A 230,686-nucleotide genomic window follows, 5' to 3' on the forward strand; every position below is an offset into this window, starting at 1 on the left:
AGTTGGTATAATCTTGCCACGAAGACTCGTCTCCTTTCGAGAGTACATGTGTTTTGTGGTGAAACCATTGTACCAGAAGGGCTGACGGGTCTTCAACTTTCATTTAACTTTACAGTCCGAAAATCAACTGAAGGAGGAATGGCATATGCTGCTGGTCGGCAACGGCAGACTTATCACCCGGAGCGAGGCGCTCCCCTATCTGGAGGACGGCGCGGTCGTCCTGGACGGCGGGATGGTCGTGGAGGCGGGTCCTCTGGCCCAGATGCGCGCCAAATACCCCCAGGCAGAGTTCGTGGACGCCAGGGGCGGCGTCATCATGCCCGGGCTGATCAACGTACATACCCACATCTACAGCGGCCTGGCCCGGGGGCTGGCCATCGACGGGTTCCGCCCCACCAACTTCTTTGAGGTGCTGGACGGCCAGTGGTGGAACATCGACCGCCACCTGACGCTGGACGGCACCCGCGCCTGCGCCTACGCCACGGTGCTGGACTGCATCCGGGACGGCGTGACCACCATTTTTGACCATCACGCCTCCTTCGGCGAGATCCCCGGCTCTCTCTTCGCCATCAAGGACGTGTGCCATGAGGTGGGCATCCGGGCCAATCTGTGCTATGAGGTATCCGAGCGGGACGGCGCGGAGAAGTGCGCTCAGGCCATCCGGGAAAACGCAGAGTTTGCCCGGTGGGCCCGGGACGAGGACGACGACATGATCCGGGCCATGTTCGGCGGCCACGCCCTGTTTACCATCTCGGACAAGACCTTCGAGGAAATGGTCCGGGCCAACGACGGTATGACCGGCTTCCACATCCACGTGGCCGAGGGTATGAACGACGTGTACGACTCCCTGCGCAATTACGGCTGCCGGCCCGTCAACCGTCTACTCTACAACGGCATTCTGGGGGAGAAGACCATGCTGGGCCACTGCATCCACATCTCTCCCGCCGAGATGGACATTCTCAGGGAGACGGGCACCATGGTCTGCCACAATCCGGAGTCCAATATGGGCAACGCGGTCGGCTGCTCTCCGGTGCTCCAGCTCTATGCCCGCGGCATTCTCCTGGGCCTGGGGACGGACGCTTACACCCACGACATGCTGGAGAGCCTGAAGGTGCTGCTGCCCATGCAGCGCCATAACGCCTGCGACCCCAACGTGGGCTGGTGCGAGGCCATGGGCATGCTCTTCCGCAACAACCCCGCCATCTGCGCGCGTTACTTCCAAAAGCCGCTGGGCGTGCTGGAGCCCGGCGCGGCGGCTGACGTGATCGTCATGGATTACAAGCCCTTTACCCCCTTCTCCGCGGAAAACATCGACGGGCACATGCTGTTCGGCATGATGGGAAAGAACTGCCGTACCACCATTATCAACGGTAAGCTTGTCTACCGGGACCGGGAGTTCGTGGGGATCGACGAGGACAGGATCAATGCCTGGTGTCTGGAGCAGTCCAAAAAACTATGGGGCCGGCTCAATCACCGCGCCTATTGAACCGCAGGTTGATCCTGTCCTCATACAAGCGGTTTGCCGCAGGCAAACCCTTGATGCCGGGGCAATTCACTTGCCCCGCGCAGATTTGAAACCGCCGGGGCCCCCGCCCGGCGCAGCCGGACGGGGCGCAGGATCAATGCCTGGTGTCTGGAGCAGTCCAAAAAACTATGGGGCCGGCTCAATCACCGCGCCTATTGACGCACAGAGCAGCCCGGATCGCCGCGTCCATCCGGGGACCGGCGGCCGGTATTCCTTGCAGAAGGTATCTATTGTATGTAGGAGGTCTCCGTCATGAGCGATATCATGCGTCCCATTCCCTTTTCCCAGCTGATGGACTGGGCCTTATCCGAATATCATACCTATGGCAGTATTTTCGGGGTGGCCAAGCTGCCCCGCCACGAAGACGGCGGCGCTCTGCCGATCTTCGACGAAAAAATCGAAGCCCCCTTCGGCCCCGCCGCCGGCCCCAACACCCAGCTGGCCCAGAACATCATCGCCGCTTACGCGGCGGGCTGCCGGTTCTTTGAGCTGAAGACCGTCCAGGTCATGGACGGCGAGGAGCTGGCCAGGTGCGTCAGCAAGCCCTGCATCACCGCCGCCGACGAGTGCTACAACTGCGAGTGGTCCACCGAGCTCTATGTGCCCCAGGCCTACGAAGAATATGTAAAGGCCTGGTTTGCCTGCAAGCTGCTGGCAAAGGAGCTGGGCCTGGGCGATCCGGACGCCTTTGTATTCAATATGAGCGTGGGCTATGACCTGGCGGGCATTCGGAGCGAGAAGATCGACCGGTACATCGAAGGCATGAAGGACGCCTCCGCCTCTCCCATCTGGCAGGAGTGCGTGACCTGGACCCTGGCGCATCTGGAGCGGTTCCAAACCGTGGACGCGGAGTATGTAAGGGCCATTTCCCCGCAGGTCAGCCGCTCCATTACCGAGTCCACCCTCCACGGCTGCCCTCCCGACGAGATCGAGCGCATCGCCACCTATCTCATCACGGAAAAGCACCTGAACACCTACGTCAAGTGCAACCCCACCCTGCTGGGCTATGACTTTGCCCGCAGGACTCTGGACCGCCTTGGCTACGATTACATCCAGTTCGACGATCATCACTTTAAGGAGGACCTCCAAATGGAGGACGCCGTCCCGATGTTCCACCGGCTGATGAAGCTCACCGGCGAGCGGGATCTGGAATTCGGCGTGAAGCTGACCAACACCTTCCCGGTAGACGTAGCCGCCGGGGAGCTGCCCAGCGCGGAGATGTACATGTCGGGACGCCCCCTGTTCCCCTTGACGCTCTCCCTGGCCAGCCAGCTCACCCACGCATTCAAAGGCCGGCTGCGCATCTCCTACTCCGGCGGCGCGGACATCTTCTCCGCAGAGGGCCTGTTCGGCGCGGGGATCTGGCCCATCACCATGGCCACCACCGTCCTCAAGCCCGGCGGCTATGAGCGTTTTGCCCAGATCGGCCAGGCGCTGATGGGCAAGGGCGCCCCCTGGAGCGGAGTCGACGCGGCCGCGGTGGACGCCCTGCTGGACGCCGCCCTGGCGGGGGAGCGCTACCGCAAGCCCATGAAGCCCATCCCATCCAAAAAGCTGGAGCAAAAGGTCCCTCTGCTGGACTGCTTCACCGCCCCCTGCCGCTCTGGCTGCCCCATTGAGCAGGACATCCCCGCCTATCTGCGTCTGGTGGGCGAGGGCCGGTACGAGGAGGCCCTGCGGGTCATTACCCAGCGCAACCCGCTGCCCTTTATTACCGGCACCATCTGCTCCCACCGCTGCCAGGACAAATGCATGCGGGGCAGCTACGAGGAATCGGTCTACATCCGCGCCAAGAAGCTGGAGGCCGCCCAGGGCGGATTTGCCGCCCTGCTGTCCGACCGGAAGCCCGCCGCGCCTGTGCCCGGCAAGAAGGTGGCCGTGGTGGGCGGCGGCCCGGCCGGCCTGTCCGCGGCCTACTTCCTGGCCCGCTCCGGGGTGGACGTGACCGTCTTTGAGCGCCGGGACGCCCTGGGCGGCATCGTTCGTCATGTGATTCCGGAATTCCGCATCGGCCACGACGCCATCGACAACGACGTTGCCCTCTGCAAAGCCATGGGCGTCCAGTTCCGGCTGGGCACGACTGTCACGGACGTGGGCGCTCTGCTGGCATCGGGCTATACCGACGTGATCCTGGCCACCGGCGCCTGGCAGAAGGGCAGCGCCGGGCTGGAGTACGGCCAGGCGCTCAATGTCATCGACTTTCTGGAGCAGGCCAAATCCGCGCCCGCCGGTCTGACTCTGGGCGAAAACGTGGCGGTCATCGGCGGCGGGAACACCGCCATGGACGCCGCCCGCGCCGCCAGGCGCATCCCCGGGGTGAAGAACGTGCGTCTGGTGTACCGCCGTACCCGCCGCTATATGCCCGCCGATCAGGAGGAGCTGGAACTGGCCCTGGCCGACGGCGTGGAGTTCCGGGAACTGCTCGCTCCCGTGGGCGTAAAGGACGGCCTGCTTCGGTGCAGGGTCATGCGGCTGGGCGATCCAGACGCCTCCGGCCGCCGCAGCCCGGCGGACACCGGGGAGACGGTGGACCTGCCCGCCGATACCGTCATCACCGCGGTGGGCGAGAAGGTAGACACCGCCTTCTACCGCTCCAACGCTCTGGCCGTAGACGAACGGGGCCGGGCCGTGGTAGACCCGCAGACGCTGGAGAGCAGCGTGAAACACGTCTACGTAGCAGGCGACGGACAGAACGGGCCGGGCACTGTGGTGGAGGCCATCGCGGACGCCGCGCGCGCTGCAGGGGCCATTGCCGCAGTGGAGACCGAGACCTATGCCTCCGAAAACCGGAAAGCGGAGCGCTATCAGGCCCTGCTGGAAAAACACGGCAGCCTCTGCACCGACTGCGAACGCTGCGCCGACAGCCGCTGCCTGGGCTGCGCCACCGTGTGCGAGACCTGCGCCAGCGTCTGCCCCAACCGTGCCAACGTGGCGGTCTGGGTGCCCGGCATGACCATGCGCCAGATCCTCCACGTGGACGGCATGTGCAACGAGTGCGGCAACTGCGCCACCTTCTGCCCCTACGACAGCCGTCCTTACCGGGAGAAGCTCACCCTGTTCTGGAGCGAGGAGGACTTTGACCACAGCGAAAACGACGGGTTCCTCCGCCTGGCGGATGGAACGACCCGGGTCCGGCTGGCCGGCCAGGTGGGCGCGTATGAGGTATCCGACCCCGGCTGCGGCCTGTATGAGGACCTGCGCCGCACCATCTGCGCCGTATACGACCAGTATGCCTATCTGCTCAGGGAATAACCGCCGCCTGAAACAGGGGCCCGGAGCATATGCTCCGGGCCCCTTAACGTACACATGAATTTCTTGCCGTCGTCTGTTTCCGTTTGGGCCAAAGGCCCGTCCCAGGGCCCTTTCGACCCAAACGGGCGTACCAAGCCAGGGGAACCCCCGCTGAAAACATTGTACCCATGGGAACGCTTCTGCTCCGCCATGCTCGAAGTGGCGCGAAAAATTCGGTGAAAGTTGACCTTGAGGCAAAATATGGTGCAATAAAATAAAAATTTTTGGGGGGCACATGGTATGAGCAACGACGCGGTTCAACACTTTGAGGATCAGCCGATACGTTCCGCATGTAACCCGGAAAAGGAGGAGTGGTGCCGACATACAGCCGCTAAGATAAAAGCCGAAGAATATAGCAAGGCCCGGCGTTTTGCAAACGCCGGGCCTTTTATCAGTTAGAGCCGAGCCGCTCAGAAAGGCATCTCTTCTATTCCGTGGCTGAAGGCATTCAACCATGTACATTTCTCCATAGTATATTAAGTTCGCAGATAGACCACCAGTTGTCGATAGGATTTGGGCCTGTTAAACTGATCTTTACATATCTCGATGTTTGCGGCGTGCTTGGCAGCAAAACCATTTTAGGCCCGAAGCCTATGTGAATATTGTTCAGCTCTACCTCGGTAAATACCGCTCCATCCTGTGATATCTCGACCTTGTATGACCCCGGATAATCATTTGCATCGTGCTCCAGCACTATTTTGTCGAAGTTTTCGGTTTGACCAAAATCGACGAGCACATAATGTCCTGCGGTCTGGGCCTCGCCTGTTGTCCAACGAGTTGAGAGGCTGCCGTCTATCATGTTCGATACGGGGTCATATGGCCACTGCGGATTGCCGTTTGCGCTCACGACCCACGAACTTCTGTCCAGAGCTACATATGGATGGTTTGTACTTCCGTCAGCCCTGGCGGAGACTATGTTTATGTGCGGCTCGTTTGCCTGGTAATGGGAGGCGGTCCCGGTCGCGGCCCAAATCGCCTCTATCTCATTCGCGCTGTCGTGCATGAGGTCCGGGTCTTCGCCATCCCAGGTGTTATAGTACCCCCAATTACCGCCGCCGCTTTCGTATATCGTTCCCCTGACTTTATAGTTCCAGTTTGTCCAGGAGATGCTGTTTTCGTTGAGGTCGGACAGAAAATCGTCCCACACGTCCGAAAAGTAGTAAAGGCAGAACTCGCCGACGATGAGGGGCACGTTCCACTGGTCCTGTATCTGCGACATCGTGGACACAGTGTTGTTTGCCAGCGACTTCTGGGCGTCCCAGGACAGGTAATTCGGCATGTCGTACGGATGCTTATCGAACATATAGTTTGTCCAGGTCTGGCGCTCGGGCCGGTTTGCTGCCACGCTCCAGTCCATGAACTCCTCAAATATGACTATATGGTTGTTGTCAATGGCGCGCACCGTGTCGTAGATTTCGTCATAAAAGCCGTATTTAAGGTTCTCATACGCAGGGTTCGTGTCGAAGTTCAGCACGGGCTCATTCAGGAGTCCGTAGGCGGCTACCGTCGGATTGTCCTTATATCGAGTGGCCAGGGCGCTCCATATGTTGAGTACTACGCTCTGATTCCATTCTACTGTATCGGGATCTCCGGCATACAGCTCGGTCGGAATTGTGCTGGCCTGTCCGCAGCTTGCCCAGCAATTCACGCCCCCGGGCGCGCCGTGAAAGTCGATAAGTACATATATACCGTTTTCATCGCAGACCTCTAGCAGCCAGTCGAGCCTGGCAAAGCCGCTGTCCGCATCCGTTCTGAGTGTTCCGTCCTTCAGGGCAAAGTCCATCCAGTAAACGGGGACACGAACAAAATTCATATTCATGTTTGCAATGTTTATAATATCGGCCTCTGTGATGTAGTTTTCCTGGAAGGTCGCTATCATCTCATTGGTCCTGCTCTCACCGAATCGGCGTATGAGATGATTCCTGACATTGTATTCGTCGGTCATACAGAGGCTTATGTTTGCCACGGTCCAGTACTGTCCGTCCTCCGAAGCCCTTCCCGGCCGGATTGCGATATATTTTGCCGATTGTTCACCGGTGAGTACAGTTATAATGCCCTCCGACGCCTTGCTCTCATCTACGGTTATCGAGGCCGGAGAAAACCAGTCGGTCCAGTTGTTGCTCATCCACACGACCGCGCCCCTGAGATAGTCTCCGGTATGATTGGGGCCCGTTTCTACAACTATTCTGTCGAAGTACCTGGTCTTGTCGAATTCTATCAGCAGCTCCGCGCTGTCCGCGGCCTGTGCGGAGGTGGATTGCCAGTATGTGTTCATGTTGTTTGTGGTCAACCCGTTTTCTGTCACGGTGTCGCTAGCATACGCTGCAATATTGTTTCCATTGGTGTCCGACGCGGTGATGTTTACTATGAAATTGTGGTCAATTTCACCCGAACCGAGGGGCGTCATCCAGCCCTCCTGCATCAGCCAGCCGCCGAGGTTGGTGCCGCGCAGGGTTATCCGCTCATTCTCCTCGTTATAGATGTACTTTCCGCTTGTGTGCAGCATTGACAGCGTGGGCGTATATTCCGCTATGGCCTCTGTTGAGCCCGTCAATACGAAGCTGAAAAGGCACAACGCTGTCACAAGGGTCATCGCTACGATTCGCTTTGCGTTTTTCATTGCTTCTCCTTTCACACACTCGGTTTTCGGCTATTCAAATAGGACGGTCAGCTCTTCGAGCTTTTTCTCACGGAGCCGGGACGCGAGGGCGGACGGCAGGAGGGGGCGGGAGAACTCATGGCTGCCGCAGACAAGCCGTCCGGGCCTTGCGCCGTCCGGGCCATAGGTGTGCCTTCCTGACGGGTTGACGTATGAAAACCGGCAGCCGAGATAGCGGAAGCTGAGGGTTCCGTCCTCCCTGAACAGCCAGCCCGGCAGCACGGGCTCCACGGCGAAAGCGAGCTGTCCGCCTTCCATGTAAAACAACTTGTCGCCCAGGAACATGCGCAGGCACAGAGTGATGACCTCGGCCGCCGCTCCGCTCAGCCGGCCGACGAAGCCCCTGCCGGCCAGCTCCGCGTCCGGGTTTGCCGACGACACGATGTACGACGAGTTTTCAAGCGTGCTGCGCCCGTATCGGGCCGGGTCAAAAAACGGCGGAAGCACGGTCCTCATACGCTCGAACAGCTCGGAGTACAGACCGGCGTCCAGCATCGACAGCAGATATTTGAACTCGGCGTGGGGGAAGATGCTCTCCCGCTCAAAGACGCCCGGCGTAAAGGCCGTTATGCGCCCCAACTCCGGGCTTTCTCCGTGCAGCGGCGCGCAGAGACGGTACATTTTGAGTTCGCGTTCATAGAGCGGGCTTTCCTCGACCAGGTGATGTATTCTCGGAGCCTCGTCCGGGAAAACGCGCATGAGCTTCGCCTGACCCTCCAGGAACAGCGGCAGCGGACGGCTTTCCACCGCCGCGACGGTATCCTCGGACGGCAGAGCGCCCTCGACGGCAGGCTCGTTTATAAAATAGGTGTCGAGCAGGCCGGAGCTGTTTTTTGCCCGCCGCAGGCCGTTTTGAACGAGCTCTTCAAGCCCGCGGACAATGTTCAGGAGCTCCTCGCGCGTCACATTCTCGCTCCCGCCGCCGAGCTCCCCGGAGTATACCCTGGCCCGCCACTTCTCCCGCAGCTTCAGCGACGCGAGCCAGAACTCCAGGGACGGCGCGCGGCAAAAGTCAAACCTGTGCAGCAGGCCGTTCAATCTGCGGGCAAAGCCGATGAACTCGGACGGGAACTCCACCTCCGGCAGGTCACACCAGCCCCGCAGCCTTCGCAGGAGAAGAAGCAGGTCCGCACATTCGGACGAGCTGCTTCCAAACAGCCCCGGCAGGCCGTTGAGCGCGTCATTCCAGCCGGGCTTGCCCGCCTCCATCTCCATACCGGTCTGCCTGGGGTCAAGGGTGGCGCATTTGAGGACGGCGAGGAAAAACAGCTTGGCGTAAACGCTCGTCTCCGGCGCACCGGAGGCAGGGAGGGCCGCTTCCCTGACCGCCTCATACTGGCGCAGGCCCCGGTCGGAGGCTGTGAGCCGCTCGCGCAAGGGACGGAGCCTCGCCCCCGCCTCCGGCCAACCGACTCGGGAGAAAAACAGCAGTCTGTCCCGCGACTCCGGGTACATTTTCAGGTAGTTGTCCACAAGTTCCGGCACATAGGTCCAGTGGTCTATCCAATAGCCGTCGCCGAACTCATAGTGCGCCCGGTATTCGCACAGGGGGCAGAGCCTGGCGGTCAGCTCGTCCGCGTCCGCATATCCGGCGGAGCGCAGCTCGCTCCACAGCTCTCCGGCGCTCAGGCCCGCGGAGAGCTTTTCTATTATCGCCTCCCCGCCGCGGAGCAGCTCCGCCGCCGCGCCCCGGCCTTCGGGCCCGAGGACGAGCCGCGAGGGATGTATCTCAAGCGGGTTGTATCCGTCCGGCTGGATGAGGCCGAGAAATTCCAGAACTTCGCTCTCGCCCGCTTCGGGGAACAGCAGCACGTCGCTGCGGCGGTTCTGGCATACGTCGCGGAAATTGCCGTCGCCCTGCGAATAGTGCGAGGCCTGAAGCCGGAAGTAGTTGTAGTCGCGCTCCAAATCGCCGTGCCTGCGGCCGTACAGGTGCAGCAGCCTGCCTCCCAGCGTAACGGGCCAGCCGCCGCGCAGGGCGTTATCCAGCAGGCACTGGCGCACATAGGCGTCGAACAGAGGCTCTGCTGTCTCGAGCTCGAGGGCCGAGGCCGGCTCCAAGACCACCTGCTCCGAGAGCGCGTGTTTGCCGTCGCACCAGGCCTTGTCCGTAAATTTATGTGTGTAGAGCGCTGCCTGCTCCGCGCTGTCCGCGCTCCCGGCAAAGGCGTCTATCACCGCCTCCCCGCCTGGCGCGAGGGAAAACTCGCCCAGAGCCATGGCGCATGGGATGCCGTCGCGGGCGTCCGAGGGCGCTCCGCCCATGTCGAAGCCGGCCTCGTAGAAGCGCGCGGGCCTGCCCAGCGCCGTGTCGGGGCCGAACAGTCGCACGGGGTCGCAGACGAGCTTCATGGCCCGGCCCCCGCTTGAGGCAAAGTAGAAGTTCTTCCGGCGCACGCTCCCCACCCTGGCCGTGTTCTCCGTCGTCGTGCGCGAGGAGAAGAGGGCGGCGCCGCTCCCGTCGAGCCGGGCGTCAAAATAGCTCTTGAGCAGGTTTGCCATCTCGCGGAACTCGCGGTTGCGTATGCCCGCCGGTATCACCCGCGCCATGCCGTCGGCAAGCCTGAACGTTATGCTGCCGCCGCCGGTGTTCCGTACCGTCACCCGGCGCATGAGCGCGCCCATGTCCTCGCCGGGCAGGATGCGGTATTCGACGCGGACTTCGATGTCGCTCGGCTCGTGCAGGGCCCTGAGCTCCAGCGCCGCGCGGCTGACGCGCAGCTCCTGCTTTTGGGCCGGGTCGTCGGGCGCAAAGGGCTCGAAGCAGCGTCCCCCGCAGCTTATGAAGGTGCGGAAGCCCTTCCTCGCCGTGTCCTCATACGCCGTCACGGCCGGGACGTATTCCATCATCGCGCCGTCGCGCTCCCCCGCGCCGAAGGACGCCACGCCCTGGCCGCGGCTCACATAAAAGCACCACAGCGGAACCCCGCGGAGCCCGGCGACGCCGGGCAGCAGCCCGGAAAAGGGTGGCTCCCGGTTGTAATCCCGGAGCACAAAGACGTCGCCGTCAAAGCAGCAGTCCACGTCAGGCCTCCTCTCCGCCTATGAGCAGGGTGCTTATGCTGTGCTCCGGAAAGACGGCCTCGGCCAGCTTTCCGTGCAGGCGGACGAAGCCCCTTTTCTCCTCATCCGAGGTGTTCAGCGCCACGGCGGCTATGGAGCCGTCGGGATTGAACGCGGCGCAGAAGCCCAGGTCATTGTCATAACAGGTGGTGCCGATGCGCACCGCCCCGGGACGGATGTAGCGGGAGAAGTGCCGGATATAGCTGTAACTGAGATTGTACTTGAGCTCGCCTGCGACGATGTCCGCCATTATCGGCGCGTCGCAGTAGTTGCCCTTGTGATTCGGGCCGCCGCTCATGTCCAGCAGCACATTCCAGTCGAAAAAGGCGTTCAGGCCGGCGTTGAAGCTGTGCAGGATCTCCCGCGCATAGCGCTCCGCGTTCGCGGTCTGCGCGCCGTGCGAGCCCTTTGAATACTCTATGCAGCCTTCCGTGAACATGAGCAGCTTGTCCGGGTACTTCCGGCGCACGAGCCTGAGCGCGTCGAAGTGGTCCCCGCCGTACCAGTGGAAGCCCGCCGCGCCAGCGCAGGCGTTTGCCTCGGGGTCGGAGCAGATGGCGTCCACGCGGTCGAAGAGGCGCTCCTTGTTGTGGTCCCATATCGTGAGCACGACGTTCCCGAGTCCCTGCCTTCGCAGCTCCGGGGCGAGGAAGCCGAGCAGGAAGTCCCGTTCCTCCTCCGGCGTGTATCGGCAGGATTCCCAGCTCTGGACGGCGTTCGGCTCATTCTGCACAGACATGGCGAAGACGCCGTATCCGCGCCGTCTGTACTCCAGCGCGTACCTGCACATATACCTGGCCCAGCGTCCGCAGTATTCGGGGCGCAGCTTTCCGCCGCCGGTGCGCTCCGCGCTGTCCTTCATATACGCCGGGGGCGACCAGGGCGAGAGCATCAGCTTGAGCCCCGGACAGGCCCGGACTATGTCGTCCAGCATGGGGAAGATGTACTTGCCCGGGCGCTCAAGCGAAAAGCGCTCAAGCGCCGCGTCATCCTCCAGCGCGTCCGCGCAGTAGGGCTCCGTCGAAAAGTCGCAGCTGTCGATATGGCTCCTGGCCAGCGTATAGCCCAGCCCCTCCTCCCCGTAGCAGGCCCCGACGACTTCGGCCCGGAGCTCGGGGGCCAGAGTGGAGTACACATACGCCGCGGAGTCGGTGACGGCTCCGCCGAAGCCGAGGAAGGTCTGAAAGCGTTCCTCCGGATACAGGTTGAGGATGAGTTCCTCCCGGTTCGCGGCGTCCGGATGAAAAGAGGTGCGGCAAACCGCGGCGCGGCCCGCCGCCCCGCCGGATGTGGTCATTATTTTCATAGCTCAAATACCTCTATATAATCCAAAAGCGCCTCGCCCGACACACAGGTCAGGGTGAGCTTTCCGTCCAGTTCGACAAAGGCCCCGCCGCCTTCGCGCTCCAAGCTCACGAGTCCGGAGCCGCCGTCTGCCCACAGCCCGCCGGGAGCTGAGGCCGACACCCGCACCCGGATCCTGCCGGAGCAGGCGACACGGTAGGTCACGCTGTCTCCCTCCCGCAGCTTCACGAGCATGCGCTCGCTCTCGGGCTGAGGCTCCCCGCCGTAGCGGCGGAAATCCGGCGCGCCCGTGTGTCCGTCGGCAAAAATTATCGTGACGGGCGAGGTGGGGCGGAAGTCCGCCCCGGCGCCCCGGGGCCCGGATACCCGACACCCGTCGAAGGCTTCGGCGGGTATGCGTACCGGCGGGCGCCGGCAGAGCGCCGAGAGGACGTCCCGGCGTATCTCTGCGCGGCCTATGCAGGCGAGGAAGTCGTTGAAAATCTCCTGCGGCCTCGCGGGAGGCTCGCCTCCGTCCAGAAAATCCAGCAGCTCGCCCCAGCGCTCGGGCTCGGGGAACACGGAGACGGAGTTCGGCGTCGCCATTTTCTTGTAGGACCAGAAGCTCCAGCTTATGCCGAGCCTGTCCAGCAGCGGGAACATGGCGGCGTACCAGTCCAGGTTGTTCTCGCCCGACTCGCCGCAATAGAGCGGCAGCTCCAGCCGCCGGGCCGTACCGAGAAAACCGCCGAGGCTCTCCTCGTCGGGCGTGCTCCAGTACTTGTGGAACTGGAGCACGAGGTTTTCCGGCAGGTCCTCTCTCTCCAGCGCGTCGAACACGGAGAAGTCGGTCGCCCAGTGTGCGCCCTCCCAGATGACGATGCGCTCCGGGTCGGCGCGCCTTACGGCCTCCGTGATCCGCAGGTAAAGGGGGACAAGCCGGCCGTTATGCTCCGCGTCCTTCCTTATGAGCGGCTCGTTGAGCAGGTCGAAGCCCGCCACGGCCGCTTCGCCGCGGTACCTGGCCGCGAGCAGCGCCCAGAGTGCGCACAGCTCGTCCCGGTGTTCCGGGCGCATGAAGAGCTCTGGCAAATCCCGCTCACTGTCGTCAATATTCTGCCCCGTCTGCCCGCCGGGCGCGGCATGCATGTCGAGTATCGCGTACACCCCGTGTTTCCCGCACCAGCGGACGCAGTCGTCTATGCACCGGAGGTACCCCGGCTCCCTCAGGTGCCGGGCGTTGAACGGCAGCCTCACCGAGTTGAAACCGTTTTGGGCCGCTAGACGGATATCGGCCTCGGTTATGTAGGAGCCGTAGTACCGCTCCCAGAACGAGGCCGCGTATTCCGCGCCGCAGAGTTTTTCAATAAGGGCCTCTATGCGGCGGGGGCGGTCGCACTTCGTGTAGAACCTCCACATGTAGCCCTCGGGCAGCAGCCAGCCGCCCAGGCCGAAGCCGCGCAGCAGCACGGGGACGCCGCCCGCCGTCAGGCGGCCTTTTTCAACGTACAGCCTTTCCATGCCGTCACCCCTTTAGCGCGCCTTCGGATATGCCCCGAAGTATCTGCTTCTGGAAAAAGGCGTAGAACACGATGACGGGCAGCGCGGCTATAATAAGCGCGCTGAGTATCGCCGTCCAGTCGCTGCTGTACTGGCCGAAGAGCGTGTTTGTGGAGAGCAGCAGAGTGTATTTCTTGTTGTCCGAGATGACTATGAGCGGCAGGAGGAAGTCGTTCCAGACCCAGAGGACATTGGTTATGCAGACCGTGGCGGTGATCGGCTTGAGCAGCGGAAATACCATGTACCGGAACACCTGGAGCTGCCCGCAGCCATCCATCTCCGCCGCCTCCTCGAGCTCCTGAGGGATGCCTTTTACAAAGCCGTGATACAGAAACACCGCCATGCTCACACCGAGGCCCGCGTAAACGAGCGAGAGCCCGAGCAGGGAATTTTTCAGCTTGAGGGCGAGGATGACGCGGTATATGGGTATCATGATGGAGCTGAAGGGGATGAGCATTGAAAACACGAAAAGCCCGAAGATGAACTTGGACAGGCGCGTCTTCGTCCTGCACAGCTTCCAGCCGGCCAGGGAGGAGAAGAGTATGATGAGCGTCACGCTCACGCCGGAGAGCAGGACGGTGTTGCCCAGGCTGCGGAAATAGTGCATCTTGTCCAGCGTGCGGGCGTAGTTTTCAAAGCTCAGCGATTGGGGCAGGGAGAGGACGTTTGTCAGCAGCTCGCCGTTTGTCTTGAAGGAGTTCATGAGCGCCAGCAGCAGCGGTGCGAGCCAGAACAGCGCCCCGATGATGAGCAGGAGATGCACGAGGGCTCCTCCCAGTTTCCTGCGTCTTTTCACAGCTCCGCCTCCCTCGACTTCATCACCCGGAGCTGGATGAGCGTTATTATGAGGACGATGACAAACAGGATGGTGGACTTCGCCGTGGCGTAGCCGTAGCGTATGTTGCCGCGGAAGGCCTCCTCATAGATGTTCATGGCGACAGACTGCGTGGCCCGCCCCGGCCCGCCGCCCGTGAGAGCGTAGATGACGTCGAACACCTGAAAGCCCGAGTTCAGCGTCCAGAACACGCATATGGTCACGGCCGGGAGGATGAGCGGCAGCGTCACCCGGAAGAAGCACTGCCTGGAGTTGGCTCCCGCAAGCTCGGCGGACTCAAGGAGGTCCTTCGGCACGCCCTGGAGCGCCGCCATGTAGATTATCATGAGATAGCCCACCGTGGCCCAGGAGGCGACTATGATGATGGCCGCGAAGGAATACCTGGGGTCGCCTATCCAGGAGTGGTCGAGGAATTTCATGCCCCAGTTGTCGGCCATGTAGTAGAGCACCTTCGTGAAGATGAACATCCACATGTAGCCGCCGATGACCATGCTTATCATGTTCGGCATGTAAAAAATCGTGCGGTATACCCCGCGTCCGCGCCTGCGGCTTTCGATGGCTACGGCCAGCGCCAGAGCGGCCGTGTTGGCAACTGCGACCATGACGGCGACATATTTCAGCGTGAACCATACCGACTGCCAGAAATACTTGTCCCTGAACGCCGCAATAAAATTGTCAAAGAGCACGAATTCATAGTCTTTGCTCAGGCCGTTCCAGTCCGTCATCGCATAGCCGATGCCCGCGACGGCCGGATAGAGCTTGAATACAAGGTAGACAACGAGCGCCGGGGCGCAGAACAGCAGCAGCCTCAGATTGGCCCTCTTGGTTCCGCTCAAGCCGAACACCTCCGTACATGAGATAGAAGGGCGGGTCGCGGCCCGCCCTTCCGGAAAAATTCTGTCAGCCGGCTATCGTCTGAGCATACACCTCGTCAAGCCTCTGGATCATCTCATCCTTGGTCACGCTGCCGACGTAGTACTCCTGGAGCAGCCTGCCCTGCTCATCGGTGACGGCGGAGGGCAGCACCAGGTCCTTATAACAGCGCCCCTCGGAGACATAGGCCGAAGCGTCCGCCACCCAGCTCGCGGGCTCATATGTGTGGCAGGTGGCCAGAGGGTTGAAGGAGCAGCTCTCGAAGAGCGCGGAGGAGTCGGCGTCGTCCAGGACGTAGTTCGCAAACTTGAGCGCGAGGTCCATCTCATCGCTGGACGGGTGGACGGCCAGGGTGGTCGATACGGAGAGATTGACCCTGGTGCAGTCCACGTTGTTGTTTATGGGCAGGGCGAACACGCCGAGCTGCATGTCCGGGTTCGTCGTCATGATGGTCCCGGAGGCCCAGGTGCCCTGCACGAACATGGCGGCCTCGCCGTTTGCGAAGGCGGCGGCGCCCGCCTCGGAGCCCTGCTCCATCGCGCGGTCCGTGCCGTGCTGCATGATGAGGTCAATGACATCGAAAATCTCGGCCATCTCGGTGTAGGAGCCCTCGCCGGCATTCATCCTGTCCACCCAGTCGGGGACCTCGCCGGAGACCTTGCCGCCCAGCGTCAGCGCGGTCATGAGCTGCGGCACCCACTGCTCTTGGAAGGCCAGCATGAAGGGGGTATAGCCGTTTTCTTCCAGCACGGCGACGACATTTTTGAGTTCGTCCAGCGTATTCGGGACCTCGAGGCCGCACTCCTCAAAGATGGCCTTGTTGTACAGCGGGCCCCAGGCCTGGCTCTCGATGGGCACGCCCAGGAGTTTGCCGTCGTAGGTCACCATGGCGGCCACGTCGGGATAGATTTTCTCAGCCAGCGCCTCGCCGGAGAGGTCCGCGAGGTGCCCCGCGTCGTAGTAGGCGGCTATATTGTTGCTGTGCAGCGTGAAGAGGTCGGGCGCGTCGTCGCCGGTCAGCCTCGTCTGGAGCACGCTCTCATAGTCGCCGGAGCTGGGCATCTCGAGATTTATGGTGAGCTTGATGTTCTCCTCCGCCAGCATCTTTTCCTCAAACTGCTTGCAGTAGGTCTCCCACTGGTCCATGAACTGCGGGAAGCTCATCATTATGTCGAGCTCGGCCTCCACTGGCTCCTCGCTTACGGGCTCGCCGCTGTCGGCAGGCGGCTCCGAGCTGCCGACAGGCTCCGACGGCTCTCCGCATGCCGCAAGCGCCAAGAGCATGCACAGCGCCAAAAACAGTGCCAGGTACTTTTTCATTGTGTATCCTCCTTTTCATTTTAGTCGCTTTTACCAATCGCTGATTAAAGAATACACAACTTTTGTGCAAATAGCATTAGCTATGCTTGACCTGTTTTGTTGTCTGTTTTTGATGCCGCGCGTATCTCGCCCGGCGTCATGCCGAAATATCTTTTGAAGCACTTATAAAAATGCGTCTGGTCAACGAAGCGGAGCATCCTCCAGACTTCCTTTATCGGGAGGTTGTACTCGACGAGGAGGACCTTCGCCCGCTCCATCCGGCAGGAGAGGAGGTACTCGGAAAAGCTCCCCTTGTACTCGGCCTTGAAGCTGCGGCTCAGATATTCGCGGCTGACATAGAAGTGGTCGGCCACGGACTGGAGGCTCAGGTTCTTGTCGTAATTTTCGCTTATGTACTGCCTGACCTGGCCGATATCCAGCCGCCCGCGCTGCCTCAGGCGCCGGGCGGCCTCGTCCGAGGCCTCGCAGAACCATTCGCAGACGCGGTTCAGGACGCCGTCCATGTCGTCCCCGCTGCCGAACACGTAGCTGAGCTCGCCGCCGCCCTCCAGGCCGTTCTCCTGCATGAAGCCCTGCAGCACGGCGACGAGCGAGTAATAGCAGTATATCGTCTCCGGCAGGCCGGCGTCGCCGCCTATCCCGGCCTTGAGGGCGGCAAACCGCTCCTGTATCACCTTCTTGTCGGCGCTTCTCAGCAGCTCGCCCAACTCATACTGGAAGGAGCGGAAGCGCACCAGCCAGGGTTTGCCCTCGAGTATGGCCTGCCATTCTGAAGGCTTGAGGGCGTCCGCGGAGCGCTGCGACACCGCCCGAGCGCAGGCTGTCAGCTGCTCGTTGAGCTCCGACTCCTTGATGGGCTTGAGCAGATAGTCGGTGACGCCGCACTTCAGGGCCTGCCTCACGAGGTCGTAGTCGTCATACCCGCTGACTATCATGACCTGAGGCGGGCACGGCGCGCTCTGGAGCCGGGAGGCGAGCTCAAGCCCGCTCATGCGCGGCATTTTGACGTCCGATATCACGATGTCCGGCTTGAGCTGCATGACCAGCTCCAAACCGGCCGCCCCGTCTTCCGCCTCTCCGACCACGGCAATGCCCAGCTCGCTCCAATGCCCCAGGGCTTTCACGACGTCCCGGACGCAGGGCTCGTCGTCAATTATCACTGCGGTGCAGTTCATTATTTCCCTCCTCTCCAAGCCTGTCCCTGAGCACCAGCGTTACGACGGTGCCCTCTCCCTCGACGCTCTGGATGTCCACGCCGAACGGATCTCCGCCGTCGCGCAGCCGTATTCGCATGTTCACGTTGGCGAGGCCTATGTGCCGCCCCGAGCGAAGGCCGCCGTAGTTCGCCGTCCGCAGCGTCTCCCGGAGTTCTGCGAGCTTCTCCTGCGGTATGCCGACGCCGTTGTCGGAGACGGTTATTTCCAGCCGGCCGTCCCTGCGCACGGCTTCGATGGATATGTCCCAGCACGCCTTCTTGTCCGGCAGGCCGTGCTGAAAGCTGTTTTCGAGTATCGGCTGCAATATCAGCTTCGGGACCGGAGCGGCCGCTATCTCTCCGGGCACGGCTATGCTGATGTGCAGTTTGTCACCAAACCGCTGCTTCTGGATGGAGAGATAGCTCTCAAAATAGTGCAGCTCTTCGGCGAGGGAGACGGTCTCGTCCGTAAAGTTCAGGCTGTAGCGGAGTATGTCCCCGAGCGCGGTCGTGACGGAGTATATCTCGGGCGCGTTTTTCCGCAGGGCCAGGCCACCGATTACCTGCAAAGTGTTATATAGAAAATGGGGGTTTATCTGCGACTGGAGCGCCTGCAGCTGTGCGCTGCGGCGGGCTATCTGGCTGGTGTACTCGCTGTCCACGAGCTCCTTGTTCTGCTTTTGCATGAGGTTGAAGCTGTCCAGCAGGAAGCCTATCTCGTCGCTGCGCCGGGAGCGCACGAGCACGTTGTCCTCAAAGGTGCTGCTGCGCATCGTATTGGCGAGCTCGACTATGGGGCGGCTTATCACGCGCGACACTATGGCTGAAAACAGCATCGAAGCCGCCACCGCGAGTATCGCGACAAAAATGCCGCTTACAAGAGTGCCCTCGAGCGAACTGCGTATCGCGCTGTCCGGCATGGCCTGGACGATATTCAGCTTGCCGCCGCTGACGGAGCGGTAAAACCAGTAGCAGCCGTTTTCGTGGGTGTGGCCGGAGATGGTCCCGGACAGCCGCTCTGCGTAACCAAGCGCCTCTTCCGCACCGAATCCCGCGTATTCGGACATGTCGGATTCTATGACCTCTCCCTGGTCGTTGAAAAGTATGATGGATTCCTGCGGTGTGGATTTGATGGCGTCAAGTATGTCCTGCACAAAATAAGCCCTCAGCCGCAGCACCAAAAGCGCATATGGCTCGCCGTTTTCAAAGCGGTGCATCTGGTGCATGAGAAGTATCTCCCTGCCGTTTCTCAGGAACACCAGATTGCTCTGGAGCGCCTCGTCGCGAGAGAGCCACTGCTCCAGCCGGCCGTCCGTATCTGTGAAAAACGTACTGGAGCGCTCCGCGATGAGGGCCTTGTCCCGGCTGAGGTTGTAAAGCTCTATCGCGTTTATGTTCCTGTTTATGCTGACGGTCTGGTTGAGCCCGGTTATGAGCTCCAGCTTGGAGCTGTAGTTGAGCTCGTCTCCCTGTAAGCACCACTGAGAGAGGGCGCTCCTGAAATCCTTGTCTATTTCAACTTCGTAAAACGTCCGCGTATAGTCCTCAATTTCCATCTCCAGCCGCTCCTGGAGCCATTCCACGCTCATCTTGCTGTCATATACAAGCTGCTCCTCCATCGTCCTGTATGTAAGCATCAGAGCTACGCATAGCACAATCAACACCGGCACAAGCGAAATCAGCGCCATGACCAAAAACAGCTTGCGGTACAGAGGCCAGGCCGTAAATCCAAGCTTGGCTCTTTTCAATTTCACCACCCCGCAGTTCATATGTTCGAGCTCATATGAAGTTTATCACACACGCCGGCCGCCTCGCCAAAAGAGAACTGGCGCAGCTCCGAAACATAAGCACATGGTCACGTTATCGCAATGATATCCTGATTCAAAAATATGGAGTCATCCTTCGGGTGAATGCCCCAAACGGCAGCATTTTCAATATCAGCCAAGCTATTCACCCCTATAATTGACTGAGAACAGTATACCACTCCGGGCGGGCACATCTCAAGTGCATCACAGTTTCAAAGCAAATTCTGTCATATCTTGTCGAGCGGTTCTTGTTGCACTGGGCTGTCTCAAAGGCCGAACACGCGGACGCGGGCGTCCGCGCGCGGATAGACGGGCTGTGCCGGGAGCATAAGCCGAAGAAGTGCCAGGTCGCCGTCTACAAGTCCGGCGCCGGAGGCCTCTAGACCGGCTCGTTACCATGTTTATCGACTACGCGCGGCTCATGGCGGAGGACGGACAGCCAATGAGCATGGCCGGCTGGCTCGGTCAGACGGACCGGCTCCTCGAGTTCAGCCGCTGCGACGTGCTGCCCGGCAAGGGCAAGGTCTCGCGCGAGGCGGCAGCGCGGTGCGTCTCTGAGGTCTGTGAGCAGTTCCGAAAGCCTCAGGACGCGGAGTACATCTCGGACTTCGACCGGGCCATGTCAAAGTATCTGAAGGCAGGCCGCGGGGATGGAGAATAATCTCCGCATCGCGGGATATTGCCGCATTTCCCTGGATGACGAAATGGATAGGGACAATGTCTCCGTTGAGAACCAGAAGGCCATCATCCGGGACTTTGTAGAACAAAAATTTCCCGGCTCTACCCTGACCTTTTTCGAGGACCGCGACCGTTCGGGCTACACTTTGGCACCGTGGGAACCGTTCTGCTTTGGAATGCCGGACTTGGCAAAACGGAAGGGGTGGAGAGATACATAATAACGAAAAACCGCCCCACGACACTATTTTCTGTCGCGGGGCGGTCTACTGTCTTGCCTGAAAAATTTAGTCCAGCGGAAGCTTTACGGGGTGGCCCTCTGCGGCAGACTTGTCGGCTGCAAACACGATGGCCTGGGTCTTCATGGCGTCCGCCAGGCTGACCTCAGTCTCCTTGTCGTTGCGGATGCAGTCGATGAAGTGGTCGATCTCCTGGGGGAAGGGGTGGTGGGTCACATCGCCGCTGTCCGGCGTGGTCACAGGGATCTCCATGTAGTCCAACTGACCGGGAATCTCCTCAGGAGAGTAGAGCTTGTTGTTCAGCAGGGTACCCTTATCTCCGTACAGATGCAGGTTGAAGATGTAAGGGGAGATGGTGTCGTAACTGCTGCCGATCTTGGCCATAGCACCGTTGGCGAACTTCAGGATCATCACCAGAGTACCGTCGAACTCCAAGTCTTTCCGACATCCGCTGGTGTAGGCGGTGACCTCCACCACCTCGCTCTTCATAAACTGGCGCATGGCATCTACGGCGTGACAGCCGCCGGCCAGCAGGGAACTGCCGCCCACGCCCTTCTGACAGGTCCAGGAGTAGCAGGGGTAGCTCTCGGTGACCCGGTGGAAATAGTCGGTCTCGGCGTAGTACAGATTGCCCAGATACTGTTGCTGGAGTTTTTTGGCCGTCAGGAACAGAGGATTCCAGTGAAGAACATAGCCTACCAGGGTCTTGACCCCGGCTTCATCTACTGCGGCCTTCATGGCCTTGGCGTCGTCCCAGTTCAGGGCGATGGGTTTCTCAATGAGGATGTGCTTGCCCGCCTTTGCGGCTTTGATCGTCTGCTCCGCGTGGAGGTGGTTGGGCGTGCAGATACACACGATGTCCACATCAGGGTCCTTTAGTCCCTCGTCAATGGTAGTGTACACCCGGGCATCGGGAACACCGCACTCCAAGGCCTTGGTCCGCCCCTTCTCCTCGCTCCGGGACACCAGCGCCACCACCTTGGAATAGGGGTTCATGGAGAACGCCCGAATATGCTCGCCAGAGACCCAGCCAGTCCCCACGATCATCACGCCATAGATCTTATCCATTGAAAACCATCCTTTCATTGCCGCCGTAAGCGGTGATTTTTATGAATAGTAAGCGGAAAACAGGCTCCGTGCAGTATCCTTTGCATATCGCAGGGTCTGTTCCACCAGATAGTGGGCGGGAGGTGTCAGCTCTACCACGGCAGTTCCATCAAATCCGGTCTCAGCCAGGGCACGAACCACCTCAGGGTAGTTTACATCTCCGTCCAGCAGATTGGTAAAGCCGTTGATATTGTCCACAGACATCCGATAATCCTTCAGATGGACCTGCTTGATGCGCTTGCCCATGGTGCGGATCCACTGCTGGGGATAGCCGAAGCGTTTGGCGTTGGCAACATCGAAGTAGATGCCCAAGTTGCTTCGCCCGGTCTCATCCACCAGCCGATTCAACTCCAGAGGACTGTACAGGAAATTATTCCATACGTTCTCGATTGCCAGATCAATGTCCGGTGCGTAGTCGGCCAACCGGGCCAGGCGCTCCTGCACCCGGTCATAGGCCGCCGGGTAGTCCATCTCTTCGGTGAGCATCCCGGGAATGACCAGGATGGTGGAGGCGCCGAGGATACGGGCTCCATCCAGCATCTTTTTCAAAGCGTACTCACTCTTTTCGGCGGTCACTTCATCCTCTGCCGTCAGAGGATAGATGGAAAAGCTAACGATGCCGCCCACACTGCCAATGGAGATCCCGCAGTCCTCCGCCATATGGCCCAGAGTGCGGATCTCCGCTTCGGTGGAGTGCATATTCAAAAGAGGATTGTGGTATCCGCTGATGTCCAGCGCATCGGTGACACCGCCGCCCGGGGCAGCGCCGTCCGCGGCGGTGAAACAGATCTCCATGCGCTCATAGCCCAACTTGGCTGCCGAGCGAAGGACTTCCCCCACACTCCAGGACATGGGCCAGCAAAATTGATTGACGCCCAGTTTCATCTTTGACCTCCATACTTCCCCTATGGGAAGGTTATCTTACCGTTCCTTCTTAAATACGCCCTGACCAGCCACCACGCCGAAGATGATGAGGCCCTGGACGATGAGTTTACCCACTTGACCGATGGAGAGCATGGTGAGCAGGGCGAAGAGGAGCATCATGAAAAACGCACCCAGCACACAGCCCCACACACCGCCTTTGCCGCCCTCAATGGCATTGCCGCCAATGAGGACCGCAGCCAGGGAGTTGTTGATATAATCATTGCCCAGGGACAGGGAAGTGGTCCCGATGTAGCCAGAGGCCAGCAGGCCGGCCACTACCGCCAGCAGGGAGGACAATATATAGGTAGAAAACTTGATCCGCTCCACCCGGATACCGCACAAGCGGGCGGCCTTGGGGTTGCTTCCTACAGCGTAGAGCTTGCGGCCGTAGGGCGTGAACTTCAACACCACCCACACCAGAAGGGCCAGGGTCAGCCAGATCACAGTGGAATAAGGGATGGGCCCCACCAGGAAGCCGTTGCCGATCTGTTTCAGCCAGGGGGAGACATTGCCGCTGGGTGAGCCCCCAGTATAGACCAGATAGACACCTTGGAGAATGGACATGGTGCACAGGGTCATCACGAAGGGGGCGATGTTCAACTTGAGTACGCCGATCCCGTTGACCACACCGCAGAGCAGGCCCAGCAGCAGGCACACGGCTACGGCGGGCAGGATGTTTTCATCCTTGCCCTGCATGATGGAGACGGCGAATACGTTGGTCAGGGTCACCATGCTGCCTACGGAAAGGTCGATGCCGCCGCCCAGGATGACCAGCGCCTGTCCCAAGGCTACCACGCCCAGGGCGCTGGCCTGACGGGAGATATTCATGGCTTGGCCCACCGTTACGGAGCCGGGACGCATGATCCCCTGGATCGCGAAGAGCAACAGGATGACTCCCAGCAGGATCACCATCTGCTTGGCACTTTGCGAGAGGTTGCGGGGCGCCAGTTTACGCTCTGTCATGCTTCTTCACCTCCACCATGGACGAGAGGGAGTAGATGATCATGGCGACCACCAGCAGAAGTCCCTTTAGTACGTATTGATAAAAATGATTGATACCCAGAATGTTCATCATATTGGAGAGCATTCCGATAAGAAAAGCTCCGGCGATGCTGCCCGCCACCATGCCCACGCCGCCGGTGAGGGCTGTGCCGCCAATGGCGGCGGCAGTGATGGAGTCCAGACCGAAGGTGGTGCCCACCAGGGGATCGCCGATCCGTATCCGGCTGGCCAACAGCAGGCCGGTGACCGCCGCACACAGAGCGGCAATGACATAGGTCAGCACGCTTACCCGTTTAGTCCGCACACCCATAGAGGCGGCGATGTCGGCGTTGTTACCGACGGCGTAGACCGACACGCCGGTGGGCGTGCGGTACATAAAGCGGCGGATGATGAGATAGACAATAAGCAGGATGAGGATAGACATGGAGAAGATACCGGCCCGAGCCATCATCACTTTTGCAAAGCCGGCATTGACCTTTCCGCCGGCCACAGGTAGTACGCCCTGGGCCACACCGGAGAGCAGAATCATCATGCTTAGGGTAGTGATGAGGGGCGGTACCTTGGCGTAGTTTGCACCTATGCCATTACACAGTCCGACAATCCCGGCGACCAGAAAGACCGCCAGTATACCCAGCGCCAGGCTGAGGCCCGTCCCGGGCTTCATCACCACGGCGGCAATGCAGGTGGACAAGCTAATGAGCGAGCCTACCGACATATCGATGCCGCCGCCGATCATGACTACCGTTTGTCCCAGGCTGACTACGGCCAGAGGAACACACTGGACGATGATGTTGCCGATGTTTTCCGCTGAGCGATAGGTGGGGGAGATCACGACCATGATGAGAAAGACTGCCAGTAAAAGCCCGTAAATGACGAACAGGCTCTTCATTTGCGGTCGAACGGTATGTTTGAGTTTCACGTTGCGCTCCCCTCCTTTTTTCCGCCGCTGGCCGCCTGCATCAACCGCTCTTCCGTGGCCTCTGCCCGGGGTACTTCGGCAGTGAGATGTCCCTCATAGAACATGAGGATGCGGTCGCTCAGGCCAATAAGTTCCAGCATATCGCTGGTTAGAATGACGATTCCCATGCCCTCCTGGGTCAGTTCGTGGATGATCTCATAGACCGACATCCGTGCTCCCACGTCGATGCCCCGTGTGGGCTCGTCCACGATCAGTACCTTGGGACCAGCCATCAGCCAGCGGGCCAACATCACTTTCTGTTGGTTGCCGCCGGACAGGTTTCCCACTTTTTGCTCCAGAGAAGGGGTCTTGATCTTTAGACGTCCTGCCTGGGCCTGAGCCTGACGCTGCTCCTCGTCCCCCTTGATCAGGTGGAATTTGGATATGACCCGTTCCAGAGCGGCCAGGGAGGTATTCTCCCGGATAGACTCATGGAGGATGAGCCCCTCACCTCGCCGGTCGTGGGTCACATAGCCCAGCCCGCTGCGGATGCGTCCGCCAATGGTCTGCTTGGGGGCTATGCTCTGACCGCGGACAGTGATCTCCCCAGCGGTGTAGCGCAGGTCTCCAAAGATGGCCCGTACGGTTTCCCGCTGGCCTTGGCCTTCCAGGCCGCCCAGGCCCACGATCTCTCCCGCACGGACGGTAAAACTGATATCTTCCGCAGCCCCGGGGACCCGCAGGCCCTTTACGTCCAGCAGGACCTCTCCAGGCGTGACAGCGGAGCGGTCGGGATAGATGTCGCTGAGGGTCCGGCCCACCATCATGGTGATCATCCGGTCCTTGGAGATATCCCCACGTTCCAGCTCACCGGCGTTCTTGCCGTCCTTGAATACGGTCACCCGGTCCGCCAGATGGACCACTTCTTCCAACCGGTGAGAGATGTAAATGATACCTACGCCTTGATCTCTCAGCTTCAGCAGAATGGCGAACAGTCGCTCGACCTCTTCTTCGCTGAGCGCGGCGGTAGGCTCGTCCATAATGAGAAGTTTCGGCTCACTCAGTACCGCACGGGCAATCTCAGTGAGCTGTTGATCTGCCAGCTTCAGGCTACCAACCTGGGCGTCGGGGTCCAGTTTGTACCCCAGACGCTCGTTCACTTCCATCACCTTCTGCCGCATGGTCGCCCGGTCCAGAACGCCCTTGCGGAGGATCTCATGGGAGAGGAACATGTTTTCCGCCACCGTCAGGTTGGTCAGCAGGTTGGATTCCTGATGGACGAAGCCGATCCCGTGGTCATAGGAGGTGTTGGGGTCGGGCAACTCCACTCGTTTTCCATCCAGCCGTATCGTTCCTTCCGTAGGAGTCAAAAGACCGCCCAAGAGGTTCATCAGCGTACTCTTTCCCGCGCCGTTTTCTCCCACCAGAGCGTGGATCTCGCCCAGTTCGCAGTTGAAATTCACGGAATCCAGCGCCGTCACACCAGCAAAACGCTTGGTGATCCCACTCATTTCAAGATAGGGATGCTCGCTCAATCTGATTCACTCCTTCCGCCCTGTAGAAGGCGAAACCTTGGTCTAAAATGCACTGGGGGAAAATTCCCCCAGTGCATTTGGAATCTGTGTAGTACGTTGTTGTCAGCCCAGGCCCTGGGTGCCGTCCTGGCCATCGCCGTACAGGGCCACGCGGTCCTCTTCGGACATGTGGGTGTTGGCCCAGAAGCTGTCGGACAGGTCATCGCGGACGTAATCGTTCAGCTGGTCCTGGGTGATAACGGGGATCTCTACCACGGTGTCCTTCTCGGCAGGAGCGTTGCCGTCCAGGATATCCAGACCAATGCGGGCACCCTCGGCGAACAGCCAAGTGGGCATGGAGGTGGCGATAGAGGTGAAGCCGTTTTCAGTGTTGTCGCGCCAGATCTTCAGGAAACCGTTGTTATCCTCGCCGGTCATGGGGCACAGGGGACGATCAGCAGCCAGGAAGGCCTCCACGGCGCCACGGGTCATGTCGCCGCCACAGGACCAGACGCCATCAATCTCGGGGAATGCGGCCAGCAGGTTCTCAGTCGCAGTCTTGCCCTTAGCGTAATCCCAGTCGGCGTATTCCTCACCCAGGACCTTGATGTCGGGATACTGGTCCAGAACTTCCTGGACACCAGCCCGACGATCCACGGCGGAGGACAGACCGGCCATGCCGTTGAGGATGATGATGTTGCCCTTGCCGCCCATCTCTTCGGCCAGCCACTCCATACCCACGCGGCCGAAGTCCTGATCCTTGGCGGACACGGAGGCATCATACTGGTCCGTGTTCACAGGAGAGACGCAGGTGACCACGGTGATACCCTTGGACTTGGCGTCTTCAATGACGGGCACCACGGCATCGGGAGAGATGGCCTGGAGCATCAGCAGGTCGATGTCCTTGCTGATCAGGTCCTGAATGTCGGAGATCTGCTTGTTGACGTCGTTATTGGCGTCCGTGATGTAATACTCGCCCACGCGGGGATCGCTCTTCAGGTAGGATTCCAGCTCATTAACGCACTGGACGCCCCAGGAGTTGCCCACCCACACGTTGGAGAAGCCCACCTTATAGGTCTTGGGGCCTTCCTCCATTGCGGCGGACCCGGCGGGATCGGGGGCGGGAGTTTCTTCCGAGCCTCCTCCGCATCCCACCAGTCCAAGGAGCATGACCAGTGACAGAGAGCCGACTGCAAGACGTTTCAGCATACTTTTCATTGTTTTTCGTCCTTTCCTGTTCAAATTGGTGGTGGTTATCGGCGAATAGTAAAATACACAAAAATGTTTCTGTACCGTTCGCCTTTCCTGTTTATAGTGTACACCTCATTTTTGTCAATGACAATTGCAAATATGGTGGAATTACTGACAAAAACGGCTTGTTTTTCAAGAGACTTCCTCTTTGTCCCAGCTTGTGATATACTATGGCACAACCAATGGAGGTGCTTGAATGGACGGGATCAATTGGAGTTATGATTTTCTTCCAGGCTTCCCTATGCACATTTTTCCCTTTACCGTCTCAGGAAACCGGGATAGCATCCACTGGCACCAGTACTACGAAATTGGCCTGTGCGTCAATGGACGGGGCAAATTTGTCTATATGAACAAGGTGTACAGCGTAAAGAAAGGCGACCTGTTCATCTCCAATAACTTTGAAAACCATGTAGCCATTGGCGAGGATGGGGAAGAGACGGAGTACATCTTCCTCATTTTTCTGCCAGAATTTATCGCCCATCCCCACGGGCGGCAGTTTGACCTTTCCTATCTTTCTTTTCTGAAATACAATCCTCTCACCTTTACCAATAAGATCGACGCAGAGCTTCCTGTAGCGCAACGGCTGTACAGCTTGTTCAATGAGACTTTGGCGCTCTACCAGGGAGATGACCCTTTTCGCCGGATGGAGCTGGACATCAAGGTGCGGCAGATTCTCCTTGAACTTTCGCGCCACTACGCTCAGAACAGTGAACAGGAGGATACCGGGGATGTTCTGCTGCACGTCAAGGTGCAGAAAGCCATCAAGTATCTGAACATCCATTACAGTGAAACTATCACCATTGACCGTATGGCAGCCCTGTTGGATATGAATCCTTCTTACTTTCGCCATCTTTTTAAGAAGTCCACCCAGATGTCCTTTAAGTCTTACGTTACCTATCTCCGCCTTTCCCAGGCTCAAAAGTTGCTTATTGCCACCAACAAGAGCGTCAGCGAGATCATTTCCGAGGTGGGATATAGCAATATCAGCCAGTTTTATACGGTCTTTCACAAGTTTGCCCATATGTCCCCGGCGGAGTATCGTCGCCAGTACCGCAACGGCCTGGACTGATTTGCGCCAGCCTTTTTGTGAATCCCAGTAAAACTGAACGAGGACACCACGGAGTTTGGCACCCTGCGGCAGGGCAAGTACACCCGCAAGAAGATCAATGGCAGGGAGCTGAAACGGGACGAGAATGACCATCTGGTATTTGAAAACCACCATCAAGCCATCATCGACTACCGCACCTTCGCCACAACGAAAGCCCTGCGGGAAAAGCGCACCACCTCCTGCTACAGGGGTGTGAAGATCAACGACAACATCTATTCCGGCTTCCTGTCCTGCGGCGACTGCGGCAGCCCCATGTTCGCCATGAGCCGGCAGGACTTGCGGGACGCCTACCGCTGCGGCGGGTACCACAAGCGGGGGGTGAAAGCCTGTACCAGCCATCACATCCGCGTGGACAAGCTGGATACGGTGGTGAAGGAATATGTCCGCAAGGTAAAGGAAAACTCCTCAGTCATGTTGGAACGCCTCAACGCCGACCTTGCCCGCGAGCAGGAGGACATCGGCGAGACCGAGCGCTCGGCGGAGCATCCGGCGGAAGTCCTCGCCGATTTGCAGGAGGAACTGAACGCCGCGAAGCGCCAGCGCATCCGGGATATCATGAAGCACCCGGAGAATGAGGAGACCCTGGAAGAAACCTACAATGATTTGGAAAGCGACCTGCTGCGCCGCATGGATGGTCTCAATCACCATATCACCATGACGGAGGACAAACGCAACACCATCATTCAGATGAACCGCATCGCCAAGACCGCCATGGAGGTATTCGAGGATATCCTTCAAAAGCCCAAGCTGGAACGCAATGATTTGGAGCTGATTATCGAGCAAATCAGGGTCTATGAGGATCACATCGAAATCCAGCTCAAGGCGGACATTGACGCCATTCTCCAGAGCGGCACGCTTCCGTCACAGAGTGAAGAAACCGTCGCCGCCATAGGGACGGAGGGCACCGCAAATTTTCCTGAAGGCATCGTGGATAGCTTGCAGGCCCAGTTCGTCCAATCGTCGAAAAACCGCTTGGACAAGGTCTACGATGTCAATGTGATCCGAAACGGAGCGCATCTGAAAATAGGCACACCGCCGCGCCGACGGCCCCGGCGATATCCCTACCTGCTCCGCATACCAGAAGCAGCGCTGCCCCTGTCCGGGGCAGCGCTGCTTCTGGTATGCGGATATCCAGGCCTTCTTCTTTTGCATGGACCGCCGGGATGCGCAGGTCCGCCGCCGGCATAAGAGACCAGGCTCCCGCGTCGTCTCCTCTTGCCCGCCGCTCAGTCCTTCTGCATGATCTCCAGCATGTCCGCCGTGAGGTCCGTGGTATAGGGGTTGAGGCTGTGGGTATTGACCAGCTCCAGCACCTGGTCGGGATAGAGCTGATAGCACCAGGTCCAGCCGCGGTAGGTGATGGTGCCGTCCCCAGGCAGCACCGCTGTGGTCAGTCCGGCCGAAAAGTCAAAGTCCAGGGCCTTGGTGCCGAAATAGGTCAGCGCGTTCAGATCCAGGTCGGTCTTCACGTTGTTCAGGAGGATATCGATATATTCCGGGAATTTCTGCGGGTTGGCGACGGCCTTTTTCAGCACGGCGGTGAGCAGGTCCCGCTGGGTCTGTGTGCGCCCCACATCCGCGCCGTTGTAGATGTCATAGGTGTGGACCTGCCCCGCGTCGTCGATATAGGAGTTCTGCCGGCAGCGGGCCACCTTCAGCGCGTCGGCGCCGGAGAGCCACTGGCTGCCCTTATTGTAGTGGATGTGCAGGTCCTGCGTGGGGTCGTCGTAGCTCATATCCACCGGCACGTAAAATTCCACGCCGCCCACCGCGTCCACCAGGCGGACAAAACCGCTGATGTTGACCTTGATATAGTAGTCGATGGGAAAGCCCAGGATCTTGGAGACCTCCGTCTTCAGCCCGTCGATCCCATTATAGGCGTATGCGGCGTTGAGCTTGTAGAAGTTCTTGCCGTTGGACTCCCGCACCCCGTTGATAAAGGTATCCCGCGGCAGTGAGACCAGCCCCACCGTCTGGTTCACCGTGTCGTACGTGGCGACCATCATGGTGTCGGTGTTGCCGTTGCCCTGGTCGCTGGCCACCAGCAGAAAGGTATAGGTATACTCCTTGCGCGCCATGGCAGGCTCCGGCGCCGGGGTAACGGCGGCCAGGCGCTCGTCCACTTCCGTATCCGGATCATCGGTGGGCTGTATGCCGGCCGCCGGCGCGGGACCTGTAAGCTCCGGCGGCCGGGCCAAATAGCGGTATACGCCGTAAAGCACCACGATGACGGCGGAAAGCGCCACCGCCACCCGGTATAGGATCTTTCCCACCCGCCGGGCGGGGGAAACTGCGCTCTTCATGACGCGTCGGGCCAAGGGAGACGCCCCCTTCTTTTGTGAAATGACAACACCGTTCCGGCCTTGCTTCGACCAGCCCGAAACACGGCCTGACGTCTGTTTGAAGCACTGGAAAATGGCGCAGGCGCGCAAACGGACGCTAGTCCAGTATACAGGTTCCGACGAACGGGGGCAAGGAAAAGTTTCACGGTTTCGATTATTTTAAGAAATTGCCGCCGTCCCCGGGAAATGCCTGCGTTACATGCAGCAGCAGGGTCTCCGGCTCCAGCTGAGCCCGGTACCCGCCGCAGTTGGGGCACATCCAGCCGTAGTATTCCCGCTCGGGACGGCCGTATTGCGCCAACAGGCCCATGAGCGCCCCGCCGTGGGATACCACGCCTACCCGTCCAAAGCCCCGGCGCCCGGCATCCGCGGCCACCTTCTTCAGGCCGGCGGAGACCCGCTCCACCACCTGTTGGGCCGATTCGCCCACCGGCAGGGCGGCAAAATTAGCGCCCCCCGGCGCACCGATCCAGGCTTGGTAGAGAGGATCGTCCTTCAGCTCCTCGTGGTTTTTCCCCTCAAAGGGGCCGAAGTCCGTCTCCCGCAGCTCGTCCACCACCGTCTGTTCCACCCCGGGCCACAGCAGCTGCGCCGTCTGCCGGCAGCGCAGCAGGGGACTGCGGTAAACATGCTCCACCGCCGGCAGCGTCGGCCCCACCTGCCAGGCCAGCGCTTCTCCCTGGGGGGCCAGGGGCACGTCCAGCGTACCGATGAACCGCTTCTCCAGGTTGCCCTGGGTGGTGCCATGCCGGATCAAGATCAGTTCCATGTGCCTTCTCCTTTCAGTACCATGCTCAATCCGCAGAAGATACGCTCCACACGTTCGGCCCGCGCCGCCAGGCGGCAGCACAGCCGTCCCACCTGCTCCCGGCGCAGCCGCTGCTCCGGGTCGGCGGGCACCACGCCGCTGCCCACCTCGTCGCAGATCAGGATAATCTCCGGGTTGGCCGCCAGCAGCTCGTTTTCCTCCAGCTCCGGCCACTGCTCCACCCCCGCGAAAACAGGGCGGCTGCGGGCCGTCTCCGGGTCCCTTGCCACCTGTTCCGGCCCCAGGCCGGTCTTCTGCAGCACATACTCTAGCTTCCCCTGGCCCGCACCGCCGATGATGAGGATCATCCAAACACCTCCAATCGCATGCCCACGGCCGCTCCCAGCACCACTGCCAGCTCGCACAGCTGCAGAAAGAAGCCGGCCAGATCCCCGGTGATGCCGCCGAACTGGCGCCGGGACATGACGGTGTAGTACAGGCAGACCAGCGCCGCCCCCGCCAGCGCGCCCGCTCCCGCCCAGGGGGAGAGCAGCGCCATGGCCCCACCGGCCGCCGCCGTCCACAGACCCAGGACGCAGCGCGCCTTCACGGCGTCCATCGGCGCGGTGAAGGCCGCCAGCAGCCCGCTGCCCCGGGCGTTGGGCAGCACGGCGGCAAAGAGGCCCGACAAGCTCCGGGACAGCACCGGGCCCAGCGCGAGCACCCACGTTTCCCGCCCGGCGGGCAGCGCCTCGCACCAGACGGCAAAAAAGCAGATCAGATACAGGCAGCAGCAGATGATGGCAAAGGCCCCCGTGTTGGAATCCTTCAGGATCTCCAGCTTCCGCTCCCGGCTCTGGTGGGAGGACAAGGCGTCGCAGGTATCGCAGAAGCCGTCCAGGTGGATGCCGCCGCTGACGGCCACCGGCAGCAGCAGCGCCCCGGCGGCGCAAAGCACAGTGCTCAGTCCCAGCAGCTGACTCAGGCGCAGCCACAGCCACAGCAGTCCTCCCGCCGCCAGGCCGACCGCCGGGAACCACCACAGGGCCCGGGACAGGCTCTTCTCGTCCCACTCCACCCGGGGCATGGGCAGCTTGGAATACATGGCAAAGGCAATGACCAGGCTTTTCACACCGCTTCCCCCTTCCAGCCGACCGGGATACCGCATACGACCTCCCAGACTTGCTCCGCCGCGGCGGCCAGCTTCCGCTCCAGACGCGCCAGCTCCGCCAGCCAGGCCCGGGTCTGCGCCGCGTAATCCATACCTCCGGCGTACACGTTGCCGGTGACCACCGCCAGCAGGGCCGAGCGCTCCGCAGCCCGGAGCACCCCCCGCAGCACCCGCTCCGCCGCGCCCGCGGCCCCAGCGGCTCCGAAATACTCGTTGGCAAACAGGTTGGGCAGATCCTCCAGCAGCACGGCGCAGCCCTCCGGCAGTGCAAATCCCGCCAGGTCTGCCGGGCGCTCTATCGTCTCAAAGCCCTTTCCGGCCCGCATGGCCCGGTGCCGCTCCACCCGGGCCTCGCTCTCGGCGTCCCACACCTGCATGGTGGCCAGATAGAGCTTGGGCTCGCCCCGCGCGCCCACCAGGGCCTCGGCAAACGCCGATTTGCCGCTGGAGGCGCCGCCGGACACCAGGATCAGCATTCGTCTTCCCCCCCCAGGGGCTGATACGCCTCGATCTTCACGTCGTCAAAACTCGCCATCTCCCGGTACACGGCAAGGCCCATGTCCAGCAGGGGCATCACCGCCACCGCGCCGGTCCCCTCTCCCAGCCGCATCCCGGCAAAGAGGAACGGCCGCAGCCCCAGCGCCTCCAGCACCAGGGTCCCGGCCGGCTCCTGCGAGGCGTGGGAGCCCAGCATGTAATCCACCGCCGCCGGGCAGAGACGCGCGGCGATGAGGGCGGCCACGGAGGAGATGAAGCCGTCCACCAGCACGGGAAGCCGGCAGGCCGCGCCTCCCAGGAACACTCCGGCCAGCCCGGCCAGATCCAGTCCCCCCACCTTGGCCAGCACGTCCAGGGGATCGCCGGGGTCGGGGGCGTTGACCGCTACCGCCCGCTCGATTGCGGCGATCTTCCGCCGCAGCCCCGCGTCGGAAAGCCCCGCGCCCCGCCCCGTCATGGTCACGGCGGGTTGGTCCAGCAGCACGCAGGCCACGGCGCTGGAGGTCGTGGTGTTGCCGATCCCCATCTCTCCGGTGGCCAGCAGGCGGCAGCCCTGCTCCTTCAGCTCCCGCGCCACCGCCGCCCCGGTCAGAATGGCCCGCTCGGCCTCCGCCCGCGTCATGGCGGGGCCCCGGGTCATATTGGCGGTACCCCGGCGGACGCACCGCTGCAGGATGCGCTCCCCCTTGACCGGCCGGGCCACGCCGATGTCCACCGGCACCACGTCCGCCCCGGCGGCGCGGGCCATGGCGCACACGCTGGTATCCCCGGTGGACATGTTCTCGGCGACGATGGCGGTGACCTCCTGCCCGGTCTGGGTGACCCCCTCCTCCACCACGCCGTTGTCGGCGCACATGACCACCACAGCCCGCGGGGCGGTCTCCACGTCCGGACTTCCGGAGGCCCCGGCGAGGCGCTCCACCGCCTCCTCCAGCAGACCCAGGCTGCCCAGGGGCTTGGCGATGGAATCCCACCGGCGGCGGGCCGCCGCCCGGGCGGCCCCGTCGGCGGGACGAATGGATGCGATCAGTTCCGGTACGGTCATTGTTTTAACTCCTCTCGTTCTCCCAGCAGATAAAAACGTCCCTTGGGAAAGATGATGGACACCCGGGTCCCCTCCCCCGCCTGCGAGGCGATGGAGAAGCCCAGCCCCAGCCGCCCGCACAGCGTTCTGCACAGGTAAAGGCCCAGTCCCGTGGAGCGTTTGGACAGCTTCCGGCCATTTTCCCCGGTAAAGCCCTTTTCACATACCCTGGGCAGATCGGCCTGCGGAATCCCCACCCCGTTGTCCGCCACGTTCAGCGCCACTGACTGCTCCGCCCGGCTCTGCGTAAAGACGAGCCGGGGGTGCTCGCCCCGATATTTGATGGCGTTGGAAATGAGCTGGCCCAGGATAAATTCCACCCACTTTCCGTCGGCGTAGGCCACGGCGTCCAATCCCTCCAGCTCCACGGAGAACCCCGCGGCGATGAGCGGCCGGGCGTACTTCTTCACCGCGTCGGAGGCCGCTTGGCGCAGGGCCATGGGGCGCACCACATAATCCCGCTCCACCGCGCCGCTCCGGGCGTAGAACAGCGCCTGCTCCACATAACCCTCGATTTGAAACAGGGCCTCCTCCAGCCCCTGAAGCGGTGGACCCGGCAGGTTCTCCAGGGTCAGCCGGGCCGAGGCGATGGGCGTTTTGACCTCATGGACCCAGGTTTCGATGTATTCCCGGTAGTCCGCCATGTCCCTCCTGGCGGCGGCCAGGGCGTCGTTCATGGCCTTGTTGGTCTCCTCCATGGCCCGGCAGAACAAGACCCCCTCCGGGAAAGAGGGCTGTTCCAGCAGCTCGGAGAACAGGTACTTGCGCTCCAGCGCGTCCAGCATGCCCATGGCTTCGTCGTAGAATGTCTTTTTGCGGATGTATTCCGCGGTCAGGGGCAGCAGTCCGCCCAGCAGAAAGACCAGACACAGCAGGGCGATGGCCCCCGGATGGACCGACAAGACCCAAAGCAGCACCGCCGAGAGCAGCACGGAAAAGCCCAGTCCCGCCAGATAAGGCGCCTTGTCCCGCCAGAACCAGCCCGCCGTCACAGCTGATACCCCTGTCCCCGGCGGGCGGTAAGAAACCCCTCCGCTCCCAGGCCCTCCAGCTTTCGCCGCAGGCGTGCGACATTGACGGTGAGGGTGTTGTCGTCCACAAAGGCGTCCGACTGCCAAAGCGCGTGCATCAGCTCCTCACGGGAGACGATGCGCTCCGGGTTTTTCAGCATAAGCTGGAGAATGCGCGCCTCGTTGCGGGTCAGCTCGGCCTCCCGCCCGTCCAGCAGGACCGTGCTCCGGCTCAGGTCCAGGGTCAGGCCCCGTTCCGACAGCACCGCTCCGCCCTGGGCGGGATAGGCCCGCTGCAGCAGCCGGCCGATGCGGGCCAGAAGGATCTGTGTGTGATAGGGCTTGGTCAGAAAATCGTCGGCTCCCAGGTTCATGCTCATCAGTTCGTCCAGCTCGGTGGAACGGCTGGTGACCACAAGGATGGGCAGCTGGGACTGCCGCCGCAGCTCCCGGCAGACGTGATAGCCGTCATACCGGGGCAGATTCAGATCCAGCAGGGCCAGGTGGGCCCCGCTGTACAAGATCTGTCCGGCCACATCCTCGTAATCGTCGGTGGAGGCGCAGACATAGCCGTACCGCTCCAGCAGCGCGGCCAGCTCCCCCCGCAGCGCGGGGTCGTCCTCCACAAGAAAAATGGTATGGGACATGGTATCCCTCCCTGCGTTGTGATCTTCCGGAAGCACGGAGCCCATCAACGGGCGCCGGGCGGTTCCGCGGTTCCTTCCGCATTATAGCAGAAAAAAGCGGCGCGTCCAACCCCGGACGCGCCGTCTGATCACCAGAATATACCCAAGATCCGTTCACTGATGGCATAATAGAGGGGGATGCTCAGAAAAAGCATCCAGCCCGGGTGCCAATTATCCAGCAGAAACCCTGTGATCAGGAAAACAATGACCACAATGATCGGATATACGTCACCCAGTCCCAATACCGCGCTGGCGGCAGGCAAAGCTACCATCAGCACCAGGGTCAGCAGCCACAAAAGCGCTTGCTTCTTTTTTTCAAACACCTTTTTCTGCTGCTTTTCCCAGGCCCGCTCCGCTTCGTCCCATTCCCGCGCGGCGGCGAAGACCTCTGCCTGCTCGTCCTCCGCCTCCTCCGCCGCGGCCGGTCCCGTCTGAGATGCATAGGCGTACTGGCTTTCGCAGCGGTCGCCCCCCTGAGCCGGCTGCAGCAGCAGCTCGTCCAGAGAAATGCCGTAGAGCCGGGCCAGGGCGATCAGATTATCCGTATCGGGAGAGGACTCCGCCCGTTCCCACTTGGAAATCGCCTGGCGGCTCACCCCCAGCCGGGCCGCCAGGTCCTCCTGGGATAACCCCCGCTCCCGCCGCAGCGCCACCAGCCGGTTTGCAATCTCTAGATTCATTCGCCAACGCTCCTTCTCTGTGCTTGTGCGTTCAGTTTACCAGATTTCCGCCCGCCGCGCCACCCATTTTACGTTTCAGCGTCCGCAACTATCGGTTGCGTGCCCCTGAAATCAGATAGATTCGCTTGCCAAACCGATAATGGATATGGGGGCCTCCCGCCCGCTTTCCCTTTTGATTTCTCTTTGCGGCCTGAATGCGTCCTTACCGTCATACAATCGGAAAGTATTCCAGCCGAAAAGTCCGGTCCTCTTGGGATGCGAACAAATATGGTGCTTCTCTAAACCTTATACCACTTCTTGTTCCCCTCCTCATGGCGTATAGATAGGCCGATCCACCGCCAAGCTACCGCCCAGCGCCAAGGACACCTGCCAGCGCCGCCTCCACCGCGGCCAGATTGTCATGGTTGGTAATGCTCTCCATTGCCGCACGGTCCATGGTGCCGTCTTCCTTTTACCGACACCACCCCCGAGGTAGGGCTCGTGGTTCTGTTTCTTCATCGCCGCAGAGTATACCGGCCACTTGGCGGCCTCGGTCTTGGCGTACATGTCGGCCAACTGGAACTGGGTGTTCTGGAACTGGGAAATGCGGCGGCCGAACTGGACGCGCTCCTTCGTGTACTCAATTGCCGCATCCGGTGCGGCCTGAGCTTCGCCGCAGACCTGAGCCGCACTCTTCAGGAACAGCTGTTTGCAAAGGACTTCTTCTGAAGAAGAGTACCATTGTAGATTCCACGATCCTTGCCGCCCCGTTTTCCGCAAAGAACCAGGACGGGCAGTGAGATCCGAATGCGCATCAGATGAAAACGGCAGGGAATGACGCTTTGGGTACAAAGCACATATCGGGGTAGATATGGATAGCGGCTTTTTGAACCGAAGGAAAAGCCGATTGCAAATCGCCAAAAGGGCAAAGCGGCCGTGCGCAGAAAGAAAGCGTCCTGACCGCAAGCCTGCAAAACAGGCCAAGCCCCAAAAGGCTGGGCCGCAGAGCGCACAGCAGACCATACCCCACAGGGAGCGTTTCAAAGATGGTATCTGCCGGATAAACGACAAGAGACGCGCCGCCAAGTCAGAGCGGCACGTTCCCCAGCAGAATGGTGACGGCCAGGAATGCCAGCGCGAGCATCAGCAGGCGCCAGCCGGAATAGCGGAAATGTGTTTTGAGGTCGATCCCGGCCGCGCCCAGCATCAAATGCGTGCTGGGCATGATCGGGCACGCCATTATGCTCATGCTGTAGCCGGGCGCCAGCGCGCAGACAGACTGCAGCGCGGAGAAACCGAAGTTGGCCGCCACGCCATTGATAACGGGCGTGACGCCGAAGCTGTAGGCAGTGAGCCCCAAAAAGCAGCCCAGCGGATAGGACAACGTGCCGAATATGGTGAGCAGATATCGGCTCCAGCTCTGTGGGAACACCGAAACGAGGGCTGTGATCATGGCGTTCAGCACACCGGAGTCATTGAGCACATTGCCGAACACACCGCCAAGCACCATGGCAAGGCAGATCATCAGTGCAGTGGACGCATGCTCACTGAAGTGTGCCATCTGCTCCTTTATGGTGCGGTAATTTACCAGGACCGCCACCGTATAGCCCGCCATGAACACAACGGCTGTATTCACGACATTCAAAAACAGCAGAATGAGCACGGCGACCGTAAGGACCGTGTTGAACGGCAGAAGGCGGCGCGCCCGCGCAGGCAGCTCCTCGCCCGAGGATTGGAACATGCTTCCATAGGCGGTCTTGTCGTTTAATCCCGCGGCGATGCGCTTTTTTTCCGTGTACGCAGTTCCCAGGAGCACCAGTGACAGGATGCCCGTCATGCACAGCAGCGCAGGCAACAGCTCCTGCCAGATGTCCAGAACATCCAGTCCCATCACAACGGAGTTCGTCAGCGTCACGGAACCCCATGGCAGGAAGCTCCAGATGCCCACCACGGCCGAGAGAATAAACGTAAGCACGACGGGCCGGATGCGCAACTTTTTATAGAACGGATAGAGCGCCGGAATCGTAACAAGGATGGTGGAAGGGGCCTGCCCGTCCAGATGGGAGCAGATGGAGACGAGCATCGTGGCGAGCAGCACGGGATAGATGTGGCTGCCGATGCGGCGTGTAATGCCGCCCACAATGGTGTCGAAGACGCCCAGTTTGTTCATAAGCGTAAAAAACAGGATCGCAAACGCCGCCATGATGCCGAGCGTTGCCGTGGATGCGATACCGTCCGTGATGTAGCCGCTGATCTCGTTTAAGGGGATACCCAGGCACAGGGGGATGAGCAGGATAACGATGACGAATGCCGCGGGCATGATAGTCTTGTTGCGCGCGAGGAGCACGATGAACAAAACGATGCCCAGCAGGCCCACCAGAGCAAGCATGATACAGATGCCTCCTTAATTTTTGAGATTCGGAATAGACGGGCGGACAGCGGCCATTTTGGCCGCATTTGAAAAAAATAGTCTCACAGACTATAATAGAAGAGCGCAGAAGAGAACGGGTACCTCCCGCGGCATCAGAGCGAAGCGGGTTGGAAAAGGAGGGTCTTGGATGAAACTTTCACAGATGCGGTATTTTCAAGCCGTCTGCCTTTATGGCAGCACCACGCGCGCGGCGGACTCCCTGTTCGTTTCACAGCCGTCTATCAGCATGGCCATCAAAGAACTTGAGGAAGAACTGCACGTAAAGCTGTTCGTACGCCAGAACAACCGCATGATGCTCACACGCGAGGGATCGTTTTTTTTGGAGCGCGTCAACCGTGTGCTGGACGAGGTGCGTACGCTCGAGCAGACGATGCAGCATCTGAACAGCAGCAGCACCGTAACGCTCAGCCTGCCGCCCATCGTGGGCGATTTTTTCCCGAATCTTCTCGACCGCTTCATGCAGGAATATCCCGACTACCGGCTGGAGGTATACGAGGACGCACAGGGGGAAGTGACAAACCTGCTGCGCGAGAGCGAGCGCGATTTTGCCGTGGCCATCCTCAACAGTATAGGCGACCAGGAATTTGTCACCTATCCTTTTTTGAAGGTGGAACTGATGCTGTGGACGAACATCCACAGCCCCCTCGCCCAGAAGGCACGTGTCTCATTCCGGGACATCGGCACATCGCCCATCGTGCTATTCAAAGACAGTTATTACCAGAACTCCATTATCAAGAACTATTTTCAGGAGGCGGGCATTGAGCCGAACGTGATGCTGTATGCGAGCCAGACAGCCACCATGAAGAACTTCGCACGCAAGAACCTGGCCTCCACGTTCCTGTTCGTAGAGGAGTGCCCCGGCGAGCCGCTGCTGCGCGGTGTGCACTTCGAGCACCCCATTATCTTCTCCGTCGGCCTCATCCGTCTGCGCGACAAGCACCTCAGCAAAGCGCAGGAGGCCTTCCTTGCCCATATGCTGCACACGGCACCGGGCACGTCTGCATCCTCCCAAACCTAGCGTACCCTTTCGTTAAAAAGATGTAAAATAATTTTTTACAATAACCCTATAAGCAGTTTTGATGGGTTTTTCCATCAAAACTGCTTTTTTATGCACAATATACAAAGAGTTCGATAGCCATTCGGCAAAAGAGAAATTTTGAGGTTTCTCTATTATGTTTTATTATAATTGAATAGTTTTTCTATATTGTACAGTCCTTCTTTCGTTCCCTATAATAAAGCTGCGCTTCACAGCAAAACTGTTCGACGGCCGATTCGAATGCGCTTGCATGAAAAAGGAGGAAGGAAAATGTCCGAGACAAACAACGCAAAGGTGAACAAGGGCGGCATGTACGCTGTTTTGTTCGTCGCATACGCCATGGTGAACTTTCACCGCTACGCCACCAGCATGACGGCTTCTATTCTCGCAACCGACCTTGCGCTCGACGCAGGCCAAGTCGCTCTTTACATCGGGGTGTACACATGGTGCAACGCCATCATGCAGCTGCCTGCCGGCCTCATCACGGACCGCATCAGCGCGCGCAAGCTGCTGAGTGTGATCTATCTGTTGGCGGGAGGCGGCCTTCTGCTGATGGCCTATTCGAAAAGCTTTCCGCTCATCCTCGTGGGCCGCGGCATCCTAACGGCCGCAGTGGCCTGTGTGTTCAACGTCTGCAGCCGCCATATCGCCTCCTGGGAGAGCGCCGACAACTATAAGCGTGTGAACAGCATGTTTATGACGGCCGGAAAGATCGGCGGCCTCGTCGCGACCACGCCGCTCGTGCTGCTCATCGGCGGCATCGGCTGGAACAACACGTTCGGCCTCATTGCAGCCGCCTCTATCCTCGTGGCCGCGGGCGCATGGATATTTGTACGCGACCGGCAGGGGGCGCTGCAGAAGAAGGCCGTCTCTCCGCTGGCTTCTGTCAAGCACCTCGCCCGGACGGGCGGCTTCTGGCTCTATTGCTTCGCAGGCGCGCTGGTGGGCATGACGGTTCCCATGGTATTCTCGGCGTGGGGCGGCACGTTTCTTGTGCAGGGGCTCGGGGTAGATCCCGTCGTCAGCAGCAATATCTTAATGGTGGGCAATATCGCCTCGTGCATCGGCGGTGTGACCATCGCGCTCGTGTGCAAAAAGATTCCCGCAAAACCGCTTGTCGTCATCTCCTACATCGTCATCTCTGCCTGCGTGGCACTGCTGGCCGTCTTCACCACCCAGCTTTCAACGATTGCTTATGCCGTCATTTTTGTCATTATGGGCTTTACCTTCTATACCTCCACCACTTCGGTCTATGCCCTTATGCGTGAGATGTGCGGTGTAAAATTTATCGGCGGGTTTATGGGCGCTTCCAATTTCATCTCGTGGCTCGTAGGCAATGCACTGGTCTCCACCATCTGGGGGCTGTTTATCCCGGCCGACTTCAGCATCGCGGGCTTCCGCAACGCGCTGTTCTTCCAGCTCGCCATCTCCATCGTCGGCCTCATCGGTTTCATCGCACTCAAGCCGGGCATGCTCAAAGGTTGCTCGGACAAGGATATCGCTGCACTGGAGGCCGCACTGGAGACACAGAAGGCGGCGGACTGAATCAAGGCTAAACCGCCGGAAGAATGGGAGCTGTAAACATGAACAGACGTACCAGGGCAGAGATATTGGAGAGCCTTCGGGAAAAGGAACGCAACCGTGCGCTCATCCTTGGAACAGGGGCCGGGACCGGCCTCTCCGCCGTGGCGGAGGAAAAGGGCGGCGCCGACCTCATCATCGCCTACGCGACGGGCCGATACCGCATGGCGGGGCGCAGCTCCATGACGGGACGCTTCGCCTTCGGCGACGCGAACGCCGAGACCGTGCGCATGGCGGCTGAGCTGCGGCCGCTTGTTCGGCACGCCCCACTCATCGCAGGCGTGTTCGCGCAGGACCCTTTCCGTGATATGGACGCCTTTCTGGACGAGCTTACAGCGCTGGGCTACGAAGGAGTGCAGAATATCCCGGGTATGGGCGGGCAGGAAATTATGGAGGGCGCGGGATGTGCGGCCGCACTGGAGGCGGTCGGATACGGCTTTGCCCGCGAGGCAGAGCTTGTGCGCAAAGCACACCGGCGGGGCCTGCTTACAACGCCCTACTGCTCCCGCCCGGATCACCTGAAGCTTCTCGTAGAGGCCGGCGCGGATGTGCTGGTGCTGCATATGGGGCTCACAGGGCGCGAGAGCGACCACAGCATGGTCATCACACCGCTGGAGCGCTGCGCCGAGCGCATCAACGCCTTGAGCCAGCTTGCGAAAGAACTGGACCCCCACGTGATCGTACTGTGCCACGGCGGCCCCATTGTGAGCACAGTGGAAATGCGGTATCTGATGCAGCGCTGCCCCCGGCTGGCGGGGTTTTACGGCGCATCCACCATCGAGCGCATCCCGGTGGAGCAGGCGCTGATGCAGAGCGTGCGGGCGTTTGGGGCGCTTACCCTCAGCTCAAAAAGGAGAGTTTGAATATGAGATCATTTACAAGAGGCGAAGTATTGTGTGCGCTGCGCGCTGGACTGGCCGAAGGGCGCCCCATCCTCGGTGTGTGCGCGGGCATCGGTCTCACGGCTAAATGTGCCGAGAGAGCCGGCGCAGACCTTATCTTTGTCAACAATACCGGCCGGTTCCGCATGTCCGGGCGCAATGGGCTCCTCGCAAAATTTTCGTTCGGCGACGCAAACGCCGTCACCGAGGAGATGGGTACAGAAATCCTGCCGGTGCTTGCCCACACGCCCGCCGTGGCGGGTGTGTTCGCTCAGGATCCCTTTAAACGCATGGATATGGTGCTGGAAAACCTAAAACGCTGGGGGTTCGCGGGTGTGCAGAACAGCCCCGGGATGGGGATGATGAGGCCCGCCATGGCCAAGAACCTGGAGGCCGGCGGTCTTGGCTTTTCCAAGGAGATTGAGCTTGTGGAGACAGCGCGCAGTATGGATCTTCTCACGGCTCCCTTCTGTTATGATGCCGAACAGGCCCTGCGCTTGGCACAGGCAGGCGCGGACATTCTCCTGCTGAACCTGGGCTTGACGGCGGGAAATGACGACGGCGTCGAGGTGCCGCCGCTCGGTGCGTGCATCGAGGAAATGCGTGCGATACTCGCGCCCGCAAAGGATGCACGCCCGGACGTGCTCATCATGTGCCACGGCGGACCTCTTGCCACGCCGGAGGATGTGCAGCGCGTGTACGACGCCATCCCGGAGATGGACGGTTATCTGGGCGGCTCCTCCATCGAACGCATCCCCGTGGAGCGGGCCATCATCAACGTCATCCGTGATTTCAAGCAGATCGCCGTGGAAAAACAGGAGGAGTCCGTATGAAGAGCATCGCTGTTTTGGGTGCGTTCGACACGAAGGGTGCAGAGTTAGCCTATCTCATCGACTGCATCCATGCGCTCGCACCGCTTGCGGACGTGATCTCAGTGGACGTGAGCGCGCGCGCCCATGAGGCCGTATTCTCCGCCACTATCCCGAACGTGGAGGTAGCTCGTCTGGGCGGCGGAACGTTGGCGGCCCTCTCATCGGGCGACAGGCTGGAGGCTGTCACCGTGATGATTGAGGGCGCGAAACGGTGTATTCAAGATCTGTATAGCACAGGCCGTATCAGCGGCGCCATCACACTGGGCGGCGGTTCCGGCACAGTGCTGGGCATGCAGGCTCTGCGGCAGCTGCCCGTCGGTTTTCCCAAGGTCATGGTCTCCACCATCGCAGCCAGCGCCACAACGGGGAGGCTGTGGCAGGGCACCGATATTCTCGTCATGAATTCGGTGGTGGATATCGCCGGCCTCAACAGCATTTCGCGCGCGGTGTTCCGGACCGCCGCCGGCGCGGTCACAGGCGCCGCACAACTGGGGCCGGCACCCACGCTGAAAAAGGAAAAACCCGTCGTGGCCGCTACGATGTACGGTATGACGACGCCCGGTGTGGAGGCCGCGAAGGCCTGGCTCGAGACAAACGGCTATGAGGTACTGGTATTCCACGCCAACGGCGCGGGTGGGCAGACTATGGAGGAATTAATCCGCGGCGGCGGCATCGACGGTGTGCTGGACCTCACCACCACCGAGTGGGCCGACACCCTGTGCGGGGGCGTATGTGCCGCCGGACCCGACCGCCTCGACGCCGCCGCGCAGGGCGGCGTACCGCAGGTGGTGAGCGTAGGTGCCCTGGACATGGTGAATATCAACGAAAGACCGGTGCGCTTTTCCCACCGCCTGTTCCACGGCGGCGAAACAAGCAGCCTCATGCGCACGACGCCCGAGGAGAACCGGCGCCTAGGCACGATTATCGCCGACAAATTGAATGCGTGCACGGCCCCGTGCGCACTGCTCCTGCCCCTGCACGGCGTATCGCAAATCGACCGCGAGGGCGGCCCCTTCTGGGACCCGGCGGCCGATGACGCATTATTCAGCGCCATCCGTGCCGCGCTGGTATCGCCGCTTGTGGAACTGCAGGAGTTGCCGCTGCATATCAATGACCCGGCGTTCGGAAAAGCCGCGGCGAAGAAGCTTCACGCGCTCATCACGGCGGGAAAGGAGCACCGCACAGCATGTATATGACAAGAGAAGAAGTGCTCGGACGGCTGCGGGCAACGCTGCGCAAAGGGCAGCCCATCGTGGGCACAGGCGCAGGCATCGGCCTTGCGGCGCGCGCCGAGGAACGGGGCGGCGCCGACCTCATCATCGTCTATGGCACGGGCAAGTACCGCATGGCTGGGCGCAGCTCCATGGCTGGGCGATTCGCCTTCGGCAATGCGAACGATCTGGTGCTCAAGATGGCACAGGAAGTCATGCCCGTGGCGCCCCATACGCCAGTCCTGGCAGGCGTATTCATTCAAGATCCCTTCCGCGACATGATGGGGTTCATAGAGCAGCTCAAGCAGGCGGGCTACAGCGGCGTGCAGAACGTACCCGGTATGGGCGGGATGGACCAGATGGAGGGTGCGCGCACTGTGACATCCCTGGATGCCGCAGGCATCGGCATGGCGATGGAACTGGCGTTCCTGCGGGCCGCAAAGGACCGCGGCATGGTCACGACACCATACGCATACAACCTCACGCAGGCCGTCCAGCTGGCTGCAAACGGTTCGGATATGTTGTGCCTGCATGTTGGCCTCACGACAAAAGGCCTCACGGCAGCCCAGGTGGCGCCGCCGATCGAGCGGTGCGCACAGATGCTCAGCAGCTGGATTGAGGCAATCCGTGCCGAGAATCCCGATACCATCATCCTCTGCCACGGCGGCCCCATCGCAGAACCGCAGGATTTTTCATACATCATGCGTCATGTGGAGGGCATTTCCGGCTTCTACGGCGCGTCGTCAATCGAGCGCATCCCGGTGGAAAGAGCACTGGTGGATGCCACGTCCCGGTTCCGCACGCTGCATATCGCGCCCCGCCCGGATGCCGTGTAGCAGTCCGCGTGCGTCCGGCACCAAAAACGACAAAACGGAACGCAGTATCTTCCTTTTTCTATTCCACAAAAAGTGCGTCTTTTCAGAAGATGAACTCGCCGGGCCCCGAAGGACCCCTGCGCCGCATCGCTCATAAAACAGCAAAACCCCCCCTTCTCGTTTCTTTTTATGCTCCCCGCACGTTCTGAAAAAAGCGGCCGTCTCATGACGGCGAACCAAAACATGCATGGTGCACCGCCTTTTCAGAGCCACGATTCTTTCCGATCTTAAGCGAACCCTCCGGTGCGGCGCTGAATAACGCGCCACATCGGAGGGTTTCATAAAACTTCAGGTTTCTTTACCCCCTGCCCCGTTGTGTCTCCACAATTTCATTTTTGCTGCAGTTTGGAATTACAGCCATCGCGCAACGATACCCGCAGCGGACAAGGGACAATACGCCTGCCAGCGGCCAAAATCAGCGCTGACGGCGTTATTGCCTTCGGCGGGCGCCGCCCGGCAAGGGGGATAACGCAGCCGGCGGGCCTATTGGTCCCGAAAAACCGTATTGTCCCTTATCCTCCGGGGGCGGCGTATGATAAGAGACCGGTTGACAGGACCTCTCACAGCTTCCCATCAACCACCCTCGTTCCCACCCTCCTTCAGGAAAACGCTGCTGCAGCTCGTCTTGCGGCGGGAGACGCGCTGTGGTATGCTTTGATTGACATCCTGTTTTGGGAGGAATGTGCCATGGACCGGATCGTTCCAGGCCCGTATCCCTATGATCCTGCGCTGTCTGCGCCGCCGCCTCCGCCGCGGGACTACCGGCGCCCCGGGGAAGCATTGCGCCGGAAGCTGGTTCGCCGCCGGGAGCATGCCCAGGTGCGCTCCTGGCGGCCGCCGGAGGGGGTGGCGGTCCACCGCTTCGTCTACCCCGGCGCGGACAGGGCGGCCATTTCGTGCTGGAGCGTAGCGGCGGGCGAGGCCGCCGAGCGCCGCCCCGGTGTGCTCTACTTCCACGGAGGCGCCTTTCTGTTCGCGCTGGAGCCTATGATGCTGGAAAACGCCGCCTGGTTTGCCGCCGCGCTGGGCGTACGGGTCTTCCTGCCGGAATACCGGCTGGCCCCGGAGCACCCTTTCCCCACGTCCCTGCTGGATTGTTTCCGGCTGCTGCAATTTCTGTCCGCCGGGAACGCCCCCTGCGCCGTGGACCCGGACCGTCTCCTTCTCTACGGCGAGAGCGCCGGAGGCTGTCTGGCCGCCGGAACTGCGCTGCTCGCCCGGGATCGGGGCGGCCCGCCCCTCCGGGGGCAGGCCCTGATCTATCCCGTCCTGGACCGGACCATGGCCTGTCCCTCTCACCGGCTCTTCCCGGCGGCCCCTTGGCCGCCCTCCGCCAACCGCCAGGCGTGGGAGCTCTATCTGCGCCGCGGCGCGGGAGACATGGCCGCTTACGCTTCCCCGCTGTCCGCCCAGGACTTGTCCCGGCTTCCGCCCGCCTATGTGGAGTCCCAGGAATTTGATATCCTCCGGGACGAGGCCGAAGCCTATGTCCGCAGGCTCCGAAGCGCCGGAGTGGCTGCGCAGCTCTGGCGGGTCCCCGGCTCCTACCACGGCTTTGACGCCGACCGGGACAGTCCCCTGGTCCGTCAGGCGCTGGAACGCCGGGTCAGGGCCATGGCGGCCATGCTGGATCTCTGAACGGGCCTTCTTTTACGAAAACGGTTTACTTTTATCCGAAAATGTGATAAGGTAAAAAGACCAAGGGAGGGAGGAGATGGAGAAGCCTATGACCATCAAGGATATTGCCCGGATTGCCGGAGTTTCCCCTGCCACCGTCTCCCGCGTGATCAACAACAACCCTGCCGGAGTGAGCCGGGAGACCCGCGCACACATCCAGCAGATCGTACAGACCTACGGCTACCAGCCCAACAACGTAGCCCGCAGCATGATCACAAAGCGCTCCAATACCATCGGCGTGGTGGTGCCCGACATCGTAAACCAGTTCTATACCCTGCTGCTCAAGGGTGTGGAGGACATGGCCGCCTCCCGCGGCTACAGCGTGGTGCTCTGCAACTCCAACAACAACGAGGACAAGGAGCTGCGCAACCTCAGCTATCTGCGGGACAACTACGTAGCGGGCATCATCTACAACAACTACCGCATGAGCGAGCGCACCGCCAACCTGATCCGGAGCAGCCGGGTGCCTCTGATCTTTGTGGACAACTGGGGCGATCCCATCGACGGCATCTGCGTGCGCATCAACCATCAGCACGGCATGGCGGCAATGGCCAACTATCTGCTGGACATGGGGCACCGCGCCTTTGCCTATCTGGCCGGACCGGAGGGGGTCTTCTCCGCCGATATGCGCCGCCGGGGCTTTCTGGACGCGCTGGAGGAGCGGGGCATCTCTTTCGCCCCCAGGGGCGTTTTGCAGCACTGCGCCTATTCGGAGGACGCAGGATATGAGGCGGCCAAGCAGCTGCTGGATGAAAAGCGCTCCATCACCTGCTTTGTCTGTGCCAACGACCTGATCGCCTACGGGGTGATCCGCCTGCTCAACGAACGCGGCCTGCGGGTGCCCGACGACTGCTCGGTCACCGGCTTCGACGACATTCCCTTTTCCCGCCTGCTCAACCCCGGGCTGACCACGATTTACAACCCGGTGCAGCAGCTGGGGCGCTCCGCCGCCCAGCTGCTCATCGACCACATCGAAGGCGCCCCCCCGCCGCCGCAGCGGGAGCTTCTGTTTGACACCCATTTGGTGCGGCGGGCTTCCGTCAAATTTCTGCCGTCTTGAAGGAAAACGTTTTCTCTTTTTTCGTTGACTTCTGCAGTGCAGTGTGCTATTCTGATCCTGCGAGCAGAACATAAATCGCTCTCTTTGGAACTGGAACTAAAACGTTTTATCTCTGAACCAATTATTTTATGGAGGTGTCAAAATGAAAAAGCTTGTCTCTTTGCTCCTGGCCGGTCTAACGCTCTTCTCCCTTGCCGCCTGCTCCGGCGGCGGAAGCGGCGGAGGCGGGACGGCCGCCCCCCAGAACTCCGGTACGGGGGAGGGCGGCGCGGTCCGCACCCTGACCGTGGCCAACTGGCAGGGCTACGGCTCCGATGCGGAGTACGCCGTCCAGGCCTTTGAGGAGGCCAACAACTGCAAGGTGGTCCATCAGTATTTCGATTCCGAAGAGGCCCTGCTGAACATGCTCCGCCAGGGCGGCCTGGGGCAGATCGACGTGGTGCTGCCCAACATGGCCTATGTGGCCATCGGCAAGCGCGAGAACCTGTTCCAGCCCATCGACGTGAGCCGGCTGGAGAATTATGGCGACCTGCGGGAGGACATCCGCGATGTGGAGGATGTGAAGGACGCCGACGGCAACATCCTCGGGGTGCCCTGGACCTGGGGCACTACCTCCCTGGGCTATAACCCGGACGCCATCTCGGACACGGTGGATTCCTGGGGCATCCTGTGGGACCCTGCTTATCAGAACAAGATCGCCTTCTTTGACGACCACACCACCGCGGTGATGATCGCCGCCACCTACGCCGGGGAAGATCCCTACGATCCCGACCTGGACGTGGTGAAGGATACCCTGCTCTCTCTGAAAGCCAACTGTAAGCTCTTCTGGAGCAGCTATGACTCCTTTGCCAAGCCCTATTCCGCCGGCGAAGTGGTCGCCGGCAGCGTCTGGTCCGGTGCCGCCACCCAGCTCAACGCCACCGGCCAGAAGATGACCTATGTCTATCCCAAGGAGGGTACCATCGCCTGGGTGGACTATTGGGCCATTCCCAAGGACGCGCCCAACGAGGATCTGGCCTACAAGTGGATCGACTGGATGACCTCTCAGCAGTTCCAGTCCACCTATGCCGCCGATCTGGAGATGCAGCCCCCCATCCCCTCCAACACCAAGGTGCTGGACAGTCTCTCCGGCGATGTGAAGGCCGCCCTGTACGTCGACAACGGCCTGCCGGAGAAGCTGGTGTTCCAGAAAGAGATCCCGGAGGAGACCAACCAGGCCTGGCTGGACCTGTGGAACGAGGTCAAGGCCTCCTGAGCACGCGATCATCAACGGGGGAGACGGATCCGCGCAGCCGTCTCCCCCGTCTTGTTTCATCACTCTGAGAAGGGCGGAACGCGCATGACGAAATCCAAACTTTCTACCTGGCTGCTCATGCTGCCCAGCACCGGGATGCTGGCTCTGCTGGTGGTGGCGCCGCTGGCTGTGCTGGTCTTTGCCAGCCTGATCCAGGGAAACAACCTGGCCCTGGATGCGGCGCTGAGTCTGGGCAATTACGCCACCATTTTGGAAAAGGGGCTCTTTTTTCCGCTGATGGGCAAATCCCTGGCCATGGCGGGCAGCGTCACCGCGGCCTGCATCCTGCTGGCCTACCCTACCGCCTACGGCCTGGCCAAATGCGTGGGCGAAAAGCACCGCAACCTGCTGGTGGTACTCATCATCATCCCCTTTTTCACCTCCCAGCTGCTGCTGATCTACTCCATGATGGTCCTGCTGCAGGCCAACGGCCCTGTCATGAGCCTGCTGGGCCTGTTCGGCCGGAACGCCTCCACCTCCATCCTGTACACCAATTTTGCGGTGTTCCTGATCCTGCTGTATGAATTTCTGCCCTATATGGTGCTGTGTCTTTATTCCTCCATGTGCAAGATCGAGGATAACCAGCTCTACGCCGCCCAGGTCATGGGCGCGGGCAAGGCGCGGCGGTTCCTGGACGTGATCTTCCCGCTCTCCTCCCCCGGTCTGCTCTCCGGCATCATCATCGTCTTCGTCCCGGCGGCGGGCAGCTTTGTAGAGGCCAATCTGGCCGGCGGCACCAACGGGATGCTGATCGGCTCCTATATCGACACCAACTTCTCCGTATCGCTGAACATCGGCCGGGGCTGCGCCCTGTGCGTGCTGTTCCTGCTGGTCCTGTGCGTCATCACGCTTATCATCAACGCCGTTATCCGCGGCGTGGCAGGGAGGCGGCTATGAAAAAACGGTATCCCTTCATCCGGGCGGTCATGATCGTGGTGTACGCATTTATCTTCCTGCCCATCTTCATCGTCGCGCTCATGAGCTTCAATGCCTCCCAGTACGGCACCTTTCCTTTCGTATTCTCCACCAAGTGGTACGTCCGCCTGTTCACAGGGGCCAGCCTGGGGGGCGCCACCTGGCTTTCCATCTGGTTTTCCCTGCTGGTGACCCTCACCATGGTGGTGGTGGGCGTCATGACCAGCCTGGGGCTCAAACGCTCCAACGCCAAATTTGCCAAGGTGTTCTCCGCCCTGCTGAACATGGGCGTCATCATCCCCTGGCTGGTGCTGGGCGTGGCGCTGCTGATGATCTTCAATTTCATCGGCCTGGGCCGGTCCTATCTGGGCATGTATCTGGGCAACAGCATCTGCGTGCTGCCCTATGTGGTACTGCTGGTCTACCCGGCCCTGTGCGAGCTCAACGACAACCTGGAGTTCGCCGCCCGCGCCATGGGGGCGAGCCCCCTGCGTGCCTTCTTCACCGTGGTGCTGCCCGGCATTTTCCCCGCCGTGGCCGCCGGGGGCCTGATGGCCTTTATGGTCTGCTTCAATAATTTCGTCATCCAGTACTATCTGGCCCCCTTCGGCGTGCGTACCCTGCCCCTGGAGATCTACAACATGGTCCGTGTGGGCTATAAGCCGGACATCAACGCCCTGGCCACCATTATGGTGCTGGTCTCCACGGCGCTGGTCTATCTGGTGAACAAGCTGGGTTACGGCAGCAAGAGGTCTCTGCTATGAGCGGGGCGGCGCTTCTGGTCATCGACATGCAGCGGGTCTACGCGCCCGGCGGCGCGTGGGCCACGCCGGGCTTCGACCGGGCCGAGGCCAATATCCTGCGCCTGTGCCGGCGCTATCCCAGGCGTCTGTTTACCCGGCACCTGCCCTTTTCCGATCCCCCCGGCACCTGGAAGCGCTACAACGCGGAGTTTGCCGGGATCAACCGGGATCCGGAGTGCGCCCGCCTGGTCCCCGCTCTGGAAGCGCTCGGCCACCTTTCCTTTGAAAAGCAGACCTATTCCGCCCTCTCCAGCGGCGCTCTGCGCGCCCACCTGCTGGCGGCGGATTACGCTGAGATCCTGATGACCGGCGTCCAGAGCGAATTCTGCGTCCTGGCCACCCTGATGGACGCGGTAGACCTGGGCCTGCCCGTTACTCTGGTATGGGACGCCTGCGCCGGCTCCAGCCCCGCGCTGGACGCCGCCCTGCACGATATCGCCGCCCTGATGCCCTGTCAGGTACGGCTTGCAACGACGGAGGAAGTACTCAATGGCTGATTTGAAGATCGTGGACGTGCGAAAAAGCTACGGAAAAAAGGAAGTGCTCAAGGGGGTATCGCTCACCGCCGGGACCGGGGAATTCCTGGCTCTGCTGGGCCCCTCCGGCTGCGGCAAGACCACCCTGCTGAATACCATCAGCGGCATCGTCCGGCAGGACGCGGGTCAGGTGCTGGTGGACGGCCGGGACATCAGCCGCTCTCCCATCGAGAAGCGCAACATCGGCGTGGTGTTCCAAAATTACGCCCTGTTCGCCCATATGAACGTATTTGAAAACGTGGCCTACCCCCTGCGCCTGAAAAAGGTCCCCAAGGCGGAGCTGCAGCAGCGGGTCGGCCAGGCCCTGGAGACCGTGCGGCTGGACGGCTACGCGCCCCGGCGCATCGCTCAGCTCTCCGGCGGCGAGCAGCAGCGGGTGGCTCTGGCCCGGGCCATCGTCTACCGGCCGGACATCCTGCTGCTGGACGAGCCGCTCTCGGCCCTGGACCGGAAGATCCGGGAGCAGATGCAGATCGAAGTACGCCGTATCCAGCGGGAGATCGGCATCACCACCGTCTTTGTCACCCACGACCAGGGGGAGGCGCTCTCCATGGCCGACCGGGTGCTGTTGATGCACGGCGGGCAGATCATCGAAGACAATACCCCCGCCGAGGTGTACCTCCACCCCAAATCCGCCTTTGCCGCCGACTTTATCGGGGCCTCCAACGTGCTGGAGGGCCGCTACGAACATGGCCGGGTGAACGCCGGGGGGCTGGCCCTGCCCGTGGGCGAGCAGGCCGTCTCCGACGGCGCCCGGGTGCGCGCGCTTATCAAGGAGGAGAACCTGGCCCTCCTCCCCCCGGGCCAGGGGGATCTGAGCGCCCGGATCCAGGACAAACTGTTTTTGGGCCAGTCCATCCGCATCACGCTGCGCTGCGGGGAGCGCATCCTGTTCGCCCTGATCCCCGCCCGGGAAGCCGAACCGCTCACCGTGGGCTCCGACGTGGACCTGCGGGTCATGGGCGCGTCGGTGTTCGCTTTGTAACCCCCCGGCCGTCCCCGCGGGGCTGTCCAATCAAACACCGCGTGCGTGCGCGGTAAGGAGGGCATTATGTTTCAAATTTCAAGGGAAAAATACTTTAATACCTGGAGCGCCAAAAGTCCGGCGGCCATGATGTTTCTGCCTGCCCGGCTGTCCGTGTCTCTGGGGGCGTACAGCTTTTCCAGCGGCGCCTACACCAGCTTCCCCTTCAGCGAACACATCAAGCTCTATGAGCACGACGCCGACGGCCGCTACTGCCGTCTGACCGCCGAGCACAACGGCACGGTACTCCAGCTGGAATACTGGAAGAGCGACCCCTGGACCGTCCGGGGCCGGGTGAGCACCCTGGCCAACGGGGAATGGGGCCTGCGCTTTCTGCCCGTGCTCACCGTCGGGTTCGAGGGGGACGGCTGCGTCTCCCGCGCGCCGGACGGAAGCGTCGCCATGGCCCTGCGCAGCTACCGCTTTGCGGTGGCGCTGAAGGACCGCCCCATCCGGGAGTGCCTGACCGACGACGAGGGCTACGTGGGCCGCCGCATGGAAGAGCTGGGCTATTACGCCCCTCTGGAAGACGCTCCCCGGCCCAGGTACCGCAGCTTCCTCTATAACCTGGAGGAGACCCCGGTCATCGACTTCGCCCTGTGCGCAGCCAATGGGGATGCCGGCGCCCGCGCGGGGGCGGAAGCCGCCCTGGCGCTGGAGCAGGACGCGCTGGACGCCATCCGCGCCCGGGCGGGAGAAGCCCTGCAGCAGGAGGGCCGCTTCGGCTGCTGCGCGGAGGCCCTGCGGGACGTGATGGCCTGGAACACCTTGGCCGACTTCAAAAACGGCCGGGTGCTCACCTCCCTCACCCGTTTCTGGATCGATAAGAAGTTCGGCGGCTGGTTCCTCTGGCTGGACGACGTGCTCTACCACGCCCTCTGCGCCGCCTGGTCCGGCGATTGGGCCACCGCCCGCTGCAACATCTGCGCCAGCATGGAGAACGCCGTCCCCGCCGGGAACCTGGCCTGCCTCATGTCGGAGTTTACCGAGTGGGTGGACCGCTCCCAGCCGCCCATCTTCGGCTATATCGTACTGAAATACTATGAGCTGACCCACGACCTTTCCCTGGTACGCCAGGTGTTCCCCACCCTGCACCGGGCGCATCTGTGGTGGTTTGAGCACCGGGACGGCAACGGCAACGGCGTGCTGGAGTACGGCAGCTCCCCCGACTGCGGGGACGGCCATTTCAAGCGCACCAAGCTGGCCGCCAAGGACGAGGCCGCCATGGACAACAGCCCCATGTACGACAGCGCCCGCTTCGTGCCTGAGGCAGGCACCCTTAACATGGAGGACGTGGCCCTCAACAGCCTGCTGGCGCTGGAGGGAGAGTCCCTGGCCAAGCTGGCCCGGGCGCTGGGGGACGCGGATACGGCCCGGACGCTGAGCGCCCAGACCGACGCCTTCAAGCGCCGCATCGACGAGCGGCTCTGGGACGAGGAGCGGGGACTTTACGCCAACCGCCACTGGGAAAACGGCTTTGTCAGCCCCTCCCCCACCAGCTTCTATCCCCTGGTGGCCGGCATTCCAACTCCGGAGCGGGCGCGCCGTCTGGTGGAGCACATCTTCGACGAGAGCGAATTCTGGACGGCGGCTCCCCTGCCCTCCATCTGGCAGAAGGACCCCGCGGTCCGGGACGACGTGTACTGGCGGGGGCGCATGTGGCCGCCGCTGAACTTCTTCACCTACCTGGGCCTCAAGCGCTACGGCTTCCAGGAGGAAGCCCACCGCCTGGCGCAGCGCAGCGCCCAGGTCTTCGCCCGAGCCTGGGAGGAGGAACGGGCCTGCTATGAGAATTACAACACCTTCACCGGCGTGGGGAAGAGCGTGGACGCCGATCCCTTCTACGGCTGGGGCGCTCTGCTGCCCCTGATGTGGGTGCTGGAATTTGTAGACACCGACCCCGACGGCGGTCTGAGCTTCGGCTCGATCTCCGGAGAGGCGATGCAGCTGCGCCACCTGCGCACCTATCTGGGCCAGATGGAGCTGCGCCTGGGCGACGCCGCGCAGGTGGACCTGGACGGCCGGACCGTCTTCCGTTCCAACGCCCGGGGACGCTTCTCCGGCTTCCTCTATGAAAGCCACTACGCGCAGCTCACCGTCCCGGCCCAACCGGAGGAGTCCTGGGTGGAATTCCCGGCCGCCGAACCGGTGTCTGTCTGCGTGAATGGAGCGGCCGTCCCTCCCGCCGCCCGCCTCTCCCTCCCGGCGGGACGCGCCGCCCGCATCCAGCTCTGGTACTGAGGGGGGACGCCGGATGAAGGTACTGTGCGTCGGCTCTCTCAATTTGGATTATACCTATCAGGTGGACCACTTCGTCCGCCCCGGCGAGACCCTGGCCGCCCGGGCGCGGAGCGTCCATTGCGGCGGCAAGGGGCTGAACCAGTCCATCGCCGCCGCCAAGGCCGGCCTGCAGGTCTGGCACGCCGGTCTGGTGGGGACGGGCGGCGCGCCGCTCCTGGACGCGCTGCAGCGCTACGGGGTGGATACCGGCCTGATCCGCGCCCTGGACCAGCCCTGCGGGCACACCGTCATCCAGGTGACGGAAGCCGGGGAAAACTGCATTCTCCTCTACGGCGGCACCAACACCTGCCTGACCGAGTCTTTTGTGGATGAGACGCTCTGCCGTTTTGCACCGGGGGATGTGCTGCTCCTGCAAAACGAGGTCAACGGCATCCCCTACCTGATCCGGCAGGCGGTCCGCCGGGGCCTGCGGGTGGCCTTCAACGCCGCCCCCATGGCGCCGGAGGTGGCGGATTACCCGCTGGAACTGCTCTCCTGGCTGGTCATCAACGAGGGGGAGGGCGCCGCCCTGGCGGGAACCCAGGCGCCCGCGGACATTCTGGACCGTCTGGCCCAGCGCTGCCCCGATACCCAGCTGCTGCTCACGCTGGGCGCCGGGGGCTCCGTCTGCCGCGCCGGCGGGGAGACCTGGTCCTGCGGCGTTTTTCCGGTGCGTCCGGTGGACACCACCGCAGCGGGGGACACCTTTCTGGGCTACTATCTGGGCGCGCTGCTCGCCGGCGCTCCCATACCGGAAGCCCTCCGGCTCTCCTCCGCCGCCAGCGCCCTGTGCATCCAGCGCCGGGGCGCGGCCGACGCCATTCCCCTGCTGGAGGAGGTCCGCGCCGCCCTGGCCGCGGGCAGCCTGGGGGAAATGGGGAAAGGAGCTTCTTTATGAAAAAAGGCAAGCTGCTCCACAGCGCGCTTTCCCATGAGATCGCCAAGCTGGGACACACCCAGACCTTGGTCCTGGGCGACGCGGGGCTTCCCATCCCGCCCGAGACCCGGCGGATCGATCTGGCCGTCACACAGGGCGTTCCCGCGCTCCTGTCCGTGCTGGACGCCGTGTTGTCCGAGCTGGCCGTGCAGAAGATCACGCTGGCCGAGGAGATCAAGACGGCCAGCCCGGAAATGGACCGTTCCATTCGCAGCCGCTTTCCGGGCACGCAGATCTGCTACGTCCCTCACGAGGCGTTCAAAGCCCTGCTTCCTCAGGCCGCCTGCGTGGTGCGCACCGGGGAGACCACTTCCTATGCCAACGTGATCCTGGAGTCCGGCGTCACCTTTTAGCGTCGGTCCTCCAGCCTTCGGAACGGCTGGCAGCGGGAGATTTTTGCCGGACAAGCAGCTTCCCGCCGCAAGCCTGCCGGATTCCCGGGGAAACCCAGGCCGTCCGGGCAAAAAAGACCCGCTGCCCCGGCGCTTGTAATACTGTTTCTTAATAAAAAAGTTTAGTAAGCCTTTTTATTGCGGCGTATGACGCCGCAGCGCCTGTGGCGTAAGCAACAGTATTGACGACATTCCTGGCGGCTACGCCGCCGAGCCACATTCTGTGGCCTCCACAAAACGGTTCAACCGTTTTATGGAGAATTGGTATAAGATTGGGATACAGACCCTGGGGCTTGCGGCGCCGTTCCATCCGCATTATAATAGGGGTTCCCGGCCATAGCCGGGGACCCCTCAGCTTTTTCCACAGGCGCCTTGCCGCTTTGCCGGCGGCGCCCCCCATTCCTATGATGAAAGAGGATCCCGATGAACGAAAAAGAAATCGCAGAGCTGCGCCGCCGTTTCCGGCCGGAGAAGACCAGCATCACGCACATCCGCGGCTGCTGTGTCAACGAAAACCGGGAGATCGTCTCCCAATTTGACCAGTCCCTGGCCCTCCTGTCCCAGGAGGAAAGCGAAAAATTTCTCTCCCTTCTCCGCAAGACGCTCTCCGGCGGCATAGGCAAAAACCTGGTGGACATCACCTTTACCACCCAGCAGGTGGCGGACAGTCCGGAGCACAGGCTCCTCATGGCCCTGCGCAGCTCCGCCCTGAAGGACGAGCAGGCGGTGCAGACCTTTTTCCAGCAGGTGATCGGCAGCCTGTCGCTGGAGGGCAATTACCTGATCCTGCTGGCCCGGGACGCCTACGACGTACCTTACCGCTCCCGGGACGGGGAACGGCAGGACGACGCCTCCGCCGAGGTCTTCTCCTACCTTCTGTGCGCGGTGTGCCCCGTCAAACAGACCAAGCCGGGCCTGAGCTACCATATCCGGGAAAACGAGTTCTGCACGCCGGTGCCGGACTGGCTGGTCTCCGCCCCCGAGCTGGGCTTTCTCTTTCCCGCCTTTGACGAGCGCACCACCAACCTGTATAACGCGCTGTACTACACGCGGGACACCGCGGAAAATCACCCGGAGGTCGTGGACGCGCTCTTCCGCAGCCCCATCCCCATGCCCGCCTCCGCCCAGAAAGAGACGTTCCAGTCCCTGCTGGGCGATACGCTTGGAGCGGATTGCAGCCTGGAGGTGGTGCAGGCCGTGCAGGAGCAGCTGTGCCAGCTCATTCAGGAGCACAAGGAATGCAGGCAGGCCGAGCCGCTGACCCTGTCCAAGGGCACGGTAACGTGCGTGCTCCGGTCCTGCGGCGTATCAGACCGCCACGCGGAGTCCTTCGACGGAAAGTATGACGAGGCCTTCGGCCCGGACGCCGCCCTGAGCCCCGGCAATCTGGTGGACACCAGGCAGCTGGAGCTGCGCACCCCGGACGTGACCATCCGGGTCAGCGCCGAACGGGGCGATCTGGTAGACACCCGCGTCATCGACGGAGTCAAGTACATCCTCATTCGCGCCGACGAGGGCGTACAGGTCAACGGCGTCAACGTACAGATCTCCTGACCGCCTGCGCGCTTCGCCCTTCCATGCAAAACGGCCCGCGCCCCGAATCAAAGGGGGTGCGGGCCGCTTTCGCCGGGTCTGCGCCTGTTCAGCCGCCCGTCTCCAGCAGCAGCTCGTACACGGCGCCATGCACATAGTCGATCTCTTCAAAGCGGGTGAACGGTCCCACGGAAAAGCGCACCGCCCCCTGCGGGAAGGTCCCCAGCGTCCGGTGGGCCATAGGCGCGCAATGGAGGCCGCAGCGGGTCTCGATCCCATACTCCTGTTCCAGACGGAAGGCCATCTCTCCGTTATCGGCGTGAAGGAAGTCCACCGACACCACACCGGTGCGGCGCTTCACCTCCCGGGTCCCCAACACCCGCAGGCCGTCCTCCTCCAGCTCCATCAGCCGCGCCCAGAGGTGTCCGCCCAATTTGCGCACCCGGTCCCGGAGGGGCGCTCCCATCCGCTCCAGATAATCCAGCGCGGCTCCCAGGCCGTAAATGCCCGGCAGGTTGAGGGTGCCCGCCTCCAGCCGGTCGGGCAGGAACGGCGGCATATCCAGCGATTCGGACCGGCTGCCGGTACCGCCGGAGAGCAGCGGCTCCAGTTCGGCCGCCAGCGCGTCGGTAACCACCACGCCCCCGATGCCCTGGGGGCCCAGCAGTCCCTTGTGGCCCGGGAAGGCCAGGCCGTCGATCCCCATCGCGGCCATATCCACCGGCACGCACCCCAGCGTCTGAGCCGCGTCCACCAGGAAAAAGATGCCCCGCGCACGGCACATCGCCCCAATCTCCCCAATGGGAAACAGGGTGCCCGACACGTTGGAGGCATGCGTCAGGATCACGCAGCGGGTGTCTTGCGTCAGCATTTCCTCCGCCTGCTCCAGCAAAAGCTCCCCCTGCCCGTTGCAGGGCAGGCGGTCCACACGCACGCCTGCCGCCTCCAGCTGGTTCAGGGGGCGCAGCACCGCGTTGTGCTCCATTGCGGAGGTGACCGCCCGGTCGCCGGGCCGCAGCAGGCCCTTGAGCAGCAGGTTCAGGCCATGGGTGGCGCCGCCCGTGAAGACCACGTTCCGCGCCCCCGGGCCGCCCACCAGGGCGTTCAGCCGCTCCCGCACCGACAGGACGGTCCGCCCCGCCGCGCAGGCTCCGGGGTAGCTGCCCCGGCCGACGTTGCAGCCGATCCGGCCGATATAATCCGCCATGGCCTCTCCCACGCCGGGTGCCTTGGGAAACGCGGTGGCCCCGTTATCCAGATATACCCTTCTCATGCCGTTTCCTCACAATTCGCTCTCCACCGCCAGGCGGATACTGTACCCCGCCTGCTGCAGCCGGGGCAGGATGCGGGACAAGATCCCGGCGCCCGCGGCGCCGTCGTCCAGGGTAATACGCACGCTTCCGCGCTCCGCCGCCGCCGCCAGGATGGCGTTTGCCTGGGCGGCCTGGCCCCGTCCGTCGTCCAAGCCGTCCACATTGCCTGTCCAGCAGGCCCAGCCCAGCTGCGTCAGCCATCGGAGCACCTGGCCGTCGTTCTGCTCCAGCGCCGCGGTATGGATCCGCAGGCGGGCGATGCGCTCCAGCAGGGCGCTGCCCTGGGACAACGACGCCTGGACCGCATCCAGATCGCCGCCCGGGAGCAGCAGCCCCACTGCGTGGCCGGAGCCCACCACACGCCGCACCTGATCACCCCTTCCGGCCAGATCCTCCGGCCGGAACAGGAACAGGGCGCGCACGCCGCTGCGGTCCAGCGTATCGAGGATCGCCTCCAGCCCGCTGCCGTCGGTACACTGGAAGGCCAGATACAGCCGCACGCCGTTCCGGTCCGGCGTCTCAGCCCCGCCCGGCGTGGGCGCGGGCGGGACCGTCTGTCCCGGAGCCGTCGTGACCGCCGGAACGCTGGCGGAGGGCGACAAGCTGCGGATATAATCGTTGTACCGGTTCTGGAGCCGGCCGGAGACCATCGCCACCTCCAAAAATTCCTGGGTGCTCAGGCTCTCCTTGCCGTTTGTCAGCCGCAGGAACGTTCCGTAGGGCGTCAGCCGCTGGCTGGTGGTCAGCTCGCAATAGCGGCTGACCCGGTTCAGCGGCAGGAAAATGGTCCCGTTTCGGATAATGGCGCGCATGCCCATGCTCTCTCCGGTATTCTGATCGGTGCAGGTACCGGCGTTCAGATCGAAGCGCAGGGTCCCGCCGATGCGGTACATATACAGATAATACCCCGAATCATCCCGCATTACGCTGAAGGATACCCCCAGGGCCACTCCGGTCACATTTCCGTCGAAGAGGGTATAGGGCGCGTACAGCACTCCGTCGGACTGAAAGGGCATGGCCTCGGCGGACATGTCCACAAAGCGGTCGTTCACCGCCATCTGATAGACCGATTCCTCCGACGCGGCGGCGGAGAGCGCCAGCGCCATCACCAGAGCCGCCGCGCAAAGGCAGGCCAGCAGCCGCCGGAGTCGTTTCATTCCATACCACCCCCCAGATCATTTGCCTTGGGCTTTGCTGCATTATATCATTTTTTAAACCGTATGGCAACCGGCCGCGCCGGACGGAATCGCCCGCTTGCACCGGCAGGCCGCGCATAGTATAATAGATTTGCCTGACCTTGGATTTAACCGGATTTTAAGAAAGTCTAAAGGCCAATTTAGCCCGCGCCGGTTATACTTTCTACAGAACAACCGGCGAAAGGATGTGCACCCTATGGCGGTCACGTTGGAACAAGTGGAGCGGCTGCGGGAAGAAGCGGACCTGTCTTACGAGGAGGCCCGCGCCCTGCTGGAACAGACGCAGGGCGACCTGCTGGAGGCCCTGATTCTGCTGGAGCGGCAGGGCCGCACCAGGGGCGCAGCCAAAAGCGCCTACTACTCCACCCGGCCCAGCCGGGATGCGGCGGAGGGGGCCGCCCTGGTCCCCACAGCGCCCTCCCGGGGCGGCCGCCGCAGAAGCGCGGGCCAGGACGCGGAGCGCCCCGGCTTCCGGGCTCAGCTCAAGGCCTTGCTGCTGGCCGCTGTGGATCTGCTGCGGCACAGCACCGTCAATCAGTTTGAGGTTTGGCGGCATGGGGAGATGATGACCTCCCTGCCGGTACTGATCCTGATCCTGCTCATCCTTGTGGCCTTCTGGATCTCCGTGCCGCTGCTCCTTTTGGGATTGTTTTTCGGATGCAGATACCGTTTTTCCGGCCCGGATCTGGAAAAAAGCGGGGCAGGAGACGCCGTCAACCGGGTGACGGGCGTCGTCGGCGATGCGGTGGAGCAGGTGAAGGACGCGTTTACCCGCGCCGCGCAAGGCAAGGACGACCCCAAAAAGTAACCCGCGCACAGCCCCGGCTGGAACGCGCGATTCGATGGGAGGAGGCGGCGGCATGGCCGAAAAGATCCTTTTGGTGGAGGATGAGGAGAAACTGGCCCGCATGGTGGAGCTGGAGCTGCAATACGAGGGATACCAGGTGGATAAGGCCTTCGACGGCCGGACCGGACTGGACCGCGCCCTGTCGGGAGAATACGACCTGGTGCTGCTGGACATCATGCTTCCCGCCCTGTCGGGCATGGAGGTGCTGCGCCGCCTGCGGAAGGAGAGCCAGCTGCCCGTTATCATGCTCACCGCCCGGGATACGGTGGTGGATAAGGTCTCCGGCCTGGACATGGGGGCCGACGATTACATCACCAAGCCCTTCGCCATCGAGGAGCTTCTGGCCCGCATCCGGGCCGCCCTGCGCAAGCGCCCCGCCCAGGCCGCGGAAGAGCCCCGCAGCCTGCTCGCCGCGGGGGCGCTCACCATGGACACCGAGCGCCACGAGGTGGAGGTGCGCGGTCAGAGCGTGGAGCTGACCCGCCGGGAGTTTGACCTGCTGCGCTACCTGCTGGAGAACAAGGAGAAGGTCATCTCCCGGGAATCTCTGCTGGATCACGTGTGGGGCTTCGATTTTGTGGGGGAGACCAACGCTGTGGACGTGTATATCCGCTTTCTTCGCTCCAAAATCGACGAACGCTTTGACATCAAGCTGATCCACACCGTCCGGGGTGTGGGATATGTCATCCGCGAGGACGGGAACGGCTGACGGCTCCGGGCCGGGAGCGCCGGACCGATCCTCCGCCGCCCGCACGGATGCGGGCCGGCATTTACAGGAAAAGAGGGACCGGATCATGGACATCAACGCCATCGTATACACCAGCGCCACCGGCTTTACCGCCCGCTACGCCGCCCTGCTGGCCGAGCGGACCCGCCTGCCGGCTTACGAGCTGGCTCAGGCCGGGACCGCGCTTTCCAAGCGCGCCCCCGTGCTCTATTTGGGCTGGCTGTGCGCCGGCGGGATCAAAGGGCTGAAAAAGGCCGCCGCACGCTTTGACGTGAAGGCCGTCTGCGCTGTGGGCATGTCCCTTCCAGACCCGGCCTATACCGCCAAGCTGGCCTTGCCCGCCGCGCTGAAGCAGGTCCCGCTGTTTTATCTGCGGGGCGGCTATGCCCCTGACCGGCTCACCGGCGTCTATCGGCCCATGATGGCCCTGATGACCAAGGCCGTGACCAGGACCCCGCCCAAGGACGCCGGAGAACGCGCCATGCAGGATGCCTTCCTCCACGGCGGCGACTGGGTGAGCGAACAGGCCCTGACGCCGGTGCTGGAGCGGCTGGCCGAACGATAAGGAGGCGCCGTTATGACCCGCAACCCCAACAACAAGCCGCCCGGACGGATCAGATCCTCCATTGTGGCCCGGCTGAATACCCGGCTGTTCTTCCGGCTGCTGGGCATCTATTTCTGCATGGATCTGCTGCTCTGCCTGCTGTTCTCCGGCGGACTGTTTTTCTATGCCGAGCGGCAGGCTGCGGACATCAGCCTTCTGGTCCAGGAGCGGGGCGTGCCCACGGCGGAGGCAAGCGCGTGGATGCAGGCGGGCGACTCCATCGTCACCGCGGGCATCTCCGAGGCGCAGGGGATACCCCTGCCCGGCTGGCTGCCCTCTCCTGCGGAGACCGCCGGGGGAGTGCGGTACTTCGACCCCGGCGACACAGAGCTGTTCTCCCTTGTCACCTTTCATACCGGCGGCGTGACCAGCTACACCCTTCAAATGGATCCCGACGGCACGCCCTATACCATCTGGCTGGATCTGTCCGCCCCCGCGTCCATCTTCCTCTTCGCCGCCCGGGTCCTGCTGATCTGCCAGCTGGTGAGTTTGATCTCCAACCTGTTTAAAAACGCCGGGTCCATCAAGAAGGTGCTGCGTCCCATCCAGGAGCTGGCCGCCACTGCCGCCAAGCTCAACAACGTCTCCGGCATGTCGCCGGAGGAACTGAAGGTGCTGGCCGGAAAGCTGGATGAGATCAACGCCACCCATCTGGACCAGCGCATCAATCTGCCCGGAACCCAGAAGGAGCTTCAGACTCTGGCGCAGGCCATCAATGCCATGCTGGACCGGATCAATGAGGCCTACCGCTCTCAGATGCGGTTTGTCTCTGACGCCAGCCACGAACTGCGTACCCCCATCGCGGTCATCCAGGGATACGCCAACCTGCTCAACCGCTGGGGGAAGGACGATCCGGCCACCCGGCAGGAGGCCATCGACGCCATCCGGCAGGAGGCCGATTCCATGAAGGAGCTGGTGGAGCAGCTGCTCTTCCTGGCCCGCGGCGACAACGACTCCATGCACATTCAGATGGAGGCCTTCGACCTCACCGAGGTGGCCGCCGAGGTGCTGCGCGAGACGGAGATGATCGACCAGACCCATCGCTTTGCATCCCATTGGGACGGGGCGGTCCCCGTCTTCGCGGACATGGGGCTGATGAAGCAGTGCCTGCGCATCCTGGTGGACAACTCCATCAAATATACCCCCGCCGGCGGTCTCATCACCCTGCGCTCCTCTGTTGCGGACGGCGCGGCCCGCATCTCAGTCCAGGACGAGGGACAGGGCATCGATTCCGAGAGCCTGCCCCATATCTTTGAGCGCTTTTACCGCACCGATGTGTCTCGTGCCCGCCAGACCGGCGGTACCGGCCTGGGCCTGGCGATCGCCAAGTGGATCGTCGACCGCCACGGCGGCTGGTTCGAGGTGCGCTCCTGGCCCGGTGTGGGGACCCGCATGACCGTTGTGCTTCCCCTGGCCAACCTGGGCGGGCAGAGCGACGACAGCCAGGAAGACCCCGGAGCGGACGCCAGGCAGAGTGCCTGAAGGCGGCGGAACAAACGGGAACCACAATTCTGACGGGCAGGGCGGTCTTTCCACAGGACCCGAGTTCCATCCGTCCCGCCCCTTCTCTGCGGGAAAAGGCCGAAATGCCTTTTCCCGCAGTCTCTTCCGGCGACCCGGAGCAGCTTGCTCCGGGCCGCCGGTTTATTTTAAGGCGTCACCGCACAATTCCCCACGCACGTCTTGGCGGCCAATTTGCCCCGCAAATGCGTTGCAAAACCTTGCAATACGCAAAGTATTCCTGCAGTTTTGCGCCTTTTGGCGGCACAAATTTCCGCACCGATCCGTACGCGCTGAATGATGCGGTAATACCCTAATTTTGCGGAGGCGGGAACTTTTTGTCCTGTCCGTCCGTCAAAGACAGCACAACCCAATCAGAAAGGAACCGATCTCTATGAACCTGAACCGACGCCTGCTCGTCCTGACCCTGGCCGGGACCCTCAGTCTGGGCCTGCTGTCCGCCTGCGGCGGCGGGAATACGCCCGCACCCGAGACCACGCCTTCCGCAATACCGTCTCCCCAGGCCACCGCTGCTCCCACTGCTTCCCCCGACCTGCCGGAGGAGTCCCCGGAGGAACCCCCGATCCCGGAGGAGACCGGTGCTCCGGAGCTTCCTCCGCCTTCCGACGCGCCCGCCGCCACCGCAAAGCCGCAAGCCACCCCCGTTCCCACGCAAAAGCCGGGGGGCGCCGTCACGCCCGCTCCCACGCCGGAGAGCACGCCGTCCGCCTCCCCCGTCGCGTCCACCTGGAACGACATCGCCAAGCTGGATCTGCCCTCCCTGATGGATGTGGACGCCGACACCCTCTCCGCTCTCTACGGGATCGACGCGGCCGATTTGGAGGAATACATCTGCAAGATGCCCATGATGAGCGTTCAGGCCACTGAATTTTTTATTGCCAAGGTGAAGGACGGCAAGCTGGATGCGGTAAAATCCGCGCTGGAGCAGCGCCAGAAGGATCTGGAGGAGCAGTGGTCCCAGTATCTGCCCGCCCAGCTGGAGCTGGTGCAGAACTACAAGCTGGTATCCAACGGCAATTACATCCTGTTCGCCGTCAGCGAATCGGCGCCCGACGCGGTATCGGCCTTCAATACCTATACAAAATAGTCTTTTCCGGTTATAATGGAACGGAACCGCCCGGCAGGGCTCCCCTGCCGGGCGGTATTCGGAATGACGCAAAAAAGAAGGTGACCTTTTGGTCTTTTCCAGTCCGTATTTTCTCTTCCTGTACCTGCCCATCGTGCTGCTGGTCTACTACCTCACGCCGCTGAAGGCCCGCAACGCGGTGCTGCTGGTCTTCAACCTGATCTTTTACGCCTGGGGCGAGCCGGTGTATATCCTCATCATGTTTGCCTCCATTGCCATTGACTACACCCACGGCATGCTGGTGGAACGCTGCAAGCGGCGCGGCAATGACCGGGCGGCCCGCCGGGCGGTGGCCTCGTCCGTGATTTTCAACCTGGCGCTGCTGTTCTTTTTCAAATACTGGGCCTTTGTGGCCGGGAGCCTGGCCGCCATCGGGCTGCCCTTCATGCCCCGGCTGGGTCTGAGCCTGCCCATCGGCATCTCCTTCTACACCTTCCAGACCATGAGCTATACCATCGACGTGTACCGCGGCGACGCCGGGGTACAGAAAAATCTCATCAACTTCGGTACGTTCGTCACCCTGTTTCCACAGCTCATCGCGGGCCCCATTATCAAATACAAGGACCTGGGGGATCAGATCGACCACCGTCCCCATTCTCCGGAACAGTTCGCCTCCGGCGTGCAGGTCTTTGTGGTGGGCCTGGCCAAAAAGGTCCTGCTGGCCAACAATCTGGGACTGCTGTGGGATGCCTATAAGGCCCTGCCTGCGGCAGAGCTCACCACCGCCGGGGCCTGGCTGGGCGTGGCGGCCTTTACGTTTCAGCTCTACTTTGACTTCTCCGGCTATTCCGATATGGCCGTGGGCCTGGGCCGGATGCTGGGCTTTGAGTTCATGCGCAACTTCAACTATCCCTATATCTCCCGTTCCATCACCGAGTTCTGGCGGCGGTGGCACATCTCCCTGGGCACCTGGTTCCGGGAATATCTGTATATCCCTCTAGGCGGCAACCGGGTCTCCACACCCCGGCTGTTTTTCAACCTGTTGGTGGTATGGGCCGCCACGGGCATCTGGCACGGGGCCAGTTGGAATTTCCTGCTCTGGGGGCTTTATTTTGCGGCTCTGCTGATTTTGGAGAAGGCCTTCCTGCTCAAGCTGCTGGACAAGCTGCCAGCCCTGCTGCGGCATCTGTATACCCTGTTTCTGGTGGCGGTGAGCTGGGCCATCTTTGCCGTGGAGGACTTCTCCCAGCTGGGCGCTTACCTGAAGGCCATGTTCGGTCTGGCCGGGGGCGGACTGACGGATGCGGCGGCATGGTATTACTTCCGCTCCTTCCTGCCTGTACTGCTGATTTCCGCCGTAGCCTCCACCCCCCTGGCCGCCCGGCTTTGGAGGCGTCTGCCGGAGCGGTCCATGCGTCTTTTGCTGCCCGTGCTCCTGCTGGCGGGACTGGTCTTTTCCACCGCCTATCTGGTGGACGCCACGTATAACCCATTTTTATACTTTCGCTTCTGACGCCGCCCGGCCGCCGGCGCGGCCTGCATGATCCGCCGGCCTTCCGCCCGCGGCAAAAAATCGTTTTCCGTCCAAGGAGGTCCCCATGACGAAACGCTACTGCATTTTCATCACCGCGCTGTTCTGCGCGTTCCTGGGCCTGTTTCTGGCCGCCAATACGCTTTCCCCCGACCGCGACTTTTCTCAGCTGGAGAACCGCGCCCTGCAGCAGCTGCCCGCGCCCTCGGTCAAGACGCTGGTCAGCGGAGCATTCATGTCCGACTTTGAGACCTATGTCAACGACCAGTTTGTCCTCCGGGACGGCTGGATCGCCCTGAAGTCCGCCACCGAGCTGGCCCTGGGCAAACAGGAGAACAATGGCGTCTACTTCGGCAAGCAGGATACCCTGATCACCCACTTTCAGGCGCCCGACGCCGGGAAGGTGACGAATAATCTGAGTTATGTTAATAAGTTTGTGGAAAATGTGGATATCCCGGTGTATTTCTCACTGATCCCCACACAGGCCTGCATCTGGGCCGACCGCCTGCCCGAGGGCGCGCCCAACGCCAGCCAGACCGATCTGCTGACCCAGGCGCAGGCGGCCACCCAGGCAAACTGGTATGATACCTACCCTTCCCTCTGGGCCCACAGGGACGAGGATATCTTCTACCGTACCGATCACCATTGGACCAGCCTGGGCGCCTATTACGGCTATACCGCCCTGGCGGACGCCATGGGCCTGGAGCCGGTGCCCCTTTCGGAGTACGCCAAGACGACGGTGAGCACCGCCTTCTACGGCACGGTGTTTTCCTCCTCCGGCGTGCGCTGGGTGCGCCCGGACGTGATCGACACCTATGTGCCCGACGACGGGATCTCCGTCACCTCCTACACCTACGATAAAAACGGCAATCCGGTGGAGGAGCCCCGGCAGCTGTACGACAAATCCTTCCTCGCCGTGAAGGACAAGTATGCCATGTTCCTAGGCGGGCAGCAGTCCCTGGGGGTCATCCGCACCGGCCGGGAGGGCCCCAAGCTGCTGCTGATCCGGGATTCCTACACCGACTCTCTGGCCCCCTTCCTCACCGCCCATTATTCCGAGATCCACCTCATCGACCTGCGCTACTACAAGCTCTCCGTCGCCGACTATATCAAGCAAAACGGAATCGACGCTGCGGTGGTGCTCTACAGCGTGCCCAACTTTGTCACCGATTCCAACCTAGTCTGGCTGGGCCGGTGACTGAAGCGTGAGCACACCCCTGCTGACCCGGCATGGCTTCGCCATGCCGGGTTTTCCCATACGCACGACAGGATTCCCGTGCATCTTTTCCGTGGGAAGGCATATACTGATATGTACATCACTCACGAAGGAGGTTAGGCAGATGCAGGAGCACGAGGAACATACGCCGTCCAGGCCTGACGCCGCTCCCAGGGAGGACGTGGACGATCTCATTTTCCGCGCCGACCCGGACTGGCTTGCCAGCGACCGTTGAAAACCGCCCGCCTTCGGGCGGTTTTTTGGCGTCCGGAAGCCGTTTGCCCTTTACATTACCGGCTTCTTTGGATATAATATGAGGGCTATTTTATGGAAATGAGAGTGTATGTGATGCTGCAGTTTGACGAATACAAAGTAAAGCTGAACAACCTGCGCCCCGAACTGGAGGATCTGGACCAGGCCCTGGGGCTGGAGGCCGCCCAGCGGGAGGCGGAGATGCTGGAATCGGAGAGCGCCTCCGACGGCTTTTGGGACAACCTGGAGAAGGCCCAGAAGGTACAGCAGCGGGTCAAGCAGCTGCGCAACAAAATCGAAGGCCAGCAGAAGCGCAAGACTCAGTGGGATGATCTGATGACCCTGTGCGAGCTTGGCAACGAGGCCGAGGATGAGAGTCTGGTGCCCGAGGTGGAGGAAGGCTTTGCCGCCCTCGTGGCCGCCGTGGAGGACGCCAAGCTGTCCACCCTGCTCACCGGCGAATATGATAATTCCAACGCCATTTTGACGTTCCACGCCGGCGCCGGAGGCACCGAGGCCCAGGATTGGGCCCAGATGCTTTACCGCATGTACACCCGCTGGGCCGAGCGCCACGGCTACAACTACCAGGTCATCGACTATCTGGACGGCGACGAGGCGGGCATCAAAAGCGCCACCATTCTGATCGAGGGGGAAAACGCCTACGGCCACCTGAAGAGCGAGCACGGCGTGCACCGCCTGGTGCGGGTCTCCCCCTTTGACGCCAACGCCCGCCGGCAGACCTCTTTCGCCGCGCTGGAGGTCATGCCCGAGATCCCCGACGACGTGGAGGTGGATATCCGTCCCGAGGACATCGAGATGCAGGTCTTCCGCTCCTCCGGCGCGGGCGGCCAGCACATCAACAAGACCTCCTCCGCCGTGCGGCTGATCCACAAGCCCACCGGCATCGTGGTCTCCTCCCAGCAGGAGCGGTCCCAGTTCCAAAACCGGGACACCTGTATGAAGATGCTGCGCTCCAAGCTGGTGGAGCTGCAGATGCAGGCCCATGCGGAAAAGATCTCCGACCTGAAGGGCGTGCAGATGAAGATCGAATGGGGCAGCCAGATCCGTTCCTATGTATTTATGCCCTACCAGCTGGTCAAAGATACCCGCACCGGATATGAGACCAGCAATGTGGGCGGCGTGATGGACGGCGATCTGGACGGCTTTATCAACGCCTACCTGAAGGCTGAGGCCACTGGGAACTGGCTGGAAAAGTAAGCGTCCCGCACCCGAACCAATGGGCGGCCGGACTTGTGAGCGCCCGTTGCCCGGTATATCGGATCCGGACGGCAGCGGCCTTCCAACTGCAACGGGGCCCGCAGCGTATGCTGCGGGCCCCGTTGTTCTTTTTCTAAATCGTACGCAGAAAGTCGGAAATAAAGTTAAGGGCGGCCCCGGCGGCGATGGCCTCCTGCTTGTAGCAGCACACCCGCAGGTAATCCGGACGGTCCCCGAAAATATTATACTGGTCAATCCGCCGCTTGAGCTCCTCCAGATAATCCCCAATGTACGCGCCCACATACCCCCCCAATATGATGGGACAATCGAAGAGCATATACAGATTGGCGATGGTGACCGCCAGGTGATCCAGATACGTGTCCCACCGCGCCCCGGCCTCCGGCGCGCCCCGGTTCAGCAGGGCAAAAAAGGCGGCCAGGTCCCCATCGGTCAGGGAGGACAGCACGGTGGCCGCGCAGTAGGTGTCCACACATCCCTTTTTACCGCAGTAGCAGGGCTTTCCATCGGGTACGATGGTCAGGTGTCCGATCTCCCCGCTGTGCAGGTGTTCTCCGGAGTAGATCTGATTGTTGATGACCACCGAGCCGCCGATGTTGTTGCTGAGCATCACGTAAAAAGCGTTGGAGAGGTTCCGGTTGATCCAAAGTTCGGCAAAGCCCGCGGCATTGGCATCGTTGAACAGAGCGGTGGGATAGGGAATATACCGGGCAAACTCCGCCCCTGTCACTCCGGTGATCTCCAGGATCTTTCCGTAAAAAACACTCTGGTTGTCCCCGGCGATAAGCGCAGGCAGACCGATCCCCACCCCCTGGATATGCTCTGCCCGCAGTCCGGCCTCCTGGATGATCTGCTCTACTACCGCCCCCAAACGGCGGTAGTAGGCGTCCGTGCGCTCGAATCGGCACCGCAGGCGGACGCTGGCAGTGATGGTCCCCCGCAGATCTACCGCCACGGCGGTGATGTGGTTGCGGGTGATATCCAGGCCGATGGCCGTGCGGGCGCCGGCGACCACGTCGAAGGTCTTTGCCCGCCGCCCGCCGGTATTACTCAAAAAGCCGACCTCTTCCACCAGTCCCTCCTCCTGCAGCTGGGCGATATTCTGGGTCACAGTGGGCAGGCACAGGTGCAGCCGTCCCACAATGGCCTGCTTGGACAGCGCGCCCTCGCCGTGGAGGAGGTTATAAATATTGGTGCGGTTGGCCTGCTTGATTCCCATATTGGCGGTAATCTTCTGCTCCATATTCCCTCAGCTCTCAAACGTTAATTTTTTCACATTCTATCCGTTAAAAAAAGGAAAGCCATATCATCCAAAGCCTTCCCGTCCATGGCCCTGCCCGCTTATTAAAAACCATTTTCTAAAACCATCTCATTATATCTATATCACACTTAAGCTGGTTGTGCAAGGAAAAAAATTCCGAATTGGATTGCTCAATGTATACAATTTTGAAAAATCAAATTTGACACTTTAGCCAAATCAGTTTCTTTTTTCATCTTGTCTCTTGACAAATTTACAGTCCACTCCTAATATGTAATCAGTTTATTAAATCAGATTACAAAAAGTGTTTTGATAATTAAGATAGCCGAAAGTGAAGCACAGGAGGGATCGCGTTGAAATTTTACATTCTGGACAACGGCTGGGAGACCCTGGACAAATCGTTTTTTATCGCCGGAGCCAACTCGGCCACCGCCTCCAACCGCAACCCTGAAACCGAGTGGATCAACATCCCCATCCAGGCCTATCTCATCGAGCACGAGGACGGCTGGATCCTCTTCGACACCGGCTGCGACCCGGATTGGGAGCGCAACTGGCCCGCCTTTATCCCCGAGCAGTCCCCCTATTATGTCACGGAGGAGCAATTGCTTCTCAATCGCCTGGCCCAGCTGGGCGTCGCCCCGGAGGATATCAGGTATGTGGTCATCTCCCACCTGCATGTGGATCACGCCGGCAACCTCCACCACTTTAAAAACGCCCAGGTGATCGTCAGTGAGGAGGAGTTTACCGCCACGCTGAAGGCCTTTGTCACCGGCCGGGGCCTGGACGTTCACGTCCCTTCCGACATCCGGCACTTCATCGACGCCCAGCTCAACTGGCGCCTGCTGCGCCCGGACGAGCGGGAAGTGGAACTGGTCCCCGGCGTCACCCTGCTGAATCTGGGCTCCGGCCACTCCTTCGGCATGGTGGCCATGAAGGTGGAGCTGGAGCACACCGGCCCTCTGCTAGTGGTGGCCGACGCCATCTATTTTGAGGAAAATGTGAAGCCGGAGATCCAGGTGCCCGGCATTCTGTACGACTCGCTCGGCTTCCGCCGCTCCGCCCAGTATCTGCTGGACTACGCCAAGCGCACCGGTGCCAAGATCCTGTACGGCCACGATATGGCCCAATTTGAAACGCTGATCAAATCCCACCAGGGGTACTACGACTAAGGATGGATATGACAGGATCTCCTGCCGTATATAAAAACAGAAAGAGGGTATTTGATGTGAAAAAACTGCTTTCTCTCGCGCTTGCCGCCGCGCTTGCCGTCACCTGCCTGTCCGGCTGTTCCGGCAGCGGCGGGACCGCCCCCAGCACGGGTGCGCCCCAGACCAGTACGCCTGAGAGCGGCGCCCCCGAGACCCCTGCCGCCAACAGCGATCTGGTGGTGGACCTCTCCGACATCTCCGTCGGCGCCTGCGTCATGTCTCTGCGCCACGAGTTTATGGCAAACCTGGTGGTGGGCTACAAGGAATTCATGGCACAGACCAACTGCAATGTGATCATCACCGACGGCGGCAACATGGAACCGGAAAAGCAGGTCACCAACGTGGAGAACTACATCGCCCAGAACGTGGACGGCATCCTGTGCCAATGCATCTCCGTGGAGACGATGAAGGACACCCTGAAGCACGCCATGGACGCCGGCATCCCGGTGGGTATCTATCCCTACGACACCAGCGTGGGCGCGACCACCTACTTTGGCTACAACGAGTATGACTGGGGCTACAGCCTGGGCGAGAACGCCGCCGACTGGATCAACAGCAAGCTGGACGGCTCCGCCAAAATCCTCAACGTGATCACCACGCTGGAGGAGGCCGCCGTACAGCGCAGCCAGGGCTGGCAGGACGCCATCAAGGCCCTGTGCGACGAGAGCAAGCTGGAGTGGGTCACCGTGGAAGCCACAAGCTCCGAGGACGCCATGGCCACTACCGAGTCCGCCCTTCAGGCCAATCCGGACGTGGACATGGTGCTGGTGTACAACGACGAAATGGGCATCGGGGCCTACCAGGCCATCGTCCAGTCCGGGCTGGACACCACCAACATGTACCTGGGCTCCTGCGACGGCACCGACACCGTGCTGGACTATGTGCAGGAGGATACCGTCTACCGCTGCACGGTGGGCAACGACCGCTTTGTGTCCGAGATCGGCTTCTACTGGGTGGAGAACATGGTGAAGATCGCTCTGGGCATGGACTATGACGATCCCTTCCCCATCACCACCATTGCCATCACCAAGGACAACGTGGACGACTATCGCTCCCGTGAGCCCGAGTACGTCATCTCCCAGGACCTCATCGATTTCGTCAATAACATGTAAGAAAAACCTGCGCTCCCTTCTTCCGGATGCCCGCTCGTCATCGGGCGGGCGTCCGGAAGCTGCTTTTCCGGCAGTTGGGAGCACCGGAAAGGTGACACTATGGAGAAAAAGATCATTCTCTCAGCGCAGGGCCTGACCAAGAGCTATGGCCCCATTACCGTGCTGGATCATGTCAGCGTCGATTTTCGGGAAGGGGAGATCCACGCCCTGATCGGAGAAAACGGCGCGGGCAAATCCACCTTGTGCAAAATTCTCTCCGGCGCTATCACACCGGAGAGCGGCAGCATCGTCACCGGCGGCCAGACCTACCCCAGCCTGACCCCCATTAAGGCCAAGGCAGCGGGAATCGGCATGGTGTATCAGGAGTTCAATCTGGTGCCGGAGCTGTCCATCTGGGAAAACCTGTTTGTCGGCAAGGAGATCCGCCGCGGTCCCCTGATCGACTCCAAGGCCATGCTTCAGCGCAGCCGTGCGGTCTTTGCGGACATGGGCGTCAACATCGACTGTCAGGCCAAGATCAAGGATATCTCGGTGGCCTACTGCCAGCTGGTGGAGATCGCCAAAGCCCTTCTGGAAGAGAGCAAGCTGCTCATCCTGGACGAGCCCACCGCGCCGCTGACCAACGCAGAGATCGACATCCTGTTCCGGGTGCTCGCCAAACTGAAGGCGGACGGCATCTCCATGATCTACATCTCCCACCGGCTGGAAGAAGTCTTCCGCATGTGCGACAAGATCACGGTCCTGCGGGATGGGCAGTTCATTCGTACCATGGATGTGGCCGACACCAGCAAGGAAGAGCTCATCCACCTGATGATCGGCCGCGAGCTGTCGCAGGAGTTTCCTCCCCGTCCGGGCCGCTTCGACTATGCCGGGGCCAACACCGTTTTAAAGGTGGAACACCTGACCAACCGGAAGCTCAAGGACGTCTCCTTTGAATTAAAAGGGGGGGAGATCCTGGGTATTGCAGGCCTGGTGGGCGCAGGCCGCACCGAGACCGTGCGCGCCATTTTCGGCGCGGACAAGCTGGACAAGGGGAGCATCTCCATCCGCGGCAGGCCGGTCGCCATCAAAAACCCCTCTCAGGCCATCAAAAACGGCATCGGCCTCATTCCAGAGGACCGCAAACGGGAGGGACTCATGCTCATCCTGCCTATCAGCATCAATATGTCCATCGTGGTCATCCAAAGGCTGTGCCGCGGCCTGATGATCTCCAGCCGCAAGGAGAAGGAGCTGCTTCAATCCAAGGTCAAGCTGCTGTCCGTCAAGCTGCCCTCCCTGGACAAGCCGGTCTCCAGCCTTTCCGGCGGCAATCAGCAGAAGATCGTCCTGGCCAAGTGGCTGTCCACCAACGCGGACATTCTCATTTTTGACGAGCCCACCCGCGGTATCGACGTGGGCGCCAAGCGCGAGATCTACGACTTTCTGTTTGACCTGAAGTCCAAGGGGAAAAGCATGATCGTCATCTCGTCCGAGATGTCCGAGATCCTGAATCTGAGCGACCGTATCCTGGTGATGCATGAGGGCGCGCTGAAGGGCGAGCTTTTCTATCAGGACGCTACTCAGGACAAAATACTCAGCCTTGCCTCCGGCCTGGCGTGATGGAGATGAGGAGATAACCATGAATACAAAAGGAACCGCGGGAAAGCTGATTTCCTTCTACAATAAATTCGGCATCATTTTTATCCTGATCCTGGAGCTTATTATTTTCTCGGTGGCCAACTCCAACTTCTTTACCCCCAACAACCTCTTTCTGGTGGGCCGTCAGGTCTCCTTCTACGGCATTGCCGGCGTTGGGATGACCATGGTGCTGCTGGTGGGCGAGATCGACATCTCCGTGGGCTCCATCCTGGCCTTTACCGGCTGCCTTTCCGCCACGCTGATGACCCAGATGGGCCTGTCCATCCCGGTGGCCTTCCTGCTCACGCTGCTGCTGTGCTGTGTGTTCGGCCTGGTCTCCGGCACGCTGACCGCCGTGCTCAAGATCCCCTCCCTCATTGGCACGCTGGCCATGCAGACGATTATCAAGGGATTTACTTACCTGATGACCGGCGGCAGTTCGGTCACCGGATTGTCCGACCGCTTCAAGCACCTGGGCCAGGGGTTCCTCTTCGGCGTGATCCCCATTCCCCTCATCGTCATGGTAGTCATGTTCGCCCTGGGCTTTCTGCTTCTCAACCGCACCTTTCTGGGCCGGCGGATCTATGCCGTGGGCGGCAATCAGGAAGCCGCCCGTCTTTCCGGCATCAAGACCCGTGCCGTCGTGGTGGGTACCTTTGTGGTCTCTGCCGTCACCGCAGGCATCGCCGGCGTTCTGATGGCCGCCCGTCTGGGGACCGGCCAGCCCTCCACCGGCTCCGACTTCGCCATGGACGTGCTCACCGCCACCGTCCTGGGCGGCGTCACCCTCCAGGGCGGCAAGGGCTTCGTACTGAATGTGTTTATCGGCTCCTTTATCATCGGCATTCTCTCCAATGGCCTGACCATGTGCAACGTGCCCGAGTACTGGCAGTGGATCATTAAGGGCCTGGTCTTCCTCTTTGCCGTGGCCATGAGCAACCTGGAAGCCCTGATGAGCAAGAAGTAAGGAGGCTGCGTATATGGGTATCATCGAAAAGCTGCGGCTGGACGGGAAGACGGCGTTTGTCACCGGTGGCGCCCGCGGGATCGGCAAGAGCGTGGCCACGGCCTTCTGCGAGGCCGGAGCAGACGTGGCCATTGTAGACATCGACCTGGACGAGGCGGAGAAAACCGCTGCCGCCCTGGCCGCCGGCACCGGCGCACGCACCCTGGCCGTCCGGGCGGACGTGACCGATCCGGCGGATGTGGACGCCATGATGGCCTCCATCCTGGCCCGCTACGGCAAGCTGGACGTGGCCTTCTGCAACGCGGGCATCTGCCGGAACATCCCCGCCGAGGAGATGAGCTATGAGCAGTGGCGCAGCGTTGTGGACGTCAACCTGACGGGCGTTTTCCTCACCGCCCAGGCGGCGGGGCGGCAGATGCTCCGGCAGGGGGGCGGTTCCATCATCAACACCGCCTCCATGTCGGCCCATATCGTCAATGTCCCACAGCCTCAGTGCTCTTACAACGCCTCTAAGGCCGGGGTCATTCAGCTCACCAAGTCCCTGGCGGTGGAATGGGCCGCCCGCAATGTACGGGTCAACTGCATCAGTCCCGGTTATATCGGCACCGAGCTTACCCTAAACTCCCCCACGCTCGTCCCCCTCATTGAGCAGTGGAACGCCGTGGCACCCCTGCACCGCATGGGAAAGCCCGAGGAGCTGCAGGCCATCTGCGTATATCTGGCGGGGGACTCCAGCGCCTTTACCACCGGCGCTGATTTCGTCATCGACGGCGCCTTTACTTGTATCTGAGTGAAAATTTTGCTGTGAAAGGTAGTAGACTAGTTATGGAAGCAAAGGGAACTCTGCCCAAAACCATGAAGGCTCTTGTGGCCTACAGCGCCACCGACTACCGTCTGGAGACGGACTATCCCGTCCCCGCCTGCGGCCCCGACGATCTGTTGATCCGGACCGAGGGCTGCGGCATCTGTGCCGGCGACCTGAAGTGTCAGCATGGAGCGGCCATGTTCTGGGGGGACGACACCCAGCCCGCATGGGTCAAGCCCCCCTTCATTCCCGGCCATGAGTTCATCGGCAAAGTGGTCTGGGCCGGGGAGAACGTCAGCGGCTACGCCCTGGGCGAGCGCATCGCGGTGGATCAAATCGCTCCCTGCGGTGCGTGCCGCTTTTGCAAAGACGGACATTACTGGATGTGCCAGCCGCACGAGATCTACGGCTTTTTCCACGATTTCTGCGGCGGCATGGCAGAGTACGTGCGCATTCCCACCGGTCGCTCCGTCATCCACCGGGTCCCCCAGGACATGCCTTTGGAAGCCGCCCTGCTCATCGAGCCCTATGCCTGCTCCAAGCACTGTGTGGACCGGGCGGACATCGGCTGCGAGGATGTGGTGGTGCTCTCGGGCGCCGGCACCCTGGGACTCGGCATGGTGACCTACGCCAAACTGCGCAGCCCCAAAAAGCTCATCGTTCTGGATATGCTGGACGAGCGGCTGGAAAAGGCGCGGGAATTTGGCGCCGACCTGGTCTGGAACCCGGGTAAAATGGACGTGGTCGCCGCCATTCAGGAGATCACCGACGGCTATGGGTGCGATATCTATATCGAGGCCACCGGGCATCCCTCCTCCGTGGTGCAGGGCATGCAGATGATCCGCAAGCTGGGCCGCTTTGTGGAGTTTTCCGTTTTCGGCGCGCCTACCCAGTTGGACTGGTCGATCATCGGAGACCGGAAGGAGCTGGACGTGCTGGGTTCCCACCTCTCCCCCTACTGCTTCCCCTACGTCATCGACCACATTGCCGACGGAACACTGAAGACCCGCGGCGTGGTCAGCAGCGTCTTCTCCCTGGACGACTGGAAGACCGCTTTTGACCGCGCCTCCGGCCAATACGGCGACTTCAAGGTCGCCTTCCGCTTCTGAATCGGGAGGGCATGATGAAATACCTTATCGGTACCGACATCGGTACCTCGGGCACCAAATCCATTCTTATGGATACGCAGGGCCGGCTCATCGCCCAGGATCTCCAGGAATACGACGTGCTCACCCCCCAGCCGCTTTGGGCCGAGCAGTGGCCGGATGTGTGGCTGGACGCTGCAAAGCGCTCCATCCGCAATACGGTGCAGAAATCCGGAGTATCCCCTGCCGACGTGGCCGGTATCTGCATCAGCGGACTCTACGGCGGCTCCGGCATCCCGCTGGACGAGCAGATGGAACCCGTACGCCCCTGCCTGATCTGGATGGATCGCCGGGCCACGGTTCAGCAGCGCTGGGTGGAAGAACACATCGATCCGGAAAAACTGCAGCGTATCACCCACAACGGCACCGACCCCTATTACGGTTATCTGAAGATCCTCTGGATAAGGGACAACGAACCGGACAACTGGCGCCGTACCCGTCTCTTTCTCCCTCCCAACAACTATGTCATCTATCGGCTTACCGGGCAGGTGGCGATCGACTACTCTGCCGCAGGCAATATCGGCGGTATCTTCGATATGAACGCACACGGCTGGTCGTACGAGCTGATGGATGACATGGGGATCCCCCGCACGATGATGCCCCCGCGCATCGTAGAGTCCCGGGACATCGTGGGCGGCCTCACCGCCCAGGCCGGGCTGGAGCTGGGCTTGAATGAGGGAACCCCTGTGTGCGCCGGCGGCGTGGACTGCGGCGTGGCCTCCTTTGGTCTGGGCGTCTTTGAGCCCGGCGAGTATGTGGCCGCCATCGGCACCTCGATGTGCGCCGCTCTGATCCATGACCGCCCCATCCGGGCTCAGGGGCTCATCGAGTGGCCCTATGTCATCAACTCCAAGGCGCTATCCTACTCCTTCGGCGGCGGCGCCACCGCCGGCGCTGTGGTCAAGTGGTTCCGCGATACCTTTGCCCAGCGCGAGAAGGCGGAAGAAGACGCCGGCGGAGCGAACGCCTACGCCGTCCTGGACGAGCAGGCGGCCAGCATCCCTCCCGGCTCCGGCGGCCTTATCGTACTGCCCCATTTTATGGGAGAGCGCAGCCCCGTCTGGAATACAGATGCCAAGGGCGTTATCTTCGGCCTCTCTCTGGCCCACACCAAAGCCCATATTTACCGGGCTTTTCTGGAAGCGGTGGCCTACTCCCTGCGCCACACCATGGAGTCCACCGGCGAGGACCTGGGCGAATATATCCTGTTGGCGGGCGGCGTCAGCAAGTCTCCCCTGTGGCGTCAGATCTTCGCGGACGTGACCGGCCACGCGGTGGTCTGCCCGATCCACGATGTCGAGGCCAACCTGGGCGATGTGATGCTGGCAGGCTTGGGTACCGGCACGCTCACTCTGGAGGATATCAGGAGCTGGCAGGTGCTGGACGAGAAGGTACGGCCCGACCCGGAAGCCCACGCCAAATACAATGACTACTACAAGCTCTATCACGCGGTCTACCGCGACCTGGAACAGGACATGGCGGCCATATCCAAACTGTCCTGAGCAGCGCCTCCCGTCCAAGGCCGGGGCTCCGATGGGACCTCATCCCGGCTTTTCCCCAACGGCACTGCAAGCCGCGCTGAACCGTTTTCTCCGCTTCCTGCACCCCGCCGCCATTGACGCAGCAGAATTCCTTTCATCGCTGCAGTTCTGCGGGGGAGACTCCGGCTGTTTCTCCTCTCGCTTCGCACCGGATTGCAAACCCGCTTGCTGCTGATCCGCAGAGCGGCGCCCCTGTTTTCCAAAGCCATCCAGCAAAGTCATAACTACCAGCTAAAGTGGTAGCTTGAGTAGGCCCTTATAGGGCCTGTTCATAAAAGCATGCGGACGAAACGCCCTGAAAAAAGCCTTTTCCCGCTGTCAAATCAGGAAAAATGTCCGCTGGGTGCCGATCTTCCCTGCCTCTTTATCCCTTTATCGGGGTGGCGGGTTCCAGTCGTTTTTCTTTATACCGCCCGTTAAGGTTTCCCCCATAAAACAGCAAACCGGCGGCAGGCCACATGGTTGTTTTCCATGTGCCCTGCCGCCGGTTTTCCGCTCTATCCGCAATAGGCGGCTGTCCTCTGCCGCTTCGCTAACATGAGCAGAAAAGGGGCGCGTTGCAAACTTTATTCTACAGCGCGCCCCTTTTGATATCATGTCATCGTCAACGATTTGCTTTTTGGCAGAGATCTCAGTCTTCGTGAGCTCGGAGAAGTTACGCACGACAAGAGGCTGATCCAAAACGCCGGAGAGGATATCTTCCTTAACCATCTTGAGATAGGAGATACCAATAATCACGATGATAAAAGCGATGGGGATGGACAGCACCAGGGTAGCAGTCTGCAGGGTAGCCAGAGGCGCATCCAAAATGATAAAGCCAATGGGGATCAGGGACAGGCCAAAAGCCCAGATTAGCCGCAGGATAGGCACGGATTCACCGTTCTCCACGCGAATCTGAGAGTTGGCAGCGATGATATAGGAGGCTGAGTCATAGGAATTGGCCGCAAAGACGAAACAGAGCAGGGCCACCAAAATGACAGCAATCTTCCCGAAGGGGAGGGTAAGCAGGATTTCCACAATGGTGTTGGCGGGACCGATCTCGCTGAGGGAGTTGACCACGTCGAAGGCGCCGCTCAACTGGAGGTCCAGGCCATAGTTGCCCAGCACACCAAAGAAAAGGATGCAGCCTGCGCTGCCAAACAGCAGGGAACCGGCTACCATACTCTTGACGGTGCGGCCCTTGGAAATGCGGGCGATAAACATGCCCAGGAAGGGGGCGTAGCCGGCCCACCATGCCCAGTAGAACACAGTCCAGCTTTGGGGAAAGCCGGATAACCCGATGGAGTCGAGCCAAGTGGACATCCGGATAAAATTCTGCGCCATAAGGCCGATAGCTGTGGTGGTGGTATCATAGATAAACTTGGTGTCGCCAACCACGAAGACAAATGCGATCAGCAGCAAAGCCAGCCATACGCCTGAGTCGCTGAGGAACTTGATCCCCTTGTTCAGGCCGGAGTAAGCGCTGAGACCAAACATGGCAACGATGATGAGCAGGATGATGATCTGGAGCATGGGGGTGGCTTCGATTCCAAACAGGGTGCAAATGCATGCTGTAACCAGAGGATTGGCAAGACCCAGGGAGGTGGCCACGGCGCCCACGATGCCGAAGATGAAGAACACGTCGATGACCTTGCCCAGGGGGCCATCCACCTTCTTACCCAGCAGGCCGCGGCAACCCTCACTGCACTTTAGAACATTGCTCTTTCTCACGAACATGATATAGCCAAAGGTACAGGCAGAGACGGCGTAGATGGCCCAGGCAGTGGGCCCCCAGTGGAAGAAGCCATAAGCGGGAGCCATCTCGCCGGCCTGCCAAGTGCCGTATTCAAGGCCTAAGGGAGGCGCCTGGAAATAATAGCCCCACTCGATGAAGCCCCAGTATAGCACGCCGGCACCGACACCGCAGCAAAACAGCATAGCAGCCCAAGAGAATGTCTTGAACTCGGGCTTTTCGCCCTTGTCCCCCAGATGGACCTTGCCATAGCGGCTGACGATGATGTAGATGCAAAAGATGAGGCAGAAGATACCAAACCACATATAAGGTGCGCCCAGATAATCCAAGACCCAGCCGTTCAGTGTGCCGACAACTGCACCACTGGCCTCCGGAAACAGGATGATGGGGAGGGACAGGGCCAGGAGTGCAATCCAAGAGATGATGAGGACTTTCTTGTCAATCAGCTTCAAAGACTCTCTAAAACCTTGCTTTTTCACGTGGAAATCTCTCCTCTCATTTCATTTCTTAGCTCTCTAAGATTTTTGCGATGGCGGTGTGGAGATTTTCGTCAAAGCGGTCCAGCATATCACCATCCTCCAGGAACATAGTGATGATAGCATAGGCCTCCTCGTCGATATGATAGAAGATACCCAAACCGTGAGGCATCACAGGCGGGAAATAGCACCCCTTCATGTCATCGTTGCCGAAGGAGGTGCAGGAAAGCCTGTCCTCGCAAATGCGGGCGAAGCCCTTGCTTCGGAAAAAGGCTGGCTGCTCGGCAAAGCCCAGTTCTTGAGCGTAGTCCTTACAAACCTCACGCACGGCAAACAGGTAACGGTTGACGCCCATTCCCGCCTGTGCCTGCCTGGTACGCTCGTGGTGGGCATCCAACGCCGCCAGCATCAGCCGACGACGTTCTTCCTTTGAGACGGAATCGTCCAGCAGGGCTGCAACAAAGGCCTTGGAGGCGTGAGTCACCGGGCGATTGACCTCTGTTCGGCCGCGGAAGAACTTGCGGCAGTCCACTGAGATATAGGTGTTGCGAATGTCGTTCCAGGTCATCTGTTGGGCAGCCTGGAACGCAATGTGCATGAATCCGTCGCCGGAGAGAATCCCATGCTCTCTCAGAACGGTGCGGCTTAAACCGGGGAAGGAGACGACACGGGCATCAAAGGCGCTCATCTTACTTCGGAACCGTGCAAAGCACTGGCGCAGCCGATCTTCAAAGCTATCCAGATGGAATTGCAGTTCGCGATATGCAGCTTGATCGGTTCCAGCTGTGAGGTCCATCTCACCCAGGATCTCACCCACCCGCTTGACCAGGTAGACCTCAATGCCGCCGTCGCAGTAGGTATGGTCAACGATCATAGACATAGCGCCATTGACCGCCACGTTGAACTGAGTTCCCTTGCCGTGGAAGCGGTTAAACCACAACGGGTCGCCGCAGGCGGTATAAAGCTTTTGCAGCACAGTCTCGGGGGCACAGGTGTCCAGGTTTACTACGGCTATCGCCTTTTTGATTACTTCATACTCCTCAGCGTTGCCGGGAATGGCCAGCAGCCCGGCCAGCAAGTCGCCGGCCATATCACGCTCCGGTTCGGAAGTGACCGTGTTAAAGTTGACTTCCAGCCCAGGGGTCGCATCGTTCAGGATGGCAGCAACGCTATAGCGCAGGTTGCCGTAAGGGATGGGTTTCCCCTCGGGGGTGATGACCTCGACGGTATAGATGTGGTTCTTGTACAGGACCAGACTATGCCGGGATATCTCATCGGAGATATACATGACATCCTGGCCATGAGCAATGTGGTTGATAGAGGCTAATGCGCCGAAAAGTTCGTCATTAGAATAAGTCTTTGGGCCAATGTTATAAGCGCCGTTGCCCTTCTGGCGGAATACCCGATAGGTCTCCGCCGTGGCAAAGAGGAGGGCGGCAGCTTTTTCGGCCTGGCTCAGGTTGCGGAGGGTCGGATTGTCATAGAGAATGGGTACACTGGTGTAGGGGCAGATGGGGTCGCGGAATCCCAGGTGACCCTTGACCCAGTAGTTATAGATGTAACTGTCATCAGAGCCTTCGGCCAACTCGTCCATCTTACGCTCCAGGCGGGGAAACTGTTCTAATGCTTGGAATGCGTCGACTTCATTTATAGCCTGTGCCAGTTCTTCCTTGGTGACCAGTGGCTCCAGCCAGTTCAAATAGCGCTCCAGGGTGTCGCGCAAGCCGGGGTTTGGGTAGTGAGGGAGTCCTGCATTATTTTTAATGGAAAGGTTGAATTTGATACAGTCCATATTTCCTTCACCTCAGCATCCCATGGGGCAGTGGGGGTATTTCAAGCGGAGCAGTTGTTCCACACGCACATCCTTCTGATAGAGGGTTAGGAAGCTGCTGCCGAAGCCCTCGGTGGCGGTTGGTTCTCCGTTGCAGACGGCCTCCACCTTGTCGACGATGCGCTGCCCCACCCGGGCGGCGGAATCGCTGCCGTCCATAATGCCGGTGGCATCCACATCTACGTCGTCGTTAATCAGATCTTTGTTACCGCTGACCTTGATAACAGGGACCAACTCGTTATCGAAGCCGGCAGCGCCGCTGGTCCACATGACGACCTGGACGCCCAGCGCTGCGAAGTTGGTGCCTGCACCACCGCAGAGGTGGCTGACGTCAGAGAGATAGAAGCCTGGCTTGTCGGGATGGTCGATGCCGCTGTTGCTGATTTGCAGGAAGCCCTGGATAGGAGCACTGCCGGTCTTATGAAGGGCACCGAAAGATTTTTCCTCAATGGTGGTCAAGCCTCCTATGCAGTTCCCGATGCTCATGGACTCCACAGGTGCGCCATCCACGTTCCAGCGCTTCAGTTCATTATCTGAGGCTGCGGCGATATCCGCAGCCACCTCAGGACTGATGGCCCGCCGCTGAATCTGTTCCTCACAGCCCATCAGCTCAATGAGCTCTCCGGCCACGGTAGTGGCGCCCAACTCGTAGAGTATATCTGCGGCCTTGCCCACGCTGGGGTTGGATGCGATACCCGAACTGGTATCGCTACCACCACACTTGATACCCACAAACAGGTCGGCGGCTGTGCCCTCACGCCTGGGAACCTGCTGTGCGTATTCGATCAGCTTTTCAAGTTTCTCTCGGCCCAGGGCGATGGACTTCTTGGTGCCGCCTACCTCGATGCAGTTGATCGATTCTATAGGTTTTCCGCATTTCTTTGCGTGATCGACGAAGTGACTGATGAGGATGCTGCCGCAACCCATGGCCAGCACCAGCACAGCCGCTACATTGGGGTTCGCACATATGCCCACCATTTGGTAGAAGGTCTCCTCATTGCCTCCCAGCATGCAAGTGTAATGGTTGGTCAGCACCACGACATCCCGGTGACCCTCGGCGATACGTTTTGCCAGGCCATCACAACATTCGTCCAGTGCGACAATCAGTATCTTATTTCGGATACCCAACTTGCCGTCGGGACGAATATAACCTTGAAATTTCATATTTCGTTCCACCTCATTCCGTAATGTTCATCACGCTGATGATATCCCTGATGATGGAGTCGGGAATGTCCAGGTGCATGCTGCGCACGTTATGAACATGGACCAGGTGGCCCTTAGCGATGGGTTTGATGACTACACCGACGTTCTCTCCGTACTTGATCATGGTGCTCTTTTCTGGCATGTCGCTCAACGCGAGCTTATTGCCGCTGAGAATGGGGCTTTGTGCAACAACCCTTTCCACCAAAACCTGGTTTTGGTCATACACCCAAACCATATCTCCGATCTGCACATCAAACAAGACTGTGGCTACATTGTCGTGGGGGTCCATTTGAATGGCGCGTTTTTCCATACGTTTTCCTCCTTTGCTTTGTGCTCTGCCTTATACCATTGCAAATATGGTGCCAAATCATGAAAAAAATAGCGCAAGACTTAGAGCCGGAGGGAAACGCGACAAGGCATACCGCCGTCATAAGGCGGCAAACGTCGTAAATTTGAGTTGATCGCAATTCAAATCCACATTTTGCTCGAGTCGAAAACAACTCGCAAGTTAAAAACGATTCAAATTCGCTTGCGGCCCCTGGAATTCTGTGCTACAGTAGGGCTATGGGACTGTGACTAAGCGTGATTGGAGGAGGAATGTTTCATGGACCGGACCTACCGATACCTAGACACCGATACCCTGGCCCGTCTCGTGGATGAACTGTATGACGAAGTATGCATCTACGATAACCATTACCGTATGGTTTATATTAACAAGGCCTGCCTTAGACATTACGGTTTCGAGCCAGACGACCTGATTGGCAAAGAACTTACTATTTTTGAACACGATAAATGGTGGGATACCTCTATTCTGCCTCATGTCTACCGAGATAAAAAAGCCTATGCCATACGTCAGAAGACGATTGTGGGCTCCAAACTGTTTACCGTCGCTGTCCCGATCTTTGATCGGAATAATGAAATCGAGTTCGTTGTTATGAGCGTGCGGGATACTGTCAGCGACAACCTGATCTTTACCGGAGAAAATACTGCGATCGTTGCCTCCGCGGACGAATTACGCCCGGAACTGCTCTATGAGAGCGATGAGATGAAGGCTATCATGGACAGCATCCAGCGGGTAGGCCGAACGGATGCCAACTGTCTGATTGTAGGCGAGTCGGGTACCGGCAAAACTGCCTTGGCTAAGTATATGCACAAAATCAGTGATCGCCAGGATAAGCCTTTTATCTCGGTAAACTGTGCAAGCCTGCCTAGAGAACTAGTGGAATCCGAGCTCTTTGGCTATGTCAAGGGCGCCTTTACCGGTGCCAAGAGCGGCGGCAAAACGGGGTTGTTCGAGGCTGCAAACCACGGCACCCTGCTGCTGGATGAGATTTCAGAGCTGCCGTTTTCTGCTCAAGCGAAGTTGCTCAGTGCCATTCAAGAGAAAGAAATTCTGCCCATCGGTGCCACCGCTCCGGTGAAGATCGATGTCAAAATTGTCGCCGCCACCAATAAGGACCTGACAAAGCTCATCGAAAGCAATGAATTCCGAGCGGATCTCTACTATCGTCTGAATATCTTTGAATTGACCATCCCGCCACTGCGTCAGCGCAAAAAGGATATTATACCTCTGGCCACCTATTTTCTTAACCAGTTTGACACACAGTACGGAAAGTCCCATACGTTCTCCAAAGATACCATTCCGTTGCTGCTCTCCTACGCATGGAAGGGTAATGTCCGGGAGCTACGACATGTGATTGAGCGCATCACCGTCATGGTAGATGACTTCTCTATTGAGCCGCACCACCTGCCCAAAAACATCTTCTCCGTGGTTAGCTATGATCAGACGCTGACTCCGTTCCCTACATCACTGGACGGTGCGCTGGAGGAGTTGGAGCGGCAGATGATTCTTAATTCCTACCAAAAGCACCCCTCCAGCCGCGGCGTAGCGACAGATTTGTCTATCAGTCAGACCCGTGCGGTTAAACTAATTCGAAAATATAGGCTTTGAACAGGAAAAAGCGGTTCGTTGCAAAAACATATCACAAAGAGCAAGCAGAGTTGCAGTCCCTCTAGGGGTTGCAACTCTGCTTGCTCACGTTAAGGTCTATTTATAAAGATACTGGCAAAACATGTGATGTACGCCGCATAATAACTCGACCCCATGCGGATACCAATGAGACTCAAAAATTGGTCATCAGCGGCCAGCGTTCCTCTTGGCCCTAATTCTAAACACGCCGGTACCTACAGTCATGCAACAAAATTTAATTATACAACATCCAATTGGCAGACCTTTTTTACAGCAATCAAAAATTTTATCCTCTCACAATTACAGATGGTAAAGATACTCTGCTACAGCTAGTTTCTCTGTCTTTGTACCTGTGGGCCTTGTCAATGTGGATAAGCTTCAAATGGTCTCATTCCATTTTCCCTCACTTGTAAACACAGCATACCCGTACAACAAGGGACAAAGTCCTTTGAACAAACAGTTTTAGCTCCGTCCAACAAATATAAAGGCCCCTCCGTTGGGAATAACCTATAGTCAAAACAAAGAAAGGCCGATTCCTCTTTCGTGGACATCGGCCTTTTCCTTTGACAATGAGAGGACCGGCGGCGTTCCATGCCGCCGGTCTGATCATAGCAAAAAGGAGGGGCGGGAGAAGTTCTCCCGCCCATTTTGGCGTTATTTGGTTAGATTCTTAACGAAGCGCATGAGGATCGTTGCGACCTGGGCGCGGGTGGCGTTGCCCCGGGGAGCCAAGGTGCCATCCCCCATGCCGCCGATCAGTCCGGTGGAAACTGCCCATCTCATGGCATCAGCAGCGTAGCCGCTGACGCTGGCTGCATCAGCGAACCGGCTCAGGAAACCCGCCTCGGCTGCGGGGCTGCCCGCATAGCGCCAGAGCATGGTCGCAAGCTGCTCCCGGGTGATGGAGCCGTCGGGATCGGTGCCGTCGGACACGCCGTTTTCCTTGGCCCACTCCATGCCCTTCTCATACCACACGCTGCCGCCGGTGGTGTTCTGGCCGTCAAAGCGGGCCAGCACGGTCATCAGCATGGCCCGGGTCATGGGGCTGTCCGGGGCAAAGGTGGTGGCGCTGGTGCCGGAGAACAGCTCATGGGCGGTGGCAAAGTCAATGCCGTCCTGCGCCCAGTGGCCGCTGGTGTCGGCAAAGTCCTTGGCGTTGTCCACCAGGATCAGATCAGCGGAGCTGTCCAGCTTGACGGCCAGGCCGCCCTCAGTGGGGAAGGAGAGCTTCACGATCTCGCCGGTCTTGGCGTCCATGGCCACGGTGCCGTAGTCCACATCGGCGGGGATGGTCACAGTGGCGGTACCCACGCTCTTGGGGATGGCGACGGAGGCCGTTACGTCCTCGCCCGGCGCGTCCACGGTCTTGACCTCGATGCCGTTGGCAGCGGTAGAGGTGGTGGTCACGGTGCCATCCTTCTTGGTCTCCACGACCAGAGTGGAGCCGTCCGTGTACTTGGTGGTCTCCGTGACGGTTCCGGTGGTCTTGTTGATGACGGTGGTAGTGGTCGAGCCGTCCTTGTTGGTGATGGTCTCCGTGGTGGTATTGCCGGAGATACTGGAGCCACTGCCGCCACCGCCGGAACGGGTACGGACGGTTAGGATGCCGTTTTCATAGGTAATCATATAGTTGTCGATGGATGCCGGGCCAGTGACGGTGACGGAGTAATCGCCCACCTTGCCTGCATCCGCCGTGGGGCAGGAAACGGAAACACCTATCAGCAGAGCGGCCGCGTTGGCCCCGTCACTTCCCCGCCAACCGGAAACGGTATAGGTATATGCTGCCGGGGTACCGCCCACATAGATGGTCTGGTCGTCGGCCTTGACGGTCAGCTTGGCCTTGGTGATTTCAAAATCCATTGTCTTGACGGCATAAGCATCATTCTCTCTGCCTGTAATGGTCACGTTGTACTTACCAGCATTGGCCGGCGCGGAGTCCAGCTTTGTACCATCCTCGTTGCAGTAGGTATATGTCCAGCTTTTGATTCCATTGCAGGCCGCGTCGTACTCCTTTGCCTTCCCGTCATAAATCAGGGAATCAGGAGCGGTCACGGTGGTTTCTCCGCTCTTATCAGTCGCAGACGGTTCGGAGATGGTCAGCGTCGCGGTGGTAGTACCGGTCAGCGTATAGTTGGGATTGCCGCTCTCTACCCTAACGGTATAAGTACCAGGAGCCGTGGGTGCGATATGGGTATAGGCGTTGTCCTCGGCGCTGGACGCCTTGTAGCTATACACCAAAGTCAACCCCTCAGGAAGTGTGTTGTTATCGCCAGCGGTGGCATCGATGGTCTTGGCAGTTCCATCGTAGGCTTCGGTTTTTTCGGCCATGGTAACAGCAACAATTTTTGTGGAAACCTCGACTTCAAAGGTCTGGAACGGCCAAGACTTCCCGTTGTTCGTTACAGAGACGGAAATGGTCGAAGTCCCTACTTTCTGACCTGTTATAGAAACTCCGTTACCGGTTTCAGACACAGATGCGCAAGAATCACCAACGAAACCGAACCCCGCCAGGGCCGTTGGATAATAAGTGTTTTTTTCCGCCGAGTAGGTTATCTTCACCTGTGCGGTATCTCCAAATTGCAAGGCGCCCTCAGCAGAAAATTTCACGCCAGCACTCGTTGTTACGGTTCCCACATGGGTGCTGTGCGAAGCCGGGCCAGCGGAGAAACAGTTTTTGATTCGTTCAGCGTTCCAAAAGCAATCCGTAATTTTGCCATTACTGTTGCTCCAAACGAATGCACCTTTATCAGTACCACTCATATTTCCTGTAACAAACACGTTTGAGTAGCAGGACCTAACAGTGCCCTCATTTTTGCCGCCTATCGCACCGCTCAAAATGTTTGATGCGGCGTTACGAGTATCTCCCTCGCAATAGCAGCTCGATACAATTCCCTTATTCGTCCCAAACAAAAGTCCACTGTAATGATTGATATTCCCGGTAAAAGAGCTGCTTGTCACAGCGCAATTTTCAACTTCAGCATCCGTCTCGATAGTACCAACAAGGATTCCGCTACCCTGACCTCCGCTCATCGTTGCAGAATCAATATATAGATCGGAAATCTTTCCACCGGAAGTCAGGGTTTTCAATAACCCTGTTGCGGCAGTATATGTATCATTAATTGTGAAATTGGAAATCGTATGTCCATTTCCGGCCACACTTTTCACAGAGGACACAGGTTGTATCGCAGCGCCACCACAAGCAATATCAGAAGCGATGGAAACATAGGCACCCTCTATGTTCCGCTGGGTAATGTTTTTCGACAGATTCTTCAAATCCTCCAGACACGAAACAATAAGCGGTTCTTGTTCCGTGCCGCTTCCCGCAAGTTTTTGGGGACGCGTCAGGATAATAGTGATTTCTTTGCCGGTTTCCCCCTCATATTCGACCTTGAATGTGTGGCTCATTACCGCCGTCTCCGTCGATTCGGGAAAAGTGATCGTTTCCGGGACACCGTGCAAACTTGCCCCGGAACTCGCAGACGCGTCAATCGTAACTGATACACAATCAAGAGGAACATCGACGGACACGCGTACCGGAATCGCCCCTCCGGTTCCAGTGTAGCCACCAATGGTTTTATCATTGTCGCCATATGTGATTTTCAGCTTCTCTGCATAATAAAGTGCCGGGAAAACTGTCTTTTCTTGCAGGCGCAAACCCGATTGGGGGTCAATCTTCCACACCTTGTCAAAATCCAAATAAGGGAAACTACCCTTTTCACTGAATTGCTCTTCAGCAATCTCAGTCACATCCGCATTGGAAGAATTTGTACCCGTGCATGAAAAGGTATCATCCTGTTCTGCATAGCACATACTGACAGATCCACTATTAAAGGAGCCAACAACCGTTCCAATGTTCAAAGCCGGACTCTCGCCGGAATAGGTAACGGAAATATTACGCACACAGCACTGCTCAACAGTTCCTCCCAAATTAAAACCGGCAATGCCGCCGACATTAAGTTGTTTGTTTGTCGCGGTAAGAGACAGCGAAACAGAGAGTCCGTCAGCCAAACAATTGGAATAAATATTCCCAGCGCGAAGTTCCCCGGCAATACCGCCACCACGAATGTCTGAAGAAGCGGACAAAGTCAATTTGCAGTTGTTGACCGAACAATACGAGATAACCCCACCAGTATTCGCCACCGTTGCTCCGACAATCATGCCAGCGCCGCTTCTCTGCGTTATGCTTGAGTTGGAAACATGGCAGCTTGTAATGGTGCCGTCCTCTAATTTAAAAGCGATGATGCCGCTCATATCCATAGTTGCCACAGAACTTGTGATTTGAGCGTCTTCAACATGGAGGTTTTTAATAACGCCCCCGTTCTTTATCACAGGGAACAGCCCTTGCCCATGGCTACTTCCCGTAATATACAGATTTCGGATCGTGTGCCCGTTTCCATCGAAGCACCCTGAAAATGTCCCTTTGTTGTCCCACGAAATCCAATCATGTGACCCAAGATCTATATCATTTTCCAATGTAATCGTATAGCCCGTATATGTGGTATCGGCTTCAATCTGCTTTGCGAACCAAGCCATACCTTCAGCACTGGAGATAGAGACCGTCTTTTCAGTATCATTGGCTGAATACCCATCAGGAACAACAGTAACAGTATCTTTCCACTGCTTGTCGGGTGAATTCCCGGTTTCCTCCGCCAGCGGCATAATCTGCTGGGTGAGGAACGCCGCAGCCGTTTCCAGTGTGGCCATATCCAGCGCCTCGACCTGCGCCGCGTCCAGCGGTGCGATGGCACCATAGATGGCGCAGACCTCCTCATAGACTGCGGCCTGCTCGTCCTCGTCCACTTCCGCCAACTCGGCTACACCGGGCAGGGCGTTGATGCGCTTCTGCAAGGCCGTTACAGTGGGGCCAGCCGGGGCGGGACTTTCCGCCCCCTCCGCAGGGGGTTCCTCCGCATCATCCACAGGCTCCTCTGGTGTCACATACAGAGGGCAGCCCTCGTCGCGGGTCTCTGCATTGCAGTTCTCCTCCATGGTGCAGACAATGGGTATCCCACTGTCCGGCATCTTGTCCTCTGCCGCCAGCGCCGCGGTGGGCACCCAGCCCGCCAACAAGCAGATGGCCATCAAAGTTGCCAGTATTCGTTTTTTCATGGTTTGGTTTTCCTTTCCGTTTTATTTTTGATATAAATAATCCATCAGCCGCTCCCTTGCGGCTTCGGCTGTTGGCTGAGGCGGGCCATTGGAAAGATACAGCAGGGCATCGTTCCACTCGCCCAAAGGAACATCCCCCGCTTGGATAAGCCCTATGGCCCGAGCCAGCCGGTTTCTTTCCAGTTCACCCATGTCGTGCAAATCGGATAAAATAGCCGGTTTGCAGCGGTACGATAAGTACTCCAACAGGGACATTTGAACGCGCATATTCACCACCTCCCCTAATTATGCGCAGATATTATTATATATCCTTTTCGGATATTTGCTTTATTTTACCACATCCTAATCGGATATACAATAAGTTTGTATGGAACGAGGTGGTAAAATGGAACTTGATTATCACGCTATTGGAGTGCGTATTCGCCGGTACAGAAAGGAGCGCGGGATCACACAGCAGGTATTAGCGGAACTCTCCAATCAAGAGCCGTCGAACATCTCGCATATTGAGCGTGGCGCAACAAAACTGGGTCTTCCCACCATCGTTAATATTGCGAATGCCCTGGGGGTAACGGTGGATGATCTGCTGTGCGACAGTTTAGAGAATTCCAAAGCGTCATTTGAGCGAGAGGTATCAGAACTCTTGTCCGACTGTACCCATTGGGAATTAAAAGTCATCACAAATACTATGCGTGCGTTAAAAGATAATCTGCGCAAGCCAAGTGTAGCGAAATAATACAGAACCGCCTACCATGACCCGGATCATCCGAGTAGCGGCAGGCGGTTTTGAGTTGAGGCAATGAGAAAAAGACCGACACTCACATTTACTGTGAATGTCGGTCTTTTATACCCTATCATGCGCTTTTGTTGTGGCGTAAGTGTGGCGTAAATCCGCATTTTCCTGCGCCGGAATCCAGCTATTTCAAGGGTTTACGGGTACTGCTTAGTACATGCCGCCCATGTCGGGGGCAGCGGGTGCGGCGGGCGCGGGGGGCTGGGGCTTATCGGCGACGAGAGCCTCGGTGGTCAGCAGGGTGGCGGAGATGGACGCGGCGTTCTCCAGGGCGGAACGGGTCACCTTGGTGGGATCCACGATACCGGCGGAAATCATGTCCACATAAACCTCATTATAGGCGTCGAAGCCGTAGCCCGTCTTGCCGGACTCGCGGATCTTCTCCAGCACCACGGAGCCGTCGATGCCGGCGTTGGTGGCGATCTGCTTCACAGGCTCAGTCAGGGCCTTGGCAATGATGCGCACGCCGGTCTTCTCGTCGCCCTCGACCTCGCTCACCAGCTTCTCGACCGCGGCAACGGCGTTGACGTAGGCGGTGCCGCCGCCGGCCACGATGCCCTCTTCCACGGCGGCGCGGGTGGCGTTCAGCGCGTCCTCGATGCGCAGCTTCTTCTCCTTCATCTCCACCTCGGTGGCGGCGCCGACGCGGATGATGGCCACGCCGCCGGCCATCTTGGCCAGGCGCTCCTGCAGCTTCTCCTTGTCGTAATCGGAGGTGGTGGTCTCAATCTGATTCTTGATCTGGTTGACGCGGCCCTTGATGGCATCGGCGCTGCCGGCGCCGTCCACAATGATGGTGTTCTCCTTGGAAATCTTCACCTGGCGGGCCTTGCCCAGCATATCCATGGTGGCTTCCTTCAGCTCATAGCCCATGTCGGAGGAGATCACAGTTCCGCCGGTGAGGACGGCGATATCCTCCAGCATCTCCTTGCGGCGGTCGCCGAAGCCGGGGGCCTTGACGCAGACCACGTTCAGGGTGCCGCGCAGCTTGTTGACGATCAGGGTGGACAGGGCGTCGCCCTCCACATCCTCGGCAATGACCAGCAGCTTCTTGCCGGACTGCACCACCTGCTCCAGAACGGGCAGCAGCTCCTGGATATTGGAGATCTTCTTGTCGGTAATGAGGATCAGCGCGTCGTCCAGAACGGCCTCCATCTTCTCGGTGTCGGTGACCATATAGGGCGTGATATAGCCCCGGTCGAACTGCATGCCCTCGACGACCTCGGAATAGGTCTCGGCGGTCTTGGACTCCTCAACGGTGATGACGCCGTCGTGGGAGACCTTCTCCATGGCCTCGGCGATCAGCTTGCCGATGGTCTCGTCGCTGGAAGAGACGGCGCCGACGCGGGCGATGTCCTCCGTGCCGTTGACCTTCTTGGAATTGGCCTTGATGGCCTCCACGGCGGCAGAGGTGGCCTTGGCAATGCCCTTCTTCATGACCATGGGGTTGGCCCCGGCGGCCAGGTTCTTCAGGCCCTCGCGGATGATGGCCTGGGCCAGCAGAGTGGCGGTGGTGGTGCCGTCGCCGGCCACGTCGTTGGTCTTGGTGGCAACTTCCTTCACCAGCTGGGCGCCCATATTCTCAAAGGGGTCCTCCAGCTCGATCTCCTTGGCGATGGTCACGCCGTCGTTGGTGATGAGGGGCGCGCCGAACTTCTTGTCCAGCACGACATTGCGGCCCTTGGGGCCCATGGTGATCTTAACGGTATCGGCGAGCTGGTTGACGCCGCGCTCCAGCGCGTGACGGGCTTCCTCACCGTAGCAGAGAATCTTAGCCATAACGATTACCTCCAAGTAAATTCCGCCTCAGCGGAATCGAATTTTGAATGCTTCCGAAGCAGGACACATCCCAGGGCGCCTTCTCTTGTCCCTGCGGCCAATCCCTCCTGTGCGCCTGCGCAGAACGCCGTTGCCTGCTCCGCCACCGGCGGGCGGCCGCCTTTGCCGTGCAAAGGCATTGGGTGGGGAACCCGCTGTGCCGCCTTCCGCGGCATGGCGGACTCCGATCCGGGGAACGGAAACTCCCCCGGGCGGGTCTTACTCCACGACAGCCAGAATATCAGACTGACGGACGATGGTGTACTCCTCGCCGTCCACCTTGACCTGAGTGCCGGAATACTTGCTGGTGATGACCTTGTCGCCCTTCTTCACGGTCATGGTGACTTCCTTGCCGTCCACCATGCCGCCGGGGCCTACCTCGATGATTTCGGCCACTTCGGGCTTCTCCTTCGCGGCGCCGGTGAGGATGATGCCGCTCTTGGTGGTCTCCTCGGCCTCCACCATCTTAATGACCACGCGATCTGCAAGGGGTTTGAGCTTCATTTGGGGTTCCTCCTTCATGTATGTGTTATTTTCTTGTAAACTTGTTAAGCGTGTTAGCACTCATTTTACCGGAGTGCTAACACGCTTATTATAATACCCTCACTTGCTAATTTGCGCAAGTCCTAATTTTTTAATATTTTGTAAATTTTCCAACGTGCCATTCCGTTTTTTCAATTTATCTTCAAAATAGAGTTTGACTCTTTCTTTTTCTTCTATTATCTCGTTTTTTCTAAAACTCTTCCCCGCCGGGCCGGATCATAGTGGGTACCTTCCGGAAAAAAGAAATTCACTTTTTTAGCAGACAGCCGGATCGAGAGCTCAGACAGGTCGACCCGCTCCCCGTCCAGATTGACCATCTCCGGCTCCCGGCAGATGATCTTCAGTTCCCGGCCCCGGCGCAGGATGATCTGCGGGATCTCTTTTGCGCCGCCTTTGGCGTACGTTCCGATCAGGGCCAGGATGGTCAGGCGCGAGACCGCCTTGATAATGACAAAATCCAGCGCCCCGTCGTCGGGCAGCGCCGTGGTGGACGGGTTGAAGCCGCCGCCGTAATAGCGGCCGTTGCAGGCGCACAGGAGGGTAAACTCCTTGTGCGGCAGCACCTCGCCGTCCAGCTCCACCCGGTAGGGCCGGTGGATGCCCTGCAGAATGGTGCGCAGAGCGGAGAGCTGATAGGCCATGGTCCCGCTCACCAGGGGCAGCTTCTTGAAGTCCGCCGCCCCCAGACCGATGCGCGCGTCAAACCCCACGGAACAGACGTTGAGGGCCAAGTGCCCATTGCAATCGATCAGGTCCAGGCTCTCCTGGGGCGCATCCAGCAGGGCTTCCAGGTCATGGAACCGGCACGTGTCCGGCCCGAACATCCGGATAAAGTCGTTGCCGGAACCGGTGGGGTAATGGGTCACCGCCGCGTTCGGGGCGCCTGCCGCGCCCACGACGCATTCGTTGAGCGTACCGTCCCCGCCGCAGGCGTAGACCCGCAGGGGTTCTCCCAGCTCCGCCGCCCGGCGGACCTCTTCCCGGCCGTGGCCCGCGTATTGGGTGACCAGGATCTCATAGTCTTTCCCCCGCCCTTCCATAACGCGCGCCACTTTCTCCCGGATCTCATGGCTGCGGTCGTATTTCCCGGCATGGGGGTTGATGATAAACAGGTGCTTCATCGGGTCAATCCTCCCTTGGAGAAGGTTCAGGGACTCGGGGCCTCCTCCGGCAGAGGGCCCGCCTCCTCGGAAGCGGCGCTCTCCGCAGGCAGGGCGTCCTGCGCCGCGGGACGGCTGAAAAAGCTCACGTTCCACAGGGTGATACGCTGTTCCGTGCGGGCCATGCGGGAGACGATGGCCGCCGCCTCGGCCCGGGTGAGGGCGCCGTCGGGCCGGAACGTCAGGTTGGCGTCCACCCCCGCCAGGACCCCTTTGGCATACAGGCTGTAAATCTCCTCCGCGCAGGGCGTGCCCATGCCCACGTCGGGCACGGCGGCGCGGACACGCTCCAGGCTGTTGCGCGCGGGCATCCCCTTTGCCAGGCTGGTGTGTGCAAAGATACAGGCCATCTCCCAGCGTTTGACCGGTCTGGTATAGTCCGTCTCCCGGAACGCTCCGCTGGTGATGATGCCGCTGGCGATGCAGTAGTCCACCGCGGCGCTGTACCAGTCCTTCCCGGAACCGGGCCGCTGATGGAAGTCGTCCTCCCGGTAGCGGCTCTCCAGGGTAGCGGCCAGCTTGAGGGCCTCCGCCACGGTCAGGGTGCGGCCAGGCGCAAACTGATTGCCGCCCACGCCCTCCATCAGGCCCACATTATAGGCCACATCCACCCACAGGGCGTACCAGTCCCGGGGGGATACGTCGGAAAAGCCGGGGAGCTTGCCCCGGTTCAGCGGAAACTGGGCGGAGGGCGCCCCCTTCTGGGCCAGAATGCCGGGCAGCTCAAACAGCGGCACAATGGTCTTGACGCCCTTCCGGGTCAGCTCCAGCACCTGACTGCCCCCCTGCTCCACCACCTGGATGCTGTCGTAGGAAAGATCATAGAGCACCTGGGTCGCTCCGCCCTGCCCGTCGGAAAAGGGCAGGATGCTCACTACGCCCCACTTGATCCCCTTCTGCACGACATACAACCCGCAGTTGATGGGCATGAGGCTGTCATACTCGGGCCGGATGAGATAAGTACCGTCCTGCCGGATCACGCCCAGCTTGTCGCTGAGCTCCACGGCGGCCAGTCCCAGGGAGAAGGAGACGGCGCTGTCGTACTGGATGGGGATGACCACCTCCCGCCCGGCGTTTACGTAGCCCCATTTGCCGTCCAGCTCGCACAGGGCCATCCCCTCGCTGAATCCCCAGACCGTGGAGCCCGCCGGAGCAGCCTGGGCGGACGGGTACAGGCACGCCGCGGCCAGGCACAGGCACAGGGCCGCGGCGGTCAGACGGATCGCGTTTCGATGCTTCATGGCAGTTCCCTTCCCGTTATCTTCCATACTGGAACAGATCGCATTTGATCATCCCGTTGTACAGCTTGCGCTTCTTGTCCGCCGTGCGCCCAAACGTCCGCTCGAACTCGGTGTGGGAGGAGAGCACGCTCACGCGCCACCCCTCCGGCAGATCACGTACCGCCCGGCCGAATGCGCGGTAAAGTTCCTCCGCCTCCCGCTTCTCCAGGATGCGTTCTCCATAGGGCGGATTGGTAACGACCCGGCCATAGGGCGTATCCCGCCGGAACCGGGCGGCATCCGCCGTCTCGAAGCGCACCATGTCCTCCACATCCGCCTTGACGGCGTTGGCCCGTGCGATCTCCACCGCCTTGGGGTCCACGTCGCCTCCCCAGATGTCATACGTCCCGCCGAATTCCCTGTCCATGGCCTCGTCTGCGGCATCCAGCCAGCTTTTGGCGTCCAGCCACCGCCACTTCTGGGCGGAGAAGGCCCGGGACAGCCCCGGGGCCCGGTTCTTGGCGATCAGCGCGGCTTCGATGGCGATGGTGCCCGAGCCGCAGAACGGGTCGCAGAAGGGGTCCCTGCCCCGGTAGCGGGACAGCAGCACCAGCGCGGCGGCCAGGGTCTCCCGCAGGGGAGCGGTCACGCCCACCGCCCGGTAGCCCCGCTTGTGCAGTCCCGGCCCCGAGGTATCCAGCATCAGGGTGGCCGTGTCCTTCATAATGGAAAACTGCACCTGGTAAAGGGCCCCGGTCTCGGGCAGCTGCTCCAATCCATACCGCTCCCCCAGCCGGGCGGCGATCGCCTTCTTCACGATGGCCTGACAGGCGGGCACCGCGTGGAGGGCGGAATTGAGGGCATGTCCCTTTACCGGGAAGCTCCCCTCCCGCGGAACAAACTCCTCCCAGGGCAGCGCGCGGGTCCCCTCAAACAGAGCGTCGAAGCTTCCGGCCGGGAAACTGCCCAGCACCAGCAGTACCCGTTCGCCGGTGCGCAGGTTCAGGTTGATCCGGGCAATATCCTCCGCCCGCGCCCGGCAGAGCACCCGCCCGTTTTCCGCCCGGACCTCAGGCAGCTCCAGCCGCCGCAGCTCCTCGGCACACAGGCCCTCCAGCCCAAACAGGGTGGGCACGGCCAATTGCAGCATTTCTTTCATCCGATCCGCTCCATCTCATACGCCTTCTGATTTCAGTCCAGTATAGTATACCTGATTTCCCTGTGCTTGGCAAATCCGGAACGCGAAATTACTTTCTTTTTTCCCTGCGCTGTGTTAGGATAGAACCAGAAACCGAAAAAGGAGGGGTGCCTGTGCCGGTTCCCAGTATCTTCTGGCTGGTCGCCATGGTGCTTTTATTCGCCGCCGAGGCAATTACCGTGGGGCTGACCTCAATTTGGTTCGGTGTGGGCGCGCTGTGTGCGCTCATTCTGTCCTTCTTCGTCTCCAACATCTGGCTTCAGATCGCGCTGTTCCTGGTGGTCTCGTTCCTGTGCCTGCTGGCCGTGCGGCCGCTGGCCCGAAAGTACGTCAACCCCGCCCGGGTAGCCACCAATGCAGACCGGGTCATCGGGGCGGAGGGGATCGTGACGCAGGACATCGACAACCTGAAGGCCCAGGGCCAGATCACCGTTCAGGGCGCGGTCTGGACCGCCCGGACGGAGCCGGATGCGGCCGCGATCCCCTCGGGCGCCAAGGTGCGGGTGCTGCGGATCGAAGGAGTCAAGGTTATCGTGACGCCGGCGGCGGAAGCCGCGCGGACGCCGCAGGTTTAAAAAGGAGGAACTGACATGCCGCCGATCATTCCCATCATCGTGATCATTCTCATCGTACTCGTCATTCTGGTGCTGGCCACCAACATTAAGGTCGTCCAGCAGTCCAAGGCCTATGTCATCGAACGGCTGGGCGCATTCCACTCCGTCTGGGGCGTCGGTATCCACTTCAAGGTCCCCTTTATTGAAAAAGTGGCCAAAGCCGTCTCTCTGAAGGAGCAGGTGGTGGACTTCGCTCCCCAGCCCGTCATCACCAAGGATAACGTCACCATGCAGATCGACACCGTGCTCTACTTCCAGATCACCGACCCCAAGCTGTATACCTACGGCGTGGAGCACCCCATGAGCGCCATTGAGAACCTCACCGCCACCACCCTGCGCAACATCATCGGCGATTTGGAGCTGGACCAGTCCCTGACCAGCCGCGACATCATCAACTCCAAGATGCGCGCCATCCTGGACGAGGCCACCGACCCCTGGGGCATCAAGGTCAACCGGGTGGAGCTGAAAAACATTATCCCGCCCCGGGAGATCCAGGACGCCATGGAAAAGCAGATGAAGGCCGAGCGGGAACGCCGGGAGGCCATCCTCCAGGCCGAGGGACAGAAGCAGAGTCAGATCCTGGTGGCGGAAGGCGAGAAGCAGTCCGTCATCCTCCGGGCCGACGCAGCCCGGCAGGCCGCCATTATGAAGGCCGAGGGCGAGGCGGAGGCCATCATGAAGGTCCAGCAGGCCACCGCCGAAGCGCTCAAGCTTCTCAACGAGGCCAACCCCAACGAGCAGGTGGTCAAGATCCGCGCCCTGGAGGCCTTCCAGGCCGCCGCCGACGGCAAGGCCACCAAGATCATCATTCCCAGCGAGATCCAGGGCCTGGCCGGCCTGTGCGCCAGTGCGAAAGCCGTCTTCGACGGGGTGGAGCCCAACAAGCCCAAGGCCCCTGCCCAAAACGACGCATCCAGGTAACTATGCGCTGTCTCGAGCAGGCCTGTTCCCGAAGGGGGGCAGCCCACCGCAGCGCACGCGCCGCGCGCGCACGTTTGCGGGCTGAGCGGTGGTTTTTCTAAGGCGCGTGTTCTTAGAAAAGACGGATCTTCAGTCCCTTTCGCCGCTGCGGCGGCGAAAGCCCTGCACGGGGCGTTTCCCTTTCGCAGGAACGCTTTGTTTTCCTGCGTCGTCTCAGGGTCTTTCGATAAGCCGGGCGGCGCCGTCCAAAAGGACGGCGCCGCTTTTTGCATTCCGATCATTTTTCCTTTCCGGGGGGCGGCGGAACGGTGGGCGTATCATGCTCGAATGCGTCGAAGTAATCCTCGTCCTGAAGCTCCGGCTTGCGGTGACGGATGGCGGCGGTGATGATGGGGTAGAGCACGATTGCGATCAACCCGCCGGAAAAGCCGTTGTTGTACAGGTTGAGGCCGGACACCGGAGATCCCGCATAGAGCACCACCGCTGAGTGGAGAAAACCCGCCACGATCCCAAACGGCCATCCGAAATAGCCGGAGACGGGAGCCAGCGTCGTGCCGAAGAGCATGGCCAGCTGCATGGCGCCGGCGCCCAGATCCTGGTGGAGCAGCAATCCGCCCAGCACCACGCCCAGCATGACGGGCGTAATGTTCCGGGCATGTTTGCCGAAGGCGGAAAAGCCGATGATGGTCATGATCCCGCCGATGGTGGGCCCGTTCAGATCACCGCCGGTAACCAGGATAAACACGATGCCGATGAGCCCGTTGACGCCCATGTTGATCAGTACCGGGGCGGAGCCCAGCATGCGCAGGTAATCGCTGGGGGCGCGGCCGGTGGTCTGGAGCAGGCGTCGGTAGCCCGCCCAGGCCGCCCAAACCGGGCGCTTGCAGAAAAAGAGCCCTGCTGCGATAAACACGATACACATGCCGCCCATGGCCGCCCCCAAAGGGAGATTATAGCCGGTGGCCCAGTGGTAATTGGTGGACAGGTCGGCCCCCATGGAGCTCATCACCGGGGCCAGGATCAGGGCCAGCAGCCCGCAGGCAAAGCCCATGTTGTACAGATTCATTCCGTTTTGGATCTTATAGGTATAGGCCGAGAGGGGCGGCAGGATAAAGCCGATCAATATGCCCACCAAAACGCCTGCCGGCAGATTGCCCCAGCCGTTGTCCAGCGCCACATAGCTGACCACCGGCGAGAGCGCGGTAGCCAGCAGCGAGACCGACGCGTACGTATAAAAGGGCTCTCGCCGTAGCTTGGCATAAAGGAAGGTCCCGCCGATGATAGGCCAGATGTTGACGATATTCTTCCCAAACAGCGCAAACCCGGCCATCAATCCGATCTCTACCACCGTATAGCCGTTGATGGGGTCCTTGGCCAGATAGAGGATGCCGATGCTGATCAGGGTGACCAGGGCGGAATTGACAAAAGCCGCCCCCACCCCGGCGATCTCCATATAATCGGTGATCAGGGCGTCCTCGGTGATCATGATCTTCCACAGGCCCGGCAGAATATTGGACGGATCGTCCAATATCAGCCCGATCGCCGCCAAGAAGGCGGCAAAGCAAAGTGCGGCCGGGTACATTCTTCGATAGCGCATAGCAGTTCCCCTCTCAGGCAGATCGGCAATGTCGTGTCTTACATGGGCTTGCTCATATGCTTGCGTGTGCGGCCAGTGTCCGTAAAAGGACTTGGGCGCCGCGCAAGGCGTTTATCGTTCTTCCGTGCGCTTGAAATAGGCGCGGGTCTGTTCCGCGTTGCGCATGACCTCGCTGCGCAGCGCCTCCAGATTCGGGAACTTCCGCTCCCCCCGCAGGCGCTTGTAAAATTCCATGCGGATGGTCTGTCCGTACAGATCCCCGCTGAAGTCCAGGATAAATCCCTCCACGTTGACCCGGCCGCCGTCGTCCACCGTGGGGCGCACCCCTACGTTGGTCACCGCCGGACGGCTGTCCCCGTTTTCAAAAAAAACGCGGGTGGCATACACGCCAAAGGCAGGCACCAGTACGCCCGGCTGAAAGCGCAGGTTTACCGTTGGAAATCCCAGTGTGCTGCCCAGCTTCTTGCCGTGGGAGACCCGATCGGTCAGCGTGTGGGGATGTCCCAAAAACTGATTGGCCCGCTCGATCTCCCCCTGGGCGATGAGCGTGCGGATATAGGTGGAAGAGACCGTGATGTGATCCCGTTCCACCTTGGGCACGATATCACAGCCAATCCCCTGCGCTGCGCACAGCTGGGCCAGCCGCTCCGGGTTGCCCTCCCCCTTGTAGCCGAAGTGGAAATCGTGTCCCGCCACCAGATGGACCGCGCCGTTCTCTTTTACCAGATATTGAGTGACAAATTCCTGCCATGGCATGTGCATCATCCGCTCGTCGAAGTGGGTGACGATGACATCCCGGATGCCGTAATACCGGCGCATCAGCTCCGCCCGGTCCAGGGGCGAGGTAAGCAGGGGCATCGGCACGTTCAGGATCAGATTGGTGGGGTGGGTATCAAAGGTCACCGCCGCGGGGACGGCCCCCTTCTGCGCCGCGATGGCTCCCACCCGGCGCAGAAGCGCCCCGTGGCCCAGGTGCACTCCGTCAAAAAAGCCCAGGGCGACGACCCTTCTTACGTTCTCATTGGTATCCAAGCGACTACACCTCGAAAAAGCTTTTGATGGTCTTCATCTGTCCTCCCCTACAGCGGCCCAGCAGCAGGAAGGCCCCGTCCGGACCGTAGACCCGCCAGTCCCCGTCGGCTGCGGCACAGGGGAACGGATTGCCGTTTTTCGCCCGGGAAAGGGCCGCGTCCGGCACGGTGAGCGCGGGATACCGGGCAAAATAGGCGTCCACCGGCAGCAGCAGGGCCGCCGGATCCCCCGCCGCGCGCACCTGCTCCAGCGTCACCGCGCCCTCCAGGCCAAACCCTGCCGCACGGGTGCGCCGCAGGGCGGACAGCGTGCCGCCGCAGCCCAGGGCCTGTCCGATCTCATGGCAGAGCGTGCGCACATAGGTCCCCTTGGAACACGCCACCCGCAGAAACCAGGTATCCGGCTCCGGTTCAAACCCGCAGGGCGCATCCCTCCGCACATCCGCCTCTTCCAGCACTTCCAGGGCGCGGATGGTCACACGCCGGCTGGGACGCTCCACTTCGGTCCCCTTTCGGGCCAGCTCGTAAAGCTTCCTCCCGCCGATCTTGACCGCCGAATACATGGGGGGCACCTGCGCGATCTCCCCACGGAAGCGTTCCAGCACGGCCTCCAGCTCCTCCCGGCCCGCAGCGACCGGCCGCGTCTCCAGCACGCTCCCGGTGATATCCTGGGTATCCGTGATAACTCCAAGTCTTAACGCGGCGATATATTCCTTTTCGGATTCCGCCGCGAACTCTACCGCCCGGGTGGCCCGGCCCAGAAAAACCGGCAGCACCCCCGTGGCCATGGGGTCCAGGGTACCCGCGTGTCCCACCCGCCGCTCCTGAAAGAGACCCTTCAGCTTGGCGCAGACGTCCATACTCGTCCAACCCGACGGCTTATCGACGACCAGGATCCCGTTAGCCATCCCGCTGTACCGTCCGGATGGCGTTCAGGATGGCTTCCCTGGCGTCCGCCACGGAGCCCTTTACCGTACAGCCCGCGGCGGCGGCATGGCCCCCGCCCCCCAGCAGGGCGCACACGCGGGTGGCGTTGAGCCCGCCGCTGGTACGCACGCTCAGCTTGCACTCGCCCTCCGCCAGCTCCCGGATGGTCACGGAGGTCTCCACCCCCTCCGTCTGGCCCACAAAGGCGGCGATATCCTCCACGTCTTCTTCGTGGGCGCCCAGCGCGGCCATCATGGCCAGTGTCACGGTGGCGACGGCCGTCTTTCCCCCGTCGTACCGCTCCATCCCCTCCACGATCATGCTCTCGATACGCAGGCGCCGGAAGGACTTGGTGCGGAAATGGCGCTTGTTGAGGCTGGCGTAATCGATCCCGGCCTCCATCAGCGCGGCGGCCACCCGGTGGGTGGCCGGGGTGGTGTTGCCATACTGGAAGCAGCCGGTATCGGTGGACACCGCCACATAGAGCGGCTGGGCGATTTCCGCCGTCACAGGCCCCAGCTGGCGCACCACGTCGTAAATCAGCTCCCCGCAGGCCGCCCGGCCCGGGTCCACGCAGCACGCCGCTGCAAAGCCCTCGTAGGAAGGATGGTGGTCAAAGGCCAGGTCGATGCCCCGCGTCAGCCACACCTCCCCCTCAGGGGTAAACAGGCTGCGTCCGGCGATATCCACGCTTACCACGAAGGCGGGCCGGACCGCTTCGGGCGCCAGATAGCCCTCCAGATAGGGGGTAAACAGGCTGGTGGCGTCCCGGTTGGGCAGCACCCAGGCCTGTTTGCCCAGCTTCCGCAGCGCAGCGCACAGCCCTACGGCGCAGCCGATGGTGTCCCCATCGGGGCGCTTATGGGTCAGGATCAAAATAGCGTCTTGCTCCCGCAGCAGCGCCGCGGCTTCCCTGTAATCCAAATTCAATTCCCTTCTTCTCTGCGCTCGATATCCTTTAAAACCTCCAGGATGTGGGCGCCCTTGTCGATGGAGTCGTCCCGTTCGAACACCAGCTCCGGGGTATACCGCAGGGACAGCCTTGTCCCCAGTTCCCGCCGCAGATAGCCGCCGGCGGACTTGAGCCCGCGGACCACTTCGTTTACGTCGCTGCGGTCCAGCACGCTGACATAGACCTTGGCGTAGCGCAGGTCGGAGGTGGTGTCCACCGCGGTGATGGACACCAGTCCATGGACCCGCGGATCCTTCACCGTGCGGATCAGATTAGCCAGCTCCCGCTGGATCTCCTCGTTGATGCGTCCGATGCGATTACTTGCCATAACCTATCTCCTCAAGAAACGCAATACAGGCCCGCCCCTCCTCAAATGACTTGGGGACGGAACGGGCCTGTATCCGTTTGTTAAATAAATGCGAAATTTGCGGCAGACCTGCCCGTTCGCAACAGGCAGCGGTTCCATGGCCGGATAGAAGTCCTCCGGCACACCCCGGTATTTTCCCCGGGCAGGCGTGCGTCTACACCTCGATCTGCTCCATCAGGAAGGCCTCGGTCCCATCGCCCACCCCACGGCGCCCTGCGCCGCGGGGCCCCCCAGGTTCCTTCACAGGCTCGGGCGGAGTAAATCCGGCCCTGCGCCAAGGTTTCCGCTTTGCGAAAACGCTTGTGCGGCGCAATGCGCCGTCCCGCCTGCGGCGGGGCCCAAGGAGGGCGACCGGGGCAGTCTGGTGCTCGCCAAATCCTGACGGTCTACACCTCGATCTGCTCCATCAGGAAGGCCTCGATCACATCGCCCTCCTTGATATCCTGGAACTTTTCAAAGGTGATGCCGCACTCGTAGCCCTGGGCGACCTCCTTCACGCTGTCTTTGAAGCGCTGGAGGGATGCGATGGCGCCGTCGTAAATGACGATGTTGTCCCGTAGCAGGCGCATCTGGGCGCCCCGCTGCATCTTGCCGCCCGTGACGTAGCAGCCGGCCACCATACCCACGCCGGTGATCCGGAACACATTGCGCACTTCGGCCTGGCCCAGCTCCACTTCCTTGAACTTGGGGGAGAGCAGCCCTTTCATGGCGGTCTCGATCTCGTTGATGCAGTCGTAAATGACCCGGTACATCCGCATATCCACATGATTGCGGGCGGCGGTATCCTTGGCGTTGTTGTCGGGGCGGACGTTGAAGCCCACGATAATAGCGTTGGAGGTCGTGGCCAGCATCACATCGCTCTCGTTGACGGCGCCCACGGCGCAGTGAATGACCCGCACCCGCACCTCGTCGTTGGAGAGTTTCTCCAGGCTGGCCTTGACCGCTTCGGCGGAGCCCTGCACATCGGCCTTGACGATGATGTTCAGATCCTTCATCTCGCCCTGCTTGATCTGGCTGAACAGATCTTCCAGGCTCACCTTGCCCACCGGGCCGGAGGCAGCCATCTTCTGTTCGTGCTTGCGCTGCTCCACCAGCTCACGGGCCATCCGCTCGTCAGCCACGGCGTGGAAGTCGTCGCCCGCGCCGGGCACCTCGCCCATACCGATGATCTCCACCGGCACGGAGGGGCCCGCCTCGGCGACCTTCTCGCCCTTGGCGTTGGTCATGGCACGCACCCGGCCCACCGCCGTACCGGCAATGATCACATCGCCCTGATGGAGGGTGCCGTTCTGCACCAGCAGCGTGGCGACCGGGCCGCGGCCCTTGTCCAGCTTGGCCTCGATCACGGCGCCGTGGGCGGTGCGGTTGGGGTTGGCCTTGAGTTCCTTCATCTCGGCGGTCAGGGTGACCATCTCCAGCAGCTCGTCGATGCCCTGGCCGGTCTTCGCCGAAATGGGACAGATGATGGTCTCGCCGCCCCATTCCTCGGGCACCAGCTCGTAGGCGGTGAGCTGCTCCTTGATGCGGTCCGGGTTGGCGTCGGGCTTATCCATCTTGTTAATGGCCACGATGATGGGGATCTCGGCGGCCTTGGCGTGGTTGATGGACTCCACGGTCTGGGGCATAATGCCGTCGTCCGCGGCCACCACGAGGATGGCGATATCGGTGACCATGGCGCCCCGGGCGCGCATGGCGGTAAAGGCCTCGTGGCCGGGGGTATCCAGGAAGGTGATGGTCTTGCCGTTCACATCCACCTGGTAGGCGCCGATATGCTGGGTGATGCCGCCGGCCTCGCCGGAGACCACGTTGGCGGAGCGGATATAGTCCAGCAGGGAGGTCTTGCCGTGGTCCACGTGGCCCATGACCACCACCACGGGGGCCCGGGGCACCAGATCCTCCTCCTTGTCCTCCGCGGTGTCGATCAGGCGCTCCTCGATGGTAACGATGACCTCCTTCTCCACCTTACAGCCCAGCTCCTCGGCAATGATGGCTGCGGTATCAAAATCGATCACATCGCTGAGCGAGGCCATGACGCCGTTCTTCATCAGGGTCTTGACCACCTCGGCCCCGGTCTTTTTCATGCGGGAAGCCAGCTCGCCCACGCTGATCTCGTCGGGGATCTTGACCACCAGGGGGGTCTTTTTCGCGATCTCCATCTGGAGCCGGCGCATCTTCTCCTGTTCCTCCTGGCGGCGCTTGTTCCCCTGGAACGCGCCCCGGCGGTTGTTGTTGCGGCCCTGGAACTTCTGCTTGCCCGCCTGCATCTGATTGGTCTTTCCGGCGGCCAGCTTCTCCAGCCGCTCGTCGTATTTCTCCAGGTTGACGTTGCCGCCCTTGCGGGTATCCACCACCTTCTTTTCCGGTACCCGGGTGGCGGGGCGGTTTGCCGGCGGCTGGCCGCCGTTGTTCTGGGTCTGCGCGCCCGCCGCCCCGGCCGCCTTCTGGGCCTGGGGCTGGGCCTCCCGCCGGGGCTGCTGCTGGCCGCCGTTCTGGGCCGGGCGCTGGTTCGTCTGGGCCGGGCGGTTCCCCTGGTTCTGCTGCTGGGGCGCAGGAGCCTTGGCGCTCTGGGCGCTCTTGGGCTCCCGGTACACATCGGCGTAGATGCTCTCGATGCTCTCGACCTGATTGCGCTGGGTCAGGCTCTCAAAGATCAGCGACAGCTCGCGGTCATCCAGCACCTGCATGTGATTTTTGGGCGTCGTCGCGTATTGGGTCAGGATATCGGCAATCTCCTTGGAGTTCTTGCCAAAATCCTTGGCCACCTCATGGACTCGATACTTGTTCAGCAAATAAAGCCACCTCCAACTGGCAGGCTTGCACCAATAGGAAAACGCGGCGCCTGCGCTGCGCTTTCTTATTGGAACAAGCCCGGTTCATTCCAATGCTCACGTATGCCATTTCGTCTCATGGCGTCTTCTTCTTGACGGTCACCACGCCCCGGGGCAGGGAACGCTTGGGCTTGGGTGCGGGCGCTTCCGCCTTGGACGGCGGCGTCCCAGGCCTTGCGGCTTGGGCGCCGGCTCTGCGGCGGTGCTCCTCCGCCCTGCCGGGCGGGTGCGGCGCTTCCTTCGGCGGCGCGGCCCAGGGCTTCTTTTTGCCCGTTTGCAGGTTTTTCTCGTGGCGGCGCTGTTCCTTTTGGCGCTGAAGGGTCTTTTCCGCCCGGACCGCCAGCTCCGCCGCCGCCGCGCCATACTGCTCCGGGTCCGCCCCGGCCAGCTTTCCGGCCAGCGCGGAAGCAAGCCCCACGTCGGTCAGGGCCAGCATGGCGCAGGACGCGCGCCCCACCATGCCCCCCAGCACGCTCTTGGGATAGGGCAGACGCAGCACGCAGGTCTTGCCCGCCTCGGCAAAGTGGGCGGCCCGCCGGGCGCTGTTCTCCGCCGCGTCGGCGGCCACCAGGATCAGCCTGGCCTGCCGCGCCCGCGCGGCGGCGCCCACCGGCTCTTCCCCGATCTCCAGGCGTCCCGCCTTCCTGGCGATGCCGATCAGGTGCAGCACACTATCCATCTCCGCCCTCCTTCATCTGCTCCTCCAGGGCGTCATACACCCCGTCGGGCATGGGGGCGGAAAAGGCCCGCTCCAGGGCCCTGGCTTTCCGCGCCCGCTTCAGGCACTCCAAATCGGGGCAGACATAGGCGCCCCGGCCCGGCTTTTTCCCTTTAAAATCCAGGGAGACTTCTCCCTCCGGGGACTTGACCACCCGGATCAGCTCCTTCTTCGGCTTCATCTCCCGGCAGCCGACGCACTGGCGCAGGGGTATCTTCTTGGGCACGGTACGCTCCTCCCTTCCCGCTGTTGCGCTCGCTGAGGCGTTTGCGCGCTGATTCGCCGCGCGCCTTTTCCCCGCCCGCAGCGCCCCCGTCCCCCGGGGCTCCTGCGTGGGCTTTACGCCTCAGTCTCGTCTTCGTCCTCGAGCACCACGTCCTCCGGCTCTTCCCCGGCGGGGGCGGACGCGGGCTTAATGTCGATCTTCCAGCCCGTCAGCTTGGCGGCCAGCCGGGCGTTCTGCCCCTCCTTGCCGATGGCCAGGGAGAGCTGGTCGTCGGGCACCACCACCCGGCAGGTCTTGCCCTCCTCCTGGGTGGCGACGCTGATGACGTCCGCGGGGGAGAGGGCTGCGGCGATATAGGCGGCATGGTCCTCAGACCATTTGATGATATCCACCTTCTCGCCCTTGAGTTCGTCTACGATATTGTTGACCCGCTGGCCCTTCGGCCCCACGCAGGCGCCGATGGGGTCCACGTTGGGGTCGGCGGACCAGACGGCCAGCTTGGTGCGGCTGCCCGCCTCCCGGGCGATGGACTTGACCTCCACGGTACCGTCGTAGATCTCGGGTACCTCCAGCTCAAACAGGCGCTTGACCAGGCCCGGATGGGTGCGGGAGATGAGGACCTGGGGCCCCTTGGTGGAACGGCGGACCTCCACCACGTATACCTTCAGGCGCATGCCCTCCACGTAGCTTTCGCCGCGGACCTGCTCGCCGGGGGCGAGGAAGGCCTCGGTGGCCTCGCTGCCGGAGCCGATGCGCAGGCTCACCCCGCCGGAGCGGGGGTCCACGCGGGTGATCACGCCGGTGAGGATCTCATGCTCCTTGGAGCTGAACTCATCATATATCATGCCCCGCTCGGCCTCCCGCATGCCCTGGATGATGACCTGGCGGGCGGTCTGTGCGGCGATTCGGCCGAAGTCGCGGGTACGCACTTCAATGCGGATCACATCGCCCAGGCCGGCCTGAGGCAGCTTCTGACGGGCCTCCTCCAGGCTCATTTCCGTACAGGGGTTGTCGACGGTCTCCACCACGTCCTTCTTCACGAACATGCGCACCGTGCCGGCGGCCTCGTTGGCCTCCACCACCACGTTGTCCCCCACGCCCTCGTGATCGCGCTTATAAGCGGAGACCAGGGCCTGGGTGATCTTCTCCAGCATATAGTCCTTGGGGATGCCCTTTTCCTTCTCGATCAGTCCGATGGCGGCAAAGAACTCCGCCCCGTCCAGTTCATTGGACTTCTGCGCTTTCGTATTCTTCTTCGGCATAGCTATTCTCCTTCACAATCACCACGCGGCGTCAGAACCGCACGCTCAATCTCACCCGGGCCACGTCCTTTTTGGGAAAGGTACGCTCCCCCTGCGGCGCGGCGATGGTCACGTCCCCGTCCTGATAGGCCAGCAGCGTCCCCACATGATCCTTCCGGCCGTCCGCCGGACGGTAGAGGCGCACCTCCACCTCCGCGCCTATAAACTGTTCAAAATGCTCCGGTTTTTTCAGGGGGCGGTCCGCCCCGGCGGAGGAGACCTCCAGCACATAGCTGCCCTCGATGGGGTCCGCCTGATCCAGCGCGTCGGACAGAGGGCGGGAGACTGCCTCGCAGTCATGGATGGAAACGCCCTCCGGCTTGTCGATATACACCCGCAGAAACCACTGCCCCGCCTCCCGGACGTACTCCACATCCCAGAGCGAACAGCCCTGCGCCGCCGCCATGGGCGCGGCAAGGCCCTGCACCAGCTCGGTCACTTTCGCCACGGGCTCACCTCCGTTTCAAGTCTTCCAGAAAATTGCTTCCCGGTTTTATTCAATAAGAAAGAGCGGGGCGAACCCCACTCTCACCATACTTCCACTACTATCCTGCCCAACTATACCACAAAAGCGCCCCCAGCGCAAGGGTTTGGCGCGATTTTTTGCTTCCGCCGCCGGAACTTCGGCAATGTGCGCTGCGTCTAAAGCTGCGGCTGCGGATTTGTAATCGTATTTTCGTTGACATAATGGTACGCTTTGATAAAATAGACCCTATGGATGAAACGAGACAAAGGAGACTGGCTTATGGAAGGCAACCGTGTGGCGCTGGCGATCCTGGAGCAGGTAAAAAAAGCCGTGGTCGGCAAGGACGAGGTGCTGGCCAAGGCGCTGCTGGCCATTCTGGCCCGGGGGCACATCCTGCTGGAGGATATCCCCGGCGTGGGCAAGACCACCATGGCCCTGGCCTTTTCCAAGGCCCTGGCCTTACAGTATAACCGGGTCCAGTTCACCCCGGATGTGATGCCCTCGGACATTACGGGCTTTTCTCTCTTCAACAAGCTCTCAGGCAAAATGGAGTATCAGCCGGGGGCGGTGCTGTGCAATCTCTTTTTGGCGGACGAGCTCAACCGGGCCACCAGCCGCACCCAGTCCGCCCTGCTGGAGGCCATGGAGGAGGGCCAGGTCACGGTGGACGGAACGGCGCACCCGGTGCCCCAGCCCTTTTTGGTCATCGCCACACAGAACCCCGCCGGCGCCTCGGGCACTCAGCTGCTGCCCGACTCCCAGCTAGACCGGTTCATGGTGCGCCTGTCCATCGGCTACCCCACTGCCTCGGACGAGGCCGATATGGTCCGCCGCAAACAAAGCGGCAATCCGCTGGAGCGCGTGGAGCAGGTGCTGGACCTGGACGGCCTGAACGCCCTCCGGGCCCAGGCCGATGCGGTGCACGTGTCCGATCCGGTACTGGATTACATCGTCCGCCTGGTCGGCGCCACCCGGGAGCATCCCATGCTCCTTCAGGGGGCCAGCCCCCGGGCCACCCTCGCGGTGACCGCCATGGCCAAGGCCGCCGCCCTGGTCCTGGGACGTGATTATGTAAATCCGGAAGACGTGCGCACCGTCTTTTCCGATGTGGTCAGCCACCGGCTGATCCGCTCACCCCGGGCACAGCAGGACGGCAGATGCGATCCGGCGGGAGACGTGCTCAAAGTCGTGCCCGCGCCCCGCGTCAAGTGAGGCCGCCATGCTGCACCGACGTGTCGCTTACGCCGCCGCCCTGGCTGCCGCCCTGCTGTTCCAGATCTTTTTCAAGGGCTGGTTCTCCGCGTTCCTGCTTGCCCTGGTGGTCCTTTTTCCTGTTCTGGCCCTGGCCTTGAGCCTGCCGGCCATTCTTTCCTGCGCCCTGGAGCTCTCTCCCTGCGTCCTGGCGGTGGAGCGGGGCGGCGCCGCCCGGTTCCAGGTCCGGCTGCGCAACCCCGCCGGGCTTCCCCTCTCCCTCCTGCGGGTCCGTTTGTCTTATGTCAACCAGCTGACCGGTCAGACCGAGACCCTCCGTCGGGAGGTGCGCGGCGCCTCCCGGGGCGCGGCCTTTTCCCTGGACGCGGACACCGCCCACTGCGGACGCCTGGTATGCACCGTGACGCGGCTGAGCATATGCGACCTGCTGGGGTTGTGCTCCCTTCCCCGCCCGGTCTCTGGTCAGGCGGAGCTGCTGGTGCTGCCTGTGCCTGCATCTCTTGAGATCCCTCCGGAGCTCACTGGGGAACAGGACCGCGGAAAGCGCCTGCGGCCCCGGCCCGGCGGCGGCCCCGGCGAAGACTATGACCTGCGCGCCTACCGCCCCGGCGACCCCATGAAGAGCGTCCACTGGAAGCTCTCCACCAAGCGGGACGAGCTGGTGGTACGGGAAGTGCTGGAGCCCTGCCGGGCGGAACTGATCCTGAGCTTCGATCATTTCGGTACGCCCGAGACCCTGGACGCCGTGCTGGACCGTCTGTGCGCCCTGTCCCGGGCCCTGCTGGAACGGGAACGCCCCCACCGCATCCAGTGGGCCGACCCCGTGAGCGGCGCAGTGGAGGACCATTCGGTGGAGGATGCGCGGGGCCTGTGCGCCGCCCTCGCCGCCGCCTGCTCCGCCCCCGCCCCGGAGACGGGCCGTTCCATCCTGGACGGAGCGCTCTGCGTCCAAAGCGCCGGAGGCCGCCACATCCACGTGACGGCCCACGGCCTGAAAGGGGGCGCAGCGGTATGAGGCGTCGCCGTGCCCGCGCGCCCCGGCGGGGTCCTCTTGGCGTACTGGGGGACGGGGCGCTGCTCTTTCTGATTCTGACCGGGACGCTTTTTTCCTTTCTAACCGCCTTCGGCGCGGCGGTTCTGTCCCTGCCGCTGCTGCTGGGCTGCGCCGCCTGCTCCCTGCTTTTCCTGGGGGTCTTTTCCCTGCCCCGGCGCCGCCTGTCGCTCCTGCTGCTTCTGCTGCTCCTGCTGGGGCTGTGGCTCCTGGCCCTGTGGCGTCTCTGGGATACGCTGACGCTGGGCGAGATCGCCCTGCGCTGCGCCGTTCACAATTCCATTTCCGACAGTCTGGGCCGCAACAGCTACATTCACCCCATCGCCCAACTCCCGGAGCAGACCTGGCTCCGCGCCGCCACCGCGCTGGCGCTGTGCGCCGCGGCGGCGCTGGGCGCGCTGCTGGGCCTGTCCATCGTCCGGCTGCGCTCCGGTCTTCTGACGCTGCTCTTCTCCCTTCCCTTCCTGGCCGTTCCCCTGGCGTTCACCCTGACCCCGGCATGGCTGCCCCTGATGGCGGTACTGCTGGGCTGGGGCGTGCTTGTGCTCTGTTCGCTCACCGCCCGGTGGGACGGCGGGGGAAGCGCGCGGCTCTGTCTGGTCGCCCTGCCGGTGCTGGCACTCGTGCTGCTGCTGCTGAATGTGGCTCTGCCGCAGGAGTCCTACCGGCGCCCCGCCTGGGCGGACCAGGCCAACGAGGCGATCACCAACTGGGCCGTGCGCGTAAGCGACCGGCTCTTCCCCGGCCTGAAGCTGGGGGGCGGCGGCACCCTGTCCGGGGCCGACGCCAGCGTGGACCTGGCCGACGCGGGCCCCCTGCGCTATTCCGGGCGTACGGTGCTGGAGGTCAGCACCTCCCTGCGGGGCCGGCTCTACCTGCGCGGATTTTCCGGCGCGGTATACGACGGCGGCTCCTGGGCGCCCCTGGATGAGCAAAGCTACGAGAGCGAGCCCCTCTACAGCAGCACCTACCGCCCCGCCTGGACCCGGGACGACGTTCAGCCCATGAATTTTCCCGCCCTGGCCGACCGCGCCAGTGTTCCGGGCAAGGACTACGCCAGCGTCACCATCCGCAATCTGGGCGCCGATCCGGGCTATGTATACTATCCCTATCAGCTGCTCTCCACTCCGGAAGAGATCTCCGGCGGGCAGTTTGTACACGACGCTTATCTGGCCCGGGAGGAAGGCGTCTGGACGCATACGCTCTATGTGCAGCCCGAATGCGACCCGCTCTCCGGCGCCCAGCTGCCGGAGGAGCTCCGGGACGCCGAGCAGGAATACGCCCGCTTCGTCTATCAAAACTACACCGGCGTGCCGGACGCACTGAGCGACACGCTGTACCGCCACCTGATCTCCATGGTGGCCGAGCCGGAGGCCTGTCTGCCCGGCGGCGCGGAGAACGAGCACTATCAGGCGCTGATGTACGGCAGCTATGGGGGCAACGCCGCGTTTGCCCTGACCCTTTCCGCCCTGATCTCCGACTACCTGGGCCAGCTGGCCGTGTACGATCCGGCTACGCCCGCCGTCCCGGAGGGGGAGGATTACGTGCGCTGGTTCCTGGAGGAAAGCCGCCGGGGCTACTGCATGCATTTTGCCAGCGCCGCCGTCCTGCTGCTGCGTTATAACGGCGTCCCCGCCCGGTATGTGTCCGGCTACGTGGCCGACGTGGCCTCTTCCGGAACGGCCCGCGTGCCCGACTCCAACGCCCATGCCTGGGTGGAGATCTACCTGGACGGCTACGGGTGGCATCCCGTGGAGGTCACCCCCGCCTACGCCGGGGCGCAGCCCGGCCAGAGCGGCGCTCCTGCCGAAACGGCGCAGCCCACGCCCACCCCCAGCGCGGCTCCCGCGCCGTCCCGGGGCCCCAACGCCGCCGTGCCCACGCCCACGCCCACGCCTCAGGCCCAGGCGGCCCAGAGCGCGCCCTTCGATCTGCGCCTGCTGCTCTTCCCGGCGGGGATGGGCCTGCTTCTGGCGCTGTTCGCCCTGCGGCGGCGGCTGGCGCTGAGGCGGCGGGAGCGCCGTTTCCGCCAGGCAGACGCCAACCGGGCCGTGATCGAGGCCTATCTCTACCTCCGGCGGCTGGAGCGCTGGGGCGGCGTGATGCCGGAGACGGCTGAAGCGCTCGCCAAAAAGGCCGCGTTCAGCCAGCACGCCATGACCCAGCCGGAGCGGGAAGCCGTTGTCTCCGCCGCCCGCGCCTGCGCCGCCCGCGTGGACGCCGCGCTCCCCCGCTGGAGACGGCTGCTCTTCCGGTATTGGTTCGGGCTGTAGACGCTCTGGAAGGGCGCAAGCAGGGAACGTCCCCCGGCGGTCCTAGCGGGACCGCCGGGGGACGTCACAGTCTGTCGAAAACGGCCCGCGTCATTCGGTCAGCGCAAATACGCCGGGAACCCGTTCGTCCTTGTCAAAAACGTTGTTGTACTGCAAAATCCGGTACTGCGTCAGCTGGTCCGCCAGCGTTTGAGGCAGGGCGTCCCGCTCTCCGTACCAGTTGCCCGCGCTGTCCCGGATCCCCACGGTGTTGATCACAGGGAGCTGCCGGCGGAGCCGGGACAAAAACGCCTGATACTGCGTCCTGGGCAAATTGGCGGCGTCCATCAGCAGGGCGGAGAGATAATTGAGCGAGAGCTCCACCCCCTCCTCCTCCGGGATATCGTAATTGGCCCAGAGCACAAAGGGCACCATCTGCTTTTTTTCCGCCCAGGCGGTGGCGGGGTCGGTTCCCAGCACCCGGTTATAAAAGCTGGTGGCCACCTGAGGCTGATGGTCGCCGAACAGCAGGATCATCGTCGGCTCCTCCACCTGGGCGAAATATTCCACCAGCTCTTCAAAGGCCCGGTCGCTCTCATGGATCAGGGAGAGGTACTGGTCCACGGTGGGAAATTTCCCCTCCATGGGCCCGGTCAGCCAGCTCGTCCGTTCCAGGCCGGTCCAGGGCATGTTGTAGCTGCTGTGATTCTGCATGGTCACGTTGAAGAAAAAGAGCTTTTCGCCCGCTTCCTTTTCCTCGTAGAGCCGGATGAGATGCTCATAGTTGGACCGGTCGGAGACATACCCCTCCCCGGCCTTGCCCCGCAGGTAGTCCCAGTCCTGGAAATCCCGCTGGAAATACGTCTCGTCAAAGCCGTAATCGGCGTATACGCTCACCCGGTTCCAGCCGGAGGTCAGATAGGGGTGCATCGCCACACAGCGGTAGCCCAGCGCCTTCATCTGTCCCACCAGGGAGGGGTCCCCGTCGGACACATAGAGCTGGTAGGCCACGGTGCTGGCCGGTAGAAAGGCCATGGTATTGCCGGTGAAAAATTCATATTCGGAATTCGCGGTGTTGCCCCCGAACACGGAGGAATAGGCATAGCCCTTGATCGTGTTTTCCGTCAGGGAGCGGAGAAAGGGCATCGCGTCCTGATTGGTCTGCACGCCCGGCAGCACCGACAGGTCGGAGAAGGACTCGTTCATGACGACGATCACGTTGACCGGCGTCTCCCCCTCGGCTTCGGCGCCGGCGGCCGCGCCGCCGGCCAGCGCCTGGGCGGCCTGGGGGGAGTATCCCTCCGGCTGCTCGGTGCGCATGTACTTCATACAAACGGTAAAATTCAGCAGCAGGCCGTTGCCCCGGGTGGTCCACAGGGAGGGCTCCACGCCCAGGGCCTCCACGATCCCGGTCCCGAAGAAGAGCGCGAGGTACGCCGCCGTCACGCCCGCGGTGCACGCCAGCCGCCTCCAGGAGCGGGCGTGCCGCGCCTCCCGCGGCAGCAGCGACACCAGCAGCAGAACGGCCAGCATGATCAGGAAGGTGATCACCTGTTTGAAATCGGGGGTATAGTCGTAATGGACGGCCACATTCGCGGCGGTACGCAGGGAGAGGAAGTCCGCCGGGAAGAGGGTGCGCCCCCGAAAGGCGATCAGGTAATGGCTGGCGCAGCCGAACGCCCAGGCCGTGCCCAGGCCCCACTTCACCGCCGATGTCCGCCGCCGGAAGATCGTGTAAAACGCCAGCTCCCCCAGATAGTACCAGGCCAGGTTGAGCAGGATCTGCACCGCGGTGAAATCGGTCCAGGGGTTATTATAGTTGAGCGCCTCCACCAGCGTGAAGGAGAGCAGCGGGGTCAGCATCAGCAGCAGGCGGGAGATCCGGGCCGCCTTGACCTCGTCCAGCGCCAGCTTGGGGTAGTGCAGCCGCCGCAGTTCATTCCGTTGTTTGGGGTAGGATACCTGGGAACTCATATTACGCCTCTTTTACCCTTTCATGACGTCTTTTTTACGTTTTGCATGGTCTGCATTATAGCAAGCAAAGCCCGAAAGCGCAACGCGCTTTCGGGCTTTTTAATGAAATCTTCATCTGTTTTTTTGCCGCAGGGGCGGGCCCTCCAGAGCGAGCACCCGGTCGCAGCGGGAGAGCACCGCCTCCTGATGGCTGGTCAGCAGCACCGGCGTTCCCAGGGCCCGGATACGCGCCAGGATGCGTCCGGCCCGCTGCGCGTCCACACCGGCAAACGGTTCGTCCAGCAAAAGCAGCGCGCCCCCGCAGGCCAGGCACCGGGCCAACGCCAGCCGCCGGCCCATGCCGCCGGAGAGCTGGGCCGGATACCGCGCCTGCTCCCCCGCCAGCTCCACCAGTTCCAGCCAGCGGCCGACCTCCCCCCGCCGGGCCTTCGGCAGCACATCGGTGATGTGCTGCCCCACCGTGCGCCAGGGCAGCAGCCGGTCCTCCTGAAAGAGCAGGCTCACCGGTCCGGGGAGGGACGCCGTCCCGGCCTGCGGCTTTTGCAGCCCCGCCACTACCCGCAGCAGGGTGGTCTTGCCGCAGCCGGAGGGCCCGGACAGGGCGGTGATCCCCTGCTCCGGTACCGCCAGGGAAAACCCGTCCAAAACGGTCTTCTCTGCAAAACAGACGGTAATATCCGACACCGATATCACACCCGCGCCTCCTTTCCCCACCGCCGGAACAGGAAACCCAGGGCGTACTCCAGCACAAAGCTCAGGGCAATGACCGCCGCCGTCCAGGCGAAGAGGGCGGGCGTGTCCAGGGTGATCTTGGCGCGGTAAAGCTCCTTGCCGATGGCCAGGGCGGGCTGACAGAGCACCTCCGCCGCCACCCCCGCTTTCCAGGCCAGACCCAGGGCGGTGGCGCAGCCGCTGGCGACATACGGCAGGGCGCAGGGCACATAGATGAGACGCAGCTTCTTTCCGGTGGAAAAGCGGTAGGCCCCGGCGGCCTCCAGCAGCTTGGGATCGGTCTGGCCGATCCCTTTGCACACATTGCCCCACAGTACCGGCAGCACCATCAGCGCGGAAACCACGGCGGGCACCCGCCCTGTGGGCGCCCACAGGAGCACCAGCACGATGAAGGAGGCCACCGGGGTGGCCCGGATCACCTTCACCGCCGGGGCGATCAGCCGTCCGGCCCAGGGCTGGGCACAGGTGAGGGCGGCCAAAAGCGCCCCCAGGGCCGCGCCTGCGGCAAAGCCGCCGAAAATGCGCCCCAGGCTCATCAGAGCCGAGCGCCAGAAAACCGCCGTTCCCGCCAGCTCCCACAGCCGCGCCGCCACCGCCAGCGGACCGGGCAGCAGCAGCTGCTTGCCCACCCAAAGGGCCGCAAGCTGCCAAACCCCCAGCCAAAAGGCCAGGGGTATGACAACGTTTCGTATTCTTGCGCCTATCCGATTACGGGACGTAGTAGAAGGCGTCATCGGGGATGGCACCTCCGATCGAAGTGGGATCGGCCGCAAAGAGCACCTCATAGTAGCTGGAAACCTCCATCAGGTCCTCCCCGTCCACATAGACCAAATTGGCCTGGGGGATGGCCGCCTTGGCCACGGCGGCCTTGGGAACGATCTCATACTGCTCCATCAGGGCGGCGGCCTGCTCGGGTTCGGCGTTGGCGTATGCAATGGACGCCTTGTAGTCGGCCAGGATTCCGCTTACCAGCTCGCTGTTCTCCTCCAGCCACTCCGTGCGCCCCACCAGGCAGCCCATGGTGAACGTCCCCCGGGCGCCGGACCCGGCCCAGGCGTCGTTCAGGTCCACCGCGTCCCGCACGTCGGCGTTCTGGAGCATGACGCTGGTGGCCGCGGGTACCGGGAGCATGCACAGTTCGATCTCGCCGGAGGCCATGAGGGTGGTCAGCTCGTCGCTGGTCTTCCACTCAATGGTCACATCCCGGCCGGGGGTCAAGCCGTTCTGCTCCAGCAGATAATGGAGCACATACTCCGGATTGGCGCCCTGGCCGGTGGCGTAAAGGGTCTTGCCCGCCAGGTCGGCCATGCTGTGAACGCTCTCGCCGTTCTCCAGAATGTGGAGCACGCCCAGAGTATTCAGGGCCAGCAGCTTCACGCCGCCCTGGGTCTTGTTGTACAGGCTGGCGGCCAGATTGGTGGGCACGGCGGCCAGGTCCAGCTCGCCGTTGATGAGCTTGGGCACGATGTCGTTGGCCGGGTCGGCGCCCAGGGTCACCTCGTAGCGCAGCAGGGTGCCCTCATAGGTCCCGGCCTCCGCCTGGGCAAAGTCTACGTCGTTGTCGGCCAGAAGCTTGGCGGCGCCCATACCGGTGGGGCCTTTCAGCAGGCCCAAGTTTACCGTAACATAAGGCGCCGCTGTTTCCGGGGCGGCGGTCTCGGGGGCCGCCGTCCCGGGCGGGGCCGTCTCCGGAGCGGCCGTTCCCGGGGCGGCGGTGGAGGCGCACCCGCCCAGCAGGCCGAAGGTCAGGGCCAGACTCAGCAGCAGCGCCGCAGTTTTGTTCCGTTTCATGATTTCCTCGTTCCTTTCCTCGTTTGGATCACAGCCCGTTCAGCCGCTCCTCATCCAGCAGGCGGATGCCCGCCGCCTCCCGCCGGATGGCGCCCGAGGCGGTCAGGGCATCCAGCGCGCGATAGAGGGAGGCCCGGCTCACACCCAGCCGTTTGGCCAGGCCTGTCGCCGAGCAGTCCCACTCCATCCAGCCCTCCCGGCTGTGCGTCAGCAGATACTGGGCCAGCTTGCCCTCGGCGCTTCCGGCGGCGAGGGCGTCGATCTTCTCATTCAAAAACCAGATGCGCTGGGACAGGTAGGCCACATAATTATACCCCACCGCCGGGAAGCGGGCCATCAGCTCCTCCACCAGTGCCTGTGGAAAAAAGAGCAGATCACACCGGGAACGGGCGGTCAGGGTGGTGGCGTAATCCGCCCGGTCGTTGAACAGCGCCGCCGCGCCGAACAGATCGCCCGGCTGCAGCACGCTCATGATGAGCTCCCCCTTGTTCACCTGCACCCGGCCCGCCAGCACCACCGCCAGGCAGCGGCGGAACCGGTGGGGCGCGTAGATGACCGTCCCCCGTTCCGCCCGCTCCCGCCGGCAGCGTCCGTCCGACAACGCAAACATGAGGGCCTGTTCCGGCGCGCCCCGAAACAGGAAGGTCCCCGCCAGCAGCGCCCTCAGTGTCTCCTCCACGGCCGCGCCCCATTTCTGTCTCAAATGATACAGTTTAGTTTATCACAAACTTTTAAAATGTCAACCGCTTCCATTCATTCTTTTTCCGAAAAGGGTCCCATATGCGTTCAAAAGCATAGTATGGGGAGAAAAAGGAGGGAACTCACCATGGTGAAACGCAATGACCAGCGGGCGCTGGAGCGGGCCAGGGCCCAAGCCGCCGCCCAGGCCATCATCGCCCAGGGCCGCCGGCTCCAGCCGGAGCAGGCGGCGGCGCCCGCGCTGGAGGAAGAACCGATGAACCGCTACCGAAACCCGCTCCAGGAGCGCCCGGCGGGTCCTGTTTTCCTGCCGCCCTATCCCTGTGGAAGCGACGCGCAGACACAGGCGTGCCTGGAACGGATCCTGGAGACCCTGGTGTGCCAAAACCAGCTTTTGGTGGATCTGCTGGGGGCCGTCAACTCTCTCACCGCCGCTACGCTGAGCGTCCGGGACCGGGGCTGAAAACAGGCTGAGCCCCCGCCCAAACGGCGGGGGCTCAGCGGCAGCCGGACAAAGCAGGTCTTTGTCCTCTTTAAAATTCGATCTCTTTCCGGGCCATAACGCCCCGGTCATAGGGGTGCTTTTCTTTCACCACGTGGGAAATATAGTCCGCCCGCTCGGCCAGCTGCGGGGGCAGGCTGTGACCGGTGATCGCGACCTCCAGCCCCTCCGGACGCCCGTCCAGGAAGGCGCAGAGCTCCTCCATGGGCAAAAAGCCGTAGGTCGCGTCGATGACCTCGTCCAGCACCAGCAGGCGCGCCTGCTCCTGCCGGGCCAGCTCCACCGCCTGGCGGAACAGGCTCAGGCAGTTCTCCGCCGTCTCGGCCTTTTCGTCGTCGTTCATCTGGAAGGTGAACTTGTTTACGCCCTTCGTCCGCAGCAGCGTGATTTCGGGAAAGCGCTCCACAGCCTTCCCCTCGCCGCCGGCGCCGCTCTTCAAAAACTGAGCGACGACCACTCTGCGCCCCCAGCCCGCACACCGGAAGGCCAGGCCGAAGACCGCCGTGGTCTTCCCTTTTCCGTCCCCATAATAGAGCTGGACCAGCCCTTGCTCCTTTGCCAAACGGATCACCTCGCTATTTTATTTGGATCCCCCGGCGGACAGGCGGCAACCGCCTGTCTGCCGGGGCAGGATCAGTATAACAGGCTTTCCCGGCTTTTACAACCGCGTCCGGCCGCCGAACTTCTCGTGGTAGCGGCGCACCAGATCGGCCAGCGTCAGATGGTCCACCACGCCGTCCACGGCGGCCTGGATCTCGCGCCACACCTCTACGGTGACGCAGCGGTCGGCCCGCTCGCAGCAGCCCACGCCGTCGGCGCAGCTCACCGGGGCCAGACTGCCCTCCAGCACCCGCAGGATCTCGCCCACGGTATAACCCTCCGGCGTCCGGGTCAGCAGATAGCCGCCCCCCGCGCCCCGCACGCTGCGCACCAGGCCCGCACGGGAGAGTTGGGTCACGATCTGTTCCAGATATTTGTCGGAGATCTCCTGCCGCTGGGCCACATCCCGCAGCGGGACGGCGCTCCCTTCACTGTGGATGGCCAGATCTAACATCAGGCGCAGGGCATAGCGCCCCTTGGTGGAAATTTTCATGTGGCATCCCTACCTTTTCTTATTCTTATAATACCACAGGTTCACTAGGAATTCAACCCGAAAACTTCCTCTTGACTTTCGCGCCTAAAAGTGCTAAAGTACGCAGTACTAGGGAGCGTGGTTTTCTCATGTGGAAGCACACCGGTTATGGATACGGCTATTACCGCTATTATTATGGTAGCGGTTCTTCTGCCTGCCCATAACCGGTCTGTCTGGATGAGGCGTTCCCTGCATCGACCAGGACGCACCCGCCGCGGCAGCCCAGTTGGGCTGCCGCGGTTTTTGTGTTACAGGAAAGGAGCATACTGCAATGGTTGTCATTTTAAAACGAGAGCATACCCAGCAGCAGCTGGAGCAGGCCGTGCGCGCCATGGAGGCCGGCGGAGTCAAGGTCATGATATCCAAAGGGGCCGAGACCACTATTTTGGGCGCCGAGGGCAACGCGGAGGGCATCGACCAGGAGAAGGTCGCCCTTCTGCCGGGCGTAGAACGGGTCATGCGGGTCACCGAACCCTACAAGAAGGCCAACCGGAAATATCATCCGGACGACACGGCGATCGATCTGGGCAACGGTATCCTGGTGGGCGGCCAGCGCCTGGCCGTCATCGCCGGCCCCTGCTCGGTGGAGAGCGAGGCGCAGATCGTGGCGGTGGCGCAGGCCGTGAAGGGCGCCGGAGCGGCAGCCCTGCGGGGCGGCGCGTTCAAGCCGCGCACGTCCCCCTATTCCTTTCAGGGCCTGGAGTGCCAGGGTCTGGAGTTGCTGAAGGAGGCCCGCGAGGCCACCGGCCTGCCCATCGTCACCGAGATCATGGGCACCGAATACATCGACCTGTTCGAGGCGTGCGTGGACGTGATCCAGGTGGGCGCCCGGAATATGCAGAACTTCGACCTGCTGAAAAAACTGGGACGGCATACCACCAAGCCCATCCTGCTCAAACGGGGCCTCTCCAACACCATCGAGGAATGGCTCATGAGCGCAGAATACATTATGGCAGGCGGCAACGAAAAGGTCATTCTCTGTGAGCGCGGCATCCGCACCTTTGAGACCTACACCCGCAACACCCTGGACCTGTCCGCCGTACTGGCGGTGAAGCGGCTCTCCCATCTGCCGGTGGTGGTGGACCCCTCCCATGCCTGCGGCAAGGCCTGGATGGTGGAGCGAATGAGTCTGGCCGCCGCGGCCGCCGGAGCGGACGGTCTCATCGTGGAAGTCCACAACGACCCGCCCCATGCGCTGTGCGACGGGGCGCAGTCCATCACCCCGGAGCAGTTCGGCACGCTGATGGACAAGCTGGGCGCGCTGGGCGCCTGCATAGGGAGAACGGTATGAAACACACGATCGTCATCGTGGGCCTGGGTCTGATCGGAGGAAGCCTGGCCCTGGCCCTGAAGGGTTTCGAGGATTTTGAAGTGGTGGGCGTGGACGTATCCCAGCCCACCCTCCGCTACGCCCGGGAACACGCCGTGGCCGACCGGGTCTGCGAGGATGCGGCGGCGGTGTTGGGGCAGGCCGACGTGGTGGCGCTTGCCCTGCACCCCCAGGGGATCGTGGATTTTCTCAGCGCCTACCGGGATCAATTCAAGCCCGGCGCGCTGGTATGGGACGTATGCGGCGTCAAAAGCGCAGTCATGCAGGCGGCCCAGGTCCTGCCGGCGTCGGTGGACTTCATCGGATGCCATCCCATGGCGGGCACCGAGTTTTCCGGGATCGAGCATGCCTTTGCGGAGATGTTCCGGGACTCCCACTTCATCCTGTGCCGCCGCCCGGACAGCACCCCGGAACACGTGGCCCTGCTGGAACGCATGGCCGCCCATATGGGCTTTCGGGACGTATACCAGACCACGCCGGAGGCCCACGACGCTCTGATCGCCTACACCAGCCAGGTGATGCACATCATCGCCGTCTCGGTCTGCGACGACCCGATGCTCTTTGACTGTAAGGGCTTTGAGGGCAGCTCCTTCCGGGGCTGCACCCGGGTGGCCGCGCTGGACGTGGGACTGTGGACCCAGCTTTTCTCCCTCAACGCCCCCGCCCTGCTGGAGGTGCTGGACCGGCTGCTGGCCAACCTTCGGTCCTACCGGGATACCCTGGCCTGCGGAGATCAGGGCCGGCTGTCGGAGAAGCTGGCCTTCTCCGCCGCCCGCAAGCGGCAGATGAGCCTGCCCGGCCCCGACCTGCTGGGTCCGCTGTAGCATGGATACGGCATCCCGTTCCGCACGGGGCGGCCGTTGGCGGCCGTTCGCCTTGCCCGCCCGCCCCGGAAAAATGCCCGGCTTAGCGCCAGGCATTTTTTCGGGACAGCACCGCAGCCTTTGCCAAGAGCGAGCCGCAAAGAACCTGTGCGGCGGCGCCCGGTGGTACCGTCACATTCTCGCCCGTGCGATAAGCGTCTTTGCTTCTTCCTTTCGGAGCACCCTGCCACAGGACACTACTTTTCCATCGACCACCAGCGCCGGGGTCGTCATGACGCCATAGGACGCGATCTGCACGAAGTCCGTCACATGCTCGACGGCGGTTTCCATGCCCAGTTCTGCCAAGGCGGCCCGAACCGCCTGCTCCAGCGCGTTGCATTTCGCGCAGCCGGAGCCCAATACCTTCACCCCCGTGACGGCTTCCGGCGCCCCGGTCCGCTCCGCGCCGCCGGTCCCTGCGCAGCAGCCGGGCCGCAGCTTCTCTTTTTTGGTTCCAAACAGTCCCATAACAATACCTCCATTAAATCAGTAAGCCCTGAACCGCATTGAACAAATATCCTACAATCGTGATCCCAACGACACAAATACCGATGAACAGTCCCAGCAGCTTCGGCTTCACCGCCTTGCGGAGCAGAATGACGGACGGCAGGCTCAATGTGGTAACCGCCATCATAAAGGCCAGGATGGTGCCAAGCTGCGCACCTTTGTAGAGCAATGCCTCCGCAACGGGGATCGTACCGAAAATATCCGCGTACATGGGAGCGCCGGCCAGTACCGCAAGAAGCACGCCGAACGGGTTGCCGCCGCCTAAAACAGCTTCGATCCAGCGTTCCGGAATCCAGTTATGGACGACCGCGCCGATCCCCACTCCAATCAGGATATAGGGGAACACCTTTCGGAAGGTGGACGCGGTCTGCTCGTTCGCGTACTGCAAACGCTCCCGTTTTGTCAGTGCGGGGCAATCCGCCTCCACGCTTCCCGCCTTGCGGATGAAGTCCTCCACATAGGCCTCCATGTGCAGTTTTTCAATCATTGTTCCGCCGGCCACTGCAATCACCAGCCCTATGATGACATAGACAACGGCAACCTTCGCGCCGAAAACGCTCATAAGCAGCATAAGGCTCCCCAGGTCCACCATCGGAGAGGAGATCAAAAACGAGAACGTTACCCCAAGCGGCAGTCCCGCGCCGGTAAAACCGATAAAGAGCGGGATGGAGGAGCATGCGCAAAAGGGCGTCACAGTCCCCAGCAGGGCAGATACGACATTCGCCCCCACGCCATGAAAACGGCCTAAGATCTTCTTGCTGCGCTCAGGCGGAAAATAGCTCTGGAGATACGATATCGCAAAAATCAGTCCGCACAGCAGTACCGTGATCTTGATGCCGTCGTAAAGGAAAAATTGAACGCTTCCCACCCAACGTGCGCCCGTGTCCAGTCCCAGGGCAGTCAAGAGAGCTCCCACCAGCCTGTTCAGCCAGTTCATTCCAAGGACCTCATTCTGAATCAACTGCCACAGAGCCCGTAAAACCTGCAAGCATATCCCTCCGTTTCGCTGTTCATATCAAATTTTTTTGATGTGTTTTCGAAAAAAATTTTCCCGTTCCGCCGCCCCTCCTATCGGCAACAGTCCTCTTCGCCGCTTGGTCCCAGGTCCGGCGTGGTAAGCTTCATCAGCAGTTCCGCCGCGGCGCCGCGCCCGGTGTCGCTCAGGCGGTAATGGGTCCATTTCCCCTCCTGCCGGCTCGCGACGATCCCCGATTCACATAGAATCTTCATATGGTAGGAGACGGCGGACTGCCCCATCTCCAGCCGGTCCATCAGCACACAGGCACATTTTTCACCGCTGCGGAGCAGTTCCAGAATCGCAAGGCGTTTGGGATCGCACAGTGCCCGGAACACCTTTGCATGTTTCTGATGATCTGTCACCATGTCCTCCCCCTTACATCAAAAATATTTGATGTAATTCATCTTATGCCAACGCCGCCCGTTTGTCAACCGCTTTTGGGCATACCGGCCCGTCCCGGCTGGTCTTGGCCCGATCAGGCCTACCTCCTTCCCTTCCGGTCATCACCCGCCGGCGGCTCCGCCCCGCCTGACGGCCCCTTTTGCCGCAGGGGAACGCCCGCGCCGGTAACGGCGCGGGCGTTCCCCTGCGATGGCGCTAGTTCTTTGTCCGGCTGTAAGGCGTATTTTCCAGCGGCAGGGTGGTGCGGAAGTTCCCGTCCCAGCGGTAATAGGCGTTCTGGACGGCGGGGGCGGTGGGGATGGAGGTGATCTCTCCGATGCCCACGGCCCCATAGGCCAGCGGCTCCGGGTTGGCCTCCACGATGATGGAGCGCACGTCCGGCGTCTTGTCCGCTCGGAACAGGCCCAGGGTGCCGAATTTGGCGGCAGGCCGTCCTTCCTCCAGGGGGAACGCCTCCGTCAGGGCGTAGCCCAGACTCATGACCACGCCGCCCTCGATCTGTCCCTCCACGCTCAGGGGATTGATGGCCCGGCCCACGTCGTGGGCGGCCACCACCTGCTCGATGGTGCCGTCCTCCCGCAGGCACACCACCTGGGTGGCGTACCCGTAGGCCACATGGGAGACCGGATTTGGCTTGTCCGCGCCCATGGGATCGGTCTTGGCCAGATACTCCCCCAAAAATTCCCGCCCCTCCAGCTCTTCCAGGGTCTTTCCCCCGTCCAGCTCGGCCTTGATCTGCACGCAGGCCCGGCGGCAGGCCTCGCCGGTGATGAGGGTCTGGCGGGAGCCCGAGGTGGTGCCCGCGTCGGGGGCGTTGTTGGTCTCCGCATTGGGGTAGACGATGCGCTCCCGGCCCACGCCCAGGGTCTCGCAGGCGATCTGCTCCAGCACGGTGCCCAGTCCCTGTCCGATGCAGGAGGCCCCGGAGCGCAGATAGAGCTTTCCGCCCTCCACGGTAATGCGGCAGCGGCCCCAGTCGGGCAGGCCTACGCCCACCCCGGCGTTTTTCATGGCACAGGCGATGCCCGCGTAGGGATGGCTGTCGTAGAGGGGCTTTACCGCCTCCAGCGTCTGCACCAGGGCGGTCCCGGGGCAGGCGATCTGGCCGTTGGGCAGCACCTGGCCCGGGCGAATGGCGTTGCGGTAGCGGATCTCCCAGGGGGAGATGCCCACCGCCTCGGCCAGCAGGTTCAGGTTGCACTCGGCGGCAAAGCAGCTCTGGGTAACGCCGAAGCCCCGGAAGGCCCCGGCGGGGGGGTTGTTGGTGTAGACGGCGGTACCGTCGATATCGATCACCTGATAGTTGTACGGCCCGGCGGCATGGGTGCAAAGGCGCTGGAGCACCGGCCCGCCCAGGCTGGCGTAGGCCCCCGTGTCGGTGACCACCACCGCCTTCATGGCGGTGAGCCGGCCGTCCGCGCCGCACCCGGTGGTAACCTCCATCCAGGCCGGGTGGCGCTTGGGGTGGACCAGGATGCTCTCGTCCCGGGTGAGCTTCACCTTCACCGGCCGGCGGGTGTGGTAGGCCAGCAGCAGGGCATGATGCTGGACGCTCACATCCTCCTTGCCGCCGAAACCGCCGCCCACCAGCGCGTTGACCACGTGGATGCGCTCCGGCTCCCAGCCCATCATCAGGGCGCACTCGTGCTGGGTATCGTAGGTGCCCTGATCGCTGGAGTAGATAAGAGCGCTCTCCCCGTCCGGGTCCATCAGGGCCACGGCGCACTCCGGCTCCAGAAAGGCGTGCTCGGTAAAGGGGGTGAAATACGTCCGGGTGACCACATGGGCGGAGCGGCGCAGCGCCTCCTCCGCGTCGCCCCGGACCAGATGTTCATGGGCCAGCACGTTGGACGTGCCGCTCTCATGCACCAGGGGCGCCCCCTCCGCCAATGCCTGCTGGGGTGAAAACACTCCGGGCAGCACCTCGTATTCCACCCGGATGAGGGCCTTGGCCTGTTCGGCGATCGCCCGGGTCTCGGCGGCCACCAGGGCGACCGCGTCCCCCAGATAGTGGGTCAGGCGGCCTACGGGCACCAGCGCGTCCCAGTCGTGCTTCAGGTGGCCCACCTTGGAGGAGCCGGGGATATCCGCCGCGGTGAGCACCGCGTGGACGCCGCTCAGGGCCTTTGCCGCGCTGGTGTCGATGGAGAGCACCCGGGCCCGGGGATACGCCGCGCGCAGGGCGGAGCCGTAGAGCATGCCCTCCATCTGGATATCGTCGGCGTATTTGCCCCAGCCCTGTACCTTCTCCGGCACGTCCAGGCGGTGGGCCCGCTGGCCCACGCCGGTGACCGCCGGAGCGGACAAATGCTCCGCCCCCTCCCGGAAGAGCCGGGCGGCCAGAAGGATGGCGTCGATGATTTTTTTATACCCGGTGCAGCGGCAGATATTGTTGCGGATGGCAACGGCCGCCTCGTCCCGGGTGGGATCCGGGTTCCGATCGATGAGGCCCTTGGCGCACAGCACCATCCCCGGGATGCAGAAACCGCACTGCACCGCGCCCGCCGCGCCGAAGGCGTAAGTGTAGACCTCCTTCTCCCGCGGGCTGAGGCCCTCCACGGTGACGATGGCCCTTCCCTGGAACTTGGATATCTTCTGCACGCACGCTTTCACCGGCTTCCCATCCGCCAGGACGGTACAGGTGCCGCAGGCGCCCTGACCGCACCCGTCCTTTACCGAAGTCAGCCCCATGCCCCGCAGCAGCTCCATCAGAGAGCCGTCCTGCTCCGTCTGTACCTGCGCGCCGTTGACCGTGAGGGTAAACATGGCCATGTCTCCTTTTCTTTGATCTTATGGCTCTAGCTTAACACCGAAAATGTACAAAGGCAACCATTCCTGCACCGTCAATTTTAACAAAAATCTAAAAAACTTTTTTGTTGCACAAAAATTTTTTTGGAAACCTATTGACTTGCAGATTTCCCGTGCTATGATGGGGACAGAACATAGAAATCGGAGGCGCAGTCGCAATGAAAGACCGGATCAAATGGGCCGTCAACCACATGCCCAAAAGCGACGACGGGCAGCTGCCCGTCATGTCCCTGACCAATGTGGCCAAGGCCCGCTTTTTTCACAGCAGCTTTCCCCAGTACTCCATCACTCCGCTGGCCCGGCTGGACGGTATGGCCGCTTATCTGGGCCTGGCGGGCCTGTTCGTAAAGGATGAGAGCTTCCGTTTCGGTCTGAACGCCTTCAAGGTGCTGGGCGGCTCCTTTGCCATGGCGCGGTACATCGCCAAGGAGATGGGCCGCGACGTGTCGGAGATGACCTATGACTATCTGACCAGCGAGGCCCTGCGCCGGGACTTCGGCCAGGCCACCTTCTTCACTGCCACCGACGGCAATCACGGCCGCGGCGTGGCCTGGGCGGCCCACAAGCTGGGCCAGAAGGCGGTGGTCCATATGCCCAAGGGCAGCTCGCAGGCGCGGTACGACAACATCGCCAAGGAGGGCGCCGCCGTCACCATCGAGGACGTGAACTACGACGACTGCGTGCGCATGGCTGCCGCCGAGGCGGAGGCCACTCCCCACGGCGTCATCGTACAGGACACCGCCTGGGACGGCTACGAGGAGATCCCCGCCTGGATCATGCAGGGCTACGGCACCATGGCCAGCGAAAGCGCCGACCAGCTGCGTCAGATGGGCATAAACCGTCCCACGCATGTGTTCGTCCAGGCGGGCGTGGGCAGTCTGGCGGGCGCGGTCATCGGGTACTACGCCAACCTCTTCCCCAACGACCCGCCCAAGTTCATCGTCATGGAGGCCCAGGCGGCCGACTGTCTCTACCGGGGCGCCCTGGCCGGGGACGGCGCGCCCCGCATGGTGGACGGAGACCTGACCACCATCATGGCGGGGCTGGCCTGCGGCGAACCCAACACCATCTCCTGGGACATCCTGCGCAACCACGTCAGCGCTTTCGTCTCCTGCCCCGACTGGGTCAGCGCCCGGGGCATGCGGATGCTCGGGGTACCCGTCAAGGGCGACCCGGTGGTCATCTCCGGCGAGTCCGGAGCGGTGGGCATGGGTCTCATTGCCGCGCTGATGGAGAACGACGAATACCAGGACCTGCGTCAGGCCATCGGCCTGGACCGCTTCTCCCAGGTGCTTCTTTTCTCCACTGAGGGCAACACCGACCCCATGAAGTTCCGCAAGGTGCTCTGGGACGGCGAATATCCCACGGTTTAGCAGCGTTAAATCATGGGGCCCCGGGTTCCCTTACCGGCCCGGGGCGAGCGGACCGCCCCTGCGCCAAGCGGTTTGCCCGTTGGGCAAACCGCTTGTACGCGCCGCCCGGCGCCTCGCTGCGCGGGGGCTTTCCATGGCAATCAATCACGATATGGATGAATGATGGAGGGAAACAATCATGGATTACGAGCAGATCAAGAAAGCAGCCCAGGGCTATCAGGCCGACATGACCCGCTTTTTGCGGGCCATGATCTCCCACCCCAGCGAAAGCTGTGCGGAAAAAGACGTCGTGGCCTGCATCCGCTCTGAGATGGAACAGCTGGGGTATGACCAGGTGGAGGTGGACGGCCTGGGCAATGTGATCGGCTGGATGGGCGACGGTGACAAGATCATTGCCATCGACTCTCACATCGACACCGTGGGCGTCGGCAACCGGAGCAACTGGACGGACGACCCCTACGAGGGCTGGGAGGACGACGCGGTGATCTACGGCCGCGGCGGCTCCGACCAGGAGGGCGGCATGGCTTCCGCGGTCTACGGCGCCAAGATCATGAAGGAGCTGGGACTGATCCCCGCAGGCTACAAGATCATGGTGGTCGGCTCCGTGCAGGAGGAGGACTGCGACGGTATGTGCTGGCAGTATATCGTCAACAAGTTCTTCCCCGCCAAGGGCATCCGGAAGGAGCAGGTGGAGTTCGTCATCTCCACCGAGCCCACCGACGGCGGCATCTACCGGGGCCACCGGGGCCGCATGGAGATCCGCGTGGACGTGAAGGGCGTCTCCTGCCACGGCTCCGCTCCCGAGCGGGGCGACAACGCCATCTACAAGATGGCCGACATCCTCCAGGACGTGCGCGCCCTCAACGAGAACCCCGCCGATGACGGCGCTGCGATCAAGGGCCTGGTGAAGATGCTCGACCCCAAGTACAACCCCGAGCACTATGAGGACGCCCGCTTCCTGGGCCGGGGCACCTGCACCACCTCACAGATCTTCTACACCTCCCCCAGCCGCTGCGCCGTGGCCGACTCCTGCTCCATCTCCATCGACCGCCGCATGACCGCCGGCGAGACCTGGGACTCCTGCCTGCAGGAGATCCGGGACCTGCCCAGCGTGAAGAAGTACGGCGAGGATGTAACGGTATCCATGTACATGTACGACCGCCCCTCCTGGACCGGCGAGGTCTACGAGACCGAGTGCTACTTCCCCACCTGGATCAATAAGGAGCGCGCGGCCCACGTCCAGGCCCTGGCGGACGCCCACCACGCCCTGTGGGGGGAAACGCGCATCGGCCACGCCGACGCCGACCCCAAGCGGGACGCCATGCACCTGCGTGAGGGCCGCCCGCTCACCGACAAATGGACCTTCTCCACCAACGGCGTGGCCATTCAGGGCCGATACGGCATCCCTTGCGTGGGCTTCGGTCCCGGCGCGGAGAGCCAGGCCCACGCCCCCAACGAGATCACCTGGAAGCAGGACCTCGTTACCTGCGCCGCCCTGTACGCCGCCGTTCCCGGCCTGTACCGGGAGGAGAACAAAACCGCCGACGTGACCCAGTTCCGGGCCGGCAAGACGAACAACGACATCAAATAATTCACAAAGTTTTTTTCCTAAGTTTAGCATCCTTCCCACCAATCCATCATTTACAATAGAAAAGGAGAATACGATCATGGATGCCACGCTTCACAGCTATATCGACAAGCTGAACCAGCTCAACTTCAAGGAGATGTATGAGAACGACTTCTTCCTGACCTGGGAGAAATCCGACGATGAGATCGAGGCCGTCTTCACCGTGGCCGACGCTCTGCGCTACATGCGGGAGCACAACATCTCCACCAAGATCTTTGAGTCCGGCCTGGGCATCTCCCTGTTCCGGGACAACTCCACCCGCACCCGCTTCTCCTTTGCCAGCGCCTGCAACCTGCTGGGCCTGGAGGTCCAGGACCTGGACGAGGGCAAGAGCCAGATCGCCCACGGCGAGACCGTCCGTGAGACCGCCAACATGATCTCCTTCATGGCCGACGTGATCGGCATCCGGGACGACATGTACATCGGCAAAGGCAACAAATACATGCACGACGTGGTGGACGCCGTCACCCAGGGCCACAAGGACGGGGTGCTGGAGCAGAAGCCGACCCTGGTCAACCTGCAGTGCGACATCGACCACCCCACCCAGTGCATGGCCGACATGCTGCACATCATCCACGAATTCGGCGGCGTGGAGAACCTGAAGGGCAAGAAGGTCGCTATGACCTGGGCCTATTCTCCCAGCTACGGCAAGCCTCTCTCCGTGCCTCAGGGCGTCATCGGCCTGATGACCCGCTTCGGCATGGACGTGGTGCTGGCCCATCCCGAGGGCTACGAGGTCATGCCCGAGGTGGAAGCCGTGGCCGCTGCGAACGCGGAAAAGGCCGGCGGCACGTTCCGGCGCGTGAATTCCATGGCCGAGGCCTTCCAGGACGCGGACATCGTGTATCCCAAGAGCTGGGCTCCCTTTGCCGCCATGGAGAAGCGCACCGACCTATACGCCCAGGGCGACAGCGAAGGCATCAAGGCCCTGGAAAAGGAGCTGCTGGCGCAAAACGCCCAGCACAAGGACTGGTGCTGCACCGAGGAACGGATGAAGACCACCCGGGACGGCAAGGCGCTGTACCTGCACTGCCTGCCCGCCGACATCAACGGCGTATCCTGCGTGGACGGCGAGGTGGAGGAGAGCGTCTTCGACCGCTACCGCGAGGCGCTGTACAAAGAGGCCTCTTACAAGCCCTACATCATCGCCGCCATGATCTTCCTGGCCAAATGCAGAGATCCCCAGGCCGTGCTGAAGGCCCTGGAGGAGCGCGGCACCCAGCGTTGGTTCAACAAGTAACGCGTCCGGCGTTGCTTTTGGATACCTGTTCCCCTTTCTCTGGCCCGTCCGCATCCATTTTGTGGGCGGGCCGTCCCTTTCACCTTCAAGCGACCAAAGGAGGTTGTCTCTGTCATGGGCAAGCGCATCGTGATCGCTCTGGGCGGCAACGCCCTGGGCAACAATCTGCCGGAGCAGATGACGGCGGTACGCCAGACCGCCAAGGCCATCGTGGATCTGATCCAGGAAGGCCACGAGGTCATCCTCTCCCACGGCAATGGCCCCCAGGTGGGTATGATCCAGAAGGCCATGCAGGAGTTGACCCGCTCCGACCCTGAGAAGTACATCCCCTGCCCCCTGTCGGTCTGCGTGGCCATGAGCCAGGGCTACATCGGCTACGACCTGCAAAACGCTCTGCGGGAGGAGCTGCTGGACCGTGATATCCAAAAGGGAGTGGCCACGGTGCTCACCCAGGTGGAGGTGGACCGCTCCGACCCGGCGTTCCAGAGCCCCACCAAGCCCATCGGCGCCTTTATGACCAAGGAGGAGGCCGACCGGATGGTGGCCGAGCGGGGCTACACCGTCATGGAGGACGCCGGCCGGGGCTATCGCCGGGTGGTCGCCTCCCCCAAGCCCAAGTCCATCGTGGAGATCCAGTCCATCCGGGACATGGCGGCGGCCGGTCTGGTGGTCGTGGCCTGCGGCGGCGGCGGTATTCCCGTTTACGCCACGCAGGGGCATCATCTCAAGGGCGCGCCGGCCGTCATTGACAAGGACTTTGCCTCCTGTGTGCTGGCCCAGCAGGTGCAGGCCGACACCCTGATCATCCTCACCGCCGTGGAAAAGGTGGCGATCAACTTCGGCAAGCCCGATCAGAAATGGCTGGATACGCTCACCCCGGAAGAGGCCGAGGTCTATATGGGCCAGGGCCACTTCGCCCCCGGCTCCATGCTGCCCAAGGTCCAGGCGGCGGTGGAGTTCGCCCGTTCCGCCCCCGGCCGCTCCGCGCTCATTACCCTGCTGGAAAAGGCGAAGGACGGCGTGGCAGGCAAGACCGGCACCGTGATCCGGCAGTAATTCAAACGATGGTCCTTCCATTTGGCCGCCCGGCGAAACGGGAGAACCATCGTTCAACGCCTGCCGTAAGCCCGCCCTTTCGGGGCGGGCTCATTTTCTACACCGGCAAATGTTGAATCCGCCCCCCTTTTCGTGGTATACTCTCCTTTGAGTGAAATTGTCGAATGGAAGGGAGGGCAGCACGTTGGAGCTGAACATGTCGCAGAAGCAGACCCAGTCTCTCTCCCCGCAGATGATGCAGTCCATGGAGGTCCTCCAGATGGGCTCTCAGGAGCTGCTGGAGTACATCGAGGAGGCAGTCCAGGAGAATCCCGTGCTGGAACCGGAGGAGAACTATGACAAGCAGGATGAGTTCTCCATACTGCGTCGAAAGTTGGAGTGGCTGGAGTCCACAGACCCTCAGAATCGTTACTATCATCAGCAGGATACGGAGGAAGAAGACAGCCCCCTGCACAACTACGGCACCACGGAAGATTCCGACGAGAATCTCTATTATTACGTTCTTTCCCAGCTCCGGGTGCTGGAGCTGGATGCGCCCGTCATGGCCTGTGCGGAATTTCTGGTGGAAAATCTGAACCAGAGCGGCTGGCTGGACGAGGACCTGGCCTCCCTGGCCGCGGATCTGGGCCAGCCGGAGGCATTGCTGGAGCAGGCGCTGCGGGTGGTGCAGACCCTGGAACCCGCCGGCGTGGGCGCGCGGGACCTATCCGAGTGTCTGCGTCTCCAGCTGGAGCGGCGCGCGCCGGTAAACGCCCTGGCGGTGCAGATCGCCCAGAGCCAGCTGGAGGCGCTCTCCAAGAGCCGCTACGGCCTCATCGCCCGGGAACTGAAGGCGGGACCGGAGGAAGTCCGCGAGGCCTGCGAGCTGATCCGATCCCTGAATCCCCGCCCCGGCACCGGCTTTGCCGCCCGGGAGAATCTGACCTACATCAATCCCGACATCATCGTGGTCAGCTTTCCCGATCACTTTGAGCTTTTGACCAACGACTACTTTTTCCCCACGCTGAACATCAGCAGTTACTATACCCGTCTGATGAAGGAGAGCGACGAGAACGAGGTCAAGGAATACCTGAGCGGCAAGGTCCGGCAGGCCAAGTGGATGGTGCGTGCCATCGAGCAGCGGCGCAGCACCCTCATGTCCTGTGCCGAGTGCATCCTGGATCTTCAGGAGGCCTTTTTCCGCAAGGGTCCGGGCCATCTGGTCCCCCTGTCCCTGGCCGATGTGGCCGAGCGCATCGGCGTGCACGAGTCCACGGTGAGCCGCGCGGTAAAGGACAAGTATATCCAGTGCTCCATGGGCGTGTATCCCCTGAGCTACTTTTTCTCCCGCAGCCTGGGCCCCACTCTCCACGGCGGCGACGCCGCTTCCCCGGATGCGGCCAAGGCGCTGCTGAAAAAGCTCATCGCGGAGGAGGATAAACGCAAGCCCCTCTCAGATCAAAAGCTGTGCGAACGGATGAGCGCGCAGGGCTGCGCTCTGTCCCGCCGTACCGTGGCCAAATACCGGGATGAACTGCACATCCCCAGCACGACCGGGAGGAAGCAGTATGAGTAGCTGGGACGATATGCTTTCCGGAAAACCCTTTTCCTGCGCGGACCCGGAGATCGAGGCCGCGGCCGGCCGCTGCCGGGAGGTCCTGTTCGACTTCAACCACACCCGTGACCGGGAGGCGGCCGTAGCGCAGCTGCGCTCGCTCTTTGGGCGAACCGGCCAGTCCTTTTGGGTCGAAACGGGGTTTCACTGCGACTATGGCTGCAACATCTCCGTGGGAGAGCGCTTTTACGCCAACGCGGGCTGCGTCATCCTGGATGAGTGCCCCGTGACCTTCGGCCGGGACTGCATGCTGGGCCCCCACGTGGGCATCTATACCGCCACCCACCCCATCGAGGGCGCCCAGCGCCGACTGGGGCTGGAGTACGGCAGGCCCGTCACCATCGGGGACGATGTATGGATCGGCGGTCACGCGGTCATCAATCCCGGCGTGACCATCGGCAGCAACGTGGTGGTGGCCTCCGGAGCGGTGGTCACCCGCGACGTACCGGATCACTGCGTGGTGGCGGGCAATCCCGCCAAAATCATCAGACGATTGGATGGAGCTCATGAAATTTCAAGCGGTACTTTTTGATTTTGATTATACGCTCGGGGACGCCACCGAGGCGATCGTGACCGGCTTCCAGTATGCCTTTGCCCGGATGGGACTGGCCGAACCGGACCGGGAGTCGGTCCGGACAACGGTGGGCTATATTCTGGAAGACGGCTACACCCTTCTCACCGGAGACGGCGACCCCGGCCAACGGGCCCTGTTCCGCCGGTATTACGTGGAAAAGGCCAACCCGCTCCAAATCTCCACCACGCAGCTTTTCCCCGGCGCACGGGCGCTGCTGGAAGCCCTGCGGGAACGGGGCATCCCCGCCGGCGTGGTCAGCAGCAAAAAAGGCTCCACGCTGCGCGGAGTGCTGGAGCACCTGGACGTGGTCCGTCTGCTCTGCTCCGTTACCGGCGGCGACCAGGTCGCCCGGCCCAAGCCTGACCCGGAGGGGATCCTGGCCGCCGTGGCCGCTCTGAACCTGACGCCGGATCAGGTGCTCTATTGCGGAGACACCATTCTCGACGCACAGGCCGCCCAGCGCTCCGGAGCCCATTTCTGCGCGGTTCTCAACGGCACCACGCCCGCTTCCGCCTTCGCGCCTTATCCCTGCGATCATATTGCCCCCGACCTTATGGACCTGAAGAATTGGCTTGGCCTGTGAGGCGATCCCAGGCGCTGGAAACGCCCCGCAGGTGTGCGAGCTGCCCGCCTATGGGGGGGCAGCGAGTGCGCGCAGCAGGCCGCAGCTGCTTCAAACAAGCGGCAAAGCCGCTTGTTCGGCCGCCGGAAACGCCCATCCCGCTTTACAAAGCGGGATGGGCGTTTTTTTCGGCGCAAAACCGGCAATCCTACTACCGCGGCGCTTTACACACACTTTACAAATCCTTGCGCGACAACTTTACAATGGGCGGATATACTGATTATTGTTCCCGAGAAATCAACAAAACATGCATGATTGGAGATCGAAAAAATGAAAAAGAAGACCCTTGCTCTGCTGCTCTCCGCAGCTCTTTGCGTCGGTATGCTCGCCGGCTGCGGCGGCAGCGGCGGCGGCTCCGCCGGCACCCCCGCTCCCGAGACCAGCGCCCCTGAGACCAGTGCTCCCGAGACTCAGGCGCCCGCCGCGCTGTCCGGCACTGTGAACACCAACGGCTCCACCTCTATGGAAAAGGTGATGGGCGCCCTGATCGAATCCTTCGGCTCCGTCCAGAGCGGCGTGACCGTCAGCTACAGCGGCACCGGTTCCAGCAGCGGCATCCAGAGCATCCTGGACGGCACCTGCGACATCGGCCTTTCCAGCCGCGCGCTGAAGGACGAGGAAGTTTCCAATGGCGCTGTGGCCCATATCGTCGCCCTGGACGGCGTGGCCATCATTGTCAACCCCGCCAACACGGTGGAGGACCTGACCGTCGAAGACATCGCCAAGCTGGCCACCGGCGCGATCAGCAACTGGTCTGAACTGGGCGGCGCCGACGGCCCCGTGGCTTTCATCGGCCGTGAAGCCGGCTCCGGCACCCGCGGCGCTTTTGAAGAGATCGTGGGCGTGGCCGACCAGTGCGTCTACACCAACGAGCTCACCTCCACCGGCGATGTGATCGCCAACGTAGCCTCCAACCCCAACGCCATCGGCTATGCCTCTCTCTCCGCCGTGGACGACACCGTCAAGGCCGTGAAGGTCAACGGCGTGGAGGCCAGCGAGGCCACCGTGCAGGACGGCAGCTACGCCATCCAGCGTCCCTTCGTGATGGTCACCAAGGACGGCGCCGCCCCCTCGGACGCCACCCAGGCCTTCCTGGACTACGCCATGAGCGGCGATGTGGCCGACATCATCCGCGCCGCCGGCGCTGTGCCCCCTGTGAAGTAACCCATCCAATCCCTCTCCCCCGAACACGCCCCCGCCTTGTGCGGTCGGCGTGTTCGGGGCTGTCCACGGCTTCTGATACATTCTAAAACCCGGAAAGGCGGATCTGCCATGAAAACGAAGGGCGCGCGCAATGCGCTGGAAGTCGCGATGAACATCGTCTTCCTGATCTGCGGCCTGATCGCCGTCGCCTTTGTCCTGTTCATCAGCGTATACCTTGTCCTCACGGGCCTGCCCGCCATCCGGGAGATCGGCCTTGTCGAGTTCCTGTTCGGTCGGGAGTGGGCCTCCACCGCCGCCGAGCCCAAGTTCGGCATCCTCCCCTTCATCCTCACCTCCGTCTACGGCACGGCGGGCGCTATCCTTATCGGCGTTCCCATCGGGCTTTTCTGCGCGATCTTTCTGGCCAAGGTGGCCCCGCCCAGGCTCACCGCCGTCGTTCGCCCGGCGGTGGACCTGCTGGCGGGCATTCCCTCGGTGGTCTACGGTCTGGTCGGTATGATCGTGCTGGTCCCCGCGGTGCGGGAGTGGTTCCATCTGCCCGACGGCGCCAGTCTCTTCGCCGCCATCCTCGTGCTGGCCGTCATGATCCTCCCCTCCATCATCAGTGTGTCGGAAACCGCGCTCAAGGCGGTGCCCCCCGAGTATGAGGAGGCCAGCCTGGGCCTGGGCGCCACCTGGATCGAAACGGTGTTCCGGGTCTCCGTCCCGGCCGCCTCCAGCGGAATTGCCGCTTCGGTGGTGCTGGGCATCGGCCGCGCCATTGGAGAGGCCATGGCCATCCTCATGGTCGCCGGAAACGTGGCCAATATGCCCTCGCTGTTTAAAAGCGTCAAGTTCCTCACCACCGCCGTGGCCAGCGAGATGTCCTATTCCGCCGGACTCCAGCGCCAGGCCCTCTTCTCCATCGCGCTGGTGCTGTTTCTCTTCATTATGCTGATCAACGTCATTCTGAATACACTTCTCAAAGGGAAGAAGGGGTGATATACTGATGGAAAGGAAGCCGCTGTCCGGCAGGCGCCGCCTGTATGACCGCGCCCTGCGCCTGCTGCTCTACCTCAGCGCAGGGCTCACCTGCGCGCTGCTGGTCTTCATGATCGGCTATATCTTCTACCGCGGCCTGCCCCATATCACCTGGAACCTGCTCTCCACCCAGAGCAGCTACCTGAAGGATACCATCGGTATCCTGCCCAATATTCTCAACACGGTCTATATCGTGGTCCTCACCCTGATCTTCATCCTCCCCCTGGGCGTGGGCGCCGCCATCTACCTGACGGAATACGCCAAAAACCGCCGTCTGGTCTCGGCCATCGAATTTGCCACTGAGACGCTTACCGGCATCCCCTCCATTATTTACGGCCTGGTAGGCATGCTTTTCTTCTGTCAGTTCCTGGGGCTTCAATCCTCTCTGCTGGCCGGCGCGCTCACCTTGGTCATTATGACGCTGCCCACCATCGTGCGCACCACCCAGGAGAGCCTGAAGACCGTCCCCCAGTCCTACCGGGAAGGCGCGCTGGGCCTTGGCGCCGGCAAGTGGCATATGATCCGCACCATCGTGCTCCCCTCCTCGGTGGACGGCATCGTCACCGGCTGCATCCTGGCGGTGGGCCGTATCGTGGGGGAATCCGCCGCTCTTCTGTTTACCGCCGGTATGGGCATGTCCCTGAACCATTTCTTCGCCTCCTGGGGCAACTTCCTCCACAGCTCCGGCGCTACCCTGACGGTGGCACTGTATGTGTACGCCAAGGAGCGCGCGGAATTTGACGTGGCTTTCGCCATCGCCGCCATTTTGATGCTGCTCACCCTGGTCATCAATCTGACCGCCAAACTGGTGGGCAAGAAGCTAAAGAAAAAGTAAGGAGGCCGCCATGGACGATACCATTCTCTCCGCCCAGGGGCTCAATCTCTATTACGGTCCTACCCACGCCTTGAAGGACGTATCCATCGATATCCCGGAAAAAAAGGTCACCTCCCTCATCGGTCCTTCCGGCTGCGGCAAATCCACCTTTCTGAAAACGCTGGACCGGATGAACGACCTGGTGCCCGGCGTGCGCATCACCGGCAGCGTCAAGTACCGCGGCCGGGAGGTCTATGACTCCAGCCTGGATGTGACCTGGCTGCGCAAGCAGATCGGCATGGTCTTCCAAAAGCCCAATCCTTTTCCCATGAGCATCTACGACAATATCGCCTACGGCCCCCGCACCCACGGCGTCAAGAACAAAAGCAAGCTGGACGATATCGTGGAAAACTCGCTCCGCGGCGCCGCCATCTGGGACGAGGTGAAGGACCGTCTGAAAAAGTCCGCACTGGGCCTCTCCGGCGGCCAGCAGCAGCGCATCTGCATTGCCCGCGCGCTGGCCGTGGAACCCGATATCCTGCTGATGGACGAGGCCACCAGCGCTCTGGACCCCATCTCCACCTCCAAAATCGAGGACCTGATCGCGGACCTGAAACAGGACTATACCATCGTCATCGTCACCCACAATATGCAGCAGGCCACCCGTATCTCCGATCAATGCGCGTTTTTCCTGCTGGGTGAGCTGATCGAGTTCGGCGAGACCACCCAACTGTTCTCCATGCCCAAAGACAAGCGCACGGAGGATTATATTACCGGGCGGTTCGGATAAGGAGGCAACCATGAGAAAGACCTTTGACGCGGAGCTCCAGGAGCTCAACTACGAAATGATCAACATGTCCGCCGCCGCCGAGGACGCCATCGACGTGGTGACGGAGTCGCTCTCTTCCAGCGACGACGCCGCCGCCAAGGCGGCGATCGAGATGACCAGGAGTATGGATCAGATGGAGCGGGACATCGAAAACCGCTGTCTGCGGCTGCTTTTGCAGCAGCAGCCGGTGGCCCGGGATCTGCGCACGATCTCGGCGGCCCTGAAAATGGTCACCGACCTGCAGCGCATCGGCGACCAGTGCGCCAACATCGCGGAGATCTCCCTGCTGCTTCAGCAGCAGAAGCAGGACCGTACCCTTCTGGATATCCGCACCATGAGCCAGAAGGCCTCCGTCATGGTCAAGCGCTCCATTTTTGCCTACGTCAACCGGGACGATGAAGCCGCCCGCGCGGTCATCGCCCTGGACGATGAGATCGACGAGTTCTTCCGCACCATCAAGGGAGAGCTGGTGGAGCTGATCGTGGAAAACCGCGAGGCGGCCGACCAGGCCATTGATCTCATTATCATCGCCAAGTATCTGGAGCGCATTGCGGACCACGCGGTAAACATTGCCCAGTGGGCCATTTTCTGCGTCACCGGCGCGCTGGTCGGATAACGCAGGGGCGCCGCCCCTGCACAAGCAAACAAAACGGAAGGTGATCACATGCCCAAAGCCATCGTGGTGGTGGAGGATGACGAGAGCATCCGCGAGATGCTGCGCTACTATTTCCAGTCGGTGGGCTATGCCGTGCGCTCCTATGAGTCGGGGGAGGCCCTCTTCCAGGAGGAAGAGGGCGAAAGCCTGCCCGCCCTGTACATCCTGGATATCATGCTTCCCGGCATGGACGGCCTGGAGATCCTGCGCCGCCTGCGCTCAGGCCGGGACACCGGCGACATCCCGGTCATCATGCTCACCGCCCGCACCGCTGAGATGGACCGTGTCTCCGGCCTCGAGGCGGGCGCGGACGACTATGTGGTCAAGCCCTTCGGCATCATGGAGCTTCAGGCACGGGTCAAAGCGGTGCTTCGCCGCACCCAGCGGAAGGGCGATCAAATCCTGACCTGCGGCGACCTGGAGATCGATCCCGCCGCCCGCGAGGTGCGCAAGAGCGGCGTTTTGGTGGAACTGACCTTTAAGGAATTCGAGCTTCTGCGCCTGCTGTGCACCCGCCAGGGCGTGGCCCTCACCCGGGACGAGATCCTTCAGGCCGTCTGGGACTACGATTACACCGGCGAGACCCGCACCGTGGATATGCACGTCAAAGCCCTGCGCCAAAAGCTGGGGGAGGACGTGATCACCACCGTCCGGGGCGTGGGCTATAAAATGAGCTGAGAACGCCCTTTCCCATCCCCTCACAGGGCCGGCCCGCCCGGCCCGCCGTCCCCCACTCCTATTTCCGGAGGTCCTGCCAATGAAAAAACGTATCATCGGGGCTACGCTGCTTACCGTGGTGTGCGCCCTGCTCATCTCCAATCTCGTGGGGGTGCTCATGTTCCGCAGCCGGGAGGTGGAGGCCGCCCGGGAAAATCTCCGGGAACTGCTGATCCTCATGGACGCCCAAAGCGCCATCACCGACCCGGAGGGTGTGGTCGCCCAGTTCCTGCAGGCCGCCCCGGAAAAACGCCTGACCATCATCGACACGGACGGTACGGTACTGGCCGATACGGAGGCCGACCCGGCGCTGTTGGACGACCACGGTACGCGGCCCGAGGTGGAACGGGCCTCCTCCAGCGGCTGGGGGGAGGCTACCCGCCGCTCGGACACGCTGGGCACCGACATGTTCTATGTGGCCAAGCGTTTTGCCGACGGTATGGTGGGCCGTGCCTCCATGCCCCTGTCCTCCATCAACAGCCTGGCCCTGAGCAGCGTATGGGGCTTTCTGCTGGCCTCCGCGGCGGGCGTGCTGCTGACCCTGATCCTGTCCCGGCGCACGGCCAACAAGGTCCTGGAGCCCCTCAACGCCGTGGGCGGCGCCCTGCAGGGCGTTCTGGACGGCACCCAGACCCCGGTTCTGGAGGAATTCCAGGCCGACGACGAGCTGCGGCCCATCCTGCGCTATATCGACAAGCTCATGGAGCGGCTGGGCGGTTACATTCAGTCCATCACCGCCGAGCGGGACAAGGTGGGGCTCATCCTGGACTGCATGGGCGAGGGTCTGATCCTGCTGGACGAGGGCGGCAGGGTGTTGGCCATCAACCGCGCGGCCCGTTCCCTGTTCGGCATTCCGGAGGGGGAAGAGGACGGCGCTCTGCTGCTCACCCGTTCCCGCCGCCTGCGGGAGGCCATTGCCGAATCCAAGCAGCGGCACAGCGGCGTGGTGCTGGATGTGGACGCCCTTACCGAACAGGCCCGCAGCCTGCGCATGTTCATCTCCCCCGTCTCCGGCCGCCAGTATGAGGGCCAGCGGGTGGGCACGTCCATCCTGATCTCCGACGTGACCGAGCTGAAAAAAGCGGAAGGCATCCGCAGCGAGTTTACCGCCAACGTCTCTCATGAGCTCAAAACTCCGTTGACCTCCATCAAAGGCTTTACAGACATGCTCTCCACCGGTATGGTGGCCTCTCCGGAGGATCAAAAGCGTTTTATCACCATGATCGGTGTGGAGGTCGACCGGCTGATCGATCTGATCAACGACATTCTCAAGCTCTCCGAGCTGGAGTCGGTCGCCATTGCCCAATGCGAGGAGCATTCCGACGTTCTGAGCGTAGCCCGGGAGACCGCCGCGCTTCTCGCCCCCGCCGCGCAAAAGGCGGGCGTAACGCTGAACGTATCCGGCAGCGCCGCCTCTGTGGCCGTGCCGCAGGGCCGTTTGAAGGAGCTGCTGCTCAACCTGATGGAAAACGGCCTCAAGTACAACGAGCCCGGCGGCCGGGTAGAGGTGAACGCCGCCGCCCGGGACGGCCAGGCTGTGATCTGCGTGTCCGATACCGGCATCGGCATTCCCGACGAGGCCAAAAATCGCGTCTTTGAGCGCTTTTACCGGGTCGATAAGGGCCGCGCCCGCAAAAACGGCGGTACCGGCCTGGGGCTGGCCATCGTCAAGCATATCGTCCAGCTCTATGGTGGCCGGGTCACGCTCTCCAGCACCGTCGGCAAGGGCTCTGTGTTCACCATTACCCTACCGCTTGCAGAATAGACCACACGTTACCGCAGACAGAACGGGACCCCGCGCCGCACCCCCGAAGGGATGCGGTGCGGGGTCCCGCTTGTCAAAACAGGATCGTCATCGCCCGCCTGGCAGCGTCCACCCGCTTTTTCGACAGTTTCGCGGGGGGTCAGGACTCCAGCGTACGGGTCCCGTTCAGTAAAGCGTATTCGGCTTCTCTCAGCGGCGCGCCGGTCTCATCCACCCAGAACAGGCTGCCCAGCACGGCCCCGTCCCGGATCTCCACCTCCACGTCCGCAATGCGGTCTGTCCCCTGCGGCAGCTGTTCTACCGCCAGCAGCCGCCCATCGGAAGCATACTGTGCGAAATAGCGGGTGGAGACATCGCTCCATGCCGCATAATAGGTCTTGTCCCCCACACAGCCGGCCGGGAGCTCCCCAACAGGCGTACCGGAAGCGTCCTCCGTCTCGTACCAGCCCAAAAAGCGGTACCCCGGCCGGACCGGCTCCGGCAGGGGGATATCCTCCGGCCCCAGGGCATACGCCCGGGGAACCTGCGCGCCCGGCGCAAACGCCGCATCCTCCGCGCCCAGGCGATAGGTGACGGAATAGCTTCGGTCCAGCGCCCCGGCGAAGGCTGCGATGTCCGCCAGTCCAAAACCATAGTACAGGTCGTAGCCCGCCTCGCCCAGATCGACAGCGCTGCCGCAGAGCAGCGCTGTAAACGTCTCCGGGGCGATCGCCCGGCTGCGCTGCTTGGCCATGGCGGCCATGGCCGTGACCACCGGCGCGGCAAAGGAAGTGCCCTGTTTGGTCGCCGTACCCCCATCCAGATAGAGAGACTGTACGCCCGTACCCGGCGCGGCCACCGTGACCCTGTCGTTAAAGTAGGAATAGCTGGAATCAAAGCTCACCGTTTCCCCGTCCTGCTTGCAGGCGGACACGCTCACTACGCCGTCGTAGGAGGCGGGGTACATGTAACAGGCGCTGCTCTTTGTCTCGCCGGACTTATAATTTCCCGCGGCGGCGATGACGAGAATTCCGGCATCCACCGCATCCTGACAGGCCTTTTTCAGGCTTTCGTTTCCGTACTTCCCCCCGATGCTGAGGTTGATCACATCCACGCCCTGTTTGACGGCGTAATCGATGGCCTGGATCAGCAGGGCGGTATCCGAACCCCCGTTTTTCGTCACACAAATAGGCAGGATCGTCACATCCGGGGCTACCCCGTCCACCCCCAGGGCGTTGTTCACCTGGGCCGCGATAACGCCTGCCACAAAGGTGCCGTGCCAGACGTCCACCCCGTCGTCGGTGCCCGCAAGATCGTAGTAATCCAGGATATGCTCCTGCTTGAAATCCGGATGTTCCCGGTACACTCCGGAGTCGATCACCGCCACCGTGACTCCCGTACCGCGCATATCGTACGCGCCCTGCCCGTCGGTATGCTCCCAGGCGGTCTGGGCATGGACCGTGAGCAGGTTCCACTGAGCGGGCATATAGCTCCCGCTCTCCAGCAGCTCCAGGCGGTAATTGGGCTCGTAGTACTCCGCCATGCCCAGCTGGTCCATTGCCTGGGCCGTCTCCAGATCCTCCACCCGATACAGTCCGTCGCTTACTTCTTCACAGGTGCCTGCGCTCAGAAGCACAGGGCCGTTCCATTCCCTCGGATCGCTCAGGCGCACCAGGTATCCGTCGAACTCCGTCTCCGGCTGCTCCGCCGCCCGTCCGGGGGACAGCAGCAGGACGGACGCTACCGTCAGGAGCGCAAGCGCCCGATAGCCCAGCCGTCTCATCCGCCATGTGCCTCCTTTCCATTTTGCGTCCGGAACGCGCCTGCGGGGACCGCAAGGCGGTCCCCGCAGTTCTTATTCTCTCATACGCCGCAGTATTTTTCAACCAGTTTTGTCACAAAGCGGGTCAGCAGCGTGCTCACCTCCATGCGGCTTGCGCTCTGCTTCGGTGCAAAGGCGTTCCCGCCGACGCCCTGGACCAGGCCGGCCCGGGTGCAGATATCCACGCAGTCCGCCGCCCAGGTGCTGATGCCCGCGCCATCGGCGAACGCCGCGCCGGAGAACTCCCGGTCCAGCGTCCAGCCCAGGTGCTCCAGGAAACGGCACAGGAACACGCACATCTGCTCCCGGCTGACCGGGTCGTCCGGCCCGAAGCGCTCGGCGCTGTAGCCGTCCGCGATACCGTTTGCAACGGCCCACCGTACCGCCTGGCGGTACCACTCGCCCTTCAGATCGGTGAAGGTCAGCCCGCCCTCCGCCGCCGGGCTGCCCGCCATGCGCCAGAGCACGGTAACGAACATGGCCCGGGTCATGGGCAGGTTGGGAGAGAACAGACCCTCGCCCGTACCTGTGAACAGCTCCCTGCGGGCGGTAAAGCCGATGGACTCAGCGCCCCAAAGCCAATCGGTATCCTCGAAATCGGCGCTGCCCATCACCAGCGCGTAGTCTCCCGCGCCCGCGGCGATATACTGCGCGGCGCCGTCCGAAACCAGGCACCACGGCCGGATGACCGCCGTTCCGCCCAGGTCGGTATACTGCACCACCATGCCGCTTTTTGCCTCATCCGGCTTTACGATCAGGCGGTTCACGTCGAAGCCTTCCTCCAGCGTGCCCCTGGGGATATAAACGGCCAGGCCGCCGCCCTTGAGCACCACATTGCTGGTCTGGTTAGCCTCCACGATGCTTTGGCTGTCCGCACGGGTCAGGTCCGCTTTGGACGACTTGATGGTATACACCGCCGAGCCGTTGCCGTCCGCGCTGACCCCGCGCAGGTTGCTGCGGCTGCCCGCGCTGGAGGAGCCGCCGAAGATGCTGTTGTCAACGACGGTCACCACGATCACGTCCGCCCCGTCCCAATAGCCGCTCGCACCTTCGTAAGCCGCCGCCGAAGCATTCTGGAGCGCCTGTACCGCGCCGTCATATCCGGCCTGTGCGGCTTCTACGGCGGCCTTCAGCCGTTCCAGCTCCTCCGCAACCGGGTCCTTCGCCTCTGCCAGCGCCCGTTTGGCGTCGTTCAGCGTCTTCCGGGCGGCAACCAGCGTCGCGAGCTGTGCCTGCGTGGCGCCATAGACGCCGCGCACCGCCACCAGATACTGCCCCGCCTTGAGGCCTGTAAAGGTCTTGGCCCGCTGATTGACCGCCGGGTCGTCGGCCAGGCTCCAGACGATGTCATCCTGGGTGCTCTGCGCTGTGTCCAGCGCGAGGAAGTCTGCGATGCCGGGCGTGCTGCCCTTGTAGCCGGGTGCGGCCAGGATGGCAAACTCAAAGCTTTCCGTGTTGCCGCCTGCCGCGGTGGCCAGCACCTGTCCGTCCGATGCGGAGCTGCTGGATGCATTCAGGGTGACAGCCCGCACCGTAATGGCGTCGTCCGCCACGCTCACCGGCAGACTGCTCACATTTGCCGGGTCTGCCGCGTCCCGTACCACCAGCAGGTACGCGCCGGGGGTCAGGCCTTCGTAGACGCACCGGAACGCGTTGCCCTTGTTCACCGGCGTCCAGACCAGTTCCGTGTCCTCCGCCAGTCCGTTCAGGTCATAGCCGCCGGGAACCAGCGCCGTCTGGTAGCGGGCATGATAGTCGTTTTGTGCCTCGTTGGAATCCTCCCCGTGATAGGAGGCGCCGACGGCCCCGCTCAAGTCTGCTTCCACTCTGCCGTTGTTCCGGGCCTGGTTCCAGGCGCCGGTGGAGGCGGCGGAGCACCCGGCAAGGTCCAGCTTGAGGGCGTCTACGGTGCATGCAATGCTGTTCCGGTTTCCGCCCGCATCCTCCGCTGTGATGGTGTAGGTACCGTTGTACGCGATCTCCAGCGTCCCGTAGAGGTTCTTGCCCGGCTGCGCGTTCACCTTATAGCCGTTGACGGCCACATCCGTGATCTGCGCAGCTGCGCTTCCGGTCTTGTAGGCGCTCCACTCCAGCGCTCCGCCGGCCTGGTTGAAGGCCAGCGTCACCTGCGGCAGATTTGCGTCCACCTGGCCCATGTACAGCACTTGCGCGCTCCAGGTCTTATCACTGTTTACGGTGCGGGTCCAGTAGATGCCGTTTCCGCTGACCTTGAACATCGCCGCGTTCGAGGCCTCGGCGGTCATCGGCGCAAAACTGCTGCCGTCGAAGCAATAGACTTCATGCGTGTTTCCAGTGGCCTTTTCATTTCCGCTCTGCTCGGTAAAGGTGATGTTCAGTTTCTCGATGGCCCCCGTACCGACGGGAGTCCCACCCCACTTGGCCGCATCCAGATAGAAGTCCGCACCGTACCGCGGTACGGCCACGGTGGTCTCGTCGCCCGAAGCCGCCGTGTTGAACCAATCCACGATCAGGGTGGTGCTGACGGTGTTTCCGGAGATATCCACCGCCGTGATGTCGTAGTTCCCGTTGGCGGCCAGGGCTCCGAAATCATACCGCCAGAGCAGGCCGTCCCCATCCAGCTGCGTTACCGCGCCGCTGGCGGCGTTGCAGCGGGTGCCGTTTATGCTGATATAGTCCAGTCCGTTGTTGTCCAGCACGTAAAGGGACAGGGGGATCGCCGCGCCCCCGCCCGTGATGGAAGCCGTGGCGGGGAAGCTGCGGCTCCAGATGAAGAGCGGGTTGGTCCCGTCATAGTCCGGCGTAGGCACCACGCCGCCGGAATAGTGCTCCACCAGCCGGTCAAAGCTTGCGGTGGTGCTGGTGATCTTGACGGTCACGGTATACGCCGTGTTGTCGTCGTTCGAGCCGAGCGTGATCTTCGTGGGCGTCGATCCGCCGGTGGCGTTGGTACAGGCGTCGCCCTGATAGTTGGGATAGTCCTTGCTGCTCACCTCGATCGAGCCCTGGAAATAAAGGTCGATGGACTCGGCCACGGTACGGAAGGTGAAGGATGCGCCCTGCTCGCCGATGGACAGGTTGCTGCGCAGGGGGATCTCCGCGCTCCCGCCCGTGCCCCAGCCGGGGGCGCTGTTGAACGCCCAGGACTGGTTCCCGACCGCTTCCGCATCGTAGGGCGTACCGTCGGCGTTGTAGAAGGTGAACGCGCCGTTGTCGTTGAAGATATCGATGCCCTCGGCAGCCTCCGTGACGGTAAAGGCCACGGCGACCCGGCTTTCCGTATCCGCGTCATAGAGATGGATGACGCCGGTGCCCGGCCTGGAGGGCGTGATGGACAACACGCCGGAGACGCTTCCGCCTGCGGCCGTGCTCTGCCGGAAATTGAGTATGCCGATGTTTGGTCCGTCTGTGGCATCGTCGATCTCCGTGACGCTGAGGGCGGGCCGGGTCCCCCGGGCGCTGACCGCGGTCACGGGCACCAGCGTGGTGGTCCCCATGGGGATGACCACGGAAGGAGCCGCGGTATAGCGGGTAACTGCCTGCAGGTCGACCGTCTGCGCGTTATTGGCGGCGTAGTACTCGTCATGTACGGCGTTGACCACGCCCGCGTCCAGGCCGGTAATCCGGTCGGAACCGGTGAACAGCTCGATCTTCAGCTTCAGGTAGCCGGACTCTCCCGCCGCGAAGGCCTTGGAAGGCACTGTGACGGTGCCGCTGACCCGCCTGCCGTATCCGGCCTCCAGGTCGTTGTTTCCGTCCGCGGCGTTGTAGAGGTAAAGGATCCCCTGCGCCAGATTGGCGTCCCCGTTTTCGTCCGCCGCCAGGGTCTCCAGCCTTCTGGCCTGGTCGACGGTCAGGTCGCTGCCCGTGAGGGGGAGCACCGCGTAGGTGGCCTCGCCGTTTTCATCCGTTGCGTCGGCATAGGTAAACTGCGCATAGACGCCCTCCGCCTTGCCGGAACCCCGGTTGGCAGCCACGAACTCCACGTTCAGCGTGGTCGTGCTGCCGTCTGCCGAAACATTTGCGACTGTGGCCGTCAGATCCTCCACGCCCAGGTCCGGGTATTGCTCCACCGTGAACAGGTCGACGGATACGTTGGCGGGGTCTTCGTAGCCCGCCCCCTCGTACTCCTGCAGGGTAAGGGTGAACGTTGTCCCCTCCGGCAGGTCGCGCTCCAGCGCGGCGCAGTCGCCGTCCAGGACCAAGGTCTGTCCCGAGCGGATGTTGCTTTCGATCTTCCAGCTGGCCAACGCCTGACCATCGGCGGTCAGGGTGGCGGTGATGGGCTGCGCCGGGCTGCCCCGGAAGGCCGTGTCACCGGTGTTGACCGCACTCAGGCTCACATAGAGCCGGCTGCCCACGCTGAAGTCCGTGTGGCCGAACGCAAGCTTCCCCTCGCCCAGATTCTGGCTGCCTTTTCCGTAGCTCACGGCATACATGCCCAGGGAACTGCTCATGCCGCCGTCTGCATACTCCGGCATGACCATGTACGCGGTCTCGGCGCCGTTTGTATAGGAGACGACGCCCAATTCGGCCAGCGTCCCCTGCGTGAGCACCAGCAGCTCGCCCGCAGCGCCCTGCACGGCCTGTACGTTGGAGAAGGTCAGGTTGTTCTTGTCGCCCAGATCGTCGGGGTAGGCCTTCAGATTGGCCAGCACGTTGTCCGCGTCCTCACCGTAGAGGCTGCGCACGTCCGCGTCGGTCAGCAGGCCTCCGCCTTCTCCCGCAAGGCCCAGATAGGCCGCCTGGGCGGTAAGGCTGCCCCAGTCGTACCGGAGGGACGCCTCATAGGTGTCCATGTTGCGCATGGCCAGCATGACCCCGTCGCCCCAGGTATTGGTGGCCGGATCATATGCGGACAGATACAGGGCGTTGTTGGTGGTGTTGGGCACGCTCCCCACATAGACGGCAAACAGGTTGCCCTTGGCGTCCGCGCCAATGGTGACCTCCAGCTTGCCGGAGGCCTCCTGCGCCCCGTCCGCGTGCTTCGCGCCGGTAAAGAAGGGGTGGATGGCGCCCGTCTGGGATGCGGTGATGCTCTTCAGACTGTCATCCAAAATGAGATAGGTGGCCCCGTTCATTTCAAAGAGCAGGAAGGTATGCTCCTGCACCGCCATCGTGGAGAAGGATTCTTCCGTTCCGGTCAGCATATCGCTGTCGACCGCCGCGGTCAGGAAGCTCAGGTTGGAGAAATAGGGACTCTCATAGGCGGTAAAGGCCCCGGCGGCGGTATAGATTCCGTCCTTACCGCTGTCTTGGTCGTAATCCCGCGTCATGCGCAGCAGGTACGGCGTGCCCCACTCGACCGTATCGCCGGAGGCCGTGACCTTGCGCAGGAAGAGCCGCTCCACCGTAAGATGATCCGCGTTTTTGCCGCTGCCCTCGTAGGCGTCCTGCCGGGTGGTGTAGGCCAGGTAGTACGCGCCGTCGTCCAGCTGGGTGAACTCCACGTTGCCCAGCGTCTGTCCCTCGGCCAGCGCCATGGAGGATACCTTCCATACGCCGCCGCTCTGGCAGGCCAGGTTCAGGTTGGACCGGGTACCCAGCACGTCCAGCGTGGATTTTTTTGTGCTCTTCAGGTAGTCGGCGTAGTCGGTGTCCGCCATCCCGCTGTCCGTCAGGAACTGGACGTACCGATCGTACGCCTCGCCGGACGCATCCTGCGTCAGCGTGCTGCCGAAGAACACCGCGCTGCCGCTGCCGTTGGAGGCGGGTGCGAACACATAGCCCACGCTGCCTCCCGCGCCGTCGCCCCCCAGGATCTGGGCCGGATGGAAGGCCGCGTCATTTCGGATCTCCGGCGCGCCCTCGCCCTCACCGGAATAGGGCGTGCTGGTATAGCTCCATTCGGCGGCCTTGAGGACGGTGTTCTGCGCCGCGCTCTTCAGCCGGTCCTGGAGGTAGGCGTTGTAGCTGTCCAGGGACAGGTAGTAGGCATGCCATGCCTGATAGGAGTCCCGGTCCGCCGCATAGGCGCTCTGCGCGGCCTGATAGGCGCTCTCCGCCGCCGCAAGCGTGGCATAGCCCTCCGCGAGGGTATATTTCGTCCAGGTGCCCGAACCGGTTTCCTTGCACAGCGCCTGTTCCTCCTGGGGCAGCTGGCCGTAGTCCTCCGTAGTATAGGTCTCGCCGGTCGCCGTGTAGTAGGCGCTCTCTGCGGGCGCGGACGGCGCCGGTATGGTCTTATAGTTGTCCGCGTTCATACCGCCGTAAGGGGTCGAGCCGGGCTTAGTGGGCTCCGTCTGCGCGGCGGAGGCATAGCTCACCCATGTGCTGTGGATGGTGTAGGCGGCGGCGCCGCTCGTGCCGTCGCTCCCTTCCTCTACCCAGACGTCGAAGTCCAGGTCGCCGGTGCCGTCAGGGTCCAGCACGAGATACAGCGGCACGCCCGCTCCGGATGCTCCAGTCGGGTTGGCCAAGCCGTATTTGTATGCGGGCGTCTGGCCGTCCGCCGCCGTGTTGACCCGCTTGAGCTCGCTCATGACCAGCTGCGGGACATCCTCCCCGGCGATACCGGCTTCGCTCCGGGAGACGGTATAGACGATAAAGTCCCGCTCGCCCGCGCGGATCACCTTGTAATCCCCGCCGGGGAGCACAGCGGTGCTCAGGTTGGCCGCGTCCACGCTGCTGCCGTAGCCGGAAAGCTGGAACGGCACGGTCTCGTCGGTTGGGTCGTAAGCCAGGGTGCCCAGTTCGGGCTCAGCGTTGTCCTCCGGCGCGTAAAGCTTCTGTTCGGTGCTCTGGGGCGGGCGGATGGTGACCCCCAGGAAGCCGTCCTCCGATGCGTCCTGTACCCAGTCATTGAGGAAATGCCAGCCGGTCTCCCAGTCCGCTCCGTCATAATCCACACAGTAGGTGGCCGCGTCCAGCTCAAAGGTAAAGGCCAACAGCACCACCCGCAGTCCAATCCCGATGGAGAATCCAAAGCTCTCCACCGAGGCGGGCGCATACTTTTCATCGTTGCCCGCGTCCATGTCATAAGGGTCGTAATTGGTGTTGTATACCCCCAGCAGGAACGTGGCCTCCAGGCCCAGTTTGGCGTAAAGCTCCACCTTCAGCAGTTCCACGCCCACGCCCGCGCCCACCTCCAGGCCGATGGAGGGCGAGATGCTGATGCCCTTCCAGTACACCTCGTTGCGGATGTCCTGGATCTGGGCGATGTAAGAGATGGTGGTCTTGTCGAGGGTGGTCTGCGTATCGTAGTCCAGCGGCCGCAGCACCACCTTGACCGTCTCGGCCAGGGTCATGCCGTCCTGCTTTTTCAGCACCACCTGGGTGTCCGCCTTCCCGTCGGAGCTGATAAAGCCGCTGATATAGCCGGAGCCCTCCGGGGCGGGTTTCCAGGCGCCGTCCTGCTTGGTGTAAACGTCCACCGCCAATTTGCCGGAGAAGCGGACGTTGAACGCCTTGTACCCCGTTTCAAAGGAGTATGCGGCGGCCGCGTTGTAGGCCTCCAGCGCCGCGCTGTAGCTGCGGTAATGGCTCTTGTTGTATGCGCCGCTGACGGTCCACTCGTAATTCTCCTTTTCCGTGTCGGTAAGCACGCCGTACTGCTCGCCCGTCAGGAAGTAATCCCCCGTCTCCAGATAGACCGCCTTGGCGTCCGCAAACGCCGGATAGGCGGCGCTGTAGTAGTAGCCTGCCAGATCGGCCGCCTTGTAGAGCAGCTTTCCCGCCGCCGTCAGTTTCTCGTAGGCCGCCTGCGTGATGACCGCTCCGGCAGAGGGCCGCGCCATATAGGTCAGGCTGATCTGTTTTTCATAGTTGGCGGCCGATTTGGCGTCCAGCACCGCCGGAGTTATCTCCACAGAATCCCGGATGACCCCCAGCCCGGTGGCGATCTCGATGGAGCCGTCGAACTGGAAGTAGAAATAGACGATGGGGCACACCGTCAGCCGCGCCTGGATGCGGAAGGTGAGCGAAACGCTGAAGGATACGGTCATCCCCTCAAAATAATATCCGTTGTCCAGCGGATTGTATTCAAACAGGAAGGCCAGGCCCACCGCAAAGCCCACGCTGAAGCTCTTGGACTTGAACTGGGTCTTGTCGTACGGGTTGGGCTGCGGCGGGGACGAGGGATTGGGAGAGGCTGCCGCCGCCGCCGCGTCCGCATTTTTCTTCCGGGTATGCTCCGTAGCGGCTTTTTTATAACTCTCGTCCCCGCCGAAGTTCCCCTTCTTGAAGAAGTCGCCGAACTGCGTCCAGTTGTCCTTATTCTTATCCGCAAAGCCCTTGCTCTCGTCCCCTGTTTCGCCCAGGGGCAGCCCCACGGCAAAGCCCACCTTGTTTTCATCCAGCAGGATGGTCACATAGTCGGTGACCGCCAGCTCCATGGAGCCCAGATTGATGCCCAGGTCCACGTTGAACTCGCTCATTTCGCTGCCGGAGTCGTCCATATCCACGTCGGAGTTGGGCGAGGATTCATCCTGCATCTGCTTGAGGTACTCTGCGTCGGGTGTGGTGGAGTACCCGCCCAGGGTAACGCTGTCCGGCCGGACGGAATAGTCCGCGGCATCCTGCACGTACAGGGTGTCGTCATCCGTGCCGGCCGCCCCTCCGCCCAGCTTTACGCCGGACTGCACGCCCGCCAGGATATCCGCCGTGGAATAGCGCTGCTCCTGGGTGACCAGGGCGAACGTGGTGGTCCCGGTAAAGGAGCTCAGGTAGCCGTTCATGCGCTTGAGCCCTTCCTCCGTGTAGGCATAGCCGGTAATGATCCCCTCCTCGTCCCGCTCAATGGTATACTGCTGCGTCACCGGGGTAGGCCCGGCGATGCTGTTTTCCACGGTGATGGGCTCCGGAGCGGCAAAGGGATAGAGCATGTTCCCCCGGAAGACCGGATTCCAGGTATACGCCGCAGCGCCCTCCGCCAGGGTGGCAGGCGAAACGTCGCCGCCCAGAGGAATGTCCAGGGTGCTCCGGGCGTTGGCCGCCGCTCCATACTTGAGGTGTCCGTCGGCGGAGCGGGTCTCGGCTGCGCTGGAATTCTGCCGGGTCAGGCCGCTGACCAGATAGCGGTAAGCCCGCTGCTCCGGCGTCAGCCGGGAATAGGCGGCGCTGTCCGGGTTGACCGCCGTCACGAGGGCGGGCAGGATCTGGGCCCGCTCGCTCTCGCTGGCTCCCTCCGGCACCACCAGGCTGCGGGGCGTCATGGTATAGCAGGCCTTGATAAAATACTGGCAGTAATCCCCGTTGGCGTTTTTCTTGGGCGCAAACTGGGTCTCGTTGGCCGAACCCCCGGTGACGTAGGCGCAGAATTCATCCCGGACGCCGTCCACCGCAGTCAGGACGAAACTGGAGTTGGTCTCGTTGTAATAGCCGTCGATCTTGCCGTTTCCGTTGGCGTCCCAGTAGACCGCCATCCAGGAGATGGCCGTCTTCATGGCGCTCTGGGCCGTCCGGTAGTCCTCGTGATAATACAATACGCTCAATCCGCCCGCAAAATCGGCTTCCTGCAAATAGATCTTGGCGTTGCCCGCGTAGGCGGTGCCGTTGATGAGCAGCAGATCCCGGGAGGACAGATTGAAGCAGACCCACTGGATGTTGGTGGCGTCAAAGGACCACTCCGCAGCCCCCGACAGCGCGGTAGGCTTGGCCAGCGTCGTCTCCGTGCAGGCGGTGCCGAAATCCCCCGTGCTGCTGTTGAAGGTGCTGTAGCCATAAGTGATCGCAGCCGATACGCCATAGGTAAAGCCGTGGTCGCTGCCGTAAGTACTGCCGTCGTAGTAGCCGTTGAGGGGATAGTTGATCTTGTCGGTGTCGATCTGGGTCAGGCTGTTTTCCCTGCGGGGCACCGACTTCTCAAAGTCCACCGTAATGGTGCTGCTGCGGGAGTAACACACCCGGAACTTGTACTGGGCCCTGAGATCGCCGTCATTCAGCGGCGCGCTGGCGGAGCCCACCAGCTTGAAGGTGTAGGATTTTTCGGCCGCGTCGTAGCTGCCGGCGCCGAACTTGCCGAAGGTCTTCCAGGTGCTTCCGCCGTCTGTGCTCTGATAGACCACCACATTGGAGACATAGTACCCCGCGGGGGCGGTCCCGGCGGTGATCTTGACGGTGGAGCCCACATAAAGCTGGTTGGAGCCGTTCACGCCGCCCTTGCCGCCGACGATCTCCACCTTGGGCTGGAAGCCGCTGTAATTGGACTCGCTGAGCACGGCGCAGTTTGCCGGCGCGGTGTTGCTGTCGTTGGGCGTGGACACCTCGGTCTTGAAGGCGTCGACCGCAAAAATGCGGCGGGTCAGGCTCATGCTTTTCAGCCAGACCATACTCGCGTCGTTCAGCTCGTCGTGCTGGTGGCTGTCGTAAGAGGCATACCACAGGGACATGCCCAGGCTCAGGCTTCCCGTAAAGCCCATGCCGCCGCTGTAGGTACCGGAAAAGGGATTATAGTAATTGCTGCCGTCGTCCGAAGCCCGGATCGTCCAGCTCTTGTTCAGCGGCCCCGAGCCGAAGCGCTTGACATAGCGCGGATTGTCCACCAGACTTGTGCTGCCCTGCATGAGCCAGAGGCGGGGCTCCGTATAGGAATATTTATAGGTAAACCCGTCCAAATAAGAGGTGTCATGGCCCATCCGGGTCAGGATCTCGGCGCGGTAGCCGCTGAACAGCTGTCCCGCGATCTCCCGCGCGCCGCCCAGGGCCTCCCACCCGGCCGACTTCAAAACCGCGTCGGCGTCCTTCCGGCTGGCCAGGGCGACGCCCTTGTCGATGGTTACATCTACCGATCCGTTATAATCCTTGCCGATCTTCTTGGCCGTATCCCCGGCGCCGTAGAGTACGGCGGCGCCGTCGGTATTGGTTCCAATGCCCCAATAGCTCTTCTGCGCCGCTTCCGCCGTGCCCGTCCAGGCGCTCTGCGGGTTTGCGAAGACGATCTTCTTCAGGGAGGGGGCATAGGCCTGGAGGGAGATATCCCCCTGGGCGCCGTCGTCTACCAGGGTGGAATAGACCGGCTCCGGCTCTTCCGCCGCCACCTGCGCCCCGGTGACGCGCCCGCTTCCGGCGTTGGCCGCGCCGTCGCGTTCGGCCACGGCGCCGGACACATCCACGGCCTCCGGGTCATAGAGCTGGGTGGCCAGATTGGCCGCGCCGCCCCGGCCGGAGTTGATCAGCTCCACCCGCACCGTATCCTGGGCGAATCGGCAGCTGTCGTCGCCCAGCAGCTCGGAAAGCACGATTTCAAACGACACCGGCTCCATGGAGGCCGCGCCGTCGTCGATGAGTTCCACCGTTACCGGCAGACGCGTTACCCCGGCATAGAACATCAGCTTACCGCTGGTCTGGGCGTAATCCCGTCCGGCCAGGGCGGTCGCGTCCACCGTGGTATACTCCACAGACACCGGGCGCTGTGCGCCGCCCACCCGCTCGATCATGACCTGGGCGGTCCCGTCCGCCTGGTCTACGGTGACCTGGGAGACGGTAAAGCCAAGCGTGCTGGGCTCGGGATCGTTGGCGTCCTCAATGCGGAACAGAAGGGTATTGGCGCTTTCCAGCACCTGTCCGCCCTCACAGTCCCGGATGGTGAAGGCCGCCGCCTCCTGGGCCTCCGGCAGCTGGTCGGTCAGCGCGTCCAGATGGATCTCCTTGACCCACTCGCCATCGGCAAAGATCAGCTCGAAGGCCCAGCCGTTATAGGGGTCCTCCCCCTCGCCCAGCAGATCCAGCGGGGTATAGACCGGCTCGGCGTTGAGCTCCAGGCCCTCCGGGCGCTGCGCCAGCACTTCCTCCTCCGGCTTTTCATAGACCGTCCCGCGCAGGGACACCGAGCAGTATTCCACCCCGCCCAGCGTGTAGATGCAGCGGTAATCGTAGCTGCCGCTGTCGATGAACTCCGCGTCCGCCGGGACCTCCGCCCCGGCGGCGTCCTGGATGTCCTTCCACGCGCCGTCTGAGAGGATCTGCCACTGATAGCTCTGCGCCGTCTCGGACAGCCGGAGGGAATACCCCAGCTCGTCGGGCACCGCCCGCACCGCCGCGTCCCCCGTCTCCGGCACGGGCGGCATCCCCACCGCGTCATACCGGGCGCGGGGCAGCGGCTCCTCCACTTGGATGGCCACATCGTTGGCGCTGACGGCATAGTCGTACACCGCCCCGCCGTTCTCATCCTGGAGCAAAACGGGCTCATAGGTGAGATAGGCCGTCGCCCGGCCCGTGGTCCCGCCCAGGCGGTAGACCTTGATGACGCCGCTCTCCCCCTCCGAAAGGGCGAGTCCGGACGTCTCAAAGGCAAACGCGCCATAGGGGAACGTTTCCTCCCAGCTCTCGTCCACCGGCTGGGTGTTCCCGTTCGTATCCGTGTAGACAACGGACGTGGGTGCGCTCCCCTCCCCCGTCACCAGATAGGCCAGCGCGGAGCCGGATGCCTCAAAGAGCATCAGCACCGTCAGCGCCGCACAGAGCAGACGCCTGCACACACCGCTTCCTTTTTTCCCGCTCATTGTGTTCCTCCTTCCAATCCTTTCCTCACAACATCATGGAATCCAGCAGTTCGCTGATCGTCGCATGGATCGACTCGCCGCCCCGCTTCCAGATTACGGCGTCCCCCTGCGCCTGCGCCGTCTCAAACAAGCCGGGGTCCGCCAGCTTATGGAAGCGAATCGCCTGGATGCGCCGCTCCATATTCACGATGGCCTCGCTCCCGTTGCAGAAACAGACGCGCAGCCGGTATTCCGGGAGTGCCTGAACGGATGCCACCGATGCCCCCACGGTAAAAACCCTCCTTTCCGGTCGATGCCCCCTTGCCTATAACACGCGGGAGCGTATCCTATCTCTGCAAGTATAGGACACGCTCCCGGTTTTTGCATCCCCCGTTCGGGGGATTTATCCAATTTTTCGGTTATTTTAAAAGCTCCACCAGACGGCTGCGCCGATCGATGTTCAGCTTTTGAAAAATGGTCTTGAGATGGGCCTTCACCGTCTCCTCCGAGATATGCAGCTGCCCGGCGATCTCCCGGTTGCGCATCCCACGGGCCGCCAGCCGGGCCACGTCCAGCTCCCGTCCGCTCAGGCCGGAAATCCCCTCCTGCGCCTGCTCCAGCATCGCGAAGATCCGGCTCTCCTCGGCCTTGGTATAATGGATGTCCATCTTCCGGATCTCCCGGATGGCCTCCCCATGCCGGGCAGCGATGGACGGGAGCAGGAACAGAACGGAAAGATACTTCCGAAAGCTGGCCAGGAAGGTGAAGTTCCGGTCCCGCTCGGCCAGGGTAAGCGCATAATCCAGATGCTCGGCCGCCTTTTTGGGCTTCCCGATGGCCAGGTAGCACAGGGCCAGCCCCACATGCATAAAGTTTCGGGTCGCCACGGAGATCATCTTCGGCTCCAGCGCCAGGGATGCCTCCACCCCCGCGATGGCCCGCTTGTATTCCTTGTTCAGGATCAGGTCGGTAATGCGGGTGGTCTTTACGATAAAGTTGGTAAAGGTCAAATCGCCCAGCCGGTCCGCCTCGCCCTGGGTCCACTTGGCGGAGCGGTCGGTCTCCATCATCAGCGCCAACAGGTAGCCGCGCACCGTCTCCACCATACAGCGGTTGATGGCCGTGCCCTGCAAAAACGGGTAGCCCTGCGCCTTTTCCTCCAGATACTCGACGGCCTTTTGCAACGTGAGCATGTCCGTTTGGTAGATGGCGTTGATGCCCAGCAGCAGGGCCGCGCCGTAAGTGACGCTGGCGTTTTGCCCCTGCTCGGACAAAAGCGCCGCCCGGTGGGCGAAGATCTCCGCCTCGTCGTAACGTCCCTGTACGCACAGGGCTTCCCCCCGGTACAGCTCCGCCGCGCCCGCGCCGTGATTTCCGGTAATGCGGTTGTACACCGCCATCATATGCTCCAGCCGGTCGGCGATCTCCATCATCTCGCCCGGCTTGCTGTAAAATAAGTACCACATGGAGGTACAGCCGAACAGGAAGGGCTCCCGGCAGGTAAACACCCGGGAGACGCCCTGGAGCAGCCCCTCCGCCTGCCGGTAATGCGCCTCCATCCGCGCCACATCGGGGAAATCGCCGAACGCCGCCACCATGTGCCACTCCCCCAGCAGCGCCTTCTCTCCCCGCGCCTCGATGCGGCGGCGGGATCGCTCCAGCATCGTTTCAAACGCCGCAAAATCCGCCCCCGCAAACAAGGCGTAGCACAGGCGCAGCACCGAGATGGGATATCGCTCCTGCGCCGGTTCCGGGCATTCCCGCAGCACCGTACGGGCCGCTTCCGTATACGATACGCCGCAGATAGGTTCCATCAGCAATCCCGTCAGCTCGCAGGACAAAACCCCCTCATAATCCTGCACGGCGTAAAACGCGCTTACCGCCTCCCTGGTCTGGCCGTGGTCACGATACCACCTTCCCGCCGCCTGATAACAATCCCGGCGAAACGGCTCATCCGTCTGCTCCAGCTGCCGGCGCAGAAAGGCCAGCAGGATCTCATGGGGAAAATACTGCCGCCGCTGGGGAAAATAGGTCAGCAGCGGCACGCTCTCCCAAAAATTATAAGTCAGCGTCTGCCTCCGGTCCGCCGGGATGGCGAGCACCTGCTCGATCTGCTCCATGCTCAGCCGCTCAAACAGGCACAGGCGCAGCATGGTCTCGCGCCGCTCGCCGGACGCCTTCTTCCAGAACAATTCATAGATCAGCGTATCCGTATCGCAGACGGCAGTCACGTCGTTTCCGCTTTTCAGGTTCTGCAGGTAGAGGGCGACCGCTACCGCCCATCCCTCGGTCTTGGCATGGATCGCCTGCGCCTGACCCTCGGAGATCGTCAGTCCCAGTTCCGCCGCAAAGTCCCGGACGTCCCCCACTCCCAGCAGCAGGTCCCGGGCCGCAACGCGGCCGATGGTATGGGCCTCCCCCAGCAGGACGCGGAGCCGACCGAAGCTTTGGGAAATAAAAATCACATGCAGGTTTCGGTCCCGCAGCTCCGCCAGGGAGCTGAAAATCTGCGGCTGCCAGTTGCCCAGCACGAACTGGAAGTTGTCGATCACCAGATACAGCGGCTGCGCCGCGCGCAGCTCCGCAAAGAGTTCCGCCGCCCGGTTGGCGTTGCTGCGGTTGAGAAACCCCAACGCCTGCAGTCCCTCCGCCGCGGTCCGGTCCACACGCTCCAGCTGCCGGCACAGCCATCGGAAGCTGCCGTCCTGCGCGCTCTCGATGGCCGTATACCAGCATACCTGCCCCTGGTCCATCCCCTCCAGTGCCGAACGGATCGCCGTCGTCTTCCCATAGCCCGCCGGCGCCTCCACGATGGTCAGCGGCACGTCGGAAATATGAGAGAGCTTTTCCCGCAGCGCTTTGGAAAAATACCGTGGTTCCATACACTCACCTGCTCATTTCTGCAAACGCCGGACGCTTCCACCCCGTGTTTTGTCCGGGCGTCGTCATCTGTCTTCCTTACGTTCGTCAACCCTTCGATGCCGCTCTTGGTCTGAAAGCGCGTAAAGTGTACGCCTACAACCAAAACCGCGACAAGCACAACGGGGGTTACCGGGGGAAGCAAGACCCGTTTGATAATCTTTCATACCCTACCTCCCTGTTCCGCTTTCACATCGTCCAGGGAAAATTCAAAGTGCATGGCCAGCATTCGGAACAGCTCCTGCATGACTTGCTCGGAAATCTTACGGATGTCCAGCCCCGCAATGAATTCCAGCACCTTTTGCTGCTCATCCCCCGGCACGCTGTAGGCGCTCATGCTCATCACGAGGAAGCGCCTGAGCTTTCGTTCCAATGGGAAGTACATGTCGCACCTGCGTGCCATATAGCCCCGCATAATACCCGCCGATCCGATCTCCAATTCATAAAAATCGCTCTCAGTATAGCCCGGCAGGCGGGAGCCAAAAATGCTCGCCAGCTCCAATGCGGTGTGCTGATGGATATACTCCACCGCTTCGCTCTGGGTGTACGCCTCCAGATAAATATCCCTGAGGTTCTCGTTCAGTTCTGTCAGCGTCAACTGGATGGCAGTCTCCACCGCATAGACGTAAACGGGCGGGATGCGCTCCCCGACAATCTTTCTTGCCGCGCCAAACTGATTCCCGAACATGAATTCTATCAGTTCGATGAGTACGCCGTCCTTGGCACGGAAAATGTTCTGGAAGGTGCTGACCGACACATCGGCATCCCTTACAATTTCTGCCACCGTAGTGCGGTTGTAACCCTTTTCCAGGAACAGGCGGACGCAGGCGGTCAGAATTCTTTTCTTTGCGGCGAGGCTTGCGCTTGTAATCGCCACACCAATTACTCCTTTCATTTTAAGTTGGTCTACATACCATATATAGCTTACAATTAAAGCAATTGCAAGCGGTTTTAAAAATTTCTCCGGCAAATTGTAGGTTTTTGCAGAATTTGCAACTCCATTAACAGGGTACTATAATTGAGGCGCCCTCAGACAACCACAGAAAACGTCCTCACCATCTGTCGGTATCGGCAAACAGCTTTTCAAATCAGGATTGTGCTTTCACGAGTGCAAAGACATACTCTCATCTTGTTCGAACGGGTCATTTTTCGTGTTATCTGCACTTGAGTCGTATGCGTGATCTGAGAGATTGCTTTCGACCCAGGAGGGATGGGAATCGAGTTTATAGCGGATACGCTTGTCTAACGGTTCTTTGTAACGGCATCTCCCGCTTTTCGGCTCTGAGATCGCCACTATCGCCAAATACGACCGCTTCTCCTTCCGTCAGCAACCGGAAAGACATCGTGGCGTCTGGAACATTTGCAGCCGTTCCCTTGATTGCGTGGACGATCCGGCTGTCTTTTTCTGCATTGGCATGCCTTTCAGGGGCTGTTGACAAAGTCTGTTTTCAAAAATACGGCCTTGCAAAAAGTTCATCAAATAGCATATATTTTACAGTAAATAACAACAAACAAGCAAGAAAAACCTATTTGCTTTTTCGATAAGGGACTTTGTCAACAGCCCCTTTTCATTACGCAAATTCCATGTGTTCCCTTATTTCCGGATGGAACCTTAGCGCGCGCTGCCCGGCCTGCCTTGGGGCCGTGGGCGGCGCGGCAATGATGGTTTCGACAGCGTCGTGCATCCGGCTCAACTCGCAAGGCAGTTTTCCCCGCACCGCAGCACGGCCGGACCATAGATATTCATTTCCCCAACGCCTTTTGCGTCCGCACCATTGACAATTCGCCGTTCCGGCTGGACAGGCCCGTTTGTTCCTTTATGCCCCTATTTTACGGCGCACAGCCGCTTTCCCGTGTGGTATTGCCTGCGCTTATCAAATCTTTTAAAAATTGCGATAACAAAAACGGCATGGACCCGGACGCCGGCCCCGTTCCGCAGCCTATGCCGCCCCGCCCCCTTACGGAATCAAACGATAATGTGTTTTCGCCTCTTGCTATTTTCGCAAAAATCGCGTATACTGACCTTACAATTCAATCAAAACTATCCAAGTGCCGCTCCGCGCAGGAGCGGGTAATAGGGAATCGGGTGCAAATCCCGAACGATCCGGTCACTGTGAACGGGGAGTCTGCCGCACAACGCCATTGTCCATCAGGATGAGAAGGCGCGGCCGATGCCGATCCGCAAGTCAGGAAACCTGCTTGGATGGAACGATGAGGTATCTTCCGCAGAGAGCAGCTCATCTGAAACAGCGCCGGGACCGGTGTGCCAACAGGGCCGCCGCGTCCGCTTGCCGCCGTACTCAGGGCCCCGCTTTCCAAGAAGCTTGGAAAGCGGGGCCTTTTGTTGCAGAGAGGCGTTCTTTTTGCGGTGATATGATTTTAAACCGGAAGGAGACCCCTTTATGAAACGTGCGAAATCCCTCTTGTGCCTGCTCCTGCTCCTGCTGCTGACCGTGTCTGCCTGTGCCGCACCCAGCGGGGGCGCTTCCTCCGCCCGTACCCCCGCCCCTTCCCCCAGCGCCGGACCCGCGGCGGAGCCCACCCCAGAGCCGCCGGTGTCTGAGACCTATACCTTTACCGACGGCCGCAGCAAGGAGGTCACCGTCGACCGCAATCCGCAGCGGGTAGTCTGCACCTATGGCTCCTACTGCCCTTTGTGGTACGAGTGCGGCGGGACTCTGGTCTACCGCAAGGATATCTATTCCTCCTATTCTCCTCTGCCCGCGGAACTGGAGGCGGTCCCCATCCTGGCCGACGGCGAGACCATCAGCGCCGAGGTGGTGCTGGAGGCCGAGCCCGACCTGGTCATCATGAACAACAGCAAGAGCGATCTGGAGATGGCCGAACTGCTGGAGGCCGCCGGAGTCCCCTGCCTGGTCTACGGCTATAAGACCTTCGAGCAGTATCTGGACCTGGTCAAGATCTTCACCGAGCTGACCGTGCGCCCCGACCTGTACGAGACCTATGCCACCGACGTAAAAGCCCGCGTGGACGCCGTGCGGGAAACGGTGGCGGGCCACTCGGCGGAGGCGGTGCTCATTATGCCCTCTACCAGCGGTCCCAGCTTCACCAGCGCGGACACCATGTGCGGCAGCATGCTGTTGGATCTGAACTGTAAGCTGCTGTCCTACCCCGACGGCGACGTTACCCGGGAGAAGTATGAGTTCAGCATGGAGAAGCTGCTGGAGCTGGACCCCCAGTATATCCTTACCGCCGGCGGCGGGGACGATCAGCAGGCCGCCGCCCGGCGAGTCCTTGAGCTGCCCGGCTTCACCGACCTGACCGCCTACAAGGAGGGCCGCTACCGCCACCTGGACGTGAGCATGTACATGTACAAGCCCAACGGCCGTTATGCCGATGCCTATGAGCAGCTGGCCGCCTTCCTCTATCCCGAGCTCTTCGCGTAAGCGGCGCGCCCATGGAACGCACACACGCGCGCCCGGAGCGGCCCTGCGGCCTGACCCGCCGGAGGCGGCTTGCCAAACTGCTGCTGCTGGCCGTGCTGCTGGCCGCGGTCTTCCTGGCCGGAACGATGTTCGGCGCGGTGGACGTAAGCGCCCCGGACATCCTGCGGATCCTTCTGTTCGGACAGGACAGCGGCGTCTATACCACCATCATCCGGGAGGTGCGTTTTCCCCGGAACCTCCTGGCCTGCATGGTGGGGGCGTGCCTGGCCCTGTCCGGCGCGATCATGCAGGGCATGATGCGCAACCCCATGGCCTCGCCCAGTATTCTGGGCGTCACCAGCGGCGCGTCGGTCACCACCTACATCATGTATCTCTTTTTCCCCGCCGCCTCGTCCCTGATCCCGCTCGGGGCGTTCTGCGGAGCCCTGGCGACCACGTTTCTCATCTTCGTGTTCGCCTGGAAGGGCGGGCTGAATCCGGTACGCTTTATTCTCTCCGGCGTGGCCCTCTCCGCCATCCTTTCGGCGGTAAACAACATCCTCACCATCCGCTTTCCCGACGCGCTGCAGGGGATGGCCGGCTTCATGGTGGGCGGCCTGTCCGCCCGGAGCTGGCCCCATGTGCGGATGATCCTTCCCTACTTTCTGGCGGGCCTGGCGCTGGCCCTGCTGTATGCCGGCAAGCTCAACGTGCTTCTGCTGGGGGACGAGCTGGCGGTCGGCCTGGGCGTCAACGTGGACCGCACCCGGATCGCCCTGATCGCGGTCTCCTCCCTGCTGGCGGCTTCCGCTGTGTCGGTGGCCGGGATGATCAGCTTTGTGGGCCTGTGCGTGCCCCATATCATGCGGATGTTCATCGGCTCGGATTACCGTTATCTCATCCCGGCCTCCGCCCTAGGCGGGGCCGTCACCCTGACCTTCTGCGATATGGTGGGCCGGGTGGTGCTGCGCCCTTCGGAGATCCCCGTGGGGATCATCCTGGCCCTGCTGGGGGCCCCCTTCTTCCTGTGGATGCTGCGGGAGCGGGAGGTGTAGCCATGCAGCCATATCTGATGCACGCCCAGGACCTGCGGGTGGAACTGGGCCATACTCTGATCGTCCGGGACGTGACCCTGGGCATACGGGATCGGGAGATCCTGACCATCATCGGCCCCAACGGCTCGGGCAAGAGCACCCTGGTCCGCGGCATGTGCCGTCTGCTGAAGCCCTCCGGCGGCCGGGTACTGCTGGAAGGCCGGGATCTGCAGGAACTGAAGCGCACCCAGATCGCCCGGCGCATCGCCGTCCTGCCCCAGAAAAAGAGCATCCCGGCCGACATTACCGTGGAGCGGCTGGTCCAGTACGGCCGGGTTCCCTACGCCCGCTTCGGCGGACGGCTGACCCGGGAAGACAACGCCGTGGTGGACCGGATGCTGGCCCTGACCGGGACGGAACGCTTCCGCTTCCGCAGCGTGGCCACCCTCTCCGGCGGCGAGGCCCAGATGGCCTGGATCGCCATGGCCCTGGCCCAGCAGCCCGACATCCTCTTTTTAGACGAACCCACCACGTTTCTGGACATCTCTTATCAGCTGGCTGTGCTGTCGCTGGTCCGACAGCTTCAGGCCGAAGCGCGCATCAGCGTCGTCATGGTGCTCCACGACCTGAACCAGGCCGCCCTGAATTCCGACCGTCTGGCCATCCTTCAGGCGGGGCGTCTGAAGGCCGTTGGGACGCCGGAGGAGCTTTGCCGGCCGGAGATGTTCCGGGATATCTTCCGGGTAGAGACGGAGCGGGTGTCCTTCGACCGGGGCAAGAACTACTATATTCCCCTCAAAATGACACCGGAGGAGCGATGAAATGTTAAAGGTCGCCGTTTATGGAAAGGGCGGGATCGGCAAATCCACCACTGTTTCCAATCTGGCCGCCGCCCTGGCCGGGCGTGGCCTGCGGGTGATGCAGGTGGGCTGCGATCCCAAGGCCGATTCCACCCGTACGCTCATGGGCGGGCGCCGCATCCCCACCATTCTGGACGCCCTGCGCTCCGGCGCCGCTCCCGCGCTGGAGGACATCGTCTTTCCCGGGGAGGGCGGCGTGCTGTGCGCTGAGGCCGGAGGGCCCGCCCCCGGCCGCGGCTGTGCCGGGAAGGGCATCGTCACCGCCTTTGAGCAGTTGGCCGCCCTGCGGGCCTATGAGATCTGCCGGCCCGACGTGGTTTTGTACGATGTGCTGGGCGACGTGGTCTGCGGGGGCTTTGCCATGCCCCTGCGGGGCGGCTATGCCGACGTGGTGCTGGTGGTGACCAGCGGGGAGCTCATGTCCTTATATGCCGCTGGAAACATCTGCTCTGCGGTGCGGGAGTTTTCGCAATACTCCGGCCTGATCCTGGGCGGTCTGGTGATCAACGAGCGGAATATCCCGCATGAGGCGGAGCGCATCCGGGCCTTCGCAGAGGAAAACCAGCTCCCCATCGTGGCCCGCATCCCCCGGTGCGGTCTGGTGCAGGAGGCGGAGGAGGCCGGAAGCACCGTTGTGGCCCGCTTTCCGGACAGCGGACAGGCGCTTGTTTATCAGGCTCTTGCAGACCGGCTGATCGGGGCCTGGGGCGGCGGGATCGGAGGGCGGACGGATGCGCCTGCGTGAGTATACCGCCGCCAGGGCGGTCCCGCGGTACAGCTGCGCCATCTCGCCGGGGAAGCATTGCCCCCTCTTCGGCGCGGGTGCGGTCCTGCGGGGGATCGGCGGCATTACGCTTTTGTACCTGGGGACCCAGGACTGTGTCTATTACGCCCAGAAGGCCGCCCTGGAGCACCGGCTTTCCGCCCCGAGCGGGGCGGAAAGCTCCCGGGTGCTGGCGCTCCAGCTGTCCGATGCGGATCTGATCTTCGGCATCCGGCCCCAGCTGGAGCAGCTCCTGGAGCGCGAAGCCCGGCGCGCGGGGACCCGGGGCGTATTTCTGGTGACCTCCTGCAGCGTGGAGCTTCTGTCTGAAGACCTGCAAAGCGTAGTGGACGCCGTCGGCAGGCGCACCGGCAAGACGCTTGCGCTCATCCCCACGGAGCATTTCAGAACCTTCAGCTATTTCGAGGGGATGGAGGCCGCCCTGTCCGCCCTGGTCCGAGGGCTGAAGCCCAGGCCGCCGCAGGCAAGGGCCTTTGCCGTCCTGGGCGTGCGCCATCGGGGCGCAGAGCGGGCCGAGCCGGTACGCTTCCTGCAGGAGCGCGGCTACACCCTCCAGAGCATCCTTCCCTATGAGGCCAGCCTGGATCAGATCGAAGCGCTGCCCGGCGTCTCCTTTACGCTGGTTCTGGACGGGACGGGACTGGGAGTCGCCCGGTCCCTCCAGTCGGAGTTCGGTATTCCCTTCGTCCGTTTCGACCAAAAGCTGGACCTGGAGCGGATCACGGAAGCTTGGCGCCAGCTGGCCCGGCTGACCGGCGAACCTCTGGCATCCTGGATCGGCGCCCAGCGCCGGGAGGCCGCCGCCCGGTCGGAGGCGCTGCGTCCCCTGGTGGGCGGCAAGACCTTTTTTTACAGCCAGGTCATCCTCTATCCTTTTGAGACCTGCCTGTTCCTGTCCCGCCTGGGGATGATCCCCACCTGCATTTTTCTGGGCAGCGTGCTGGACCACACGGACGAGTCCCGTCTGGCGCTGGCCGGGCAGGCCGATCCGCTGCTGCTGCAAAACGCCAGTTCGGACGCCGTGGAGGCCATGCTGGCCGAACAGACGCCGGATTACTTCATCGGCGCCGCAGGCCAGGCGATCCGGCGCTATCCTGTGCGCCACGTAAACTTCCGCACCATCCCGGTGGAGGCCGGCTTTTCCTTCTACCGCAGCTGCCTGTCTCAGCTTGGGGACGCCGCCGGGGCCGCAGGAGAGGAGTACGCGCGATGAACGTGTTTGAGACCCTGCCTCCCATATCGCCCCGGATGGGCTTTCTGCGGACCGTATCCGGCTGGCTGGACGCCGCCCTGGTGGAGTTCGGCCCGGAAGGGACTATGCACTACGCCCAGTCCGCTCTCCAGGGCGGGGCGGAAAACCTCTTTACCTCCGGCATGGAGGAACGTCAGGTCATTTTCGGGGACACCCGGCCGCTGGAAGACGCGCTCCGGGCGGTAGATGCGGCCCGTGCCCCCGGTCTGCTTTTTCTTACCTCTTCTCCGGTCAGCGAGATCATCGGCGCTGATCTGGAACAAGTCCGCCGCCAGCTGCAGCCCGGTCTTCGGGCCCGCTTGTCCGTGTGGGACCGGGTGCCGGTGCAGGGCACGGAGCAGGACGGGCAGCGCAGCGCCTATGCCGCAGGGGCCGATTACCTGCGCACCCTGCCGCCCAAAGCGGACCGCGGCGCGGCCGGCGGCGTCGTGGTGCTGGGGCTGGACCAGACCGATTGGAACGGCCGTTCCGATCTGAACGAACTGCGCCGCATGTTCGCGGACTATTTCGGCCTGGCCTGCCGCAACGACCCGCAGGGCCGCTACCGCCTGGAGGAACTTCGATCCGCCCGGCTGCTGCTGGCCGCTTCTCCCGCTGCGCTGCCGTTGGCGGAAGCCGCGCAGGCGCTGTGGGGCGTTCCCGTTTGCCGGGGGCTTCCTTACGGGGTACGGGGCAGCGCCCGGCTGGTGGAATCCGTATCCCGCCTTTTGGAACAGGCGCCCTCCCCGGCCTGGTCAGCCGACCGCCGGGAGGCGGAGCAGGCCGTGCGGGAATTCCAATTTGCCCTCCGCCCCTGGCCAAAACGGGAGCTCCGGCTCTGTGTGCGGCCGGAACGCGCAGCTTGTTTGGCTTCCTTTCTTTCCGGCGAACTGAAGCTTTCCGTCTCGACGCCGCCGGAGCACGCGTTTCTGACGCAGCCTCCAGCCGGGGCGGTCCTGCTGGGCAGCGGCATTTTGTGCCGCCTGTATCCGCAGCACCCTTCCCTGTGCCTGGATACGCCCGTCCTTCACCAGCAATTGTTCAGCACCCATCTTCCGTTCGCAGGGATCCGGGGTACGGCGAATCTGCTGTCCGCCCTATACCCCCTCCTGACGGAGGATGTCTGATCGCGGACACTCGCCGCGTCTGTCTGCGCTTCGTGAGTCCCACGAAGTGACTCATTTCCATTCTGGCCGGCAGGACCTCCGGAGCGCGTCGTCCGCGCGTTCCGGAGGTCCTGCCCGTTTCTGCCGTTCAACCGGGCCAAACGGGTCCGCATCCGTTTAATACGCTTTCCCAGAAGCGGGCCCCCGATGAACGCATCCCGTGCAGGATGCAGAAGAAGGCTCATACCCCCGCCGAAACGCCTTTTCCATTCCGATGCCGAACAAATGGAACGGTTGACCCCATAAGGAAGCTGGTCACCTAACAAAAAATCCATATTGATTCTCTCCGCATGGTAGAATGGAGTTCCTACACGGCGCCTGCCAAGGGAGGGCGATCACTATGGACTGCCAAGATTCGATCACAGAAGGCGCAGAACGCAGGAAGGGACAGCATCTTGGACGTGAAGAAAGAGGAGCCATCCAGCATCGCAAGCGTCAGGTCCGGGCCGGCAATCTTGATTTGGCTGTGACGGAGCTGCCGGAGGCGGTAAAGCAAACGCGACACAAAACGTTGAAGCCCCGCGTGGACAAAAAGAACTACGGCAGCAGCATCTCTGTGCAGTCTGTAATTGCAGCGCTTCGCATCAGGGAAGACCACGGGGAAGGCGATAGCGTGGTGGACAGGAAGTCTGGCAAGAAGGCCGTTAGCCTCTCTCTGTTGGAGAAGAAAACGGAAAGCTACGTCGCCCTCCATCTTCTCGGCAAGAACCTGGATTCCGTGCTGAACGCCACGCAGCTGCGCAAAGAGGCGTTTGGGGAAACGTTCTCACAGGTCTTTAAGAGCATTACCGGGGACAACGGCCCGGAGTTCTCCGGTTTTGCCCAGGTTGAAAACTGGGGCAGCCAGGTCTCCTCCGCCCCCCTCCCCCTCTTGGGAACGTCCTCAGAATGCGCGCCATAACGGCCTGCTTCGGACTTTCGTCCCAAAAGGCGTATCCATAGAATCATTCTACCCTGCGTACATTCTGTCTGCTGCTGATGAGCTGAACGGGAGGCCCCGCAAGAAGCGGGGCTGCCGTCCCCGGAAGAACGGTTTGAACGGTTCCTCGCCTCTGTTTACGCAGCCGCGTAACCGTCTGTTGGCGTTTTACAGGTCGCGCCGCGCTTCCATACGGGCCTTTGGCCGGAGCGTATTCCATTGGCACCGGGGAAGGCATGCCGCTGTTCCAGCCCGGCAAAACCAAACAGGCCCGCAAACCTGTCCCTGACGCGCCAAAAGAAGGTACCGTCTCTGAAATCCTGAGACGGTACCTTCTTTGGTTGCGGGGGAAGGATTTGAGCCTTCGGCCTCCGCGTGATTGTGCGCCAAATTTGAACGGGAGCCCGCCTGGCCGTAAATCTGAGCAGGCCTGGATGGTCGTCTTGCCCCCCTTTGGTACGCTGACCTGGCGCATATCATAAGAGGGTTTGATATAGTGTCCTTTGGGTCTGTACGTTTTAGGGGCATCTGCAATCCCGTACTCCGTTTACAGCCCTCGCCGCTTCTGACGGCCATACTCTATTTGATACTGTTTGATTTTCCGGCAGACCGTAGACGCATGCAGATTCAGCTTCTTCCCTGCTTCCTGCAGTGTGGAAGAACCGCGCAAGGCGTATTCTAACAGCTGTTTTTCATAGGCGCATACAGCGGCATTGAAGTCAATTTCTTCTTCCAGGCCCGGGACGGCAGGTACCATGGGCTTACGCGGCTCTTCGGCCAGGAGCACCCCTTTGTCAAGATTCAAAAGCCCCGCCAGCATCTCGTCTCCCACTTGTCCGATCCCGGAGCTGCATAGAACTAAGTATTCGATCAGATTCTCCAGTTCCCGGATATTGCCCGGCCATGAGTATTCCTTCATATAGTCCAACTGACGCTGCGTCAGGTGAAAACTTCGGCTGTATTTCCGGCTGAAGCGGTCGATAAAATGATCACAGAGGGCCTCCAAGTCCTGCTGCCGCTCCCGCAGGGGCGGTACACGGATCGGGATCACATTTAGGCGATAATACAGATCCTGGCGGAATCCCCCTTCCGCCACCTTCTTTTTGAGATCCGCATTGGTCAGCGCCAGGAAGCGGATGTTCAGCCGGATTGGCTTGGTGCCGCCAATCCGGGTGATCTCTTGGGATTGGATTGCGCGCAGGAGTTTCACCTGGAGATCCATCGACATATCGCCGATCTCATCCAGCATGAGCGTACCGTTGTTGGCATACTCGAACAGGCCGATCTTTCCCTTGGTATTGGCTCCGGTAAACGCGCCTTTCTCATAACCGAACAGCTCCGATTCCAACAAGTGAGCCGGAATGGAAGCACAGTTGATCTTTACATATGGTTTGTCGTTGCGCAGGCTCCTGCGGTAGATCTCATCTGCGATGACCTCTTTCCCCACGCCCGACTCCCCGGTAATCAGAATGGACGCATCTGTGGGGGCGACATGATCGATCAGGACACCAATCTGCTCCAGGGAGCCATAGCGCCCAACCATCCCCTCGGACAGCTCCTTGGCGGATTCCTTATTGATCGACTTCGGCTTTAGAGAATTCACCTCGTGGACAAACGTTTCAAAATCATCCTGAAGGGAACGCAGAGAGGGGATTGGGCGGCTGCACGCTACCACCTGCCGTAAGCTTCCGTCGGGACGAAACAGCGGCGTGCCCACGACGTATCCCATAAGGGGCTGCTCCGTCTTGTAAGTTGTAGAGAGACGAAACACCTGCTTTTTCCCCTCCAGCACGCTGCAGACCGCTCCTCCGGTAAACAGCTTGTCCGTCCCAATCAGCTGGTGGATATCTTTCCCCAGCACGTCCTCCTCTGTAATGCCGGTATTTTTAGTGTAGGCAAGATTAATATATAGAACGATCCCGTCGGCATCTGTAATCAGAAGGCTGTCGTCCAGGTGATCCGTCACTTCTTTAAAGTCGATCCCCCGGTCATGGAACACCGCCAAGGCTCGGTCGATTCCATTGAGCGCGGTCACAAGGTGCTGGTCCTGTACCGAGGCGATCAACTTCTGCAGTGCAATGCGTGTATCGCGGATTGCGACATATTGGTCCATATCATTTTCCTTTCCTGGAGAGGCTGGCGTTAAATTTTATTATATAGTATATCATAATTTCCGTTTTGCAACAAGAAAAGAAAAGCGCATTGCACATTTGCAATCTGCAACAAGGAATCCGATAAAAAATCGGCGTTTTTTGTCGCATACAGGGAAATAACGCTGTAACAGGGGCACGTTCCCACTACGGCCATTTTTCAGCGAACATTCCGGAAAGTTGGCATGACGCTTGCAGGCATTATATATAGTCCTCCCGCAAAGGTATATCGATCCTGTCAAATCAAAAAAGAAGGAGAAATTACATTATGGGAAAGCAAGTGCTCGTAGACCTGTCCCACCCCTTTGGCCGCGGTAATCCGCTGTGGCCGTCCAACGGCGATTTCCACATCGACCGGGTGCAGCATATGCCTATGCATTATCGGCTGCTCCAGACCTTTAACGACTTCCACATGCACAACTCGACCCATGCCGACTCCCCCTCCCACGTGATCCCGGAATCCCCGTACACCCATGAGCTCCCGCTGGAGAATTATTACGGGGAAGCGGTCTGTCTGGACATCCCCAAAAAGCACTGGGAGCTGATCACCGTAGCGGATATCGAGAATGCGGCGGCCAGAGTGGAGGGCGGCGGATAGTGGAGAAGGGCGGTAGCCCCAGCGTGGGCCGCCGTCCTTCTTTTCAAATCACGAGAGTGTTTCTGTGGCTTGCGCGCCAGATATGCGCCAAATCATGCTTTAAGCAGACAACAAAAGAAAATCCCTGGAACCGTTGCGGCTCCAGGGATATCTTCTGGTTGCGGGGGAAGGATTTGAACCTTCGACCTCCGGGTTATGAGCCCGACGAGCTACCAAACTGCTCTACCCCGCGATATGGTGCCGGAGACCGGGGTCGAACCGGCACGGGATCTCTCCCACGGGATTTTAAGTCCCGGGCGTCTGCCAATTCCGCCACTCCGGCATGGAGGGCCCTAGTCTCACTTGCTTTTTAGTGCTTGAATAGAATATCATATCTACCCCTCTTTGTCAAGAACTTTTTTGATGCTCCTGTTTGATACATGTAAGAGTACAATACATATTGGACAGATGAATAAAAAAGGATGAAGGAAATGGCCTCATCGGATAAAGTTGAGTTACCACACAACAACTTGATGAGAGGGGGTCATATCCTTCATGAGCAAGCGTATAACACAAGACATGGCGTATCGGCAATCCCTGATGAAATACGCGGAGAACTACGGGGTCAGCCGCGCCAGCCGGAAGTACAACAAGAGCCGGTCATACATCTACTTCTGGAAGACCCGCTGGGACGGGACGGTGCAGTCCCTGGCCTGCCCGTCCAGACGCCCGCACAGCCATCCCAATCAGCACACAGAGGCGGATCTGAAGCTGATCCGGGATATGCGCCGCAGAAACCCCAAGTTAGGTATGGTGGAACTGTGGCACCGCCTGCGGCAGCGGGGCTATACCCGCCGCCCGGAGAGCTTGTTCCGGGTCATGCGCAAGCTGGGACTGTTCCCGCAGGCCGAGAAGAAAAACGCATACAAACCCAAGCCTTACGAGCAGATGACCTATCCCGGCCAGCGGGTCCAGGTGGATGTGAAAGTAGTGCCCCGCAGGCGTATTGCAGACCAGGAGCTTCGCCTGTTCCAATATACGGCTATTGGCGAGTTCACCCGCCTGCGCTTCCCGGCTTCCTACCCCGAGCAAACGACTTACTCCTCCGCCGATTTCCTGAAAAAGTTGCGGAAGTGGTATGCCTGCCGAGGCATCCGGGTGGAGTGCGTCCAAACGGATAACGGTTTTGAGTTCACCAACCGCTTTCCCAACAGCAAGTGGGACCTTCCCACCCTGTTTGAAGCTGCCGCCGCTAAACCAGGCATCCGGCACAAACTCATCCGTCCTTATACACCCCGCCACAACGGTAAAGTGGAACGTAGACACCGGGAGGACCAGAAACGGTTCTATGCTTCTCACACTTTTTTTCCTTGGACGACTTTAAAAACCAGCTCGCCATCCACAACCGCCGCTCCAACAACTTCCCCATGGGGCCCCTTCACCGGCTTTCTCCCGCAGAGTCCACTGTCCAATATGTTTGACTAACCTACATTTTTTGATGCTCCTGTTTGATACAAACTCCATGCCAGTTCCCGGCCCCTGCGGCGGACAGGCAAAAACCGGGAGGTCTCAAATCAATGAGACCTCCCGGTAAGCAATTACCTATGGTGTTCTCTCAGAGACACCGCTTCGCGCCTGCTCAGCGGACAGAGTGTACCCGCATGGAGTGATTTACCTTGCCAATCACCAGCATGGTACCCACGGTGGTGGCGATAGCGATCACGAGGCATACGATCTGAGGCACATAGTCAATGATGAGACCGGTGATGACATAGTTGACGAAGGAGATACCGGCCACAGTCATAGCGTAGGGCAGCTGTGTATTCACGTGGTTGATGTGATAGCACTGTGCGCCGGAGGACGCCATAATGGTCGTATCAGAGATGGGCGAGCAGTGGTCGCCGCAGACCGCGCCGCCCAAGGTGGCGCCGATGCCGACCATCAGGATGGGCACATTGTTCAGCGCATCGACCGTCAGGTTGTCGAAGCCGCCGGGGGTGAAGATCTCCAGCACGATGGGCAGCAGGATGCCGAAGGTACCCCAGGAGGTGCCGGTGGCAAAGCCCAGGCCGCAGGCAATCAGGAAGACGATGGCAGGCAGCATATTGTGCAGACCAGGACCAATATTCTCCACAATGCCGGCCACGAACTCAGGAGCACCCAGGCCGTAGCGGGTCACGCCGCCGATGGTCCAGGCAAAGCACAGGATCAGAATGGCCGGGACCATCTGCTTAAAGCCCTCCGGCAGGCAGTCCATCAGTTCCGTGAACTTCATGGAACGGCGGATAATAAAGTAGATGAAGTTGATAATCAGCGCGATACCGGAGCCGAAGGGCAGGCCGAAGAACGCGTCGGTGTTGGCGAACATCTCCAGCAGAGTAGTGCCGCCGTTCAGATAGCCGGCGTAAATCAGGCCGCCCACGCAGCCGATGATCAGGATGATCACGGGGATGATCAGGTCGATCACCTTGCCGTTGGGGTTGAACTTCATCTCCTCCGCTCCGGCGAAGGGACGCTCGGCTGTGGTGTACAGGTCGCCCTTGGCGGCGTTGTCCTCGTGGGTCTTCATGGGACCGTAGTCCACATTCAGAGCGGTCATGACAATGATGAAGACCATGGTGAGGACTGCGTAGTAGTTATAGGGAATGGCCCGCAGGAAGATCTGGAAGCCCAGCTCCTCGTTGTTGATGACGCCGGTAACGGCGGCAGCCCAGGAGGAAACGGGCATCATGATGCAAACGGGCGCGGCTGTGGCGTCGCACATATAGGCCAGCTTGGCGCGGGAGATCTTGTGGCCGTCGGTCACGGGACGCATGACGTTGCCGGTGGTGAGGTTGTTGAAGTAGTCGTCCACGCCCAGCACGATGGCCAGGATAAACGTGGCCCACAGGGCGCCGGACTTGGTCTTGATGTGAGCGACGGCCCAGTCGCCGTAAGCCTTGGAGCCGCCGGCCCGGATCATCAGGGCCACCATGGTGCCCAGAATGACCAGGAAGATCAGGATACCGGCGTTGCCGCCGATATTGCCGCCCAGCTCCGTGATGAACAGGTTGAACGCGTTGACGGGATGGAAGTCAGCCTGAAGCAGGAAGCCCACGATGATGCCGATGAACAGGGACGAATAGACTTCCTTGGTGATCAGAGCCAGAGCGATTGCCACCACAGGCGGCAGCAGGGACCAGATGGTGCCATAGAAGCGGCTGACCGCTTCTCCGTCTCCTTCTGCAAAGGCGACGGTCATAAGTACAGATGCGAGCGCGAACAGAACGATCAGTAGCTTGCCAAATTTTCTCATGCGAGCTGAGTTCATTCATAGCCCTCCCTTAAAAATTGCGAATCCTAAAAGCCTCCCCAACCCAAGGATTCACGTATATGATACACCATCATTCACAATTTAGCAATACTTTTTCGGCAAATTTGCTATACACCGCTTACTTTAACTTGTTAAATTACCGCATCTTGAGCAAAAACCCCTGATTTTCCAAGGCTTTGATTACCCTTTGGTAAGTATCGCCGTCCGGACAGCGGATGGTGTGCAGGTGGATCCCGCCGGTCAGCCCGGACAACGGCTTTGCCTCGTGTTCCGCCACCCGGCGCAGAAATTCCGCCACGTCGTACCGGGAGCGCAGGCGCAGCACGCCGGTAAGCTGTCCGTAGACCGGGTGCTCCACGATCACGTCCACCACCTCGCCCCCGGCGTCCACGATGGCGGTAAGCTCCGCCCCCATCTGCTCCGGCGTGTGGACGCAGGCCACGCTGCCTGTGACCCCCGCCTCGCCCCGCCCGGCCAGATACCCCCGCGGCGTGGCGGAGATATCCGCTCCGCCAGCCCGCAGCAGGGCCACGTCTCCCACAATGATCTGACGGCTGACGGAAAAGCGGCGCGCCAGCGCGGCGGCGCTGACGGGTCCGTCCGCCGCCCGCAGGATCTCGTGCACCGCCCGGCGGCGTTCTCCCGCGCTGAGTGAGGCCATAAACGTCCCTCCAAACTGTACGATTTTTGGCTGCTGGGGCCAGTATAACATGTTTGAAGCGCCCACGCAAATCGCCTTGCTTTTTGGGCCTTATTCGCGTAAAATAGAGGGTAACCTCAGTGGACGGAGGACCCTGTATTGAGAAAGGACGTGGAGCGGATGGATCGGGACGAGGCCTTTGAATTTCTGGACCGCACGGCCCGGGGCATTGCAGAGATGTTCGGCTCCACCTGCGAGACGCTGGTCCACGACATGGGAGATCCGCGCCATCCCATTCTGTCCATCTACAATGGACATGTCTCCGGCCGGACGGTCGGCTCCACACTGGATATTCTGGGGACCGCACGGGAGCTGGATCAGGACGCTCTGGTCACCGACTTTGTCAATCTGTATGCCACAACCCCGTCCGGACAGCAGATTAAGAGCAGCACCTTCCATTTGATCGGGGCGGATTACAATCTGGCCCTGGGCATCAATTTCGATTACTCCTCCCTGGTTTACGCCAACCGCATCCTGGTGGACCTGATGAGCGCCGAGGCCGACCTGCAAAGCGCCATGTGGCACGGCGGCGAAGGGCAGCTGGACCAGGTGTTTGAGGAGTGCCTGGCGGCGGTGGGCAAGCCGGTGAACGCCCTGAACAAACGGGACCGGATGAAGATCATCGCTCTTCTGGATCAGAAAAACGCGTTTTCCTTCCGCAAATCGGTGCCCTTTGCGGCCAAGCGGCTCCAGGTATCCCGGTACACGGTGTACAAATACCTGGGCGAGCTTTCCGGGAGCGCCGGGGGACGGAACGAATCAAAAAAGGAGGAACCCTGATGGACCGCGCGCAGATCGAAGCCTATTTTGACGACCCCAAGCGTCAGGAGCAATTGGTTCAGGCCATCTCCCGCCTGGTGCGCATCCGCAGCGTACGGGAGGACGCACAGCCGGGCATGCCCTTCGGCCCCGGCCCCGCCGCCGCGCTGGCGGAAGCGCTCGCACTCTGCGGGGAGCTGGGCCTTTCCGCCCAAAACCACGAAAATTATGTGGGCACCGCCGACCTGAACGAAAAAGAGACCCGCCTGCACATCCTGGGCCATCTGGACGTGGTGGGCGAGGGCACCGGCTGGACCGTGACGGAGCCTTATACGCCCAAGCTGGTCGACGGCATGCTCTACGGCCGGGGCGCCGACGACGACAAAGGCCCTGTGGTATGCGCCCTCATGGCCATGCAGGCCGTGCGGGAGCTGGGGGTCGAGCTGAACTACAACGTACGCATGATCCTGGGCACGGATGAGGAGAGCGGCTCCGGGGACATCGCCTATTATTATGCCCGGGAGCCCTACGCCCCCTATACCTTCTCCCCCGATGCGGAATTCCCCGTGATCAACATTGAGAAGGGCAGCTATAAGCCCGCCTTTACCAAGACCTGGGCTCCGGAAACCGCCACCCCCAGGGTCACGGCGCTGCAGGGGGGCTTTCGCATCAACGTGCTGCCGCCCGAGGCGGAATGTGTGGTCACCGGCCTCTCCGCCGCGGCCGCCCGTCCCTATTGCGACCGCTCCGCCGCCGAGACGGGAGCGGTCTATGAGCTGAGCGAAGCGGGGGATGACCTGCGCATCCTCTGCCACGGCAAAGGCGCCCACGCCTCCCTGCCGGAGGAGGGCAACAACGCCATCACCGCGCTGCTGCATCTGCTGTGCGCCCTGCCGCTGGCCAAGGTGGGCAGCACCGCCGCGCTCCATGCCCTGAACGCGCTCTTCCCCCACGGGGACTGCGCGGGCCGCGCTCTGGGCATCGCCCAGTCCGACGCCGTCTCCGGCGCGCTGACGCTGGCCTTCTCCCTGCTGGAGGTCAACAAGCACGGCCTCTCCGGCCGTTTTGACAGCCGCTTCCCCCTGTGCGCCACGGAAGAGAACTGCAAGTTGGCCGCGGAGGCCGCCTTTGCCAAATTCGGCTTCACCGTGGAGGGCGGCATGGACGCCCCGCACCATACCGACGCCGATTCTCCCTTCGTGCAGACGCTGCTGCGCTGTTATGAGGCGTATACCGGGCGCACGGGCGAGTGCCTGGCCATCGGCGGCGGCACCTACGTCCATGATATCCCCGGCGGCGTGGCCTTCGGCTGCGGCATGCCCGGCTTCAACGGCAACATGCACGGTGCCGACGAGCACACCTGCATTCAGGATCTGCTCACCGCCTGCAAGATCTTCACGCAGGTCATCATTGACGTGTGCGCCTGAGCCGCCGCTCCGGGGCGGCTCAGACACAGAAAAGAGCAAAGAAAGGGAACGTGACCCCATGAGGCACATCTGCACGCGCGCCTGTGCCGCGGCCCTGGCGGCCGCCCTGGCCCTGTCCCTGGCGGCCTGCGGCGGCAGCGGCGTCAACACCGAGGTCGCCACGCAATACGTCCAGGGCATCCTGGACCGCAATTATCTCGGCCAGTATGACGCGGACTTTCTGGAACTGATCGACTGTTCGGAAAAGGAGGCCGAGGAGGACTATTTGGACGGCCTGGAGGTCGAGGCCAATTACTTTGCCGGCGTGTTCGGGATCGACTTTATGGAAGGCGACGTCCTGGACGAGGCCGTGGATCTGTACCGGCAGGTGTATGCCCGGTCCAGGTTCACGGTGGACCCCGCCGCCAAGATCGACGACGCCACTTATGGCGTGAAGGTCACGGTGGAGCCCATTGACGTATTTCATCTGGTCGCCGACGAGCTCACCTCCGACACGCCCGCCTCCTCCCTGGTGCAGGCGTTTGACGCCGCCTATTCAGATGTGGACGTAAACGCCATGACGGACGAGGAATACCAGGCCTACGACGCCGCCTGGGCCCGGATGATCATCGGCCTGACGCTGGAAAAGCTGCCGGAATCCGGCTATCTGGAAGCCGAGAGCAAGGTGGTCCAAGTAGTCCGGGACGAAGAGGATCTGTGGAGCATCCCCCAGTCCGACTATGACGATCTGGACGGGCGGATCATCGACTATAATTTCTGAGAAGCACAAGGCTGCCTTTCCCGCTGTTTCAGCTTATCGAACAAGCGGCAAAGCCACTTTTGGACCGTCTGAACCAGCGTGACCCGGCCCCGAATGGGGGCCGGGTCACGCTGGTTTTCATAGGGACGCTTCCCTGTACCGCTTGGCTGCACGGATGAATTCCCGGAACAGGGGGTGAGCCTTATTGGGACGGGATTTGAACTCCGGGTGGAACTGCACGCCCACAAACCAGGGGTGCTCCGGCAGCTCCACCACCTCTACCAGATGCCCGTCGGGCGACAGGCCTGCCAGCGTCAAGCCTTTGCTGGTAAGCACCGTACGGTAGTCGTTGTTGAACTCATAGCGGTGCCGGTGCCGCTCGCTGATCTCCTGGGCGCCGTAGGCCGCCGGGGCCCTGACCGCCTCCGGCGTGAAGCGGCAGGGGTAGGCCCCCAGGCGCATCGTACCGCCCTTGGCGGTCACGTCCCGCTGGTCGGGCATCAGGTCGATGACCGGGTGGGGCGTGTCGGCCAGTTCACTGGAATGGGCCCCCGCCAGGCCCGCCACGTTGCGTGCAAACTCCACTACCGCCATCTGCATCCCCAGGCAGATGCCGAAATAGGGCACCTGATGCTCCCTGGCGTATCGTACGGCGGAGATCATACCCTCCACCCCCCGGTCGCCAAAGCCGCCGGGAACCAGCACCCCGTCACATCCGGCCAGCACCTGGGCGGCATTTTCGTCGGTGACGCCCCCGGAGTCCACCCAGCGGACGGACACTTTCACATCGTTTTCGATCCCTCCGTGGGTCAGTGCCTCGGCCACCGACAGATAGGCGTCGTGCAGGGCGGTATACTTGCCCACCAGGGCGATCTCCAGCTGCTGCGTGGCGTTTTTGGCCCGCTCCACCATGGTTCGCCAGCCCTCCAGATCGGGCGCGGGGCAGTTCAGCCCCAGCCGCCGGCATACCACGTCGGCCAGGCCCTCTTCCTCCAGCATGAGAGGCACCTCGTACAGGATGGGCGCGGTCAGGTTGGGGATCACGTTCTCGGGGGGGATATTACAGAAGAGGGAGATCTTCTGGATGATGTCCCGAGGCACCGGATACTCGGAGCGGGCCATGATCACATCGGGCTGGATCCCCAGGGCCAGCAGCTCCTTCGCCGAATGCTGAGTGGGCTTGCTCTTGAGCTCTCCGGAGCCGGGGATGGCCACGATGAGGGAGACGTGAACGTACATCACGTTCTGGCGCCCCACCTCGGCCGCCACCTGACGGATGGCCTCCAGAAACGGCTGGGATTCGATATCGCCCACCGTGCCGCCGATCTCGGTGAGCACCACGTCCACCCCCTCGTTGCGTCCCACCCGGTAGATGCGTTCCTTGATCTCATTGGTGATATGGGGGATGACCTGGATGGTGCCGCCCAGGTAGGCGCCCTCCCGCTCCCGGTTCAGTACCGACCAGTAGACCTTTCCGGAGGTCACGGAGGAATACACCGTCAGATTCTCGTCGGTGAAGCGTTCATAGTGGCCCAGGTCCAGGTCGGTCTCCGCTCCGTCGTCGGTGACGAAAACCTCGCCGTGCTGGTAGGGGCTCATGGTGCCGGGGTCTACGTTGAGATAGGGGTCGAACTTCTGGAGGGCCACCTTCAGTCCCCTGGCCTTCAGCAGCCGCCCCAGGGACGCCGCCGTGATGCCCTTGCCCAGGCCGGAGACCACGCCCCCGGTGATAAAGATATACTTTGCCATTGTGTTTCCTCCCATGCAGCATGGGACGCCATTGCCCCGGGACGCCCTTGTCCCCGCCTTCTTCTCACAAAAAATCTGTTTCATTTTACTGCGCCGGGCCGGGCCCGTCAAGGGCTATCTGCAAGAAAACGCCTTCTCTCCTGCAACTTTTTTCGCAAGATTGAAACCCTGTTGTGATCAGGCTTTTTCTGTGCTATAATATTAAATTACCAACCCGATCAGGAGGTCGTCATCATGGTCACATTGGCCCAGAGGATTGAAGCGCTGCGTACGGAACGGGGCTTGAGCCGCCCGGCCCTGGCGGCGGAGCTCGGGCTGCCGAAAGGCGCCGTTGAAAAGTTTGAGACCGGCCGCCAGACCCCGTCCCGGGAGCAGCAGGAGAAGCTCGCGGGCTACTTTGGGGTCTCGCTGTTCTATCTCCGGGGCGAGAGCAACGACCGCACCCGGCAGGAAACCTGGATGGATGCCGCCTGGGACCAGGACGAACCGGCACGGCCTGCGCCCGCCCCCCGTCCCGCGCCGCCGCAGGCCCAGCCGTCCCAGCCCGGCGGCGGGATGCTGGACGCCCTGCTGGCCAGCAAGCAGACCCAGCAGCTGCTGCGCTCCATCGTGCTGGATACGCTTCGTTCTCCCGAGGGCCAGGCCCTGCTTGCCAACCTGATCCGCAAAGAACTGGCCGGCGGACGGTAAGCGGCCGCGCAGAAAGAAGGACGTTTGATGGAATATAAGCTTGGATTTATCGGTACGGGCAATATGGGCGGCGCGCTGGCCGTGGCCGCCGGCAAGTCCATGGACCCCCGCCGGATCGTCGTTGCCAACCGCACGCCGGAAAAGGCCCGGGCGCTGGCCGCTCAGGTGGGCTGCGCTGCGGCGGAGCACAACGAGGATGTGGCATCGCACGCCGAGTACATCGTCCTTGGCGTCAAGCCCAACGTCATGCGGGACGTGGTGCGGGGCCTCTCCCCCACGCTGGCGGCCTGCGTCCGGGCAGGCAAGCCCCGGGTGCTGGTCTCCATCGCCGCCGGGATCCCCGTGGCGGCCATCAAGGCCTGCCTGGAGGTGGATGTGCCCGTGATCCGGGTCATGCCCAACACGCCCGTCCTGGTGGGACAGGGCATGCTCCTGCTCGCCAGCAGCGCCCAGGACCCCGGCGAGGTCAGCGAGGAACGCTTTGCCGAATTCCAGCGCATGTTCGCCGCCGCGGGCGACTTTGAGCGCATTCCCGAGAGCGCCATGGATATTACCGGCGGCGTCAGCGGCTGCACGCCCGCTTATGTCTACCTGTTTATCGAGGCCCTGGCCGACGGCGCGGTGCAGACCGGCGTGCCCCGCGGGCTGGCCATGCGCCTGGCCGCCAAGGCGGTGCTGGGCAGTGCGGCGATGGTGCTGGAGACCGGGAAACACCCCGGCGCGCTGAAGGATGCGGTCTGTTCCCCCGGCGGCTCCACCATTATGGGCGTAGCCGTCCTGGAGCAGCACGGCTTCCGCGGCGCCGTGGCCCGGGCGGTGGTCCAGTCCACCGAAAAAAACTGCGCGCTGGGCAAATAGCGTTGAACCGGCAAGGAGCCTCCTTTGGGTCTGCCGAAACAGGCCCAAGGACCTGTTTCGGCAAACGGGTGCACGATGGGCAGGGTTCGGCTTCCTGCGAAAAGGCCGCCCGATGCGTCCTGAAATGGACCGCCTTTGATTTTGTTCCGCCGTCTGTCCGCGCCCGGGCCGCCGGAGGCAGCAGCCGGGCGCCCCTGGGGTGCAGGCGCGTCAAGGGGCGCGTGCAAGCGCGGGAAGGCCCTCCGGAGGGTTTTGGAGCGCAACCCCGCAGGGTGGCGCGGAGACGGCGGCTGCGCCGCCTTACGGACGCGGCACACCCCTTGCGGGTGAACTCTGCGAAGCGGACGATGACGATACGGTCTCAGCACGCCAAAGGGGGCCCCAAATGGGGCCCCCTTTGGCGTGTATTCTATAAGGCCGCGAGGATTTCCGCTGCTTCTTCCAGGTCCTCCGCCCGGCGCAGGCGGACCACCCGGCGGCCGGCCAGGCCGCTGATATCGGCACAGCAGGCGCAGCAGCCGCCCACGACCAGCAGCGCGTCGTACTCCCTGCCGGACTCGGCCCGCACAAAACGGACGTTGGGGCAGCGCTCCGCCAGACGGCCGACCAGTGCCGTCCGGTCGTAGCGCGGATTACAGCCGCCGCAGTACCGCACGCCGGTCACGGCATGCTCAGCCAGGGAACCGGGCTGGGTTCGATCCCGGCGTGTCATCCGGCATTCCTCCTTTTTGTTGGGACGCCGGCTCCAGGCGGGAGCCGGCGGTGGGACGGCTGGCGGGCGCCTTTCCCGCAGCCGCTTCTACCAGTCGCAGTGGAACCTGCGGATGAAATGGCGGATCAGGTCGGGACGGAAATCGGGGTGGGCGATTTGGATGAGGGCGCGGGCACGGTCGCGGAGGGTCCTGCCCTTGAGGTGGGCGGCGCCGTACTCGGTGACGACATAGTCCACGTCGTCCCGGCTGGTGGTGACGGCGGCGCCCTCGTCCAGGAGGGGGACGATCTTGGAGGTTCTGCCCTTCACCGTGGAGGGGAAGGCCAGGATGGAGCGGCCGCCCCTGGACATGGCCGCGCCGCGGATGAAGTCCACCTGGCCGCCGGTGCCGGAGATCTGCTTGTAGCCCACCGTCTCGGAGGCCGCCTGGCCCATCAGGTCCACCTGGACGCAGGAGTTGATGGAGACCATGTTGTCGTTTTGGCAGATGACGCGGGGGTCGTTGACGTAGTCCACCGGGGCCATCATCACGGCGGGGTTGCGGTGTGCGTAGTCGTAGAGCCTCCGGGTGCCCATGAGGAAGGCCGCCACGCTCTTGCCGGGCTGGAGGGTCTTGCGGCGGTTGTTGATGACGCCCCGCTCCACAAGCTCGACCACGCCGTCGGAGAACATCTCGGAGTGGATGCCCAGATCGTTTTTATCGCCCAGGAACCGGAGCACCGCGTCCGGGATGGCGCCGATGCCCAGCTGAAGGGTGTCGCCGTCCCGGATGAGGGCGGCGCAGTTGCGGCCGATGGCCTCCTCCACCGGGCCGATGCTGGGGGGAGAGAGCTCGATGACCGGCGTGCCGCGGGGCACGAAGCAGGTGATCTGTTCCACCGGGACGGTGGAATGCAGGCCCAGGGTAAAGGGCATCTGGTCGTTGACCTGGGCGATGACGGTCCTGGCCTGCTGTACGGCCTGGTACGTGTAGTCCACCGACACGCCCAGGGAACAGTTTCCGTTTTCGTCCGGCGGGGTCACCTGGATCAGGGCCACGTCCACCGGCAGCACGTCCGGGTCCCGGAAGAAGCCGGGCACCTCCCAGAAGAAACAGGGGGTGAAGTCCCCCCGGCCCTCAAAGACCGCGTCCCGGGTGGCGCCGCCCACGAAGAGGGCGTTGTGGCGGAAGGCGCCGGCATACTCCGGCCTGCAGTACTCCGCCTTGCCCATGGCCACCATGTGGACGATCTCCACATTTTCATAGGCCGCCGCGTTTTGCACCAGAGCGTCCAGCAGGCAGGAGGGCTCGCCGCAGGCGTGGCCCACCACCACCCGGTCGCCGGAGCGGATCAGCCCCACCGCCTCCTCCGGGGAGGCGGTATGGGATGCATAGTAAGCGTTCCAGTCGGCCATGGCTTACTCCTTGATATGGGCGATGGTCTTGGCCAGCTCCTTCTTGTGCTGGAGGTTGCCCTGGCGTGCGATCATGATGCGCTGGGCCTGGGGGGAGCCGGCGCCGTGCAGGCTTTCGGTGCGGTAGCCCACGGCGGCGGTGCCCAGGGTCAGGTTTTCGATGAGGCGGAGGATGCGCAGCCGGTTCTCGGTGGACACGCCGGAGACGCCCTTCAGGTATTTTTCCACATAGGCGCCCAGCTTCTCGTCCCGCAGGTCGGCCTCGGAGGGGGCGGTGACCATCAGGCCGCCGGCGATGTCCTCCGCCAGCCGGGCGATCTCGTAGGGGAAGCGGGTCACGTTCTGCTTGCACACGTTGGCCAGCAGCAGGTCGATGATGTAGTTGCCGCTGTCGGTGGGGTGGCCCTCGGCGGAGCAGGCGATGCCGCAGCAGTACAGGGTCTCGTTCAGGTGGGTCATCTCGATGAGCTTGTCCTTGATGTGGCTGGCCCTGGCCGCGCCGTTGTAGTCGGCCGCCACCGCCGCCGCGCCGATGAGCACGTCGCCCACGCCCACCTTGCACCCGCCGTAGCTCTGGCGGTGATACCCGGCGAAGCGCTCCACCATCATCCCGGCGAACTCCGTCTCCCCGTTGAGGAAGATGCGCTCGTTGGGCACGAACACGTCGTCGAAGATGGTCAGCGCCTCCACCCCGCCGAACTCCGCGTTGCCCACGTCCAGCTCGCTGCCCTCCCGCTTCCGGGTGTCGCAGCTCTGGCGGCCGATGATCATGAAGATGCCCGGCGTGTCCATGGGCACGGCGAAGCTCACTGCGTAGTCCTTGTCGTCGGGGCCCATGGAGATGGTGGGCATGATGATGATCTCATGGCTGTTCAGCGCGCCGGTCTGGTGGGCCTTGGCGCCCCGCACCACGATCCCGTCGGGCCGGCGCTCCACCACCCGCAAAAACAGGTCCGGGTCCGCCTGCTCGTGGGGGGCCTTGCTCCGGTCCCCCTTGGGGTCGGTCATGGCGCCGTCCACCGTCAGGTCGTTGTCCTGGCAGTAGATCATGAACTGCTTGAAGTTCTCGTGATAATGGGTGGCGTACTTCCGGTCGGTCTCATACGTGGTGGAGAACACGGCGTTGAACGCGTCCATGCCCACGCAGCGCTGGAAGCAGGCGGCCGTCTTCTGCCCCAGCAGGCGCTGCATCTTCACCTTCTTCACCAGGTCCCCGGCGGACTGGTGGATGTGGGTGAAGCGGTTGACCCGCCGGCCGGTGTAGGGGGAGACGGCGGTCATCAGGTCCTCGTACTCCGGCATCTGGGCCAGGTCGTAGGTCATGCGCACGCTGTTCAGCGAGGGCCGCAGAATGGGGTCGTCCACCGGGTCCTCCACCTTTTTCCCAAACAGATATACCTGCATCTTCCGCTTCCGGATGCTCTCAATGTACTCCTCGCCCGTCATCAGTGACATAATAAACGACTTCCTTTCCAATTTATCTTTTTTAGATGGATATGACCATATGGGAGATGGTAAAGACCAGCACGATGAACGCCGTCAGGAATCCGCCCAGCCAGACGCTGCCGCTCTTTCTGCAAAGCACACGGCTCATAACAGCGGAAATCGGCAGGATAAAGAGCAGTCCGAAGCACATGATGCCCGCCAGGGCGGTGGGGAAGGCCATGCCGATGGTGGACATCCACTCCGCGGAGGTCGTGCCGGGGATATACTGGATGCCCCGCACGCCGGTGGCGAAGAGCATGCCATAGTCGTAGGCAAACAGGACTGCCAGTCCGCCGCAGGAGACCGCCGCGATCAGCAGATAGCTCACCCAGGCGGGGGCATTGTTGATGCGGGTCAGGGAATTGTAAATCACCCCCGCCAGCAGGAAGAAGAGGATCCAAACCGGAAGGTATTTGAAAAACGCGATCCAGTGGGCGGCATCCATCGGCATAATGTTGAATTTGAAGAAGGCGAAGTGCGTGCCGGAACAGGCGGCGCAGAGGTAGACCACGGCGTACACCCCGCCGAAGGAGACTGCGGCCAGCAGCAGGGACTTGAGCACCTGCGCCGCCGGCAGCTTCAGGCCGGTGTTTTCCAGGCCGAAGCCCGCTCTCTTGGCGATGAGGAAAAACACCAGCAGGTACAGCGCCAGGAAAACGGCGCCCACCACGCAGTTAAAGAGCATCAGAGAGTTCATGGGCGCCATATTGAAGAAGGCGTTGGGCATAAACTTGGTCAAAAACTTGAACCACTGGGGCTGCATGTAATAGGGATATCCGATCAGCCAGTAGTACAGCAGCGGCGCCGGCAGCAGGAAGATCAGATACAGCGCGGCGTATTTCAGCGCGCCCTTCCCGCCGGTCACCGTGCTCATGGATGGGGCCTCCGGCCGGACGATGGTGGCAAAGAAGGGCAGGCGGAGCAGGGTGAGCGCCAGGGCCACGAACGCCGTCAGGGTGGCCGTCAGGCCGATCAGTCCGCAGGCCGCCCGGCCGTGCCACACCTGGTCGGCGGGGTCGATGGTGGCCTCCCCGCCCCGCAGGGTGATGTCGAAGAAGTCGATACCGTAGGAGATGGCGGTCTCGTCATAATAGGTATCGGAGTGAGTGCCGTCGAAGGAATAGGCGGCCCGGATGGGCTGCATGGTCACAGCGGCGGAGGCGGCGGCGTTCACGGCCTCCGCCCGGCTCAGGGGCGTGGCCGCGGCATCCCCGTACAGGAAGTAGGTGCCGGAGGGCACGTTGGACGCCCCGCCGGTGCCGCAGGCGAACTTAAAGCTGGTGGTATACCGGGCGGCGTCGTCCACCCCCCAGAGCAGGCCGGAGAACTCGTCGTAATCCCCCTCGATGGTACACATATTTACAGGCGCGGCATACAGGGGGAACACGCCGTTTTCAGCGTTGACCCCGTTGTACGTCAAGTCGTTGACGTTGCGCACATTATAGTTATAGCCGGTAAGCACCATGGAGCTGGGGAGCACGATGCCCGCGTCCATGGCGGCCAGATAGGCGGCGCCGGCCGCGGCCGTCTCGTCCTGACCGGCGGCAGCGGCCTCAGTCTGGGCCGCGGTATAGGCGGCCTGCCACTTGGCGTACGCAAGGTAGGCGCCCTCCTGGATGGCGGCGGTGCCCATGGAGTGGCCCAGCATACCGATCCTGGCCGCGTCCACATACTCCAGCTTGCCCAGCTCCTGAAGGGCGGAATAGCTGCCCAGATCGGGCGCGTAATTTTCTACGTTGCCCATCTCCGCCTGGCGGTAGCCGTCGGGCGGGAGGGCGGACTCCCCGTGGCCATAGAGATCCAGCGCCATGACCACATAGCCCCGGCGGGAGAGTTCAATGGCGTTTGGCTCCATGGCGTCCAGGCTGGCGGTATAGCCGTGGCAGAGCAGCACGGCGGGCAGCTTGTTCTCCGCGCTGGCCTGGACCGGGATATAGAGCTTGGCGTGACTGAGTGCGCCCACATCGGTGGTAAAGGTGATCTCTTCGGTGCGCACCGCGCCGCCGCCGGTGGCGATGACGCCGCCCACGGCGGAGCTGATCAGCATCGCCAGCAGGGCGGCGATCAGCACGATCGCGCAGGCCCGCGGGCCCCGCTTGTGCGAAATGTTCTGTTCCATTCTTCTTCCTCCCCGCCCCCCCGGCGGACGCTCCGCCGGGGGGCTCGCTTTTCTTTCCGCAGCCGGTTACAGGCGGGACAGGAAATCCCGCACTTTGTGGTCGAAGCGGAAGGTTTCCAAAATCCCGGCCATATGGCCCAGGTCGCTGTCGATGGGGTAGCATTCCGCGTTCCCCCCCAGCCAGGTGATGCGCTGCGTCACCCAGTCCACAAACTGCCATGGGTGCAGCACGTCCAGCCGCGAGGGAATGGCCAGCACCTTTGCCTTGATCCGCGCCAGCGCCGCGTCAAGATCGCCGCCATAGGGTCTGGAAACGTCATAGTTCAGGCAGGTGCGGCAGGTATACAGCCAGTGGTTCAGGTCTACAAAGGGCACGGACAGCTCCACAATGGCATCCAGCTTGTCTTCAAAGGACGCCTGGCCCAGCACGCTCTCATAACAGGCCCGGTCGGCGCTGACGTCACGCTTGTAGGTCCGTTCGTAGTAGCCCGCCTGGAAGGCGGCCACATTCATCATCTCCAGGCACAGCCGCAGGGTATCGGTGGGCTGTTCTTCCTGGTCATAGTAGTTTCCCCTCCGGAACTTCGGGTCGATCTTGGCCACCTTGATGGCGTACTGAAGGGGGTTAAAGCCGCCCCAAACGGGCAGTTTCGGCGTGCCGATGACCGGGATGATCGCATCCATCATGTCCGGGTAGGCCACCGCCCACTGCCAGGAGGTCATGGCGCCGAAGGACGGGCCCATGACCGCCTTCAGGTGGGTGATCCCCAATTGCTCCAGCAGGTGCTTTTGGGTATTTACCACGTCCAGCACCTCGGGCACGGGAAAATCCAGCGCGTAGGGCTTCCCGGTCTCCGGATTCACGGTCATGGGGCCGGTGGTAATGACGTTCGGATTCTTGGCGCCGCAGTTGCACAGATTGTCGGCGCAGACGACAAAGTATTTCTCGGTATCCACCGCCTTACCGGGGCCGATCAGCCCGTCCCAGAAGCCGGGCAGCGGGTCGCTCTCCTGGTATTTGCCGCAGCAATGGCTGCTGGCGGAGAAATAGTGGACCACCAGGATCGCGTTGTCCTTCGCCTCGTTCAGGGTCCCGTAGGTCTCATACCCCAGGCGGACCGGCAGCGTGCGGCCGCAGGTAAAGGAAAACGCGGGGATCTCAAAGGATTGTTTTACGCTCTTCAGGCTCACAGGAAGCCTCCTCCTTTCCAGCCGTGGGTTCAGATAATGCCGACGGAGATCATAAGGATGCACAATACCGTCAGCAGGATGGGCATCACCACGGTCAGGGGGAATACATGCTTGTAGGAATCCTTGGCGGTGACGCCGCAGACGGAGCACATCAGAATAAAGGTGGAGCAGTGGGGCAGCGTGTCCAGGCCGCAGCAGGCGATGGTCATCAGGCGATGGAATGCCTCGGGATTGATGCCCAGGTTGATGTAGTTGGGCAGCATGGTGTCAGCAAAGATCTGCAGGCCGCCCAAAGCGGTACCGGTGATGCCGGCTACCACGTTGACCGCCACGGACGCGGACACATAGGGGTTGAAGGCAGTGGTCAGGCCGTTGGCGAAATCCACAAAGTACTGGAAGCCGGGGGCCGCCTGCACCACGCCGGCGAAACCCATGACGCCGCCGGTCAGCAGCAGGGCGGAGGTGCAGGAGGACCACATTCCGGTGGTGAAGGTCTTGAGCACGCCGTGCTTCTTATGGGCGCCGAAGAAGACCTTGGGGTTGAGGACCACGCAGGCCACGATGGCGATGCACAGAGAGGTCAGGATGCTGTTGGTGGCGCTCATCACGTTCTTCAGCAGGATCATGACGAACACAACAATCAGCAGGGGGATGATAGAGGCCCAGAAGGGGGGCAAATTCTTTTCCTCGTCATCATCCAGCGCATCCGTGCCGGAGACCACGTAGCCCACGCCCAGGGCGGTCTGCCGTCTGGCCTGCCAAGTGACATAGATCCCGGCCAGGACGGTACCCACGATGCAGGCGATGATGCCCATTACAGGAGCCGAAAATGCGTCCACCCCCAAGCCGTACTCCGGACGGGCCAGCAATGCGTTGGTGCTGGTGGGGTTGCCGGGCAGGCACAGGCACAGGGTCACCGAAGCGCACAGCACAATGCCGGGCAGCAGGTTTTTCGTAATGTTGGCCTTGCGGAACAAGGGGGCGGCCACGGGGTAGACGGCAAAGACGATAACAAAAGCGGAAACGCCGCCCATGGCCATCAGCAGGGTGATGAGCAGCGCGCCCAGGGGAGCCCACTTCACGCCGAAAATCTTGAACAGCACCTTGGCCACACTCTCAGCCGCACCTGTGACCTTCAGGAACTCACCGTAAGCGGCCGCCAGGCCGAACAGCAGGAAATAGTTTCCGACAAAGTTTTTCAGTCCAGTAGCGTAGGCGCCGCTGAAGGTCTCCCAAAAGGGAAGCAGGTTGGTAACGACAACTACCAGTGACGCGATCAGAGATGCAATGAATGCATTGACGCCCTTGTAACTTAAAATGATCAGACACGCGATGGCCAGAAGCAGGCCGATAACACCAATTGCGCTCAAACGAATTTCCTCCATTTCTTTCTGTTGGACCATTCTCCGCGGTGAACCGTATTTGCGGCGTCTCAGGTAGATCAAATCTGCTCGTACAGTTGGCCAACTGTCCCTCGACGCAATAAATAGTTGCAAACAGTGTGCCAACTTCGGCCATTTCTTTCCCGTCTGCGTAAAACCGTTGCGGCACAGCCGTTTCTGAAGTTTTTGCAAAAAAGTCCGCCCCCCGCTTTTGTTGCAAAAATAAAACAAAAGCGGGGGGCTTGTTCCAAAATCATTTCTGATCCGGCCATTTGGGCGTTTGTTGCAAAAATGAATCGTGTTTTATTTTTGCAACAGCCGTTCCTGTGCGTACCGCTTCCGCTTTCGCACAAAAGTAGCCGGGTCCATGCCCAGACTGCGGGCCGCGTCCCGGACGTTTCCGAAGCGCTCGTAAGCCCGGTTGATAAACTGCAGCTCAAACTGTCCGGTGAGGGCCTTCAGGTCCACCGTGGGGCCGTCCTCCCCGCCGGGCAGGGGCGGCGTCCAAACACTGTGAAAGGGCAGGTCCTCGGCCCGGATCTGATCCGAGCCGCTCATGATGACCATACGCTCGATGATGTTTTTCAGCTCCCGCACGTTGCCCGGCCACGCATAGTTCAGCATGGCCTGACACGCGGAGGCGGTAAGCCGCTTGCGCAGGTTGTACTTTTTGTTTAGCTCCTCCAGAAAGCTCTCGGCAAAGGGGATGATGTCGTCCCGCCGTTCCCGCAGGGGCGGGATGGTGATGGGCACGACGTTGAGCCGGTAGAACAGGTCCTCCCGAAAGGTCTTGTCCCGCACCATCTGCCCCAGATCCCGATTGGTGGCGGCCACGACGCGCACGTCCACGCTCACCGCCTCGTTTCCGCCCACCCGGGTGACGGTGCGCTCCTGAAGCACCCGCAGCAGCTTTACCTGCATCTCCAGCGGCAGCTCCCCAATCTCGTCCAGGAAGAGCGTGCCCTTGTCCGCCACCTCGAACAGGCCCGGTTTACCGCCCCGGCTGGCCCCGGTAAAGGCCCCCTGCACATAGCCGAACAGCTCGCTTTCGATGAGGTTGGGCGCGATGGCGCCGCAGTTGACCGTGAGGAAGCGCCCCTCCCGGCGGGCGCTGTTCTTGAAGATGTATTTGGCGATCTTTTCCTTGCCCACGCCGGTCTCCCCCAGCAGGAGCACCGTGGTATCCAGCGCCGCCACCCGGTCCACCAGTTCCAGCACCTCCAGCATCCGCCGGTCGGCGGCGATCAGGTCCGCGGAGTCCAGCACCTGCTTGCGGGTGTATTCGATCTCGGAATAGTACTTTTCGTTCTGCTCGGCGCTCCGCCGGTACTTTTCCTGCAGATCGTAAAGCTCGGTGGTGTCCCGCACGTTGGTCACCACCATGACGATGTCCCCACTCTCGTCAAAAACCGGGGTGGAGGCAATGAGGGCGTGGCGGCCGTTGCGGAAGACCTGCTCCAGCGTGACCGGTTTTCGCTTGGAGATGGCGATGAGCGTGCCCGAGCGGTCGACGATCCCCTCCCGCTCCAGGTCCCACATGCTGCGCCCCAGCACTTCCTCCGCCCGCAGGCCGGTGATGGTCAGATAGGCCTGATTGACCCGGATGGTGACGGCCTGCCCGTCGGTAATGAAAATACCGTCGTACGAGCTTTCGATAATGGCGTCCAGGCGGTCGTAGGCCTCCTGGAGGCTCCCGAACATCCCGGCGGCCTGGTGGGGGTGATGCAGAAATGCGGGTTCCCGGTTCGGCATGGCGGCGCCCTCCCTTCTCAGATGGTTCCAGTATAATTTGCCCCGGAATGCCTGTCAAGCGCGGACAGCGCCGCCCCCGGTGCGGCATGCGTACCGGGGGCGGCCAAGTCTCTGCGCCTCAGCCGTGTCCCCGGGCCTCCAACGCCCGGGCAGTTCCCGCCAGCAGCCCACGGTACACAGCCAGTTGGTATAGCCGTGCTCCTCTCCCCGCGCCCCCGCCGGAAAGGGCGCGGGCCGAAAGCTCTCGAACCGGGCCAGCCAGGGCCCGTACCGGCGGACGATCTGCGGTGCGTGGGCCTTGTAGTACCACTCTTTGCAGGGTGCCAGCCAGTTATAGTCCAAATCGTGCAGCACAACGCGTTTGATCATAAGACCGCCTCGCCTTCCGCTCGCTGTATGCAGACCGCCCGCAAAATACGCAGTCCCTCCCCAGAACCGAAAAACGCGGTCCCGGCCGAGTGCCGGGACCGCGTTCGGATTTTTGGGGGAAGGCGCGCTTCCCCGGAGCGGCTTTTACTCCACAGCCTTGGGCGCGCTGCCGTCACACTGGAAGAAGTGGACATCGGCTACCTTCTTGCCGTCTACCCACTGGAAGCTCCCCTGGACGCCTTCGAAGACGGGAGAGTTGTACAGCCAGTTGCCCAGCGCCTCGCGCTCCTCGGAGAGCTTGGCGGGGTCGCCGGTGAGCTCCAGTTCCTCAATGCCCTGCTTGATGGCCATCATGGCGTCATAGAAGCCGGGCACCGGGGGCGCGGTGGGGGTTTGTCCGTCGTTGGCCTGCTGATAGGCGGCCACCAGGGTCTGCCATTCCTCGCCGGAGTAGTCGGGGTTGAGCTTGTTCCAAATATAGGTGCCGTCGCAGTCGGAACCGGCCACATCGAAGTAGTTGGCGTCATAGCTGGCGAAGGTGGCGCAGATGCGGCGGCCTTCGTCCACGCCGCGCTTGCGCAGCTCGGTCAGGACCTTGGCGGCCTCGTCGGCCCGCAGGTTCAGGTAGTAGCCGTCGGCCTTCAGGTTCAGGGCCTGGATGGCGGAGGCGGAGCAGTCCAGCTGGCCGGTCTGCACCTCCACCGTGCCCACCACTTCGATACCGGAATCGGGCAGCTGTGCAGTGAGCAGCTCCGTGGCGGCCGCCTGGGAGGCGTCGGTGGGGGTGTAGAAGATCACGATCTTCTTGATGTCGTCGTTTACGGCGGTCCACTCCTGCGCGGCGGCCAGGTCGCCCTCCTCGGAATCGGTCATGTAGCCCATGACGTAAGGGGCGTACAGGTCGCGGATATCCTGGAAGGAGTAGGCGGCGATGTTGGGCACGCCGCCGTCATAGGCCACCTGGCCGGCGGATTCGGCGCCGGGGGCGTCCATGGGGCCCAGCACCACCAGGGCGTTGTCCACCACGCTGGTCATCTGGGTGACGGCCTTGGAGGTATCAAAGGCCGTATCCAGCACCGTGACCTTCACCGGCACGCCGCGGATCCCGCCGTTCGCGTTGATGATCTCGGCGGCGTATTCGGCGGCCCAGCCGGCGGGCTTTCCCACATAGGCGATGGCGCCCGTGGCGGCGGTGAGCATGGGGATCTCCCACTCGGTGACGGCGACGGCGTTGGCATCGGCGGGGGCGTCGGTACCGGCCGCGGGGGCGGTAGCGGGCGGCGTGCTCTCACCCGCAGAGCCTCCGCTGCTGGAACAGCCGGCCAGCAGGCCGATCATCAGCGCTAGGGAAAGCAAGAGGGCGGACATGCGAAGCTTGTTCCGTTTCATGCAGTTTCTCTCCTTTTCGTGACGTTATCTTCAAAGGCGGAGCCTTCCGCCGTTTGAACGGATGGGGGTACTTCAGCTGCGTCCCGCCGGGACCCTTGCTTCTCCCCCGCGGGCAAAAAGGCGCTTGATCTTACCGGGCAGTTCCCGGGTGATGATGCCCTCGGGCCGGGCCATGAGGATGACCACCAGGATCACGCCGTAGATGATCTGGGTAAAGCTGTTGATGCTGGCGGGCACCCACTGGGGCAGGCCCCACAGCAGGGGCACCGAGACGAACACCCCCCATTGGGTATAGCGCCCGCCCACAAAGAGCATGGTCATGACGGACAAAAGCAGGGAAAAGCCGAAGGTCTCGGGATAGATGGTGCGCATGTTGAAGGCGTAGACGGCGCCGGACACCGCGCCGTAGATCGAGGAGATGGTCAGAGAGAAGACCGTCATCTTCTTCACGTTGATGCCCAGCGTGGTGGCCATATCGGCGTCGGTGCCGATGGCCTCCAGCGCCCGGCCCAGCTTGGAGTGGTTGAGCCGGTAGAGGAAGGCGCCCAGCAGGATCACCAGGATCACAGAATAGAGCAGCAGGTGCTCCACCTTGGGGATGCCCCGGATACCGCGGGTGCCGCCCAGAAAGTCCAGGTTGCGGATGACCGATTGGATGATGAAGATCAGAGCCATAGAGGCCACGGCAGTGACCACGCCCGAGGTGCGGGAGAAGCCAAGCGCGGGCAAAAAGCCCAGGATCGCGCCCACCACGGCGGCGCCCAGCACGCACAGGAAAAAGGGCCAGCCCAGCTCCTTGGCGGCAAAGGCGGCAAAGTAGCCTCCCACGGCCATGCAGTAGACGGTGCCGTTGTACAGCAGCCCCGCCCGGAAGGGCACCAGCGCCCCCCACACCAGGAGGATGAAGGCGCAGCAGAAAATCAGATACAGGGTCATGGATGTGGACAGCATACGTCTTCCCCCCTTAGTGCTGCTTGCCGAACAGGCCGTTCGGCTTCCAGATGATGACCAGCATGATGACGCCGTAGAACACGGCCTCGGTCCAGCGGCCGGGCAGGTAGGCCAGGGCCATGGCCTCCACCACGCCCATGAACAGGGCGGAGAGCAGTCCGCCCTTCAGGTTGCCCATACCGGCAAAGAGCATGAGGATAATGGCCTTGACGGCAAAAGTGTCGCCCAGGGCGGGGGACCCGGCGCCCAAGGTCATGATGCACAGGATGGCGATGATGCCCGCCAGCAGGCCTGCGATCCCGAAGCCCAGCACGCCGGTGCGGCCAAAGGGGATGCCCAGCATCCTGGCCACCCGCAGGTTCTGCGCCATAGCCCGGATGGCGCGGCCCTCCTTGGATTTGAAGAGGAACCACATCAGCGCCACCGCCACCACGGCGCAGCATACCAGAGTGACGATATTGGCTGCGGAGAAGCTGATCAGGCCGATATTGATGGTGTTCTGGCGGCCGGTCATGGCGTCGGGAAAGGCGAAATTGGCGCCGCCGTTGATGTACTTGGAGATAAATTCCGTAATGATGATGCCGATGCCCATGGCCAGGGTGACGGTCTCCAGGTCCGCCCCCCGCACGGACAGGGGCCGGAACAGCGGCTCGGTGGCAATGGTGAACACGATGGCCGAGACCAGCATCACCACGATGCACAGGGGGATGTTGTTTCCGGTATGGGTCAGGGTGAGCCAGCCCATGGCCATGGTGAGCACCACAATGTGGGAATAGCTGTGGTGTACGATGTTGCGCACCAGCACCAGCAGGTTCATACCCAGCACCAGCAGCGCGTAGATGCCCCCGGTGGCGAGGCCGACGATGATCTGTGCGATGAACGATTCCATGGATTCCCCGCCTCCTTTCTATTCTCCGCCCAGGTAGGCGCGCCTGACCTCGGGGTCGTCGGCCAGCTGCCGGGCGGGTCCTTCCATCACGGTCACGCCCAGGTCCAGCACATAGCCCCGGTCGGCATACTGCAGCGCCTTGCGGGCGTTCTGCTCGGAGAGCAGGATGGTCAGGCCCTGCCGTTTCATCTCCACCAGGAACCGGAAGATCTTGTCCACGTAGGCCGGCGAAAGGGCCAGGGAAGGCTCGTCCAGCAGCACCAGCCTAGGTTCCCCCATCAGCGCCCGGCTGATGGCCAGCATCTGCTGCTCGCCGCCGGATAGGGTGCCCGCCTTCTGGGTCTTTCGATCATTCAGAATGGGGAAGTAGGAGAAGACCTTCTCCAGCATGGGGCCATAATCCCCTTTGTGGTGGTAGGCGCCCAGCTGGAGATTCTCCAGCACCGTCATATCGGCCAGCATGCCCCGGCCCTCGGGCACCACCGAGATGCCGGCGGCCACCACCTTCTCCGTCTTCCAGCGGGTGATATCCTGGCCCAGGAACGTGATCGTTCCGCTCTTTGCCCGCTGCAGGCCCAGGACGGCATTGATCAGGGTGGATTTCCCCGCGCCGTTCGCGCCGATCAGGGCCACGATCTCGCCCGGACGGACCTGCAGATCGATCTTCCTGACCGCGCAGATGGGGCCGTAACAGACCGACAGGCCCTCGACGTTCAACACATTAGTCTGTTCCAAGGTACGCTTCCACCACCTTTGGATGATTTTTGACCTCCTCGGGCAGGCCCTCGGCGATCTTCGCGCCGAATTCGATGGCCGTCACCACGTCGGAGGAGCGTGTGACCAGCTTCACGTCGTGGGCGATGAGGATGATGCTGGTACCCTGCTCCTTGATTTGACGGATCAGCGCTTCCAGCCGGGCCGACTCCTCGGCCCCCATGCCCGCGGTGGGTTCGTCCAGCAGCAGCAGCTTGGGGCCGGTGGCCAGGGCGCGGGCGATCTGCAGCAGGTGCTGGTCGGCCCAGGCCAGGTCCCGGGCCCAGCGTCCGGCCGAGCGCTCCAGGCCCACGAAGGCCAGCTGCTCCATCGCCCGCTCCCGCATCGCCCGCTCCTGCCGGGACGCCCGGAAGGGCGCATGCAGGAAGGTGTCCGCCGCTTCGGTCTTGGTCTTGGCAAAATAGCCGCACATCACGTTATCCAGTACGCTCATGCGCCCCATGACCTTGGGGATCTGGAAGGTGCGGCTGATGCCCAGGCGGGCGATCTCGTAGGCGGGCAGGCCGGTGATGTCCCTGCCGCCGAAAAAGATCTGTCCGTCGGTGGGCGGGAACACGCCGCTGATGACGTTGAATGTGGTGGTCTTGCCGGAGCCGTTGGGGCCGATGAGGCCATGGACGGTCCCTTGCGTTACGGTCAGGTCCAGTTCCTTGATGGCATGCACGCCGCCAAAGCGCTTGTTGACTTTACGCAGTTCCAGGATATCCAAGGCGTTCCCTCCTGTCTCTCTCGAATTTGGCTCCAGTATATCGGCGCTTTGTGATGGCCGCGTGAAAAAGGCGTAAAAAAGATGCACAATATTTCGTTGAAATATTGTGCATCCTGCTTATTCACAGGGCAGTGCAAACCAGAACCGGCTGCCCTCCCCCTCCCGGCTGTCCGCGCTGTAGCGGGCGTGATGGAGCTCCAGGATGGCTTTCACGATGGACAGGCCCACGCCTGTGCTGGCCGCATTCTTGTCAAAGCGGTTGATCTTATAGTAGCGCTCCCAAATCTCCCGGAGCTGCTCCGTCGAAATGCCGCCCCCGGTGTCGATGACCTCGAACAGGCCCTCCCCGGCCCAGCGGCTGACCCCCACGTACACCAGCTTATCTCCGCCGGTATAATTGAACGCGTTGCTGATGAGATTGAACGCGGCCCGCTCCAGCTGCTGCCGGTCCCCCCGCACGAGCACGTCCCGGTCCAGCGAGAGAAAGAGGCGGTAGCCCTCCCGCTCCCACAGATGCCGGAAGTCCCCCAGGGCCCGCTCCACGCTCTCCGCCAGGGGAAATACCTCCATATTCAGCTCCATGGTGCCCGACTGGAGCCGGGACAGGTCCAGCGTTTCGTTGACAAACCGGGTCAGCTTTTCCGTCTCCCGGACGATCACGTCCAGGTGGGCCTCCCGTTTTACCGGATCATCCCCGGAGATCTGCTGGACCATCTCGGCGTAGGCCCGGATCATGGTCAGGGGGGTACGCATGTCGTGGGAAACGTTGGCGATCAGATCCCGGCGCAGGGCCTCGGTATTGCTGAATTCCGTAGCCGCCGTGTCCAGAGCGTGGGAGAGGTGGTCCAGCTCCGTACAGGAGCCCTTGGGAAAGTCCACCCCGTAATCCCCGCCGGCCAGCCGCAGGGCCCGCTGGGTGATCTGAGTGATGGGGCGGGACAGGTTGGACGCCAGCAGAAAGGCCAGCACCGTCGCCACCACCAGTACCACCGCCGTGACCAGAAGAAACCGTGAGGAGAGCATGGAGAGCGTGGTGGATACCGGCACCATGTTCGTGCTGGTGAAAAGCACCTCCCGCAAGCCGTCCTGCAAAGCCACCACCTGGACCTGGACCAGCCACTCGCTGTCATGGACGGTGTCGGGGACCCGGTAAAAATAGTAGCCGTCGGTACCATCCAGGCGTGCAAAGATACCATAATCCACCAGATCCTCCTGGGGCGGAGGCGCATCGGCCCCGTCGTTGCCCAACGAGCGCAGCAGCACCCCGTCCTCCCGCAGGATCTGAATGAAAAAGCCGGACCGGGCCACCGAACGCAGGGAGTCCGCGAACCCCTCCCGCCCGTAGGTGGAGGAGATGATATTGCCCGCCTGCTTGAGCCGGTCGATCCGGTCGTTTTCGTAGGTGGTGCGGATGGTGGTGATCTGGACGACCCACATCAGCCCGCATACCAGCACCGCAAATCCCACCAGCGCCGCCCAGAGCCGGAAGCGGAAGGAATGCACGTCAAACCGCTTCAAATTTATACCCCGCTCCCCGCATGGTCACGATGAAGCCGCGGTAGGGCCCCAACGCGCTGCGGAGCATCTTGATGTGGGTATCCACCGTCCGGTCGTCTCCCAGAAAATCATTTCCCCACACCTTGCGCAGCAGCTGTTCCCGCGAGAGGACGATGCCCTTGTTCTGCACCAGGGTAAAGAGCAGATCATACTCCCGGGGCGTCATCGGCACCGCCCTGCCGTCCACCCGGACGCTGCGGCCCGCCGGGTCCACCTCCAGCCCCCCGAAGGCCGCGGGCCGGACCGCGCCCCCGTCCTGCGCCCGGGCGGAGCGGGCGCAGATGGCGCCCAGGCGTGCCACCAGCTCCCGGGGGGAAAAGGGCTTGACCACATAATCGTCAATGCCCAGCTGAAAGCCCTTGAGCTTGTCGTACTCCTCGCCCCGGGCGGAGAGCATCAGCACCGGCACCGACGGATCGCCCCTTCGGATCTCCCGGCAGGCGGCAAAGCCGTCCATCACCGGCATCATGATATCCATCACGATGAAGTCAAATTTCTGCATCCGGCACAGGGAGACCGCCTCCGCCCCGTTGGCTGCCTCCGCCACCGTATGTCCGTCAAACTCCAGATACTCCCGGATCACATTGCGGATCCCCTCCTCGTCGTCCGCCACCAGTCCCCGCATCTCGCTTCCTCCCTCCGTACGCGTCTGTTTTCTTTAATCTTATGAGAACGTGCCGCCCCTGTCAAGAAAAACCGCCTCCCGTGCAGCTGGAAGCGGCCGTTCCAGGCCGCATATTGCCCCCGTTTTTTGTGCGTTTCAGCCAAAGAAAAACAGGCATTTTTGATCTGTTTGACAAATTTGTGCAGAGCGCTCAAAAAAGGGCTTGCCAACGGGAGCATTTCTTGCTACGATATAGAAAACGTTTGGTGTAAAACGTTTGCGTGAAAACGTTTTGTATCCAGACCAGACTTGACTAGGCCACACCGCAGATTGCGTTCGTCCCCGTCTGCGGCGGCGCCGGGAAGAGGGAGCCATGGGCAAAAAACCGAACATTTTAGTGGTGGGCAGCTTTGTGATGGACCTGATCGTCAGCACCCAGCGCCTGCCGGAGAATGGCGAGACCGTCCTGGGCACCGGCTTTCGCACCGCGCCGGGCGGCAAGGGCCTCAATCAGGCCGTCCAGGCCGCCCGGCTGGGCGCTCAGGTGGAGATGATGGGCTGCGTGGGCCGGGACGCCTACGGGGACACGATGCTGGCATGCGCCCGGGAGGCGGGCGTGGACGTGTCCCATGTAAAACGCACCGACCAGGCGCCTTCTGCCATCGGCAATGTGCAGCTGTTCCAGCGGAGCGACGGCAGCACCCAAAACCGCATCGTGGTGGTCCCCGGGGCCAACCTGCTGCTGACGCAGGCGGACGTGGCCTTCCTCCGGGAGAAAATCGGCGGCTTTGACATGGTCATGCTGCAGCTGGAGATCCCCCTGCCGGTCAATATCGCCGTCGCCCGGTATGCCCGTGCCGCCGGGGTGCCGGTGATGCTCAATCCGGCTCCCGCGGCGCCCCTGCCCGCCGACTTGCTTTCCGCCGTGACCTATCTCTCCCCCAACGAGAACGAGGCGGAACTGCTCAGCGGCGTGCCCCTGCACCGTACCGAGCACGGCATCGACCTCAAGCGGGTGGAACATGCGGCGGCGGTCCTGCGGGACAAGGGCGCGGCGCATGTGATCGTCACCCTGGGGGACGTGGGCTCAGCCTATCTGGGAAAGGAATTTCTCCACTGTCCCAGTGTGTCCGGTATCCAGGCCATAGACCCCACGGCGGCCGGCGATTCTTACATCGGGGCCCTTTCGGTGGCCCTGGCCGGCGGCGAGCCGGTGGACGAGGCCATGCGCCGGGCTACCCACACCGCAGCCATCACGGTCTCCCGCATGGGGGCGCTTCCCTCGTTGCCCACCCTGGCGGAAGTGGAAGTCTCGCTGGCCCGGCGCAGCGTCTCCTAACTTCAAGTCCGTCCTACGGAGGTGTTTGTTATGGAATCCCTGACCCAATTTCAGCAGATCGTGGGGGAGAACGTCGCTCAGTTCGTCCAGGAACTGGATGAGGACTACCTCGCCCCCGCCCTGTCCCTTTTGATCGCGGCCAACGACCGAGGCAACCGAATCCACATCACCGGCATCGGGAAGCCCTCCCACGTGGCCCAATACGGCGCTTCCCTCATGTCCTCCATCGCCGTGCCCACCTATTTCCTGGACGGCACCGAGGCGGTCCACGGCTCCTGCGGACAGCTGCGGGCGGGCGATGTGGTCATCTGCATCTCCAACAGCGGCGAGACCATGGAGATGCGCGCCACCGTCACAGCCATTGCCAACAACGGCTGCAAGGTCATCGGCATCAGCCGCAGTCCGGATTCCTGGCTGGCGCGGCACGCGGACGTGCACCTGACGGTCCGTGTGGATCAGGAGGGCGGTCCCATGAATCGTGCCCCCATCAGCTCGGTCTTGCTGGAAAACATCGTATTGCAGGCCCTCAGCGTACGCCTGCAGGCCCACTATGGTCTGACGCCTCAGGAGTACGTCCGTCACCACCCCGGCGGCACGCTGGGCAGGCTGCGGCCGGAAGAACAGGAGGCGGGCCATGGTTAGTACCCGATGCATTCATCCCGGCATCCTGTCCGCCCTGGCCCACGGCGGACACGGAGACAAAATCCTCCTTGCCGACGGGAACTTTCCGCTGGCCACCCGGGCGGGAAGTGCGGAAAAAATCTATCTGGGCCTGGAACGGGACCTGCCCACGGTGTCCCAGGTCCTCGCGGCCCTGAACAGCGTGGCGGTGTTCGAGCGGGCGGAGGTCATGCTGCCGGAACACGGCGAGGAACCCGAATGCTTCGGTGAATTCCGTTCCCTGCTGGGCGGAATGGCGCTCTCCCCGCTGGGCCGCTACGAATTCTACGACGCCTGCTGTGAACCGGGCGTGATCCTGGCCATCTCCACCGGCGAGAGCCGGACTTACGGCAATCTGCTTTTGACCATCGGCGTGTGCTGACGCCCGTTCAAATGCATCCGCCGCGGATGCCCAAGCCGTTTAGGAACGCATAAGGGGGAAATGATTATGCCTGGAAGCAGCCGAGAAGTACGGCTTACCCGAAAAAGTTCGGACGTCGGTGTCGCCACCGCTTTTTTAGCGCCGGCAATCCTTATGATCGTGCTGGTTACGATCATCCCCATCTGTATGGCGATCCGAACCAGCTTTCATGCGACAAATTACGCCGAGGTCGGTGCGTTTGTCGGACTGGATAACTTTATTGCCGTCTTTACCGGAAACGGCCTGAAAAACATCCTTAATTCCATTCGATATGTCCTGCTGTCTCTGGTGGTCGTCATCCCTCTGGGTGTGGCGATCGGGTCTCTGCTGAACCGCAAAATCCGGGGCAATACGCTCCTGCGTACCCTGATCATTATCCCCTGGGTCCTGTCCCAGACGGTGACGGCGCTCTTGTGGCGGTGGATTCTCAATGGCAATTACGGACCGATCGCGTATCTGGTTTATGGGCTGACCGGGCGGAAGGTAGACTTTTTTAGTTCGGCGGGCAGCGCAAATGTCATGCTGGTCTTTGCTAACGCCTGGAATACGGTTCCGGTGGTAATTATCCTGACCATTGCAGCACTGCAGACCATCCCGGGCGATGTGATGGAGGCCGGGCAGATGGATGGCGCCACCCGCTGGCAGATCTATACCCGTATCACCCTCCCATTGATCCGCCCCACCATCATCACCGCGGTCGTCATGCAGAGTATGGAGTACTTTAATATGGTCACGCTGATTTACACCCTCACTGCGGGCGGCCCCTTCGATTCCACACAGACGCTCAGTCTGGCGGCTTATCAAAATGCCTTCAACTACTGGCACATGGATATCGCCTCGGCTTACGGCGTGATCATCTTCCTGCTGAATATCGTGTTCAGTCTGGTCTACGTGAAGCTGCTGAACACCAACCGAGAATGAGGTGCGTGCGATGAAAAAATCGAAGCTGGGCCGTACCCCCGGTCTGGACGCGCTGACCTATGTGGTATTGATCGCCGCCGCGCTGGTGGCGCTTTTCCCGGTGCTGTGGGGCCTGTTTACCGCCCTGAAGTCCCCTGCGGAAGTCAACTCCTTCCCCCCCACCCTGCTGCCCAACGAATTTACTCTGGAAAATTTTTCATCCGTCCTCTTTCGTTCCGGCTTCCCCCGCTATCTGCTTAACTCCGTAATCGTTACTGCCATCTGTATCGTAGTGGCCACCATTGTGGCCTCCCACGCCGCCTATGCCGTAACCAACTTCCGTATCCGCTTCCGTAACCAGATCATGTTTCTCATTTTAATGACCAGCATGATTCCCCCTGTGGTAATGCTGGTACCTCTGTATATGCTCTCCGTCAAAATCGGCCTCTACGACACCCACTTCCTGCTGATTCTGATCTATACCGCCTGGCGCATCCCGGTGCTGACCTGGATCCTGCGCGGCTTTTTCGAAAAGCTCCCCAAAGAGATCATCGAGGCAGGCACACTCGACGGCTGCTCCAAGCCTATGATCTTCTATCGCCTGATCCTGCCCATTTCCAAGCCCGGCATTGTGGCTGCGGCGCTTTTGTCCGCGGTATATGTCTGGAATGACTTTTTGGTCTCCTCCACCTTTACCAGCAAAGACAGCTTGCGTATGCTGTCCGTGGGTCTTTACAACTATATCTCCCAATATGGCATCCAGTGGGGCAATCTGATGGCGGCCGTGATGATCTCCATCGTCCCCATGGTGATCCTCTTCATCCTGCTGCAGCGGCACTTTGTGGAGGGTATGGCGGCAGGCGCGGTCAAGGGATGACCTGTTTTGTGGAAAACGGCTGGAACGCCGAGGATATATCATGAAATGTAAGGAGGAAATTCACATGAAAAAGCTCAAAAGGACCCTGACCCTTTTGCTGGCGGCAGCGATGGTACTGGCCCTGGCCGCCTGCTCCAACTCTAGCGGCGGTACTCCCGCTACCACCGCACCCGAAAGCAGCACGCCCGAGACTACGGTGCCGGAGCAGCCCCAAGGCGGCATCGACATGACCTTCTCCATCTTCTTGGACCCCAATTCCACCGATGATCCCCGCTGCGTAGTGCTTAAGGAGATCGTGGATGAGTACAACGCCACCAATCAGTACGGCAACACTGTGACGGTACAGAGCATCCATTGGAGTCAGTATGAGTCTCAGGTAATCCAGGCCACCGCCGCAGGCAATGGGCCCGACATTGTCAATGCCTTCTCCGATCAGCTCATGCAGCATATCGATGCCGGGACCATTCAGCCCATGACCCAGTTTGCCACATCGTTTATCGAAGAGAATCCCGACTATATCCATACCGTAGAAAAACTGACCCAGGCTGACGGCGAGATCTACTCTCTTCCCTGGGAAAGCCGCGTCACAGTGATGTGGTACCGCAACGACATCTACGACGAGCCCCCCGCTTCCTGGGACGACCTGCTGGCCACCGCCTCCAACAGCGACGGTATGAACCTGGGCTTTGCCCTGGGCCTGAGCGAGGGCAGCAACGGAACCGGCCTGATGGAGACCTTCGTGCCCTGGATCCGCGCCGCTGGAGGAGATATTTTTGACGCGGAAGGAAAGGCCATCTTCAACAGCGACGCCGGCGTGCAGGTAGTGGAGTACATCAAGTCCCTGGTGGATGCCGGGTGCATGGATTCCTCCGTGCTGAACATGACCTATGACGATATTGTGGACGGCTTCAAGGCCGGGAGCCTCTATGCCGTCAACGCCGGCACTCAGCGTGCCGCCACGATCAAGTCCTCCAGCCTGGCACAGAGCTATTCCTCCGCCCCCATCCCCGGCATCAACGACGGAGAAGTCGCCCCCGCCTTTGTGGCCGGCCAGACCTTGGCCATCGGCAGCCAGGCACAGGACCCCGCTATGGCTTGGGACTTTATTCAGTATTTCTATTCCGTGGAAAATCAGAAGAAGTGGATCAGCGCCAACTGCATGCCCATCCGCACTGCCGTCTACGAGGACGCCGACGTTCAGGCAATGGATACCTACGACGAGATGGTTATGTGGAGCGAGTATGCCAAAACCGGCACCATGACCTTCTATCCGGCTGATTATACCGAACTGGAGGTCAAGATCTGCCAGGCGGTTCAGCGTGTGGTCTTCCAGGGTGCTGACGCGCAAAGCGAATTGGATCAGGTCGCCGAGTGGTATAACACCAAATAAAAACGCTGCAGGCGCATGAACGCGCAGGCACGGCACCGCCGTGCCTGCGCGAAATAAAACAGGATATGGTGTAAACGCATGAAACGCTACTACGATGTAATTGTTGTCGGCGGAGGTCCCGCAGGCATTATGTCTGCCATGGCCAGCGGCAAGCTGGGCGCCTCCACACTGCTGGTAGAAAAAAATGGGTTCCTGGGCGGGGCAGCCACAGCTGCGGTACTGGGCCCCATCTCTCCTTTTCACTATAAAGACGAGCAGGTCATCGACGGCCTGCCCCAAGATTTTATGGACCGCATGGTGCGTGCAAAGGGCAGTACCGGACATATGAAGACCATCGATCCGTACGGAAGCGGCGATTCCCTCGGCTTCTACGACCGGGAAAAATATAAATATGTAGCCGCCGAAATGCTGGTGGAATTCGGTGTGGATATTCTCTATCACGCCACGCTGAGTTCCGTGCAGATGGAGAGCAGCCGGGTGACCGGCATCACGGTTGCCGCAAAGTCGGGCGATCTGCTGCCGCTTCACGCCCACGTAGTGGTGGACGCCACCGGCGACGGCGACGTGGCGGTGATGGCAGGGGAGAATTATGTGCTCGGCGATGCGGTGAACCACAAGATGTCTCCCTCCTCCTCCATGTTCGAGATGGCCAATGTGGACACCGGGCGGGTCTATCAGTATATTCTGGACCACCCGGACGACTTTGAGTTCAAATCCGATATCGTACCCATGCGGGAATTTGACGAACGGCTCAGGCAGAAGTATTTTGTCGGCCAGGGCTTTAAACAGCTGGTACGCCAGGCCGTGGAGAAGGGCGAGCTTTCCTTCGGCCGCGATTCGGTCATCGTTCTCAACGGCATCCACCCCAACACCATGCATTTCAACGCCACCCGTATCTGCGGCAAAAACGCCACCGATGTGGTGGAACGCTCGGAGAGCGAGCTGGACGGGCGCCGGCAGATCGAATCGGTCTCTGAGTTTATGATCCAATATGTGCCCGGCTTTGAACACGCATTTGTCAGCGTCACTGGTTCTGAGGTCGGCGTACGCGAGACGCGCCATATTGAGGGTCTGTATACCCTAACAGGGCAGGACGCCTACGAGGGACGCAAGTTTGAGGACTCCGTTTCCAGGGGCTATTTCCCCATTGATCTGCACAACCCGGACGGTGCCACCGGCTATGGCAACGGCGGCGTTTGGATGGTGCTCAAGGACACGTTCGATATTCCCTACCGCAGCCTAGTCCCCAAGCACATCGACGGGCTTCTGCTTTCTGGCCGCTGCATCTCCGGTACCAGCGAGGCCCATGGCTCCTACCGCACCCAAGGCGGCATTATGGGGATCGGACAGGCTGCCGGCGCCGCCGCTGCGGTCTGTGTACGCAACCAGGCGCAACCCAGGCAGCAGGATGTCAAAGAGATCCAGGCAGCGCTGGACCAGCTGGGCGGCCTCTACCGCAGAGATGAAGCGCGCGCCCGAAAGGAAAAGGCGCGTGCCCGCGCCATCACACAGGCCTACATCAAAAGCCAGAACGGGCGGCTGATTACGGACAAAGCGATTCTGGCCTCCTACGAAGATTGACCCGAATCCAGTCTCCGGGGCTCTGCCCCGGAGACTCTATCAATCACAGAAGGTGACAACTATGAAAACGGGTTCCAACTGCAAACTCCACGGCGTTATCCCCGCCATCGTCACACCCCTGCGTCCCAACGGCGACGTAGATGAAGCGCTGCTGCGCAAACAGACCGAATATTTGGTCTCCTCCGGCGTAAACGGCTTGTTTGTCTGCGGCGGGACCGGAGAAGGCGCTTATCTCACCACCGCCGAAAAGAAGCGGGTCTTCGAGGTCATCCAGGAGACCGCCGCCGGGCGGGTATTCCTCTGCCTGGCCGTTATCAACTCCAACACCCGCGCCACCCTGGCCGAGCTGGAGGCGCTCTCCATCTGCAAGCCGGACTTCTTCGTCTCCACACCGCCCTACTACCATGCCATGACCCAGCAGGACATCCTATCCCACTACGCGGCTGTCACCGCTGCTTCCACCGCCCCGGTCATCCTTTACAACATTCCATCCACTACCCACAACACGATCGAGCTGGACACGGTATACGCGCTCTCCAAACTGCCCAACGTGGCCGGTATCAAGGACTCCTCCGGGAATTTTGTTCCGTTTTCCCGTGGACTCTTCGGCCCCCGCTCGGACCAATTTGCCTGGATTCAAGGCGAGGATTATCTCTGCGGCTCCGCCCTGCTGTGCGGCGGAGACGGTATGGTTTCAGGCTTGTCCAACGCCCGGGTGGAGCCCTATGTGGAGATGTACCGGGCCTATGAGCAGGGGGACACTGACAAGATCATAGAATGCCAGCGGCGCATCAACTTCCTTTACCGGGTTATCCACAGCTGCGGCAACGGCAACGCCGCCATCAAAGCGGTAACCGAGCTGGCCGGCCGCGGGGCACGCTATATGCGGCAGGGCAGTATGAATCTGACCGATGAGCAGGTCGCCGTCATCGCGCAGATCATGGCGGAATACGAGGCGCTGTAGCGCGCTTCCCGCCTCCACAGGAGCGGCAAAGGGGTTGACATTGCTTAAATTTGCGGTAAGATTACATAGAAGCCAGGTTTAAGGCCTGTGTTTGTAAGGTTTTCAAGGTAATGGAGTAGGGTTATGTCAATCAAGACCATTGCAGAAATGACAGGATTGTCCATCACAACGGTATCCCACGCGCTCAATGGCACACGGCCGGTCTCACAGCGCAGCATGGAGCTGATCAATGAGGCGGCCGCTCAGATCAATTACCGGCCCAACCTTGCCGCCCAGATGATGAAGACCCACCGGTCCCGTACCGTAGCGATCATCATTCCCGCCACTGAGCAGAACAACTCTACCAACTGTTTTTTCTTTGATGTGCTCAACGGCGCCAAATCCCGCCTGCAGGAATCCGGCTATGAGCTGATCGTCTCCACCTATCCGGAGTCCCGCCCCCAGGATTTCTTCAGCGGAATGTCCATCCTCCACCGGCGCTGGATCGACGGCATCCTGCTGGTGCCGCCCACCCTGCGTTATGAGGACATTGCCCGGATCGAGGATTGCGGCGTTCCCGTGGTGCTGGTGGACCGCTGGGTGAAGGGGGGCAAGCTGCCCCTGGTCTGTTCCAATAACCGTGAAGTAACGGTAGAGGCCATGAAGGTCCTCTACCAGGCCGGACGGCGTCGGATCGCGTTCATTGGGGCGGATTTTCCCAACTCCACCGCCGTGGAACGCTACCAGGGCTATCTGGATGTGCTGGAGGAATTGGGCCTGCCCCGGGACGAATTGCTGATCTGCCGGATGGACGCCTACAGCATGTCCTGCGGCATGGAAGCCGCACGGCGGGTGCTGGGGGCGGGCGCGGACGCCATCTTTGCCGCCAACAGCATGCTGTGCCTGGGCACCGTCAAAGAGCTTCAGGAGCAGGGGATCCATGTCCCGGAACAGGTCGCGGTCATCGGCTTTGACAATTATGAGTGGACGGAGATCACCAATCCGCCCCTGACCGCCGTGACCCAGAACGCCAGTCTGATGGGCCGCACCGCCAGCGAACTGCTGCTGCAGCTGCTGGACGGCAAACAGCCGGAGCAGCGTGTGGTGCGCATCCCCGCCGCCCTGACCATCCGCCAGTCCCACGGTCTGTGATTTTCCGTTTTCCGTACAATAAAACAGAAGCCCGCCGCCTTCTTAAGGCGGCGGGCTTCTGCGCATATGTGCGCACTGCGTACGGTTTCCGCATCAGCGCTGGGGACAGCCGGCCCGCCGGTCTGCGCAGCAGAGCAGCAGCACGCCGAGGGCGGCGATGCCGGCCAGGGAGATGGCAGACCAAGCCTGACGATAAGAAGGGGCGGGCAGATAGCAGCCGAACAGGTTTGGTCCGATCCTGCGTCCAAAGCCTCCGGCCACTTCATAAAGGGACTGAAACCGGGCCGCATTGAGCCATTTCAGGCCCTCCAGCGTATGATCCATGGCGCCGTCCCGCTTTCTGTCCCCATCTGCGGACCGCTCCCGCTCAGATGCGGGCCACGCCGCTGTCGCGGGCGGCCTGGGCTACGGCGGCGGCCACCGTCCTGCCCACCCGGGGGTCGAAGGCGGCGGGGATGATGTAATCGGCGTTGCGCTCTTCATCCGAAATGAGGCCCGCCAGCGCCTCGGCCGCCGCGACCTTCATCGCCTCGTTGATGTCGCTGGCCCGCACGTCGAACGCGCCCCGGAAGATGCCTGGGAACGCCAGCACGTTGTTGATCTGGTTGGGGAAGTCGCTGCGCCCCGTGGCCACCACCTTCGCCCCGCCTGCCTTGGCCTCGTCGGGGAAGATCTCCGGCGTGGGGTTGGCGCAGGCAAACAGGATCGCGTCCCGGTTCATGGTCTGCACCATCTCCGCCGTCACCGCGCCGGGCGCCGACACGCCGATGAACACGTCGGCCCCCGCCAGCACCTCCGCCAGGCTGCCCGCCCGCTTCTGCAGGTTGGTCACCCGGGCCATTTCCTCCTTGACGGCGTTCATCCCCTTCTCCCGGCCCGCGTAGATGGCTCCGCTGCGGTCGCACAGCGTCACGTCCTTCACGCCCGCCGCCAGCAGCAGCTTGCAGATGGCGATCGCCGCCGCCCCGGCGCCGTTCATCACCACACGGACCGTCTCCTTCCGCTTCCCCACCACCTTCAGGGCGTTGGTCAGGCCCGCCAGCGTAATGACCGCCGTGCCGTGCTGGTCGTCGTGGAAGATGGGGATGTCGCAGCGCTCCTTCAGCTTCCGCTCGATCTCAAAGCACCGCGGCGCCGAGATGTCCTCCAGGTTCACGCCCCCGAAGGACCCGGCCAGCAGGGCCACGGTATTCACGATCTCGTCCACGTCCTTGCTGCGCACGCACAGGGGAATGGCGTCCACTCCGCCGAATGCCTTGAAGAGCACGCACTTGCCCTCCATGACGGGCATCCCCGCTTCCGGACCGATGTCCCCCAGCCCCAGCACCGCCGTTCCGTCCGTAACCACCGCCACGGTGTTCCAGCGGCCGGTCAGCTCATAGCTCTGGTCCACGTCCTTCTGGATCTCCAGGCAGGGCGCGGCCACGCCGGGCGTATAGGCCAGGCTCAGATCCTCCCGCGTGGCCACTGGCACCTTCGGCGTGACCTCCAGCTTTCCCTTCCATTCCCGATGCAGGCGCAGCGCTTCTTTTGCATAATCCATGTCGATTCCTCCCGCTTCTTTTTTGCTTCAGGGATTTGACCGTTCTTCTTCAGCAGTCATCATTATACTTGCACGTTCCATACCAAGTCAATGCCGATCCCCGCCTCCCGCCCCGCTCCGGAACAGCGCGGTCTGTTTTTCGGAAAAACGGGTAAAAAATGCTCCAGCCGCTCTTGACAACTCAATTTTTCTGGTGTATCATATGTCAAAATTTAATAGGGTAAACCGTTGATGTGAAGATAACGTCTGTTGTGCACTCACAGAGAGTCCGGGCAGCTGAGAGCCGGGCAGGACGCAGGCAGGCAAATGGATCACAGAGGGCGCGAGGAACCGCCGGCGAGGCTTAGTATTTCGCGACGTGGAGGCATACGTTTGTTGCCGGGGATATGCTGGTATCCCGCAAAGTGCGCGGCCCATCGGCCGCGAATCAAGGTGGCACCGCGAGCCGTGATACGCTCGTCCTTGACAGATTACTGTCAGGGACGGGCGTTTTTTGCTGCCCCGTCCCGAAGGAGGTCAACGCATGTATTATCCCTCACTCAAGCAGGCCCGCGCCATCGCGGCCTGCGGAGCCTACCGGAAGATCCCCGTCAGCCGGGAGCTCCTCTCCGATTTTACCACTCCCATTCAGGCGCTTCGTATCCTGCGGGCTCGGAGCGGGCACTGCTTCCTGCTGGAATCCGCCGCCGACAGCGGCGGCTGGGGCCGCTACTCCTTTTTAGGCTTTGACCCCACGCTGGAGGTCACCTGCACCGACGGCCTGCTCACGCTGCGGGGGGAGGAGCCCCTGCGCCGGCGCACCGCCCATCCCGGCCAGGCCCTGCGGGAGCTGCTCGCCGCCCACAAAAGCCCGCGCCTGCCCGGCCTGCCGCCCTTTACCGGCGGACTGGTGGGCTACTTCTCGTATGATTACGTAAAATACGCCGAGCCCGCGCTGGTGCTGGACGCCCAGGACCAGGAGGGCTTTCAGGATATGGACCTGATGCTGTTTGAGAAGGTGGTGGTCTTCGACCACTTCCGGCAGAAGCTCATCCTGATCGTCAGCGCCGGCGCGGAGGACCTGGACGTCTCCTACCCCGCCGCCTGCGCCGAGCTGGAGCGGATGGCCCAGCTGCTCCGCGGCGGCGAAGCGCTCCCCCGTCAGCCCGGCCGCCTGACCGGGCCCATCACCCCGCTGTTCGACCAGGCCGCCTACTGCGCCATGGTGGAGCGGGCCAAGCGGTACATCTTTGAGGGCGACATCTTCCAGGTGGTCCTCTCCAACCGGCTGGAGGCGGAATTTGAAGGCTCCCTGCTGGACGCCTACCGGATGCTGCGCACCACCAATCCCTCCCCTTACATGTTCTACTTTACCAGCGACGAGATCGAGCTTGCCGGGACCTCGCCGGAAACGCTGGTCAAGCTGGAGGACGGGGTGCTGCACACCTTCCCGCTGGCGGGCACCCGGCCCCGGGGCAAAACGCCGGAGGAAGACGCCGCCCTGGAGAAAGAGCTGCTGGCCGACGAAAAGGAGCTGGCCGAGCACAACATGCTGGTGGATCTGGGCCGCAACGACATCGGCAGGATCAGCCGCTTCGGTACGGTGGAGGTGGAGCGCTACCAGTCCATTGAGCGTTTTTCCCATGTGATGCACATCGGCTCCACCGTCCGGGGCGTACTGCGGGAGGACCGGGACGCGGTGGACGCGGTGGACGCCATCCTGCCCGCGGGGACCCTTTCCGGCGCACCCAAGCTGCGGGCCATGGAAATCATCAACGCCCTGGAGAACAACAAGCGGGGCGTCTACGGCGGCGCCATCGGCTATCTGGACTTCACCGGCAACCTGGACACCTGCATCGCCATCCGCCTGGCCTTCCGGAAAAACGGCAAGGTCTTCATCCGCTCCGGGGCGGGCATCGTGGCCGATTCGGAGCCGGAGAAAGAATTTCAGGAGTGCATCAACAAGGCTCAGGCGGTGGTTCGGGCCCTGGAGCTGGCCCAGAAGGAGAGAGACCTATGATCCTGCTCATCGACAATTACGACAGCTTTTCCTATAACCTCTATCAGCTGGTGGGGAGCATCACGCCCGATATCCGGGTGGTCCGCAACGACGCGGTGACGGTTCGGGACCTGCGCGCCCTCGCCCCCAGCCGCCTGATCCTCTCGCCCGGTCCCGGCCGCCCGGCGGACGCCGGCGTGTGCGAGCAGGCGGTCCGGGAGCTGGCGGGCGCGGTGCCCATACTGGGGGTCTGCCTGGGCCACCAGGCCATCTGCGAGGCCTTCGGCGCGCGCGTTTCCTACGCCCGGCAGCTCATGCACGGCAAGCAGTCCCGGGTAATGCTGGATCAGGCCTGTCCCCTCTTCCGCGGCCTGCCGGAGGCCATCACCGCCGGGCGGTACCACTCCCTGGCCGCCGCGGAGGAGTCTCTGCCCGGCTGTCTGAAGGTCACCGCCCGCAGCGAAGACGGGGAAATTATGGCGGTGGCACACCGCAGCTATCCCGTCTACGGCCTGCAATTCCATCCCGAGTCCATTTTGACGCCCCAGGGCGCCGCCATCCTGCACCGTTTTCTGGAGGGAACCCATCATGATTAAAGAAGCCATTCATCAGCTTGCCGCCAAGCACGACCTGTCCTATGACACGGCCGCCGCCGTGATGGACGAGATCATGGGCGGCCAGGCCAGCCCGATCCAGATGTCCGCCTTCCTCACCGCGCTGGCCATGAAGGGGGAGACCATCGATGAGATCACCGCCTGCGCCGCCTCCATGCGCGCCCACTGTGTCCGGCTGCTCCACGACCTGGACGCGCTGGAGATTGTCGGCACCGGCGGCGACGGGGCCAACTCCTTCAATATCTCCACCACCTCGGCCTTTGTGGTGGCCGCCGGCGGCGTTCCGGTCGCCAAGCACGGCAACCGCGCGGCCTCCTCCCAATGCGGCGCCGCCGACGTGCTGGAGGCGCTGGGAGTCAACATTGCCCTGCCCCCGGAACAGAGCGCCCAGCTGCTGGAGGCGCAGCGTTTTTGCTTTCTCTTTGCCCAAAACTACCATATTTCCATGAAATATGTGGCGCCCGTGCGGCGGGAGCTGGGCATCCGCACCGTGTTCAACATCCTGGGGCCCCTTTCCAACCCCGCCGGGGCCCGGCGGGAGCTGATGGGCGTTTACGACGCCGCCCTGGTGGAGCCGCTGGCCCAGGTCATGTCCAACCTGGGGGTGCGGCGGGGCATGGTGGTGTTCGGCCAGGACCGGCTGGACGAGATCTCCATGTCCGCCCCCACCTCCGTGTGCGAGATCCGGGACGGCTGGTTCCAGTCCTATGAGCTCACGCCGGAGCAGTTCGGCTATCCCCGCTGCGGCAAGCAGGCGCTGGCAGGCGGCGCCCCGGCGGAGAACGCCGCCATCACCCGCTCCATTCTGGAGGGGACGGAGCGGGGCGCCAAGCGTCAGGCGGTATGCCTCAATGCGGGGGCCGCGCTGTACATCGGCGGCAGGGCCGGCACCATGGCCGGCGGCGTGAAGCAGGCGGAGGAGCTCATCGACTCCGGCGCGGCCCTTGAAAAGCTGGAGGAGATCGTCCGCCTCTCCCGGGAGGGCTGAGCATGGCCGCCACCATTCTGCAGGCCATTGCCGCCCACGCCCGGGAGCGGGTGGCGGCGGCGGAGGAGGAGACCAGCCTGGACGCGCTCCAGGCCCAGTGCCGGGCCCTGGGGCGGGCCCACGGCTCCCCCTTCCGCTCGGCCCTGGAAACGCCGGGGCTGTCCTTCCTCTGCGAGGTGAAGAAGGCCTCCCCCTCCAAAGGGGTCATCGCGCCGGACTTCCCCTATCGGGACATCGCGCGGGACTATCAGGCGGCGGGGGCGGACGCCATCTCCTGCCTTACGGAGCCCAAATGGTTCCTGGGCTCGGATCAGATCTTCCGGGAGATCCGGGGCGCCGTGTCCCTGCCCATGCTCCGCAAGGACTTCACGGTGGATGAATATCAGCTTTATCAGGCCAGGCTCATGGGGGCGGACTGCGTGCTGCTGATCTGCGCCCTGCTGGACACGGACGAGCTGGCCCGGTATCTGGGGATCTGTGAGGAGCTGGGGCTGGACGCCCTGGCGGAGGCCCACGACGCATGGGAGATCGCCAGCGCCGTCTCCGCCGGGGCGAAGATCATCGGGGTGAACAACCGGAATCTGAAGGACTTTTCGGTGGACTTCTCCAACGCCGCCCGGCTGCGGGATCAGATCCCGCCGGGGGTGCTCTACGTGGCGGAAAGCGGCGTGCGCGCCCCGGAGGACGTATCCGCCCTGAAACGGATCGGCGCGGACGCGGTGCTCGTGGGCGAGGCGCTCATGCGCGCCCCGGACAGGGGGGCCATGCTCTCCGCCCTGCGGGAGGCGGCCCGATGACCCGCATCAAGATCTGCGGCCTCACCCGGCCGGAGGACGTGCGATATGTGAACACGGCGAAGCCGGACTGGTGCGGATTCATCCTCAATTTCCCCAGCAGCCGCCGAAACGTGACCCCGGAGCAGGCGCGCGCCCTGCGGGCGGGCCTGGACCCGGACATCCGGCCGGTGGGGGTGTTCGTGGACCGGCCGGTGGAGGAGGTCGCCGCCCTGCTGAACAGCGGCGTCATCTCCGTCGCTCAGCTCCATGGCCGTGAGGATAACGCCTACATTTCCGTCCTGCGAACGCTGGCTCCGGGCTGTGTGGTCTGGAGGGCGTTCCAGCTCCGCTCCCAGGCCGACCTGGCGGCGGCCGACGCCTCAGGCGCGGATCTGGTGCTGCTGGATAACGGCCGGGGCACCGGCCAGACCTTCGACTGGTCCCTGGCGGGGAGCGTGCATCGCCCCTTCCTGCTGGCGGGAGGGCTGACGCCGGAGAGCATCCCCCGGGCCGTCGCCGCCCTGCGCCCCTATGGGCTGGATCTGTCCAGCGGGGTGGAGACGGACGGGGTCAAGGACCCTGCCAAAATACAGGCGGCGGTGACCGCCGCCAGAGAGGAATGAGAGCATGTCCAAGGGACGATTCGGCATCCACGGCGGGCAGTATCTGCCCGAGACGCTGATGAACGCGGTGATTGAGCTGGAGGATGCCTACAACCGCTGCAAAGACGACCCGGAGTTCAACGCGGAGCTGTCCGAGCTGCTCAACGAATACGCCGGGCGGCCCTCCCGGCTGTACTTTGCCCGCCGCATGACACAGGACCTGGGCGGCGCGAAGATCTATCTCAAGCGGGAGGACCTGAACCACACCGGGGCCCACAAGATCAACAATGTGCTGGGCCAGGCGCTGCTGGCCAAAAAAATGGGCAAAACGCGCCTCATTGCCGAGACGGGGGCGGGCCAGCACGGGGTGGCCACCGCCACGGCGGCGGCGCTGCTGGGCATGGAGTGCGAGGTGTTCATGGGCCAGGAGGACACCCGGCGCCAGGCCCTGAACGTCTACAAAATGCGCCTTTTGGGGGCGCAGGTCCATCCGGTGGCCACCGGCACCGCCACCCTGAAGGACGCAGTCAGCCAGACCATGCGGGAGTGGACCGCCCGCATCCGCGATACCCACTACTGCCTGGGCTCCTGTATGGGGCCCCATCCGTTCCCTACCATCGTGCGGGACTTTCAGGCGGTGATCTCCCGGGAGATCCGGCAGCAGCTTCTGGAGCGGGAAGGACGGCTCCCCGACGCGGTGCTGGCCTGTGTGGGCGGGGGCTCCAACGCCATCGGGGCGTTCTATCACTTCATCCAGGACCCCTCCGTCCGGCTCATCGGCTGTGAGGCGGCGGGCCGGGGGGTGGATACCCCCGACACGGCGGCCACCATCGCCACCGGCCGCCTGGGCATCTTTCACGGTATGAAGAGCTACTTCTGCCAGGACGAGTACGGCCAGATCGCCCCGGTGTACTCCATCTCCGCGGGGCTGGATTACCCCGGCATCGGCCCGGAGCACGCCTGGCTCCATGACACCGGCCGCGCGGAATACGTAAGCGTGACCGACAGCGAGGCGGTGGACGCCTTTGCGTACATGAGCCGCATGGAGGGCATCATTCCCGCCATCGAGTCGGCCCATGCGGTGGCCTGCGCCCGGAAGCTGGCCCCCTCCATGGGGCGGGAACAGATCATCGTCATCAACATCTCCGGGCGGGGCGACAAGGACTGCTCCGCCATCGCCCGGTATCGTGGGGAGGAGATCCGCGAATGAGCCGAATCAAAGAAGCGTTTGCCGGCGGGAAGGCCTTCATCCCCTTCCTCACCTGCGGGGACCCGGATCTGGAGACCACCGAGGCCATTGTGCACGCCATGGCCCAGGCGGGGGCCGACCTCATCGAGCTGGGCATCCCCTTTTCCGACCCCACCGCCGAGGGCCCGGTCATCCAGGCCGCCAATGCCCGGGCCCTGTCCGGCGGCGTGACCGCCGATTCGATCTTTGCGCTGGTGCGCCGCCTGCGCAGGACGCTTACCCTTCCCCTGGTGTTCATGACCTACGCCAACGTGGTCTTCTCCTACGGTACGGAGCGTTTCCTCTCCGCCGCCGCAGCCGCCGGGGTCGACGGGCTGATCCTCCCCGACGTGCCCTTTGAGGAAAAAGAGGAATTTGCCCCGCTGTGCCGCAAGTACGGACTGGACCTCATTTCCCTGATCGCCCCCACCTCGGCCGGCCGCATCACCCAGATCGCCCGGGCGGCGGAGGGCTTCGTCTACTGCGTGTCCTCCCTGGGCGTCACCGGCATGCGCCGCCAGATCACCACAGACGTGGGCGCCCTGGTGGAGCTGGTCCGGCGGGCCAACCCGGGTATCCCCTGCGCCGTGGGCTTCGGGATCTCCACGCCCGAGCAGGCGGCCGCCATGGCCGCTGTATCCGACGGGGCCATCGTTGGCTCCGCCATCGTAACGCTGGCCGGGCGGTACGGGCGCGACGCCGTACCCGCGGTCCGGGACTATGTCCAGGCGATGAAGGCGGCGGTGAGCGCCCCGCAGCGTCCGGCAGAGGCAGACCCCCCCTAAATTTTACGTTTGTTTTTCCATTTGCCCGTTGGCGTCAGCTCTCTTGTTGCAATCTTTTCGCCCATTACAACCTTTTTTCTTGTCTGCCGCTGTCCTTGACCGAAACTGCAAACAGAGCTTACCGCCCCTCCGTTGCAGGAGACGGCCTCCCGCTTTTACAATGAAACGGCCGGCGCGCGTATGGACGCCGCGGCAAAGCCATTGTTTAATTGGGAGGAAACCAGGAGTGAAACAGACGATTCACAGGCTGTCCGGGCTGGTTCTGGCCGCCGCGCTGACGGCCCAGCTGGCGGCGCCGGCCCGGGCCGCGGAGCCCTTCGGCGGGCAGATCGCCGTACCGGAGCAGCTCTACTCCGGCGAAAGCGCCATGCTGACTCTGAACACCGGGGACGACTTTACCGGAACCAAACGCGTCACGCTGACGGCGGACAACGCCCCGGACTGCGTGGACGAGGGCCTTGTCCTCCACTGAGACGGGGTCTGTAACACGAAAAGCGGCCACGACGCCGCGGCCACGGTTTGGGAGGATCTGAGCGGAAACGGGGCCGATCTGGCCCTGTCCGAGCTCTCCGGGGACAACTACTGGACCGGGGAGGGCTTTCACCTCAAGAACACCGCTTACAGCACCCCTCAGCGTTTGCAGGACACCATCAACGGCAGCGCCTTCACCCTGGAGATGGTGGTGGACGACTACATTCTTTACGGCAACAGCTTCGGTACGCTGCTTAGCTCCGAAAACGACTCGTTCAGCGTCTTCCACCGGGCCAGCAACGGCGTCTGGGAATTCAAGAACGGCAACAACCAGAACCGGCCCAAGCTCAACGACGCCGCCGCGCTGCTCCAGGGCTCCACGGTCTCCATCGTCTTTACCGCCGGGGCGGAGAGCACCGTCTATGTCAACGGCGAAGCCGCCGCCAGCTGGACCCCCGCCGGCGTCATCGGCGCCTCCGGCTGGATGCGCCTGGGCCACGACGACGACACCCGGAAGTTCGAGGCGGTCTTTCGTTCCGTCCGCCTGTATGACCGCGCCTTGAGCCAGGAAGAGGTCCAGGCCAACTACGCCTGCGACGCCCTGGAGCGCAGCGGCAGCCTGGACGCCAGCTTTCAGGAGCAAGCGAGCGGCACCGCCCTGGACCTCTCCTTTGAAAACGGCTCCGCCCAGGTGCCCTTTTCGTTGACCGGGCAGGGGAGCTGCACCATTACCGCTGCCTGGGACGGCGGCAGCTGCTCCGCCGCGCTTACCCTGCGCAGCCGCGAGGCGGAGGCCGCCGCCGACGCCGAGGCCGCCCGGACGGCGGCCGACCTGCTGCGCTACAACCTGCTGGCGGCGGACGAGGGCCAGGATCAGCAGGCCGCCGCGGCCGCCGCGGAGCTGTTGGCCGGGAGTGATTTCCTCGCACGCGGCGGCCACGTAAACGCCGCCTGGGACGGCGAAAGCGGCCGCTATGATCTGACGCTCACTCTGAACGCCGCGCTGCAGACGCTTTCCATCACCCCCAACCGCGTCGTTTACACCCAGACGTTTGACGGCGTGGCCGAGGGTCAGCTGCCCCAGGGCTGGTCCCTGACGGCCGCCGGAAGTGTGGACGCCTCGGTCACCGGCGGCGCGCTTCGCCTGGGCGCCGACGGAGACGACAGCGGCACTTCCCGCCTGCTCACCCCCGTGACCGCCGGTTCCGGTGAAAACGTGGACTTTATCTTTGAAGCGGACCTGCGCTTTGCCGGCGCCAGCCAGGCCGGGCGCTGGGCCGGTCTGATGTTCGGGTATCAAAACGCAGGCTCCTGGTGGCAGACCATCTCCCGCATCAGCGCCTCCAGCGGCGGTGTGGAGCTGGCCCAGTGGAGCAGCGGCTGGAACGTGGTATCCACGGGCAGCTTTACGCAGGACTTTGACCCCGATACGGTCTACACCTTCCGCACCGAGTGCGCCAGGGGCGTGGTGCGCCAGTACATCAACGACGTTCTAATCCTGACCACCCCCTTCAGCGGTCTCTCCGCCGGCCGCTTTGGCTTCTCCGACCGCGGCGTCGAGCTGTACATCGACAACGTGTCCCTTCAGGTCACCCCGGGCACCCAGGGCCGGGCCAACTATCAGGCTGATCTCTACGCTCCCGACACCGCCATCACTTCCCCCGCGGCGGTGGTGTATGACGCCGGAAACGACGCGCTGGCAGTCGCCGCGGCGGAAAAGCGCCCTTCCAGCATCATCGTCTATCCGGACAGCGCGCTGAGGGTCTATGACCGCAGCGGGGCGCTTCTCTCCGATTCGCTGGACGCCTACCTGGAGCAGACGGGGGACACCACCCTGCCGGTCCTCTTCCTCTCCGACGCGCCGGCGGCACAGGCGGTCAAGGACTGGATCACGGCGCAGAATCTCATGGATGTCTCCGTTCTGGCCGACTGCGCCAACGCCGCCCTGGTGGAGGAGATCGCCGCAGCCTGTACCGGCGTGCGGGGCGCGATCCGCTATACCTTCCAGGATCTGGACGCTGATGGAGACGGAAGCCTCACCGGCAAGGAGTTGTGGCGCGCCGCCAGCCTCACCAACGCAAGTCATGCCAAAATTGCTCTGCTGGACGCGCAAAGCGCCTCTCTGGAGCATATCCGTTTCCTCCAGCGGCGGCTGATCACGGTCTGGGCCGAGACGCCCGCCGATCCCAGGGCCGTCTATTCCATGGTCACGGCCGGCCCCAACGGCATCGTTACCACTGCCCCCGGGGCAGTCATCGCGGCCATGGAATCCCTGGACGAGGGCATCATCATGGCCCGCCCCACCTATATCACCGGCCACCGCGGCCAGCCCGGCGATACGACGGAAAACACGCTGAGCAGCGCCAAACACGCCTATGTATCCGGGGCCAACGCCATCGAAAACGACGTCTATCTTACCACCGACGGCGTGCTGGTCATCGACCACGACGGCACCACGGGGCGGCTGTACAACCAGAACCTGACGGTGGAGCGCTGCACCTGGGCGGAACTTCAGGCGCTCTCGTTCAAAAACCCCGTCAATCTGGAGGACGGCGAGGGCATGGCTACCCTGGAGCAGTTCTTCACGGAATTCAAGGGCAAGGACGTGGTCCACTTCATCGAGATCAAATCCAGCCAGACTGCCATCGTAGCCGCCGTCAAGGCCCTGGCCGAACAGCTGGACGTGGTGGAGCAGTGCGTGGTCATCACATTCAACGCCAACATCCGGGACGAGATGGCCAGGACCTGGCCCGAAATGTCCTGCGGCTACCTTACCGGGTTCAGCGATCAGGGCAGCGCAAACGCCAACATTCAAAGCGTGGCTCTGAGCGTCTGGAAGGACAACAATACCTTTAATCCCAGCTATGGCGGCGGCAGCGCCGCGTTTGTCCAGGCCATGCGGGACGCCGAATACCGCGGCATCACCTTCTGGCCCTGGACCGTGCGGGACCAGGGGCTTATGGATACCTACATGAAGCAGGGCATCAATGGCGACACCACGGATTACAGCATGTGGGCCAGCAAGTATGCGCTCTGCGTCACCCAGTCCGACCTATCCGCCAAAGCAGGCTCCCGCGTGGCGCTCTCGCCGGTGGTAACCACCCAGGACGGCACAGTGCTCGCCGCCCCCGTGGTGGAGCTGAAGGTCCTCTCCGGCACGGCGCCCGTCCAAAATGAGGACGGCACCTATACGCTGGCCGCCGGTGAAACGCTGGCCCTGCTGCGCTACACCTGCCCCTTCAACAGCGGCGGCGGCTACGATGTTTACTCCAACGCCTTTACCCTGACCGGCACCACGCAGGACGGCGGCCACGACGGCGGAGACGCCGCCGCTTCCAGCGGCAGCGCGGAACTCAGCCGTTATCCCGTCAGCATCCCCTCCAACGTAACGGGCGGCCTCGTGACCGTCCATCCCGAACGCGCCGCCATGGGGGACAAGGTCACTCTCACCGTCACCCCCGGCGAGGGCTATGCTCTGGATCAGCTTTCCGCCGCCGCTCAAAACGGCCGGGCGCTCTCTCTGAGCGACGCCGGCGGTGGCCGGTATACCTTTACCATGCCCGCCGGCGCGGTAACGGTGTCCGTGTCCTTCGTCCCGACCGGCGAAACCCCTGCGTCCGTCCCCGCGCCTTCCTTTGCCGACGTTCCCTCCGGAGCCTGGTATGAGCAGGCCGTGTCCGGTGTCTGGGCGCGGGGCCTGATGCAGGGAACCAGCGGCGGCGCCTTCTCCCCCAGCCTTCCCATGACCCGCGCCATGCTCTGGACCGTACTGGCCAGGCTGGACGGGCAGAGCTTCTCCGGCGGTGAGCCCTGGTATGCCGCCGCCCGGCTGTGGGCCATGGAAAATGCGGTCAGCGACGGCGCCAATCCCGACGGGCCCATTACCCGAGAACAGCTGGCTGCCATGCTCTTCCGCTATGCCGGAAGCCACGGGCAGAACACCGCCGCCCGCGCCGGTCTGGAGACCTTTGCCGACGGCGGGGCAGTCTCCGCCTTTGCGGAAGCGTCCGTAATGTGGGCTGTCTCCAGCGGCATCCTGACCGGAAAGCCCGGCAGCACACTGGACCCCCAAGGTACGGCCACGCGCGCGGAGGTGGCCGTTCTCCTGATGCGTTTCCTGGCTCCGCAGGCCTGAGCCGCTGCAAAAAGGCGCGCCGCAGAGGTCCCCCTCTGCGGCGCGCCTTTCTTGCCGCGTCTTGCCGTTTCCGGTCCGTTACGCGCCTGGCGGCATAACCAGCGCCTGACCCGCGATCAGGCGCTTGCCTGCCTGGTTCTCGCAGGTGGTCTCCAGGACCACCCGGTTGCGCGCCGGGTCCAGCTCCCTTACGGTCACGGTAGCCGTAACGGTATCCCCCATGCGCACAGGGGCCAGGAATTTCAGGTCCTGCCCCATGTAAATAGTGCCCGGGCCGGGGAGCTGCATCCCGATGACGGCGGAAATCAGCCCCGCCGAGAGCATCCCGTGGGCGATGCGTCCGCCGAAACGGGTCTCTTCCGCGTACGGCTCGTTGACATGGGCCGGATTCAGGTCGCCGGTGATCCCGGCAAAGAGATAGACGTCGGCCTCACTGATGGTCTTGGAGGTGCTGGCGCTCTGGCCCAGCTTCAGTTCCTGCATGGTCAATCCCTGCATGGGATCGCTCCTTCCGTTCAGCAGTAGGTCTTTACCACGGCCTGACCGGTGAGCACCTCCGCGCCGTCGCCCCGCCGGATGGCGGTCTCCAGCAGCAGACGGCGGTGCTCCAGCTTCTCCAGAACCGTGATGCGGACCGTAACGGTATCCCCGATGTACACCGGGGCCCGGAATGTAAATTGGTGGGAGACGTAGGTGGTGCCGAATCCGGGCAGCTTCTGCCCGATGGTCACCGATACATAGGCCAGCAGATGCACGCCGTGACAGATGCGCGTTTGAAACACGGTGCGCGCCGCGGCCTCGTCACTGACGTGAAAGGAGTCCGTGTCTCCGATGAGGGCGGAGAAGGCCCGCACCCGGGCGTCGTCCATAGTAACCGTCAGTTCCGCCTGTTCTCCCGCCCGGATCTCCGCCCAGGGGCGGAAAAAAGGCTCGCTCATTTCACCGGCCCCCATTGTACGCCGGTGGCCGCCCAGGTATAGCCCGTACCGGCGGAGACCAGCACCGCCCGGTCCCCCGCCTTCAGCTTGCCGCAGCGCGCCCCCTCCAGCAGGGAGATAAAGCAGTCGGCGGACTGGCAGTGGCCGTACTCCTCCAGCACGAAGGTGTTCTCCTCGGCAAGCCCAAACTGGTCCAGCAGGTGGAGCAGGATGGATTTTTTCATAAAGATGGGCGCCAGATAGTCGATGTGCGCCCGACCGAAGCCGCTCCGGTCGGCCGCCTTGGCAATGACGCTTACAAAATTCCCCAGGGTGATGGGGTCCAGCCGCTCCTTCATATTAGCCACGTCCAGCACCCGCAGAAAGTGATCCTCCCAGGGCATGTTTCGGAAGCCCTCGAAGTTGCGGCACCCGATGCCGGGCACCGATACGTCGGCGGCAAACTGGCCGTCGGCGATCATGGCGCTTTCCAGGATGACGTTCTCGTCAAGGTCACGCTCCAGCAGCGCCGCCGCCGCACCGTCCCCGAAGTTGAACATGAAGCGGCTGTCCGAATCCCGGTAATTGATCAGATCCCCCTCCTTTGAGGATGAGACCAGCAGCACATGCTTCAATTCCGGGTCCTGGAGCATCATGCTCTTGAGTACCTTCAGGGACCAAACGCCCGCGGAGCAGAGGTTATGGATCTCAAAGACGGCGGCGTTGACCGCGCCGATCTCGTACTGTACCCTGGCCGCGCAGTTGAACAGATAGTAATCTTTATACTCGCTGCCGCAGTAGACCACCAGGTCCAGATCCCTGGGGTCGAAGTCCCCCAGGCAGCGGCGGGCGGCCTCTGCTCCCATGGAGGAGACCGTCTCCTCCGGCCCGGCCTTGTGGACCTGCCGGATGCCGAATTTTTCCCGGATCACCGGCTCGGGGATCCCGGAGGCCGCGCCGATCCAGGCGCTGTCCCGGATGCCCTGGGGTACATAGCAGCCGATGCTGCGGATGCCCACGTTGATCTGTTTCTCCGCCATGTCAGTCCTCCGCTTTGCCGTACAGGTCGGTGACCTGCTTGACCACGATTTTGCCCACGTTGTTCTTGGGCACATCGTCCACGAAGGTGATATATTTCGGGATCTTGTAGCGGGCCAGCTTGCCGTCGAGGGCGGAGAGGATCTCCCCACGCGTCAGGGTCATGCCCGGTTTGAGCGAGACCACCGCCTTGCCCACCTCGCCCCACTTCTCGTCCGGGACGCCGAAGACGCAGCACTCCCGCACCGCCTCGATATCATAAAGGGCGCTCTCGATCTCCGGCGGGAAGACGTTCTCTCCGCCGGAAATAAACATATTCTTCTTCCGGCCCACGATATAATAGAAGCCGTCCTTGTCCACCGTAGCCATATCCCCGGTATGGACCCATCCGTCCACCAGGGTGGCGGCGGTCTCCTGGGGGTTTTCCCAGTAGCCGGAGAAGAGCTGCGGGCCGCTCCAAAGCAGCTCGCCCGGGGTGTCGGGGGTGGTGATCTCCCGGCCGTCGTCGTCGATGAGTTTCACCAGAGACAGGTACATGGGTTTGCCCACCGAGGCAAACTTTTCCTCCACCACGTTCTGGGGCACGAACTGGGCCGGGGTGGACAGGTTGTTGGGGCCCGCCTCAGTCATGCCATAGCCCAGGACAAACTTGACGCCCTTATTCCAGAACTCCTGCATGATGTTGATGGGGGTGGGGGCCGCCCCGGCCATGATCCAGCGCAGGCTGGACAGGTCCGCGTCCTTGAATTCGCTGCGCTCCACCATCATGCGGAAAATCGTGGCCGCGCCGAAGAGACAGGTCGTGCGCTCCCGCTGGATGACCTCCAGCGTCTGCTTGGGATCGTAAACCCGGCTCAGGTAGAGCTTTCCGCCTGCGTGGAGCAGCGGCAGGGTGAGCAGGTTCCAGCCCCCGGTGTGAAACAGGGGCAGCAGGATAACGGCGCTGTCGCTGTAGCTCAAGCCCCAGGTGCAGATCTCATTGAAGGAATTGAACAGCTCGCTGCGGTGGCTCACCAGGCCGCCCTTGGGCAGTCCGGTGGTGCCGCCGGTGTGGATGATGAGGTGAATATCCTCCAGCTCCAGTGCGTCGCAGGCCACCAGCGTGTCCGGCTGCCGGGACAGGAGCTCGTCGTACGCCGGATGGCCCTGTTGGCTCTCGCCTCCCAGCACTACGAAGGTCTTCACCGGACACGTCCCCTCCAGCGCCGCCGCGTTGGCTGCAAACACATCCTCGTAAAAGAGCACCTTCGGGCCCTCCCGCTCCATGAGCTGCCCCAGCTCCTTGGCGGACAGCCGGGCGTTATAGGGCACCAGAATGGCCCCCAGCTTTCCGGTGGCGTAATAGGCGTCGATGAGTTCCACCCGGTTCCGGGACAGGAAGGCCACCCGGTCCCCCTTGGCAACGCCGCAGGCCTCTTTTAAATAGTGGGCCAGCCGGTTGGCCCGCCGTTCCAGATCGTCATAGGTATAGACCGCCCCGGTATCCAGATCCTCCACCGCCGCCCGTCCGGGATTCAGCCGTGCGCGGGAAGCGGCATAGTTTCCGATCCATGCATTGGACATATCACATCGCTCCTTATGTTCGGTTCAGGGCCTCTATCGTCCGCACCATCCGGCGGGCCATGCCCTGCATGATCCCCACGCCTTCGCTGTCCCCGTCGGCGTCTACCGCGCCGCCCTTTCCGGCAACGCCTACGTTCCAGTAAGTGTTTCCGGGAATGACGCAGTCGTTGCAGGCCGCCCAGAGCAGCAGCTGCGCGAAGGCAAAGTTCTGGCCCGCCCGCCGGGCCACGGTGACGGGCGCGACCACCTTGCCGGAGAACAGACTCCCCTGCCAGGTATAGCCCTCGTCCGCTTTCTTCATCTCGTTGCACGCCCAGCGGCCGGAGAAACCCGCCCGGTCCAACAGGGCCTTGAGTTCACAGGGAATGGACGCATGATAGGTGGGCGCGCCCAAGAGGATGCCGTCTGCCCGGGCCATCTGCGCCAGGATGGGCTGGAAATCGTCCTCAATGACGCAGCGGCGGGCCTGGACACAGCCGTAACAGCCCTTGCAGCCATGAATGGTCTTGTCGCCCAGCCAGACCAGTTCGGTCTCCGCGCCCAGCGTTTGGGCCTCCTTCAGGGCAAGCTCCAGATAGCGGCGGGTGTTCCCCGACTCCCGGGGGCTTCCGCAAATGGCCAGCAGTCTCATATCGGTTCCTCCAATCGGTTTTGGGAACGTCCCTGCCGGAACCGGCGCCCACACCGGTCCGTCAGCGGACCTCCGGTGATTCGCAGCGCCCGCTCCGTGGCGCCGTCCGCCACCAGGAGGGGCCGTGGGCGGCGCCTCCTGAATGGTCTGTGTGGTGCGGCCGGCCCCACGGAGCGGACACGATACGCGGGGGGAGGGCCGGGCGGCATTGCCGCCCGGCGGAACGGGAAGGCTGTTTTCTTCTTGGGAAGGATCCGAGAAGTCCCGGCCCGTCCTTTGGGTGCAACACTGCGGGCGCACGGGCGGTCTCGTCCTCCCCAGGTTATCACAGCTTCAGCACTGCGTCCAGCTGGGGAGAGAGTTCCTGTTTGGGGACGATGATGGAAACCACCACCGTAACGGCCACCGCCAGGGCGGAGGTGATAAAGTAGCCGGGCAGGGCGCTGGGGAATTTGAATCCAAAGAAGGGGATGATGTTGAAGGCCAGGGAGACGGCTACGCCGCACATGACGCCCTTCTCGTTGCAGCGCTCCCACAGCAGGCCCAGCACAAAGACCGGGAAGGTCCCGGAGACCAGGGTGCCCCAGCCGAAGGTGCCCAGCAGGGCCACCATCTCGGTCGAGTAGATGGACACCACGATGGACACGGCCCCCAGCACAAACATGAAGACGCGGGAGACATTGATCTGCTTTTCCGGGGCAATCTTAATGCCCAGCGCAGAGGTCAGGTCCTTGGAGAGCAGCGTGGAGGAGGAGGTCAGGAACATACTGGCCGAAGACAGCGCGGCGGCCAGTATGGCGGCGTACACCAGCACCTGCGCCCAGATGCCCAGATAATCGGAGAATGCATAGATGGCCTGATCCCCGGAAACCAGCGGGTCGATGGTCCCGGTCGCTACCAGGTACAGCGCGCCGTAGGCCGCCACTACCGCCAGGAAGCCCACGATGGTGTGGGTCACGGCGGTGACCAGCCCGGCCTTAGGCAGATCCCGGGGATTCTTCACCGCGTACATACGGGTGAGCACCTGCGGCTGCCCCACGCAGCCCAGAATGGGGATGAGCATCCAGGTCAGGGAAATTCCGCCGGGCATGGTCCCCCAGGCGTCCAGCAGGGTGGCGCCCAGCGTCTTGGTGACCCCGTTGCTCCCGGTGACCTCCGGGACGGCGGACACGGCCTCCAGCACATTTCCAAAGCCGCCGGTGACCACAAAAAAGGCGATGATGAGCACCAGCCCCGCCAGCACCATGACGAAGCCCTGGAACGCCTGGCTCAGCAGGCCGCCCACTTCGCCCGACAAAGCGGTGTAGACAGTCAGCAGGCCAAAGATCAAAAATCCGGCCACGATGGGCGGGATATCCACCAGCTGGGCGATGAGGGCGCTGCCCGCGGAAATCTGGGCGGCCAGATAGCCCACGCAGCCCAGGCAGATAATAATGGACATGAGGGCTTTGATAAAACGGTTATGGTTGAAGCGCACGTCGCAGATATCGCCCAGACTGGAGATGGGGGCGATCTCGGCCATGGCCCGCACCTTCTTGCCCAGGATGATGTAGCTCATGGCAAAGGCCGCGCCGGAGAGCATCCAGAACGTCATGGCGTTTCCTGAGGTGTAGATGATACCGGGAACGCCCACCAGGGCGAACGCGGAGGCAATGCCCGCCATGGAGGAAAGGCCCACGGCAACCGGGCCGAACATGGCGGTACCGCCGAAATAGGCTTGGGCGGTATTGGCTTTTTTCTTGGCCCAGACGCCGATGCCGAAGGAGACCGCGATCATCAGCGCGGAAAAGGCTGCGATTAAAACGACCGTACTGTGCGGCATATCATTTGACCCCCTTCATTCCCTTGACTTTGTCGCAGAACGCATCCCAGTCCTTCTGGGAGAGCCACTCATCCTGGAGCAGGTAGAGCCCCAAATTCAGGGTGAGCTGTCCGCCGATCCAATACAGGAAGATGGTGGGCGCAAAGGAGGGATGGAAGCCCAGCACCGTAAAGGCGGGCATCCCTCCGGCAAACCGATCGCCGAAGTAGCCCGACAGGATGAAGCTGACCAGCCACAGCGCCGCCCAGATCAGCAGGGGATAGAGCAAAAACTGTTTGGAGACCTTTCCCTGCTTTGCCACGCCCAAGATCATATGCAGGAACATGAGCGCCACGCCCAGGCACATGCCGAGAACAAAGTGTCCTGTGGTTCCCGTGATGATGCAGGCGATCCAGAGGATTGCGATCAGTACGATCAGCAGGGTCTTATGCTTGGAAATGTCCATGCAGATACCTCCTATTCTCTTGTCCTCTTTTTGCTGCGGCCGCCCGCCGGCTGACGGCCGCTTTATGAAACATGAATCATGTTTCATATTCAAGCCAAACATACCACACTCCACCGGCAATGTCAACAAGTATTTTTTTCACCCCGCTCCCGCTCTTGTGTTTTTGACGAATCCCTCAAAAAGGGGACGGCACAGGCCTTTCCCTGTGCCGTCCCCCTTTTTCAGCCGGATTGCCCCAACCGGAAGCAAGCCCTATCGTGCGGATTTTTTCGCCGTACGACTATTTTCGCCCGGTGGATGTAAGAAATCCCACGGCCGTTCCGTTCGCCCTCGTGTCTCCCCTGCGTCAGTCTTCCGGCGGAAAGATCCCGTCAATGATTTTCATCGCCTCGTTTACCACATGATCCAGATCGCGCTCCTCCTTGAAGACCACCCAGTGCAGGCCGATAAAGTTGCTGATGCCCATCAATGCAAAACTGAGCACCTCTGGATCAATGTCGGCCACCTCGCCCTTCTCCCGCGCCTTCTTCAGCTGCCCCACGTAAGCGGCGGAGAAATTGGCATAGTATTCATCGAAAAGGCTCCGGTCAATAAACAGGGACTCCCACGTGATATTGAACACATATTTGTGTTCCGCCACAAAGCCCAGCCAGGCCCGCAGGCCCTCCCGTTCCGCCGAGCGCCGGGTGGTACAGTTGGCCACCGCCAGGCTGATGTGCTTTCGGATCCGATGCCCGTATTGGGACAGCAGGTATTTGTACAGCATCAGCTTGCTCTCAAAGTAAATGTAAAAGGTCCCGGCGCTGACCTTGGCCAGGTTCGTAATGTCGTTGATGGAGGTCTCATAGTAGCCCTTTTCATAGAAAACCTGCTCTGCGGCCTGGCAGATACGGTTCAGGGTCTCCTGTCCGCGGACGGTTTTGGGCTGATTGACCAACGCCTTTTCCGGAGTGATATCCATGCGCAACCTCTTCTGTAACCGTTTTTGTTGCTTTACCCCGGCGCTCGGGCCGGATAAAGCCGCCCTTCGCCGTTGCTCACGGCAGGGCCTAAAATGACAGCGTCCGCGCACAGAGTGCGCGGATGCGCGGCAAACTACCCGTTATTTTGTTATTTTATCATGATGTGAATCAGGTTTCAAGTCCTGTGTTTCCCGATCCCTTTTACTCTATTTGTGCACCACTAAAATCTCCGGCAATTTGACCATATATTGAAAATAGTTTGCCTGCATGATAAAATACATGCAAGTATTAAAAAGTAACAAATCGGAATTTTATAACGAGGTAAAAGAATATGAATTACAAGGGATACGGAAAAGAGAATAGAGATGTAATTATTCTTTTACATGGTGGCGGTTTATCTTGCTGGAATTATCGAGAGGAAGCAGAAACGCTTCAAAATAAATTTCATGTCATTATTCCTATATTGGATGGTCACACAGGAAGTGATAATGGTTTTACAACAATTGAGGATAATGCAAAAGAAATCATTTCCTTTATAGATGAGAAATTTAAGGGTTCTGTGTTGCTAATAGGTGGGTTGTCTCTTGGCGGTCAGATATTGCTTGAAATACTGTCGCAGCGAGGTAATATTTGCGAATATGCAATTGTTGAGAGTACTTTGGTTATTCCTTCAAAGCTCACATATGCTATGATTAAACCAGTGTTTGGAAGTTGTTACGGATTGATTAGACATAAATGGTTCTCAAAATTACAATTTAAGTCGCTTAAAATAAAGCAAGAGTTATTTGACGATTATTATAAAGAAACATGTGGTATTGCAAAACAAAATATGATTGCATTTTTGCAAGCAAATTCTCTGTATTCTATAAAAGAATCAATTGAAACGTGTACAGCAAAAGTCAAAGTATTTGTAGGTGAAAGAGAAAATGCTGCAATGAAAAAATCTGCACAAATAATCAATGAAAAACTGAAAAATAGTTCTTTGCGTGTTATGAGGAAAATGTATCACGGTGGAGGGATATCATAGAAGTGCAGAGAGTA

At 61.9% G+C, this 230,686-nt stretch carries 188 protein-coding genes, 2 tRNA genes, 2 pseudogenes and 1 riboswitch; of the genes and pseudogenes, 95 read left to right on the forward strand and 97 right to left on the reverse strand.

Annotated features, from left to right (window positions below; genetic code table 11):
* The first annotated feature begins 145 nt into the window (after nucleotides 1-145).
* Together ssnA and ygfK are read left to right on the forward strand one after the other, a co-directional pair.
* A complete protein-coding gene (gene ssnA, locus H8S57_RS04160; RefSeq protein ID WP_186906824.1) occupies nucleotides 146-1,486 on the forward strand; it encodes a putative aminohydrolase SsnA in 1,341 nt (446 codons plus the stop codon).
* A 291-nt stretch (nucleotides 1,487-1,777) separates the two neighbouring features.
* Nucleotides 1,778-4,777: a putative selenate reductase subunit YgfK gene (gene ygfK, locus H8S57_RS04165; protein ID WP_186906825.1), complete on the forward strand. Its 3,000-nt coding sequence runs from the start codon at nucleotides 1,778-1,780 to the stop codon at nucleotides 4,775-4,777.
* Between the two features lie 487 nt (nucleotides 4,778-5,264).
* Here ygfK and H8S57_RS04170 read toward each other — a convergent pair whose 3' ends face one another.
* The 9 genes from H8S57_RS04170 to H8S57_RS04210 all read right to left on the reverse strand — a co-directional run bounded on the left by H8S57_RS04170 (nucleotide 5,265) and on the right by H8S57_RS04210 (nucleotide 19,374).
* The gene (locus tag H8S57_RS04170) at nucleotides 5,265-7,436 is read right to left on the reverse strand and encodes a discoidin domain-containing protein (RefSeq protein ID WP_186906826.1); all 2,172 of its coding nucleotides are present in this window, start codon (nucleotides 7,434-7,436) and stop codon (nucleotides 5,265-5,267) included.
* A gap of 30 nt (nucleotides 7,437-7,466) precedes the next feature.
* Nucleotides 7,467-10,499, reverse strand: coding sequence for a hypothetical protein (locus H8S57_RS04175; protein ID WP_186906827.1), 3,033 nt, complete (start codon nucleotides 10,497-10,499; stop codon nucleotides 7,467-7,469).
* A 1-nt stretch (nucleotide 10,500) separates the two neighbouring features.
* Nucleotides 10,501-11,844: a glycoside hydrolase family 30 protein gene (locus H8S57_RS04180; protein WP_186906828.1), complete on the reverse strand. Its 1,344-nt coding sequence runs from the start codon at nucleotides 11,842-11,844 to the stop codon at nucleotides 10,501-10,503.
* Complete coding sequence (locus tag H8S57_RS04185) at nucleotides 11,841-13,343, reverse strand: glycoside hydrolase family 5 protein (protein ID WP_186906829.1); 1,503 nt, start codon at nucleotides 13,341-13,343, stop codon at nucleotides 11,841-11,843. Before H8S57_RS04185 ends, H8S57_RS04180 begins: the two co-directional genes overlap by 4 nt.
* A 4-nt stretch (nucleotides 13,344-13,347) precedes the next feature.
* Nucleotides 13,348-14,145: a carbohydrate ABC transporter permease gene (locus H8S57_RS04190; protein ID WP_369807594.1), complete on the reverse strand. Its 798-nt coding sequence runs from the start codon at nucleotides 14,143-14,145 to the stop codon at nucleotides 13,348-13,350.
* A gap of 29 nt (nucleotides 14,146-14,174) precedes the next feature.
* Nucleotides 14,175-15,053 (reverse strand): carbohydrate ABC transporter permease, encoded by an 879-nt coding sequence (locus tag H8S57_RS04195; protein ID WP_243204682.1) that lies wholly within the window; start codon nucleotides 15,051-15,053, stop codon nucleotides 14,175-14,177.
* Between the two features lie 64 nt (nucleotides 15,054-15,117).
* Nucleotides 15,118-16,410: an ABC transporter substrate-binding protein gene (locus H8S57_RS04200; protein ID WP_186906830.1), complete on the reverse strand. Its 1,293-nt coding sequence runs from the start codon at nucleotides 16,408-16,410 to the stop codon at nucleotides 15,118-15,120.
* 80 nt (nucleotides 16,411-16,490) lie between these two features.
* The gene (locus tag H8S57_RS04205) at nucleotides 16,491-17,585 is read right to left on the reverse strand and encodes a response regulator transcription factor (protein ID WP_186906831.1); all 1,095 of its coding nucleotides are present in this window, start codon (nucleotides 17,583-17,585) and stop codon (nucleotides 16,491-16,493) included.
* A complete protein-coding gene (locus H8S57_RS04210; RefSeq protein ID WP_186906832.1) occupies nucleotides 17,560-19,374 on the reverse strand; it encodes a sensor histidine kinase in 1,815 nt (604 codons plus the stop codon). The genes H8S57_RS04205 and H8S57_RS04210 overlap by 26 nt, the downstream gene beginning before the upstream one ends.
* 376 nt (nucleotides 19,375-19,750) lie before the next feature.
* On the opposite strand from H8S57_RS04210, the gene rhuM reads away from it, so the two are divergent.
* Both rhuM and H8S57_RS04220 read left to right on the forward strand, forming a co-directional pair.
* The gene (gene rhuM, locus H8S57_RS04215) at nucleotides 19,751-20,071 is read left to right on the forward strand and encodes a RhuM family protein (protein ID WP_369807595.1); all 321 of its coding nucleotides are present in this window, start codon (nucleotides 19,751-19,753) and stop codon (nucleotides 20,069-20,071) included.
* Nucleotides 20,072-20,114: 43 nt separating this feature from the next.
* On the forward strand, nucleotides 20,115-20,306 hold the full coding sequence (locus H8S57_RS04220) for a hypothetical protein (RefSeq protein ID WP_186906834.1): 192 nt from the start codon (nucleotides 20,115-20,117) through the stop codon (nucleotides 20,304-20,306).
* 66 nt (nucleotides 20,307-20,372) lie between these two features.
* Here H8S57_RS04220 and H8S57_RS04225 read toward each other — a convergent pair whose 3' ends face one another.
* The 6 genes from H8S57_RS04225 to H8S57_RS04250 form a co-directional block, all read right to left on the reverse strand.
* Nucleotides 20,373-21,392, reverse strand: a complete 1,020-nt coding sequence (locus H8S57_RS04225) for a Gfo/Idh/MocA family protein (protein ID WP_243204683.1) — start codon at nucleotides 21,390-21,392, stop codon at nucleotides 20,373-20,375.
* Between the two features lie 39 nt (nucleotides 21,393-21,431).
* Nucleotides 21,432-22,316 (reverse strand): sugar phosphate isomerase/epimerase family protein, encoded by an 885-nt coding sequence (locus H8S57_RS04230; RefSeq protein ID WP_186906836.1) that lies wholly within the window; start codon nucleotides 22,314-22,316, stop codon nucleotides 21,432-21,434.
* A 36-nt stretch (nucleotides 22,317-22,352) separates the two neighbouring features.
* Nucleotides 22,353-23,318, reverse strand: coding sequence for an ABC transporter permease (locus H8S57_RS04235; RefSeq protein ID WP_186906837.1), 966 nt, complete (start codon nucleotides 23,316-23,318; stop codon nucleotides 22,353-22,355).
* Nucleotides 23,305-24,276 (reverse strand): ABC transporter permease, encoded by a 972-nt coding sequence (locus H8S57_RS04240; protein WP_369807596.1) that lies wholly within the window; start codon nucleotides 24,274-24,276, stop codon nucleotides 23,305-23,307. The genes H8S57_RS04235 and H8S57_RS04240 overlap by 14 nt, the downstream gene beginning before the upstream one ends.
* Complete coding sequence (locus tag H8S57_RS04245; protein ID WP_243204684.1) at nucleotides 24,273-25,790, reverse strand: sugar ABC transporter ATP-binding protein; 1,518 nt, start codon at nucleotides 25,788-25,790, stop codon at nucleotides 24,273-24,275. The genes H8S57_RS04240 and H8S57_RS04245 overlap by 4 nt, the downstream gene beginning before the upstream one ends.
* Nucleotides 25,791-25,892: 102 nt before the next feature.
* A complete protein-coding gene (locus H8S57_RS04250; RefSeq protein WP_243204685.1) occupies nucleotides 25,893-26,978 on the reverse strand; it encodes an ABC transporter substrate-binding protein in 1,086 nt (361 codons plus the stop codon).
* A gap of 238 nt (nucleotides 26,979-27,216) precedes the next feature.
* Between H8S57_RS04250 and H8S57_RS04255 the strand changes: the two genes are divergently transcribed.
* The gene (locus H8S57_RS04255) at nucleotides 27,217-28,089 is read left to right on the forward strand and encodes an AraC family transcriptional regulator (RefSeq protein WP_186906839.1); all 873 of its coding nucleotides are present in this window, start codon (nucleotides 27,217-27,219) and stop codon (nucleotides 28,087-28,089) included.
* 231 nt (nucleotides 28,090-28,320) lie between these two features.
* The gene (locus H8S57_RS04260) at nucleotides 28,321-29,316 is read left to right on the forward strand and encodes a recombinase zinc ribbon domain-containing protein (RefSeq protein ID WP_256175597.1); all 996 of its coding nucleotides are present in this window, start codon (nucleotides 28,321-28,323) and stop codon (nucleotides 29,314-29,316) included.
* Between the two features lie 38 nt (nucleotides 29,317-29,354).
* Here the strand turns inward: H8S57_RS04260 and H8S57_RS04265 are convergent, their stop codons facing one another.
* The 11 genes and pseudogenes from H8S57_RS04265 to H8S57_RS04320 all read right to left on the reverse strand — a co-directional run bounded on the left by H8S57_RS04265 (nucleotide 29,355) and on the right by H8S57_RS04320 (nucleotide 38,715).
* Complete coding sequence (locus H8S57_RS04265) at nucleotides 29,355-30,446, reverse strand: LCP family protein (RefSeq protein WP_243204686.1); 1,092 nt, start codon at nucleotides 30,444-30,446, stop codon at nucleotides 29,355-29,357.
* 178 nt (nucleotides 30,447-30,624) lie between these two features.
* Nucleotides 30,625-31,239: a histidine phosphatase family protein gene (locus tag H8S57_RS04270; protein ID WP_186906840.1), complete on the reverse strand. Its 615-nt coding sequence runs from the start codon at nucleotides 31,237-31,239 to the stop codon at nucleotides 30,625-30,627.
* The gene (locus H8S57_RS04275) at nucleotides 31,230-31,586 is read right to left on the reverse strand and encodes a bifunctional adenosylcobinamide kinase/adenosylcobinamide-phosphate guanylyltransferase (RefSeq protein WP_186906841.1); all 357 of its coding nucleotides are present in this window, start codon (nucleotides 31,584-31,586) and stop codon (nucleotides 31,230-31,232) included. Before H8S57_RS04275 ends, H8S57_RS04270 begins: the two co-directional genes overlap by 10 nt.
* Nucleotides 31,583-32,350: an adenosylcobinamide-GDP ribazoletransferase gene (locus H8S57_RS04280; RefSeq protein ID WP_186906842.1), complete on the reverse strand. Its 768-nt coding sequence runs from the start codon at nucleotides 32,348-32,350 to the stop codon at nucleotides 31,583-31,585. Before H8S57_RS04280 ends, H8S57_RS04275 begins: the two co-directional genes overlap by 4 nt.
* Nucleotides 32,347-32,865: a bifunctional adenosylcobinamide kinase/adenosylcobinamide-phosphate guanylyltransferase gene (locus H8S57_RS04285; protein ID WP_186906843.1), complete on the reverse strand. Its 519-nt coding sequence runs from the start codon at nucleotides 32,863-32,865 to the stop codon at nucleotides 32,347-32,349. The genes H8S57_RS04280 and H8S57_RS04285 overlap by 4 nt, the downstream gene beginning before the upstream one ends.
* On the reverse strand, nucleotides 32,859-33,932 hold the full coding sequence (gene cobT / locus H8S57_RS04290) for a nicotinate-nucleotide--dimethylbenzimidazole phosphoribosyltransferase (protein ID WP_186906844.1): 1,074 nt from the start codon (nucleotides 33,930-33,932) through the stop codon (nucleotides 32,859-32,861). Before cobT ends, H8S57_RS04285 begins: the two co-directional genes overlap by 7 nt.
* The gene (locus H8S57_RS17995; RefSeq protein WP_186906845.1) at nucleotides 33,929-34,963 is read right to left on the reverse strand and encodes a sensor histidine kinase; all 1,035 of its coding nucleotides are present in this window, start codon (nucleotides 34,961-34,963) and stop codon (nucleotides 33,929-33,931) included. Before H8S57_RS17995 ends, cobT begins: the two co-directional genes overlap by 4 nt.
* Nucleotides 34,960-35,628 (reverse strand): response regulator transcription factor, encoded by a 669-nt coding sequence (locus H8S57_RS04300; RefSeq protein WP_186906846.1) that lies wholly within the window; start codon nucleotides 35,626-35,628, stop codon nucleotides 34,960-34,962. The genes H8S57_RS17995 and H8S57_RS04300 overlap by 4 nt, the downstream gene beginning before the upstream one ends.
* Before the next feature lie 128 nt (nucleotides 35,629-35,756).
* Nucleotides 35,757-36,347 carry a helix-turn-helix domain-containing protein gene (locus H8S57_RS04305; protein WP_186906847.1) on the reverse strand — a complete coding sequence of 197 codons (591 nt, stop codon included), beginning with the start codon at nucleotides 36,345-36,347 and terminating at the stop codon, nucleotides 35,757-35,759.
* Between the two features lie 471 nt (nucleotides 36,348-36,818).
* Nucleotides 36,819-37,016, reverse strand: a pseudogene (locus H8S57_RS04315) (acyl-CoA dehydrogenase family protein); the annotation flags it as partial.
* Nucleotides 37,017-37,413: 397 nt separating this feature from the next.
* The gene (locus tag H8S57_RS04320; RefSeq protein ID WP_186906848.1) at nucleotides 37,414-38,715 is read right to left on the reverse strand and encodes an SLC13 family permease; all 1,302 of its coding nucleotides are present in this window, start codon (nucleotides 38,713-38,715) and stop codon (nucleotides 37,414-37,416) included.
* A 169-nt stretch (nucleotides 38,716-38,884) separates the two neighbouring features.
* Between H8S57_RS04320 and H8S57_RS04325 the strand changes: the two genes are divergently transcribed.
* From H8S57_RS04325 to H8S57_RS04405, 17 genes are all read left to right on the forward strand, one after another.
* Nucleotides 38,885-39,775, forward strand: coding sequence for a LysR family transcriptional regulator (locus tag H8S57_RS04325; protein ID WP_186906849.1), 891 nt, complete (start codon nucleotides 38,885-38,887; stop codon nucleotides 39,773-39,775).
* Nucleotides 39,776-40,063: 288 nt separating this feature from the next.
* Nucleotides 40,064-41,338 carry an MFS transporter gene (locus H8S57_RS04330; protein WP_186906850.1) on the forward strand — a complete coding sequence of 425 codons (1,275 nt, stop codon included), beginning with the start codon at nucleotides 40,064-40,066 and terminating at the stop codon, nucleotides 41,336-41,338.
* A 38-nt stretch (nucleotides 41,339-41,376) separates the two neighbouring features.
* The gene (locus H8S57_RS04335) at nucleotides 41,377-42,237 is read left to right on the forward strand and encodes a phosphoenolpyruvate hydrolase family protein (protein WP_186906851.1); all 861 of its coding nucleotides are present in this window, start codon (nucleotides 41,377-41,379) and stop codon (nucleotides 42,235-42,237) included.
* Between the two features lie 2 nt (nucleotides 42,238-42,239).
* The gene (locus tag H8S57_RS04340) at nucleotides 42,240-43,088 is read left to right on the forward strand and encodes a phosphoenolpyruvate hydrolase family protein (RefSeq protein WP_186906852.1); all 849 of its coding nucleotides are present in this window, start codon (nucleotides 42,240-42,242) and stop codon (nucleotides 43,086-43,088) included.
* Entirely contained in the window at nucleotides 43,085-44,323 is a 1,239-nt protein-coding gene (locus H8S57_RS04345; RefSeq protein ID WP_186906853.1) for a Tm-1-like ATP-binding domain-containing protein, read from the forward strand. Before H8S57_RS04340 ends, H8S57_RS04345 begins: the two co-directional genes overlap by 4 nt.
* Complete coding sequence (locus tag H8S57_RS04350) at nucleotides 44,314-45,174, forward strand: phosphoenolpyruvate hydrolase family protein (protein ID WP_207723699.1); 861 nt, start codon at nucleotides 44,314-44,316, stop codon at nucleotides 45,172-45,174. The genes H8S57_RS04345 and H8S57_RS04350 overlap by 10 nt, the downstream gene beginning before the upstream one ends.
* A 726-nt stretch (nucleotides 45,175-45,900) precedes the next feature.
* Entirely contained in the window at nucleotides 45,901-46,851 is a 951-nt protein-coding gene (locus H8S57_RS04355; RefSeq protein WP_186906854.1) for an alpha/beta hydrolase, read from the forward strand.
* Between the two features lie 76 nt (nucleotides 46,852-46,927).
* Nucleotides 46,928-47,950, forward strand: coding sequence for a LacI family DNA-binding transcriptional regulator (locus H8S57_RS04360; protein WP_186906855.1), 1,023 nt, complete (start codon nucleotides 46,928-46,930; stop codon nucleotides 47,948-47,950).
* A gap of 142 nt (nucleotides 47,951-48,092) precedes the next feature.
* The gene (locus H8S57_RS04365) at nucleotides 48,093-49,205 is read left to right on the forward strand and encodes an ABC transporter substrate-binding protein (RefSeq protein ID WP_186906856.1); all 1,113 of its coding nucleotides are present in this window, start codon (nucleotides 48,093-48,095) and stop codon (nucleotides 49,203-49,205) included.
* An 84-nt stretch (nucleotides 49,206-49,289) separates the two neighbouring features.
* Nucleotides 49,290-50,141, forward strand: a complete 852-nt coding sequence (locus H8S57_RS04370; RefSeq protein ID WP_186906857.1) for an ABC transporter permease — start codon at nucleotides 49,290-49,292, stop codon at nucleotides 50,139-50,141.
* The gene (locus H8S57_RS04375; protein ID WP_186906858.1) at nucleotides 50,138-50,923 is read left to right on the forward strand and encodes an ABC transporter permease; all 786 of its coding nucleotides are present in this window, start codon (nucleotides 50,138-50,140) and stop codon (nucleotides 50,921-50,923) included. The genes H8S57_RS04370 and H8S57_RS04375 overlap by 4 nt, the downstream gene beginning before the upstream one ends.
* Nucleotides 50,920-51,459, forward strand: a complete 540-nt coding sequence (locus tag H8S57_RS04380) for a cysteine hydrolase family protein (protein ID WP_186906859.1) — start codon at nucleotides 50,920-50,922, stop codon at nucleotides 51,457-51,459. Before H8S57_RS04375 ends, H8S57_RS04380 begins: the two co-directional genes overlap by 4 nt.
* On the forward strand, nucleotides 51,452-52,483 hold the full coding sequence (locus H8S57_RS04385) for an ABC transporter ATP-binding protein (protein ID WP_186906860.1): 1,032 nt from the start codon (nucleotides 51,452-51,454) through the stop codon (nucleotides 52,481-52,483). The genes H8S57_RS04380 and H8S57_RS04385 overlap by 8 nt, the downstream gene beginning before the upstream one ends.
* A gap of 66 nt (nucleotides 52,484-52,549) precedes the next feature.
* Nucleotides 52,550-54,763 (forward strand): amylo-alpha-1,6-glucosidase, encoded by a 2,214-nt coding sequence (locus H8S57_RS04390; protein WP_186906861.1) that lies wholly within the window; start codon nucleotides 52,550-52,552, stop codon nucleotides 54,761-54,763.
* A 13-nt stretch (nucleotides 54,764-54,776) separates the two neighbouring features.
* Nucleotides 54,777-55,700: a ribokinase gene (locus tag H8S57_RS04395; RefSeq protein WP_186906862.1), complete on the forward strand. Its 924-nt coding sequence runs from the start codon at nucleotides 54,777-54,779 to the stop codon at nucleotides 55,698-55,700.
* The gene (gene rbsD, locus H8S57_RS04400; protein ID WP_186906863.1) at nucleotides 55,697-56,092 is read left to right on the forward strand and encodes a D-ribose pyranase; all 396 of its coding nucleotides are present in this window, start codon (nucleotides 55,697-55,699) and stop codon (nucleotides 56,090-56,092) included. The genes H8S57_RS04395 and rbsD overlap by 4 nt, the downstream gene beginning before the upstream one ends.
* Nucleotides 56,093-56,554: 462 nt before the next feature.
* Nucleotides 56,555-57,685, forward strand: coding sequence for a DUF4317 domain-containing protein (locus H8S57_RS04405; protein WP_186906864.1), 1,131 nt, complete (start codon nucleotides 56,555-56,557; stop codon nucleotides 57,683-57,685).
* Nucleotides 57,686-57,773: 88 nt separating this feature from the next.
* Here the strand turns inward: H8S57_RS04405 and H8S57_RS04410 are convergent, their stop codons facing one another.
* Together H8S57_RS04410 and H8S57_RS04415 are read right to left on the reverse strand one after the other, a co-directional pair.
* A complete protein-coding gene (locus tag H8S57_RS04410) occupies nucleotides 57,774-58,937 on the reverse strand; it encodes an aminotransferase class V-fold PLP-dependent enzyme (RefSeq protein ID WP_186906865.1) in 1,164 nt (387 codons plus the stop codon).
* Between the two features lie 9 nt (nucleotides 58,938-58,946).
* Nucleotides 58,947-60,134 (reverse strand): polysaccharide deacetylase family protein, encoded by a 1,188-nt coding sequence (locus tag H8S57_RS04415; protein ID WP_186906866.1) that lies wholly within the window; start codon nucleotides 60,132-60,134, stop codon nucleotides 58,947-58,949.
* Nucleotides 60,135-60,369: 235 nt separating this feature from the next.
* Here H8S57_RS04415 and H8S57_RS04420 point away from each other — a divergent pair, with 235 nt between their 5' ends.
* The 8 genes from H8S57_RS04420 (at nucleotide 60,370) to prfB (ending at nucleotide 69,155) form a co-directional block, all read left to right on the forward strand.
* Complete coding sequence (locus H8S57_RS04420; RefSeq protein ID WP_186906867.1) at nucleotides 60,370-60,981, forward strand: ubiquitin; 612 nt, start codon at nucleotides 60,370-60,372, stop codon at nucleotides 60,979-60,981.
* A 52-nt stretch (nucleotides 60,982-61,033) separates the two neighbouring features.
* Nucleotides 61,034-61,729, forward strand: a complete 696-nt coding sequence (locus tag H8S57_RS04425; protein ID WP_186906868.1) for a response regulator transcription factor — start codon at nucleotides 61,034-61,036, stop codon at nucleotides 61,727-61,729.
* A gap of 85 nt (nucleotides 61,730-61,814) precedes the next feature.
* A complete protein-coding gene (locus H8S57_RS04430) occupies nucleotides 61,815-62,312 on the forward strand; it encodes a hypothetical protein (RefSeq protein WP_186906869.1) in 498 nt (165 codons plus the stop codon).
* A gap of 12 nt (nucleotides 62,313-62,324) precedes the next feature.
* Nucleotides 62,325-63,833 (forward strand): sensor histidine kinase, encoded by a 1,509-nt coding sequence (locus tag H8S57_RS04435; protein WP_186906870.1) that lies wholly within the window; start codon nucleotides 62,325-62,327, stop codon nucleotides 63,831-63,833.
* Nucleotides 63,834-64,245: 412 nt separating this feature from the next.
* On the forward strand, nucleotides 64,246-64,959 hold the full coding sequence (locus H8S57_RS04440) for a DUF4358 domain-containing protein (protein ID WP_186906871.1): 714 nt from the start codon (nucleotides 64,246-64,248) through the stop codon (nucleotides 64,957-64,959).
* Between the two features lie 88 nt (nucleotides 64,960-65,047).
* Nucleotides 65,048-66,451: an MBOAT family O-acyltransferase gene (locus H8S57_RS04445; RefSeq protein ID WP_186906872.1), complete on the forward strand. Its 1,404-nt coding sequence runs from the start codon at nucleotides 65,048-65,050 to the stop codon at nucleotides 66,449-66,451.
* Between the two features lie 85 nt (nucleotides 66,452-66,536).
* Nucleotides 66,537-67,667, forward strand: coding sequence for a DHHW family protein (locus H8S57_RS04450; protein WP_186906873.1), 1,131 nt, complete (start codon nucleotides 66,537-66,539; stop codon nucleotides 67,665-67,667).
* A gap of 366 nt (nucleotides 67,668-68,033) precedes the next feature.
* Nucleotides 68,034-69,155, forward strand: a complete 1,122-nt coding sequence (gene prfB / locus H8S57_RS04455; protein WP_186907005.1) for a peptide chain release factor 2 — start codon at nucleotides 68,034-68,036, stop codon at nucleotides 69,153-69,155.
* Between the two features lie 133 nt (nucleotides 69,156-69,288).
* Here prfB and H8S57_RS04460 read toward each other — a convergent pair whose 3' ends face one another.
* Nucleotides 69,289-70,416 carry an ROK family transcriptional regulator gene (locus H8S57_RS04460; protein WP_186906874.1) on the reverse strand — a complete coding sequence of 376 codons (1,128 nt, stop codon included), beginning with the start codon at nucleotides 70,414-70,416 and terminating at the stop codon, nucleotides 69,289-69,291.
* Nucleotides 70,417-70,784: 368 nt separating this feature from the next.
* On the opposite strand from H8S57_RS04460, the gene H8S57_RS04465 reads away from it, so the two are divergent.
* The 7 genes from H8S57_RS04465 to H8S57_RS04495 all read left to right on the forward strand — a co-directional run bounded on the left by H8S57_RS04465 (nucleotide 70,785) and on the right by H8S57_RS04495 (nucleotide 78,787).
* Nucleotides 70,785-71,600: an N-acyl homoserine lactonase family protein gene (locus H8S57_RS04465; RefSeq protein WP_186906875.1), complete on the forward strand. Its 816-nt coding sequence runs from the start codon at nucleotides 70,785-70,787 to the stop codon at nucleotides 71,598-71,600.
* A 56-nt stretch (nucleotides 71,601-71,656) separates the two neighbouring features.
* Nucleotides 71,657-72,751 (forward strand): sugar ABC transporter substrate-binding protein, encoded by a 1,095-nt coding sequence (locus tag H8S57_RS04470; RefSeq protein ID WP_186906876.1) that lies wholly within the window; start codon nucleotides 71,657-71,659, stop codon nucleotides 72,749-72,751.
* A 99-nt stretch (nucleotides 72,752-72,850) separates the two neighbouring features.
* Nucleotides 72,851-74,350, forward strand: a complete 1,500-nt coding sequence (locus H8S57_RS04475) for a sugar ABC transporter ATP-binding protein (RefSeq protein ID WP_186906877.1) — start codon at nucleotides 72,851-72,853, stop codon at nucleotides 74,348-74,350.
* Nucleotides 74,351-74,369: 19 nt separating this feature from the next.
* Nucleotides 74,370-75,335: an ABC transporter permease gene (locus H8S57_RS04480; protein ID WP_186906878.1), complete on the forward strand. Its 966-nt coding sequence runs from the start codon at nucleotides 74,370-74,372 to the stop codon at nucleotides 75,333-75,335.
* A gap of 13 nt (nucleotides 75,336-75,348) precedes the next feature.
* Nucleotides 75,349-76,125, forward strand: a complete 777-nt coding sequence (locus H8S57_RS04485; protein ID WP_186906879.1) for an SDR family oxidoreductase — start codon at nucleotides 75,349-75,351, stop codon at nucleotides 76,123-76,125.
* A 35-nt stretch (nucleotides 76,126-76,160) separates the two neighbouring features.
* Nucleotides 76,161-77,249: an alcohol dehydrogenase catalytic domain-containing protein gene (locus tag H8S57_RS04490; RefSeq protein ID WP_186906880.1), complete on the forward strand. Its 1,089-nt coding sequence runs from the start codon at nucleotides 76,161-76,163 to the stop codon at nucleotides 77,247-77,249.
* A 14-nt stretch (nucleotides 77,250-77,263) separates the two neighbouring features.
* Entirely contained in the window at nucleotides 77,264-78,787 is a 1,524-nt protein-coding gene (locus H8S57_RS04495) for an FGGY-family carbohydrate kinase (protein ID WP_186906881.1), read from the forward strand.
* 411 nt (nucleotides 78,788-79,198) lie between these two features.
* Here the strand turns inward: H8S57_RS04495 and H8S57_RS04500 are convergent, their stop codons facing one another.
* The 4 genes from H8S57_RS04500 to H8S57_RS04515 are packed head-to-tail and all read right to left on the reverse strand — an operon-like array spanning nucleotide 79,199 to nucleotide 84,378.
* Entirely contained in the window at nucleotides 79,199-81,037 is a 1,839-nt protein-coding gene (locus H8S57_RS04500; RefSeq protein WP_186906882.1) for a BCCT family transporter, read from the reverse strand.
* A gap of 28 nt (nucleotides 81,038-81,065) precedes the next feature.
* Entirely contained in the window at nucleotides 81,066-82,826 is a 1,761-nt protein-coding gene (locus H8S57_RS04505; protein ID WP_186906883.1) for a choline/carnitine O-acyltransferase, read from the reverse strand.
* A gap of 12 nt (nucleotides 82,827-82,838) precedes the next feature.
* Nucleotides 82,839-84,029: a UxaA family hydrolase gene (locus tag H8S57_RS04510; protein WP_186906884.1), complete on the reverse strand. Its 1,191-nt coding sequence runs from the start codon at nucleotides 84,027-84,029 to the stop codon at nucleotides 82,839-82,841.
* Nucleotides 84,030-84,042: 13 nt separating this feature from the next.
* Entirely contained in the window at nucleotides 84,043-84,378 is a 336-nt protein-coding gene (locus tag H8S57_RS04515; RefSeq protein WP_186906885.1) for a UxaA family hydrolase, read from the reverse strand.
* 294 nt (nucleotides 84,379-84,672) lie between these two features.
* Here H8S57_RS04515 and H8S57_RS04520 point away from each other — a divergent pair, with 294 nt between their 5' ends.
* On the forward strand, nucleotides 84,673-86,019 hold the full coding sequence (locus H8S57_RS04520; protein ID WP_186906886.1) for a sigma-54 interaction domain-containing protein: 1,347 nt from the start codon (nucleotides 84,673-84,675) through the stop codon (nucleotides 86,017-86,019).
* A 672-nt stretch (nucleotides 86,020-86,691) separates the two neighbouring features.
* On the opposite strand, the gene H8S57_RS04525 is transcribed toward H8S57_RS04520, so the two are convergent.
* Together H8S57_RS04525 and H8S57_RS04530 are read right to left on the reverse strand one after the other, a co-directional pair.
* Entirely contained in the window at nucleotides 86,692-91,146 is a 4,455-nt protein-coding gene (locus H8S57_RS04525) for an S-layer homology domain-containing protein (RefSeq protein ID WP_186906887.1), read from the reverse strand.
* A gap of 21 nt (nucleotides 91,147-91,167) precedes the next feature.
* Nucleotides 91,168-91,413, reverse strand: coding sequence for a hypothetical protein (locus H8S57_RS04530; RefSeq protein ID WP_186906888.1), 246 nt, complete (start codon nucleotides 91,411-91,413; stop codon nucleotides 91,168-91,170).
* A gap of 118 nt (nucleotides 91,414-91,531) precedes the next feature.
* Here H8S57_RS04530 and H8S57_RS04535 point away from each other — a divergent pair, with 118 nt between their 5' ends.
* The gene (locus tag H8S57_RS04535; RefSeq protein ID WP_186906889.1) at nucleotides 91,532-91,879 is read left to right on the forward strand and encodes a helix-turn-helix domain-containing protein; all 348 of its coding nucleotides are present in this window, start codon (nucleotides 91,532-91,534) and stop codon (nucleotides 91,877-91,879) included.
* Nucleotides 91,880-92,086: 207 nt separating this feature from the next.
* On the opposite strand, the gene groL is transcribed toward H8S57_RS04535, so the two are convergent.
* The 5 genes from groL to H8S57_RS04560 all read right to left on the reverse strand — a co-directional run bounded on the left by groL (nucleotide 92,087) and on the right by H8S57_RS04560 (nucleotide 97,836).
* Nucleotides 92,087-93,715, reverse strand: coding sequence for a chaperonin GroEL (gene groL, locus H8S57_RS04540; protein ID WP_186906890.1), 1,629 nt, complete (start codon nucleotides 93,713-93,715; stop codon nucleotides 92,087-92,089).
* Nucleotides 93,716-93,973: 258 nt separating this feature from the next.
* Nucleotides 93,974-94,258, reverse strand: a complete 285-nt coding sequence (locus H8S57_RS04545) for a co-chaperone GroES (RefSeq protein WP_186906891.1) — start codon at nucleotides 94,256-94,258, stop codon at nucleotides 93,974-93,976.
* A gap of 215 nt (nucleotides 94,259-94,473) precedes the next feature.
* A complete protein-coding gene (locus tag H8S57_RS04550; protein ID WP_186906892.1) occupies nucleotides 94,474-95,418 on the reverse strand; it encodes a diacylglycerol/lipid kinase family protein in 945 nt (314 codons plus the stop codon).
* Between the two features lie 26 nt (nucleotides 95,419-95,444).
* Nucleotides 95,445-96,698, reverse strand: a complete 1,254-nt coding sequence (locus H8S57_RS04555; RefSeq protein WP_186906893.1) for a WG repeat-containing protein — start codon at nucleotides 96,696-96,698, stop codon at nucleotides 95,445-95,447.
* Nucleotides 96,699-96,714: 16 nt separating this feature from the next.
* On the reverse strand, nucleotides 96,715-97,836 hold the full coding sequence (locus H8S57_RS04560; protein ID WP_186906894.1) for a THUMP domain-containing class I SAM-dependent RNA methyltransferase: 1,122 nt from the start codon (nucleotides 97,834-97,836) through the stop codon (nucleotides 96,715-96,717).
* 152 nt (nucleotides 97,837-97,988) lie between these two features.
* Here H8S57_RS04560 and H8S57_RS04565 point away from each other — a divergent pair, with 152 nt between their 5' ends.
* The gene (locus H8S57_RS04565; protein WP_186906895.1) at nucleotides 97,989-98,450 is read left to right on the forward strand and encodes an NfeD family protein; all 462 of its coding nucleotides are present in this window, start codon (nucleotides 97,989-97,991) and stop codon (nucleotides 98,448-98,450) included.
* Between the two features lie 15 nt (nucleotides 98,451-98,465).
* Nucleotides 98,466-99,410, forward strand: coding sequence for an SPFH domain-containing protein (locus H8S57_RS04570; protein ID WP_186906896.1), 945 nt, complete (start codon nucleotides 98,466-98,468; stop codon nucleotides 99,408-99,410).
* Nucleotides 99,411-99,687: 277 nt separating this feature from the next.
* On the opposite strand, the gene H8S57_RS04575 is transcribed toward H8S57_RS04570, so the two are convergent.
* The 10 genes from H8S57_RS04575 to rimP all read right to left on the reverse strand — a co-directional run bounded on the left by H8S57_RS04575 (nucleotide 99,688) and on the right by rimP (nucleotide 109,805).
* Nucleotides 99,688-101,007, reverse strand: a complete 1,320-nt coding sequence (locus tag H8S57_RS04575) for a DUF1576 domain-containing protein (RefSeq protein WP_186906897.1) — start codon at nucleotides 101,005-101,007, stop codon at nucleotides 99,688-99,690.
* Between the two features lie 111 nt (nucleotides 101,008-101,118).
* Nucleotides 101,119-102,039 carry a riboflavin biosynthesis protein RibF gene (ribF, locus tag H8S57_RS04580; RefSeq protein ID WP_186906898.1) on the reverse strand — a complete coding sequence of 307 codons (921 nt, stop codon included), beginning with the start codon at nucleotides 102,037-102,039 and terminating at the stop codon, nucleotides 101,119-101,121.
* Between the two features lie 4 nt (nucleotides 102,040-102,043).
* Nucleotides 102,044-102,946 (reverse strand): tRNA pseudouridine(55) synthase TruB, encoded by a 903-nt coding sequence (truB, locus tag H8S57_RS04585; RefSeq protein ID WP_186906899.1) that lies wholly within the window; start codon nucleotides 102,944-102,946, stop codon nucleotides 102,044-102,046.
* Entirely contained in the window at nucleotides 102,939-103,889 is a 951-nt protein-coding gene (locus tag H8S57_RS04590) for a DHH family phosphoesterase (RefSeq protein ID WP_186906900.1), read from the reverse strand. Before H8S57_RS04590 ends, truB begins: the two co-directional genes overlap by 8 nt.
* A 2-nt stretch (nucleotides 103,890-103,891) precedes the next feature.
* A complete protein-coding gene (rbfA, locus tag H8S57_RS04595; protein ID WP_186906901.1) occupies nucleotides 103,892-104,245 on the reverse strand; it encodes a 30S ribosome-binding factor RbfA in 354 nt (117 codons plus the stop codon).
* Nucleotides 104,246-104,670: 425 nt separating this feature from the next.
* Nucleotides 104,671-107,073 (reverse strand): translation initiation factor IF-2, encoded by a 2,403-nt coding sequence (gene infB, locus H8S57_RS04600; protein WP_186906902.1) that lies wholly within the window; start codon nucleotides 107,071-107,073, stop codon nucleotides 104,671-104,673.
* A 115-nt stretch (nucleotides 107,074-107,188) separates the two neighbouring features.
* On the reverse strand, nucleotides 107,189-107,791 hold the full coding sequence (locus H8S57_RS04605) for a L7Ae/L30e/S12e/Gadd45 family ribosomal protein (RefSeq protein WP_186906903.1): 603 nt from the start codon (nucleotides 107,789-107,791) through the stop codon (nucleotides 107,189-107,191).
* Nucleotides 107,784-108,056: an RNase P modulator RnpM gene (gene rnpM, locus H8S57_RS04610; RefSeq protein WP_186906904.1), complete on the reverse strand. Its 273-nt coding sequence runs from the start codon at nucleotides 108,054-108,056 to the stop codon at nucleotides 107,784-107,786. The genes H8S57_RS04605 and rnpM overlap by 8 nt, the downstream gene beginning before the upstream one ends.
* A 113-nt stretch (nucleotides 108,057-108,169) precedes the next feature.
* Entirely contained in the window at nucleotides 108,170-109,318 is a 1,149-nt protein-coding gene (gene nusA, locus H8S57_RS04615) for a transcription termination factor NusA (protein WP_186906905.1), read from the reverse strand.
* A gap of 31 nt (nucleotides 109,319-109,349) precedes the next feature.
* Nucleotides 109,350-109,805, reverse strand: coding sequence for a ribosome maturation factor RimP (gene rimP / locus H8S57_RS04620; RefSeq protein ID WP_186906906.1), 456 nt, complete (start codon nucleotides 109,803-109,805; stop codon nucleotides 109,350-109,352).
* 297 nt (nucleotides 109,806-110,102) lie between these two features.
* Here rimP and H8S57_RS04625 point away from each other — a divergent pair, with 297 nt between their 5' ends.
* From H8S57_RS04625 to H8S57_RS04635, 3 genes are read left to right on the forward strand one after another with little or no spacing between them, the layout of a single operon-like run.
* Nucleotides 110,103-111,035, forward strand: a complete 933-nt coding sequence (locus tag H8S57_RS04625; protein WP_186906907.1) for an AAA family ATPase — start codon at nucleotides 110,103-110,105, stop codon at nucleotides 111,033-111,035.
* A gap of 7 nt (nucleotides 111,036-111,042) precedes the next feature.
* Complete coding sequence (locus H8S57_RS04630; RefSeq protein ID WP_186906908.1) at nucleotides 111,043-112,050, forward strand: DUF58 domain-containing protein; 1,008 nt, start codon at nucleotides 111,043-111,045, stop codon at nucleotides 112,048-112,050.
* Nucleotides 112,047-114,359, forward strand: coding sequence for a transglutaminase-like domain-containing protein (locus H8S57_RS04635; RefSeq protein ID WP_186906909.1), 2,313 nt, complete (start codon nucleotides 112,047-112,049; stop codon nucleotides 114,357-114,359). The genes H8S57_RS04630 and H8S57_RS04635 overlap by 4 nt, the downstream gene beginning before the upstream one ends.
* Before the next feature lie 90 nt (nucleotides 114,360-114,449).
* Here H8S57_RS04635 and H8S57_RS04640 read toward each other — a convergent pair whose 3' ends face one another.
* From H8S57_RS04640 to H8S57_RS04660, 5 genes are all read right to left on the reverse strand, one after another.
* Nucleotides 114,450-116,312, reverse strand: a complete 1,863-nt coding sequence (locus H8S57_RS04640) for an LTA synthase family protein (RefSeq protein WP_186906910.1) — start codon at nucleotides 116,310-116,312, stop codon at nucleotides 114,450-114,452.
* A 111-nt stretch (nucleotides 116,313-116,423) separates the two neighbouring features.
* Nucleotides 116,424-117,005, reverse strand: a complete 582-nt coding sequence (locus tag H8S57_RS04645; protein WP_186906911.1) for an ATP-binding cassette domain-containing protein — start codon at nucleotides 117,003-117,005, stop codon at nucleotides 116,424-116,426.
* Nucleotides 117,002-117,673 carry an ABC transporter permease gene (locus tag H8S57_RS04650; RefSeq protein WP_352408356.1) on the reverse strand — a complete coding sequence of 224 codons (672 nt, stop codon included), beginning with the start codon at nucleotides 117,671-117,673 and terminating at the stop codon, nucleotides 117,002-117,004. Before H8S57_RS04650 ends, H8S57_RS04645 begins: the two co-directional genes overlap by 4 nt.
* Nucleotides 117,674-117,752: 79 nt before the next feature.
* Nucleotides 117,753-118,835, reverse strand: a complete 1,083-nt coding sequence (locus tag H8S57_RS04655; RefSeq protein WP_186906913.1) for an ABC transporter substrate-binding protein — start codon at nucleotides 118,833-118,835, stop codon at nucleotides 117,753-117,755.
* A gap of 28 nt (nucleotides 118,836-118,863) precedes the next feature.
* Nucleotides 118,864-119,538: a Crp/Fnr family transcriptional regulator gene (locus H8S57_RS04660; protein ID WP_243204687.1), complete on the reverse strand. Its 675-nt coding sequence runs from the start codon at nucleotides 119,536-119,538 to the stop codon at nucleotides 118,864-118,866.
* Nucleotides 119,539-119,661: 123 nt separating this feature from the next.
* On the opposite strand from H8S57_RS04660, the gene H8S57_RS04665 reads away from it, so the two are divergent.
* A complete protein-coding gene (locus H8S57_RS04665; protein ID WP_186906914.1) occupies nucleotides 119,662-119,997 on the forward strand; it encodes a hypothetical protein in 336 nt (111 codons plus the stop codon).
* Nucleotides 119,998-120,067: 70 nt separating this feature from the next.
* Here the strand turns inward: H8S57_RS04665 and H8S57_RS04670 are convergent, their stop codons facing one another.
* Nucleotides 120,068-120,598, reverse strand: coding sequence for a cob(I)yrinic acid a,c-diamide adenosyltransferase (locus H8S57_RS04670; protein WP_186906915.1), 531 nt, complete (start codon nucleotides 120,596-120,598; stop codon nucleotides 120,068-120,070).
* Nucleotides 120,599-120,694: 96 nt separating this feature from the next.
* On the reverse strand, nucleotides 120,695-121,129 hold the full coding sequence (locus H8S57_RS04675; protein ID WP_186906916.1) for an RrF2 family transcriptional regulator: 435 nt from the start codon (nucleotides 121,127-121,129) through the stop codon (nucleotides 120,695-120,697).
* 310 nt (nucleotides 121,130-121,439) lie between these two features.
* On the opposite strand from H8S57_RS04675, the gene aroF reads away from it, so the two are divergent.
* Together aroF and H8S57_RS04685 are read left to right on the forward strand one after the other, a co-directional pair.
* Nucleotides 121,440-122,459 (forward strand): 3-deoxy-7-phosphoheptulonate synthase, encoded by a 1,020-nt coding sequence (aroF, locus tag H8S57_RS04680; RefSeq protein WP_186906917.1) that lies wholly within the window; start codon nucleotides 121,440-121,442, stop codon nucleotides 122,457-122,459.
* Nucleotides 122,456-123,322, forward strand: a complete 867-nt coding sequence (locus H8S57_RS04685) for a prephenate dehydrogenase (protein WP_186906918.1) — start codon at nucleotides 122,456-122,458, stop codon at nucleotides 123,320-123,322. The genes aroF and H8S57_RS04685 overlap by 4 nt, the downstream gene beginning before the upstream one ends.
* 171 nt (nucleotides 123,323-123,493) lie before the next feature.
* On the opposite strand, the gene H8S57_RS04690 is transcribed toward H8S57_RS04685, so the two are convergent.
* The 4 genes from H8S57_RS04690 to xdh all read right to left on the reverse strand — a co-directional run bounded on the left by H8S57_RS04690 (nucleotide 123,494) and on the right by xdh (nucleotide 128,054).
* Nucleotides 123,494-123,829 (reverse strand): thioredoxin family protein, encoded by a 336-nt coding sequence (locus H8S57_RS04690; RefSeq protein ID WP_186906919.1) that lies wholly within the window; start codon nucleotides 123,827-123,829, stop codon nucleotides 123,494-123,496.
* Nucleotides 123,830-123,842: 13 nt separating this feature from the next.
* Nucleotides 123,843-124,805: a permease gene (locus H8S57_RS04695; protein WP_186906920.1), complete on the reverse strand. Its 963-nt coding sequence runs from the start codon at nucleotides 124,803-124,805 to the stop codon at nucleotides 123,843-123,845.
* 131 nt (nucleotides 124,806-124,936) lie between these two features.
* The gene (locus H8S57_RS04700; protein WP_186906921.1) at nucleotides 124,937-125,251 is read right to left on the reverse strand and encodes an ArsR/SmtB family transcription factor; all 315 of its coding nucleotides are present in this window, start codon (nucleotides 125,249-125,251) and stop codon (nucleotides 124,937-124,939) included.
* Nucleotides 125,252-125,483: 232 nt separating this feature from the next.
* Nucleotides 125,484-128,054: a selenium-dependent xanthine dehydrogenase gene (gene xdh, locus H8S57_RS04705; protein WP_186906922.1), complete on the reverse strand. Its 2,571-nt coding sequence runs from the start codon at nucleotides 128,052-128,054 to the stop codon at nucleotides 125,484-125,486.
* Between the two features lie 200 nt (nucleotides 128,055-128,254).
* Between xdh and dpaL the strand changes: the two genes are divergently transcribed.
* From dpaL to H8S57_RS04775, 14 genes are all read left to right on the forward strand, one after another.
* A complete protein-coding gene (dpaL, locus tag H8S57_RS04710; RefSeq protein WP_186906923.1) occupies nucleotides 128,255-129,469 on the forward strand; it encodes a diaminopropionate ammonia-lyase in 1,215 nt (404 codons plus the stop codon).
* A 178-nt stretch (nucleotides 129,470-129,647) separates the two neighbouring features.
* On the forward strand, nucleotides 129,648-131,060 hold the full coding sequence (locus H8S57_RS04715; RefSeq protein ID WP_186906924.1) for a YgeY family selenium metabolism-linked hydrolase: 1,413 nt from the start codon (nucleotides 129,648-129,650) through the stop codon (nucleotides 131,058-131,060).
* 76 nt (nucleotides 131,061-131,136) lie between these two features.
* Nucleotides 131,137-132,336 carry a knotted carbamoyltransferase YgeW gene (gene ygeW / locus H8S57_RS04720; protein ID WP_186906925.1) on the forward strand — a complete coding sequence of 400 codons (1,200 nt, stop codon included), beginning with the start codon at nucleotides 131,137-131,139 and terminating at the stop codon, nucleotides 132,334-132,336.
* Nucleotides 132,337-132,450: 114 nt separating this feature from the next.
* Nucleotides 132,451-133,392, forward strand: coding sequence for a carbamate kinase (gene arcC / locus H8S57_RS04725; RefSeq protein WP_186906926.1), 942 nt, complete (start codon nucleotides 132,451-132,453; stop codon nucleotides 133,390-133,392).
* Nucleotides 133,393-133,576: 184 nt separating this feature from the next.
* Entirely contained in the window at nucleotides 133,577-134,947 is a 1,371-nt protein-coding gene (gene rpoN, locus H8S57_RS04730) for an RNA polymerase factor sigma-54 (protein ID WP_186906927.1), read from the forward strand.
* Complete coding sequence (locus tag H8S57_RS04735; RefSeq protein WP_186906928.1) at nucleotides 134,940-135,518, forward strand: sugar O-acetyltransferase; 579 nt, start codon at nucleotides 134,940-134,942, stop codon at nucleotides 135,516-135,518. Before rpoN ends, H8S57_RS04735 begins: the two co-directional genes overlap by 8 nt.
* Nucleotides 135,493-136,143 carry an HAD family hydrolase gene (locus tag H8S57_RS04740; RefSeq protein ID WP_186906929.1) on the forward strand — a complete coding sequence of 217 codons (651 nt, stop codon included), beginning with the start codon at nucleotides 135,493-135,495 and terminating at the stop codon, nucleotides 136,141-136,143. Before H8S57_RS04735 ends, H8S57_RS04740 begins: the two co-directional genes overlap by 26 nt.
* 309 nt (nucleotides 136,144-136,452) lie before the next feature.
* Entirely contained in the window at nucleotides 136,453-137,346 is an 894-nt protein-coding gene (locus H8S57_RS04745) for a phosphate ABC transporter substrate-binding protein (RefSeq protein ID WP_186906930.1), read from the forward strand.
* A gap of 108 nt (nucleotides 137,347-137,454) precedes the next feature.
* On the forward strand, nucleotides 137,455-138,327 hold the full coding sequence (pstC, locus tag H8S57_RS04750) for a phosphate ABC transporter permease subunit PstC (protein ID WP_186906931.1): 873 nt from the start codon (nucleotides 137,455-137,457) through the stop codon (nucleotides 138,325-138,327).
* Nucleotides 138,328-138,334: 7 nt separating this feature from the next.
* Nucleotides 138,335-139,201, forward strand: a complete 867-nt coding sequence (gene pstA, locus H8S57_RS04755) for a phosphate ABC transporter permease PstA (RefSeq protein WP_186906932.1) — start codon at nucleotides 138,335-138,337, stop codon at nucleotides 139,199-139,201.
* 10 nt (nucleotides 139,202-139,211) lie between these two features.
* Complete coding sequence (gene pstB / locus H8S57_RS04760) at nucleotides 139,212-139,970, forward strand: phosphate ABC transporter ATP-binding protein PstB (RefSeq protein ID WP_186906933.1); 759 nt, start codon at nucleotides 139,212-139,214, stop codon at nucleotides 139,968-139,970.
* A 10-nt stretch (nucleotides 139,971-139,980) separates the two neighbouring features.
* Nucleotides 139,981-140,625 (forward strand): phosphate signaling complex protein PhoU, encoded by a 645-nt coding sequence (phoU, locus tag H8S57_RS04765; RefSeq protein ID WP_186906934.1) that lies wholly within the window; start codon nucleotides 139,981-139,983, stop codon nucleotides 140,623-140,625.
* A gap of 48 nt (nucleotides 140,626-140,673) precedes the next feature.
* Complete coding sequence (locus H8S57_RS04770) at nucleotides 140,674-141,342, forward strand: response regulator transcription factor (RefSeq protein WP_186906935.1); 669 nt, start codon at nucleotides 140,674-140,676, stop codon at nucleotides 141,340-141,342.
* A gap of 79 nt (nucleotides 141,343-141,421) precedes the next feature.
* The gene (locus H8S57_RS04775) at nucleotides 141,422-143,146 is read left to right on the forward strand and encodes a sensor histidine kinase (RefSeq protein WP_186906936.1); all 1,725 of its coding nucleotides are present in this window, start codon (nucleotides 141,422-141,424) and stop codon (nucleotides 143,144-143,146) included.
* A gap of 139 nt (nucleotides 143,147-143,285) precedes the next feature.
* Here the strand turns inward: H8S57_RS04775 and H8S57_RS04780 are convergent, their stop codons facing one another.
* The 5 genes from H8S57_RS04780 to H8S57_RS04800 all read right to left on the reverse strand — a co-directional run bounded on the left by H8S57_RS04780 (nucleotide 143,286) and on the right by H8S57_RS04800 (nucleotide 161,141).
* Nucleotides 143,286-144,908 carry a S8 family peptidase gene (locus tag H8S57_RS04780; RefSeq protein ID WP_186906937.1) on the reverse strand — a complete coding sequence of 541 codons (1,623 nt, stop codon included), beginning with the start codon at nucleotides 144,906-144,908 and terminating at the stop codon, nucleotides 143,286-143,288.
* Nucleotides 144,909-144,988: 80 nt separating this feature from the next.
* Nucleotides 144,989-157,366 (reverse strand): S-layer homology domain-containing protein, encoded by a 12,378-nt coding sequence (locus H8S57_RS04785; RefSeq protein ID WP_186906938.1) that lies wholly within the window; start codon nucleotides 157,364-157,366, stop codon nucleotides 144,989-144,991.
* 25 nt (nucleotides 157,367-157,391) lie between these two features.
* Complete coding sequence (locus H8S57_RS04790; RefSeq protein ID WP_186906939.1) at nucleotides 157,392-157,634, reverse strand: DUF2442 domain-containing protein; 243 nt, start codon at nucleotides 157,632-157,634, stop codon at nucleotides 157,392-157,394.
* A 130-nt stretch (nucleotides 157,635-157,764) separates the two neighbouring features.
* On the reverse strand, nucleotides 157,765-160,227 hold the full coding sequence (locus H8S57_RS04795) for a helix-turn-helix transcriptional regulator (RefSeq protein ID WP_186906940.1): 2,463 nt from the start codon (nucleotides 160,225-160,227) through the stop codon (nucleotides 157,765-157,767).
* 200 nt (nucleotides 160,228-160,427) lie between these two features.
* The gene (locus tag H8S57_RS04800; protein ID WP_256175092.1) at nucleotides 160,428-161,141 is read right to left on the reverse strand and encodes a TetR/AcrR family transcriptional regulator; all 714 of its coding nucleotides are present in this window, start codon (nucleotides 161,139-161,141) and stop codon (nucleotides 160,428-160,430) included.
* 1,153 nt (nucleotides 161,142-162,294) lie between these two features.
* Nucleotides 162,295-162,481, forward strand: a riboswitch (cobalamin riboswitch).
* 185 nt (nucleotides 162,482-162,666) lie between these two features.
* Between H8S57_RS04800 and H8S57_RS04805 the strand changes: the two genes are divergently transcribed.
* The 7 genes from H8S57_RS04805 (at nucleotide 162,667) to H8S57_RS04835 (ending at nucleotide 169,626) form a co-directional block, all read left to right on the forward strand.
* Nucleotides 162,667-163,671, forward strand: coding sequence for an ABC transporter substrate-binding protein (locus H8S57_RS04805; RefSeq protein ID WP_186906941.1), 1,005 nt, complete (start codon nucleotides 162,667-162,669; stop codon nucleotides 163,669-163,671).
* Nucleotides 163,672-163,682: 11 nt separating this feature from the next.
* Complete coding sequence (locus tag H8S57_RS04810) at nucleotides 163,683-164,705, forward strand: FecCD family ABC transporter permease (protein ID WP_186906942.1); 1,023 nt, start codon at nucleotides 163,683-163,685, stop codon at nucleotides 164,703-164,705.
* Nucleotides 164,706-164,707: 2 nt separating this feature from the next.
* On the forward strand, nucleotides 164,708-165,505 hold the full coding sequence (locus H8S57_RS04815; protein ID WP_186906943.1) for an ABC transporter ATP-binding protein: 798 nt from the start codon (nucleotides 164,708-164,710) through the stop codon (nucleotides 165,503-165,505).
* Nucleotide 165,506: 1 nt separating this feature from the next.
* Nucleotides 165,507-166,289, forward strand: a complete 783-nt coding sequence (locus H8S57_RS04820) for a nucleotide-binding protein (RefSeq protein WP_186906944.1) — start codon at nucleotides 165,507-165,509, stop codon at nucleotides 166,287-166,289.
* Nucleotides 166,276-167,541 carry a nitrogenase component 1 gene (locus H8S57_RS04825; protein WP_186906945.1) on the forward strand — a complete coding sequence of 422 codons (1,266 nt, stop codon included), beginning with the start codon at nucleotides 166,276-166,278 and terminating at the stop codon, nucleotides 167,539-167,541. Before H8S57_RS04820 ends, H8S57_RS04825 begins: the two co-directional genes overlap by 14 nt.
* Nucleotides 167,538-168,686, forward strand: a complete 1,149-nt coding sequence (locus H8S57_RS04830; protein ID WP_186906946.1) for a nitrogenase component 1 — start codon at nucleotides 167,538-167,540, stop codon at nucleotides 168,684-168,686. Before H8S57_RS04825 ends, H8S57_RS04830 begins: the two co-directional genes overlap by 4 nt.
* A 379-nt stretch (nucleotides 168,687-169,065) precedes the next feature.
* A complete protein-coding gene (locus tag H8S57_RS04835) occupies nucleotides 169,066-169,626 on the forward strand; it encodes a hypothetical protein (RefSeq protein ID WP_186906947.1) in 561 nt (186 codons plus the stop codon).
* A 565-nt stretch (nucleotides 169,627-170,191) separates the two neighbouring features.
* On the opposite strand, the gene H8S57_RS04840 is transcribed toward H8S57_RS04835, so the two are convergent.
* Entirely contained in the window at nucleotides 170,192-171,757 is a 1,566-nt protein-coding gene (locus H8S57_RS04840) for a sigma-54 interaction domain-containing protein (RefSeq protein ID WP_186906948.1), read from the reverse strand.
* Nucleotides 171,758-172,062: 305 nt separating this feature from the next.
* Between H8S57_RS04840 and H8S57_RS04845 the strand changes: the two genes are divergently transcribed.
* The gene (locus H8S57_RS04845) at nucleotides 172,063-172,392 is read left to right on the forward strand and encodes a cyclase family protein (RefSeq protein WP_186906949.1); all 330 of its coding nucleotides are present in this window, start codon (nucleotides 172,063-172,065) and stop codon (nucleotides 172,390-172,392) included.
* 155 nt (nucleotides 172,393-172,547) lie between these two features.
* Here the strand turns inward: H8S57_RS04845 and H8S57_RS04850 are convergent.
* Together H8S57_RS04850 and H8S57_RS04855 are read right to left on the reverse strand one after the other, a co-directional pair.
* Nucleotides 172,548-172,624 (reverse strand) — tRNA-Met (locus H8S57_RS04850).
* Nucleotides 172,625-172,627: 3 nt separating this feature from the next.
* Nucleotides 172,628-172,714 (reverse strand) — tRNA-Leu (locus tag H8S57_RS04855).
* 212 nt (nucleotides 172,715-172,926) lie between these two features.
* Here H8S57_RS04855 and H8S57_RS04860 point away from each other — a divergent pair.
* Entirely contained in the window at nucleotides 172,927-173,856 is a 930-nt protein-coding gene (locus H8S57_RS04860) for a DDE-type integrase/transposase/recombinase (protein WP_243204688.1), read from the forward strand.
* A 154-nt stretch (nucleotides 173,857-174,010) separates the two neighbouring features.
* Here the strand turns inward: H8S57_RS04860 and H8S57_RS04865 are convergent, their stop codons facing one another.
* Both H8S57_RS04865 and H8S57_RS04870 read right to left on the reverse strand, forming a co-directional pair.
* Nucleotides 174,011-175,681: a Na+/H+ antiporter NhaC family protein gene (locus H8S57_RS04865; protein ID WP_186906950.1), complete on the reverse strand. Its 1,671-nt coding sequence runs from the start codon at nucleotides 175,679-175,681 to the stop codon at nucleotides 174,011-174,013.
* A gap of 139 nt (nucleotides 175,682-175,820) precedes the next feature.
* The gene (locus H8S57_RS04870; RefSeq protein WP_186906951.1) at nucleotides 175,821-176,345 is read right to left on the reverse strand and encodes a transcription repressor NadR; all 525 of its coding nucleotides are present in this window, start codon (nucleotides 176,343-176,345) and stop codon (nucleotides 175,821-175,823) included.
* A 138-nt stretch (nucleotides 176,346-176,483) separates the two neighbouring features.
* Here H8S57_RS04870 and H8S57_RS04875 point away from each other — a divergent pair, with 138 nt between their 5' ends.
* Genes H8S57_RS04875 through H8S57_RS04885 form a run of 3 tightly spaced genes read left to right on the forward strand, consistent with a single transcriptional unit; the run spans nucleotide 176,484 to nucleotide 179,330 of the window.
* Entirely contained in the window at nucleotides 176,484-177,164 is a 681-nt protein-coding gene (locus H8S57_RS04875) for a helix-turn-helix transcriptional regulator (RefSeq protein ID WP_243204689.1), read from the forward strand.
* Nucleotides 177,164-178,570 (forward strand): Sapep family Mn(2+)-dependent dipeptidase, encoded by a 1,407-nt coding sequence (locus H8S57_RS04880; protein WP_186906952.1) that lies wholly within the window; start codon nucleotides 177,164-177,166, stop codon nucleotides 178,568-178,570. The genes H8S57_RS04875 and H8S57_RS04880 overlap by 1 nt, the downstream gene beginning before the upstream one ends.
* Nucleotides 178,571-178,628: 58 nt before the next feature.
* The gene (locus H8S57_RS04885; RefSeq protein ID WP_186906953.1) at nucleotides 178,629-179,330 is read left to right on the forward strand and encodes a hypothetical protein; all 702 of its coding nucleotides are present in this window, start codon (nucleotides 178,629-178,631) and stop codon (nucleotides 179,328-179,330) included.
* A gap of 117 nt (nucleotides 179,331-179,447) precedes the next feature.
* On the opposite strand, the gene pyrG is transcribed toward H8S57_RS04885, so the two are convergent.
* A complete protein-coding gene (gene pyrG, locus H8S57_RS04890) occupies nucleotides 179,448-181,058 on the reverse strand; it encodes a CTP synthase (protein WP_186906954.1) in 1,611 nt (536 codons plus the stop codon).
* Nucleotides 181,059-181,292: 234 nt separating this feature from the next.
* On the opposite strand from pyrG, the gene H8S57_RS04895 reads away from it, so the two are divergent.
* Both H8S57_RS04895 and proC read left to right on the forward strand, forming a co-directional pair.
* A complete protein-coding gene (locus H8S57_RS04895; RefSeq protein WP_186906955.1) occupies nucleotides 181,293-181,748 on the forward strand; it encodes a helix-turn-helix domain-containing protein in 456 nt (151 codons plus the stop codon).
* A gap of 15 nt (nucleotides 181,749-181,763) precedes the next feature.
* A pseudogene (gene proC, locus H8S57_RS04900) lies at nucleotides 181,764-182,606 on the forward strand (pyrroline-5-carboxylate reductase); the annotation flags it as partial.
* A 409-nt stretch (nucleotides 182,607-183,015) separates the two neighbouring features.
* Here the strand turns inward: proC and H8S57_RS04905 are convergent.
* The 15 genes from H8S57_RS04905 to H8S57_RS04975 all read right to left on the reverse strand — a co-directional run bounded on the left by H8S57_RS04905 (nucleotide 183,016) and on the right by H8S57_RS04975 (nucleotide 199,905).
* The gene (locus H8S57_RS04905) at nucleotides 183,016-183,318 is read right to left on the reverse strand and encodes a hypothetical protein (RefSeq protein ID WP_186906957.1); all 303 of its coding nucleotides are present in this window, start codon (nucleotides 183,316-183,318) and stop codon (nucleotides 183,016-183,018) included.
* A gap of 87 nt (nucleotides 183,319-183,405) precedes the next feature.
* The gene (locus H8S57_RS04910; RefSeq protein WP_186906958.1) at nucleotides 183,406-184,713 is read right to left on the reverse strand and encodes an acetyl-CoA hydrolase/transferase family protein; all 1,308 of its coding nucleotides are present in this window, start codon (nucleotides 184,711-184,713) and stop codon (nucleotides 183,406-183,408) included.
* 3 nt (nucleotides 184,714-184,716) lie between these two features.
* Complete coding sequence (locus H8S57_RS04915) at nucleotides 184,717-186,168, reverse strand: 4-hydroxyphenylacetate 3-hydroxylase family protein (RefSeq protein WP_186906959.1); 1,452 nt, start codon at nucleotides 186,166-186,168, stop codon at nucleotides 184,717-184,719.
* A gap of 31 nt (nucleotides 186,169-186,199) precedes the next feature.
* Nucleotides 186,200-188,317 (reverse strand): alpha/beta hydrolase, encoded by a 2,118-nt coding sequence (locus tag H8S57_RS04920; RefSeq protein ID WP_186906960.1) that lies wholly within the window; start codon nucleotides 188,315-188,317, stop codon nucleotides 186,200-186,202.
* A gap of 66 nt (nucleotides 188,318-188,383) precedes the next feature.
* On the reverse strand, nucleotides 188,384-189,508 hold the full coding sequence (locus tag H8S57_RS04925; RefSeq protein WP_186906961.1) for an alpha/beta hydrolase family protein: 1,125 nt from the start codon (nucleotides 189,506-189,508) through the stop codon (nucleotides 188,384-188,386).
* A 29-nt stretch (nucleotides 189,509-189,537) separates the two neighbouring features.
* Nucleotides 189,538-190,878 carry a GntP family permease gene (locus H8S57_RS04930; protein WP_186906962.1) on the reverse strand — a complete coding sequence of 447 codons (1,341 nt, stop codon included), beginning with the start codon at nucleotides 190,876-190,878 and terminating at the stop codon, nucleotides 189,538-189,540.
* A 315-nt stretch (nucleotides 190,879-191,193) separates the two neighbouring features.
* Nucleotides 191,194-192,642, reverse strand: a complete 1,449-nt coding sequence (locus tag H8S57_RS04935; RefSeq protein WP_186906963.1) for a sigma-54 interaction domain-containing protein — start codon at nucleotides 192,640-192,642, stop codon at nucleotides 191,194-191,196.
* A gap of 54 nt (nucleotides 192,643-192,696) precedes the next feature.
* Nucleotides 192,697-193,011 carry a hypothetical protein gene (locus H8S57_RS04940; RefSeq protein WP_186906964.1) on the reverse strand — a complete coding sequence of 105 codons (315 nt, stop codon included), beginning with the start codon at nucleotides 193,009-193,011 and terminating at the stop codon, nucleotides 192,697-192,699.
* Between the two features lie 144 nt (nucleotides 193,012-193,155).
* Nucleotides 193,156-194,400 carry an ABC transporter substrate-binding protein gene (locus H8S57_RS04945; RefSeq protein ID WP_186906965.1) on the reverse strand — a complete coding sequence of 415 codons (1,245 nt, stop codon included), beginning with the start codon at nucleotides 194,398-194,400 and terminating at the stop codon, nucleotides 193,156-193,158.
* Between the two features lie 72 nt (nucleotides 194,401-194,472).
* Nucleotides 194,473-195,351 carry a branched-chain amino acid ABC transporter permease gene (locus H8S57_RS04950; protein WP_186906966.1) on the reverse strand — a complete coding sequence of 293 codons (879 nt, stop codon included), beginning with the start codon at nucleotides 195,349-195,351 and terminating at the stop codon, nucleotides 194,473-194,475.
* 13 nt (nucleotides 195,352-195,364) lie between these two features.
* The gene (locus tag H8S57_RS04955; protein ID WP_186906967.1) at nucleotides 195,365-196,240 is read right to left on the reverse strand and encodes a branched-chain amino acid ABC transporter permease; all 876 of its coding nucleotides are present in this window, start codon (nucleotides 196,238-196,240) and stop codon (nucleotides 195,365-195,367) included.
* Between the two features lie 18 nt (nucleotides 196,241-196,258).
* The gene (locus tag H8S57_RS04960; RefSeq protein ID WP_186907009.1) at nucleotides 196,259-196,960 is read right to left on the reverse strand and encodes an ABC transporter ATP-binding protein; all 702 of its coding nucleotides are present in this window, start codon (nucleotides 196,958-196,960) and stop codon (nucleotides 196,259-196,261) included.
* A 1-nt stretch (nucleotide 196,961) separates the two neighbouring features.
* Nucleotides 196,962-197,723, reverse strand: coding sequence for an ABC transporter ATP-binding protein (locus H8S57_RS04965; RefSeq protein WP_207723701.1), 762 nt, complete (start codon nucleotides 197,721-197,723; stop codon nucleotides 196,962-196,964).
* Nucleotides 197,724-197,840: 117 nt separating this feature from the next.
* On the reverse strand, nucleotides 197,841-199,241 hold the full coding sequence (locus tag H8S57_RS04970; protein ID WP_186906968.1) for a sensor histidine kinase: 1,401 nt from the start codon (nucleotides 199,239-199,241) through the stop codon (nucleotides 197,841-197,843).
* Entirely contained in the window at nucleotides 199,228-199,905 is a 678-nt protein-coding gene (locus H8S57_RS04975) for a response regulator transcription factor (protein WP_186906969.1), read from the reverse strand. Before H8S57_RS04975 ends, H8S57_RS04970 begins: the two co-directional genes overlap by 14 nt.
* 352 nt (nucleotides 199,906-200,257) lie before the next feature.
* On the opposite strand from H8S57_RS04975, the gene rbsK reads away from it, so the two are divergent.
* The 9 genes from rbsK (at nucleotide 200,258) to H8S57_RS05020 (ending at nucleotide 209,147) form a co-directional block, all read left to right on the forward strand.
* Complete coding sequence (gene rbsK, locus H8S57_RS04980) at nucleotides 200,258-201,223, forward strand: ribokinase (RefSeq protein WP_186906970.1); 966 nt, start codon at nucleotides 200,258-200,260, stop codon at nucleotides 201,221-201,223.
* A 30-nt stretch (nucleotides 201,224-201,253) separates the two neighbouring features.
* Nucleotides 201,254-201,865: an SIS domain-containing protein gene (locus H8S57_RS04985; protein ID WP_186906971.1), complete on the forward strand. Its 612-nt coding sequence runs from the start codon at nucleotides 201,254-201,256 to the stop codon at nucleotides 201,863-201,865.
* The gene (locus tag H8S57_RS04990; protein ID WP_186906972.1) at nucleotides 201,858-202,265 is read left to right on the forward strand and encodes an RbsD/FucU domain-containing protein; all 408 of its coding nucleotides are present in this window, start codon (nucleotides 201,858-201,860) and stop codon (nucleotides 202,263-202,265) included. Before H8S57_RS04985 ends, H8S57_RS04990 begins: the two co-directional genes overlap by 8 nt.
* A 153-nt stretch (nucleotides 202,266-202,418) precedes the next feature.
* Nucleotides 202,419-203,225 carry a carbohydrate ABC transporter permease gene (locus H8S57_RS04995; protein WP_243204690.1) on the forward strand — a complete coding sequence of 269 codons (807 nt, stop codon included), beginning with the start codon at nucleotides 202,419-202,421 and terminating at the stop codon, nucleotides 203,223-203,225.
* Between the two features lie 10 nt (nucleotides 203,226-203,235).
* Entirely contained in the window at nucleotides 203,236-204,081 is an 846-nt protein-coding gene (locus H8S57_RS05000) for a carbohydrate ABC transporter permease (RefSeq protein WP_186906974.1), read from the forward strand.
* A gap of 64 nt (nucleotides 204,082-204,145) precedes the next feature.
* Entirely contained in the window at nucleotides 204,146-205,471 is a 1,326-nt protein-coding gene (locus H8S57_RS05005; protein WP_243204691.1) for an ABC transporter substrate-binding protein, read from the forward strand.
* Between the two features lie 78 nt (nucleotides 205,472-205,549).
* Entirely contained in the window at nucleotides 205,550-207,052 is a 1,503-nt protein-coding gene (locus H8S57_RS05010; RefSeq protein ID WP_186906975.1) for an FAD-dependent oxidoreductase, read from the forward strand.
* A gap of 61 nt (nucleotides 207,053-207,113) precedes the next feature.
* Nucleotides 207,114-208,016 (forward strand): dihydrodipicolinate synthase family protein, encoded by a 903-nt coding sequence (locus H8S57_RS05015; protein WP_186906976.1) that lies wholly within the window; start codon nucleotides 207,114-207,116, stop codon nucleotides 208,014-208,016.
* A gap of 123 nt (nucleotides 208,017-208,139) precedes the next feature.
* On the forward strand, nucleotides 208,140-209,147 hold the full coding sequence (locus tag H8S57_RS05020) for a LacI family DNA-binding transcriptional regulator (protein ID WP_186906977.1): 1,008 nt from the start codon (nucleotides 208,140-208,142) through the stop codon (nucleotides 209,145-209,147).
* Nucleotides 209,148-209,240: 93 nt separating this feature from the next.
* Here the strand turns inward: H8S57_RS05020 and H8S57_RS05025 are convergent, their stop codons facing one another.
* Together H8S57_RS05025 and H8S57_RS05030 are read right to left on the reverse strand one after the other, a co-directional pair.
* Nucleotides 209,241-209,471 carry a hypothetical protein gene (locus H8S57_RS05025; protein WP_186906978.1) on the reverse strand — a complete coding sequence of 77 codons (231 nt, stop codon included), beginning with the start codon at nucleotides 209,469-209,471 and terminating at the stop codon, nucleotides 209,241-209,243.
* A gap of 43 nt (nucleotides 209,472-209,514) precedes the next feature.
* Complete coding sequence (locus tag H8S57_RS05030; protein WP_186906979.1) at nucleotides 209,515-210,690, reverse strand: NAD(P)-dependent malic enzyme; 1,176 nt, start codon at nucleotides 210,688-210,690, stop codon at nucleotides 209,515-209,517.
* A gap of 523 nt (nucleotides 210,691-211,213) precedes the next feature.
* Between H8S57_RS05030 and trpE the strand changes: the two genes are divergently transcribed.
* The 9 genes from trpE (at nucleotide 211,214) to H8S57_RS05075 (ending at nucleotide 222,267) form a co-directional block, all read left to right on the forward strand.
* A complete protein-coding gene (gene trpE, locus H8S57_RS05035; RefSeq protein ID WP_186906980.1) occupies nucleotides 211,214-212,689 on the forward strand; it encodes an anthranilate synthase component I in 1,476 nt (491 codons plus the stop codon).
* Nucleotides 212,686-213,264 carry an anthranilate synthase component II gene (locus H8S57_RS05040; RefSeq protein WP_186906981.1) on the forward strand — a complete coding sequence of 193 codons (579 nt, stop codon included), beginning with the start codon at nucleotides 212,686-212,688 and terminating at the stop codon, nucleotides 213,262-213,264. Before trpE ends, H8S57_RS05040 begins: the two co-directional genes overlap by 4 nt.
* A complete protein-coding gene (gene trpD / locus H8S57_RS05045) occupies nucleotides 213,257-214,270 on the forward strand; it encodes an anthranilate phosphoribosyltransferase (RefSeq protein WP_186906982.1) in 1,014 nt (337 codons plus the stop codon). The genes H8S57_RS05040 and trpD overlap by 8 nt, the downstream gene beginning before the upstream one ends.
* 2 nt (nucleotides 214,271-214,272) lie before the next feature.
* On the forward strand, nucleotides 214,273-215,067 hold the full coding sequence (trpC, locus tag H8S57_RS05050; RefSeq protein WP_186906983.1) for an indole-3-glycerol phosphate synthase TrpC: 795 nt from the start codon (nucleotides 214,273-214,275) through the stop codon (nucleotides 215,065-215,067).
* A complete protein-coding gene (locus H8S57_RS05055; RefSeq protein ID WP_186906984.1) occupies nucleotides 215,064-215,669 on the forward strand; it encodes a phosphoribosylanthranilate isomerase in 606 nt (201 codons plus the stop codon). Before trpC ends, H8S57_RS05055 begins: the two co-directional genes overlap by 4 nt.
* A 4-nt stretch (nucleotides 215,670-215,673) precedes the next feature.
* On the forward strand, nucleotides 215,674-216,858 hold the full coding sequence (gene trpB, locus H8S57_RS05060) for a tryptophan synthase subunit beta (protein WP_186906985.1): 1,185 nt from the start codon (nucleotides 215,674-215,676) through the stop codon (nucleotides 216,856-216,858).
* On the forward strand, nucleotides 216,855-217,661 hold the full coding sequence (gene trpA, locus H8S57_RS05065) for a tryptophan synthase subunit alpha (protein ID WP_186906986.1): 807 nt from the start codon (nucleotides 216,855-216,857) through the stop codon (nucleotides 217,659-217,661). Before trpB ends, trpA begins: the two co-directional genes overlap by 4 nt.
* A 226-nt stretch (nucleotides 217,662-217,887) precedes the next feature.
* The gene (locus tag H8S57_RS05070) at nucleotides 217,888-218,133 is read left to right on the forward strand and encodes a hypothetical protein (RefSeq protein ID WP_186906987.1); all 246 of its coding nucleotides are present in this window, start codon (nucleotides 217,888-217,890) and stop codon (nucleotides 218,131-218,133) included.
* A gap of 165 nt (nucleotides 218,134-218,298) precedes the next feature.
* Nucleotides 218,299-222,267: a glycerophosphodiester phosphodiesterase family protein gene (locus tag H8S57_RS05075; RefSeq protein ID WP_186906988.1), complete on the forward strand. Its 3,969-nt coding sequence runs from the start codon at nucleotides 218,299-218,301 to the stop codon at nucleotides 222,265-222,267.
* A gap of 78 nt (nucleotides 222,268-222,345) precedes the next feature.
* On the opposite strand, the gene H8S57_RS05080 is transcribed toward H8S57_RS05075, so the two are convergent.
* The 8 genes from H8S57_RS05080 to H8S57_RS05115 all read right to left on the reverse strand — a co-directional run bounded on the left by H8S57_RS05080 (nucleotide 222,346) and on the right by H8S57_RS05115 (nucleotide 229,644).
* Nucleotides 222,346-222,765 (reverse strand): MaoC family dehydratase, encoded by a 420-nt coding sequence (locus H8S57_RS05080; RefSeq protein WP_186906989.1) that lies wholly within the window; start codon nucleotides 222,763-222,765, stop codon nucleotides 222,346-222,348.
* A gap of 17 nt (nucleotides 222,766-222,782) precedes the next feature.
* Nucleotides 222,783-223,205, reverse strand: coding sequence for a MaoC family dehydratase (locus tag H8S57_RS05085; protein WP_186906990.1), 423 nt, complete (start codon nucleotides 223,203-223,205; stop codon nucleotides 222,783-222,785).
* Complete coding sequence (locus tag H8S57_RS05090) at nucleotides 223,202-224,224, reverse strand: 3-oxoacyl-ACP synthase (RefSeq protein WP_186906991.1); 1,023 nt, start codon at nucleotides 224,222-224,224, stop codon at nucleotides 223,202-223,204. Before H8S57_RS05090 ends, H8S57_RS05085 begins: the two co-directional genes overlap by 4 nt.
* Nucleotide 224,225: 1 nt before the next feature.
* Entirely contained in the window at nucleotides 224,226-225,785 is a 1,560-nt protein-coding gene (locus H8S57_RS05095; RefSeq protein ID WP_186906992.1) for an AMP-binding protein, read from the reverse strand.
* Between the two features lie 13 nt (nucleotides 225,786-225,798).
* Entirely contained in the window at nucleotides 225,799-226,416 is a 618-nt protein-coding gene (locus H8S57_RS05100; RefSeq protein WP_186906993.1) for a flavodoxin family protein, read from the reverse strand.
* 325 nt (nucleotides 226,417-226,741) lie between these two features.
* Complete coding sequence (locus tag H8S57_RS05105; RefSeq protein ID WP_186906994.1) at nucleotides 226,742-228,238, reverse strand: sodium:solute symporter family protein; 1,497 nt, start codon at nucleotides 228,236-228,238, stop codon at nucleotides 226,742-226,744.
* Between the two features lies 1 nt (nucleotide 228,239).
* Nucleotides 228,240-228,683 carry a hypothetical protein gene (locus H8S57_RS05110; protein ID WP_186906995.1) on the reverse strand — a complete coding sequence of 148 codons (444 nt, stop codon included), beginning with the start codon at nucleotides 228,681-228,683 and terminating at the stop codon, nucleotides 228,240-228,242.
* A 346-nt stretch (nucleotides 228,684-229,029) separates the two neighbouring features.
* Nucleotides 229,030-229,644, reverse strand: coding sequence for a TetR/AcrR family transcriptional regulator (locus H8S57_RS05115; protein WP_186906996.1), 615 nt, complete (start codon nucleotides 229,642-229,644; stop codon nucleotides 229,030-229,032).
* A 332-nt stretch (nucleotides 229,645-229,976) separates the two neighbouring features.
* On the opposite strand from H8S57_RS05115, the gene H8S57_RS05120 reads away from it, so the two are divergent.
* A complete protein-coding gene (locus H8S57_RS05120; protein WP_186906997.1) occupies nucleotides 229,977-230,672 on the forward strand; it encodes an alpha/beta fold hydrolase in 696 nt (231 codons plus the stop codon).
* The last annotated feature ends 14 nt before the right edge of the window (nucleotides 230,673-230,686 follow it).

It is taken from the genome of Lawsonibacter hominis, from assembly GCF_014287895.1.
Classification (GTDB): Bacteria; Bacillota; Clostridia; order Oscillospirales; family Oscillospiraceae; genus Lawsonibacter_A; species Lawsonibacter_A hominis.

Coding starts and splice junctions, on each gene's coding strand:
- H8S57_RS04485 (WP_186906879.1), top strand. CDS start 75,349: ATGGGTATCATCGAAAAGCTGCGGCTGGACGGGAAGACGGCGTTTGTC.
- H8S57_RS05085 (WP_186906990.1), bottom strand. CDS start 223,205: ATGAGCGAGCCTTTTTTCCGCCCCTGGGCGGAGATCCGGGCGGGAGAA.
- H8S57_RS04910 (WP_186906958.1), bottom strand. CDS start 184,713: ATGGCCGACTGGAACGCTTACTATGCATCCCATACCGCCTCCCCGGAG.
- truB (WP_186906899.1), bottom strand. CDS start 102,946: ATGGCTAACGGGATCCTGGTCGTCGATAAGCCGTCGGGTTGGACGAGT.
- H8S57_RS04735 (WP_186906928.1), top strand. CDS start 134,940: ATGAGTAGCTGGGACGATATGCTTTCCGGAAAACCCTTTTCCTGCGCG.
- rbsK (WP_186906970.1), top strand. CDS start 200,258: ATGGGCAAAAAACCGAACATTTTAGTGGTGGGCAGCTTTGTGATGGAC.
- H8S57_RS04450 (WP_186906873.1), top strand. CDS start 66,537: ATGACGAAACGCTACTGCATTTTCATCACCGCGCTGTTCTGCGCGTTC.
- H8S57_RS04915 (WP_186906959.1), bottom strand. CDS start 186,168: ATGTCACTGATGACGGGCGAGGAGTACATTGAGAGCATCCGGAAGCGG.
- H8S57_RS04225 (WP_243204683.1), bottom strand. CDS start 21,392: ATGGATAAGATCTATGGCGTGATGATCGTGGGGACTGGCTGGGTCTCT.
- H8S57_RS04840 (WP_186906948.1), bottom strand. CDS start 171,757: ATGGACCAATATGTCGCAATCCGCGATACACGCATTGCACTGCAGAAG.
- H8S57_RS05020 (WP_186906977.1), top strand. CDS start 208,140: ATGTCAATCAAGACCATTGCAGAAATGACAGGATTGTCCATCACAACG.
- H8S57_RS05040 (WP_186906981.1), top strand. CDS start 212,686: ATGATCCTGCTCATCGACAATTACGACAGCTTTTCCTATAACCTCTAT.
- H8S57_RS04830 (WP_186906946.1), top strand. CDS start 167,538: ATGAACGTGTTTGAGACCCTGCCTCCCATATCGCCCCGGATGGGCTTT.
- H8S57_RS04380 (WP_186906859.1), top strand. CDS start 50,920: ATGAGCGGGGCGGCGCTTCTGGTCATCGACATGCAGCGGGTCTACGCG.
- H8S57_RS04275 (WP_186906841.1), bottom strand. CDS start 31,586: ATGATCCTCATCATCGGCGGTGCGGGCCAGGGGAAGCTAGAGTATGTG.
- H8S57_RS04525 (WP_186906887.1), bottom strand. CDS start 91,146: ATGAAAAAACGAATACTGGCAACTTTGATGGCCATCTGCTTGTTGGCG.
- H8S57_RS04475 (WP_186906877.1), top strand. CDS start 72,851: ATGGAGAAAAAGATCATTCTCTCAGCGCAGGGCCTGACCAAGAGCTAT.
- H8S57_RS04490 (WP_186906880.1), top strand. CDS start 76,161: ATGGAAGCAAAGGGAACTCTGCCCAAAACCATGAAGGCTCTTGTGGCC.
- H8S57_RS04570 (WP_186906896.1), top strand. CDS start 98,466: ATGCCGCCGATCATTCCCATCATCGTGATCATTCTCATCGTACTCGTC.
- H8S57_RS05010 (WP_186906975.1), top strand. CDS start 205,550: ATGAAACGCTACTACGATGTAATTGTTGTCGGCGGAGGTCCCGCAGGC.
- H8S57_RS04950 (WP_186906966.1), bottom strand. CDS start 195,351: ATGCTGTCCACATCCATGACCCTGTATCTGATTTTCTGCTGCGCCTTC.
- H8S57_RS05090 (WP_186906991.1), bottom strand. CDS start 224,224: ATGGCGGAGAAACAGATCAACGTGGGCATCCGCAGCATCGGCTGCTAT.
- H8S57_RS04250 (WP_243204685.1), bottom strand. CDS start 26,978: ATGCTGAAACGTCTTGCAGTCGGCTCTCTGTCACTGGTCATGCTCCTT.
- H8S57_RS04345 (WP_186906853.1), top strand. CDS start 43,085: ATGAAGAGCATCGCTGTTTTGGGTGCGTTCGACACGAAGGGTGCAGAG.
- H8S57_RS04510 (WP_186906884.1), bottom strand. CDS start 84,029: ATGAAATTTCAAGGTTATATTCGTCCCGACGGCAAGTTGGGTATCCGA.
- nusA (WP_186906905.1), bottom strand. CDS start 109,318: ATGCCGAAGAAGAATACGAAAGCGCAGAAGTCCAATGAACTGGACGGG.
- H8S57_RS04860 (WP_243204688.1), top strand. CDS start 172,927: ATGAGCAAGCGTATAACACAAGACATGGCGTATCGGCAATCCCTGATG.
- H8S57_RS04480 (WP_186906878.1), top strand. CDS start 74,370: ATGAATACAAAAGGAACCGCGGGAAAGCTGATTTCCTTCTACAATAAA.
- pstB (WP_186906933.1), top strand. CDS start 139,212: ATGGACGATACCATTCTCTCCGCCCAGGGGCTCAATCTCTATTACGGT.
- H8S57_RS04920 (WP_186906960.1), bottom strand. CDS start 188,317: ATGGAACAGAACATTTCGCACAAGCGGGGCCCGCGGGCCTGCGCGATC.
- xdh (WP_186906922.1), bottom strand. CDS start 128,054: ATGTTTACCCTCACGGTCAACGGCGCGCAGGTACAGACGGAGCAGGAC.
- H8S57_RS04440 (WP_186906871.1), top strand. CDS start 64,246: ATGAACCTGAACCGACGCCTGCTCGTCCTGACCCTGGCCGGGACCCTC.
- H8S57_RS04690 (WP_186906919.1), bottom strand. CDS start 123,829: ATGGGACTGTTTGGAACCAAAAAAGAGAAGCTGCGGCCCGGCTGCTGC.
- H8S57_RS04805 (WP_186906941.1), top strand. CDS start 162,667: ATGAAACGTGCGAAATCCCTCTTGTGCCTGCTCCTGCTCCTGCTGCTG.
- H8S57_RS04895 (WP_186906955.1), top strand. CDS start 181,293: ATGGTCACATTGGCCCAGAGGATTGAAGCGCTGCGTACGGAACGGGGC.
- H8S57_RS04575 (WP_186906897.1), bottom strand. CDS start 101,007: ATGCGCTATCGAAGAATGTACCCGGCCGCACTTTGCTTTGCCGCCTTC.
- H8S57_RS04780 (WP_186906937.1), bottom strand. CDS start 144,908: ATGAGACGGCTGGGCTATCGGGCGCTTGCGCTCCTGACGGTAGCGTCC.
- H8S57_RS04425 (WP_186906868.1), top strand. CDS start 61,034: ATGGCCGAAAAGATCCTTTTGGTGGAGGATGAGGAGAAACTGGCCCGC.
- H8S57_RS04210 (WP_186906832.1), bottom strand. CDS start 19,374: ATGAACTGCGGGGTGGTGAAATTGAAAAGAGCCAAGCTTGGATTTACG.
- H8S57_RS04390 (WP_186906861.1), top strand. CDS start 52,550: ATGTTTCAAATTTCAAGGGAAAAATACTTTAATACCTGGAGCGCCAAA.
- H8S57_RS04815 (WP_186906943.1), top strand. CDS start 164,708: ATGCAGCCATATCTGATGCACGCCCAGGACCTGCGGGTGGAACTGGGC.
- H8S57_RS04625 (WP_186906907.1), top strand. CDS start 110,103: ATGGAAGGCAACCGTGTGGCGCTGGCGATCCTGGAGCAGGTAAAAAAA.
- rbfA (WP_186906901.1), bottom strand. CDS start 104,245: ATGGCAAGTAATCGCATCGGACGCATCAACGAGGAGATCCAGCGGGAG.
- H8S57_RS04545 (WP_186906891.1), bottom strand. CDS start 94,258: ATGAAGCTCAAACCCCTTGCAGATCGCGTGGTCATTAAGATGGTGGAG.
- trpB (WP_186906985.1), top strand. CDS start 215,674: ATGTCCAAGGGACGATTCGGCATCCACGGCGGGCAGTATCTGCCCGAG.
- H8S57_RS05025 (WP_186906978.1), bottom strand. CDS start 209,471: ATGGATCATACGCTGGAGGGCCTGAAATGGCTCAATGCGGCCCGGTTT.
- aroF (WP_186906917.1), top strand. CDS start 121,440: ATGGTTGTCATTTTAAAACGAGAGCATACCCAGCAGCAGCTGGAGCAG.
- H8S57_RS04355 (WP_186906854.1), top strand. CDS start 45,901: ATGGACCGGATCGTTCCAGGCCCGTATCCCTATGATCCTGCGCTGTCT.
- ygfK (WP_186906825.1), top strand. CDS start 1,778: ATGAGCGATATCATGCGTCCCATTCCCTTTTCCCAGCTGATGGACTGG.
- H8S57_RS04740 (WP_186906929.1), top strand. CDS start 135,493: ATGAAATTTCAAGCGGTACTTTTTGATTTTGATTATACGCTCGGGGAC.
- H8S57_RS04220 (WP_186906834.1), top strand. CDS start 20,115: ATGGATAGGGACAATGTCTCCGTTGAGAACCAGAAGGCCATCATCCGG.
- trpE (WP_186906980.1), top strand. CDS start 211,214: ATGTATTATCCCTCACTCAAGCAGGCCCGCGCCATCGCGGCCTGCGGA.
- H8S57_RS05030 (WP_186906979.1), bottom strand. CDS start 210,690: ATGGATTATGCAAAAGAAGCGCTGCGCCTGCATCGGGAATGGAAGGGA.
- H8S57_RS05000 (WP_186906974.1), top strand. CDS start 203,236: ATGAAAAAATCGAAGCTGGGCCGTACCCCCGGTCTGGACGCGCTGACC.
- H8S57_RS04870 (WP_186906951.1), bottom strand. CDS start 176,345: ATGGCCTCACTCAGCGCGGGAGAACGCCGCCGGGCGGTGCACGAGATC.
- H8S57_RS04170 (WP_186906826.1), bottom strand. CDS start 7,436: ATGAAAAACGCAAAGCGAATCGTAGCGATGACCCTTGTGACAGCGTTG.
- H8S57_RS04360 (WP_186906855.1), top strand. CDS start 46,928: ATGGAGAAGCCTATGACCATCAAGGATATTGCCCGGATTGCCGGAGTT.
- H8S57_RS04505 (WP_186906883.1), bottom strand. CDS start 82,826: ATGGACTGTATCAAATTCAACCTTTCCATTAAAAATAATGCAGGACTC.
- H8S57_RS04990 (WP_186906972.1), top strand. CDS start 201,858: ATGGTTAGTACCCGATGCATTCATCCCGGCATCCTGTCCGCCCTGGCC.
- H8S57_RS04415 (WP_186906866.1), bottom strand. CDS start 60,134: ATGAAACGACTCCGGCGGCTGCTGGCCTGCCTTTGCGCGGCGGCTCTG.
- H8S57_RS04640 (WP_186906910.1), bottom strand. CDS start 116,312: ATGAGTTCCCAGGTATCCTACCCCAAACAACGGAATGAACTGCGGCGG.
- H8S57_RS04235 (WP_186906837.1), bottom strand. CDS start 23,318: ATGACAGAGCGTAAACTGGCGCCCCGCAACCTCTCGCAAAGTGCCAAG.
- trpD (WP_186906982.1), top strand. CDS start 213,257: ATGATTAAAGAAGCCATTCATCAGCTTGCCGCCAAGCACGACCTGTCC.
- pyrG (WP_186906954.1), bottom strand. CDS start 181,058: ATGGCAAAGTATATCTTTATCACCGGGGGCGTGGTCTCCGGCCTGGGC.
- H8S57_RS04375 (WP_186906858.1), top strand. CDS start 50,138: ATGAAAAAACGGTATCCCTTCATCCGGGCGGTCATGATCGTGGTGTAC.
- H8S57_RS05055 (WP_186906984.1), top strand. CDS start 215,064: ATGACCCGCATCAAGATCTGCGGCCTCACCCGGCCGGAGGACGTGCGA.
- H8S57_RS04205 (WP_186906831.1), bottom strand. CDS start 17,585: ATGAACTGCACCGCAGTGATAATTGACGACGAGCCCTGCGTCCGGGAC.
- H8S57_RS04515 (WP_186906885.1), bottom strand. CDS start 84,378: ATGGAAAAACGCGCCATTCAAATGGACCCCCACGACAATGTAGCCACA.
- H8S57_RS04745 (WP_186906930.1), top strand. CDS start 136,453: ATGAAAAAGAAGACCCTTGCTCTGCTGCTCTCCGCAGCTCTTTGCGTC.
- H8S57_RS04935 (WP_186906963.1), bottom strand. CDS start 192,642: ATGCCGAACCGGGAACCCGCATTTCTGCATCACCCCCACCAGGCCGCC.
- H8S57_RS04820 (WP_186906944.1), top strand. CDS start 165,507: ATGTTAAAGGTCGCCGTTTATGGAAAGGGCGGGATCGGCAAATCCACC.
- H8S57_RS04675 (WP_186906916.1), bottom strand. CDS start 121,129: ATGAAAATTTCCACCAAGGGGCGCTATGCCCTGCGCCTGATGTTAGAT.
- H8S57_RS04530 (WP_186906888.1), bottom strand. CDS start 91,413: ATGCGCGTTCAAATGTCCCTGTTGGAGTACTTATCGTACCGCTGCAAA.
- H8S57_RS04365 (WP_186906856.1), top strand. CDS start 48,093: ATGAAAAAGCTTGTCTCTTTGCTCCTGGCCGGTCTAACGCTCTTCTCC.
- H8S57_RS05105 (WP_186906994.1), bottom strand. CDS start 228,238: ATGCCGCACAGTACGGTCGTTTTAATCGCAGCCTTTTCCGCGCTGATG.
- H8S57_RS04300 (WP_186906846.1), bottom strand. CDS start 35,628: ATGTCCCATACCATTTTTCTTGTGGAGGACGACCCCGCGCTGCGGGGG.
- pstA (WP_186906932.1), top strand. CDS start 138,335: ATGGAAAGGAAGCCGCTGTCCGGCAGGCGCCGCCTGTATGACCGCGCC.
- H8S57_RS05100 (WP_186906993.1), bottom strand. CDS start 226,416: ATGAGACTGCTGGCCATTTGCGGAAGCCCCCGGGAGTCGGGGAACACC.
- H8S57_RS04405 (WP_186906864.1), top strand. CDS start 56,555: ATGAACGAAAAAGAAATCGCAGAGCTGCGCCGCCGTTTCCGGCCGGAG.
- H8S57_RS05110 (WP_186906995.1), bottom strand. CDS start 228,683: ATGGACATTTCCAAGCATAAGACCCTGCTGATCGTACTGATCGCAATC.
- H8S57_RS04955 (WP_186906967.1), bottom strand. CDS start 196,240: ATGGAATCGTTCATCGCACAGATCATCGTCGGCCTCGCCACCGGGGGC.
- H8S57_RS04435 (WP_186906870.1), top strand. CDS start 62,325: ATGACCCGCAACCCCAACAACAAGCCGCCCGGACGGATCAGATCCTCC.
- H8S57_RS04430 (WP_186906869.1), top strand. CDS start 61,815: ATGGACATCAACGCCATCGTATACACCAGCGCCACCGGCTTTACCGCC.
- H8S57_RS04185 (WP_186906829.1), bottom strand. CDS start 13,343: ATGGAAAGGCTGTACGTTGAAAAAGGCCGCCTGACGGCGGGCGGCGTC.
- H8S57_RS05120 (WP_186906997.1), top strand. CDS start 229,977: ATGAATTACAAGGGATACGGAAAAGAGAATAGAGATGTAATTATTCTT.
- H8S57_RS04940 (WP_186906964.1), bottom strand. CDS start 193,011: ATGATCAAACGCGTTGTGCTGCACGATTTGGACTATAACTGGCTGGCA.
- H8S57_RS04905 (WP_186906957.1), bottom strand. CDS start 183,318: ATGACACGCCGGGATCGAACCCAGCCCGGTTCCCTGGCTGAGCATGCC.
- H8S57_RS04535 (WP_186906889.1), top strand. CDS start 91,532: ATGGAACTTGATTATCACGCTATTGGAGTGCGTATTCGCCGGTACAGA.
- H8S57_RS04180 (WP_186906828.1), bottom strand. CDS start 11,844: ATGAAAATAATGACCACATCCGGCGGGGCGGCGGGCCGCGCCGCGGTT.
- H8S57_RS04630 (WP_186906908.1), top strand. CDS start 111,043: ATGCTGCACCGACGTGTCGCTTACGCCGCCGCCCTGGCTGCCGCCCTG.
- H8S57_RS04420 (WP_186906867.1), top strand. CDS start 60,370: ATGGCGGTCACGTTGGAACAAGTGGAGCGGCTGCGGGAAGAAGCGGAC.
- H8S57_RS04305 (WP_186906847.1), bottom strand. CDS start 36,347: ATGAATCTAGAGATTGCAAACCGGCTGGTGGCGCTGCGGCGGGAGCGG.
- H8S57_RS04335 (WP_186906851.1), top strand. CDS start 41,377: ATGAACAGACGTACCAGGGCAGAGATATTGGAGAGCCTTCGGGAAAAG.
- H8S57_RS04270 (WP_186906840.1), bottom strand. CDS start 31,239: ATGGAACTGATCTTGATCCGGCATGGCACCACCCAGGGCAACCTGGAG.
- H8S57_RS04945 (WP_186906965.1), bottom strand. CDS start 194,400: ATGAAACGGAACAAGCTTCGCATGTCCGCCCTCTTGCTTTCCCTAGCG.
- H8S57_RS04985 (WP_186906971.1), top strand. CDS start 201,254: ATGGAATCCCTGACCCAATTTCAGCAGATCGTGGGGGAGAACGTCGCT.
- H8S57_RS04885 (WP_186906953.1), top strand. CDS start 178,629: ATGAGGCACATCTGCACGCGCGCCTGTGCCGCGGCCCTGGCGGCCGCC.
- prfB (WP_186907005.1), top strand. CDS start 68,034: ATGCTGCAGTTTGACGAATACAAAGTAAAGCTGAACAACCTGCGCCCC.
- H8S57_RS04560 (WP_186906894.1), bottom strand. CDS start 97,836: ATGAAAGAAATGCTGCAATTGGCCGTGCCCACCCTGTTTGGGCTGGAG.
- H8S57_RS04410 (WP_186906865.1), bottom strand. CDS start 58,937: ATGAGAAGGGTATATCTGGATAACGGGGCCACCGCGTTTCCCAAGGCA.
- H8S57_RS05005 (WP_243204691.1), top strand. CDS start 204,146: ATGAAAAAGCTCAAAAGGACCCTGACCCTTTTGCTGGCGGCAGCGATG.
- H8S57_RS04795 (WP_186906940.1), bottom strand. CDS start 160,227: ATGGAACCACGGTATTTTTCCAAAGCGCTGCGGGAAAAGCTCTCTCAT.
- H8S57_RS04325 (WP_186906849.1), top strand. CDS start 38,885: ATGAAACTTTCACAGATGCGGTATTTTCAAGCCGTCTGCCTTTATGGC.
- H8S57_RS04285 (WP_186906843.1), bottom strand. CDS start 32,865: ATGCTGATCCTGGTGTCCGGCGGCGCCTCCAGCGGCAAATCGGCGTTT.
- H8S57_RS04370 (WP_186906857.1), top strand. CDS start 49,290: ATGACGAAATCCAAACTTTCTACCTGGCTGCTCATGCTGCCCAGCACC.
- H8S57_RS04785 (WP_186906938.1), bottom strand. CDS start 157,366: ATGAGCGGGAAAAAAGGAAGCGGTGTGTGCAGGCGTCTGCTCTGTGCG.
- H8S57_RS04635 (WP_186906909.1), top strand. CDS start 112,047: ATGAGGCGTCGCCGTGCCCGCGCGCCCCGGCGGGGTCCTCTTGGCGTA.
- H8S57_RS04700 (WP_186906921.1), bottom strand. CDS start 125,251: ATGGTGACAGATCATCAGAAACATGCAAAGGTGTTCCGGGCACTGTGC.
- rbsD (WP_186906863.1), top strand. CDS start 55,697: ATGAAAAAAGGCAAGCTGCTCCACAGCGCGCTTTCCCATGAGATCGCC.
- H8S57_RS04385 (WP_186906860.1), top strand. CDS start 51,452: ATGGCTGATTTGAAGATCGTGGACGTGCGAAAAAGCTACGGAAAAAAG.
- H8S57_RS04845 (WP_186906949.1), top strand. CDS start 172,063: ATGGGAAAGCAAGTGCTCGTAGACCTGTCCCACCCCTTTGGCCGCGGT.
- H8S57_RS04605 (WP_186906903.1), bottom strand. CDS start 107,791: ATGGATAGTGTGCTGCACCTGATCGGCATCGCCAGGAAGGCGGGACGC.
- H8S57_RS04810 (WP_186906942.1), top strand. CDS start 163,683: ATGGAACGCACACACGCGCGCCCGGAGCGGCCCTGCGGCCTGACCCGC.
- pstC (WP_186906931.1), top strand. CDS start 137,455: ATGAAAACGAAGGGCGCGCGCAATGCGCTGGAAGTCGCGATGAACATC.
- H8S57_RS04555 (WP_186906893.1), bottom strand. CDS start 96,698: ATGAAGCATCGAAACGCGATCCGTCTGACCGCCGCGGCCCTGTGCCTG.
- H8S57_RS04880 (WP_186906952.1), top strand. CDS start 177,164: ATGGACCGCGCGCAGATCGAAGCCTATTTTGACGACCCCAAGCGTCAG.
- H8S57_RS04320 (WP_186906848.1), bottom strand. CDS start 38,715: ATGCTTGCTCTGGTGGGCCTGCTGGGCATCGTTTTGTTCATCGTGCTC.
- phoU (WP_186906934.1), top strand. CDS start 139,981: ATGAGAAAGACCTTTGACGCGGAGCTCCAGGAGCTCAACTACGAAATG.
- H8S57_RS04995 (WP_243204690.1), top strand. CDS start 202,419: ATGATCGTGCTGGTTACGATCATCCCCATCTGTATGGCGATCCGAACC.
- ssnA (WP_186906824.1), top strand. CDS start 146: ATGCTGCTGGTCGGCAACGGCAGACTTATCACCCGGAGCGAGGCGCTC.
- H8S57_RS05115 (WP_186906996.1), bottom strand. CDS start 229,644: ATGGATATCACTCCGGAAAAGGCGTTGGTCAATCAGCCCAAAACCGTC.
- arcC (WP_186906926.1), top strand. CDS start 132,451: ATGGGCAAGCGCATCGTGATCGCTCTGGGCGGCAACGCCCTGGGCAAC.
- H8S57_RS04550 (WP_186906892.1), bottom strand. CDS start 95,418: ATGAAGCACCTGTTTATCATCAACCCCCATGCCGGGAAATACGACCGC.
- H8S57_RS04655 (WP_186906913.1), bottom strand. CDS start 118,835: ATGAAACGGAACAAAACTGCGGCGCTGCTGCTGAGTCTGGCCCTGACC.
- H8S57_RS04230 (WP_186906836.1), bottom strand. CDS start 22,316: ATGAAACTGGGCGTCAATCAATTTTGCTGGCCCATGTCCTGGAGTGTG.
- H8S57_RS04460 (WP_186906874.1), bottom strand. CDS start 70,416: ATGGAGCAGAAGATTACCGCCAATATGGGAATCAAGCAGGCCAACCGC.
- H8S57_RS04865 (WP_186906950.1), bottom strand. CDS start 175,681: ATGAACTCAGCTCGCATGAGAAAATTTGGCAAGCTACTGATCGTTCTG.
- H8S57_RS04715 (WP_186906924.1), top strand. CDS start 129,648: ATGGATTACGAGCAGATCAAGAAAGCAGCCCAGGGCTATCAGGCCGAC.
- H8S57_RS04350 (WP_207723699.1), top strand. CDS start 44,314: ATGTATATGACAAGAGAAGAAGTGCTCGGACGGCTGCGGGCAACGCTG.
- H8S57_RS05080 (WP_186906989.1), bottom strand. CDS start 222,765: ATGCAGGGATTGACCATGCAGGAACTGAAGCTGGGCCAGAGCGCCAGC.
- ygeW (WP_186906925.1), top strand. CDS start 131,137: ATGGATGCCACGCTTCACAGCTATATCGACAAGCTGAACCAGCTCAAC.
- cobT (WP_186906844.1), bottom strand. CDS start 33,932: ATGACCGTACCGGAACTGATCGCATCCATTCGTCCCGCCGACGGGGCC.
- H8S57_RS04775 (WP_186906936.1), top strand. CDS start 141,422: ATGAAAAAACGTATCATCGGGGCTACGCTGCTTACCGTGGTGTGCGCC.
- trpC (WP_186906983.1), top strand. CDS start 214,273: ATGGCCGCCACCATTCTGCAGGCCATTGCCGCCCACGCCCGGGAGCGG.
- H8S57_RS04340 (WP_186906852.1), top strand. CDS start 42,240: ATGAGATCATTTACAAGAGGCGAAGTATTGTGTGCGCTGCGCGCTGGA.
- H8S57_RS04835 (WP_186906947.1), top strand. CDS start 169,066: ATGGACTGCCAAGATTCGATCACAGAAGGCGCAGAACGCAGGAAGGGA.
- H8S57_RS04975 (WP_186906969.1), bottom strand. CDS start 199,905: ATGCGGGGACTGGTGGCGGACGACGAGGAGGGGATCCGCAATGTGATC.
- H8S57_RS04520 (WP_186906886.1), top strand. CDS start 84,673: ATGGACCGGACCTACCGATACCTAGACACCGATACCCTGGCCCGTCTC.
- H8S57_RS04665 (WP_186906914.1), top strand. CDS start 119,662: ATGGTGAAACGCAATGACCAGCGGGCGCTGGAGCGGGCCAGGGCCCAA.
- groL (WP_186906890.1), bottom strand. CDS start 93,715: ATGGCTAAGATTCTCTGCTACGGTGAGGAAGCCCGTCACGCGCTGGAG.
- H8S57_RS04330 (WP_186906850.1), top strand. CDS start 40,064: ATGTCCGAGACAAACAACGCAAAGGTGAACAAGGGCGGCATGTACGCT.
- H8S57_RS04825 (WP_186906945.1), top strand. CDS start 166,276: ATGCGCCTGCGTGAGTATACCGCCGCCAGGGCGGTCCCGCGGTACAGC.
- dpaL (WP_186906923.1), top strand. CDS start 128,255: ATGAAAGACCGGATCAAATGGGCCGTCAACCACATGCCCAAAAGCGAC.
- H8S57_RS04685 (WP_186906918.1), top strand. CDS start 122,456: ATGAAACACACGATCGTCATCGTGGGCCTGGGTCTGATCGGAGGAAGC.
- H8S57_RS05015 (WP_186906976.1), top strand. CDS start 207,114: ATGAAAACGGGTTCCAACTGCAAACTCCACGGCGTTATCCCCGCCATC.
- H8S57_RS04770 (WP_186906935.1), top strand. CDS start 140,674: ATGCCCAAAGCCATCGTGGTGGTGGAGGATGACGAGAGCATCCGCGAG.
- H8S57_RS04695 (WP_186906920.1), bottom strand. CDS start 124,805: ATGAACTGGCTGAACAGGCTGGTGGGAGCTCTCTTGACTGCCCTGGGA.
- H8S57_RS04200 (WP_186906830.1), bottom strand. CDS start 16,410: ATGAAAAAGTACCTGGCACTGTTTTTGGCGCTGTGCATGCTCTTGGCG.
- H8S57_RS04395 (WP_186906862.1), top strand. CDS start 54,777: ATGAAGGTACTGTGCGTCGGCTCTCTCAATTTGGATTATACCTATCAG.
- H8S57_RS04495 (WP_186906881.1), top strand. CDS start 77,264: ATGAAATACCTTATCGGTACCGACATCGGTACCTCGGGCACCAAATCC.
- H8S57_RS05095 (WP_186906992.1), bottom strand. CDS start 225,785: ATGTCCAATGCATGGATCGGAAACTATGCCGCTTCCCGCGCACGGCTG.
- H8S57_RS04255 (WP_186906839.1), top strand. CDS start 27,217: ATGGACGGGATCAATTGGAGTTATGATTTTCTTCCAGGCTTCCCTATG.
- trpA (WP_186906986.1), top strand. CDS start 216,855: ATGAGCCGAATCAAAGAAGCGTTTGCCGGCGGGAAGGCCTTCATCCCC.